The sequence below is a fragment of the Micromonospora sp. WMMD729 genome, assembly GCF_049315225.1.
Taxonomy (GTDB): domain Bacteria; phylum Actinomycetota; class Actinomycetes; order Mycobacteriales; family Micromonosporaceae; genus Micromonospora.
Genome location: NZ_CP186059.1, coordinates 3600693 through 3831378 on the forward strand (window position 1 = coordinate 3600693; position 230686 = coordinate 3831378).

Consider the following 230686-nt stretch of genomic DNA (forward strand, 5'->3'; position numbering starts at 1 on the left):
TCCAGGTAGGCCTTCTCGGCCGAGGACGGGATGCTGTTGTAGAACGGGATGGAGTGCGTGGCGACCGGCGCGACGCTGTCGCTCTCGCCGCCGATGATCAGCGTCGGCACCCGCAGCTCGGACCAGCTCTTGTCCAGGTTCCAGGGCGCGAGCGGCACCGCGGCCTGCAACGACGGCCGGGACGAGGCCGCCTCCAGGCTGCCGCCGCCGCCCATCGAGTGCCCGGCCACCGCGAGCCGGCTGCTGTCGATCCGGCTCCGCACCGAGCTGCGCTGGGTGAGGTAGTCCAGCGCGGCGAGCAACTGCCGGCCGCGGCTGTCCGGCTGGTCCAGTCGGGTGTTGGTCTCGATGCCGATCACCACGAAGCCGTGCGAGGCGATCCGTGGGCCGAGCCAGCTGATGCTGGACCATGCGGCGGTGTAGCCGGGCGAGATGGCGACGGCGCCGAAGGTGCCCTCGCTGGTGCTGGTCGGGTAGTAGATGACCCCACCGCCGAAGCCGGTCACGCTCAGCGACGACACGCTCTGCGAGGCGGTGGCGAAGGGACCGCGGCTGGCCTCCAGGATCGCGGTGGTCGGGGCCGGGCCCCGCTCGTACGGGCCGGCCGCTTGGGCGGCACCCGTCGGTCCGACGAGGACGCCGGCGACGAGCAGGGTGGTAGCCAGCGCGAGCCGGGCGACCCGGGCGGGCAGGGAACGGGGACGGGTGGTGGTTGGTGACGACACGTCGGGCACTCCCTAGAGTCGAGGGATATCGACGCTTGTCAGTGTTGGTGGCCCGGGGCGACCGACACATCGGTGAAATCACCAGTCCTGCCGAAGGAGCGGATTTTTCGTGCGTTTCGCCCCTCCGACCAGGGGTAGGGGTGCAGGGGCCTGCTCAAACGCTCCAGGGAGAGGTCCGCTCAGTGGAATCCAGCAAGCCCGCCGAAGCCGTCAAGAACGTCGTGAAGACCGCCTCCGAGAAGATCGCCGACGCCCTCACGCCGGATGTGCCGGGCGCGCCCGGCAGCGCACCGCCGACCGTCGAGGAGCCGACCTCGCCCCGCGACCCGCTGCCGCCCAAGACGGAACAGGGCGCCCCGCAGACGCGTACGCCCACCGGCGCCGAGACCGGTGCGCCGACGACCGCGAACGGTCAGCAGGGCGCGTACCTGACGACGGCGAACGGAGCGCGGCTGCGCGACACCGACCACTCGCTCAAGGCCGGTCCCCGGGGACCGGTCCTGCTCCAGGACCACCACCTGCGCGAGAAGATCACGCACTTCGACCACGAGCGCATCCCGGAGCGCGTGGTGCACGCGCGGGGCGCGGGCGCGCACGGGGTGTTCACCGCCTACGGCACCGCCGAGGCGGTCACCCGGGCCGGCTTCTTGAAGAAGGGACGCGAGACCGAGGTCTTCGTCCGGTTCTCCACCGTCCTCGGCTCGCGTGGCTCGGCCGACACCGTCCGGGACACCCGGGGCTTCGCGACCAAGTTCTACACCGACGAGGGCACCTTCGACCTGGTCGGCAACAACATGCCGGTCTTCTTCATCCAGGACGCCATCAAGTTCCCCGACATCATCCACGCCGCGAAGCCGCACCCGGACCGGGAGATCCCGCAGGCGCAGAGCGCGCACGACACGTTCTGGGACTTCGTCTCGCTGCACACCGAGGCGCAGCACCACACCATCTGGAACATGTCCGACCGGGGCATCCCGCGCTCGTACCGGACCATGGAGGGCTTCGGTGTGCACACCTTCCGCCTGGTCAACGAGGCCGGGGAGACGGTGCTGGTCAAGTTCCACTGGAAGCCGAAGCTCGGCGTGCACTCGCTGACCTGGGAGGAGGCGCAGCTGCTCGGCGGCATGGACCCCGACTTCCACCGCCGGGACCTCTACGACGCCATCGAGGCGGGCGCGTTTCCCGAGTGGGAACTCGGCATCCAGGTCTTCCCCGACACGCCCGAGGAGACCTTCGCCGGCATCGACCTGCTGGACGCCACGAAGATCGTCCCGGAGGAGTTGGCGGAGGTGCAGCCGATCGGCCGGTTGGTGCTCAACCGGACGCCGACGAACTTCTTCGCCGAGACCGAGCAGGTCGCCTTCCACCTCGGCCACCTGCCGCCGGGCATCGACGTCACGAACGACCCGCTGCTCCAGGGGCGGCTCTTCTCGTACGTCGACACGCAGCTCACCCGCCTCGGCGGCCCGAACTTCGCGCAGATCCCGATCAACCGTCCGCACGCGGCGGTCAACGACATGCTGCGTGACGGCTTCCACCAGCACGCCGTGCACGCCGGGGTGGCGCCGTACCGGCCGAACTCGCTCGACGGCGGCAACCCCTTCGAGGCCGGCGACGCCGAGCACGCCTTCGTCGACGTGCCGGTGACGGTGGCGCAGGCGCCGAAGGTCCGCGCGAGCCCCGCGTCGTTCGACGACCACTACAGCCAGGTACGACTGTTCTGGCTGAGCATGTCGCCGGTCGAGAAGGAGCACATCATCCGGGCGTACACCTTCGAGCTGGGCAAGTGCTACCACCAGGCGATCAAGGAACGTCAGCTGCAGTGCCTCGCCAACATCGACCCGGTGCTGTGCGAGCAGGTGGCCACCGGCCTGGGGCTGCCCGCGCCGCAGCCCACGGTGACGCCGGTCGACGTCACGCCGAGCCCGGCCCTGTCGCAGGTCGGCCGGGAGTGGCCGGCCGACGGCCGTACCGTCGGGATCGTCGTCGACCCGGACGGCGACCTGGACGACGTCGGCGAGGTCCGGCGGGCCGTCTTCGAGGCCGGCATGGTGCCGCTGCTGATCGCCCCGCACGGTGGCATGGTGGGCGACCTGCCGGTCCAGCGGACCTTCGCCACCGGCCGTTCGGTGGAGTTCGACGCGCTGCTGCTGGCCGGGGCGCCGGTGCCCGCGCCCGACGCGCTGCCCGCCCGCGACGCCAAGGCGGGCCGGCCGGACGCGGCGACCGTCGACCCCCGCGTGCTGCTCCTGGTCGAGGAGTGCTGGCGGCACGCCAAGGCGATCGGCGCGTGGGGCGCCGGCGTCACCGTGCTGGAGCAGGCCGGGGTGGCCGGCACCCCCGGCATCGTGGCCGCAGGCTCCGGCGCGGAGGCGCTGACCGGGGTGCAGCGGTTGATGGCCGCGCACCGGGTCTGGGAGCGATTCCCCGCCTCGGTGGCCTGATCCGTCACCGACGAGGGCTGTCCTTCCCTGGGCGGGAGGGCAGCCCTCGTCGGTCCATTACCGGATCATGACAATTCGAGGATCAGGCGCGGATATCCCGCTGGCACCTTCTGCTGAGTGATCCAAGAGCTGTCTCGCACCGAGCCCCGACCGGAGGGGCACGACGCACGCGTCCGGTTCCGCCACCGACGGCGGGCCGACACCGGCGGACCGCAGCGTGTGCAGTGGGCCGACGCCGCGAAGGGCGTGTGCATCCTCCTCGTCGTCGGCTGGCACATCGTCGTCAAGGACTACCTGCGGATCGACTGGCACGTCGGCGTGCCCGTGCCGGGCCTGTGGGGGACGCTGGGTGAGCAGTTGCTGCCGCTGCGCATGCCGCTCTTCTTCACCATCAGCGGTCTCTTCGCGGCCAACGCCGTGCACCGGCCCTGGCGCGCCGTCGCCCGTGGCCGCATCGCGGGGTTCCTCTACCTGTACGCCCTCTGGCTGCTGATCCACACCGCGGTCCTCGCCGTGACGCCGGACTTCCCGACCGACCGGGCCACGTCCGTCGTCGGACTGCTGGCACAGCTCACCGTCACTCCCTCCAACCTCTGGTACCTGTACGCCCTGGCGCTCTACTTCACGCTCGCCAAGGCGGCCCGTCGGCTGCCGTCGTGGCTCGTCGTCGTACCCGCCGCGGTGTTGTCCGCCGTCGCGGCCGCCGGCCTGCTGGCCACCCCGGGCAACCGGGCCGGCCTATACCAGAACCTGGTCTTCTTCCTGGCCGGCCTGTACCTGCGGTCCCCCATCCAGCGTTGGGTCGCCACCGCGACCCGGCGTCGACTGGTGCTGACCGGCGGGGCGTACACCCTCGCGCTGGCCGCGATGGCGGCGGCCGGCGCCCAGCGGTGGTTCGGCGTGTGGCCGGCGGTCTCCGTCGTCGCGGTGGCCTTCGGCGTCACCGCCGCCGCCCGCCTGGTCCGGTGGCCCGCCCTCGGCGACCGGCTGGCCGTCCTCGGGCGTGTCACGCTGCCCGTCTACGTCATCCACCTGCCGCTGGTGGCGCTGCTGCACCGCCTGCTCGTCGCCCCGGTCTCCGAGCTGGACGCGGGCGCGCAGGGCCTGATCGTGCTCGGCTACCCGGTCGTGCTGACCGCGCTCGTCACCGGTCTGAGCCTCGCCGCGCACCGGGGGCTGCTGGCGGCCCGCGCCCGCTGGCTGTTCGCGCTCCCCGGCACCCGCCGCCCGGCGGTGACCGGATGACCGCCCTGGCCGAGGCGGTGGTCGACCTGGGGGCGATCGCGGACAACGTCCGGACGGTCGCCGCGGTCACCGGCACCGACCTGATGGCGGTGGTGAAGGCCGACGGGTTCGGCCACGGGGCGGTGCCGGTCGCGCGGGTCGCGCTGCGTGCCGGGGCCACCTGGTTGGGCGTGACCTCGGCGGCCGAGGCGCTGGCCCTGCGCGCCGCGGGCATCACCGCGCCGACGTTGAGCTGGCTGCACCGCCCGGACGACGACTTCACCGAGTTGATCCTCGCGGGCGTCGACGTGGGTGTCTCCACCCTCACCCACCTGCATTCGCTGGTCGACGCGGCGGTGCGGCTCGGCGTACCCGCGACGGCGCAGCTCAAGGCGGACACCGGTCTCACCCGCAACGGCGCCGGTCGGGACGAGTGGCCCGACCTGGTGGCCTGGGCCCGCAAGTACGAGGTGCAGGGCGCGCTCCGGGTACGCGGCGTGTGGTCCCACCTGGCCGACGCGGACGTACCGGGTGCGCCCGCGCTGGCCGGTCAGCTCCGGACGTTCACCGAGGCGCTGCACGTCGCCCGGGCCGCCGGCCTCGACCCTGATCTCGTCCACCTGGCCAATTCGGCGGCCGCGCTGTCGGCGCCCCGGACCCGCTTCGACCTCTGCCGGATCGGGCTGGCCCTCTACGGCGTCGATCCGTTCGGCGCGGTCGGTCCCGGCGCGTTCGGGCTGCACGCCGCCCTGACGCTGCGCACGACCGTGGTGAACGTGAAGCGGGTGCCGGCCGGCACGGGCGTCTCGTACGGGCCGGAGCACGTGACCGCCGCCCCGACGACGCTGGCGCTGCTGCCGCTCGGCTATGCCGACGGGCTGCCCCGGGTCACCGAGGGTCGGGCCGAGGTGTGGCTCGGCGGCCGGCGCTGCCCGGTGGTCGGACGGATCGCCATGGACCAGTGCGTGGTCGACGCGGGTGACCTGGCGGTACGGATCGGCGACCCGGTCGTGGTGATCGGCGCGGGACGCGACGACGACGCGCCGACCGTCGCTGAGTGGGCGCGCTGGGCCGGCACCAACCCACACGAGATCTTGACCGGAATCGGGGCGCGGGTGGGCCGCGTCCATCTCCACGAAAGGGCGGACTTCGCATGATCACGCGACTGGCAGTGCTGTACGGCGGGCAGAGCGGCGAACACGAGGTGTCACGGCGCTCCGGGGCTGCCATCCTCGCCGGTCTGGACCGGGACCGGTACCAGGTCACCGAAGTGCTCATCGACACCGACGGCGGCTGGCACGTGGACGGTAGGCCGATGGGTCTGCCGCAGGCGTTGCGGGTGCTGCGCGCCCAGGACGTCGTGTTCCCCGCCCTGCACGGCCCGTACGGCGAGGACGGCACGGTCGCGTCGCTGCTGGAATGGCTCGGCGTGCCGTACGTCGGCAACGGGGTGTTCGCCAGCGCGGCGGGCATGGACAAGGGTGTCACCAAACGGCTCCTCGCCGCGGAGGGCCTGCGGGTCAGCCCGGGGGTGACCCTGCGGCCCGAGGAGACCCTGTCGCCGGCCGACCAGCGGCGGCTGGGCCTGCCGGTCTTCGTCAAGCCGGCGCGGGCCGGGTCCAGCCTGGGCGTGGTCCGGGTGACCGAGTGGTCGGCGCTGCCCGCCGCGCTCGCGCAGGCCCGCCAGGTCGACCCGAAGGTGCTCGTCGAGCAGGGGGCGCACGGTCGGGAGATCGACGTCGCCGTCCTGCAACACCCCGACGGCCGGGTGCAGGCCGGGCCGCCGCTGGAGATCCGGGTCAGCGGGGCGGGCTTCTTCGACTACGACGCGAAGTACGACGGTGGCGCCGTCTTCCAGATCCCGGCGCAGCTCGACCCGGCCACCACCGAGGTGCTCCAGGACCGGGCGATCCGCGCCTTCGACGCCCTCGACTGCCGGGGACTGCTGCGGGTCGACTTCTTCCTCCCCCACGAGGGCGCCGAGCCCATCGTGAACGAGGTCAACACCTTCCCCGGCTTCACCGCCGCCTCGCAGTATCCGCAGATCTGGCAGCGGGCGGGCGTCGAGTTCCCCGCCCTGCTCGACATCCTGATCTCCGGCGCGCTCGCCGAAAGGGGTCGGGTCCTGGCGCAGCGGCTACCTGAGCCGGGGCGGGCGGTCGACCTGGTGTGAGCGGACACCGCCCTGGTCAGTCGAGCGGGCAGGACCAGGGCGGCCGGGTGCCGTCCGAGCCGACCAGGGTGACCGGGGCGTAGCTGCCCTGCTGGCCGGCGAGCGTCACGGTGCAGACGATCTGGTTGACCGCCAGGGTGGAGAGCGGCAGCACGGCACCCTTCATCCGCACCGTGACGCCGGGCTGGTCGGCGCTCGGTGTCACGGCTGCCGGACCGATGTCCGACGGCACCTCGCTGGTGAGCCCCGCGTCGCGCTCGCTGTCATCGGGGCCGGCGGCGAGCAGCACGAGTGTCTCGGCCGGCGACCGGGGGATGTTCTTCACCGGCCGGAGCGCCAGCGCCAGCTCGCCGTCCGCGATCAGGTAGATGCCCCCGTCCGCGGACGGGCCGCTCACCGCGGAGCGGCCCGTGATGACGTCGGTGGGCCGGACTCCGCACCCGGCCGTCAGCACCGCGACCAGGAGCCCGACCGCGAGCGAGGCCCACGCCCCGCGACGGCGGCTCACCGTACGACTCCGACGTCCGTGGTGTCGGACGCCGTCCGGGGCAGCCGGAGCGTGAACACCGCCCCGCCCCGCGGGCCGTTGCTCGCCACCAGGCTCCCGGACTGCCCGGCGTGCCGGTGCAGGCGCGCGTTCTCCCACGCGATCGCGAGTCCGAGGCCACTGCCCTCGGAGCGGGTCCGGGCGGTGTCCGCCTTGTAGAAGCGGTCGAACACGTGCGGCAGCACCTCCGGGTCCAACCCCGGGCCCTGGTCGGTGACCTCGATGGTGAACCAGTCGGGTTCGGCGACAAGACGGACGGACACCGGCTCGGTGCCGTGCCGGAAGGCGTTGCCGACCAGGTTGGCGACGATGACGTCGAGCCGCCGGGGATCGAGCCGAGCGACGACACCGGCCGGCAGGTGCGCCCGTACCCGGTCGGTCCACCCCCGCAGCCGCAGCGTCGCGCTGACCGCCTCGGCGACGTCGACGTCGTCGAGGGCGAGCCGGGCAGTGCCGGAGTCGAACCTGCTGACCTCGATGAGGTCGTTGACCAGCTGGGTGAGGCTCTGCGTCTCCTGGCTGACGAGCCGGGCGGCCCGGCCGGCGTCACCCGGTAGCCGGTCCGCCTCCTCGTCCAGCACGTCGGTGACCGCCGTCATGGCGGCCAGCGGCGTACGGAGTTCGTGGGACACGTCGGCCACGAAGCGCCGCGCGTCGGCCTCCATCCGCCGCAGCTCACCGACCTGACGCTCAATGGTCGCGGCGGTGTCGTTGAAGGTGCGCGTGACGTCGGCCAGCTCGTCGACGCCCCGGACGGTCAGCCGGGTGGACAGGTCCCCCTCGCCGAGCCGGCGTGCCGCGCGACCCAGCTCGCGGACGGGCCGCAGCACCCCCTGCGCCGCCAGCAGGGCCAGCAGGACCGCGAGGATGAGGGAGAGCCCGCCGGTCACCCAGGCGAGCGTGGCGAGCCGGTCGATGCTCTCCTGCTCGGAGGCGAGGTTACGCACCGAGTAGACCTCCACTCCGGACGCCACGGACGTGCCGTCGGGCCGGTCGAGCCGGAGCTGCGTGCCGATGAGAAGCACCGGCTGTCCGGCCCGCTCGACGCGTTGCCAGGCGATCCGACCGGTCGCCACCTCCTGCCGCAGCTGCGGGGTGAGCTGTTCGGTGCCGTCGGCGCCTGACGACCACCGTTCCCGGTAGTGGACCAGGGTGTAGCTGTCCCGGTCGGAGAGCTGCCCCGCCAACAGGTCCAGCTCCTGCTGGCTGGGTGGCAGGCGCAGCACCGGGTACACCTTCGAGAGCTGGTCGGTGAGTGAGGCCACCGCCGCGTCCTGCGCCTGCTGGAGGATGACGGTACGGGCCTGGAAGTAGCTGCCACTGGCCACCACCGCCGTGGTGGTCACACCCAGCAGGGCGAACGCCAGGAGCAGCCGGGTGCGCAGACCCAACGCCATGGCGCGGGCCCGGTGCCAGGGGGTCACAGCGGCCCGAACCGGTATCCGAAGCCGCGTACGGTCTGGATGTAGACCGGCGCCGACGGCTCGTCCTCGATCTTGGCGCGCAGCCGCTGGACGCAGGCGTCCACCAGCCGCGAGTCGCCGAGATAGCCGTGCTCCCAGACGGCCTCCAGCAGTTGCTGACGACTGAGCACCTGGCCCGGCGTGTGCGAGAGTTCGAGCAGCAGCCGCAGCTCGGTGGGGGCCAGGCCGACCGGCACGCCGCCCTTGCTGACCACCAGCGCGGCCCGGTCGATGGTCAGGTCGCCGTGCCGGTGCAGCCCGGGTCGATCGGCGCCGGGGCGCCGCGAGTCGCCGCCGGTGCGCCGCAGCACCGCGCGGATGCGCGCCTCGAGCACCCGGGCCTGCACCGGCTTGACCACGTAGTCGTCGGCACCCGCCTCCAGACCGGCCACCACGTCCATGTCGTCGTTGCGGGCGGTGAGCATGATGATGGGCAGGTCGCCCTGCTGCCGGATCCGACGGCACACCTCGAACCCGTCCATACCGGGCAGCATGATGTCGAGGACCACCACGTCGGAGGCGGTCGTCTGCAGCCGCTCCAGGCCCTGTTCACCGGTCGCCACGGCGACGACGGTGTGGCCCTGCCGGGTGAGCGCCAACTGCAGTCCGTCGCGGACCGTCTGGTGATCTTCGATCAGCAGGACCTGGGGCATGCCGTCAAGTATCCCATCACGAGTATTGTTCACGTTCGTCGATGCTGTGCGCCCGTCGGCCCGCCGGTCGGGTCGAGCCGACGAACTCCATCGAGCGGACCAGGAACGCCGCCCCGCCCAGCGCGAGCACCGTCAACCCGGTCGCCGCCAGGACGGCCACCAGCGGCCCCCACCGCAGTTCGGCGGCCAGACCCGGCAGCAGCACCCGAACCGCCCAGACCAGCACGAGCAGTCCCACCGCCCCCTGAGCCAGCGCGCGCCAGACCCGGCCGGACCTCGGCGCGGCAGCCGGACGACGCGTGTCGCCACCGACCCGGACCGCCAGCCCGGCGGCCGCCAGACAGAACAGCGTCAGGCTCACCAGAACGCCCCCGAGCACGTCGCTGAACCGGTGCCATCCGGCGATCATGGTGGCCGCGCCGATCACCGAGACGCCCGCCGCGCCGGGCACCACCAGCCACCGTCGGGCCGCGTCGGGCGTCACCAGCAGGAATGCCAGCGCCAGTGCCGCCGCGACCGCGACGTGACCGCTGGGGAAGCTGTTGTGGGTGGTCGAACCCGCGACCGCGAGTTCCGGGCGGGGCAGCGCGGACTTCGCCGCGCCGGCCACCAGCACCGCGCCGAGCACCAGACCGACGCCCACGACGCCGGGCAGCAGCCGGCGACCGAGCGCGCCCACCACCAGCACGGCGGCGAGCAGGACGGCCAGCAGCGCCGGGTGACCGAAGTGCCGCAGGACGACCGTGGCCGGCTCGAACAGCCCGCCGGGCTGCGCGTAACCCCCGCCCCGCTCGGCGCGCGGCAGCAGCAGTCCGTCGACCCACTGGCCGGGCTGGGTCCACACGAAGACCAGGCCGACCAGACCCAGCGCGAGCAGGCAACAGACGCCCGCCGCGAGCAGTCGGAGCGCCGGGTGCACCGCGAGGGCCGGCGCGCGGGCCGGGCCGGGCGGCACCGCCGGTGTCGGCACCGGCGACCGACCGATGAAGTACGACGATGTGTGGGACATGCGACCATGCTCGGCCGGTGAGATCCGGGCGCTGTCCGCGGATTGTCTTGGTTCTGTCACAACCGGCCCTCGTACGGGAAATACCGGGCGATCCTCCCCCACGAACGCCCGCCAGCGCGCCCTGTCATGACGCCGACCGGACGTGAACCGGCATTCACATGCTTACATGCAACTATGTTTAACCCGCCCGAGACGAGCCGTCACTAAGGTCAAGACGCCGATCGATCTTATCGGCGGTGCGTAAACCATCCGGAGTGTTCGTGGGGAACCGGAAGGGGTTGGGCAATGCATGGGGTTTCGGTCGCGCCACTCGTCATCGGCATCGCGTCCTCGCCGGCCGAGCGCCGGCAGTTGGCCCGCCTGCTCGGCGGGAGCGACGCCTTCCTGATCGTCTCGAACGTCGAGCAGGCACGGGAGTTCCTCGGGGTGGGCGAGGTGCCCCCCGTCGCACCTCCTCCGGTCCCGCCGGTGCGCGCGGAGGTGGCGCAGCGCCCACAGCCGCCGCCCGACCTGAGCGTCGACTCCGACCGCCGGGTGCTGCGCTGGCGCGATCAGGAGATCGACCTGACCCGGCTGGAACACGACGTGCTGCTCTGCCTGGTCGACGCGCCCGGGCAGGTCTGGACGTACGAGCGGCTGCACCTCGAGGTCTGGGGCAACCGGCACCTCGGCCGTGGATCCGACATGCACTCGGTCGTCCGTCGGGTCCGCCGCAAGCTCGCCCGACTCGACGCCACCGCCACGATCCACGCCGTCCGCGGCGTCGGCTTCCGGCTCGCACCGATCTGAGGTCTGCCTCGTAGGAAAATCGCCGGCCCGCCTGGTCGAGGACCAGGCGGGCCGGCTCACTGCGCTACCGCTCGGGGGTCAGCACCGGATCGGCGACAACCCGAAGTTCTCCACCGTGGGAGTGGTGACGTTGACCTTCGTCTGACGGGTCTGGGGCTTCCAGCCGTCCTTGGCGACGATCATGGTGAGCGGATTGTTCCGACGGTCCATCCAGTAGGCGTAGTTACCGGCGGCATCGGTCGTGAACGTGAACGACATGGCCCACGAGTCGACCTGGACCACCGCACCGGCGATCGGCGCGGCCGCGCCCCCGCAGCTCGTCCCGGTCACCGTACCCATCAGCTTGCCCCAGGTCTTCGGGGGCGTCACCGTCATGGTCACCGTCACCGGCGGCACCGAGTACGGCGTGTTCTCCCGGATCGTGACCGCGGCCGAGTAGGTGCCCGGCTGGTCCACGCTCGCGGTCAACCCGACGGTGACCGTGACCTTCTCCCCCGGGGCGAGGGTGGCCGTGGTCTTGTCGATCGTCATCCAGCTGACGTCGGCCGCCGCCTCGGCGCACCCCTCGAAGCCCGGCAGCGCCTCGCTGTCCGGCGCCGCGTCGAAGCTGCCCGAGGAACCACCGATCTTGTAGAAGCCGCACGCCGCGCCACCCCGGTAGCGGGCGGTGTTGGCGTTCGGCAGGTTCGACCAGGAACTGGTGGCCGGGTCGAAGGCGAAACCGGCGTTGGTGATCGCGCCGCCCTGGGAACCACCCACGACCAGGAGCTTGCCGCTGGCCACCGCGTACGAGCTGGCCCAGTTGTCGGTCGGCGCGTCCGCGATCGCGGTCCAGGTGTTGGCGCCCGGGTCGTAGGCGTAGCTGGCCTTCTGCGCCGCGGTGCCGTCGTTGCCACCGGTGCAGTACAGGACGCCGTCGATCCCGCCGCAGGAGGCGAAGGCCACCGACTTCGGGTAGTTGGCCACCGTCTCCCAGGTGTCGGTGCCGGGGGTGTAACGGACCACGGTGTTCGACATCGGCACGCAGGCCGCGGTCGTGCAGCCGCCCACGGCGTAGAGCTTGCCGTCGACGACCGCCTGCCCGGCCGCCGCCCGCGGCGCGGGGTTGTCGGCCAGTTCGGTCCAGGTGTTGGCTGCCGGGTCGTACGACCAGGTGGCGGCGTCCGGGCCCGCATCGCCCCAGCCGCCCGTTGCGATGATCTTCCCGCCGACCACGCCGACGGTCAGCGCGTTGCGGGCGCCGGGAAGGTCGGCGGCCGCCGTCCAGCTCTGCGCGACCGGGTCGTAGGCGTAGGTCTTCACGGTGGAGGCGGTTCCGTCGCCACCACCGATCGAGTACACCTTGCCGTCCAGGGTGACCACCCGGTTGTCCATGATGTTGCCCGGGTAGTCGGTGATGTCCGTCCACGGCGCGGCCTGCGGACCGGCCGCCGCGGGCGTCGCGGTCTTCGCCTTGCCGGACGCCCTGGCCGCGACCGACGTCGGGACCGTCAGCCGTTGCTCGGGCGCGCCGGCCGCGCCGAGCGCCTGCTGCCGGGTCACCCGCGAGCCGTCGGCCCGCAGCAGCTCGAAGCCGTCGTCCCGCTCACCGAAGGCGACCTCGACCGGAGCGCCGCCGGTGTTGGTCACGGTGAACGTCCTGGTCGCCTTGCCGCCGGGCATCTGGAGCGTCGCGCTCAGCGCGGCGGGTGTCACCGACAGGCGGCCGGCCGCGAGGACGAAGTTCGCGGTCGTCGCCCAGTCGGGCTCGACGTCGACCTGCTTGCTCTGGCTGACGTAGCTGCCGGCCGTCGCGGTGAACTTGTGGGTGCCGGTCAGCGTCGAGTAGATCCAGTAGAACCCGTCGGGCAGCCCCGGGTCGTCCGGGGTCGCCACGGTGACCGCCTTCTCGGCGGGCCGGTCGTTGCTGGTGACGGTGGCGCCGTTGACGTAGCTGTTGTCGTTCTTGTCGCGGACGTTGCCGACGACCAGGCCGCCGTCGACCGGCACGCAGAGAACCTGGCTGCCGATCAGGACGTTGTCGACCTCCCACCACCAGTCGAACTTGGCGTCGTAGTAGTGGAACCGCACCTGGACCTGCGACTTGCCGGCCGCCTGCGGAATCGGGATCTCGGTGAGCTTCGGTCCCCGGACGTCGGTCTCCTGGCGCAGCACGTTCGTCCAGGTGGCGCCTCCGTCGATGCTCAGGTCGACGTCGGCGGTGTCGTCGTTGAGCTGGTTGAAGTCCTGGTTGAACCGGATGACCGGGGCGCTGACGGCGGTCAGGTCGACGACCGGGCTGACCAGGGAGCTGTCCTGGCTCTTGCCCGCGCCGTAGTCGTCACTGTCGATCATCGCGAAGTTGCCGGTGCCACCGGTCAGGTTGCCCCGATCACCGTCGTCGGTGAACTTCCACACCTGACCCGCGCCCACGTTGTCCACCACCGACCAGCCGGCCGGAGTGGTCGTCGCGTCGAAGCTCTCGTACACCCCGTCGGAGCCGAACGTGTAGCCGGGGGCCGTCGTGCACTTGGTGGTGTCCACCGGCACCGCGACGTTTGCCGTCACGTTACGGGTGCCGACCACGACCTCCTTGGTGACCTTCTGGTAGCCCGGGTACTGCACCTCGTACGTCAGGGTGTACGTCTGACCGGCCGGCAGCGTGATGCTGTAGCGGCCGTTCGACGGGGTCGTGTAGTCGTACACGCCCGCCGGGCCACTCACGCTGACCTTGGCGTACAGCGGCCAGCCGTGGCCCGACCCGTCGGTGACCGAGCCGGTGACGTTGACGCGCGGCACCGCCGTCAGGGCGACGTCGAGCGTCGTGGTCGTACGGTTCGTGACGGTCGCCGACTTCGTGACGCTGCCGTACCCGAACGCGGAGACGACGACCTGGTAGTCACCGGTCGGGACGAGGGTCGAGTACGTGCCGTCGGCGCCGGTGGTGATCTCCCGCGAGGTCGGACCGGTCAGCGTCAGGGTCGCGCCGGCGATCGGGGCGCCGGTGGCCGCGTCGGTGACCGTGCCGGCCAGGGTGCCGACGTCGCCGGTGGGGGCGGCGTTGAGCAGCGCGAGGGCGTCCAGCCGGCCCTCACCCCAGACGTTGTTGTCGGCGGCGGTGCCACCGCACTGGTCGTCGGCCTTGTCGATCGCGGTGCCGTTGAGCAGCGCGCGGGTCGCGTCGACGTCCCCGACCAGCGACGGTGCCGCCGAGTACAGCAGGGCGATCGCGCCCACCAGGTGCGGGGCGGCCATCGACGTGCCGCTGGCGGTCCCGTACCCGTTGCCGGGGATGCTCGACCGGACGTTCACGCCGGGCGCGGAGATGTTGGGCTTGATCTCGCCGTTCTGCCCGACGCCGCGCGCGGAGAAGCTGGCGATGGTGTTGTTGACGTCGTACGCGCCCGCCGAGTAGTTGCTGGCGAGGCTTCCCGGCGAGCCGCTGGTCTGGCACGCCGGCCCGCTGTTGCCGTTCGAGAACACCCCGAAGATGCCCGAGGCGGCCCAGGCCAGGGTCACGTCCTCCATGAAGGGCTCGTTGGACGGCAGTCGGGTGCCCCAGGAGTTGTTGATGATGTTGGGGCGCTTGCTGGCGTCCGGGTTCTGGCCGTTCGAGTCGGTCGGTTCGAGCATCCACTGACCGGATTCGATCAGCGCCTCGTCGGTGGGGCAGCAGCCGTTCGCCGCGATCCACTTGACGCCGGGCGCGACACCGATCTGGTTCGCGCCGGCGGAGCCGGCCATGGTGCCCATGGTGTGCGTACCGTGGCCGTCGTCGTCGCAGGGCGCGCCGTCGCACGTCCCGGCGGCGTCGAACCAGTTGTAGTCGTGGTCGAACGTGCCGTCGCCGTTGTTGCCACGGTAGGAGTTCACCAGGGCGGGGTGGTCGTACTGCACGCCACTGTCGATGCTCGCGATGGTGACGCCCTCGCCGGTGACGCCGTACTGGGACCACACGTCGTCGGCGTTGATGTTGGCGACGCCCCACTCGACGGCGTTGACGGTCTTCTCGTCGGTTCCCTTGGTGAGCTTCGGCAGCTCGTACGCGACCGGCGCGTAGAGACCCTCGACCTCACTGTGCGCGGCGAACTGCTGGGCCATCGCCAGGGAGCCGCTGTTCACCTTGATGGCGTTGGTGGCCCAGAAGCTCTGGTACTTCGTACCCGAGCTGTCGAGTTCGGCGCGGACCTTGCCCTGGCTCGCGGCGGCGCTCTCGCGCAGCGCCTGTGCCACGGCCGAACCCCGCTTGGTCCAGTCCTTGATGGCGCTGGCCTTGCTCAGGTCCGCGCGGTCCTTGAACCGAATCCAGAAGTCCCCTGCGCTCTTGGCCTGGAACTGCTTGGCGAGTTCCGGCCGGATCTTGTCCCCGACGGCGGTGCCCGTCGAGCCGGGCGCGGCCTGCGCCCCGGAGCCGAAGCTGGCCAGGCACGTGACGGTGAGGACCAGCGCCGCGCCGGCGCTCACCACCGATCTGGCCGTGCGTCTCCATTGTGGACGTCTGAACATCGGTGCCGCCTTCCTCAGAACGACCCAGGGGTGTACGTGGGCCATGGTGGGAAGTGCACGAGATCCACTCGACGGAACCGAGCGAACGGACCCCTCATGCCTCCCCCATGCACCGCGCGGGTCACGCCGGTTGCCCGAGTGGACACTATGATCGAGAGGAAAGGACGATCAAGAACTTGCTGTGAGCATCTTGTCGCTACCGGTTGCCCTGCTGGCGACGCGCTTGCCAAACGTTGTCAGCACCATGACGATAGGTCGGCAGGGATGCCCATCGATTCGCAGGCGGTGCGGTGGCCGAGACCGACGACGCGGCGTTGGACGGGGGCGACCCGCCTGACGAGGAGTTCCCGCTGCTGATCGCGGTGACGCCGTCGGCGCGCGAGCGCATCCGACTCGCGGAGCGGCTCGACGGCGTCGCCCCGCTGCTGCTGGTGGCCGACCTCGACGAGCTGCGCCGGCTGATCGGGGCGCCGCAGCAGCGGCCCGGACCGCCGGGCGAGCCGCCGCCGGACCGTACGCCCGCCGCCGAGCCCGACCCCGCCCTGGTCGTCGACTCGGCCCGGTGCACCGCCCGGTACGGGGCACGCGAGGTCGACCTGACCCGGCTGGAGCACGACCTGCTGACCTGCCTGGCCACCGAGCCGCTGCGGGTGTGGAGCTACGCCGAGCTGCACCGGTCGGTCTGGCACGACGAGGGGCGCGGGCGCAGGGCGGACGTCCAGTCCCTGGTGAAGCGGCTGCGCCCCAAGTTGCGGGACCTCGGCACCGCCGCCACGATCGAGGTGGTCCGTGGTGTCGGGCTGCGGCTCACCGACCGGCAGGACCCACGGATCGCCCGCGCCTGACTGCTGCCTGACTTGGGCAGGTTCTCAGCAGGGCCCGGCCGCCCCGATCCGGGGTCGGCGCGTTTTCCGGTATCCGAGAGCCGCGCCCGGTGAGCACGTAACGTGAAACACAGCCGATCAACGGCGAACGCCGGACGCGCCCGCCGCCTGCCCGCTCACCCGCAGGAGGTGCGGACACCATGCTGTCGGTATTCGATCCCCGGCACACCGTCGCTCCCCCGGGATACAGCCGCTGGCTCATCCCAACCGCGGCGTTGGCCGTGCACGTCTGCATCGGTCAGGTCTACGCGACGAGCGTCTACAAGAACTCCCTCATCGCGCACTTCGACACCAGCCAGACCGCGATCGGGGCGATCTTCAGCATCGCCATCGTCATGCTGGGGTCGTCGGCGGCGGTGGGCGGCCGCTGGGTGGAACGCAACGGCCCACGGCGAGCGATGTTCGTCTCCGCCTGCTTCTGGGCCACCGGCTTCCTGGTCGGGGCGCTGGGCATCGCCACGAAGCAGTTGTGGCTGCTCTACCTCGGCTACGGCGTCATCGGCGGCATCGGGCTCGGCATCGGCTACATCTCACCGGTCTCCACGCTGATCAAGTGGTTCCCGGACCGCCCGGGTCTCGCCACCGGCCTGGCGATCATGGGGTTCGGTGGCGGCGCCCTGGTCGCCGGTCCGCTCGCGCGCCAACTGCTGTCGCTCTACGACGCCGGCTACAACCCGGCGAACCCGGCGGCGGTGGCCTCGGGGGGCGCCCTGGTGGGGCTCTTCGTCACGTTCGGCATCGGCTACTTCGTGATCATGATGTTTGGTCCGTTCAACGTGCGGGTGCCACCACCCGACTGGCGGCCCGCCGGGTTCGACCCCGCCCGCGTCGCCGCCCGACCGCTGGTGACGAGGGCGAGTGTGTCCGCCTCCAACGCCGTACGGACCCGCTCGTTCTGGCTGCTGTGGATCGTGCTGTTCTGCAACGTCACGGCGGGCATCGGCATCCTGGAGCAGGCCAGCCCGATGATCCAGGACTTCTTCCGGGACAACGGGTCCACCGCCGTGTCGGTGTCGGCGGCCGCCGGTTTCGTGGGCGTGCTGTCGCTGTTCAACATGGCCGGCCGGTTCGTCTGGTCGACGACGTCCGACCTGATCGGCCGTAAACCGATCTACCTGGTCTACCTCGGTGTCGGCATGGTGCTCTACGCGCTGCTCGCGGTGGCCGGGCACGCGGCGACGGCGCTCTTCGTGCTGATCGCCGCGCTGATCATCTCGTTCTACGGCGGCGGCTTCGCCACCATGCCCGCGTACCTGCGGGACCTCTTCGGGACCTTCCAGGTCGGAGCCATCCACGGGCGGCTGCTGACCGCCTGGTCGGCGGCGGGCGTAGCCGGGCCGTTGATCGTCAACCGGATCCTCGACACCCAGGGCAAGCCCGGGACGCTCACCGCGTCGGCGTACCGGCCCGCGCTGTTCACCATGGTCGGCGTGCTCGCCATCGGCTTCGTCGCCAACCTGCTGGTCCGTGCCGTGCCCGACCGGTTCCACGAGCCGGACCAGGGGTCGACCTCGCCGGTGGCGAAGGCCAGCGTCACCGAGCCGGTCGCCCTCGGCCCGCAGAGCACGCCACCGGTGCCCGACCACGTCGGTGACCAGACCGGGCGGCTCTGGCTGTCCTGGCTGCTCGTCGCGGTGCTGCTCGGCTACGGGATCGTGCAGACCCTGAGCACGGCCGCCAAGCTGTTCACGAGCTGAGGCGGCCGGCGTTCACCGGACGTCCGCCGCCGGGCCGCCGTCGGCGAGGCGTTCCCGCTGGGGTACGACGGTGTACTTCGGATCGCGCGCGGACACCGCGCCCGCCTCGAAGATCCCGAAGCGGGTGGCCAGCGACGAGGCCACCAGGGCCGCGCCGGAGAGCACCGACAGGAGCCGGCTGCGTCGGGAGAACAGCGCGGCGACCGCACCGACGCTGAGCAGCACGTTGCCCGCCCGGACCAGGCGGCCGCTGTGGCCGCTGCGGTAGGGCTCGCCGGTGATCCAGAGCCGCTCCATCCGGTGGCCACCGACCAGCTTGATGGCCGCACCGGCGGCGGCGAGCCGGCGCAGCGGGCCCGTCTCGGCGGCGGGCGCCGCGATGAGACCCACCCCGGAGGCCGCGGCGAGCGCACTGCCGCCGAAGACGAACGGGATGAAGGGGTACGCGTCGTGCCAGGCCGGTACGGCGGTGTCGGCGAGCAGGACCCCGGTGTACGTGGCCAGTGCCGGCGCGGTGGCCGCCGCGGCGAGACCGGCGACGTCACCGACGCCGGGCGCCAGCCGACGGGCGAGGCCCAGCACCCCGTGTCGCGGTAGCAGGGGCGCGAGTTCGGCGACTGCGGCCACCCCGGCGGCCGGGCCGAACGCGGTGAGGATCCAGGTGCCCATCGACATGGGCGAGGTCGGTTTGGCGACCCGGAGCATGTGGTGGAACCGTTCCGGCCGACCGAGGTCGTGCACCAGCAGGTACGCGCTGGCGACGGTGCCGCCGAGGGCCGTCCAGCGGCCCACCCGGCGCAGGGCGGGGCGTCCGGTCAGTTGGGCGCCCGCGCCGATCAGGGCGCCGCCGGCGGCGAGGCCACCGGTGAACAGGTACCCGCCGATGTCGCGCTTCCACACCGGCGCCTTGAGGATCGGCCGACCGTAGTAGGAGCTGAAGTCGGCGGGTGGCACGGTCAGCTGCTCGCCGCCGTGTCCGCGCCCGCGCCGCCCGCCGGGCTGGTCGAGGCGGGCCTGGTACGCGCGGAACCGGTCGCCCACCGGTGGCGTCGGGTCGGTCATGGCCGCCTGCCCAGGAACGCGACCACCGTGGCGGCGGCCATCGTCAGGGCGGCGACGCCGGCGCGTTTCCACATGGCCGGCAGGTCCCGGGTGGTCACCACCGGATCCGGCGGCAGCCCGTACACCTCGGGCTCGTCCAACAACAGGAAGAACGCGCCGTCACCACCCACACCATCGTTCGGGTCGTGCCCGTACAACCGCGCCTCGGGAACGCCTCGCTCGTGCAACACCTGCACCCGCTGCGCGGCGCGGTCGCGCAACTCGTCCAGGGGCCCGTACTGGATCGACTCGGTCGGACACGCCTGCGCACACGCCGGCGTCATCCCCGCACCCAACCGGTCATAACACAACGTGCACTTCCACGCCCGACCATCACCCCGACGCTGATCGATCACCCCGTACGGACACGCCGAAATGCAATACCCACACCCGTTACAGATGTCCTCCTGCACCACCACCGTCCCGAACTCCGTCCGGAACAACGACCCCGTCGGACACACATCCAAACAAGCCGCATGCGTGCAGTGCTTACACACATCCGACATCATCAACCAGCGAAAATCACTGCGACCCTCCACACCGGTACCCCGCCCCGGCGGCTGCGCCCCCGGCATACCCAGGAACTCCGGGCCGCCGGACATGCGGGTGGCCGCGCCGGGCGAGCCGGGTGGCAGACCCGGGTCCGTGCCGGTGTCGGCCTCGGTCCGCGCCCCGACGGCCGCCGTCGCCGGGCTGACCGCCGGCCCGTCCGGGTAACCGGCGAACGCCGGGGTGGCCCAGCCGGCGCCGCGCGGCTGCTCGACGAACGCGACGTGCCGCCACGAGTTCGCCGTCAACGCCCCCGTGTTGTCGTACGACATCCCCAACAGATCGAAGCCACTCTCCGGAACCCCGTTCCACTCCTTGCACGCCACCTCACACGCCTTGCACCCGATACACACACTCGTGTCGGTGAAGAACCCCATCCGCTCCGGCGCGTCCACATAACCCGCGTCCGGCGCCGGATCGAGCGGCCCGTACAGGGCGTTGGCGTGCGGCATCGCTCAGTCCTCCTGGTCGCTGCTGCTGTCGGCGACGTCCGTCGTGACCAGCGGTGGGTAGCGGTGGCTCAGGTTGCCCGACCGTCGCCGGTAGTCGACGACGAGGTCCAGCAGCTCCTGCCCTCTCGGACGCCGGCCGGGCCGTATGTCACACGTGCCGACCTTGCTCTCCTGGATGAGGACGTTGGGGTCGAGGGTGATGCCGAACAGGTCGTTGGCCGAGTCACCGGTGACCAGGCCCTCGAAGCCGAAGTGGTACGGCAGCCACACCTGGTGCAGGATCCGACCGTCCACCCGTAGCGGCGTCACGCGGTCGGTCACCAGCACCCGCGCCTCGATGGCCGCGCGGGTGGTGACCAGGTGCGCCCAATCCAGGTGACTCAACCCTCGGTCGACCGCCAACTCGGGCGACACCTCCACGAACATCTCCGGCTGCAACTCGGCGAGGTGCGGCACGGTCCGGCTCATCCCACCGGCGGTGTGGTGCTCGGTGAGCCGGCTGACCGTGAACACGTACGGGAAGACGTCGCTGTGCTGCTCGGGCGGGCTCGGGTTGAGGTTGTTGATCGGGTGGGTGTAGACCTTGCGGGTCGGGTTGGCCTGCTGGCGGTAGAGCGGGTTGCGCACCGGCGACTCGACCGGCTCGTAGTGGGTCGGCAGCGGCCCGTCCAAGACGCCGCTGGGCGCGTACAGCCAACCCTTGCCGTCGCCCTGGAGGATGAACGGGTCGTCACCCGCGATGCCCGCGACGCCCGAGGTGTTCGGCGGGGGCCGGTACGAGGGTGCCTTGGTCTTCTCGAAGTCCGGCACGTCGTAGCCGGTCCACTCGCCCTTGTCCGGGTCCCACCAGACGTAGCGTTTGCGCTCGCTCCACGGGTTGCCGTCGGGGTCGGCCGAGGCGCGGTTGTAGAGGATCCGCCGGTTGGAGGGCCACGCCCAACCCCATTCGAGCGCCACCAGGGACTGTTCCGCGCCGGGCTTGCGGCGGGCGGCCTGGTTGACGCCGTCGGCGTACACGCCGGTGTAGATCCAGCAGCCGCCTGCCGTGGAGCCGTCGTCGGTCATCTCCGTGTAGCTGGCGAGGGGTCGGCCGCTGGCGACCTCGTACCCGTTGATCTCGCGCAGGACCGCCTCGGCGCTGGGCTCCGCGTTCGGACCGTGCGTGGGGTAGTCCCAGGTGAGGTCGAGCAGCGCGCGGTCCCGGGGGCGGGTCGAGCGCGCCAGGCGTTCGCGGATGATGCGGCCGAGGTGGTAGAAGAACCACAGCTCGGAGCGGGCGTCGCCCGGCGGTTCGACGGCCTTCTCCCGCCACTGCAACAACCGCTGCGTCTGCGTGAACGTGCCCTCCTTCTCCACGTGCGACGCCGCCGGGAGGAAGAACACCTCGGTCCGGCAGTCCTCGGGCACGATCTCGCCCGTTTCGATCTCCGGACCGTTCTTCCAGAAGGTCGCGCTCTCGACCATGAACAGGTCCCGCACGACCAGCCAGTCGAGGTTCGCCATGCCGAGGCGTTGCGCCCGGCCGTGCGCCGAACCCACCGCCGGGTTCTGCCCGAGCAGGAAGTACCCCTTGATCTTCCCGTCGATCATGTCCAGGACCTGCTGGTAGGTGCCGTGGTCGCCGGTCATCCGGGGCAGGTAGCCGTAGCAGAAGTCGTTGTCGGCGGTGGCCGCGTCACCCCAGTACGCCTTGAGCAGGTTCACCCCGTAGGCGCGCGCGTTGCCCCAGAAGCCCTTCTGGTCGGGATGGGCGATGCTGTTGATCCACTCGTCGAGGGTCGGGTGGTCGGCGTGGTGCGGCATGGGCAGGTAGCCCGGCAGCAGGTTGAACAGGGTCGGGATGTCCGTCGAGCCCTGGATGCTGGCGTGCCCGCGCAGCGCCATCACCCCACCACCCGGGCGACCCATGTTGCCCAGCAGCAGTTGGATGATCGCCCCGGCCCGGATGTACTGCACGCCCACGCTGTGCTGCGTCCACCCGACCGAGTACACCAGCATGCCGGTGCGTTCCCGACCGGAATTCTCGGTCCACGCCCGCGCCAACTCCAGGAACTTCTCCTGCGGAATCCCGCAGACCCGCTCGACCATCTCCGGGGTGTAGCGGGCGTAGTGCCGCTTGAGGATCTGGTAGACGCACCGTGGGTGCTGCAACGTCTCGTCCCGCTGCGTCTGCCCGCCCACCGGCGCACCGTGCGACTCGTGCTCCAGACCGGCCCCCGTCTCCCGCTGCGTCTCCGTGTCGCGGGTGGAGATGTTCTCCGGGGCGCCCTCGTACTGCCAGCTGCTCTGGTCGTAGCTGGCGTTCTCCTCGACGAAGCCGGAGAAGAGCCCGTGCAGGTCCTCGCAGTCCCGGAAATCCTCGCCGACGATGGTGGCGGCGTTGGTGTAGGCGAGGACGTACTCGCGGAAGTCCAGCTCGTTGTCGAGGATGTAGCGGATCACCCCACCGAGCAGCGCGATGTCCGTGCCCGCCCGGATCGGCAGGTACGCGTCGGCCAGCGCGCTCGTACGGGTGAAGCGCGGATCGACGTGGAACACTTTGGCGCCGCGACGCTTGGCCTCCATCACCCACTGGAAACCCACCGGGTGCGCCTCGGCCATGTTCGAACCCTGGATGACGATGACGTCGGAGTTCGACAGGTCCTGCTGGTACTGGGTGGCACCGCCGCGACCGAAGCTGGTCCCCAGACCGGGGACGGTGGCGGAGTGTCAAATACGCGCCTGGTTCTCGATCTGCAACGCCCCCATCGCCGTGAACAACTTCTTGATGAGGTAGTTCTCCTCGTTGTCCAGCGTCGCCCCACCCAGACTGGAGATCCCCAGCGTCCGGTTCAGGGGCCGGCCCTGCTCGTCCACGTCCTCCCAGGTCTCGTCGCGGGCGGCGAGGACCCGGTCGGCGATCATGTTGAGCGCCGTGTCGAGGTCCAGGTCTTCCCACTCGGTGCCGTACGGCCGGCGGTAACGGACCGTGGTCTGGCGCAGCGGACTCGTCACCAGGCTCTTGCTCGCCGACCCCTTCGGACACAGGCGGCCCCGCGAGATCGGACTGTCCGGATCACCCTCGATCTGCGTGACCCGGCCGTCCGCCACGAACACCCGCTGACCACACCCCACCGCGCAGTACGGGCACACCGACCGCGCGACAGAATCGGCGCTCTCGGTGCGGGCGGTCAACGACAGGGATCGGGCCGACGTGGCGGCGGCACCGCGACCGAGCGGGTCGGTGCCCGCGAGCTGGCGATAGAGCGGCCAGCTCGCGATCCAGCGGCGCACCCCCATCGCTGCACCTTTCCCACCAAAGACCCGAAATATGAATACTCCGACACTAGATGAGGGGTCGGGTCGGCCGCAGCGAGATCAGCAGGAAGGCGTCATAGTGATCATCTCGACTGGTGCTCGACGGCCAGGTGGTCGCCGAAGGTTCGGTAGCGGCGCAGCTCCCAGAACAGCCAGCCGATGCTGACGAGCGCCACGACCACGAAGACGACCGAGCCGGTGAAGGTGTCCCAGAGCGTGTGCAGCACGACGACACCGACGAAGGTGCCGAGGAACCCGAGCAGCCGGCGGACGCTCGGGGTGGCCAGCAGCGCCCACAGCGCCCCGGCGGTAAGGCCCGTCCAGGCGGTGTGCCCGGCGGGCGCGGTCAGGCCACGGATGAACAGGGTCTGCTCCACCGCGCCGATGTTGCCCTTCGAGCTGAGCAGCGCGGTGAAGGCGTACCCCATGGTCTCCAACGCGGCGAAGCCCATGCCGACGGCCACGCCGATGACCAGACCGTCGGACGGCACCCGGCGGCGGTGCTGCGCCAGGACCGTGAACAACAGCACCACGGGAACGATCAGCTTGGCCGACTCCTCGATCAGCGCCACGAACAGCATGGGCAGGGTGCCCAGGCCGCGCAGGGTGTCGTACTCCAGGGTGCCGGCCACCACCGTGCCGATCACCCCGCCGAAGAACGCCGAGGTCACCAGCACCCACGCCGGCACCTGCCACCGCCCGGTACGGGCCTGGGCGAAGGTCAGGAAGGTCAGGGGCGCCAGGGTCGCGCCGAGCAGGATCAACGCCGGCACGAAGTTCGGGTTCTGGGTGCGGACCAGGGTCCGCAGCACCGCGAGATAGAGGATCAGCCCGATTACGAAGACCCCGACCCACGCCCACCGGCGAGAACGATCACGCATACCGGGGAGTCTCGCGGATCCAGGTTACGAAGACCAGCCTGAGTGCGGCAACGACCGCACACCGCAGGGCGCATTCCAGGCGCCCGCGTTGGTTCTGGCCGTGGTCTAGACTCGCTCTCTTCGGCGGTGTACCGCGCGGAGTCCCCGAAGGCGTCCCCGTGACACCTGATCTCACCGACGTGCACGACAAGCTGGCAGCCGCAGTAGCGGGTGTGGCCGCCACGTTCCGCGGCATGACCGCCCACCCGTCGGAGTCCAACTGCGAGTGCCACTGGGGCAGCGCGCAGGAGTTGGCTCTGCTCAAGACGCCCGACGTTCCCCTCGACGACGACCTGCTCCGGCGCACCTACTGGCTGGCTGACTGGACCTATCCGGGGCCGCTGCTGCGTCGGATACTGCCGCAGGTGGCCCAGGGGCTGGTGAGCGGCGAGGTGGTGCTGATCGGCGGATTGATGAGATTGTTCATCCGTGGCCGCTGGCGGGATTGGCCCAACGCGCAGCGTGACGCCGTGCAGACGTTCCTGGACGCGTGGTGGCAGCACATCCTGGTCGATCCCGACGCCACCGTGCCCGCCCACGAGGCGCTGGAATTCCTCGCCGAGATCTCCGTACGGCTCACGCCGTGGCTGACCACCTGGGCCAGCCTGCTGGGTGACCAGACCGCGGCGACGCGGTTCGTGGTCGCCGTCGAGCACTGGAACTACGACCTACCGGGCGACATGCTCCCCTGGCAGAGCTGGCACGACGCGGCCGACTGGTGCGCCGCCCTGTCGTTGTGGGTGCTACGGACCGCGCCGCCCGTACTGCGCGAGCACGGCGCGTCCGCCGAGTTGCAGGACGACGTGCGGCGGCTCGCCCTGCCGTTCGAGAACCGGTGGGACGACTGATTCCGACCGTCGGAGTGGTGCGGCGGACCGCCAGCGTGACCACCAAGGTCCATCTGGCCGCGGAGTCGCACTGCCGGCCGATCGCGGTACCCGATCCTGCCGGACGCATGCCCGTTGACGGGTCACTTGCATTTTGCAAGTATGGCACGCATGAGCCTCTTCATCACCTGCCCGGTCGAGAGCGTCGAGCGCGCAACCGCCTTCTACACGGCCCTCGGCTGGACCCTCAACACGGAGATGTCCGACCACAATGTGTCGTGCTTCGCAATCGCGCCCGAGCAGTACGTCATGCTCGGCAGCCGCGAGATGTACGCGAGCGTCGGCGGAGTCGAAGAGCTGATCGGCGGACCAGATACGCCCTCGAAGGTCACGGTCTCGTTCAACCTGGGCAGCCGCGAGGCGGTCGACGAGCTCGTTGACCGCGCCGGCGCCGCCGGCGGGCGGGTCGGTGACACCGACGACTACCCCTTCATGTACCAGCGCCAATTCGACGACCCCGACGGCTACCACTACTCACCGTTCTGGATGAAGGCGGACGCCGATCCAACCGCGTGAGCGACCTCGCCGCGGCCCTCGACATCGTCGGAGCACGGTGGGCCCTGCTCATCGTGGAACGGCTGCTCGACGGACCACAACGCTACGGCGATCTGCAGCGCGACCTCGGCGTGCCGACGAACATGCTCGCGACACGCCTGCGCGAACTCGAAGCGGCTGGCGTGCTGTTCCGCCTGCCCCTTCGACACAACACGCGGGCCTATGCGCTGACCGATCGCGGGCTCGCCTTACGCGAGGCGATCGTCGCACTCGGCAACTGGGGCAAGAACGACGCCTAGGGACCCTCTGTCGCATCACAGTCTGGTCCAGCGCAGGATCGTCCTCGTCATGGCAGGAACTCGCCGGTCAGGGCGATGAGGGCGCGGGCGGCCGCGCCGACCGGGCGGTCCACCGGCGTGGCCAGCGACGCGATCCAGTCCAGGTCGGCGTCGGTGACGGTCAGCCTGCGGACGCCGGGAGCGTCGGCGACGACGAAGCGGGGCAGCAGCGCGATGCCGAGGCCGTGCCGGACGTGGTCGACGCCGGTGGCGATGTCGGGGATCTCGATGGTCACGCGTCGGGACAGGCCGGCGGTGGCGAACGCCCGGTCGGTGACGGTGCGGTTGCCGTACCCGATCGGGGAGTCGATGAAGTCGAGGCCGGCGAGGTCGCGCAGCGACACCGCTTCGCGGGCGGCCAGCGGATGATCGTCCGGTACGACGAGGTCGATCACCGAGCGGGCCAGCTCGGTGAGGTGGATCTCGGCGGGTGGCGCGCCGGGCAGCGAGACGAAGGCGAGGTCGAGCCGGCGCTCGGTGAGCGCGTCGATCAGCCCTTGGGAGCCGGACGGCGCGACGCTGGTGTGCAGCAGCACCCCGGGATGCCGACGGTGGAACTCGCCGAGCAGGGCCGGCAGGTGCAGCAGCCGGATCGAGGTCATGGTGCCGATCCGCAGGGTGCCCCGCAGGCCGCCGTGCACCTCGGCGACCGCGTCGCGGGCGTCGCGGGCCGCGTCCAGGGCGATCCGGGCGCGGGGTAGCAGCGCCGCACCGGCGTCGGTGAGCAGGACGCGCTTGGAGTTGCGGTCCAGCAGCGCCGCGCCCAGCTCGCGTTCGAGGGTCTTGACCGCCGCGGAGACGGCGGACTGGACGACGTGCAGGCGGGCGGCGGCGCGGGTGAAGTTCTGCTCCTCGGCCACCGCGACGAAGTACTCGAGTTGGCGCAGTTCCACGCCGCCAAGTATCACCTACGGCGATGGTAACTAGCGCCAACTTTCGTTGGACGTGATGATCGGCTGGGGTGACAGTGGGGTCATGTCGTCAACGACCCTGCCCTCCCGACAGCCTGTCGCACCGGGTGACCCGCACGAAGGATCGTCCCGCCACGACCGTGGCTTCTGGGCGATCGCCCTGGCGTTCCTCACCGCGATGGCGTTCTGCACCGTGCCGTCCCCGCTCTACCCGCTGTACCAGGCGCGGGACGGCTTCTCCACGTTCATGGTCACGATCGTGTTCGCGGCGTACGCGGTGGGTGTGGTGACCAGCCTGCTGCTCGCCGGGCACGTGTCGGACTGGGTCGGCCGCAAGAAGATCCTCATCCCGGCGCTGGCGTTGGAGCTGGTCGCCGCCGCGCTGTTCCTGGGCGACACGTCGCTGCCGGTGCTGCTCCTCGCCCGGCTGGTGAGTGGTCTGGGCATCGGCATGATCACCGCGACCGCCACCGCGTACCTCCAGGAGTTGCACGCGGCGCACCGCCCCGGCGCGTCCCGGCAGCGCTTCGAGGTGGTCTCCACCGCCGCGAACATCGGCGGCCTCGGCGTGGGCGCGCTGATCGCGGGCGTCCTCGCCCAGTACGTCCACGCCCCGCTGCGCACCCCGTACCTGGTGTTCGCCGTGCTGCTGGCCGTCAGCCTGGTGGCGGTCGCGGCGACTCCGGAGACGGTCCGGGAACGCCTGGTGACGCCGGCCTACCGGCCGCAGCGGATCAGCGCCGACCACGGCGACCCCGCCGGGTACGTGGCGGCGGCCGCCGCCGGCTTCGCCTCGTTCGCCGTGTTCGGCCTCTTCACCTCCGTGGCCCCGGGCTTCGTCGCCGGTGCCCTGCACCTGCCGTCGCGGGCGCTGGCCGGCGCGGTCGTGTTCGCCGTGTTCGGCGGCGCGGCCGTGGCGCAGAGCCTCACCACCCGGCTGCCCGCTCCGGCGAAGGTACGACTCGGGCTGCTGGCGCAGGCCGTCGGCGTGCCCGTCGTGCTGGTCGGGATGCACACCGCGAGCCTGACCGCGTTCCTCATCGGCGGCGTACTCGCCGGCGTCGGCGCGGGTGTGCTGTTCAAGGCCGCCGTCGGTACGGTCGCGGCGATGGCCGTGCCGGCTCGGCGCGGTGAGGCCCTGGCCGGGCTGTTCCTCATCGCCTACCTCGGGATGAGCCTGCCGGCGCTGGGCATCGGCATCGCCACCCGTGCGGTCAGCACGATCACGGCCATGAACTGGTTCACCGGCCTGCTCCTCGTCCTGCTCGGCGGCGTGACGCTGCTGTTCCGCCGCAGCAGCGCCAATCGCTGACCGCGCCGCGCGGTCAGCGTGGATCGGACCAGAACGGTTCCAGCAGCGCCGGGTCCGCGACATAGGCCGCGACCTGGGTACGCTCCGACTCCGTCAAGGTCAGCGCGCGCAACCGGGCACCCCACTCGGGCACCCGGTCGGTCTTGCCCAGCGCCACCGACAACTCGACGAGCGCGGCGAGCGCCATCGCCTGCTCTACCACCGGGGCGTCCTCGGCCCGGCGGCGCATCCCCGAGTCGAGCGCCCGGTAGGCGGCCCGGTCGTCGGTCTTGAACTCGCGCAGGATCCGCGCGTTGTCCAACACCCGGGCCAGCCCCTGCAATTTCGACGACCCGCCGTACTCCAGATCCTGTGGCTCGTCGCGCCGGATGAAGACGATGGTGTTGCCGCACGGGTCGACGATGCTGAACCGCGACGCCCCCGCCCGGAAGCGGGTCATCCGGGGCAGGCCCTTGACGAGCACCTTGCCGTACGCGCGGCGCATCGCCTCGGCGAACGCGGCGTGGTACGGCGCGACCGCGTCGACCATCACCAGCGCCCCGCCGGACTGCTCCCGCGTCGGGTCGAGGTCCTTGGGCGCGGGGCCGTAGTGCAGGTCGAACCCGCTGAACCGGAACGCCAGGTACACGTAGGGCCGCAGTTGCTCGTAGGTCACCTCGAAGCCGAGGGCTCGCCAGAACGCCAGGGTCTCCTCCGGCGCCGGGCAGGGCAGCAGCGGCACGGTCGTCTCGTTCGGCTGGACCCGGTCCTCGCTGATCGTCACGGTCACTCCCCCGGTCGGCAGGCCGGCCATTGTGCCAGCATCGGCGCCGGCTCGCGCCCGATCTCACCTCCTACCCAGGGAGGAGGTGGGCTACGACCGGGGGCCGCGACCGAGGCCCGAGGTCGGACGCGCGCGGCGGCGACGGTCACGAGCATCTACAGGCATGACTACCGTTCTGCGTCGGGCGACACAGTGGAACCGCCCGCTCATGCTCCTCGTCGCCGCGATGGCGGTGCTCGCCGTCGTCGCCGCCGTCGGCATCGTCGCCGACCCCCGCGTCCTCACCGGGGCGCCGATCTGGCTCAAGCCGTTCAAGTTCGCGGTCTCCTTCGTGCTGTACGGCGCGACGCTCGCCTGGATGCTGTCGCTGCTGCCGCGCCGCAGCCGGGTCGCGGAGTGGGCGGCGGCGATCATCGTCGCGCTGTCGCTGGTGGAGATGGTGGTGATCGTCGCGCAGGTGATCCGGGGTACGACGAGCCACTTCAACGACACCACCCCGTTGAACGCCGCTCTCTTCGCGGTGATGGGCGCGGCGATCATGGTGCTGTTCGCCGCGCACCTCGTCCTCGGGGTCGTCCTGCTGATCCGGCGGATCCCGGACCGGGTCGCCGCGACCGCCGTCGGGTGGGGGCTCGGCCTGTCCCTGCTGGGTATGCTCGCGGCCGTGCCGATGGTGCGTGGGACGCCGGACCCGGCGATCGAGGGTGTCTCCGGGGCGCACAGCGTGGGTGTGGCCGACGGCGGGCCGGGGCTCCCCGTGGTCGGTTGGAGCACCACCGGCGGTGACCTGCGGATCGGGCACTTCGTGGGGTTGCACGCCCTGCAGGCCCTGCCGATCCTGGCGATCGTGCTGACCCGGTTCGCGTCCCGGCTCGACGGGCGGACCCGCGTCCGGCTCCTGGTCGTCGCGGGCACCGCGTACGGCGTACTCACGATGGTGTTGACCTGGCAGGCCCTGCGCGGGCAGCCGCTGCTGCGCCCGGACGCCCTCACCCTGGCCGTCGTCGCGGCTCTGGCGGTCGCGACCGCGACCGCCACCGGCCTGGTGCTCGCGCGCCGCCGCCCGGAACTGGCGCTCGCGGCATGACCGGGGCGCTGTTCTCGCTGACGTTCGCGCTGGCCGCGCCGTTCTGGGCGCTGATGATCCTGCTGCCGCGCTGGTCGTGGACGGCTCGCATCGTCGGTTCGCCGCTGATCGTGCTGCCGGTCGTGGTGATCTACGCGCTGCTGGTGGTGCCGGCGTTCGGCACGGTGCTGCCCGCCGTCGCGTCGCCGACCCTCGACGGGGTACGCGAACTGCTGGGCACGCCCGACGGCGCGGCGGCCGGCTGGGCGCACATGATCGCGTTCGATCTGTTCGTGGGTCGCTGGGCGTGGCTGGACAGCCGGAAACGGGGGGTACCGGCGCTGGTCATGGCACCGGTGCTGCTGCTGACCATCCTGCTCGGACCGCTCGGTCTGGCCGCCTACCTGGGCGTCCGCGCGCGGTGGCGGCCGGCGGTCGCTGCCGGCGACTCCGAGCACCTAGGCTGACGACCGTGCGGTGGTGGGGGCGGCTGTTCGACGCGCGGGACGCGCGCGTGCGGATGGTGCTGCTCGACCTCAGCGGGTTGGGCTATCTGCTCTTCGTGCCCCACTCCGCTCCCGCGCCGACGCCGACACAGTGGATCCTCGCGCTGGCCGCGTTCGCCGTGGCGCTCGTGGCGTACCGCCGGCCGGTGGTCAATCTGGCGGCGCAGGCGGCGTTGCTGGCGGTCGCGATCTGCCTGATCGACGACATCACCATCAACCAGGTGGGCGCGAGCTGGGCCCTGCTCGAGGTCACCATACGCGCCGGTCGCTCCCGCACGATCTGGCTGGCGGCCGGGCTGCTGGCCGTTGTCGACCTCACCGACAGCATCGGGGATTCGCTGCGCGAGGTCGGCTCCGGTGTCGTCGGGCTGGGCCTGGAGGTCGGCGTCCCGGTGCTGCTCGGTCTGGTCATCCGGGCCAACCGGGAGGTGGACCGGCAGGCCGTGGAGCGGGCGCTGGCCGAGCAGCGCCGCCGCGAGTCGGAGGGCCGCGCGGCGCGCGCCGACGAGCGCGCCGCCATCGCCCGGGAGTTGCACGACGTCGTCGCCCACCATGTGGCGTCGATGGTGCTGCGGGTCGGGGTGGCCCGGCACGTCCTGACCGACCTCGACCCCCGGGTGGGCGAGGTGTTCGACGACGTGCACGGCACGGGCAGCGCGGCCCTGTCCGAACTGCGCCGGCTGGTCGCGGTGCTGCGCGACCCCGACGGGGTACGCGGTGACGCCGCGCTGACCGCGATCGAGCCCGCGGCGCTCCCGTCGGCGCTCGGCGCGGCCGTCGACCGGGCCCGCCGGGCCGGCATCACCGTCGAGGCCGACGTGGACACCGCGATCGGCACGCTCGACGCCGTACGAGGTCTGGCCGTGCTGCGGCTGACCCAGGAGGCGCTGACAAACGTGGCACGGCACGCGGGGACGTCCGCGCGGGCGCGCCTGGTGGTGGCGGTCCGCGACGGGGCCGTGCACTGGGAGGTCACCGACGACGGGGGCGGTGTCGACGGCCACCACGCGTCGACAGCGGTGCCGGCCGGCGGCGGTCACGGCATCACCGGGATGGCCGAACGCGTCGAGGTCCTCGGCGGGCACCTGGAGGCGGGCCCGGCCGGCACGGGCTGGCGGGTACGGACCGTCCTGCCGAACACCCTGCCCGCGCCCCGGACGGCCCCGGCGAGCACCGGGGGGTCGGCGTGATCCGGGTTCTGCTCGTCGACGACCAGCACCTCATCCGCGCGGGCCTGCGCATGTTGTGCGACGCGCAGAGCGACATCGAGGTCGTCGGCGAGGCCGACAACGGCCGCGAGGCGGTCACCCTCGCGGCGCGGCTCGTCCCCGACGTCGTCGTCATGGACCTGCGCATGCCCGGCGTCGACGGGATCACCGCCACCGGTCGGATCCTCGCCGAACGTCCGGCCACCCGGGTGCTGGTGCTGACCACGTTCGGCGACGACGACCACCTCTATCCCGCCCTGAGCGCCGGCGCGTGCGGCTTCCTGCTCAAGGACGCGCCGCCGGCCGAGCTGCTGGACGGCATCCGACGGGCCGCCGCGGGCGACAGCCCGTTCAGCCCGGAGGTGTTGCACCGCCTCGTCCAGCGCGCGGTGCGGGCCCGCGTCACGCCGCCCCGGCAGCTCGACGGGCTGACCGCCCGCGAGCAGGACGTGCTGACCCTGGTCGCCGAGGGTTTGTCCAACACCGAGATCGCCGAGCGGCTGCACATCGGGGTCACCACCGTCAAGACCCACATCACCAGCCTGATGACCAAGACCGAGAGCCCCAACCGGGTACGCCTCGCGCTGTTCGCGCGCGGCGGCTGACCGGCGTCCGCTACCGGCCGCAGGCGTAGCCCTGCATGCCCCGCGGGTTCGCCCCGGCGGCGAGTACGCCGGTGGCCGGGTCCCGGGACACGGCGCAGAGCCGACCGAGGCTCCACGCGTCGGCGAGCCGCACCTCGTGCCCGTACGACCGCAGGGCCGTCACCACGGCGGCGTCGAGCCGGTCCTCCACCAGCAGCACGCCGGGCTCGGACTCGCGGGGGTAGAACGACGACGGCACGCCGAGGCTGTGCCAGGCGGGCGCGTCGATGGCCTGCTGGAGGTGCTGGCCGCCGACGAGGTGCCGCAGCAGGAAGGGGAGCTGCCACTGGTCCTGCTGATCGCCGCCGGGCGTGCCGCACGCCAGCACGGGTTCGCCGTCGCGCAGCACCAGGGTCGGGCTGAGCGTGGTGCGTGGGCGGCGGCCCGGGACGAGCGACGCGGGTAGTCCCTCCTGCAACCAGCACATCTGCAACCGGCTGCCGAGCGGGAACCCAAGTTCCGGAATGGTGGGCGAACTCTGCAACCAGCCACCGCTCGGCGTCGCGGAGATCATGTTGCCCCATCTGTCGACGACGTCGACATGGCAGGTGTCGCCCCGGGTCACCCCGTCGGAGCGCACCGTCGGCTCGCCCGTGGTCGGGTCCGGCACGTCGACCCGGTGGGTCACCCGGGACCGCACGTGGTCGGGGAGGCGCGGCTGGGCACCCCCGGGGCTCCCCGGGCGCAGCTCCCGCGACGCGCGGTCACCGATCAGGGCCGCCCGCTCCCGCGCGTACGCCGGGTCGAGCAGTGCCGTGGCCGGCACGTCGGCGCTGTCGCCGTACCACGCCTCCCGGTCGGCGAACGCGAGCGTCAGCGCCTCGGCCTGGGCGTGGATGCCGGCGGCGCTCGCCGTGTCGTACGCGCCGTCGTCGAGCGCGTCGAGAATCGCCAGGCTCTGGAGCAGCACCGGGCCCTGACCCCAGAACCCGGTCTTGGCGATCGTGTGGCCCCGCCAGTCGAGGGTGGCCGGCTCTTCCCAGGTCGCCGAGTACGCGGCCAGGTCGTCGCCGGTGACCAGTCCGGCGTGTGCGCGGCCGCTGGAGTCGCGGAACGGCCGCCGGCTGAACGCGTCGATCGCCTCGGCCACGAAGCCCGTACCCCAGGCGCGGCGGGCCGCCTCGATCTGCGCCTCCCGGTCACCGCCGGCCGCCTGCCCCGCCTCCACGAGTCGGCGCAGGGTGTGCGCGTACGCCGGATTGGTGAACCGCTCCCCCGCGACCGGCGGCCGGCCGCCGCGCAGCCAGAGCTGGGCGGACGTGGGCCAGTGCTGCTCGAACAGCGACCGCACGGCCGTCACCGTCGCACCGACCGCGCCCACCAGGGGGTGGCCGGCGGCGGCGTAGCCGATCGCCGGTTCCAGCACCTCGGCGAGGGAGAGCGTGCCGTGCTCGCGCAGCAGCAGGAGCCAGGCGTCCACCGCGCCGGGCACGGCCGCCGCGAGCGGACCGGCGCCCGGCACGAGGTCCAGGCCGAGGGACCGGAAGTGGGCGATCGTCGCACCGGCCGGCGCGGGTCCCTGCCCGCACAGCACGGTGGGGCGCGGGTCCCGGGCGGTGGCCACGATCGCCGGCACCTCGCCGCCCGGGCCGTTGAGGTGCGGTTCGACGACGTGCAGGACGAACCCGGCGGTCACCGCAGCATCGAAGGCGTTGCCGCCGCGTTCGAGAATCCCCATCGCGGACTGGCTGGCCAGCCAGTGCGTCGACGACACCATGCCGAAGGTGCCCTGCAGGGTCGGTCGGGTGGTGAACGACATGACAACACCTCACTGGGTAACTGGGAGGCGGCCCTCGGCGGCCGCCTCCCAGCGGGCAATGCTAGGTGCTAGGCCGCGTTGTACGCCTCGGCGGTCACGGTGGCCTTGCGGGGCAGGCCCGGCCGAGCCGGCCAGGAGATGCCCACCGCACGCGTCTCCCCGGGCAGCAGCCAGAGGTAGTTGTCGTCGTAGCGGGCCGGCAGGACCCGCCGGCCGTGCTCGTCGCGGACGGCGAGCCGGACCATGGCGGCGACCGTACGACCCTGGTTGCGGACCGTCGTGGTGACGGTGTTGCGGCCGTCCACGACGCGTACGCCGCTCGTCGACGTCGACAGGCGGGCGCCGGCCAGGGTGGTGAGCGCCCGCATCTGCTCGGGCTTGTCGTAGCGCCAGTAGGTGTTCTCCGCGAGCAGCCGGTCCCGGCCGTCGCGCAGCTCCAACCGGAGCAGGTGCAGCCCACCGCCGTCCGGCGCGGCGACGGGGAACACGGGCGTCGTGGACGAGCGCGCCACGTCGACCCGTTGACGTTGGGCGGTGCCCAGCGACCGGCCGTTGAGGTCGTACCGGCGGGCGGTGACCGTCACGCCGCTGAGCGCCGCCGTGGTGTGGTTGACCACCCGCGCCTGCCAGGTGCCCGGGTCGGCCTGGACGTGCACCGGTTCGCACCCCTTGCGGGCCCCGTAGTACGCGCCGTTGACGTCGAGGTCGTAGTCGTACGTCTGCCAGACCGTGCTGTGCCACGCCGGGTGCGACATCCAGAGCAACAGGCCGGTGGCGTCCTGCCACAGCTTGGCGTTCCACGCCTCGAACATGGCCCGGTGGCTCTCGTAGTTGACGAACTGCGCCCGGGCGGCGAACTCGTCGAGCGAGCCGGACGCGCCGAGCCGCGCGTCGATCGCCTCCTGGTACGTGCCGACGCGCTGGTTCCCGATGGTCGACCAGTCGTGGTAGTTCCACACCTCGCCGATCGGCCACTCCGGCGCGTCGCCGACCAGGTTTCGCATGCTCTCGGCCACCGACACCACGGGCATGCCGATCTCGGTGTGGAAGCCGAAGGAGTCGGCCTCGTAGATCGTCGCGTCGGTGTAGGTGGTCGGGTCGACCCAGCCGTACGGTCCGCGTCCACTCACGATGCCACTGGCCGAGTTGGGGATGTAGAGGATCTCCGGGTGTTCGGTGGCGACGGCCTGCTTGAGGCCGGCGTCGACGATCGGCGGCGGGTCGCCCTCGTTCGCGCCGCACCACACGACGATGCTCGGGTGGTGGCGGAACCGCCGGATCGTGTCGGCGGCGATGTCGACGTAGCCGGGTGGGTTGGGCAGGAAGCCGCCGGCCTGCCAGAAGTCGTTCCACACCAGGATGCCCTGCTCGTCGCAGGCCCGGTACAGCTCCTCGCGGTTGCTGCTGCCCAGCCAGTTGCGGATCATCGTGAAGTTCATGTCGCGGTGCATCTCGACCGTGTCGGCCAGCCGGTCGGGCAGCACCCGGCGCAGCAGCTCGTCCCAGCCCCAGTTGCCGCCCCGGGCGAACACCGGCACCCCGTTGACGCTGATCTTCAGCTCGGTGATCTTGTTGCTGACCGCCTTGACGTCGGTCCATTCCTTGCCGTCGTCGGAGACCTGGAGGACGAAGTCGCGGGCGTACGCCTGCTCCCAGACGATCGTCACCTGGTCGAAGGCGACGGGGGCACCGAGGTCGACGGCGATCCACTGGTGGTCCTCGAACGTCGAGGACCACCGGGTACGCGGGTTGCCGTCGACGGCCCGTTCCGGCCCGGTGGAGTCGCCGTCGGACGACGACGCGGTGGCCGTCCGGCCCAGGGCCAGGTCGACGTCGGGCTCGGCCTGGCGCTGCACCGAGAGCGTCCACATGGACACGCCCCACGACGTCGCCCGCGCGCCGGTCTGGATGCGCAGGTGCCGGGCGGTCCGGCTGGCGAACGTCTCGACCTGGGTGGCGCGGCTGCCCAGCGGGGTGTCGTTGCTGACCGACGTGACGTCCGTCCACTCCTGCCCGTCGGCGGAGACCTGGACGCGGTAGTCGAGGGCGTACGCCTGCTCCCAGACGATGGTGACCCGGTCGAAGTCGACGGCCGCGCCGAGGTCCACCTGGATCCACTGGTCGTCCTCGGCCCGCGAGGCCCAGCGGGTCGACGCGTCACCGTCCACCGCCCGGGCGGGCACGTTGGTGTCGTTCTCCGACGACGAGGCGGTCGCGTCGCGGCCCAGCGCGAGGTCCGGGCCCGAGCCGTCGGCCACCGACAGGGCGTACATCGAGATGCCCCAGCCGGTGGCACGCTGGCCCGCCTGGATACGGACGTGCCGGGCGTGCTGCCGGTCGAACGTGACGGTCTGCGTGGCGGCTCCGTCGACGAAGTCCAGCGGAGGCTGGCCGGGCGGGGAGATCACGATCGGCTGGTGCCAGTCGTAGCCGAACTGGCGGACGCCGAAGCGCAGCTCACGCCGGTCGCTGACCGTGCGCTTGACGGTGGCGGTGAGCGTCAGGTCGTACAGGTGCGGCTCGCCGTAGCCATTGGGCCACCAGAGGCGGGGCTTGTGCAGGCGCAGCGCCCCGAAACGCTCCGGCGCGAAGGTGACCGTCGTGGAGGCGTGGGCGGGGACGGTCACCGTGGACTCGACGCGTACCTTGTCGAACTCCGCGCGGACGGTGACGGTGGTCGCGGTGGCCGTGGCGTTGCGCACGGGCACCCGGATGGTGACCTCGGCCGTGCCGGTGTCGGGCAGTTTCGGCAGGGTGGTCTCGACGTGCGGGTCACCGACGACCACGGCGCCGGTGCTGCGCAGCCGGACGTGGTCCCACAGGCCGGTGACGCGGTCCCGGACGGCGGGCATCCAGTCCCAGCCGGACACCGCCAGGTAGGTCGGCGCGTCGAGGTAGTGGTGGGCCGACTGGAGGAAGGTGCGGCCGTCGGGCCCCTTGTCGCCGGGGGTGCCGACGTGCGGCATCGGGGTGACCCGTACGGCCAGGACGTGGTCGCGGTGGCCCGCGAGAGCCTCGGTGATGTCGAAGGCGGCCCGCGCGAACGGGTGCTTGACGCTGCCGACCGATACGCCGTTCACCCAGACGGTGGCCTCGTGGTTGATGCCGTCGAACTCCAGCCAGATCCGGCGGCCGGCGGAGGTGTCCAGGCCGCGCGGCAGCCGCAGCGCCCGCCGGTACCACCAGGTGTGCCGCGACAGCGCCTCGGGGATGCGCAGGTTGTTGAAACCGGCGACCGGATCGGGCAGGTGGCCCTGCTCGACCAGGGTGCCCAGCACGGTGCCGGGCACGGTGGCCGGCAGCCAGGAGCTGACGTCGACGCCCGCGCGGGACAGCTCGGCGCCGTCGGCGGTGCCCGCGAAGTCGTCCATCGTCAGCGACCAGCCGGATTCCAGCGCGACCGTGCCGTCCGGGGCCACGGTCAGCTCGGGGGCGCGACCCGTGTTGCCACCCTCCCAGCTCGTCCAGCCCTCGGCCTTCGGGCGGGGTGACAGCGCGACGCCGTAGACCTGGAAGCCGTTCAGGCCGACCGGGTTGCTGTTCGACCGCCCGGTGACCGTCATCCGGACCCAGCGCGCCGTGACCGGCTGCGGGAGCTTGATCGCCTGCACGCCGCCCTGGCCGTCGGTGGTCTCGTACACCGACCGCCAGTCGCGGCCGTCGGTGGAGACCTCGATGCGGTACGCCGTCGCGGCGCTGGAGAGGATCTCGTCGCCGTCGGTGTCGGTGTAGTTGCCGTCGAACGGTCCGTCGGCGAGGGTCGCCTCGAAGACCAGGGTGACGGCCTCGACGCGGCACTGCGCCTGGAGGTCCACCGAGATCCACTGGGGATCACCGTTCGCGGCACGCCATCCGCTGCCCCGGACGCCGACCTGGGGCAGGCCGTCCACGGCGAACGTGGCGGGCGTCGGCGCGTAGTCGGTCGAGGAGACCGCCACCGGGCGGTACCGGGCCAGGTCGGTGGTGGTCGACGGGTTGCCGGCCGACGGCGCGGCGCCGGCGACCGCGTCCGGCAGGACGGCGGTCACCCCGACCGACGCCAGCAGCGTCGCTCCGGCGGAGAGGAAGGTACGCCGCGATACGGGCGATGGCTCGGACATTGCGCCTCCAGGGTGGCAACGTTGTCAGGTGCTCGGGGGGTGGTGGTGACAACGTTGTCAGATGGTGGCCCGATGTTCCCCCGGAGTCAAGAGGCCGCGTCCTGTCCACTCGGGAGCGGGCGGCGGGTCGCCACCCGCTCCCCGGTGCGGCGTCACTCCGGGTACGACGGCCCCGGCTCGGTGCGCAGCATCCGCTTGAGCATGCGGTTCGCCGCCCGCATGTCGTCGGTGATCAGGCGGGTCTTCACCGTGCCCTTACCGGTGAGCTTGCCGCCCACCTCGAACACCGCGCTCTCGCCCGGCAGCGGCACCGCCTGGCAACCCGTGTACGTCTCGGCGGGCAGCCGGCCGTCCAGCAGGTAGGCGTAAACCGGGTCGTCCACGCACGGGGTGTAGTACGGGAAGACACCGTGGCTGCCCTCGTTGTCGACGCTGATCATCGACGCGCCCGGCAGCTTCTTCGACGCCGCCAGCGCACCCTCGTACGCGGTCGCCACGTCGAGTTCGTCCTGGAGCATCAGCACCTTCGGGAACGTCTTCTTGTCGAACTTCGGCATCCGGTTGCTGGTCGGCCAGTACGCGCAGGCCGGCGGGTTCTGCAGGTAGGGGGCGACCAGCGGCGCGTCCCGGGTGAGGCGTCGGCTGAACGCGTTCCAGTACGCGACGCTGTCGTTCCACTGCCCGTCCTGGCAGCGGATCACCTCGAAGACGTAGTCGATGTCGTACGTGTACTCGTCCGTGCCCTGGGCCAGCAGGGACCGGTCGCGCTGGGTCTTCAGCGCCGCCTGGGCGGCGACCCGGGACTGCTCGATGTACGCCCGGTCGTCGGCCGTGATGCCCGGCGCGGCGAGCAGCTTCGCGGTCGCGGCGCTGAGGATCTGCTCGGGCGTCCAGCCGTTCCACTCCTCGTAGTACTGGATGACCGTGTTCACCGCCGCCGCGGCGGTCGGGTAGTTCTGCGTGTCGTAGAGCGCGCCGAGGATGAACCAGCCGAACATGAACGGTCCCATGCCGACCCGGGTGCCGCCCGCGCGCTCGAACATCTCCCGGATCTTCATCGGGTCGCTGCCCCGGCCGTACAGGTCGTCGTGCCGGGCCATGTACGGCAGCAACTGCTCCTGGAACGCCCGGTCCCGGGTGAACGGTTGCAGATCCCAGGTCTCCTGGAGCGTGGGCGAGCCGACCGCCGCCACCGAGTCGAGCACCATCCGGCCGGTCCGGCTGCCGAACGTCGCCGCGTACCAGGTGCCCAGCCAGGTGCCGTACGAGTAGCCGAGGTAGTTGAGCTTGCGCTCCCCCAGCAGCACCCGGATGAAGTCCATGTCGTACGTGGTCTGCTCGGTGGTGATGTACTTCGTCAACTCGGTGCCGCGGCAGCCGCGCACGTTGGCCTGGGTGATCAGGTCGTTGGTGTTGTCGGTGTCGCGGTAGGTCACCGTGCAGAGCAGCGGCGTGCTCTGCCCGACACCGCGCGGGTCGAAGCCGATCACGTCGTACCGCTCGGCGAGGGCGGGTGCGGACCGCGCCACGTACGGCGCCAGCGACAGGCCACTGCCGCCGGGGCCACCCGGGTTGACCAGGAGGATGCCCGCCCGGTCGGGGCCGGACGCGGCGGTACGACTGATCCGGACCTGGATCGTCCTGCCGTCGCGGGGGTTGTGCCAGTCGCGGGGCACGGTGACGGTCGCGCAGGACAGACCGAGCTGCGCCTCGTCCTCGGGGCTGACCTCGGCCAGCCCGCACGGCTCCCAGGTGAGCCGCTGGGTGGCGAGCGGCGCGGCCAGGGCGGCGGTGTCCGGCTCGGCGGCCGTGGCCGCGCTGGCCGAGGTGCCGGCCGCGCCGCTGGTCAGGGCCGCCGCGACCAGGGTCACGGCGAGCAGGGCGGCCGGCCGGCGCACGCGGCGTGGGTGGCGCGACCCGGTCGTGGGATGGGGCATCGTCCCGTCCTCTCGTACAGCGATTGATCGAACGGCATTCACCCTGGCCCAGGAGTGTTTCGCCGCCGCCGTCCCGGCGTGACGAAGACCCGCCATGGCAGGTTCCGGCCAGTTACAACCAGCCGCGCCGGGTGGCCTGCACCCCGAGCTGGAACCGGCTGCGCGCGCCCAGCAACTCCTGGAGGCGGCTGACCCGCCGGTGCACCGTACGGTTGCTGACGCCCAGGTCACGGGCGATCGCCTCATCGGTCAGGCCCGCGGTGAGCAGCGCGAGCAGCCGCTGGGTGGCCACCGTCGGCTCGGCGTCCGGCTCGGCGGTGGCGGCGGTGGCGTGGATCGGCGCACCGAGCCGCCAGAACACCTCGAACAGCTCGGACAGCCCCTCCAACAACCGGGAGCGGTGCACCAGCACGGCGTCGGCGTCGTCCCCGCCGGCTCGGGGCAGGACGACCAGGCCACGGTCGGCGTCGACGAGCATCATCTTCAGCGGCAACTCCGGGAAGACCCGCGCCTGCTCACCGGCGGCGACCGTGGCGCGTACGGCGGCCAGCATCGCCTCGTCGTGCAACAGCTCGCCCTCGTAGACGCAGCGGTACCGCCGGCCGCGGCGCAGCGCGTCGTACTGCACCTCCTCCGGCACCCGGGTGGTGTCGCGCAGGTACGGTCCGCGTTCCAGACCGCGTACCTCGGTGCGGGCGCCGGCCTGCAACTGGCGGAACAACTCGCGGACGGCGTCCTTGCCCTCGATGACCTCGACGAACGCCGCGCCGGCGCCGTGCACGGCGGTGTAGAGCCCGGACAGCGTCTCGGCGGCGGCACGCGCCTGGGCGGCCTCCAGCTCCCGCTGCGCGGCCCAGTTCTCCAGGGCGGTACGCGGCGGCCGGACGTGCAGCACGCCGGCGGCGTCGCGGTGCACGGCTCCGCTGTTCAGCAGGCCGGCGAGCGCGCGCGTGGCCGGTGCCGACGCGGTGGTCAGGAACTCCCGTTGCGCCACCGGCGCCACCCGCAGGAGATCCTGGTAGACGTCCACGGCGTCCGCCGTGAGCGGGAGCGATTCCACGTCGAGGGCGGGCGTCACGGCGTGGGGACCGATCCGCATGCGGGCGATCGTAGAGCGCGTGGGTGTCGACGGTTCACGCAGGTCGGAGCGCATTTATTGCGATCAGTCCGGGGTCGCTCCCTTGCCCTGGCCGGGCTCGCGACGGTGGTACTCGGGTTGCAGCCGCGCGCTCGTGAACGCCGACTTCACCGCCGCCTTGAGCGCGGCGATGTCGTACGCCCCGTGGTGGCGCTGGCCGTTGATGAAGAAGGTCGGCGTGCCGGTGACGCCGCTGAGGTCGGCCGACTCGACGTCCTCGGCGATCCGGTCGACGCCCATCCGCTTGGCCATGTGCTCCCGGAACGGGTCCAGCTCCAGGCCGAGCTGCTCGGCGTAGCGCAGCACGTCGGCGGGGTCCAGAGCGTCCTGGTGGGCGAGCAGCAGGTCGTGCATCTCCCAGAACGCGCCCTGTTCGCCCGCCGCCTCGGCGGCCTCGGCGGCGAGCTGCGCGTGCGGGTGGACGTCGGTGAGCGGCAAATGCCGCCAGACGTACCGGATGTTGGCGAAGTCGGCCAGCAGTTCCCGGACCACCGGCTCGGCCTGCCCACAGTAGGGGCACTCGAAGTCGCCGTACTCCACCACCGTGACCGGCGCGTCGAGCGACCCGCGCAGGTGGTCGCGCTCCTCATCGACCGGGAGTTTCAGGTCGACGATCCCCATGGCCATGCCGAGCAGCGCCCGCGCGCGTCGCGTCGGCGAGAGCCGGGCGACGATGCGGAACAGCAGCCAGGTGAGCACGGACGCGCCCACCGTCGAGACGAGGATGCCGAGCTTCGCCTCGTCCAGCGCACGGCCGTGCAGGGCGTGGCTGGCGATCAGGAGCGCGACGGTGAACCCGATACCGGAGACCGTGCCGACCCCCACGACGGCGACCCAGCCGACCGGCGGCCGGAACCGCTCGCCGCTGAGCCGGGTCACCAACCACGAGGTGAGCACGATGCCGAGCGGCTTGCCGACGACGTACGCCGCCACCACGCCGAGGGTGACCGGGGAGGTCACGGCCCGGCCCAGCAGCTCGCCGTCGATGACGATCCCGGCGTTCGCCAGCGCGAACAGCGGCACGATCACGTAGCTCGCCCACGGGTGGTAGAGGCTCTGGAGTCGATCGTTCGGGGACAGCGCGGCGGTCAGCCCGGCCTGGGCCATCCGGGCAAGCCTGGGCGTCGGTTGCTCCCGGAAGAGGCGGAACTGGTCGCTCGCCCACTGGAGGTCCTTGCGGCCCGGGTCGTACGCGTAGGTCAGCAGCCCCATCACCAGGCCCACCACGACCGGGTCGACGCCGGACTCGGACACCGCGATCCAGGCCGCCACGCCGAGCAGCGCGTAGAACCAGCCGTGTCGCAGGCCCCACGTCCGGACGAGCACCACGACGGCGAAGATCAGGGCCGCGACGAGCAGCGCGGTCGGCGAGAAGTGCGCCGGGTAGGCGATCGCCAGCACGGCGATCGCCACCAGGTCGTCGACGACCGCGACCGTCAGCAGGAAGGCCCGCAGCCGGTCCGAGAAGCGCGGCCCGAAGACGGCCAGTGCCCCGAGCGCGAGGGCGGTGTCGGTGGCCATCACCGCGCCCCAGCCCACCGCCGTGGACCGCCCGGCGTTGAACGCCAGGTAGATCCCGATCGGCACCAGCATGCCGCCGAACCCGGCCAGCATCGGCAACGCCAGCCGCCGCCGCTCGCGCAGCTCGCCGATGTCGAACTCGCGGCGCAGCTCCAACCCGGCGACCAGGAAGAAGAAAGTCATGAGGCCGCTGTTGACCCAGGTCCGCAGGTCGTGCGAGACGGGCCAGTCGCCGAGCCGGACCGACAGGGTAGTACGCCACACCGCCTCGTACGACGACGGGTGCAGGTTCGCCCAGACCAGGGCCACCACGGCGGCGACCAGCACCACCCGCGCGCCGCCCGTCTCGGTCCGCAGGAACGCGCGCAGCGGGGCGTTGATCCGCCCCTGCCAGGCCGTTCGGCTGGACCACCCGCGGTGTGGGTTGTTGCTCGTCACGGAGGCAATCTTCCTCGACCTGACCGCCGCGTGGCGCAGATTGGCACGAGGCGAACGTCTCAGGCATGCACGGAACGCGACTGGTTGGTAGCGTACCGGTGATCTCGCTGGCGGGTGGCCGGCGGTGGTCCCCTGGGGAGGGTCAGCATGTGGGCGGACGACGCCGCGCTCGACGCGGCGGGGCACCGGCTCGACGAGTGGGAGTCGTCGCTCGCCGAACGGGCGGAACGGGCGAAGACGCTGTCGGCGCGGGTGCGGGAGCTGACCGGCTCCGCCGAGAGCCCCGATCGGACGGTCCAGGTCACCGTCGACTCGGCCGGCCTGCTGGTCGACCTGTGGCTCGACGAGCGCACCCGGCAGCAGCCCGCGGCACGTACCGCCCAGCAGATCATCGACACCACGAGAGCCGCCCGCGCCGACCTGCTGCGACAGGTCGCCGACTCTCTTGGCGACGACGCCAGCGCCCGGGCCATCATCGACTCCTACACCAGCCGGCTGAGCGGCGATCAGGGGCCGAGCGATGCCCGCCGGTGACGGCATCCAGGTCGACCCGGACGACCTGACCACCCACGCCGCACGCCTCGATCGCTGCGCCGGCAGCCTCGACACGGCCCAGCAGGCAGGTCAGCACGTCCGGTTGGGCACCGAGGCGTACGGGCAGCTCTGCGCACTGATGCCGACGCTGCTCGACGGCCTCCAGCGGACCCTGGTCGACGGCATCGGCGCCGCTGCGGGCTCGGTGCGGGACACCGCCGCAAAGCTGCGGAGCAGCGCCGACCGCTACCGATCCTCCGACGCCCATGCCAAGCACCTGCTGGACGGGGTGCGGCAGCACCCGCTCGACGGGGTGCGGCAGCGTTCGTGACGTCCAACCCGCTCGTCGCCGTCGCGGCGGACACCCCGCCCAGCGCCTGGGCGGGCGTGTGGATCTGCGAGGACATCGAACTCATCGCGCAGGGCATCCGCAGCGGCAGCTGGATCGACGGCAGCCTCGGTGTCGTGAGTGCCGGCCTCGACGCCCTCGCGTTCGTCTCCGACCCGGTCGGCGCACTCCTGCAATACGGGATCGCCTGGCTCATCGAGCACGTCAAGCCACTCAGCGAGGCGCTCGACTGGCTCGCCGGCGACCCGGCGCAGATCACCGCACACGCCCAGACCTGGCGCAACGTCGCCGTCTCGCTCCGCGAGGACGCGGCCGAACTGGCGCGCGCTGTCTGCGACGACGTCGCCGGTTGGGGCGGCAGCGCCGGCCCCGCCTACCGCGCCTGGGCCGCCGAACAACACCAGGCCATCACCGGCCTCGCCCAGGGCGCCGACACCATGGCCGCCATCACCGAAGGCGCCGCCGGCCTGGTGGCCGCCGTCCGACTCCTGGTCCGCGACGCCATCGCCACCTGCGTCTCCCGCCTCATCACGTACGCGGGCGAACTCGTTATCACCGGCGGACTGGCGACGCCGCTGGTCGTGGAGCAGGTGACGACGCTGGTGGCGTCGTGGGGGGCGCGGATCGCACGGTTGCTTCGTGCACTGCTGGCCAGCCTGCGACGGCTGATCCCGGAGGTACGCCGACTCGGCGACCTCATCGACAAGCTCAAGCAGGCGTTGGGGCGGCTGCTTGATTCGCCAACGGCCCGGCCAGGACCCGCCGGAGAGAGCGCGCAGGGCTTCCACGGCGGCCACACCACTCGGCCTCGTGATCTGGCGGACTATGGACGGCAGGACCGTTGGGCGGAAGAGGCCTACGACGCCATCCGTAGGCAGGACGATGCTGACCTGATAGCTCGCCAGGTCGCCGATGCTCCCCGCCTTGACGGTTCCCGCGGGTTCGCACGGGAGGAGATAGAAGAGATCCGCCGGCACATCTTCTTTGATGAGCACCCGATGGATGACTACGCGGGCGGGATCATCCATCAACGATATGATCCGAGCCCGCCCATGGCGGAGGCCTGGTTGCGGTTGCGACGAGGCAGCCCGCTACCCGAGGATTACGCTCTACTGGAGCACGAACTGGCGGAGCTGCAGTACTACCGGGCACATCCGCAGGCGACATACCGCGAAGCGCATCTTGCCGCCAACCAGGCGTCCAACTGGGAGTCGTCCATACCCAGGCCGACCTACGAGGACTACGCGGACATGGGAGGCTAGGGCATGGGAATGATGGTGACCGCCCGACGCGTCGAGGCGACTGCCGGTGAGGTCCGATACGAGTTCGGTCTGGATGACAAGTTCGACCGGATTCTGACGATCGATCCAAGCACCCTCGACGCCCACGTCGAGGATGGCGATTTCGACTCGGCCGCTGGTTCGATCACCGCAAAGATCGTCAAGACCTGGCGGTCCAGCGGCGAATTCCCGACGAGGATGTTGTTTGCAAGCTGACTCTGTCTCTTCGTCGATCGGTACGACGCGGACCTCGGCCGCCGGCGCGGGAGCTCTTCGAGCCCAAACGGCTTGGGCGAGAACCAAGGCGTGAAGTCCGATGCACGAAGCTCAACGGTATTGGCGCTGTTGGGCTGCGAGGATTTCCGACCTCACCTCCGTTGGCAGCTCGACCACCTCGACTTCCAGCCCGAACCCACGCAACGCCGCAGCGGCCCAGGAGCGCGCCGTCGTGAAGTGGTGAGCCGCCTGCGGGTCGGAGAGGCAGAGCACCAGGCGTGGCGGGGTGGGCAGCGACGACGCCACGAACAGCAGGCGGAACGCATCCGCAAGCACCTTGTGCTTCTGCGCGGACTTCGGCGGCCCCTGGTGCGCCCATGCTTCGACGAGGACGGTCAGGTTTTCGTCCGCCCCGTCGACCTCGACGCGGGACCCATCCTCCAGCACGAATCGCCGAGGACTGAGTGTGCAGCCCAGCCGGACGCCGAGCAGCCCGAGCATCACGCTCTCGGCGTGCCGTTGCACCGCGCTGTCGCCAGCAGCCGGTCCCGGCCGGGTCTCCTGCCCCACGATCGGCGACGACGCGCTGCCTTGCCGCGAGAGTTCGTTCACGATCTTGCCGGCAGGGCCGATGTATCTGCTGAGTCGACGGCTCTGCTCCAAGCGCCGGCACACCTGGTTGACCGTCTGCCGCGGTTGCACATCGAGCCGTCGGGCAAGTTCGTCGTCATCGAGCGGCGTCCCAGCACGCAGCAACTCCTGCACGATCCGCTCAGCGATCGTAAGGCTCCTCATCGACATCTGGCTCCTTTCACCTGGCTCGCTCGAAGGGCTGGCCCCGCCCGTTCCGGATTCGACCACACTCGTGCGCTACCCGTTCGGCCCGTACTACGGCGGCCACGTCGGCGGATAGCCTTACTTTCACCGACTTCGATGTCCCGGTCACGACTCGGCGCGGAGTACGTGCACTGTGGACGGTGATGGAAGGAGACTCCATGCGCGGACGCAGATGGGCGACGCTGGCGGTGGCGACGACGCTCGCACTCGGCGGGCTGGTCGGGACCGGCGCCGCCCCGGCGGCAGCCGACCCGCAGGGCGGCACGCTCCGCGGCGTCTACTACGACGGCCAGTTCTGCAACAGCTACGGCAGCGAGGGTGTCCAGACCGGCCAGTGGAGCTGGTACTACTGCGAGTACCGCCAGTACGGTCCCAACGCCCCCGGGTTCTACTTCCTCTGGAGCTTCACGTACTGAACGTCGGTTCCGCCGCCGGCCCCGCTCGGTCGGCGGCGGCTCCCCTCACCGGCGCAAGCGGCGGGAACACTCACCGTCGTGGCCGTCGCGCAGCAGGCAGCGCCGGCCGCCGGGCAGCCGCAGGTCGCAGAAGACCCGATGGCGCAGGCACTGCTGATCCTCCTCGGAGACGGTGGTCTCCCCCGGGTCCGCCATCGGCAGCACCAGCATCCACCGTCCGATGCCCCGGGCCAGGCGCTGCGCGGCGGGCAGGTCGGTGGCGACGACGGGCAGGTGGATCACGTACCGCTGGCTCATCGACCTTGACCTCCCGCCTGCCGGCGGTCCAGCTCGCCCCTGAGCCGGACGGTCTCGCGGCGACTCTGGACAAGGGCCGCGTAGACGGCGGCCATGTCGACGGCGACCCGGTCGAGGAAGGCGTACACGTCGTCGGGGTCAAGACCGCGACGCCCAAGCCCGACCGGCACGAAGCGCCGCTCACGCACCTGCCATGGCAGCAAACTGGTGTACGCGCCGGAGCGGCTCACTCCGACATCCCGCGCCGGTCGTTGGTTGCGGACGCTCATCTCGCCAACCTGCTTTCCGATGATTGAGGGGCGGGACGGTGTGCATGTCGCTTACGCGAACACACGCTGCCTGCCGCCGCATTGGACAGCCCACGGCAGCAGGCTGCGGCAAGGTCTCACTCGACCGAGCTACAGATCCGCATCCCGGCTACAACTGCCGCCGCCTTGATGAATATACGGACAGGGGCACAGGGGCACAACCAGTGCGGCACACGGGGGGACAAGGCTTAGCAGGCATGACCATCGATCCGCGCTCCCACACGCCCGTCTACGTGCAGGTCGCCGACCTGCTGCGGAGGCAGATCGAGTCCGGTGAACTGGCGCCCGGGGTGTCGCTGCCGAGCGAAGCCCGGCTGACACAGGAGTACGGCATTGGCCGCGAGGCGGTCCGGATGGCGATTTCGATCCTGCGGTCCGAAGGGTTGGTCAGCACCGTCCGCGGGCACGGGACGCGGGTGCGACGCGCGCCCCATCGCCAGCGGGTCGAGTTGCCTGCCGGCGCGTCGGTCATCGCCCGGATGCCGACCGGCCAGGAACGGAACGAGCTGCAACTGGACGAAGGCGTTCCAGTGCTGGAGATCCGCCACGGCAAGGGCAGGGTTGAAGTCGAGCCCGGCGACCAGGTCGAGCTGATCCGCCCGACCGAGCGTTAGCCGCAGCAGCCGGGACGAGACGGCGGCCACCAACGTCCCCGGCATCGTCGCCGTCCGGGATTCCAAGGATCAGACCGGACCGGCTCTCACCTTCCGCCCAACCATTTGGTCCGCCTTCGTCAGCAGCGTCCGCGACAACGCGCTGATCCGTTGAAGTCGTATACCCGGTGGCCACACGGACGCGGGAACGGCCCTTGCAGTCCGATGCACGGGACCAAACGGCGGGTGACTCGCAGACTATCCGAACGCGAGACTCGTGCAGTGACTCATCCCGATCCCTATCAGCAGTGGCAGCCCGCACCGACCGAGCAGCTACCGGTACCTGTTACTCAGCAATATCACGTTCCGGTGCCCACACAGCCGGTCTACGTCGGACCCCAAGCGGTGCTCATTCCACAGAAATCCGCCGGGGCTGCCGTCGCCCTCGAGTTGATCCTGGGCCTCTTCGGCATCTTCGGCGTGGGCAACCTGTATGCCGGTCGCACGTCAACCGGAGTGCTCCTGATGCTGTCCTTCTGGGGGCTCTTCTGGATCAACTTCCTCCTCATATTCGCTGTCGTCGGTCTCGTGACGATGCCCCTGACGTGGATCGCATACCTGGTCTTCGGCCCTCTACTCGCATCCCGCGGCGTCGAGCGACACAACGCGGGTGTTGTCGCTGCTACCCATACCGCGATCACCCGCTCGTACTGAGCCCGCGCCGAACCAGTCCGCGCATCCCCTGACCGACGGTTCGTCGCCGCCCCGCCGCCGATAGCTCCTGATCAACTGGCGCGGGCCCGCATCCCCGATCTGATCGACGCGGGACGGCTTGCCGCAGGTCAGGATGTCGCCGACGAACTCGCGCAGGATCATGCGCGGCCCCACGAGGAGGCAGCAGCGGTATGCCGCCGCTTCGCCAAACTCGCGGAAGCGCGGGTCGCGGCCGAGGAGGGCGGAACCCCATACCATCTTCGAGCTCGGCCGCGCGCAAATTGTTTGTCCAGAAATTACGAGCCGAGCGACACAGATTGGTCAACCCTGTCCACAAATATCCGGCAGACAGTTGTCCGACATGCGACCACGGTAATTCGGGCCGGATAGCCGACAGCGTGGTTCTTCGCGCATCGGGCTAACGTCCTCTCGTCCGCACAATGAGGCAGCGAGCCCGGAGGTGCATGTCATGTTCATCGTGGCGACCCAGGATCCGAATACCCGCCGTCAATCTGAGGGAGCCGAATCGGGCGCGGCGGCGTGGGGCTCCCTCCTGCCCATCGACGCTGGGCTCACGCAGGCGGAGGCGGATCGGCAGTTGGCGACCTACCTGGCCGGGGTGCAGGCAGGCGAGCCACTGTGCATCCGCGCACACGGCAACGACGAGGAGATCGGCGACGCCGAGGCCGGTGCCAAGGACTGGGGTTGGACCTACAAGAAGCTGGCCCGGATGCTGGCCACCCACCTGACCGCCACCCCGAGCGTGGTCCTGATCCGGTCGTGCGCCGAGAAGGTGACCAACTTTCCTACTCGGATGGCGGTCCGCCTGGAGTCGGACTGGCCGGGCGCGAACCACCTCGACGGAGTGGCAATCTACGGCTACAACCTGCCTGTCAATATCAGCACGCCCGTTCCCTCACCGGAGCAACTGACCAAGAACGTCCAGATCCAACCGGTCGTCGTCTCGTTGTGACCGACAGTCGCGCCGAACCATCTGTGCGGTACGCCGCCCTTGCCTAGAATTTCGGGTGTCCACGCGGCAGGTTGACGCATTCGTATGGCGTTGGCATTAATTTCCATCAGCCGGAGATCGTCCGTCGGGGTTGCACACCGAACGCAGGACTTCTGCGATGCTCCCCACCATGGATGACCTGACGAGTCATGTACGGGCGTTCGCAGAAGAGCGCGACTGGCAGCAGTTCCACACGCCGAAGAACCTGGCCATGGCGCTCGCCGGTGAGGTCGGTGAATTGATCGCCGAGTTTCAGTGGCTCACGCCTGAGCAGGCTGCAGCCGTCATGACCGACCAAGAGGCCGGCGCGCGGGTCAGAGCCGAGATCGGCGACGTCATGATCTATCTGACCCGGCTCGCCGACGTCCTCGGCATCGACTTAATCGAGGCGGCGTCGAGCAAACTCGAGGAAGTGGCTCGCCGCTACCCGGCTGACCAGGCTCGCGGATCGGCGGCGAAGCGGTAACCGCAGGCAGCGCCACCATGGCGCTGAATTGATCTCTTCGCTACAGTCCATCACGTAGGAGCGCGTCACGACGGGCTTCCGGCGGCTGCCGGACACGCCCCCCATGCGCACGATCACTTCGTGCTGCCCGGGGGCAAGTGTTGTCAGCGTTCCGCACGTCCGCCGATGGTCTGCTGCGTCTGGTCGGCAGCGGCACACTCGCAGACCGAATTGTGGAGCAGATCGGGCGCAACGTGAGCCCGGCGGAACGCCGTTCCTGGTCGCGGAGCCTCGAGGTGCTGGGGCAGGACTTGGTCGACGCAGGGCTGGGCCAGGTCGAAATGCTTGTCGAGTACCAGCTACCGCTGACCAGCAAGCGGGTCGACGTGGTGCTCGCGGGCGTGGATCCGAGGACGGCCGAGGACTCCTACGTGGTCGTAGAGCTGAAACAATGGTCATACGCCGAGTCCTACGAGGGCTCCGACACCCTCGTGGCGATCGAGCACGCACGTGGCCCGCGGCTGCATCCCGGCGTCCAGGTCGAGCAGTACTGCGAATACCTGACGGATTTCCTCGGCATCCTCGCCGGGCATCACCACCCCGTGCACGGGGTCGCATACCTGCACAACGCGGTCGACCGCGACATCAGTGATTTGTTCGACCGGCCGGCAACCGAGCAGAGCCGAATCTTCACGAAGCAGCGGCGTGGCCAGTTCCTCGACTACCTACGCAGCCACCTGGCTCCGGCACCAGGCGCAGGCGCCGCCGACCGTTTCCTCACCAGCTCTGTTCGGCCCAGTCGCCGTCTTCTCAGGTACGCCGCGCAGGAACTGAAGGACCGATCGCACTTCACCCTGCTGGACGAGCAGCGTGTGGCGTACGAGTTGGTGCTGCACGCCGTCGAGCGGGCACGATCGGCGGACCGCAAGTCGGTCGTGGTCGTCGCCGGTGGGCCGGGCAGCGGCAAGAGCGTGATCGCACTGTCGGTGCTCGGTGAGTTGGCGCGCCAGAACCGCTCCGTCATGCACGCGACGGGCTCGCGTTCGTTCACCCAGACCTTGCGCCGATACGCCGGCAAGGGGTCGACCCGGCTGAGAAACCTCTTCGGCTACTTCAACAGCTTCATGTCCGCCGAACGCAACGGGCTGGACGTGCTGATCTGCGACGAGGCCCACCGCATCCGAGAGACCTCTGTCAACCGGTTCACTCCGAAAGCCAAGCGGGAGAAGTCTCGTCCACAGATCGACGAACTTATCGCCGCCGCCCGGGTGCCGGTTTTCCTGCTCGACGAACACCAGGTGGTGAAGCCGGGTGAGCTGGGCAATGTCGAGGTCATCTCGTCTCACGCGAGGCAGCTCGACCTGGAGATCGAGGTCGTGTCGCTACACAACCAGTTCCGCTGCGGAGGCAGCGAGACGTACGAGCAATGGGTCATCGAGCTGCTTGGCCTGGACGGCGATGAGCCGTCGGTGTGGATCGGCGACGGCAGGGTCGACCTGCGTCTCGCCGAATCGCCCGAGGAGATGGAAGTTTTCCTCGCCCGCAAACAGGCGTCCGGAGTCACTGCCCGGATGTCCGCCGGGTACTGCTGGCCGTGGAGCGATCCGCGTCCGGACGACAGCCTGGTGTCCGATGTCGAGATCGGCGCGTGGTCACGGCCGTGGAATGTCAAGAGCGACCGCAGCGTCGGAGACGCGCCGGGCAGCGCGTTCTGGGCCACCGACCCGAAAGGGTTCGGCCAGGTGGGTTGCGTCTACACGGCGCAGGGCTTCGAGTACGACTGGTCCGGTGTCATCATCGGGCCGGACCTGGTAGCCAGGGACGGCCAGCTGGTGACCCGACGCGAGGAGTCGAAGGATCCAGCGTTCCGCAGTCGCAAGTCCGTCAGCGACACCGAAGCGGACCTGCTGATTCGGAACACCTACAAAGTCCTGCTCACTCGTGGGATGAAGGGCACGATCGTCTACTCGACCGATCACGAGACGCGGGAGTACCTCGCCTCGATGGTCAAGGTGGTCCGGCCAGTCGAGACGGTTTACGAGAAAGCGGTCGGGGACGACATCGGCTGACCACGGGTGGATCGGCAGCAGCCCGGACACGTGGAGAGGGGATGCTGCGCTCCGCAGGCCGCGCGGGGAAGACGTCGCTCAGCCCGGCAACACCACTCTCGTCACCAGCGATGCGGCCGAGGGTGGGAGCGGGACATCGAGGAGAAGCTCACCCCCGCGGTCCTCGACCGGGCCGAGCACCACCGCGACCTCGTAGCGATCGGGTGTGGCCCAGATGTCGGGCCAGGTCAGGGACGGGCACAAAATCTCTCGCGGACCCAGTTGCAGTTCGTGAGGTTTGCCGGGAGCGAGATCAAACCCACCTCGGATCGCATCGATGCCCTGGGAACTGGGATCGCCCGGCTTGTTGACCATCGGTCCTCCACCGACGATGACACCGTCCTTCAGATAGAGCACCTGAAGAAGCGACGGCGGACTGGAAGCCACATGGACCGCCCGCGTGGCAGCGAATGTCACCGTCACTGCTGGACCGGAGTCATTCTTCACCTTGACCACCGAGGACACCTCTGCCGTGAGGAGGCCGCCCGGTGTGGGGACCACGTGGTCGTAGCGGTCGCCGCAGACGTACATTCCGGGCTCCTTCACGCCGGTGGCGGTTGGCCCGGTCGGGGTCGACGGCCCCGGACTCGCGCCTGTGCCGATGGTCGGTTCGCCGCCGCCGACGATCCCGGCCACGGCGACCGTCACCAGCGACATCACCATGATCGATGCAGCGCCGGACACGTACGCGCACACGATCAGTGGCGAACGACGGCGGACCGGCCTCGTCCGCCACGCGTGCCAGACGGTCCCGCCAAAGACGATCATCGGACGGCACGGTCGGCCTCCCCTCTGTCATCGTGCAGCAGCCCGGCCAGGCGGCGCCTACCGTCGTGCAGGGGGCGTTTCACCGTGCCGGCGCCGCAGCCGAGTTGTGCGGCGATCTCTGGAACGGGCAGATCGACGTGGTAGTAGAGGACAACGCAGGCACGTTGTTGTGGGGTGAGTTCCAGGAGAGCCGCCCGCAGGTCCTGTCGGGCATCCGCGGCAGATGAGCCGTCCTCGATCCGCTCCGGTGCCAGCGCGAACGGCATCACGCGCCGCCACACGTCCCGCCGCCGTACCCGGTCGAGGTAGAGGTTGACGACTGCCTTGCGCACGTACTGCTCGGAGTTCTCGACCCTGTCGCGCCGTGGCCGGGTGAATGCCCGCACCAACGCGTCCTGCACCAGGTCCTCGGCGTCGCTGTCGTTGCCGCAGAGCAGGTAGGCGTAGCGCTTCAGCGCCGCGCCTCTGGCGTTGACGAGATCCGCCAACGCCTGCTCCCAACCTGCCACGACGGAGTCCCCTCGAAGTTGTCCTCACTATCTTGGACGAACGAGAGGCCGGTCCGGTTGGGGCCCAACCAGCAGATGGTTGCGGCGGTCGGGCCTGCGGCCGAATTCGTGCGGGACGTCTGGGCGAGCAGGCCAGGGCGACAACCCCGGTGGCTTATGGTGATAAACCGGACGCCCAGGGAGCGTCTGGGCCGTGAACTGCGCGCTGTTCAGCCGGAGGGTGGACCGATGACCGACAACGCCCGTGGCGTCGACGACTGCTGAGATGGACTGGGCCGGATGGGCGGTGTTCGGGCTGATCGCCACCGCGGCGCTCACCGCGGCGATGATCACCGCTCAACTGGTCGGCCTCACCCGGCTCGATCTGCCCCTGGTGCTCGGGACCTTCCTCACCGGGGATCCCGACCGGGCCCGGGTCGTCGGGTTCGTCCTGCACGTCGGCGCCGGGCAGGGTTTCGCCCTCGGCTACGCGGCCGCGTTCGCGCTGGTGCACCGTGCCGACTGGTGGATCGGGGCGTTGCTCGGGATCGTGCACGTCGGGATCGCCCTGACGGTGCTGCTGCCGCTGCTTCCCGGTGTCCACCCCCGGATGGCGTCGCAGCGGGCGGGACCGGCCAGCACGGCGGTGCTGGAGCCGCCCGGGCTGTTCGCCCTCAACTACGGCGTCCAGACTCCCCTGGTCACGGCCGTCGTCCACGTCGTGTACGGGGTCGCTCTCGGGCTGCTCCTGCACGCCAGGTGACCCGCCCCTCGTGCGGGAGCGACCGCCGTGACCCGCCGCTCGTGCGGGAGCGTTCGCCGTGACCGGTGAGCGACCGATCAGCGACTACGGGCTGCTCGGCGACACGCGTACCGCCGCTCTGGTCGCGAGTGACGGCGCGATGGACTGGCTCTGTGTGCCGCGCTTCGACGGCGATCCCCTGTTCGGCCGGTTGGTCGGGGGCCCGGACGCCGGGACGTTCCGGGTCGGCCCGGCCCGGCCGGCCACGGTCGTCGAACGGCGGTACCGGCAGCACACCGCCACCCTGGAGACCACCTGGGCGGTGGGTGGCGGTCGGCTCCGCCTCACCGAGGCGATGGTCGCCGAGGTCACCGGTCGCCTGCTGCCCACGACGCTGATCGTGCGGCGGCTGGAGGCCGAGCGGGCACCTGTCGACGCGGTGGTGGAGTTCGATCCCCGCCTGGGCGTGCGGCACCGCCGGCCCCGGGTGCAGCACCGGCGGCACAGCCTGGTGTGTGAGTGGGGGGCGCTCGCGGTCGCGCTGGACGGCACGCCGGCGTTCGGGATCGAACCGGGCCGACCCACCCCGGTCACGGTGCGGCCGGGTCATCCGGTCACCCTCGTGCTGGCCGTGGCCTACCGCGAACCGGTGATCCACGTCGAGCCGACGGCCGCCTGGGACCTGCTCGTCGAGGACGAGGCCCGCTGGCGCACCTGGACCGGGGAGATCGACGAGCGGGTGCCCTTCCGGGAGCACGTCGTACGAAGCCTGCTCACGATGCGGCTGCTCACCTACTCGCCCTCGGGAGCGCCGGTGGCCGCGCCCACCACGTCCCTGCCCGAGGATCCCGGCGGGGACCGCAACTGGGACTACCGCTACGTCTGGCCCCGTGACGCCAGCATCGGCGTCAGCGCGTTTCTCAGTGTCGGCAAGGCCGACGAGGCACAGGGGTTCCTCGCCTGGCTGTTGCACGCCAGCCGGCTGCAACGGCCGCGCCTGCCGGCGCTGCTCACCGTGCACGGCCGGCACGTACCGGCGGAGCGGGCGCTTCCCGGCTGGCCCGGCTACCTCGACAGCCGTCCGGTACGGATGGGCAACGCGGCCGCGGGCCAACACCAGCTCGACGGGTACGGCTGGGTGATCGACGCCGCCTGGGCGTTCGCCCAGTCCGGGCACCGCCTGTACGCCGAGACGTGGCGGGCGGTGCGCGGTTTCGCCGACGTGGTCGCCCGGTGGTGGCCGAAGCCCGATGCCGGTATCTGGGAGGTGCGGGAGCCCGCCCAACACGTTCATTCCAAGCTCATGGGCTGGCTCGCGCTGGACCGCGCCCTGGCCATCGCCGACACGCATCCCCTGCCGGGCCGGCAACGTCGACGCTGGCAGCGGTCCCGGGACGCCATCGCCGCCGAGGTCCGGGCGCGCGGCTTCGACCCGGCGGCGGCCAGCTACCTGCGCTCCTACGGCTCCCCGGATCTCGACGCGGCCCTGCTCGTCCTGCCGCTGCTCGGCATCGACCCGACCGGGTCGCCCCGGGTACGCGGCACCATCGACGCCATCCGGGACCGGCTGTCCGCCGGCGGTCCCCTGCTGTACCGCTACCCGCCCGGGCGCGACGGCCTGCCCGGCGTCGAGGGCGCGTTCCTGCCCTGCTCGTTCTGGCTCGTTCAGGCCCTGGCCCGCACCGGGCGTCGCCGCGAGGCCGTCGAGCTGTTCCAGGCCATGGTCGAGTACGCCAGTCCCCTCGGCCTGTACGCCGAAGAGGTGGACCCGGCGACGGGTGCCCACCTCGGCAACTATCCCCAGACGCTGACCCACGCCGCGCTCGTCCAGGCCGCGCTCGCCATCCGGGACGCACCCGTTGGCGATCCCGGGTCCGTCTGAGGGGGAGTTGCACGGCTAACGTTCCCGCACCCCGTGATACTGGGCCGGTGGAGAGTGCCCGCCCCCGCCTGCTGCTGGTCGAGGATGACCGTGCGCTGACCGCGCTGCTCGCCGACCTGCTCACCGACGAGGGGTACGAGGTCGACCTGGCCGCCGACGGGCAGAGCGGCCTGCACCAGGCGTTGGCCCGCGACTACCAGCTCATGGTCATCGACCGGGGGTTGCCGGTGCTGGATGGCCTGGGCCTGGTCACCGCGCTGCGCGGACGCGGTGTGACCGCCCCGGTGCTGATGCTCACCGCCCGGGGCGCCCTCGACGACCGGGTGGAAGGTCTCGACGCCGGCGCGGAGGACTACCTGGTCAAGCCCTTCGAGGTACCGGAGCTGCTGGCCCGGCTGCGCGCACTGCGCCGCCGCCATCAGGACGTGGCGAGCCGACTGCCACTGGGTCCACGGCGCTGGTTGGACGTGGGTAACCGACAGGTGCTCGACGACGGCCAGGAGATCCCGTTGTCCGCCCGCGAGTTCGCCGTACTGCGGGCACTCGCCGGCCGACCCCTGAAGGTCTTCACCCGGGCGGAGCTGCTGAGCACCGCGTTCACCCATGCCGACGCCCCCGGCAGCGTCGACGCCTGCGTCCATCACCTGCGCCGCAAGCTCGGTCGGGGGGCGATCCGCACGGTGCACGGGCTCGGCTACCGCATGGGTACGGGCTGACCGCGTGAACGAGGCCCGACTGATTCGTGCACGTCGACGTAGTGTGGCCCAGACCGCCGGGGCGATCGGCGTCGTGCTGCTGCTGGTCGGCGCGTTGATGTTCGTCCTCACCAGCCGTCAGGAGTCCCGGGTACTGAATGCCGAGCTGGGTCAGGTACTCGCCATGGCCGAGGACGTGGACGACCCACCACCCGGCCAGGTCCTCGCCCAACGGACAGCCGGGACCGATGCCGTCGAGGTGACCCCGAGCGCGTCGCCGGAGCTGGTGCGCGTTCTCGACGACGCGCTGCGGCGGCAGCCGGGGAGATTCGACACCGACGCGGGCGACGACCACCCGGTCCGTGTGCTGGTCGCTCATCGGCCCGACGGCAGCCGCTGGGCGGTCGCCGCCGACCTCGCACCACTGCGCGAGCGGCAGGGGCAGCTCGGCGTCGCGCTGCTCGTCGCCGAACTGGCCGGTCTGGCGGGAGCCTTGGCCGCCGCCGCGCTGCTCGCCCGCCGAGCCGTCGCTCCTCTGGCCACCGCGCTGTCCCTGCAACGCCGCTTCGTCGCCGACGCCTCGCACGAGCTGCGCACCCCGCTCACCGTGCTGCACACCCGGGCGCAGATGATCGCCCGCCGAGCCCGGGCCCAACCGGTGGAGCAGCTCATCGACCAGCTCGACCAGCTTGTCGCGGACACCCGGGCGCTCGGTGAGGTCGTCGACGATCTGCTGGTGTCGGCCGCGGCCGAGCAGAAACCGCCCCCGGACACCGTCGTCGACATGGCCGAGGTGGCCCGTGAGGTGGTGGCGAGCATGTCGGCGTACGCGCGGGAGCGGGACGTCGAGCTGCGCGCCGAGGTGGAGGCGACCGCACCGGTGCGGGGCGCCCCCGTAGCCCTGCGGCGGGCGCTGACCGCGCTGGTGGACAACGCGCTGGGACACGTCAGCGCGGGTGGGCATGTGCGGGTGCGGGTGCGTCACCGACCGGGGTGCGTCGCCGCCGAGGTCGTCGATGACGGGGTCGGCCTCGACCCGGCCGAGGCGGATCGACTCTTCGAACGCTTCGCGCACGGCACCGCCGGGACGGGTCGTCGGTTCGGGTTGGGCCTCGCGCTGGCCCAGCAGGTGGCGCAGGCGCACCGGGGCTCGCTCGAGGTGACCGGCGCCCACGGCCGGGGTGCCACGTTCACGCTGCTGCTACCTACGGCCTGACCCGTCGGGTGGGAATTCGGCCCCGCAAGGAATTCGCAAGAATTCGGCAATAACGTCGCGCGTAGTGACATCCGAGCGCCGAGGAGATCCTGTGCCTGACACCGTCAATGGCCTGCCGCTGCACCCCCTGGTGGTGCACGTCGTGGTGGTCCTGCTGCCGCTGGCCGCGATCGGCGTCGCCGCGCTGGCCGTCAGACCGTCGTGGCGCGGTCGCTACGGCGCGCTCGTCGTGGTGATCACGGCGCTGGCCACGCTCGCTGTGCCGCTCGCCTCCTCCAGCGGTGAGGACCTGGAGCACCGGGTCGGTGACCCCGGCGTGCACGCCGAGCTTGGCGACACGTTGATCTGGTTCGCGATACCGCTGCTCGCCGTCGCCGTGGCGCTGTTCTGGCTGCACCGCCGCGCGTCGCGGCCGGCGGGGCGGCCGACCGGCACCTCGGGGAAGGTGGCCGTGCTGGTCGCCGCGCTGGCCGTCGTCGTGGCGGCCGCGAACCTGGTGCAGGTCTACCGGGTGGGTGACTCCGGGGCGAAGGCGGTCTGGGGCAACACCCCGGCCGCGTCCGCCGGGCACGGCGACGACGACTGAGATTCGCCGGTGCTGCCTGGGCTACCCAGCCGACGGGTGACGCGCCACTCGGGCGAGTAGGGTCCCGATCATGACGATTCCGCACCTGAGCGCCGCCGACGGCACCACCCTGCCCGCGATCGGGCTCGGCACGTACCAGTTGAACGGCTCGGCGGGCGTCGACGCGGTCGGGCACGCGATCCGGGCGGGCTACCGGCTGCTCGACTCGGCGGTGAACTACGAGAACGAGGGCGCGGTCGGTCGGGCCGTGCGGGACGCGGGCGACGGCGTACGCAACGAGCTGATCGTCACCTCGAAGCTGCCGGGACGGCACCACGACTACGACGAGGCGTTGACCACCATCGAGGAGAGTGTGTTCCGCACCGGCCTCGACCGGATCGACCTGTACCTGATCCACTGGCCGAACCCGAAGGTCGGCCGGTACGTGGACGCGTGGCGGGCGCTGATCGAGGCGCGGGAGCGGGGTCTGGTGCGGCACATCGGGCTCTCCAACTTCCTGCCGGAGCACATCGACCGGCTGGTGGCCGAGACCGGGGTCGCCCCGGTGGTGAACCAGATCGAGGTGCACCCGTACTTCCCGCAGCGGGAGGCGCTGGCCTATCACCGGGAGCACGGCATCCTGGTGCAGGGCTGGAGCCCGCTCGGGCACGGCAACGACCTGCGGCAGCACCCGGTCATCGCCGAGATCGCCGCCGCGCACGGTGTCAGCACCGCGCAGACGATCCTGGCCTGGCACTTCGCCCGCCAGTTGATCCCGCTGCCCAAGGCCGCGTCGCCGCAGCGGCAGGTCGAGAACCTCGAGGTCTTCGACATCACGCTCACCGACGCCGAGGTCGAGGCCATCACCGCGCTGGGCCGCCCGGACGGGCGGCTGTCAGATCAGGACCCTGCGGTGTACGAGGAGTTCTGACCGACCCGCCACACCGGACGGTCCGGGCTCGGGAGAGCATGTCGACGTGCTCGACGGACTTGACGACATCGACTGGGCGCGGCTGGGCCACGCCTACGGTTCGGCCGACGACGTGCCCGGCCAGCTGCGTGCTCTGCTCGACCCCGATGCGACAGTCCGGGACGAGGCGCTGGGTGAGCTCTACGGCAACGTGTTCCACCAGGGCAACCGGTTCGAGGCGAGCGCCTACGCGGTGCCGTTCCTCCTGGAGATGCTCACCGATCCGGCCACCCCGGACCCGGCGGCGGTGCTCGGTCTGCTGAGCGCCCTGGCCATCGGGTACGACGAGGGTGTCCTACCGGACGGCTTCCCGGTGGCCGAGTACCGCCGCGCCGCCGAGGGCGGGCGCGCGCTGCTCGCGGCCAAGCCGCCGCCGTGGACCGGCAGCGACGAGACCCAGAAGGAGTACGTCGAGTACCTCTACGTCGAGTCGCTGTCGACGGCGGATCAGGGCCGACTGTGGGCGTACGTCGCAGTGGCGACCTACGACGCGGTGCGCGCCGGGGTTCCCGTGTTCCGCGCCCTGCTGGAGCACGCCGATCCCGATGTGCGCCTGGTCGCGGCGTACCTGCTGGCCTGGTTTCCGGAGGAGGCCGACGGCAGCGTGGCCGCGCTGGCCCGCGCGGTCGACGCCGCCACCGGCGTCGCGGCGACGCCCGGCGAGGTGGCCACCATGCTGGTGTCCTCAGGGCTGCTCGACGCCGCGCCGGACGTTCGGTGGCTGACCGACCCGCGTCCGCTGGTCCGCTGGGGCGCCGCGATCGGCCGGGCCCGGGTCCTCGGCGCGGCGGCCGACGCGGCGACCGTCGACGAGGTGGTGGGCTGGGCGTCGGCGGCGTCCGGCGAGGCGCCGGACGAGCCGGTGGAGGGTGAGTGGGTGCCGTTCCTGTCCGGCGATCTCGGCGGCTACGCGGCGCTCGCCCTGCGACAGCTCGGTCCCCAGCACGCCGACCGGGCGTTCGACGCGCTGCTCGACCGGCTGCCCACCGTCGACGGCGACCGGTCGCTGACGCTGCTCAACGTGGCGCTGCGCCTGGCGTTCCCGGACGGCCCGGCGGCGACGCAGCCGCCGGTCGACGCGTTGACGCCCCGGCAGCGCCGGCTCGCCGAGGAACTGAGCCGGTCGACCGAGCCCTGGCTGATCGACGGTGTGCAGTTCGGCAACGTCACCGAGCTGGTTGGCGGCTACGGCCTCCCGGGCACCCGCGACGAGCTGCGCGCCTACCTCGCCCGCACCCCATAGCAAGGCGTCGAGGGCATCCGATTGATCGCTACCGTGGGTGACCTCGGTGGGGGCGGGCGCCGGGAGGAACGTGATGACTGTGCGGCATCAAGATGCCGCTGAGGCATCACGCTCGCCACGGCATCCGGTGCCCCCTCCCCCGGTCCCCACTGCGCCGATCTTGCACTTTCGGCGGCGACATCTGGAGCGTAACCGCTCATATCGACAACCGAAAGTGCAAGATCGGCGGGGGCAGGAGGGGGCAGGGGGATTAGACCAGGCCGCCCAGGGCCGGGTCGCTGATGCTGTCCCTGCCGTTCTCGACGTGGCCCGCGCAGCGGTACGCGAAGCCGGGGTCACCCGCCGCGGCGACCGTCAGGTCGTACCAGCCGTGGGTACGGGCCAGCGGCCAGCCGGCGCGCTCGGTGTGGCCGGGGCGCAGCGACAGGGTGACCGGCCGGGAGTGGTACCCGTCCCGGACGGTCACCTCGACCCGCTTGGGTCCACGGTTGGTGAGCGTGAGCGTGAGCTTGTCGCCCCGCTCGTCGACCGACGGCGTGATGTCGAGGTCCGACGCACCGCCCGCGAACCGGCGGAAGAAGCCGTTCGGTCCGTGCACCGACAGGTCGTACCCGGAGGGGGTTTTCCAGGTGTCGGCCAGGCGCTTGCCCGGCTCGATCGTGTAGCTGCGCGGCGCGGCCGGGCTGCCGGCCTGGCGGACCTGGAGGACCGCTCCCGCGCCGCCGGTGTTGCGGAACTCGATCCGGAACTCGCCGTCGCCCCGGCGTCCGTCGGCGTGCAGCGCGTACGGGATCGCCCGCGCCGGCCGTACGCCGCGCTCCTGCTTCGGCAGCCGTCCCTCGGCCGGCGGCACCGGCACCTCGTCGGGGTGCCGGACCAGGTCGTCGGGCTTGAAGTCGTCGGTGTCCGGCAGCTGCACGTCGCGCGACCGGTTCGGGTGCCGGAAGTCGAAGGCGCTGGTCAGGTCACCGACGACGGCCCGCCGCCACGGGGTGATGTTCTGCTCGACCAGGTCCGGCCGGCCGTGGCCGAACCGCGTCTCCAGGAACTTGATCAGCGAGGTGTGGTCGAAGACCTGCGAGTTGACGTAGCCGCCCCGCGTCCACGGCGACACGATGATCATGGGTACCCGGACGCCGAGGCCGTACGGGCCGGCCGGGTGGTCGGCGTCGCCGGGGAAGATCTCGTTGGTGGTCGGCACGGTGGACTGCCCGTGCTCGCGGGTCTGCGGCGGAGTCGGCGGGACCACGTGGTCGAAGAAGCCGCCCTCCTCGTCGTACGTGATGAACAGCGCCATCTTGCTCCACACCTCGGGGTGCGCCGCGAGGATGTCGATGACCTGCGAGATGTACCAGGCGCCGAACGCCGGCCCCCAGTTCGGATGCTCGGTGTACGCCTCCGGCGCGGTGATCCAGGAGACCTGCGGCAGGCGTCCCGCCGCGACGTCGGCCCGGAAGTCGGCCAGCAGCGCCTCGGGGTCGCGGCCCTGGGTACGGATTTCGGTGCCGGTCTTCGCGCGGTCGGCGAGGGGCGTGCCGGGCTGCGCGTTCTGGTACTGGTGGAAGTAGAGCAGCGAGTTGTCGCCGTAGTTGCCGATGTACGGATCGTTCGTCCAACCCCAGGAGCCGGCGGCGTTGAGGCCGGTGCCGACGTCCTGGTAGATCTTCCAGGTGATGCCGTTGCGTTCCAGCCGCTCCGGGTACGTCGACCAGTCGTAGCCGGCCTCGGCGTTGGTGATGACCGGGCCGCCGCCCTTGCCGTCGTTGCCGACCCAGCCGCTCCACATGTGGTAGCGGTTCGGGTCGGTCGGCCCCATCAGCGAGCAGTGGTAGCTGTCGCAGACGGTGAACGCGTCCGCGAGCGCGTAGTGGTAGGGCAGGTCCTGCCGGGTGTGGTACGTCATCGAGGTGACGCCCTTGTTCGGCACCCACCCGTCGAACCGGCCGTCGTTCCAGGCGGCGTGCCCGTCGTTCCAGCCGTGCGGCGGGTCCGGCAGGAAGGTCTGGCCGAGGTCCTTCACCTCGGGCCGGAACGGCAGCAGCTCGTCGGCGCCGTCGGGCTGGTGCCACACGTCCTTACCGGATGGCAGTGTCACCGGATGCGGGTCGCCGAAGCCGCGTACGCCGCGCATGGTGCCGAAGTAGTGGTCGAAGGAGCGGTTCTCCTGCATCAGGATGATCACGTGCTCGACGTCCTCGATCGAGCCGGTCCGGTTGTTCGCCGGGATGGCGAGCGCCTTGCTGAGATCCAGCGGGAGCGCCGCGCCGATGGCGGGAACTCCCATCGCCTTGAGGAACGTACGCCGATCCACCGTGCCCATAACTCCGCCTTTGTGTGCTCTGGTCGAGAAACTGGCGACCGGACGCTATCGAGGGCGGGTTGACGGCAGATGACCATAATTGGGCCGCACGGGAGCCCTCCGACGTACCGTGAGATCGTGCCGACGAGAGACGTACTCACCAAGGCTGACCTCGCCGAACTGCGCCGCACTGCGCTCGGGGCGGCCGACCCGCTCGGTGTCGCGGCCGACATCGCCGAGGCGGTCGAGCAGGGCCGGCTGGAGGATCCGGACGACGCCGGGGACGCCCTGACCCTGGCCGCCGAGATCGCCCGGATCCGGACCCGGACCGAGGCCGCGCTGCGATACGCGGATCAGGCGCTGGCGGCGTACCCCTCGGTGGACGACCCCCGGGCGGGCGTGGCCCGCGCGCTGCGGGCCCGGGTGATGTTCCAGGCCGGCGGCCGGGACGACGAGGCGATGGCCGAGCTGACCGCGCTGCGTCCGTTGCTGCTCACCCAACCCGACGTGCCCGCCTACCTGAGCGCGGCGCTGGACGCGGTCGGTCGGTCGTCGACCGCCGAGACGTGGTTGAGCGAGGCGGTCGACACGCTGCTCGGCGAGCGCGACACCACGGCCGACCCGGAGGTAGGTCCGCCGGACGACCCGGGTGTGCTGTTCCTGCTGCTGCAACAGCGGCACCGGGTACGCCGCAACCTCAACCTGCCGCACGACCGGCAGGACGACCTGGCCGACCGGCTGGAGAACCAACTCGTCCGCCAGGTCTCGGAACGCCAGGGCGGCGCGTCGGACCTGCTGCTCTGGCCCCGGGACGAGTTCGACAAGTTGCTCGCCACCCACCCCGAACTGACCGACGTGTACGGGCCGGACTGGGACGCGCACCGAGCGCGCCTGGAGAAGGAGCTGGTCCGGCTGACCGGCGCCGGCCGGACCGGTCTGGGCGTGTACCGGGCGAGCGTGGCCGGCCTGGACTCCTTCGCCGGTCGACGCGACGGCTCTCCGACCGACGCGGCGGTCCGGGCCGGCTACGCGGCCGAGGTGTCGGCGCGGCCCTCCGCCCGGGTGCCCTGGCCACCCGAGCGCAACGACCCGTGCTGGTGCGGGTCGGGCCTGAAGTACAAAAAGGACTGCCTGCCGCGCTCGCGCAGTTGAGCGGTGGCTCTGGGTACACGACTCTGGGCACGCCGGGCCGGTGCCGATAGCCTCCATGCCTCGGATCATCGAGATCCGCCACGGCCGGAGGAGTCGCCGAATGTTCGAAGAGTTCCAGGGCATCCCCGCCCACCCGCTCGTGCTGCACGCCGCGGTCGTGTTCGTGCCGCTGCTCGCGCTGCTGGCGATCGCCTACGCGCTCGTCGCGCCGATCCGGCCGCACACGCGCTGGGTGCTGGCGTTGCTCGCGGTGGGCGCGCCGATCTGCGCGCTGCTGGCGAAGCTCACCGGGGACGCCTTCTTCGAGCGGTTGCGCTCGGCGAACCGGGTCACCCCCGAGTTCGTCCCGAAGCTGGAGGCGCACCAGGATTTCGGCGACATGACGCTGTACGCCGCGATCGCGTTGGGAATCGTGGCGCTGGCCCTGGTCCGCTTCGTCCCGCCGCGCGCCGCCGAGGGCGTACCCGCCAACCGGGCGGTGACCGTGACGTTGCAGGTGCTGTCGGTGGTGGCCGCCGCCGTCGCCGTGTACTACGTGGTCCGTACCGGCGACTCGGGCGCGAAGGCGGTCTGGGAGGGTCAGTGACGGCGGTGGTGTCGGCCCGGTGCCTGCCGGGCCGACACCACGTCGCCCGTCAACCGGCGCGGTACGCCCGGATCACGGTCTGCTCGATGCCGCTACCGCCGTTGCCGGCGGCCTTCACCCGCAGCGAGACGGCCTGCCCGGAGGCGACCTTCGGCAGCTCGAACCGGTAGCTGTCACCGCTCGCGGTGACCCGGGCCGACGTCCAGGTGACACCGTCGTCGGTCGAGGTCCACACCTGCATCGACGTCACCTTCTGCGCCTTGACGCCGTGCGCCTGCCGGACGGCCAGCTCCGCGGTTCCGCCGACGGGGTGGTTGTCGTGGTCCATCGGCAGCGTGTAGTCGACCGCGAGCAGCGGCAACGGCACGCGGTCGGTCCCCTCCGGCCCGGCGGACCGGAACGTCCAGGACGTGTTGACCCTGGTGGAGATCGGCAGGATGAGGCTGGTGTCGACGTCGAAGGTCAGCCGGTAGTCGGCCATCGCCTGCGGCACCGTGAAGTCACCGATCGGATGCTGCTTCTGCTCGACCAGCTTGCCGTCGCGGTACAGCGACAGCGTGCGCTTCACGCCGATCGCCTCGCCCTGGAGGCAGTCGGCGCGCTGGTGCTGGTCGGTCAGCGTCACCATGTCCAGGTGCAGGTTGCCCCGGGTCCGCGACGGCGGGCTGGCGCAGCTCCAGCCGTCACCGGCCGGGTCGTCGTACCAGTCGGAGTGCAGCGGCTGCCGCGCCCAGACCTTGGACTGCTGACTGCCCGGCCGGTACTGGCGCGGCGCCTCCATGGCCCCCAGTCCGCCGTAGACACCCTGGTCGGCCCAGACGATCTCCGGGGAGAGGTACGACGTCCGGTTCGGCGGCATGATGCCCTCGAAGGTCTGGGTCACCGGCACCCCGTCGGCCGTCTCGCCGAAACGGAGGAAGGTGGTGTACATCTCCGGCGAGTCGGTCTGGTGGAACCGCTCGTCGATACGGGCCAGTCGTGCCTGCTCCGCCCTGGTCACCCGGAACGACGGATCGGCCGGCACGCCGTCGGCGTACTCGTGCACGATGTTGTAGCGGTACGGCTTCGCGGTACCGGCCGGCGAGTCCATGTTGACGGCCGCCCAGGTGCGCCGCGACCCGATGGTGGGCTTCGGGATCGCCACGCTGCGCACCGCCGTCGCCACCCCGAACCCGCTGATCTGGTGCCACCACGGCAGGCCGTTCACCGCGGTCTGGAAGGTGGTGACGTCGGTCCGGGTGGTCTTCGTGGCCGCCCCGTCGACGGTCGCCGTGACCGGCCGGGCCTGCGCCGGGTCGAGGGTCACGCTCCGCGGGCCGCGCACGTCCAGGTCACCGGCCGCGGTGAGGGTGGTCTCCAGCACGTCGCTGTCGACGTAATAGGCGACCGACGCGCCGAGCACCGAGTACCGGCCGGCCGGTACCCGCAGGGTGAAGGTGTCCCCGGGGGTACCACCGCCCCCGCCGTAGAACAGCAGCGGGTCGGTGAGGTTGGCGACCATGAGGTTGATCCAGCTTTCCGCGCCGTCCCGCAGGCCGGGCATCGGCTTGGTGTGGATCGTCAGGTCGTAGCTGGGCTGCTCGACGTAGAAGCTGACCGGGGTGGTGGCGACCACCTTTCGGCCGGTGCGGGCGGTGACGGTGGCCAGGTAGAGGCCCGGCCGACTGCCCAGCGCCGCGCGGTTGATCCGCAGCGTCGCCGTCCCCGTCGCGCCCCGCTTGAGGGTCACCCGGCTCGTCGACAGCGACGCCGCGCCGCGCGGCACGCTCTGACCGTCGTGGTTGACGATCGACACGTCCAGGTCGAGGACCGACGTGGCCGGGGTGGACCCCCCGGTCCAGCTCAGCGTCGTCTCGCTGGTCCCGGACTGCGGGTACGCGAACGTGCCGAGGTTGACCACCGGCTGGCCGCTGGTCGGGCCGCCGAGGGCACGGGCCGCGTTGAGGCGGCCGGCCCCGATGGCCCACGGGTCGATGCCGGTCAGCGGATCCGACGCGCCGACCAGGGCGGCCTTGATCTTCTCGCCGGTCCAGTCGGGGTGCCGCTGGGCGAGCAGCGCGGCGGCGCCGGCGACGTGCGGCGTGGCCATCGAGGTGCCGCTGAGCGACTCGTAGTACCCGTCGATCGGGTCCTGGAGGTTGGTGCCGGCGGCGCGGGCCGCGACGATGTCGACGCCGGGCGCGACCAGTTCCGGCTTGGCCGCGTGGTTGTTGATCAGCGGTCCCCGGCTGGAGAAGTCGGCGAGCTTGTCGTCGCGGTCGACGGCACCGACAGTGAGCGCGGTGGCGGCCGAGCCGGGCGAGGAGATCTGCGCGCCGCTGTTGCCGGCCGCGATGACGAACAGGGTGCCGGTCTGCCTGCTCAGGGCGTCGACGGCGAGCGAGAGGGGGTCGCTGCCGTCGTCGGCCTGGCTGCCGCCGAGGCTCATGTTGATGACGTCGGCCCGGCTGGCCGCCCACTCCATGCCGAGGATGATGCCGGAGTCCTCGCCGGAGCCGTGGTCGTCGAGCACCTTGCCGATCACCAGCTTGGCGTCCGGCGCGACGCCACGGCGTTGACCGTGCGAGGCCGCGCCGGTGCCGGCGATGGTCGAGGCGACGTGCGTACCGTGGCCGTTGTGGTCGACGGCGTCACCGTCCTCGACGGTGAAGTCAGCCCGCTCGACGACCCGCCCGGCGAGGTCCGGGTGGCTGAAGTCGGCGCCGGTGTCGAGCACCGCGACCCGGGCGCCCTTGCCGGTGTAGCCGGCCTTCCAGGCGTCGGGCGCGTCGATCTGGGTCAGGTTGCGGTCCAGGCCGGCGGGCTTCGCGCCGGCCGGCAGGGCGGTGGCGCGGACCTTGCGGTCGAGCCAGACCTTCTTCGCGCCGGCCAGCAGCGAGTTCGTCGCCAGCTTGGCGGTGGCGGGGCTTTTTTTGGGTACGTGTCCGGCCACCGCGCCGATGCTGGACAGCGTCTGCACGTCGGCGAGCGCGGCCACCCGGGCGGACGCGGTGGCGGGCTGCACGATGACGGGCAGCTCCGTGGTGTTCTCGTCGTCGTACCCGTCGGCGATCAGCGCGGTGACGTCGAACAGGTCGGGGTCGAGGACCGAGCCGACCTGGGACGCGACACGGGCGGGAACGACGTGCAGGTGACCGTCGGGGCCGCAGCTCTGGTCGATCACCGCGTTCTCGTCGACCGGCCGGATCGTGGCCTGCGGGCACCCGGAACCGGTGCTACGGACGGTCACCACGTCGCCGGTCAGCAGGGTGACGGTGTGCGTCTTCCCGTCGCCGGAGGTGCGCGGTGTGTCGGTGCCGGCGATGCTGCCGGGGCCGGCTGTGGCGGTGCCGCCGGGCACGGCGGTCAGCGCCGTGGCCGTCACGGCGACGGCCAGCAGCCAGCGAGTCTTCTTGAGCATTTCGCTCCTGTCTCATGTGGACAAATGACGCCTCTTGGGCGACATGCTGCAAGATCATAGGTCCGCGAAGCGGATCTCCGGGAGGCCACGACAGGGGTTTTCTCTCCGTCCGAGACAACGTTTTCCGCCAGGTGACGGCGGTGTGCCCGGTTCGATGTCGATTCGATTACCGCTGCCGTCCCGATCGGCAGAACGGGCGGCGACGACCACCCGAAGGGATCGACGCCGACGGGGCCCCGCACCTAGCATGGCGACGAATGGATCTTCGCGACTGGCCCCTGCCGCGACCCGGCAACCAGCCCGACCGAAGGGAGACGCGCGTGCGTCGACCCCACCATCTGGCACTCCTGAGCGTCGGCGTGTCCGGCGCACTGGTCCTGAGCGCCACACCGACACCCGCAGCCGCCCGCCCCACGACGTCCGCGCCCACCGGCATCGTGGTGGCCGACGGCATGACCCAACCGGTGTTCTCGCTCGCCGACGCCATCGAGGAGCGGGTGTACGTCCAGACCCCGGTGGACACCGACCACGACGGCCGTCCCGACCGGGTGGCGATCGACATCTCCCGGCCCCGGGAGACCGCCACCGAGGGCTTCAAGGTGCCGGTCATCTTCGAGCACAGCCCGTACCGCAAGGGCACCTGGGGCGACGTGCCGTACCCGAGCGTGCTGGTCGACGACCTGCCGCAGAACGGCCTGACCGACCACTCCGGCCGGCGCGCGCTCGACGCCGGCACGCAGCGCGCCCAGGCCAAGGCGAACCTGCCCGGCTCGCTCGACGACTACTACGTGCCGCGCGGGTACGCGGTGGTGCTCGGCCAGAGCGTCGGCACCGGCGACTCGGACGGCTGCCCGACCAGCGGCGACCAGGCCGAGACGCTCGGCACCAAGGCGGTCATCGACTGGCTCAACGGCCGGGCCAAGGGGTACGACGCGAGCGGCGCCCCGGTCACCGCCGGCTGGACCACCGGCGCGGTCGGCATGACCGGCGTCTCCTACAACGGGACGCTGCCCAACCAGGTGGCCACCACCGGGGTCAAGGGCCTGAAGACCATCGTCCCGGTCTCGGCGATCAGCAGCTGGTACGACTACTACCGGGCCAACGGCCTGGTCGTCGCGCCCGGCACCTTCCAGGGCGAGGACCTCGACATCCTGGCCCAGTACACGGCCGGGCAGGCACGCGCCGAGGGACCCTGCGCCGACGAACTCGCGCAGCTCACCAAGGCACAGGACCGCGTCACCGGCGACTACTCCCCGTTCTGGCGCGACCGCGACTACCTCGACGCCCGCAACGTCCAGGCCAGCGTCTTCGTCGTGCACGGCCTCAACGACTGGAACGTCAAGACCGAGCACTTCGCCGGCTGGTGGGACGAACTGGCCAAGCGCCACGTACCGCGCAAGATCTGGCTGCACCAGGGCGGGCACGGCGGGCCGGGCAGCAGCGCCTCGGTGACCCTGCCCAGCGGGCAGACCTGGACGTACAAGCAGACCGAGAACCGCTGGTTCGACTACTGGCTGTGGAACGTGCGCAACGGCATCATGGACGAGCCGACGGCGGTGCTCCAGCGCGAGGACCGGGCGTACACGACGTACGCCAACTGGCCCGACCCGGCCGCGCGCGAGGTCGGGCTGCGGTTCGCCGCCACCGACGCCACCGCGCCGGGCACCCTGACCACGGGTAGGCCGCCGAAGGCCCGCGTCGAGCAGAGCTTCGTCGACGAGGGACGGACGATCCACCCGGACACCCTGGTCGCCGACCCGGACACGGCCAGCGCCAACCGGCTCACCTACCGCTCCCCCGCGCTCGCGCAGAGCGTGCGCATCTCCGGCCGCCCCGAGATGCGGCTGCGGATGGCGATCGACAACAAGCCGGACGCCAACCTGACCGCGTACCTGGTCGACTACGGTCCGGCCGGGTCGACCGCCGCGCCCGTCGTGGTGACCCGCGGCTGGATGGACCCGCAGAACCGCGTCAGCGCCGCACGCACCGCGCCGGTCAAGCAGGGCAAGCTGTACGACTACCGGTGGACCATGGAGCCGAAGGACTACATCTTCCCGGCGGGCCACCGGATCGGCGTGGTCGTCTTCTCCTCCGACCAGGAGTACACGCTGTTGCCGTTGGGCGGCACCGAGTTGCGGATCGCCCCGAACGACAGCGAACTGCGACTGCCCGTGGTGGGCGGGCGGGGTGTGCTCGGTTTCTGACCGGCTCCGTCAACGGGTGGGGCGGTCCGACGACGCGTCGGGCCGCCCCACCCGTGTCTGGTCGTCGCTGGTCCCGGTGTGGGCGAGTGTGGCGAGGAGCCGCAGTTTCTCGTCGCTGTCGCTGTCCTTGTCCGGGTAGTAGACGACGAGGATGACGTCCTCGATGGGGAGCTTGTCCCGGTGCAGGCGTAGGTCACCGACGACGGGGTGGTGCACCGTCGTCGTGCCTCCGTCGAGATTGCGGACGTCGTGGCGGGCCCACAGGGTGCGGAACCGCTGACTGGACAGCGCGAGTTCGCCCACCAGCTCGACGAACCGGGGGTTGTCGATGTCGTCCCCGATGGTGGTACGAAGGGTCGCGATGAAATTGGCGGTGGCCTTCGTCCAGTCCTGGTGGAAGGCGCGTTCCTCGGGGTCGAGCAGGAGCGACCGCAGCCGGTTCTGACCGGGCCGCAGGCGCGGGGAGAACGCCACGGCCATCGGGTTGGAGGCCAGCACGTCGAAGGCGCGTCCTTCGACGAACGCGGGGATCTGAAGGTGGGCAAGCAGCTCGTACACCCGGGCCGGTACCTGCTCGGACCGCTTGCGACGCGGCGCCCTGGGGCGCGCGGCAGCGAGGTCGAGCAGATACATCCGCTCGATGTCGTCGAGCTGCAGGACGCGCGCGAGCGATTCGAGGACCTGCGGTGAGGGGTTCCTGTCCCGGCCCCGTTCCAGCCGCAGGTAGTAGTCGGGGCTGATCCCGGCGAGCAGGGCGACTTCCTCGCGTCGTAGGCCGGGGACGCGGCGCCTGCCGCCGGTCGGGAGCCCCACCTGCGACGGTGTGACCAGTTCGCGCCGGGCCCGCAGGTAGCTGCCGAGCCAGTGGCCGCCGTCCGACACCTCTTCACCCATGGTCACCACGGTAGTGCGGCGTGCGTGCCGCAGCGGGGGCCCTGGCAGGACCTGGGTAAACGGGGGCCCTGCCACCCCCGCCGGGCTCGGTCGAGACTGGTGATCGCCCTGGTCGGCAGGGACAGCGAGCAGCACTGTCTGCGCCCGCGAGTCTCCCGCGCCGGCGCCCTCTGGATCGAAGGGAAGATCTCGTGGATCTCTCCAACCGCACAGTTCTCATGGTCGGCGGCACCTCGGGTATCGGGCGGGAGTTGGCCCGGCGGTTCGCCGCGGCGGGCAGCACGGTGGCCGTTGGCGGTCGCAACCCCGAGGCCCTCGCGGAACTCGCCACGGAAGGTTTCGGCACGTTCAGCATCGACGTCACCGACGGCGCCTCTGTCGCATCCGCCCGGGACGCCGTGCTCGCCCGCTACCCCGAGCTGGACACGGTGGTGACGATGTCGGGTGCCATGCTCATGGAAGACCTCCGCGACCCCGCGCACTTCGCGGCAGCGCAGACGACGATCGACACCAACCTGGTCGGCACCATCCGGGTCATCGACGCCTTCACCGCGCATCTGGTCGGTCGGGGTGCGGGCACCTTCATCACCGTCACCTCCGGCATCGCCTTCCTGCCGTTCCCGCCCATGCCCAGCTACGCCGCCTCGAAGGCCGGGGTGCACGCCTACTCCGAGGCGCTGCGCGCGCAACTCGACGGCACCGGTGTCGACGTCGTCGAACTCGTCCCCCCGGCCGTCGCGACCGCCGGTCAGCAGACGGTGAACCCGCGCGCGCTGCCGCTCGACGACTTCGCCACCGAGGTCATGCAGCTGCTCTCGGCGAACCCCACCCCACGCGAAATCCTCGTGAAGGGCGTGCACATGCACCGCTGGGCCGAGCGCGACGGCACCTACGCCGACCTCGTCGCCGAGCGCTCGAAGGCCCTGGCGAGGCTTCCCGGTCGCAACGGCTGACACCTCGCGAGCGGCACCGCACCGCAACACCGGGGCCGGTCTCCTCGCGTCGGAGACCGGCCCCGGTGGCAGCACCGTACTTCCGCAGTCGGCGATGCCGGTGGTGCGGGCCACCACACACCCGCGTGGGCATCCTAGGAGGATAGGTCGTAGCCTCCGACCGCCTTCGCCGCGAGGCTGGAGATGATCCACTCCAGGTCGGTGATGTCGGGCTATCCCTGCGCGAGGATGCCCCGACTTCGGCGATCTGGAGTCGATCATGCCCACCGGCACGCCCCGACCGGCCGCCCGGTGGGAGGTATGTCCGGTTTCTGCCAGGCTGGGTGGTGGCCGGTGACACCGTGGCGGCGGAATCGGTGACCCGGCGGGGTCGTTATACCGGGCACGCCGCGGCCCTCCGGTCGCCAAGCGCGGCAGCCACCGCCGGGAACACCCGCCGGACCGGTGTCGTTACACCCCCGCACGGCCGAGCACCACCGGGCCGCCCCCCGGTCCCCCGGCGGGAATGACCCGCCGGCCCGGACCGTTGCACCACCCCCGCGCAGACCCCCGTCGTCGGGTCGCCGGACAGACCCCCCTCACGAACTTTCCCCGCCCGGCACACCCCCGTGTGCCGCGCGCGTATCCCCCGGATGAAGCAGAGGAGCACGCCATCATGCGTACCGATCTGATTCGTAAGACCGCTCTGACCGCTGCTGGTCTCGCGTTCACCGGTGGCGCCATCGCCGGACCCGTCACCACCGCGTTCGCCGCCGAAAGCACCGCCAAGCCCGTGTCGCAGACCCAGACCGACCGCAAGGGTCACGGCGAGCGGCAGCTCGGCGTCCGGTACGAGGCCCAGCCGAACTTCTACTACTGCGGCCCCGCCGCCGCCCGTAACGCCCTGAGCGTGCAGGGCAAGGACATCAGCGTGGACGCCATGGCCAAGGAGATGGGCACCACCGAGGCCGGCACCAACAGCATCAACGACATCACCCCCGTGCTGAACAAGGAGACCGGCAAGACCGACGCCTACCACAGCGTCGAGATCAGCAAGCCCGACGCCGACGCCAAGCAGACCGACACGCTGCGCGCCGACATCATCCGCACCGTGGACAACGGTCGGGCCGTGGTCGCCAACATCGCCGGCACCAGCACCGACACCGACGGCAACACCCACTCCTTCGAGGGCGGGCACTACATCAGCGTCACCGGCTACCGCGACAACGGCAACGTCGTCCGGATCGCCGACTCGGCCGACCCGAACACCGCCGCCTACGACATCACCGTCGAGCACCTCGCCGACTGGATCGCCACCCGCGGCTACGCCACCAGCTGACCCACGCACCAGCACCACCGACAAGGGCCGGACCCCACCACGGGGCCCGGCCCTTGTGCTGTCATCGCCATTTTTCCACCACCTGCGGCACGTATTGACAAGTTTCGACATTTGGGTGAGGCTTGAACTGCTGAGAGCGCTCTCTCGCACCGGCCCCAGCGGGCCACCACCAGTCTGGCCAGGACAAACTCCGCTGTCTTCGGCGGCGGCATCGGAGTTGCCCCTGACCCGTCCCCCGACAGGAGTTCCGATGGACAGGGCCGCACCCCTCTCCCACCGCCGGCTACGCCTCACCATGGCGATCGGCGCCCTGCTGACGCTCCTCGGCACGTACCTGGTCTCGACCACCGACCGGGCCGACGCCGCCCCGGTCGCCAACGTCATCCGGGTCGCCGAGTTCCCCGCCGACTGCACGTACAGCCACCGGCTGCCGGACGACCCGATCGTCTTCCCCGGACTGCCGGGAGCGTCACACATGCACAGCTTCTTCGGCAGCACGGCGACGAACGCCACCACCACCCTGCCCGACCTGGTGAAGTCCACCACCACCTGCAACCCGGCGGTGGACGTCTCGTCGTACTGGGTGCCGACCCTCTACCGGGACAACGTGGCGGTGGAACCGGCCATCGCCACTTTCTACTACCTCGGTGAAGGTGTGCGCGCCGACGTCGTCGCCAACACCCAACCCATCCCGCAGGGCCTGCGGCTCGTCGCGGGCAACGCGAAGGCCACCGGCCCGAACGACAGCATCGCCCGCTGGTCCTGCCTGCACGCCGGTCAGGTGCCACCGTCCAAGGACTTCGTCAACTGCCCGGCCGGCACCATGCTGGAGTCGTACCTGGACTTCCCGCAGTGCTGGAACGGCCGCGACCTGGACTCCGCGGACCACAAGAGCCACCTGGCGTACCCGGTGAACCAGGCCTGCCCGAGCACCCACCCGGTGCACGTGCCGAAGTTGCGCCAGGTGCTGCGCTACCCGGTCAACGGCGACCCGTCGCACTTCCGGCTCGCCTCCGGGCCGGGCTACACCATGCACGGCGACTTCTTCAACGCCTGGCCGACAGCGGAGATGGCCCGTCGTGTCCAGGACTGCATCCGTCCGGTCATCAAGTGCGGCCACGACGGCCGACCCATCTGATCCGTCCGAAGGGGGCGGCCCGGTCCTGCCGGGCCGCCCCCTCGCCTGGGGAGCCACGCCGGAAGGAGGAGGCATGCGCGTTCACGTCGCGCTGCTCATGACGGCGATGCTCGTCGCCGGCTGCGCCGGCGGGCCGTCCCGCACCAAGGGCGACGCGGTGCCGCAGCCGTCCGCACCGATCACCGCCAGCCCGACGGCCGGCGCCTTCAGCCCCACCGACATCGCCTGGTTGCAACTCACGGCGGCGATGACGCAACGGCTGCTGCCGGTGCTGGACCTCGTACCCACCCACACCACCGACCCGACCTGGCGACGGTTGGCCGCGCAGGTCCAGGCGAGCACCCGGGCCGACCTGAACCGCTCGCGCGACCTGCTCACCCGGGCCGGCGCGCCGACGACCAACCCACACGAGGGTCACGACATGCCCGGCATGATCACCGCCGACGAGCTGGCCGTGCTGCGGTCGGCCAGCGGGAAGACGTTCCAGCGCCTGCTCGCGGCGCATCTGCGGGCCCACCTCGCGCAGGCCGTCACGATCGCCGCCGCCGAGCAGCGCGCCGGCGTCCACCCGGACACCACCGCGCTGGCCACGGCCGTGATCCGAAGCGGCGACGGCGACCTGGCCCGCCTCGATGAGCTCGACCGCGCTCCGACGCCGCACGCGACCTGACGGACCCGCGACGCTCAGGCCGCGTAGCGGGCGGCCAGGTCGACGGTCCGACGGGCGGCGGCCACCATGGCCCGGTCGGCGAAACGCCCGTCGGGCAGCACCACGGTCCCGGAGTCCCGCTGCTGCGCCTCGGCGACCGCCGCCAGCAACTCCTCGGCACGGGCCACCTCACGGTCGACCGGTCGGAACGCGTCGACGATCACCGGGAGCTGGCGCGGATGGATCGCCGCCCGGCCGAGGAAACCCAACCGCCGGCCCACCGCGCACGACGCGGCCAGACCGGCGACGTCGACGACGTCGGCGTAGACCGACATCGCCGGCGGGGTCAGGCCGGCGGCCCGGGCGGCGACCACCACCCGACTCCGGGCCCAGGCCAGGCCGTCGTCGTCACCGACCCCGAGGTCCGAGCGCAGGTCGGCCTCGCCGAGCCCGATCGAGGCCACCGCGGCGTGGGCCGAGGCGATCGGGTACGCGGACTCCAGCCCGAGGGCCGACTCGAGCAGCAGGTGCAGGGGCACGTCCACCCGGTCGGCGAGCGACGCGACCACGGCGGCCGACTCGACCTTCGGCAGCCGCAGGCCGGTCAGGCCGGGTCGCCCGGCCACCGCCGCGAGATCCGCGTCGAGGTCCGGACCGGTCAGCTCGTTGACCCGTACCTGCACCGGCACCGGATGCGCCTCGGCGAGGAACTCGGCGACCGCCTCCCGGGCGTACGCCTTGCGCCCGGCGACCACGGCGTCCTCCAGGTCGAGGATCACCGCGTCGGCCCCCGAAGCGACCGCCTTGGCGAACCGGTCCGGACGGTCGCCCGGAACGTAGAGCAGGCTCAGCAGCATCAGAGCACCCCCCGTTCGCGCAGCGCGGCCAGCTCGTCGGCGTCGAGGCCGAGCGCGCCGAGGACCGCGTCGGTGTCCTGCCCGTGCCGACGACCGGCATGCCGGATCTCCCCCGGCGTGGCGGCGAGCCGGAACGGCACGTTCTGCATCCGCACCTCGCCCAACTCCTCGTCGGGAACGGTCCGCACGGTGCCCAGCGCCGCGTACTGCGGATCGGCGAGGATGTCGCGTACGTCGTAGACCGGCGCGACAGCGGCCTGCGCCTGTTCGAACGCGGCCACCACCTCGTCCCGGTCCCGCTGCGCCACCCAGGCGCTCACCGCCGCGTCCAGCTCGTCCGCGTGCGCCGCCCGGCCGCTGCCGGTCGCGAACCACGGTTCGGCGATCAGCTCGGCGCGGCCGACCAGCCGCAGCACCCGCTCGGCGATGCTCTGCGCGCTGGTCGAGACGGCGACCCAGCGTCCGTCGGCGCACCGGTACGTGTTGCGCGGGGCGTTGTTGTTGGAGCGGTTGCCCAGCCGTGGCTGGACGTAGCCGAGCTGGTCGTACCAGGTGATCTGCGGCCCGAGCATCGCCATGATGGGCTCGATGATGGCGAGGTCGACCACCTGGCCCGTCCCGGTGACGTCCCGGGCGCGCAGGGCGAGCATGACCGCGTACGCGGCGGCGAGCGCGCTGACCGAGTCGGCCAGCCCGAACGGCGGCAGCGTCGGTGGGCCGTCCGGTTCCCCGGTGGCCGCCGCGAAGCCGCTCATCGCCTCGGCGAGGGTGCCGAAGCCGGGCCTGCGGGCGTACGGGCCGACCTGCCCGAACCCGCTGATTCGGGTGATCACCAGCCGGGGGTTGACGGCGTGCAGCTCGGCCGGGCCGAGCCCCCACCGTTCCAGGGTCCCCGGTCGGAAGTTCTCCACCAGTACGTCGGCGTCGGCGAGCAGCCGGCGCAGCAGTTCCGCGCCGTCCGGGTCGGACAGGTTGAGGGTGACGGTCCGCTTGTTGCGGCCGAGCACCTTCCACCAGAGCCCGACGCCGTCGCGGGACGGGCCGTGCCCCCGGGACGGGTCCGGCTTGGCCGGATGCTCCACCTTGATCACGTCGGCGCCGAAGTCGCCCAGGAACGCCGCCGCGAGCGGACCGGCGAACAGGGTGGCCAGGTCGACGACCGTGATGCCGTCCAACGGCGCGGTCACCGGGTCACCTCCGGCAGATCGGCCGCGCAGCGGAAACCGACCTGGTCCGAGCGGGTGAGGCCGGCGCCGGTGAGCAGCAGCTTCACCGACACGTCCGCCGGCTGCGGCCCGCCGTCGAGGTACCAGTCGGAACCCTCCGCCCGGTACGCCGCGCCACCCTTGAGGATCACGAAGCGGGTACGACCGTCGGTGTGTTCGCTCTCGGTCAGGTTCCACACCAACGGCTCGCGCCGGACCAACAGCCCGGCCTCGGCGGCGACCTGCCACTCGTCCTCGGTGGGCAGCCGCAGCCCGGCCCACGACGCGTACGCCCGCGCGTCGGTCAGCTCGACACCGGTCACCGGGGCGTCGGTCGGCCCCTGACCGGTCGTGAACCGCTCTGGACGCACCGGGTGGTAGCCGGTGGCGCGCAGGAACTCGGCGTACTCGCCGTAGGTGACCTCGTGGGTGGCGATGGCGAACCGACCCAGGTGGACACTGCGCCGCAGCGTCCCGGTGTGGTGCAGACGGGGCGGCAGCGGCTTCCACTCGTCGACGTAGGGCGTCTCGCCGTAGAGCCCGGTCTCCCGTACCCGGTGCCGGACGACCAGGTCCCGCCGTCCGCCGTCGACGGCGACCAGGCCCGGCGGGACATGCGGCTGCGGCGCCCACGGTGTGCGGACCCGTACCGCGGCGCGGGCCGGGAAGGACGCATCGCCGGTGGGCGGTTCGTGTCGCCGCGCGGTGGCGACGCCGGGAACGACCGCCGCGACCGCTCCGGCGGCCAGCGGTCCACCCACCGCGAGCCGGCCGTCGGCGGTGTCGGTGACGGTCAGTTCGACACCGGTGACCAGGTCGACGAAACGTCGTCCGGCACCCGGGTCGACGACCAACCACGGACCGTCGTGATCCGCGCCCCGGTTCGCCACCGTCCACAGCGGCTCGCCGTCGTGCGTCCAGCGCGACGCGTACACCTGACCCGCGCCGGGGTGGTCCGCGAGCGGAACCCAGTCCTCGGAGCGCAACCAGGCGGCGTGGCTGCCCTGGACCCGCCGCATGGCCCGCAGGACCGCGCGGTCGCGGTCGTTCCAGCCGACCCAGACACCGAAGACGCTCTCCCAGACCAGCACACCGACGCCGTTGAGCCAGGCGGAGTGCAGCTCGTCGAGGTGGTCGCGGTGCCAGCGCCGGGTGTGGTGCAGGACGTGTCGGCGCTCGAACCACTTCGCCCGCAGCACGCCGGGCACGGCCGAGTCGGCGAACCACTGCGCCCAGGACATGGCGTGGTCGGCGATGCGGGCCAGCGGGACGCGGCTCTCGCCCTCCAGGACCAGGCCCGGGCGGACGGCGTCCAGCGCGGCGCGCAGTTCCCCGGCGCCCTCCTTGAGGGTGTCCAGGAAGACCCCGTCGACGCCGAGGGTGCCGGCGAGCGCCGCGACCTCCTCGGCGTCGGCGCCCGGCTCGCGGCGGGTACCGGTGTCCCAGGGGTTGTAGTCGACGAAGAGCCGGACCCCGCGCCGCTGGAACGCGCGGACCACCTCGGGCAGCTCCGGCACGTCCCGGTACCAGTCGAACTGGTTGCGGTCGTCCAGGCCGATCACCGGGTACGCGTGCCAGAGGACCACTCCGTCGAAGCCGCCGAAGTCGCGCCCGGCGGCGTCGAGGAACTCCTCGACGGTGAAGACACCGCGCTCGTGGTCGTAGAGCGTCTCGTCCCACAGCCAGATCAGAGCGACGCTGAGGCAGTCGCCGGTGATCTCGTCGTAGTGCTCGCCGGTGTAGCCGATCCGGTTCCGGGCGTCGGCCCGCCACCTGGTGATCTGCTCGCGCCAGGCCGGCCAGTCCGCCGGGTCGTCGGGCGCGGCGAAGATCTTCGCCTCGTCCAGGACACTCAGGTCGGCGTTCGCGTCGAGCGGCACCTCGGTGGGCCGGTCGATCGGGCGTGGGACGTACGGGTTGAAGCTCACGGTGCACCTCGGTAGGTCGCGTCGTGGAGGGCGTCGATCGCCGGCCGGTCGGGCAGCGCGGTGGACGCTCCGGGCCGCTGGGCGCAGGCCGCTCCGGCGGCGCACGCCCAGCGCAGGCTCGCCGTGACGGCGTCCTCGCTGCCGGCGTCGCCACGTTCGGCCCAGCCCACGGCCAGCGCGCCGGTGAACGCGTCCCCGGCGGCGGTGGTGTCCACCGCCTCGATCCGGGGGGCCGGCACCGTGACGCGCAGGCCGTGCCGATCGGCGTACGCGGCACCCCGCGCGCCGAGGGTGAGCACCACCCGGGGCACCAGCTTCAGCAGGGCGTCCAGCAGCACCGGCGGATCGCCGGAGGGGACCCCGGCGACGACGGCCGCCTCGTGTTCATTGACGACCAGCACGTCGACCAGGTCGAGCAGTTCGGTGGGCAGCGTCGCGGCGGGGGCGGCGTTCAGCACGACCGTCGTGCCGTCGGCGCGCGCCCAGTGCGCCGCGCGGATCACCGCCGGCAACGGCACCTCCAGTTGCAGCAACAGCACGTCGGCCGCCGCGATGGTGGCCCGGTCGTCGGCGTCCAGCTCGGTCAGGGTGCCGTTGGCCCCGGGCGCGACCACGATGAAGTTCTCCGCGTTCGCATCGACGGCGATCAGCGCGACGCCGGACGGGCCGGCGACGGTCCGCAGACCGCGCACGTCCACACCGGCGTCGACGAGGCTGGCCCGCATCCGCGTACCGAAGTCGTCGTCGCCGACCGCCCCCACGAAGTCGCAGGCGGCGCCGGCGCGTGCGGCGGCGACGGCCTGGTTGGCGCCCTTGCCTCCGGGCACGGTCCGGAAGTTGTCGCCGAGCACCGTCTCGCCCGGGGCCGGCAGCCGCGACGCCGTGACCACGAGGTCCAGGTTGCTGCTGCCCACCACCGCCACGCGTGCGCTCATGCCACGCTCCCTTCCGTCGTGCCCTGCTCGGCCAGGGCGAGGGTCCGCTCGGCCAACTCGTCGAAGCCGATCCCGTCGAAGCCGGCGATGCTGCTGGCCAGCCGGTTGCGCAGCGGGTCGACCCAGCGGGCCGGCAGGCCGGACGCCCCGGCCAGCGCACCGGTCACCGCGCCGACGGTCGCGCCGGTCGAGTCGGTGTCCCACCCGCCGCTGACCACCGCCGTGATGGACCGCTCCAGGTCACCCCGGCCGTACGCGAGCGCGGCGGCGACCAGGGCCGCGTTGTTGCGGACGTGCACCCAGTGCAGGTGACCGTGGCGGTCGTACAGCTCGTCGACGACGCGTTCCCAGTCGTCGGCCTCCGCACCGAGCGCGCGCGCGTCGCGGACCGTCGCGGCGAACCGGCTGTGCGGCGGAAGCACCGTCTCGGCGGCGTCCAGCACCTCGTCGATCGTTCCCGCGACGGGCGCGGCGGCGGCCAGGGCGGCGGCCCAGATCGCCCCGTGCACGCCGCCCCGGACGTGACTGACGGCGGCGTCGCGTACGGCCAGCTCGACCGCCCGGTCCGGTCGGCCGGGGTTGACCCAGCCGTACACGTCGGTGCGGATCTGCGCGCCGATCCACTCGCGGAACGGGTTGTGCCGGCGGGCGCTGTCCGGTGGCGGGTACCCGAGCAGCAGGTTGCGGTAGGCCACCCGCTCGGCGGTGAAGACCCGCCCGGCGGGCAGCCAGTCCAGCCAGGCCTGCGCCACGTCGGCGCTGGTGAAGCCCCGGCCCTTCGTCTCCAGCACCCGCAGGGCCAGCAGGGCGTAGTTCAGGTCGTCGTCCTCGGGCATCCCGTCGATGGTCTCGGCGAGGCTGGTCGGCGCGCTGCGCCGGTTCCACGGCCAGCGGGCCGCGACCTCGGCCGGCAGGCCCTCGGCGGTGAACCAGTCCCGCAGCGGCCACCGGCCGGTCGCCGTGAGGATCTCCCGGATGCCCTCGCGGGGGATCTTCTCGACCGGCTTGCCGAGCAGGCAGCCGACCGCTCGGCCGAGCCACGCGCCGTGCAGCCGGTCGTAGGCGACGTCGGTCGGCAGTGACCAGGCAGCCGGCCAGCCGGCGCGCAGCCCGGCCACGTCGTCGGCCTCGTCGGCGGTGTCGACAGCGGGCAGCGCGTCGGCGGCGTCCAGCAGTTCCGTGGCGAGGGCACGCAGCGCCGGTGCCGCCGGTGCCGCCGACGCCCCGCTGACCGGTGGGGTGAGGTCCCCGCCGGCCGCCGTCCAGCGCTCGGCCAGGGCCGTCACCTCGCGTCCCTCGTCCCGGCTGGCCGCCAGCTCGTGCGGCAGCAGGTCCTCCGGCTGTACCCAGGTGATCCTCACCGGGTCGACTCCCGGGCCAGCGCGGCGAAGCGGTCGGCCCGTCGGGCGAACCGGGCCCGGTCGCGCTCGAAGACCTCGCCGGCCACCGTCGCGAGGATCCGGGCCGGCTCGACCAGGTCGGTCCTGGACGCGGTGGCGACCGCCTCGGACCATTCCGCCGGCACCGCGTCCGCGCCGCCCAGCGCGCCCGCGATGGCGGCGGCCATGGTGGCGGTGGAGTCGGCGTCGCGGCCGTAGTTGACCGAGCCGAGCACCGCGGCCCGGAAGTCGCCGCCGGCCACCACCAGCATGCCGAGGGCCACCGGCAGTTCCTCGATGGCGTGCAGGCGGCTCGGCCGGCGCGCGCCCAGCCCGGGGCTGCGGTACTCCTCCCCCACCGTGTCGTACGGGGCCACCGCCGCCCGCAGCGCCGGGATGGCCTGCTTCCAGTCCTGGTGGCTCCGGGCCTCCTTGACCACCGCGTCGACGGCCGCCCGGGTGCCGTCGCGGGCCAGGTCCAGCGCCGCCGCCACGACGTCGTCGACGCCCGCACCGGGGGTCGCCGCCGCCGCGACCGCTGCCGCGAAGACGGCGGCGGCCTCCCGCCCGTAGCTGTGCTGGTGCGCGCCGGCGATCTCCACCGCCTCGGCGTACGCGCCGGCCGGGTCGCCCGCGTTGACGATGCCGACCGGGGCCATGTACATGGCCGCGCCACAGTTGACGATGTTGCCGACCCCGGCCTCGCGGGGGTCCGCGTGGGCGTGGTGCAGACGGGTGACCAACCACCGCTCGGCGGCGGCGAGCCGGTGGAAGGTCACCCCGTCCCGCTCCAGGTCGGGGATGTGCACCACCCGCTCGATCAGATCGGGGACCAGCAGCTCCACCACGTCGTACGCGTCGAGGTGGTCCCGTTTGGCCGCGTAGGCCCGGACCAGGGCGTGGGTCATCAACGTGTCGTCGGTGATGTGCCCGTCGCCCTTGTGGTACGGCGCGAGCGGCCGCGCGGTGGCCCAGTCGGCGTGGTACGGGGGCACGATGCCCTCGACCCAGCCGCCGAAGCGGGTACGGATCTGCTCGGGCAGGGCCGTCTCGGTGGCGCCGCCGAGGGCGTCTCCGACCGCGGCGCCGACCAGGCAACCGACCGATGTGTCGAGCAAGAGTGACATGTCGTTACCTCAGAACCTGCTTGCCACCGTCGACCAGCTGGGTACCGAGCTGATCGAGGGTGATCTTGTTGGCGAAGTACTGCTGGAGGGCCGGGGTGGCGTACTTGGTCTTCCACTCCGGGTAGCCGTCGGCCTGCTGGAACGGGGCGACGGTGAGGTCGGCGGCGCTGTCCGCCGCGACGTCCCAGCCCTGCTTGCCGGCGGTCAGCGCGACCAGCTCCTCGTTGGCCTGCTTGCCGGTCGGCACCAGCCAGTCACCCTTGGCCAGGGCGGCCATGTTGGTCGGGTTGAGGAAGTAGTCCAGGAACTGCGCGGCCTGCTTCTTGTGCGTGCTGTCCTCGGCGATGGACAGGGTCTGCGGGTTGGCGGCCTGCTTGCTGGAGAGGCCCTTGATCGGCGGGAGGGTCACCCACTCGAAGCCGGCCGGGGCCTGCTCGACCATCTGCTGGCGCAGTGACACCGAGCCGGGGAGCATCGCGTACTTGCCACCGAAGAAGCCGGGCAGGGTGTCCGCGCCGCTCATGCCGAGCGCCTCCGGGGAGGCCGATTTGGCGGTGTAGAGCATGTCGTGGATCCGCTTCGGCACCTCCTTCTCCGCGTCGCCGACCTTGACCTCGGTGCGTCCGCCGTCGGAGTAGAAGAACTTCCCGTCGTAGTTGAGCGCCAGGTTGAGCACCCGGTTGGTCGGCGACTTCAGCGCCCACGCCGCGCCGTACTGGCCGGGCTTGGTGAGCTTCTGCGCGTTGGCCTGGAACTCGTCCCAGGTCCAGCCGCCGTCGGCGGGCGGCACCGCGACACCGGCGGCGTCGAGCAGCTTCTTGTTGGCGATCACGACCTGCGACTCCAGCAGGAACGGCACGCCGGTGACCTTGCCGTCGGTGGTGGCGGTGTCCCAGATGCCCTTGTCGATCTGCCCCTTGAGGTCGTCGGAGACCAGGTCGGACAGGTCGGCCAGGTAGCCCTGCTTGCTGAACTCGCCGATCGAGGAGGCCTCGTAGTGCACGATGTCCGGGGCGTCGCCGCCCTCGAACGACGTGAGCAGCTGGTCGTGTACCGAGTTCCAGTCACCCTGGACGTACTCGACCTGGATGTCCGGGTGCTCGGCGTTCCACTTGGCGACCAGGTCCTTGTTGACCTGGAGCGACTCCTTCTGCCAGGCGAGGCTGAGGAAGCGCAGCTTGGCGGGGCCGGACGCGGCCTCGTCGTCACCGCCGGACCCGCACGCGCTGAGCGCGCCGAGGCCGACGACCGCGACCGCGGCGGCCGCCGCGAGTCGACGGAATCGGGTACGGAACATGGGGGTTACCTCCTTGGTGGTGGTTCGGGGGGACGCCTCAGCCCTTGACCGCGCCCGCGAGCGATCCGGACGAGAGCCGGCGCTGCATGAACGCGAAGAAGATCAGGCTGGGCAGGGTGGCGAGCAGCGAGCCGGCGGCCAGCGGCCCGAGTCGGGCGGTGCCCTCGATGCCGACGAAACGGGCCAGCGCGACCGGCAGGGTGGCCAGCTCCGGGGTCTTGATCAGGACCAGGGCGAAGAAGAACTCGTTCCAGGCCGAGATGAAGGAGAACAGGGCGGTTGCCACGAGGCCCGGGGCGAGCAGCGGGAACACCACCCGGCGCAGCACCTGCACGCGGCTCGCGCCGTCGACCGAGGCCGCCTCCTCCAGTTCCCGGGGGATGTTGCGGACGAAGCCCTGCAACATCCACAGCGCGAACGGCAGCGCCCAGACCACGTAGATCAGCACCAGCCCGGCGTGTGTGTTGGCCAGGCCGATCTGCCGCAGCACCAGGAAGATCGGGATGATCAGCAGCACGAACGGGAAGAGCTGCGACAGCAGCACCCAGCCCAGCGCGGCGGTGCCGAGCTTGGAGCGGAACCGGGCGAGGGCGTACGACGCGGGCATGGCGACCAGCACGGTCAGCACGGCCGAGGCGAGCGAGACCTGGAGGCTGTTGAGCGCCGCTCGGCCCAGCTCCTGCTCGGTGAACGCCTGCACGAAGTTCTGCAGGGTCGGGTTGTCCGGGATCAGCGTCGGGTGCAGCCGGACCAGCTCGCGCGGCGGTTTGAACGCCGTGGACAGCAGCCACACCAGCGGGAACCCCAGGAAGATGAGGTAGCCGGCGAGCGCCAGGTACTGCAGGGTCCGGCTGGCGCGACTCGGTTTTCCGAACATGTCAGTTCGCCTCCCTGAGCCGGCGACGGAGATAGACGGCGAGCAGCGCGACGATGATCACGACCATGACGTTGCCGAGCGCCGCGGCGTAGCCGTAGTTGCCGTAGCGGAACGCCTCCTCGTACGCGAACAGCATCGGCAGCATGGTCTTGCCGCCCGGTCCGCCGGCGGTCAGCACGTAGACCAGGCCGAACGAGTTGAAGTTCCAGATGAAGTCCAGCGAGGTGATCGCCACGATCACCGGGGCCAGGGCGGGCAGCGTGACGTGCCGGAAGCGGTGCCAGGTGCTGGCCCCGTCCACGGCCGCCGCCTCGTGCAGCTCGCGACCCACGCCCTGCAGGCCGGCGAGCAGGACCACGGTGGTCTGCGGCATGCCCGCCCACACCCCCACGAGGATCACGGCGGGCAGGGCGGTGCTGAAGTCGCCCAGCCAGTTGCTGCGCAGCCCGTCGGCGCCGACGCGGTGGAGGAACTCGTTGATCAGGCCGGCGTCCGGGTGGTAGACGAGCTTCCACAGGATGCCCACCACGACCGGCGGCATCGCCCACGGCACCACGGCCAGCACCCGGGCCACGCCCCGGAACCGCAGCTGCTGGTTGAGCAGCAGGGCCAGCCCGAGGGCCAGCAGGAACTGCAGGACGGTCACCCCGACCGCCCAGAGCAGGCCGATCTTGAACGAGTTCCAGAACAGCTCGTCGCCGAGGAGTTCCCGGTAGTTCGCCAGGCCCGTGAAGCTGACCTCGACGTTGCGCCCGGCCCGGGCATCGGTGAAGCCGAGGTAGATGCCGCGCAGCAGCGGGAACACCGACAGCACCAGGATCGGCAGCAGCGACGGCAGCAGAAGCAGGTAGATGGTGGTGCGGTCGGAGCGGAACCGGCTCGGCCGGCGGACCGGTCCGGCCCGCTCGACGTCCGGCCGTTCGGCCAGGGCGGTCATGCGGTCACCCCTTCGGTGAACGGGTGGATGGTGGGCGGGTCGCCCGGCCGGGGAGCGGGCAGGGTCGCGGCGCTGGACGCGCGGACGCTGAGGCTGGGCGGCACCTGTTCACGGCGCGGCGGCAGGGCCGCGTCGGCGATGCGCTGCAGGAGCAGTTCCGCGGCCCGGCGACCGCGCTCGGCGGATCCGAGCGAGACGCTGGAGAGCTGGGGGAACATCATCCGGGCCAACTCGGTGTCGTCCATGCCGACCAGGGCGACGTCCTGCGGTACCCGCCGTCCGGCGGCGAGCAGGGCGTGCAGCGCCCCGACCGCGATGAGGTCGTTGGCGCAGACCAGGGCATCGGGGTCGGCGCGGGCGAGCAGCCTCTCGGTGGCGTCCCGTCCGGCGGCGTACTGGAAGTCGCCGACCTCGATCAGCCGTTCGTCGAGCGGGATGTCGTGCCGGGCCAGGGCGGCCCGGAAGCCGGCGTCACGGGCCGCGCCCGGGACGGTGTCGAGCGGACCGTTGACGAAGCCGATCCGCTGTCGGCCGGTGGCGACGAGGTGGTCCACCGCCAGCGCCATGCCGTGCCGGGAGTCGGTGCGTACGTTGTCGACCGGGGCGTCCGCGGCGAGCTGACCGACCACGACCACCGGCACCGGGCTGTCCACGAGGGCGGCCAGATGATCGTCGGTGACCCGGATCGGCGAGACGATCATCCCGTCGACGTAGCGGTTGGCGAGCCGCCGCAGCAGCGCGGTCTCGTTGTCGATCCGTCCGCCGGTGGCGTGCACCAGAAGCTGCCGGCCGGAGCCGGCGACGACGGCCTCGATGGCGCGCATCATCTCCACGTACACCGGGTTGCCGATGTCCTCGACAGCGAGCGCGACGAGGCCGGTGCGCTGCGACTGGAGCGACCGGGCGATCGCGTTCGGCACGTAGCCGACCTCCGCCGCCGCCTCGCGAACCTTGCGGATCGTCTCGGGGCTACCGCCGACGCCGTTGAGCACCCGCGAGGCGGACGCGATGGAGACGCCGGCGCGGGCGGCGACGGTGTGCACCGTGGGACGGCCGTCCACCGATTCCTGTAAACGTTTACGACCCACGTCCGGCACCTCCACCCGATAGCTGTAAACGTTTCCGGGGAGTCTGCTACCGGTGCGTCGGAGAGGTCAACCCCCCGTTACGAAAACGTTTCCAACCTCGTCCGACCTCGTCCGACCTCGTCCGACCTCGTCCGACCTCGGTGATCAAGAGGTTCCCGTCAGCGCACCCGGCGTGTCGTGACGCGAACCTCTTGATCACCGCTGGAGTCCGACGGGACGGAGCGGGAGGTGGCGGGCCTGCCAGTGGGTACGGAGGTGGCGGTCGTGGCTGGCCACCACGATGGCGCCCGGGCTGGAGCCCAGGGCGTCCTCCAACTCGTCGCAGAGCGTCGGCGAGAGGTGGTTCGTGGGCTCGTCCAGAAGCAGCAGCTCCGGCGGGTCGGCGACGAGCACCGCCAGGGCGAGCCGCCGGCGCTGTCCCACCGACAGGTCGGCGACCGGACGGTCGAGGTCGGCCGCCGCGAGCAGGCCGAGCGACGACAGCGGCACCTCCTCGGCCCGTCGTACCCCGACAGTCGTGTCGAAGATGTGCCGGGCCGTGCGCCACGCGTCCGCGAACTCGCTGTCCTGCCCCAGTCGGCCGACCCGCAGGCCCGCTCGTCGCCACAGGGTGCCGGTGCAGGTCAGGTGACCGGCGAGAACCGTGAGCAGGGTCGACTTGCCCGCGCCGTTGGGGCCGGTGACCAGCAGTCGATCGCGGGCCCTGAGCTCCAGTCGCGCCACCCGTACCCGGCCGGGAACCTCCAGCCCTTCCGCCCGGACGATCACCTCGGCGCCGTCACCGGTGGCGAGAGCGGACGGGTGAAAGCGCAACGGCTCGGGCGGCGCCGGGATCCGATCCCGCTCGATCGTCTCCAGTCGACGGGTGGCGTCGCGCACGCGGCGGGAGATCTGGTTCTGTACCCGGCCGGCGGTGTGCCCGTACCCCATCTTCTCGCTGTCGCGCGGCGCCCGGTCGTGAGCGACCTGATGCCCGGTCACGGCGGCGGTCTCCCGCAGGTCGACCAGGAGCGCCTGCTCCTCGTCGTAGCGCCGACGCCACCGCTGCGCCTCGGCGCGCTTCGCGGTCAGGTACGCGGTGTAGCCGCCGCCGTGGCGGACCGGCCCCTCGACCGCCGGGTCCAGGTCGATGACGTCGGTGCAAACCGCGTCCAGGAAGGCGCGGTCGTGGCTGGCCACCACGACCACGCCGGACATGGCGCGGACCTGGTCCTCGCAGAACGCGGCCGCCGCGTCGTCGAGATGGTTGGTGGGCTCGTCGAGCAGCAGCGCGCTCGGCCGGCGGATCAGCATGGCCGCGAGGGCGAGGCGGCCACGCTGGCCCCCGGAGAGGGCCGCCACCGTCCGGTCGTGGGGTATCCCGCCGAGGCCGAGCCCGTCGAGTACCGTCCGGGCCCGCCGGTCGGCGTCCCAGGCGTCCCGGTCCTGCGCCCGTTCCAGCGCCGCACCGTACGCGGCGAGCAGCCGGGCGTGCTCCTCGGCGCCCTGCGACGCGTCGGCGAGGGCGAGGGCCAGCCGATCCAGCTCGGCCAGGTCCGCGCGTGCCTCACGCAGGGCGTCGTCGAGGACGCCGGCGATGGTCACGGACGGGTCGAAGGGCATCTCCTGGTGCAGGAACCCGACGTCCGGCGGACGTGTGACGGTGCCGGAGTCGGGTTCGTCGACGCCGGCCAGCACCCGTAACAGGGTGGTCTTGCCGGTGCCGTTCTCGCCGATCAGGCCGATCCGGTGACCGGGCGCGGCGGTCAGGGAGACGCCGTCGAGCACGCGGCGGGCGCCGCGGACGCGTACGACGTCCTGGGCGACAAGCGCAGGTCGAGCAGACATGGGGACTCCGGAGGACGACGATCCGGGCGCACGCGGGCGGCCCGGCGGGAGCAGGGCATGACGACGGAGGCCGCGGCGACAGCGGCGCGATCACGCGCCGGTCGGCGGCCGGTCCGGGTGCTCACCCGGAGATGTCGTCGTCACCTGCCACGTCTGCTCCGATCTCCGGCAGTTCGGCGGCAAGGATATCCGGCTCCGGGCGAACAACCCTCGCCCGGTCCGACGCGCTCAGCTCACCAGCAGTCGGGCGATCGTCGCCGGTTCCGCGAGGTGCGGGAAGTGGCTGCCGGGCAGCACGGTGACCTCGACCTCCGGCAGGACCTCCGTCAGCCAGGCCAGGTAACGGGCCGGCGGTTCGGACGAGGTCACCCAGCGGTAGGGAACTCTCCGCTCGGTGATCGTCCGCAGGTCGGCGGAGCGCCCGGCGGCGATGTCCGCGTCCGAGGAGCGCAGGATCTCGCCCCAGTAGCCGAGCAGCAGATCCGGCCGGGGATCGGTCGCGGTGGTGACGATCGCCCGCGCCTCGGCCGGCAACGACTCGATGCCCATGCCGGCCAGCATGCGGTCCCACACCTGCCGCCACTGCGGGCCGCGCAGCGTCGGCTCGGCCTGGCGTACGGCGGCGCCGAACGGACCGGGCAGCAGGATCTGGTCCAGGTTCACCACGCCCCGTACCGGATAGCGCGCCGCGTAGGTGGTGGCGACCACCGCGCCCACCGAGTGCCCGACCACGACCGGCGTGCCGAGACCCGCCTCGGTCACCTGGCGGTGCACGACCTCGGCGACCTCGGACATCAGGTAGGAGTCCCGCCGGGGCGAGTCGCCGTGCCCGGGCAGGTCGAGGGCGAGGACCTGCCGGTCCGGGTCGATCGCCGCCAGCTCACGCCGGACCGGATCCCACTGCCGCTTGTCGTAGGTCAGGCCGTGGATCAGGACCAGCGGCGGTCGGTTGTCGTCGTCGTTCACTGCCGTACCTCTTCCGGGTTCCGGTCTTCTCGGCGGTCCGCCCGGAGGCGTTCGATGGTCAGGTCGAGGGCGGCCTCCAGGTGGTCGGTCCTCCCGGTGGAGAGCAGCAGCAGGACGCCGCCCTGGATGCCGGCCAGGAGTGCCGCGGCGGCGCGCTCGGCATCGACCTCCGGGGCGATGTCCCCGGTCGACTGCATGTGCCGGACGCCTTCGGTGATCTTGTCCTGCCAGCGCCACATGAGCCCGGTCACGATCGCCTGCGCCCCCGGCGCGCGGCGGCCGGTCTGGCCGAGCAGGCCGTTGAGCGGGCACTTCACGCCCTGGGCGCGGTACCGCTCGATGAGCCGGTCCCGCCACGCCTGCCAGGCCGACCAGGAGGTCAGGTTGCTGAGCATCGGCTCCTGGTCGGTGAGCACCTGGTCGGCCTCGTGCTGGGCCACCGCGAGCAGCAACTCCTCCTTGCCGTCCGGGAAGTAGTGGAAGAGCTGGCCCTTGCTGGTGCCGGTGTGGGCCATCACATCTTCCAGGCGTACCTCGTCGACGCCGCGCTCACGGATCTCGGCGGCGGCGCCGGCGACGATCCGCGCACGGGTCGCCTCGCCCTTGCGGGTCAACGCGCGTGTCATGGCCTCACCCTAGCGCGACTTTTGGACTTGCAGGTCCATTTTTGGCGAGCCAAGGTCGGTGACGCGCGGCCCGCTCCGCGGCCCCGCACAGTGACCAGGAGGACACGACGATGAACCAGTACTACCTGCTCGGACGGTCCGGCCTGCGGGTGAGCCGACTCGCGCTGGGCACGATGAACTTCGGTGTCGACGGCTTCCACGCCGCGTACGGCAAGACCGAGGCGGAGTCCGAACTGATCTTCCGGCAGTACCTCGAATCGGGCGGCAACTTCGTCGACACGGCGGACTTCTACACCGCCGGGGAGAGCGAGAAGATCCTCGGCCGCCTGATCGGCCGCGCCGGAATCCGGGAACGGGTCGTCCTCGGCAGCAAGTTCACCTACACCGTCGACCCGAGCGACCCGAACGCCAGCGGCAACGGCCGCAAGCACATCATCCGCGCCGTCGAGGCGTCGCTGCGCCGACTCGGCACCGACTACATCGACCTGTACCTGCTGCACACCTGGGACCGGATCACCCCGGCCGAGGAGGTCGTGCGGACCTTCGACGACCTGGTACGCGCCGGCAAGATCCGGTACGCCGGGCTCTCCGACGTACCCGCCTGGTACGCGGCCCGCGCGCAGAGCTACGCCGAGGCGCACGCGCTGACCCCGATGATCAACCTGCAACTCCCGTACTCGCTGGTGGGCCGGCACATCGAGGCGGAGTACCCGGCGATGGCCCAGAACCTGGGCATGGGCATCACCGCGTTCAGCCCGATCGGCGGTGGCCTGCTCAGCGGAAAGTACCGCCGCACCGACGCGGGGCTGAGCGGGACCGGCCGGCTGACCACCCCGAACGCCGCGGGCCGCGAGATCAGCCCCGACGACTGGAAGGTCATCGAGGCCCTGGAAGAGGTCGCCACCGACCTCGGCCGGCCGATGGCGCAGGTAGCGATCAACTGGGTGGCCACCCAGCCGGCGGTCAGCTCGGTGATCATCGGGGCGAGCAGCGCCGAACAGGTCGCCAGCAACTTCGGGGCGCTGGACTTCGAGATCCCGGCCGACGCCCGGCGTCGCATCGACGAGGCCAGCGCCCCGAACCTCGGGCTGCCGTACGGGATGTTCACCCCGCAGTACCAGTCCTGGCTGGTGAGCCCGGGTCTGCACGTCGGCGACAAGCCGGCCGGCTACGCGCCGCCGGTGGTCAACGCGGCGAGTTGAAACCGGGCGACGGTGTGCCGTGGCGCGTCCGCGGCACACCGTTCGTCAGCCGCCGACCGTCGCGGCGTCGGACGTCGCCTCCGCAACGCCCTCGTAGCGGTCGACGTAGCGCCGCAGCACGTCGGCGGCGTCGGCACCGAGCGCGGCCAGGTCCAGGGTGTTGTGCCGGACCCCCAGCGACTCCGGCAGCGCGTACACCCGCAGGTCGATACCGTTCGCCCGGGCGATCCGGCGCGGCACCCGTACCGCCGCGACGGGGTCCACCACCGTGTCCAGCGGGCTGATCACCACGGCCGCGCTCAGCAGCCCGGTCCGTCGCGGCCGGCGCGGCAGGGACCGCACGATCGTCAGGTACCGGGTGACCGCCGCGAGCGAGTAGCCGCGCGCGGTGACCCGGTCCCGCAGGACGCGCCGCCCGTACAGCGTGATCAGGGGCCGGACCGCGATCGCCGGGGCCTGCCGGGGGCCGAAGAACGGCGACAGCACCAGCAGCCGCCGTACGACGTCCCCCCGGACCTGGGCCAGCCAGGTGGCCAGCACCGCGCCACCGGAGATGCCCACGACACCCACCTCGTCCCCCAGGCCCGCCGCGACCGTCACGGCCTGTTCGGCGTACGCCGTCAGCTCGCCGGCCCCGATCCGGTGGTGGGCCCGCCGGTCGACGGTGCCGTGGTGCGGGGCGCGCGGTATCCACACGTTGTAGCCCCGGGCGAAGAACACCTCGGCCAACGCGTCGTACTGCTCCGGCGCGAGGGTGTAGCCGTGCAGCAGCAGGACGGCCCGGCTGGTACGCGAGCCGTGACTCAGCAGGCGGCTGCGCGACTCGGGCCGTACCTCCGGGTCGGCGGCCTCCGCCGCCGTGATGCGCGCGGCGGCAGCGGTGGCGGCGGCGAAGTCGAGCGGCGGCGTCGGCGCGAGGCGCAGCGCACGACGGCCCAGCGGCCAGAGGTAGAGCCCGGCGACCACCGCGGCGACCAGCACCGTCGCGCCGACGACGAGGGCGATGATCTCCAGCACGGGCACAGATCCTGGCAGCAGGTGCGGGCGCGGCCGCCGCGGGGGTGCGCCCCGGTGATCCGGGGCGCACCCGCGGGGACTACGCGGTCCCGCCCGGAGCGGCCGGTGGCGCGAACAGCACGCGCGCGCGGAGTTGGCGGAACCCGGTCCGTTCCAGCTCGGCGAGCACCGCGACGCGGTGGGCGTCCACGTCGGCGATCACCTCCCGCGCGCCACCGGCGGCGAGCACCCGGACCGCCTCGGCCAGCAGTTCCCCGCGTGCCGCGTCGTCGAGCAGGCCGAGGTACGCCAGGAGCGGGTAACAGGCGTCGCCGGCCGTGCCGACCAGGCCGACCGGCCGGCCGTCCACCAGGCCCACGCGCCAGTCGTCGGTCGACTCCCCCAGCCAGGCCAGCGGATCGGTGGCCAGGTCGACACCGCCGACGGCACGCGCGATCTCCAGGCCGGTCAGGACGTCGGGCTCGGCGATCCGGGCGACGAGGGCGTTGATCTCGGCCAGGTCGACGGGTGGGCGGAACGTGTACCGGCCGGAGGTCGCCGGCAGCGGCGTGCCCGTCCACGAACAGCGCAGCCGCTCACCCGCCTCCACCAGGCCGGCGAGCCGGGCCGCCGCCATCGGCGGGGTGACCACCGCCAGCACCTCGGGTCGCCGCCGCCAGTGGGCGGGCAGGGCCGCGTAGTAGCGACCGGGACCGCCCAGCGCCTCGTGGGCGGCGTGCAGCAGCGCGGCCCCGACCTCGGGCTCGGCGGCCAGGTCGAACCGTTCCAGCCACGGCGCGCCCACCGCGCCGGGTGGGCGGAGCCAGGCCGCCCGGGCGACGACCCGGCCGCCGCGCAGGGCGATCCAGGTGGTCTCGGGTCGGTAGCCGCCGCCGGCGATGCCGTCGGCGTACGGGACCTGCCGCAGTTGGGGCAGCGGATCGGCCATGGAGTCGAAGAGGTTTTCCTCGCCCGCGACGAGCGGGCGGATGAGCAGGTCGGACATGCGGTGACCCTCCGGAGAGCGAGCGCCCCGGGTCAGCTCCGCGTGGACGCCGGGGCGCGGAGGGGGCGCAGAACATCGGACATTGTTCTGACCTCCTCTCGGCTCGACGGCGTGCCGCAACGATACGCGAGGCGTCGTCGACGCTCAACGCCCGCTTCAGAGCGTCGGGTTGGTCTGCGCGCCCCGCAGGTGAGCGCGCCCGTCGATGACGGCGATCACGGCCAGGATCAGCGCCGCCAGGCCGGCCACCGCGACCGGTGGGAGCAGGACGCTCGGCAGCGCCGCGACCGCCAGCACCAACGCGCCGATGAACAACATCTGGCAGCGCGGCGCGACGGAGTACCGGCGCTCCAGGTAGCTGCGCCCGACCAGGAACAGCACCGGGCCACCGAAGATGATGACCACCAGCGCCCAGTCGATGGGTGGGTGCGGATCTTCGATGATCTGTCCGAAGCCGACGGCGGTGCAGATGATGCCACCGACGATGAACAGCAGGCTGTAGCTCGCCAGTCGGGACAGCTCGATCCCCTCGCCCCCGGCGCTGCCGCTGGCCTGCTTACCCGGCCCCACATGGTAGAAGTAGAGCCGCCAGAAGGAGACCGTGGCGACGAACGCCGCCACGAGGACGATCGTCCGCTCGGTCGAGAAGCCCGGGAAGCTCACGGCGGCGCCGGCTTCGAGCACCACCTCGGCCAGCGCGATCATGAAGAACTGGTTGTACCGCTCCGCGAGGTGCACCTGGGAGACCGCGGCCAGGTCGCCGATCGGCGCGCGGCCGATGCGCGGCACCGGCCAGTGCACGGCCGCCCCGAGCAGCTCGACACCGAGCGCGAACGACCAGAGGATGCCCCGGCCGAGGCCACCGTCGATGCCGCCACTGATCCAGAGCACGCCGGAGACCGAGTGCCAGACGAGCACCCGGTACGAGAACAGCTGCGCCGGATGGCCCCGTAGGGCGAACACCAGGTAGAGCGGTCTGCCGAGCTGGACGACGACGTACGTGCAGGCGAAGATCACACCACGCGCACCGAAGGCCTGCGGTAGCGACACCGCCAGCACCAGCGTGCCGAACATGGTGGCGAGCAGGACGACCTGGAGGTCCACCCGGCGCGGGTCGTACGTGCTGGCCAGCAACGCGTTCAACGACCAGATCATCCACATCGCCGTGAAGAACAGCAGCGTCTGACCCGCCTCGGACAGCAGCGTGTGCCGGACGATGGTGAGGTCGTCCGCAACCCGCCCGGCGAGACGGGCCAGCGCGAAGACGTAGACGATGTCGAACAGCAGTTCCAGGACGGTCGCCGAGCGCGGGCTCGTGCTGTCGGCCAGGCCGCGCATCCAGGTGGGCGTCAGCATGGCCGCACCCCCTAGTACCGGTTGAGGGCACTTTATCCCGGTACGCCCGGTGGTTATGCCGGATCGCCCGCAGCGGGCTCGACATGGTCGCGCCACGAGTGCCGGGGTTCGTAGCCCAGCAGCCGCCGCGCCTTGTCGATGCTGAGCAGGGTCTCGTGTTCGCCCAGCTCCTTACGGATCTCGACACCCGGGTAGACCTCGGCCATCAGGTCGGCGCTGGAGCGGGTCATGACGGTGTCGGCGTTGGCGATGATGAAGACGTCCGCCCCGGACCGGTCGTACGCGAGGGCCCGCTCGACCGCCTGCGCGCCGTCGCGGGAGTCGATGTAGCCCCACAGGTTCCACCGTCGCGCCCGCGGGTCGGCGTCGAACGACGGGAAGGGAGCGTAGTCCTCGACGTCCATCACGTTGGAGAAGCGCAGGCCCACCATGACCAGCTCCGGGTCCCACCGGCAGAAGTGCCGGGCCATCTCCTCCTCGAGTGCCTTGTTCAGCGAGTACGTCGACTCCGGCCGGGGCGCGTACTCCTCGTCGACCGGCGCGTACGGCGGTGGGGTGTCGAACGGCAGTCCGAGCACCGTCTCGCTGGACGCCCACACCACCCGCTTGATGCCGGCGGCCCGGGCAGCGGCGAAGACGTTGTACGTCGCGGCGGAGTTGTTCGCGAAGGTGACCGCGTTCGACCGGAGTCCGGGCGCCGGAACGGCGGCCAGGTGCACGACCGCCCCGATGCCACCCGGGTGCTCGTCCGCACCCCCGGTGAACGCCTCGACCACCTGCCCGTAGTCGGTCAGGTCGGCGAGGAGGAACTCGCCGTCGACGTCGCGGGGGTCGCGTCCGCCGGCACGGTCCACGGCCAGCACGTCGACGCCGACGCCGCGCAGGTGGGCGACCACGGCGCGGCCGAGCTTGCCGGTGGCGCCGGTGACGACGACACGTCCGGGGAGTACGGGATCGGTCATGGACCCATCCTCGCCGGCCCGCCCCGGCGGCCCGCACGCGGGTGCGTACCGGCGAGCCGGCCGCCGCATCGATCAGGAATCGAGAAGTCTCCGCCGCCGGCCCTGCCTAGCATGATCAGCATGGATATCACCATTCACACGACCGTTCTCCCGCACGTCGACCCGGAGGCCTCGGTGGCCTTCTACCGCGACGTCCTCGGCTTCGAGGTCCGCAGCGACGTCGGCAAGGGCACGATGCGGTGGATCACCGTCGGCCCCGTCGAGCAGCCCGGCACGTCCATCCTGCTGGCGCCCCCGACCGCCGACCCGGGCATCACCGAGGACGAGCGGCGCACCATCACCGAGATGATGGCCAAGGGCACCTACGGGTGGATCCTGCTGGCGACCCGGGACCTGGACGCCACCTTCGAGAAGGTGCAGGCCGGTGACGCCGAGGTCGTCCAGGAGCCGACCGAGCAGCCGTACGGCGTGCGGGACTGCGCCTTCCGTGATCCCGCCGGCAACATGGTCCGCATTCAGGAACTGCGCTGAGCCCATGTGTATCGCCGCCTGGGGGCGCGCACGCGCCGAGCAGCAGCGCCTGAACGACCTGGCCCGACCGGGTCACGCGCCGGACCTGCCACTGGTCACGGCGGGGACGATCGAACCACTCCGGAACCACGAGGCCGACGGGGGACGACATGGCGAGCGCGCCACCGCGCAGCCGTGAGGAGCGGCTGCGAGACACCCGCGGAAGGCTGGAGAACGACGTCGACCTCTGGGTCGCCACGGCGGGCTCCCCGGGGGGCCCGCACCTCGTCCCGCTCTCCTTCCTCTGGGACGGGACCGTGTTTCTCATCTCGACGCCACGCGCCTCGGTCACCGGCCGCAACCTGCTCAGCGATGGCCGGCTCCGGCTCAGCCTGGGCACGACGCGGGACGTAGTGATCGTCGACGGCGTGGCCGAGGCGGTGGACACCGCCGACCTCGGCCAGCAGAGGCGAGCGGCGTTCGCCGCCAGGACGGGTTTCGACCCGGGCGACAGCGCGGAGCCCTATCAGTACTTCGCGATCCGGCCGCGGCGCGTCCTGGCCTGGCGGGAGGCGAACGAGCTGAAGGGACGCGTCCTCATGCGCGACGGCGGGTGGCTCGCCTGAGTCACCCGGCGATCCGCGTCCTGGCGTGCGGGGAGCGGCCGGGTGCGTACCGTGCAGGGGGTACCCGATCATGTGAGGAGAAGAGCCATGTCCAAGCCACCGCTCCCCGAGGCCGCGGTCGAGATGCTCTTGAAGCCGAACCCGGCTGTCATGACCACGCTTCGCAATGGTGGTCAGCCGGTGTCCGCCGCGACCTGGTACCTGTGGGAGGACGGCCGGATCCTGGTGAACATGGACGAGAGTCGCCGCCGCCTGGAGCACGTCCGCAACGACCCCCGGGTCTCCCTGACGGTGCTGGACGAGGCCGGGTGGTACACCCACGTGAGCATCATCGGGCACGTCGCCGAGCTACGCCCCGACGAGGACTTCGCGGACATCGACCGGTTGGCCCGGCACTACACGGGCAATCCCTATCCCCGGCGTGACCGGGGCCGGGTCAGCGCGCTGATCGACATCGACCGGTGGCACGGTTGGGGGTCGATGAAGGACAACAGCCAGGTCGGTTGACCGACGACGGCGGTGGCGCACGGGCGGCTCTTGACCGCAGAGCGTGATCGGCTTAACTTCATCAATCAGATAAGTGTCTTTACTAATTCTGTTTGATCCCTCGTGGGAGTGCCGATGCGTCAATTGCGCCACCGCCGCCTCACCGCCGTCGTCGCCCTGGCGACCCTGCTGATCACCGCCGCGCCGCCCGCCGCCGCGAACGCCACCGCGAAGCCCGACCGTCAGCCCGGCTACCACCGGGTCGGCTACTTCACCCAGTGGGGCATCTACGGTCGGGCCTTCCCGGTCAAGAAGCTCGACACGTCCGGGGCGGCGAGCCGCCTCACCCATGTCAACTACGCCTTCGGCAACATCAGCGAGGACGGCCGCTGCTACCTGGACGGCGGGCCCGGCGAAGGCGACGCCTGGGCCGACTACCAGCGACCGGTGCCCGCCGAGGAGAGCGTCGACGGCGTCGCCGACGGCCCCGGGCAGGCGCTCAACGGCAACTTCCACCAGCTCGCCAAGCTCAAGGCGAAGCACCCCCAGCTCAAGGTGCTGATCTCGCTGGGCGGGTGGAGTTGGTCGACGTACTTCTCCAACGCCGCCCGTACCGACGCCTCCCGCAAGGCGTTCGTCGCCTCCTGCATCGACCTGTACCTCAAGGGCAACCTCCCCGGCGCGCCGGGCGCGGCGGCCGGCGTCTTCGACGGCGTCGACCTGGACTGGGAGTGGCCGAACTGGGACGGGGAGCCCGGCAACGTCATCCGCCCCGAGGACCGGGAGAACTTCACCAAGCTGCTCGCCGAGTTCCGCCGGCAGCTCGACGCGTACGGCCGCACCACCCGCGCACACCACCCGCTGACGGCCTTCCTCCCCGCCAACCCGGCCGCCATGGACGCCGGCTACGAGGGCCGCAAGATCTTCACGTACCTGGACTTCGCCACCGTGCAGGGGTACGACTTCCACGGCGGCTGGGACGCGCGGGCCAACCAGCAGTCGGCGCTACGGGTACCGGCCGGCTCGCCCGACAACCCGGACTTCTCCGTCGAGGTGGCCGTCGACGGGTGGATCGCCCGCGGCGCGCCACGGCACAAGCTGGTCCTGGGCATCCCCTACTACGGCCGCGGCTGGACCGGCATCACCGGCGGCGGCAACGGCCTCTTCCAGCCGGCCACCGGGCCCGCACCGGCCGCCTTCGAGGCCGGCAACGAGGACTACAAGAACCTCAAGACCCTGCCCGGCAAGGGCTACACCGTGCACCGGGACCTGCGCGCCGGGCACGCCTGGCTGTTCGACGGTACGACCCTCTGGACGTACGACGACCCGGCCGTCGTGTTGCAGAAGACGCTCTACATCCGACGGACCGGCCTGGGCGGCGCGATGGTCTGGTCGCTCGACGGTGACGACGACAACGCCACTCTGACCAAGACGATCGGCCTCGGCCTGACCACCTGGTAGGGCACCCGACCCGCAGCGTTCCCCGGCCCGCCGCCGACCGTGACCCGGTCGACCGGCGGGCCGGAGCCTGTCACTGGCTGCTCCACCGCTCGCTGAACCGCCAGGCCGGGCTCCCGTCCGGGCGGGTCGGCCGCTCATCGTCGTGCGGACCGGGGGCGGAGACTCCGTGCAGGGTGGCGCCCGCGAAGTGCGACAGGGAGTGCAGGACGCTCGCCCTGTCGTGCGGGAAGTGGCGGATGTCGGCCACGGTGAAACCGCCGAGCTCGGCCGAGTAGCCGAACTCGCGCGGTTTCTCCACCTCTGGATAGTCCCGTTTGAAGGCGACGGCGAGTACGTTGCCGGCCACGAAGATCCGGTCCAGGTGGTGCCAGGCGATGAACCGGTTGTGCGCGCTGCTCCGCATGCCGATGCCCTGTGTGGACAGCGCGACGACCAGCGGCCGTCGCGCCAGCGCGAGGTGACCGGTCAGGACATCCCGTGCCTGCACGACGACCAGGGCACCGATGGCGAGGAGCCCGGCCAGCAGCCACACCTCACCCAGCGCATGCGACTCGACAGGCATCCACCACCAGGCGACCCGCCGGTTGTCGGCCTCGACCAGATGCAGGGCCACCCAGCCGCCCATGCCGCCGCCGATGGTCAGCGGGACGAGCCACCACGCCCGCAACCTCTCGCTGCGGTAGTAGAGCCACCCACCCAGCCGCCACGACACGAAGAGGACGACGCAGAGCAGGACGAGAGAGATCGCCGTCGGCTGGCGGGCCATCGCCATCGCTGCATGGACGACGAGTGCCATCGGCGGGTACGCCACAATGACACCCCACACCATGATCGCCAGGCCCCGCTTGACTCTGGCGTCCGCCGGAAACCCCGCCCGTACGTCTCGGCCGGAGGTCGCCGCGAGCACGGTGGCGAGCACCACGGCGACCGGCTCGAAGAACGTGAGCAGCAGTCCGGCGTCGACCCAGCCCGCCCTGGTGGCCGGTGTGGCGACGGCGACGAACCACGTCAGCAGGAACGCCACGTACAGCACCGCCACGCCGGCGGACAGCGCGAGCCGTCGCCAGTGCCTCGCCAGCAGGGCGCGGTGCAGCGGGTGGAACAGCCGCTGCGGTCGGCGCAACGTGTCCAGGACCGGCCGCGCCCCGGTCGGCGCGGGCAGGCCCCCGCCCGGAGCGACGGCAGGCGTGGTCGCCGACCGCTGCGGCGCGGCGCTGGGGCCCGGACGCAGCACCAGGTCGGCCGCGAGGTCGGTGTTGCGTTGGCGCGGACGGGGCAGGCCCCGGCTCGGCAGGGTGACCGCCAGGTGACGGTACGCCGCGCTCAGGGTCAGGTCCTCCCCGTCGGGGTGGCCGTCGCGCGCCGGTGGCCCGTACCGCAGCAGGTTGAGCAGCTCGCCGGTGAACGCCGTGTGTTCCGCGCCGACCGGGGCGATGGCGGCGACGTTGTCGGAGGTCGCGGTCAGCGTGAACGTGCCCTGAATCTCGCTGCGGTCGGCGAGCCCGTTCTCGACGTCGGCGGCGGACATGGTGTGGAGCGCGCGGCCCGCGAAGCAACAGTCGAGGATCAACACCCGGGTACGCGCCGGGCTGTCGCGCATCGCGTCCCGGATCCAGCTGAACGGGATCGCCGTGTACTTCAGCCACTCCGGCCGAGGGTTCGTGCCCGACAGCGCGAGGAACAGCTCCCCGTTGTCATCGAGGAGCCCGTGGCCCGCGTAGTAGACCACCAGCAGGTCCTCGGCCTCCCCGCACCGCTCGGCGATCGTCACCCCCGCCTCACCGGGATGCGCGAGGTCGAGCAGTTGGGTGCAGCGTTCCACGCTGACCAGGTCAACCGGCGCGGTGGTGACCAGTCGGGCCAGCTCGGTGACATTCGCCCGGACCGCCGGCAGATCCTCCACCGCCGAGTTGGTGTGTGTGGCGGTGCCGATCAGCAGTGCTGTCGACCGCGTCGGGTCGGGACGGCTCACGGATCGTCGGATCCGATCGGCGGCGCGTGCTCCGCCAGCGCCCGCACCGCCGCCTCGACGAGGGCGGTGACCTGGCCCATGTCCCGGGCACGGCGTACGTCCAGTTCCGCCGACCAGCCGTCCGGATGGGTGAGTCGCACCGTCACGTCCTCACGCCGGTGGGTCAGCCAGCCGGCGATCGACTGGACCAGCACCATCGCCGCGCCGCCACTGCCGACCGCCACCAGCAGCACGTCCGCCGCTCCGGCGGACATCTCGTCGGCCGGGATGGTCGCGTCCGGGGCGGGAGCGGAGGTCACCCTCCCACGGAGCCGGTCCTCGGAGCGCAACCACGACGCGAGGGAACGACGAGCATCGGCGGAGGGGAGATCCGGGTGGACCGAGAGCGTGATGGTCTCCTGAGACGCGGGCACCGTCTTCTCCTTTCGGTGAAGGCAAACCCCACGCCCTCATCCTGCCAGGCAGCGTCGCGATCGGGCAGCCCCGGAGAGTCACCGGAGTCGATCAGAGCTTGACCGCCGACTCGGCCGATCCATAGGCTCCGGCCACTGCGAGGCTTTCCCCCAAGAAGGGAACCCGAGACATGGCCCCATCGTTGCGTCCGCTCTGGACGGTCCCTGCGAGGCGGTTGGCGGGCGTCGCCGCGGTCACGCTCCTGCTCGGCACCACTCCCCTGCTCGGCGGCACGCCGGCCGCGAGCGCCGCCCCGCCGTCGAGATGCAGCAGCGACCCGACCGCCCGGCTGGCCGACGTGCCGAGCCCCGAGACGGCACTCGGCTTCCCCCTCGGCACCGGCCAGGAACGGGTCGTCACCAACGACGAGGTCCGCGCGTACCTCGGGGCCGTCGACCGCGCCTCCGACCGGGTCGTCACCGGCGTGCTGGCCACCAGCGTGCTCGGGCAACCCCTGCCGTACGCGGTGGTGTCCGACGAGCGCCACGTACGCCCGTCCGCGCTGCGGAAGATCGCCGACGACGTACGCGACCTGCGTGATCCCCGCCGGACGAGCGCGCGCACGGCCGCCCGTACGGCGAAGGACAGCCCGGCCATCGTCTGGGTCACCGCGAACGTGCACGGCGGCGAGAAGAGCGGCACCGACGCGGCCCTCAAGACGCTGTACGAGCTTGCCGCCGGCCTGTCCTGCGAGGTCGCCCGGCGCAACGACAACCTGGTCACCGTCGTCGTGCCGACGCAGAACCCGGACGGCCGCGACGCGACCCGACGGCAGAACGAGTACGGCTTCGACCTGAACCGGGACTGGTTCGCCCGCACCCAGCAGGAGACCGACGGCAAGCTCGAACTGCTGCGCCGCTACCCGCCGCAGGTGTTCGTCGACGCGCACGAGATGGGCGGCCGGCAGTACTTCTTCCCGCCCAACGCCGACCCCATCCACCACGAGATCGCCGGGGAGGCGGTGGACTGGATCAACCGGATCGGCGAGGCCAACAAGGCCGGCTTCGGCTACAACGGCGCCTGCGACGACACGGTCACCACCGAGTGCTACTTCAACTACGACACGTACGACATGTTCTTCATGGGCTACGGCGACACCGTGCCGACCACCGGTTTCGGCGCGGCCGGCATGACGTACGAGAAGGGCAGCGCCTCGGCCGTCGCCGACCGGGTGCAGCAGCAGTTCCACACCCAGTGGTCGACGCTCGGCTGGGCCGCCGCCCACAAGCGCGAGGTGCTGGACGGCTACTTCGACATCTGGACCGACGCGCTCGCCCAGGGCCGGGCGGGCACCCTCGAACCGAACGAGGTGGTGCAGCCCACCAACGAGGTCCAGTTCCCGGTGCCGGCCGTCCCGATCCGCTCGTACTTCCTGCTGCCCGACCGGCAGCTCGCCGACGTTCGCCGGCTCGTCGAGCGGCTGCGCCGCATGGACGTCGAGGTGTACGAGGTGCAGAAGCCGACCCGGGTGCCCACCGCGCGGGTGTTCGGTGGCCGCAGCGCCACGAACGTCACGGTGCCCAGGGGCGCGTACTGGATTCCGATGGACCAACCGCAGAAACACTGGATCCAGGCGATCATGGGTGAGGACCCGTACGTCCCGTTCCCGTACTTCTACGACGTCTCGTCGTGGAGCAACCCGCTGCTGATGGGCGTGTCCACCCTCTACACCGGAGACGACGTCCGGCCGAAGGCCCAGCCGGTCCGGGGAATCTCCGGCGGCCGCAGCGGGCTGGCCTGGCCGTGGGGCTCCTACACCTACCCGCTGGACTCGGCCGCCGCCGCGGAACTCACGTTCACCCTGCTGGGGCGCGACGTGCCGGTCACCCGTGACCTGGCGACCAACACGGTCGCCGTCCCGGCGAGCAGGTGGGACCGTGCGGCCGACGAGCTGGCCCGCTCGCTCGGCGTCACCCTGGCCCCGGCGGGGCGGGTCACCGGCACCCGCCTGAGCCTGCCCGACGTGGGGCTGTTCCAGGGCACCGGCATCTCCACCACGTCCGGCTCGCACGGCGAGGCCCGTTACGTACTCGGCAAGCGGTGGGGACTCGACCTGAAGCCGGTCACCACGGCCGACATCAACGACAACACCGAGGCGTTCACCGGCCGTACCGTGCTGCTGGTCCCCGACGGCAGCAGCCCCACCGGCGGCCTGACCGCCGCCGGGCAGGCCAACCTGCGGGACTGGATCGCCCAGGGCCACACCTACGTCGGGCTGCGCAACGAGGGCACCCGGCTGGCCCGCGCCGCCGGCCTCACCTCGACGACCGAGAAGGCCAAACCGGCCGACTACCTGGTGATCGGCTCACACCTGCGGGTCGACGTCGCCACCGACAACCCGGTCGCCCTCGGGCGGCCCGCCGAGGACTTCGAGTTCAACAACAGCGACCCGATCCTCACCCCGACCAGCACCGGCACGAACGTGCTCAGCTACCCGGCCGGTGACACGTTCTGGGCCAACGGCTACACCGTCGGCGCGGACACCCTCAAGGGCACGGCCGCCGTCGTCGACGAGCCCACCGGCGCCGGCCGGGCGGTGCTGTTCGCGTTCAACCCGCTCTTTCGGGCGTACAACGAAAACGGTCTGCACCTGGTGGCGAACGCGCTGCTGTACCCCGCCGGCGAACCGGACGCCCGACGCACGCCGGGCGTCGACGCGGCGCGCGCCGGCGCCGCCGCCGCGCCGGTCGCGGCGGACCTGGGCGGCGGCTGGCGACCGATCACCATCGAGGTCGCGGCGACGGACCTGCCGCGCGCGCGGGCCGTCGTCGACCGTTTCAGCACCGACGCCCGCACGGCCACGAAGAACACCTCGGCGTACGTCGTGATCCCCAACCCGCAGGGCCTCCAGGCCGACGAACACCCCTTCACGAACGATCTGGTACGCGCGCTGCGCGCCGCCGGAGTGCCACTGCGGTCGGTGGTCGCCTGACCGAACACCGTGTTCGGTCGAGAACCGAACTCGCCGCCCGGCAGCCCGAACAGCGGCGGCCTGTGCGGAACAGGCGGCAACGCTGGAATCCTGTCAAATCGCGTCCCTACGCTGGTGCCGGCCGCCGAATCCATCGGCCGGCACCACTCGGGGAGGTCGCACATGCAGGTCCAGCGTCTCGCACTCACCATGTCGATGGCGGCCGCAGCGGTCGCCGGCGCGCTGGTCGTCAGCGCGTCACCGGCCGCCGCGGCCGGCAGCGACGACCACTACGTGACCTACTGGGACAGCTACAAGAACTGCCAGGGCGGTCGCCTCGACTTCGTCGACTACGGCGAGGGCGCACCCGGCGGCGGCATGAACGACGACTACTTCGTGGTGCGCGACACCTGCGCCAACGGCGACGGAGTCCTGGGCCGGGTCTACCGCAACGGTGTCCTGATCGACATCAAGTACAACGGCGGCGGCTCCGGAAGTTCGATCATCTGGGACCCGGTGCAGGTCTACGCCAACGACGTGATCCGGATGGAGATCTGCGGGGCCAACGGTCCGGAGGACTACTCGGGCTACTCCTGCAACGACACCACCTTCCGCAGCATCGACGGCTGACGGAACTCCTCGTCGGCACCGGGCAGCCTGCCACGTCGTGCCGCCTTGACGTCCGGGCCGGGTCGCGGGGTGGTGGTGGAGTCTGACGCTATGGAGCTGATGTCGTCAACGCATCAGGCCCGCGGGACGCCGGGCGATTCGTTCGCGACATCAGCTCCACAGCGTCCATTCGATGGTGCCGGCCTGCGGGTCACGGGGCGATCCCACGTCCGCCTGCTACGACCGCCGGGCGAACTCGGCGACGAACGCCCGCCACGACGCCGGCCCGAAGACCAGGGCCGGCCCGTCCGGGTCCTTGGAGTCCCGCACACCGACGATGCCCGGCAGATTGTCCGCAACCTCGACGCAGTCGCCCCCGCTGGATCCACTGCGGGTGGACTTGCGCCACTTGGCGTCGGTCAGCTCCATGACGTCACCACTTCCTTCATCAGGTCGGTTGACTGCCGTCGAGGTAGGGCCTCGTTCCGTATGGTCTCCCACTTCGACAGAAGCGTAGCCACGTCATCGTCGCCACTGATGACCAGCCCGCCAAGTTGGTTCTCCAACTGGCCGACCCACTTACCGTCCGCACCCCGAGCCAGGATGAACGGACCGGTCAGCCCAGCGTGCATGCTCACGTCGCCCGGCACGATATGCACGCTGACGTTCGGGCGCTCCGCCATAACCGTCAAGTGCGTGATCTGCCCTGCCATGATTCCTCGAAAATCCTCGCCCGCACGCCGCAGTACCTCCTCCCCGATGACCGCAACAAATTGCGGTGCCTTTGGCTGTGTGAGGATCGATTGCCGGTGCAGCCGCGCGGCAAGCCGCTCATCGACCTCTTCCTCGCTGAGCGTGTCGTCGCAGCGAATGACCGCTCGTGCGTACTGCTCGGTCTGCAGTAGGCCCGGCACCAGGGACGGCTGCCATGACCGGAGCTGAGTCGCGACACGTTCAGCATCCAGCCACGGCAGGAACCAGGATGGCGCACCGAGCTTCGCGACCATGCGCTCGAACAGGCCGCCGTTCTTGAAGGCGCGGTCGGCACCCTTGATGAAGTCCATCGTCAGCGCCCGCGTCTCGCCCTCCACGGCGCTGACGTGCGAGGCGCTGAAGCCGGCGCCCCGGCCGAACGCCTCCTGCGTCATCCCCGACGCGCCTCGGGCGCGACGGATCTCGCCGACGATGAACGCGGCGAGCGAGTGCGGCAGATCGGCCATTCAAAGCTCCCCAAATCGGAAGATCGACTATTCACGCCGCTGCCCGGCGCGGATCGCTTCGCCAGCTCAACCCGGAGCGACGAAGCACCTTCCGAGCGTAGTGACCTCCACAGCAGAGTGTCACCAACGGCGCGGCCGGTGGAGGACCCGAGACCCGGCGGACGCGTTCGTACCGGGGCCGCCCTGCGGGCGAGCACTCACGGGGCGGCCCCTTCCCAACGTCCGCCAGGGGGATGACCGTGCCCATCGACCAGCCGCCGCAGGTGCGCTCCGGTGACCTGCTGCACCTGACCCGCACCGCGAGCCCGCAGTTCGCCCACCCCATCTCCGTCCGCGTGATCCGCGCCCGCACCGACCGTCCCACGTACCACGGTTGGTTGTGGATCGACGCCTACCAGCTCGGCCCGGTTGGCGACGCTGTCGTCCGCCGCAAGCTGTACCTGATGCCCGCCGGCGCGCGTCGGCTCACGTACCCACGCTCTACCCCACCGCCCTCTCCCGGCCCACGCCGCACCACCGCCTCACGCCCCACAACGCACGGCCACCGCACGGGGAGTGGTGGTTCTCGGCGTCCGGTGACGCGTGACCCGGTACGGGTCGGCTGATGCCCCGCCGCGCCCCCGACCATCAGCCGGTCCGCCCGACATGGCGCTGCGGCACCTGCGGAATCGCCTGGCCCTGCTCCCCGGCCAAGCTCCGCCTCCTCGCGACCTACCGGCTTGATCGACCGGCCCTGCTGGCCCACCTGGCGGCCCTTCAGAGGGAGGCCGCCGCCCACCTCGCCGCACTCAATCCGGACAATCCCCCCAGTGACCTCACCGGTCGCTTCACGACGTGGGCCGCAGCCCGCTAACCGGCCCTCCGCTCTGGCCCAATCTGCGCAGATCTTGGACAGTTTCCGTTAGCTGCTAACAGTTAGCTGCTAACGGAAACTGTCCAAGATCTCGCACGAACGCGGCGGGCGGCGGGCGGCGGGCGGCGGGCGGCGGGCGGCGGGCGGCGGGCGGCGGGCGGCGGGAGTGTCCAAGATCTGGTGGCGTTGCGTTGAAGCGGCCGCAAGAGTTCTCGGAATGTTGCCCGCCGATGACGCCGACGCACTCGACTGGCTCGCGTTCGAGCAGGCGGGCGTACTGACGACCGCGCAGCTCTCCGGGCTGCTCAGCGAGGGGACAGTCCGGGGCCGGATCCGCTCCGGGCACTGGCGGTCGATCTGTCGGGGCATCGTGCTGACCGGCAACGGCCGGCTGACTCAGGACCAGCAGTTGTGGGTCGCGGTGCTGGCGGCCGGGCCGGGGGCGGTCCTGGCCGGAGTGACCGCCGCCGCCGAGGCCGGGGTGCGGGGACTGCGCCGCGAACCCCTGCACGTCCTGGTGCCCGCCGACCGACGCGCCGCGCGGACCACCCTGCGTCGACTTCCGATCGACATGCCCGCGGTGCTGGTCCACCGCACGGCGGCGCTACCCGAGGCACATGTCCAGCTTGCCCGCCCGCCGCGCACCACGACGGCCCGCGCTCTCGTGGACGCGGCGGGTTGGGCCGCCAGTGTGGACGAGGCGCAGGGGTTGCTGGCGGCCGGTTGCCAGCAGCGTCGGGTGCTGCCCGAGGAACTGGCGGCCGTACTTGCCGTCCTGCCCCGGGCACCCCGTCGACGGATGATCCGGCAGACCGTCGACGACATCGCCGGCGGCGCGGAGGCGCTCTCCGAGATCGACTTCCTGCGACTGTGTCGGCGCTATCGGCTGCCCGCACCGGACCTCCAGGAGCATCGAGTCGACGCGGCGGGCCGCAATCGCTGGCTGGACGCGTACTGGCGGGAGTGGCGCGTGCAGGTCGAGATCGACGGCGCGCACCACATGGACGCCCGGCAGTGGGCGGCCGACATGCGCCGGCAGAACGACGTCTGGACCAGCGGTGACCGGATACTGCGCTTCCCCGCCTGGCTGGTCCGTGCCCGCCCCGACGAGGTCGCCGAGTCCGTTCGGCGGGCCCTCGTCGCCGCCGGGTGGACCCCGAACCCACGGGACGTCGGGGCAGAGCCGGCGCGGGCCGCACGGTCGCGAGGCGTCTGAAGCGCGACGCGTACACCCTGGGTTGTGGTCCGTTCGGGAGCGGACCGGAACGGCCGGTTGGTCCGGCCGGCCCGACAGGCCGGCCGGACCACAGCGTCAGCCCGCCGTGCAGACGGTGCCGTTCAGCCGGAACGCGGTCGGCAACACGTTCGGCCCGCTGTACGCGCCGACGAAGCCCGCGCTGACGGTGGCACCGGCGGCGATCTGCCGGTTGTCGTCGGTCGGGGTCACCCGCACGGCCGTGCCGACCTGCTCCCACGTCGCGCTCCACCCGCTGCTCACCTGCTGCCAGCCGGTGGGCCAGGTCCAGGTGAGCGTCCACCCGCTGATCGGACGGGCGCCGTTGTTGGTGATCTCGACGCCGCCGATGTAGCCGTTGCCCCAGTCGTTGGCGGTGCTGAACCGGACGGTGCACGCGCTGGTCGTCGGGCTGCCGGTGGCGAACGTCAGCGGCGGTGAGGCCCAGGACACCCGGCCGGCCGTGTCCCGGGCCAGCACGTTGACGGTGTACCGGCTGCCCGGCACCAGGTTGCCGACCGTGAACGAGGTGCCCGCCGTCTCGCCGAGCTGCTCGCTGACCGCGCCGTTCTGCCGGTACACCTCGTACTTGGCGATCGGGCTGGCACCGGCGGTGGCCGCCGGCCAGATGATCGTCGCGGTCCGGTCGGTGACGTCGCTCGCGGTGGGTTGGCCGGGCGCCGAGGGCCGCCCGGCGGTCGCGCCGGCTGGTCGCAGCACGAGCGTCGTCAACGAGTACGGCGGCAGCGTGCGGCTGGTCGCCGAGCCGGACCGGTCGGTGGCGATGCCCGTCGCGCCGTTGGTCAGGGTGTGCACGGTGGGCGCGGCGGCCGACGGCGTGAACCCGGCGTAGTCGATGGTGACCGGGTGCGCGTTGTCCGGGTCCTTGTTGAGCAGCAGCACGGCCACCTCGCCGTCGGCCCGCCGGACGGCGTGCGCGGTCACCAGCGGCTCGTCGCTGCCGGCGCGGACGAACTGGTCGCCGGTCCTCGCGAAGAGCTTCATCATGGTCAACGCGTGGTACGGCGCGAACGGCGTGTTCAGCGGCGGCTCACACGCCGAGCCGTCGGCGGTGCAGGTGCCGCTGGAGAGCAGGCCGAAGTCGTTGTAGTCGGTCTGGCCCGCCAACTCGCTCACCGTGCCGATGCCGTTGTGCACGTTCCACCACTGGGCGGTGAACGCCCCGTTCTCCAGCAACCCGCTGTACGCGTCGGCCAGGAACAGGGCTCCCGGCTGGGTGGTCCGACCGACGTCGACGTTCAGCTCGGTGAAGCTGATGCCGATCCGGTCGGCGTCCGGGCCCGCGTACCGGGTGAGCTGCTGCCGAAGCAGGTACGTCGCGTCGGGAAGCTGGTTGGTGCGGGCCAGCGACTCGGCGGCGGTGCCACCCGGATACCAGTGCACGTCCACGAAATCGATCTTCGAGCCGGCGAGGGAGAGCACGGTCTGGTTCCAGGGGCCCGGGTCGCCGCCGGCGGTGATCCCGTCCGGCCAGTTGCCCGGCATGGTCAGTACCGCTCCCACCTTGATGCTCGGGTCGACCGCCTTCATCGCGTCGGCGTACTCGACGACCAGCCGCGCGTACTGGCTGGCGCTCTTGTCCGGGTGGTCGTCCGCCTCCCACGCCGACCCGTAGAGCCCGTTGCCGTAGTTCTCGTTGCCGATCGTCCAGTACCGCGCGCCGTAGCCCTTGGTGACGTTGGCGTAGCGCACCCAGTCGGCGGCCTCCGCCGGGGTGCCCGTGCCGTAGTTCGCGATGATCATCGGTTGGGCGCCGACCCGCTTGACCGCCGTCATGAACGTGTCGAAGTCGGTGTTCGGCGCGACGTACCCGCCGGGTGCGGTGTGGTCCTTCCAGTGGTAGATGTCGGCGTACGAGCCGCCGGGATAGCGCATCATCTGCACACCGGCGTCGCGCAGCAGGTCCGACGTCCCGGCGGTACCCAGGTTCTGGTCCCAGATGGCGTGGTTGACGCCCAACGCGGTGTCGGACACGCTCGCCAACCCGGCGCGGACGTTGACGGTCACCGCGACGGCGTCGGGCTCAGGCTCGGCGGCCGCCAACGCTGTCGACGGCGGGATGCCGGTGAGCGCGCCGGTGGCGAGCAGCACGCCCGCCAGGAGCGCCGCACGGCGGTTCGGTTTGCGCATGGCTGGGTTTCCTTCGTGGCGAGAGACAGTACGTCACACGGCGAACGGCCCCGGCGTACCGTCGCTCCTGTCCCGTCCCCCACGACCGTGCTCCGGTCCCGGCTGCCCAGTGGACGGGTGTCGGCCCCGCGCGGCGGGTAATCGACGGCCAAGAATGTCACGGCGATTCCGGGCAGCTCAAGAGGACACCCCACCCGCCGGGACAAATGTCCTGGCCGACCGCGTACCGGTGACTCTGCCCGTGCCGCGCCCGCCTGGCTAGCGTGACGGCCATGGATGACACAGCGGTACGCCTCAGCGGTCTCACCCGCCGGTTCGGGCCGGTCCGCGCCGTCGACGGGCTCGACCTGACGATCGCCCGGGGCAGCACCGTCGCCCTGCTCGGCCCCAACGGCGCCGGCAAGAGCACCACGGTCTCGCTCATGCTGGGCCTGGACCGGCCGGACACCGGAACCGTGCGCCTTTTCGGTCGTACACCGGACGAGGCGGTCCGGGCCGGACGGGTCGGCGCGATGCTCCAGGACGCCGGCTGGGCGCCGAGCGCGACGATCCGGGAGGTCGTCGACCTGGCCCGGGCGCTGTACCCGCGCCCGCTCGACACCGACCGGATACTGGCGCTGGCCGGGCTGACCGAACGCGCCGGTCGCCGCCTCGACAAACTCTCCGGCGGCGAGGCGCAGCGCGCACGTTTCGCGTTCGCGCTGGCCGGCGACCCGGACCTGCTGGTCCTCGACGAACCCACCGCCGCGCTCGACGTCGCCGCCCGGCGGGCGTTCTGGGCGGCCATCGACAGGTACACCGCCGACGGGCACACCGTGCTGTTCAGCACCCACCACCTGCACGAGGCCGACGAGTTCGCCGACCGGGTCGTGGTGCTCGCCGCGGGACGGGTGGTAGCCGACGGGCCGCCCGCGCGGATCCGCGCGCTGGCCGGCGGCCGTACCGTCTCCTTCGACCTGGACGGCCGGCCGGTCGACGGCCTCGACGCGCTCCCCGGGGTCCGATCGGTGCAGGTCCGGGGCGATCGGGTCGCCCTCACCACCGACGATGCCGACGCCACCGTCCTCGCGCTCGCCGGCACGCGCGGCTTCCAGGGCCTGGAGGTCACCGCCGTCGCCCTGGAAGCCGCCTTCCTCACCCTCACCGCGACACCGACGGAGCACTGACATGCGCGCGTACCTGCGATTCGAACTGCGCCGACTGACCCGCGACCCGCGGCTGCTGCTGTTCACCGTCCTCACGCCGGTGGTCACGTACCTCATCTTCTCGGGCGTCGGCCCGGGCGGTGAGCGACTGGAGGGCGTCGACGCGGCGGTGGCCCTCATGGTCGGCCTGGCCGGCTACGGCGCGGTGGCCGGCGTGCTCTCGGTGGGCGCGTCGGTCTCCCAGGAGCGGGTCTCCGGTTGGCTGCGCCAGCTCCGCGTCACGCCGCTGCCCGCCTGGCGCGCGGTGACCGCGAAGGCGCTGGTCTGCACCCTCAGCGGGGTGCCGTCGGTGGTCGCGGTCGGCTGCGCCGGACGCATCCAGCACCACGTCGAGCTGGGCGCCGGCCGGTGGGCCGCGCTGCTGCTGCTGATGTGGGTCGGCACGGTGCCGTTCGCCCTGCTCGGGCTCGCCATCGGGTACGGTCTCGCCCCGCAGTTCGCCCAGCCGGTCAACTTCCTCGTCTTCCTCGGTCTGTCGGTGCTGGGTGGCCTGCTGGTGCCGGTGGCGTACTTCCCGGCCGTGCTGCGCCATCTGGCACACGCCCTGCCGACGTACCGGTTCGCCGAACTCGGTTGGCGGTCGGCCGCCGGGCTGGCGCCCACCCCGTCCGGGCTCGCCGTGCTCACCGGGTGGACGCTGGCGTTCACGGCGCTCGCGGTGTGGGCGTACCGGCGGTCCACCGTTCGCCGGTGACCCCCGATACGGTGTTCACCATGCCGTCGGGCACGACCGGCTTCAGCCGCAACCGTCGCGGCCTCTGGCTGGTCGCCGCGCACACCCTCTGGCTCTGGCTGCTGCTGACGCCGGCCGCCGCGATCGCACACGGGCAGGTGCGCCCCGCCGCACCGGCGGCGGCGGGACTTGTCGTCTTCGCCCTGTTCTATCTCGCCCTGGTGGCCGTACCCGTGGCGGACCTGGCCGTCCGACCAACGGTGCACCACGGCGGGCTCGTGGTGTTCGCGCTGCTCGGGACCGGACTCGCTGTCGCGTACGGCGGCGGGCCGGAGGGCTGGCTGGTCCTCTTCCTGTACGTCGCCACGGTCGGTGCGGTCGCCTTCGTCCGCCCGGCCTGGGGGTTCGGGTGGGTCGGCGGATCAGTCGCCGCCATCGTGGTGATCGGTACGGCGCATCGGCTGCCGGCTGCCGACACCGCCCAGATGGCGCTGATCACCCTGCTCGGGGGCACGCTGACGTTGGCGTTCGCCCGCATGGCGCGGCTGGTGGAGGAGTTGCGGCGTACCCAGCGGGAGCTGGCCCGCACGGCCGTGGAGCAGGAACGGCTGCGTTTCGCGCGCGACCTGCACGACCTGCTGGGTCATACGCTGTCCCTGGTGGTGGTCAAGGCGGAGGTGGTGCGGCGGCTCGCGCCGACGGACCCGCAGCGGGTCGTCACCGAGGCGACGGACATCGAACGGATCGGTCGTACCGCGCTCGCCGAGGTGCGCGAGGCGGTCACCGGCTACCGGGAGCGCAGTTTCGCCCGGGAACTCGACAGCGTCCGTGCGGCCCTGGCCGACGTCGGGATAGCCGTCACCGTCCAGGGCGTGGACCGTCCGCTCGGGGTGGAGGCCGACGACGCGTTCGGTTGGGTCCTGCGGGAGGGAGTGACGAACGTCGTGCGGCACAGCCGGGCATCCCGCTGCGACATCGAGATCGCCTCCGACGTCGGCGAGACGGTGCTGACCATCCGCGACGACGGGGTGGGTGGCCGACCGCAGCTCGGCAACGGCCTGCGCGGCCTCGCCGAGCGGCTGGCGCAGGCCGGCGGGACGCTGCACGTCGGCCCGACCCGCGACGGAGGGCTGCTGCTCACCGCCCGACTACCCCACCCGCCCGCCGGGCGGTGGACGTCGTGATCCGACTCCTGCTCGCCGAGGACCAGGGCATGATGCGCGGCGCGCTGGCCCTGCTGTTGAACCTCGAACCCGACATCGAGGTCGTGGCCGAGGCCGCGACCGGCGCGCAGGCCACGCGGGAGGCCCTTCGGGTACGCCCCGACGTGGCGCTGCTGGACATCGAGATGCCCGACGGCAGCGGCCTCGACACCGCCGCCGCGCTGCGCGACCGGTTACCGTCCTGCCGGGTGCTGATCCTGACCACCTTCGGACGGCCCGGCTACCTGCGCCGGGCCATGGAGGCCGGCGCCCACGGCTTCCTCGTCAAGGACGGGCCGGTGCAGGAGTTGGCGGTGGCCGTGCGACGGGTGCTCGCCGGTGAGCGGGTGATCGACCCGACGCTGGCCGCCGCCGCCCTCGCGGCCGGCCCGAACCCGCTCACCGACCGGGAGCGCCAGGTGCTCGCCGCCGCCGTGAACGGCGCCACCGTCGCCGACATGGCCGCCGCGCTGCACCTGTCCGAGAGCACCGTGCGCAACTACCTGTCCGCCGCCATCGGCAAGACCGCCACCCGCAACCGCATCGAGGCGGCCCGCACCGCCCGCGCCAACGGCTGGCTCTGAACAAATCGAGCGCGTGCGCCTCTGGACAACACGCAGCAGCTGCAGGCAGCACAGGATCGGGAGACAAACCAGTACCATGCGTCCATGAGCTCAGAGGCGGTTGGCAGGTTCATGCCCTCTGTCGTCACGCTCGACGACCTCACCGCGATGATGGCTGCGGACGAGAACCACCGGTATGAAATCAGCCCCGAAGGAGTGGTCTCGATCATGCCGCCGCCGGGATATGCCCACGCGATCATCGCGACCCGGCTCATGCTCTGGCTCGCGCAGGGCGGGGTACCGGCGGAGCGCATCGCCCAAGCCGTCGGCCTGCGCATCCCCGGCCGAGACGGCGGGATCGGCGGGCGTATCCCGGACCTGGTCGTGTGGAGCAAGGCGCAGGCGGACGGCGTCTGGCTCCCCGTCGCGGACGTGCTCCTCGTGGTTGAGATCGTGTCGCCGGGTTCCGAGGGTGTCGACACAGTGACGAAACGCATCGAATACGCTACCGCGGGCATTCCCCAATACTGGGTGGTCGATCAGGACTCGACCCAGACCGTCACGATGCATCGCCTTGACGGTGAGCAGTATGCGGCTCGGGCGAGCATGCCGCTCGCCTGGGTCGTGAATACCTCGCCGGAGGAACACGACCTCGGCTGAGCCCGGCCCAGCCCTCACGCGACCGTAATCGTCTCGCCCCGCGCCGCTCATCGCTGCCGGCGCGACCCGAACAGCGGCTGACTGTCGGGAAAGGCAGCGGTCAGCGGGGTGGTCGGGCGCTGTCGCGGACGACGAGTTCGGTGGCGAGCTCGATGCGCGGGCTCTCGGTCTTCTCGCCCCCGGCGAGCCGCAGGACCGTCCGGGCGGCCAGCATGCCCATCTCCGCGAGCGGTTGACGGACCGTGGTCAGGGGCGGGGAGCACCAACGGACCTCGGGCAGGTCGTCGAAACCGATCACGCTGACGTCGTCGGGCACCCGCAGGCCACGTTTGCGGACCGCCTCGTAGACGCCGAGGGCCATCTGGTCGCTGGAGGCGAAGATGGCGGTCGGGGGGTCCGGCAGGGACAGCAGTTGCGTACCCGAGGTGAAGCCGGACTCGTGGTAGAAGTTTCCGGGCCGGATGAGGGCGTCGTCGACGGCGATGCCGGCGGCTCCCAACGCCGCGCGGTAGCCGTCCATCCGGGCCCGGCTGCACATCAGGTGCGGTGGGCCGGCGATGAAGCCGATCCGGCGGTGACCGAGGCCGATCAGGTACTGGTTGGCGCTCAGGCTGCCCGCCCAGTTGGTCGCGCCGATGGTGGGTGACTCCTGCGGGTCGACGCCGGCGGGGTCGATGATGACCACGGGCAGGTGCAGCCGGCGCAGCTCCGCCTGTAGTGGCGGGTTCACCATCGAGGTCACGAAGATGACGCCCTCGGTGGATCGCGTCCGCATGTTGTCGAGCCACTGCTTGGCCGAGGAGATGCGCCAGTGGATGGCGGAGACGACGGTGCCGACACCGTTGGCGCGGGCGACGTCCTCCACCCCGCGGATGATCTCCACCGCCCACGGGCTGTCCAGGTCGTTGAAGACCAGGTCGATCAACGCGGCCTCGGTCCGCCGGGCCTGGGTGCGCCGGCGGTAGCCGTGCTGGTTGAGCAGGGCCTCGACGCGCTCCCGGGTCTCGGGAGCGACGTCGGTGCGGCCGTTGATGACCCGCGAGACCGTGGGCACGGAGACACCGGCCAGTCGCGCGATCATCGCGATGGTGACGTTTCGGCCGTTGTCGGAGCCCACGGTCCGCTCCTTTGTCTGGCGGGGCGTTTCAGGTCGGTCGGCGATCCGGTGTTCTCACCCCTTGACGCTGCCGGTCAGGCCGCCGATCAGTTGACGTTCGGCCACGGCGTAGAAGCCCAGTGCGGGAAGCATGGACAGGACGACGTAGGCGAGCACCCGGGCGGTGTCGTCGGCGTACTGCCCCTGGAACGCCTGGACCCCGACGGGCAGGGTCCACCAGCTCTGATCGCTGAAGACGACCAGCGGGAGCATGAAGTTGTTCCAGCTGGTGACGACGGCCAGGACCGAGACGGTGGCCAGCGCGGGGCGGGCCATCGGCAGCAGCACCCGCCAGAAGAACCCGAAGGAGCTGCACCCGTCCAGGACGGCGGCCTCCTCCACCTCGCCGGGGATGGTCCGGAAGAACTGACGCAGGATGATGATGGTGATCGGCAGCCCGAAGGCGGCCTGGGGCAGGATGACGCCGAGCGGGTTGTCCAGCAGCCCGATGGCGCGCAGCAGGACGAACAGCGGCAGGATCGCCACCGCGAACGGGAACATCAGGCCGATCGCGAACAGGGTCACCAGGAACTCGCGGCCCCGGAAGGCGTACCGGGCGAAGACGAACGCGGCCATCGCCGCCGCGGCGACGACGATGAACGTGCTGCTGACCGCGATGAGCAGGCTGTTGCCGAGCTGCCGCCAGAACACCCCGGAGGCGAAGAGATCGGTGTAGTTCGACGGCACCCAGGGGTCGGGCAGACCCAGCGGGTTGGTCGACAGCTGGCCGTTGTCCTTGAAGCCACCGATCACACCGAACCAGACCGGCACGACGATGAGCGCGCCGACGACGATGCAGACGAGGTGCAGCACGACGCTGCGAGTCCGCTGGGCGCTACTGGTCGTGGCGCTCATCGCTGGCCTCCCTGGTTGGTGATCGCGCCCGCGGTGTCCCGACGCAGGACGATGCGCTGGTAGAACAGGGCGAAAACGAGGCTCAGCAGGAACATGACCATGCTGATCGCGCTGGCGTAGCCGACCTCGAACCGGCGGAAGCCGAACTGGTACATGGTGACGGCCATCGTCTCCGAGGAGTGGATCGGACCGCCGCCGGTGAGCACCCAGACCATGTCGAACAGTTGGATGGTGCCGATGACCGACAGGAAGATGCTGATCCGGATCGTCGGTCCGAGCAGCGGCAGGGTGACGTGGCGGAACGCCTGCCAGGCGGTGGCGCCGTCGGTGACCGCGGCCTCGGACAGCTCCTTCGGGATGCCCTGTCGGGCGGCCAGGAAGAGCATCATGTAGAGGCCGAAGTACTTCCAGGACACCACCAGGAAGACCGCGAACAGCACGGTGGACGGGTCGGCGAAGACCGCGCCCGCCTCCGCTCCGAGGAACGTGGAGACCGACTCGCCCAGGCCCCGGTTGGGTGAGAACACCAGGGTGAACAGGACGGCCGTGGTGACCTCGGAGAGCACGTACGGGGCGAAGAAGATCAGCCGGTAGACGGCTCGGCCCCGCAGCGGCTGGTTGAGCAGCATGGCCAGGGCCAGCGCGGCGGGCAGCTGCACGGTCAGCGACAGCAGCACCAGCACCAGCCCGCGCCACAGGTCACCGCGGAAGGTCGGGTCTGCGAAGGCGCGGGTGTAGTTGTCCAGCCCGATGAAGTTCTCCGGCAGCCCGAAGCCGTTCCACTTGTACAGACTGGCGTAACCGGCCACCAGGATGGGCGTGATGACCAGCAGCAGGAACAGCGTCAGGGCGGGCGTCAGGAAGACGGCAAGGACGCCACCCCGCCCCGGCCGGGGCTGGCGGCCGCGCCGTCGCGCGGTGCCCGGCCCCGGTGCCGGCGGATCTGTCGCCGTGTCGCCGCGTCCTGGGTACGACACGGTCGATGGCCTGGTCATGCCTGCTCCACTCGGTATCTATCGCCGGCTACGGATGGGTACGGGGTCACGATCAGACGGTCTTTGCCACCTGCGTGATGTCCTTGAGGATCGCCGCAGGCGCCTTCTTGCCGGCGATGATCTCGGCGACGCTGTCGTTGATCTGCTGCCCGAGCGCGGGCGCGTACGCCTGGTCGAGGTAGAGCTGGAAGCCGGTGTTCTTCGCCAGGGTCTCCGCGACGACCTTGTTGTTCGGGTCGCTGATGGCGTCGGTGGCGTCCTTCACCGTGGGCAGTACCGCGCCGGTCTTCGCGGACCGCCGCTGGTTGTCCACGCTGAGCAGGAACTTCAGGAAGTCGATGGTCGCGGCCGGGGCGTCCTTGCCGACGGCGAAGCCGTTGCCGCCGCCGAAGACCTCGGTGGCGCTGCCCTTACCGCCGTCCACGGCGGGGAACGGGAAGAAGCCGAGCTTGTCGCCGATGCCCTTCTTGCTGGTCGAGCTGGATGCCTGCACCGCCGGCGCCCACTGGCCCATCAGCTCCATGGCCGCACCGCCGTTGCCCATGGTGGCGGCCTGCCCGTCCGGGGAACCGTACTCGGCGCCGAGGAAGCCCTTCTGGAAGGGTTGCAGGTCGACGAGCTCCTTGAGCCGCTCACCCGCGGCCACGAGGTCGGGAGTGTCGAAGTTCTTGTCGTCGACGGCCTTCTGCAGCGCGCCGACGCCGCCGATCCGCATCGCCAGGTACGACCAGTAGAAGTGGGCCGGCCACTTGTCCTTGCCGGCGATGGCGACCGGGGTGATGCCGGCGGTCTTGAGCTTGCGGACCGCGTCGAGCAGGGCGGCCCAGGTGGCGGGCGGCTCGGTGATGCCGGCGCGGGTGAAGAGGTCCTTGTTGTACCAGAAGCCGACCATGCCGATGTCGAACGGGATGCCGTAGATCTTCCCGTCGATCGTGTACGGCCCCATGGCGGCCGGCAGGATGCCGCTGACCAGGTCCTTCACGTCGTCGGTGAGGTCCTTGACCAGACCCGCGTCGACCTGCTGCTTGAGCACGCCGCCGCCCCAGGACTGGAACAGGTCCGGCGGGTCGCCGGCCTGCGTGGCGGTGGTGAGCTTGGCCTTGAACGCCTCGTTCTCCAGCGGCTGGATGGTGAACGTGACGTTGCTGTGCGCGGTCTTGTACTCGTTGGCCATCGCGGCCCAGACCGGCAGCATCGGCTCGGTGTTCTGGATGTGCCACCAGTTGATCGTCTGCGGCGAGTTCGGGTCGCTGGACTTGTCGTCGCCGCTGCAGGCGCTGAGCAGGTAGGCGCCGGCGCCGGCGCCGGCGATGCCGAGCAGCGATCGGCGGGAAAGGTGCGCTGTCATGATCCATCCCTTCGGGGACTCACGGTTTGCTCGGACGCCGGCCGAGCCGGCAAGGGTTCGAACCTGGATCTCCGGAACTTTCATTGCTTCGTCGGTATTACCGATCGATGGCCGGGACGCTACGAGCAGTTCCCCCAGCGGTCAAGACCCCTGTCCTATCGCGATAAGACCGGCTACCGTACGAGGGGCTTCCAGTGATCTGGTTCCCGCAAGTTTCCGGAAGTTTCACAGCCGCACCGCACAGAGGAGCCCTCGTGTCGACCGACACCGCTGACGTGGCGACCGCTGCCTGGTCGATCCGCAACCCCGTCCTCGCCGGGTTCCACCCGGATCCGTCGATCCTGCGCGTCGGCGATGACTTCTACCTGGCCACCTCGACCTTCGAGTGGTATCCCGGGGTACGCGTGCACCACTCGCGCGACCTGGTGAACTGGCGCCCACTGGGTGGGATCATCACCGACCGCCGCCTGCTGGACCTGCGCGGCTGCGGCGACTCCAACGGCGTGTGGGCGCCCGACCTGACGTACCACGACGGCGAGTTCCACCTCGTCTACAGCGACGTGGCCAGCTTCGCCAGCGGCTACTGGGACCCGCAGAACTTCCTGATCACCGCGCCCGACATCGCCGGCCCCTGGTCGGATCCGGTGAAGTTGCACGGGCGCGGCTTCGACGCCGCCCTGTTCCACGACGACGACGGCACCAGTTGGCTGCTGAGCATGAGCGCGGACTGGCGTCCCGGCCGGGACCGCTTCGGCGGCATCGAGATCCAGCAGTACGACCGGACGGCGCGTCGGCTCGTCGGCCGGCCGCGCATCCTGTTCACCGGCACGCCGGTCGGGGTGACCGAGGGGCCGCACCTGTACCGCCACGACGGCTGGTACTGGCTGATCACCGCCGAGGGCGGCACGAGCTGGGAACACCAGGTCACCGTGGCGCGCTCACGGGATCTGTTCGGCCCGTACGAGGTGGACCCGAACGGACCACTGCTCACCTCGGTGGGCCGACCCGACCTGCGCCTGCAGAAGGCGGGGCACGGCAGCCTGGTCCAGACCCCCGACGGCGGGTGGTACCTGGCCCACCTGGTCGGTCGCCCCTACTCACCGCTGGGCAACTGCGTGCTCGGGCGCGAGACCGCGATCCAGCGGGTCGAGTGGCCGGACGGTGGTTGGCCCCGCATCCCGGGCGGGGTTCCGGCCGAGGAGGTCGTCGCGCCGGACCTGTCGCCGCACCCGTGGCCCGAGGAGCCGGCCACCGACGACTTCGACGCCGCCGAGTTGGCATCCTGCTGGTCGACGTTGCGCCGACCGGCCACCGCGGACTGGGTCGACCTGCACTCCCGCCCCTCGCACCTGCGTATCCACGGTGGACAGTCGCCGGTGGGCCGGCAGGCGCCGAGCCTGGTCGCGCGGCGGGTCGGGGCGACCCACTGCTCGCTGGAGACGGTCGTCGAGTTCGACCCGATCGACCACCGGCAGCTCGCCGGCATCACGGCGTACTACAACACCCTGAACTGGCACCACCTCTACCTGACCCGCGCCGACGACGGGCGCACGGTGCTGGAGCTGCTCAGTTCCGACAACGGCCGGCGCACGCCGTACCCGGAGCTGACCGTCGACGCCAGCGGTGTCACCCGGGTCGGTCTGCGGGCGGTGTTCGACGGGCCCGTGGTGCGCTTCGACTACGACCTGGGGTCCGGCTGGCAGCGCCTGCCCGTCGACCTGGACGCGACCATCCTGTCCGACGAGCACGCCGCGCTGATCATCGACGGGGAGCCGGCGGCGTGGGGCTTCACCGGGTCCTTCCTCGGGCTGTGGGTGCAGGATCTCGGCGGCGACGGGGTGTACGCCGACTTCGACCGGGCCACCTACCGGGAACACTGAGCAGGCGGCAGCCTCACGGCCGCTGGGCGACCGCGCGCAACTGGCCGAGGGTGGTGCGGAAACCGTGACCCGACGCCGTCGCGTCCTCGGTACGCAGGCCGGTGACGGCCATCGCCTGCGAGCGGGTGGACGCGACGGCGTCGTCGCCGGATCCGGTCACGTCGAAGACACCGAAGTCGCCGCTGAGCGTCCGGTACGTCGGCGTCGCCGCCCCCGCGTCCTGGGACAGGTAGAGGACCACGGGCTGACCCGCCTCGATGGTCGACATGTTCGCCATGTCGGCCACCCCGGCATCGAGGCGGGCGAGCGTGATCGACGCTCCGGGGCGTACCCCGGAATCGGTCCCGGCCCGCAGCACCTCGTCGACCCGGAAGCCGGCGGTGCCGACCTCGCCGCGTACCACCAGGTCCGCGGCCTCGGTGAGCTGCTGCACCGTGCCGTACCCGCGCAGCTTTCCCCGCGCCGGCGCGGGCGGCGGCGTCGTCGCCACCGCGCCGCTGGTGGCGGGCGCGGGGGCCGGCTCGGCGGAGTCGGCGGTCCCGCAGGCCGACAGCGCCACCACGGCGAGCACGGCAGCCCACCAGGGCAGGGTACGGCGGAGATCGACGGCCATGGCGGGGCTCCTCGCGGGTTCGTGGCGCTGCTGGCGCCCATCGGTCTGCGCGCTCCGGGCACCGTCGGGGCCCGCGCGCCGGCTGACGATAGCGACCGACGCGGACGGGCGCGCATCGGCCGGATGAACAAATGATCTTCATCTCCGCCGGGTCGGGTCGCCCGGTCATGTCGGCTCGCTTGCCAACCCGTCCAGCTGACGGAGCGCCCGCCGGGTCGCGTCCTGGTCGGCGGCCAGCAGCGGCAGTCGTACCGCCGGGGTCGGGATGCGCCCTCGCGCGTGCAGCACCGCCTTGATGACGGCCGGGTTGGGGCCGGCGAACAGCGCCGCTGACAGGCCCGCGAGTCGATGACCGAGCGACCGTGCGCGAGCCACGTCGCCCGCGTGCCAGTGGCTGACCAACCGGACGAACTCCGCCGCCGCGACCTGGGCCGAGGCCGCGATGGCCCCGTGCGCGCCGAGAGCGAGCAGCGGCGAGAGGAGCGGATCCTCACCACCGAGTACGGCGAAGCCGGGCGGGATGTCGGCGAGGAGATCGATCGTGTCCGCGTCGATCCCACCCGTGGCGTACTTGACGCCGACGACGCCGGGCACCTCGGCGAGCCGGCGGAGATCGTCGGCGTGGAGCTGCTGCCCGGTCCGGTACGGGACGTGGTAGACGACCAGTGGGACCGGGCTGGCCCGGGCGAGGTGGGCGAAGTGGGCGAGCACCCCCGCGGGGCCCGGACGGAGGAACGGGGGTACCAGGCTCAGGGCCGCCGTCACCTCGGGCCGGTCCCCCAGCGCGCGTAACGCCGCGACGCTGTTGGCGCCGACGAGCAGGCGCGCGCCGCGCGCTCGGCAGACCTCGGCCACGACGTCGAGGACCACGCTCTGCTCCTCGTCGCTGAGGGCGGCCGGCTCGCCCGTCGTTCCCAGCGCGACCAGACCGGCCGCACCGGCGTCCAGGGTGTCGACGGCCAGCGCGGTCAGCGCGTCGGTGGCGACGGCTCCGGTGCCGTCGAACGGGGTGATCAGGGGCACGTACAGGCCGGTCAGGGTCATGCCTCCACTCTCGGTGGACCGGACCGGACAGGTCCAGTTCCGATTGCTGGGGCAATACCTAAGCTGAACTGATGCTTGACGTCCGTCGCCTCGTCCTGCTGCGGGACCTGGCCCGTCTCGGCACCATCGCCTCGGTCGCCCAGGCACACGCGTACACGCCGTCCGCCGTCTCGCAGCAACTGGCCGCGCTGCAACGGGAGGCCGGCACCCGGCTGTTGGAGCGCTCCGGCCGCCGGGTCAGCCTCACGGCGGCAGCCCACGCCCTCGTGCGACACACCGAGGTCATCCTGGCCGCGCTGGAAGCCGCCGACGCGACCCTCGCGGCCGCCCGAACGGGGCTGCGCGGGAGCGTACGCATCGGCGCCTTCCCCAGCGCCGTCCGCACCCTGCTCCCGGCGGCGCTGGTCACCCTGGCCCGTGACCATCCCGCGCTCGATCTGATGATCACCGAGTTGGATCCGGTCGACATGCCGACCGCCCTCCGGAGCCGGCAGCTCGACGTCGCGCTGCTGCACGACTACGACATCACGCCGGTCCCGCCCGATCCGGCGCTGGACTCGGTCGCACTGCTGGAGGAGACGGTCCACCTCGCCGTACCCCCGGGGGTCGTGTCGGACGGCGGCGGCGCCGATCCGGTCGGCGCGGCGCGCGACGCGCCGTGGATCGTCGGCACTCCCGGGACGCTCTGTCACTCGGTGGCCCTGCACGTCTGCCGGGTGGCGGGTTTCGCGCCGGCGGTGCGGCACCACGTCGACGACTTCACCGCCACGCTCGCCCTGGTCGCCGCCGGCGAGGGCGTCGCCCTCGTTCCTCAACTCGCCGTTCCCCGGCCCGGCCCGCAGGTTCGGCTGCTCCCGCTGGCCATTCGCCGCCGTACGCGGGTCGCCTACCGCAGAGGGGCGGGCGAGCACCCCGCGGTGCTCGCGTGCGTCTCCGCGCTCCAGGGTGCCGCCACCACAATGCCCGGTTGAGCCCGATTGACAGGTGATCGACATACTGCTATCTGTTAATACAGTTTCCTGTTATTCGGGTTGCCCCGGCGCCCTCCCCCACGCCGGGCACCCGACCGGTCGGCGGCATGCCGCCCCTTTCCCCCGAGGAACACCATGGTGCGCAAGAGAACAGCCGCCTACGCCGTGGGCACCCTGCTGATCGGCGTCGCGGCGGTCGGCTACGGCCTGCCGTCGGCCAGTGCCGCGACCGCCGGCCCGATCACCGGCCTGGCCGGCAAGTGCGTCGACGTGGCCGGCGCCAGCTCGGCCAACGGCACGGCGGTGCAGCTCTACGACTGCAACGGCACGGCGGCCCAGACCTGGACGGTGGGCAACAGCGACAACTCGATCCGCGCGCTCGGCAAGTGCCTCGACGTCACCGCCGCGTCGACCGCCAACGGCGCCAAGATCCAGCTGTACGACTGCAACAACACCGGCGCCCAGAAGTGGACCGCCGGCAGCGGGGGCGCCCTGGTCAACACCGCCTCCGGCAAGTGCCTCGACGTGACCGACCGGAGCACCGCGAACGGCGCACGGCTACAGATCTGGACCTGCGGCGGCACCACCAACCAGCAGTGGACCCTGCCCGGCGGCAGCACCCCCACCCCCACGCCGACCACCAGCGGCTCCACCGGCACCAACCTGGACGACCCGGCGAAGAAGGACGTCGCCATGCAACTCGTCTCGGCGGCCGAGAACTCCTCGCTCGACTGGCGCGCCCAGTTCTCCTACATCGAGGACATCGGCGACGGTCGCGGCTACACCGCCGGCATCATCGGCTTCTGCTCCGGCACCGGCGACATGCTCGAACTCGTCCAGGCGTACACGAACACCAAGCCCGGCAACGTACTGTCCGGCTACCTGCCGGCGCTGCGCGCCGTCAACGGCACCGCGTCGCACGCGGGCCTCGACCCCAACTTCCCCCGCGACTGGCGTACCGCCGCCAACGACTCGGTGTTCCGGGCCGCGCAGGAGGCCGAGCGGGACCGGGTCTACTTCAACCCGTCGGTCCGCGACGGCAAGAACGACGGGGTACGGGCACTCGGCCAGTTCGCCTACTACGACGCGGCGGTCATGCACGGGTACGAGGGCATGCGTCAGATCCGCAGCCGCGCCCTCACCCGGGCGAAGCCCCCGGCACAGGGTGGCGACGAGCGGACCTGGCTCAACGCGTTCCTGGACGAGCGGGTCATCGAGATGAAGAAGGAGGAGGCCCACTCGGACACCTCCCGCGTCGACACGGCCCAGCGGGTGTTCCTGAACAACGGCAACTTCAACCTGAACACGCCGCTGGTCTTCGCCGTCTACGGCGAGCAGTTCCGCATCGGCTGATAATCAGGTGACGCCTCGCGCCGCCATCCACGCCTCGGAGGGGCACGGGTGGCGGCGCGACCACGTCCAGGCCGTCGACCGCATCAGGATGCGCTGGCACCCACACGACGGACCGGGCATTCAATCGATCATGATGACTGAAAGTGTCGTACAGGTGTTCTAGTCTCGGGTCGTGGTGGAGGAGCTGGCGCAGGTGGACGAGGCGGTTGACGCCTGCCTCGACGCGACCGCCTGGAGCCGCACCGAGCAGGAGCTGATCGCCGCGCTCGATGCCACGCATCGCCTCGCACAACGCCTCGCCGCGCTCCAGCTGACCCTCGTCCGCGAGCTCGACGGTCGCGGCACGGCTCGTGCTCAGGGCGCGTCCAGCACCGCCGTCTGGCTCCGCGAACGCCTGCGCCTCACGATTCCTGCCGCGCGACGGCTCGTCGACCTCGCCGCCGCCCTCGACGACGGCCGCAACGACGGGGCACGGCAGGCACTGGCCCACGGTGCCATCACCGCCGATCAGGCACGCGTCATCACCGACACCGTGACCACTGTGCACTCCGCCGCCGGTGCCGAGGTCGCCGACAAAGCCGCCAGCGTGCTCGTCGACTGGGCCGGCCAGTTCGACCCCAACCTGTTGCGCAGGATGAGCACCCGCATCCTTGACCACGTCGCACCGGACATCGCCGACGCCGCCGCGAAGGCCGCGCTGGACGCCGCCGCCCGCCGAGCCGACCACGACCGGCACCTGACGGTGTCCGAGCAGACCGACGGGCGGCTGCGACTCACCGGCACCCTCGACGCCGAGACCGCCGGCCTGCTCCGCGCCGCCATCGACCCGCTCAGCGGGCCCGCCGGCCCGGACGACACCCGTACACCGGGCCAACGCCGCCACGACGCTCTCGCCGACGTCTGCCGACTCGCCCTACGCACCGGCGACCTACCGGCGAACGGCGGCGAGCCCGCCCAGATCGTCGTCACCGCTGGCTACGACTCCCTGAGTCAGCAGCTCGGCGCCGGCACGCTTGACACCGGCCTCGCCCTGACCCCGCAGACGGTGCGTCGGCTCGCCTGCGACGCCGCCATCCTCCCCGCCGTTCTCGGCGGCAACGGCCAGCCCCTCGATGTCGGCCGGCAGCGCCGCCTCATCACCGGTCCCCTGCGACGCGCGCTCGTGCTGCGTGACCGTGGCTGCGCCTTCCCGGGCTGCGACAGGCCGCCCCGCTGGTGCGACGCCCACCATATCCGTCACTGGGTCGACGGCGGGTCCACGAGCCTCACCAATGGCGTCCTGCTCTGCGGCTACCACCATCGCCGGGTGCACGAGGGAGAGTGGACGGTCCGGCTCGGCAAGGACGGCCACCCGATGTTCGTCCCGCCGGCCTGGCTGGACCCTACCCAGATTCCCCGCCGTAACCACTACCACCGACGCTGCTGAAGCCTGTTCCATAGAGGCGGGCCGAGCGGCATGCTCAGCGACGCCAGTGCTGGCGGGGCGCCAGTCCTTCGCGTCGCAGCCAGTGCTCCGTGTAGACGATCCGATCAGCCTCGACGACCACCAGGGTGTCCTCGGGAGGCTCGGACAGCGGTCGCCCCCGCTCGGCGTGCTCGTTCTCCCATCGGAACGCCTCCCAGTAATGCGCACGGTCCGGGTGCCCCGGGTCAATGACCCGGGCAGTTCCGAACACCTGGGCCCCTCGGCTACTGGCCAGCCCGACCAGGGGCGCGAAGATCCCGACGGACACTCGTGGATCGGCAGCGATGTTGCGCATCTTGGGCGAACGCGGCGCGGCCGTGAACAGCACTGCGAAGCCGAGCGGGTAGTACCGCACCGGCGTGGCCAGCGGGCCGTCCGGACCCGTGGTGGCGAGCACGCACATGTTCTGCGACGACAGCAGGTGGAGAATGCGCTCTTCGAGCCGTTCACGAGGGAGCCGCCCAGCCGGCGTGGGCCCGGCCAGCCAGGGATTGGTCAACGGCACGCGGGAACCTTATCGCGCGACTTGACCTGAAGTTCGGATGAGGTCCTAGCCTCCGACATCGGAGGTAGGAATGAGCATGGAAGTTACCGCGTGGACGTCCCTGCGCCACGCGATGAACGCGCGGGACGAGCGACCGCTGTCCCGCGCCACCCTGAAGCGGATCGGGCGGTTCGCCCGACCGCACCGCGCGATGATCGTCAGATTTCTGCTGTTGAGTGTGGTGACGGCCGTGCTCACGGTGGCGTCGCCGATTCTCGCCGGTCGGGTGGTCGACGCGATCGTGGACGGCGCCGACGGCGGCGTCGTGGTCCGGTTGGCCGTCCTGATCGCCGTGATCGCCCTCGCCGAAGCGGGCCTGGGCCTGGTCACGCGATTTCTCTCCGCCAGCATCGGTGAGGGGCTGATCGTCCAACTGCGGACGGCCGTCTTCGACCACGTGCAACGGATGCCGGTGGCGTTCTTCACCAGGACCCGGACGGGTGCCCTGGTCAGCCGCCTGAACAACGACGTGATCGGCGCGCAGCGGGCGTTCAGCGACACCCTGTCCAGTGTGGTCGGCAACGCCGTCACCCTGATGTTGACGTTGGCGGTGATGCTCAGCTTCTCGTGGCAGATCACGCTGTTGGCGCTCGTCCTGCTGCCGATCTTCGTGCTACCGGCCCGCCGGATGGGGTCCCGGCTCGCCCGCCTGCAGCGCGAGGCGGCCGATCACAACGCCGCCATGAGCACCCGCATGACCGAACGGTTCTCGGCGCCCGGCGCCACCCTGGTCAAGCTGTACGGACGGCCGGCCGAGGAGTCCGCCGAGTTCGCCGCCCGCGCCCGGCGGGTACGGGACATCGGCGTCCGTACGGCGATGCTCCAGTGGGTCTTCATCACCGCGCTCACCGTGGTCGGCTCGCTGGCGCTGGCCCTGGTCTACGGGCTGGGCGGCCTGTACGCCCTGCGGGGCAGCCTCGACGCCGGGACGGTGGTCGCCCTCGCGCTGCTCCTGTCGCGCCTCTACGCGCCGCTGACCTCGCTGGCCAGCGCCCGGGTCGAGGTGATGAGCGCGCTGGTGAGCTTCGAGCGGGTCTTCGAGATCCTCGACCTCCGGCCGCTGATCGTCGACAAGCCCGACGCCCGGCCCCTCCCCGACGGGCCGGTCGCGGTCGAGTTCGACGGGGTACGGTTCGGCTACCCGTCGGCCGACCGGGTGTCCCTCGCGTCTCTCGAGGACGTGGTGAAGCTCGACCCGCGCGGCGGCGAGGACGTGCTGCACGGGGTGTCGTTCCGTGCCGAGGCGGGCCAGTTGGTCGCCCTCGTCGGCTCCTCCGGGGCGGGCAAGTCGACGATCGCACAGTTGGTGCCCCGCCTGTACGACGTCGACGACGGGGCCGTGAAGCTCGGCGACGTCGACGTCCGCGACCTGTCGGCGGAGTCGATCCGGACGGCGTTGGGTGTGGTGACCCAGGACGGGCACCTCTTCCACGAGAGCATCCGCGCCAACCTGGCGTTCGCCCGGCCCGACGCCACCGAGGACGAGATGTGGGACGCGCTCCGGCGGGCCAGACTCGACGACCTGATCCGCGCGCTCCCCGACGGGCTCGACACGATCGTCGGTGAGCGCGGGTACCGGCTGTCGGGCGGGGAACGGCAACGGCTGACCATCGCACGGCTGCTGCTCGCCAAGCCGCGCGTGGTCATCCTCGACGAGGCCACCGCGCACCTCGACTCCACCTCGGAGGCGGCGGTCCAGGACGCCCTCGCCGAGGCCCTGACCGGCCGCACGAGCGTGGTCATCGCGCACCGGCTCTCCACCATCCGGGCGGCCGACCAGATCCTCGTCGTGGAGAACGGCAGGATCGTCGAACGCGGCCGGCACGGCGACCTGCTCGCGGCCGGCGGTCGCTACCACGAGCTGTACCGCACGCAGTTCGCCCAGGAGCAACCGACGGTCCCCGAACAACGCGTGCCGATCTAGGACGGAACCAGCGTCACGAACCGCGCCACGCCCAGCAACGCCACGCCGCCCACCCCGGTCGATCCCGGGGCGGGCGGCGAACTGCGACGGTCAGTCGTCGTCGTCCGTGTCGTCGTCCTTGTCATCGCCGTCGTCGTCGGCGTCGACCGGCTCCTGCTCGGCCTTGACCACCGAGCCGTTCTCCCGGTCGACGTCCACCTCGTGCTCGGTGTCGCCGGAGACGATCTCGACGCTCCAGACCGGACGGCCGTGCTCCTGCTCGGCCTCGACCTCCACGATCTGGCCGCCGCCAGCCTTGGCGAGCGCGATCTCGCCGGCTCGCCTCTCGTCGACAGCGGCGCCGGCCGGCGCGCCGCCCGCGGACGGGGCGCTACTCGTCGGCGTACCCGATGGAGTGCCGGTCGACGACGGATCGCCGGTCGCCGGCGCGGCGGTGGCGCTGTCGTCCGTCGGCGCGACGGTCGCCGCGGCGAGCGTCGTGTCGGTACGCGAGTCGTTCGCGGCGGTGACGCCGAGCGCGACCCCGGCAACCGCCAGCACCGCCGCCCCGCCGGCCGACGCCAGGAGGAGATTGGTCCGCTTCATGATGTCCACCTTTCCTCGTTGTCGACTACGAGGATCGGCGGAACCGGGATAGCAGCGCGCTGTCCGAACGCTAAGGCCGGGTTAAGCCGGCGGGAGCGCCATCCGCATGAAGACGTCGGCGCGGGCGTACGGCGACAGCGGGATCTCGTCCGCTCCGACGTGCTGGAAGCCGGCCGTCTCGTAGAGGTGCACGGCGTTCGGGAGCTTGGTGCTGCTGACGAGGAACAGGGTGGCCGCGCCCAGCTGGCGGGCGCGTTCGATCGCCGCCGCGATGAGTTGGCGGCCGAGGCCCCTGCCGCGCGCCGCCGACGTCACCGCCATCTTCGACAACTCGAAGGCGCCCGCCGAGCTGTGCACCAGCGCGACACAGCCGACGATCTGCCCGCCGTCGCGGAGCACGAGCACGTCGCCGCCCGGTTCGACGATGGCGGCGAACGGGTCACCGAGCGTCCTGCGGTCCGACTCCTCAATGGCGAAGAAGCGGGAGATCCACTCTTCGTTGAGCGTCCGGAAGGCCGCGGCCTCCTCGGCTGTGGTCATCGACGCGACGGTCAGCGTGCTCGGCTTCATGAGCCGATTCTCCGGTCGCCGCCATTCGAACGTCCAATATCTTGTTTGGATTGATTCGTATCCTCGGCGTATGGATCCCGAGTTGCGCCACCTGCGGTACTTCGTCGCGGTCGCCGAGGAGCTGCACTTCGGCCGGGCCGCGGTGCGGCTGCGGATGGCCCAGCCGCCGCTGTCGCAGCAGATCCGTCAGCTCGAGGCGATGATCGGTACGCCGCTGTTCGTGCGCACCTCCCGGTCGGTGGCGCTGACGCCCGCCGGCGAGGCGTACCTCGTCCGGTGCCGGCGGGTGCTGGCCGCCGTCTCCGACGACGTGCACGAGGCGAGCCGCATCGGGCGCGGGGAGCAGGGGCGCTTCGACATCGGCTTCGTCAGTTCGGCGATCCAGCTCGGGCTGGCCGGGCCGATCCGTCGTTTCCGTGAGCGTCATCCGGCCGTCCACCTACGCCTGCACGAGGCGTACACGGCGAACATCGTCGACCGGCTGCTGAACGGGGAGGTCGATCTCGGCGTGGTCCGGGACCCGGACGACCATGACGACCTGGTCGGCACCACATTCGCCACCGAGTCCTTCGTCGCCGTCCTGCCGGCCGACCACCCACACGCCCGAGACCGCGCGATCGACGCCGAGGCGCTGCGGGACGACCCGTTCGTCTTCTTCCCACGGGTGGCCGGCGAGCGGGCCTACCAGCGCAACCTCCGGCCGTGCCTGGACGCCGGCTACACACCGCGGATCGTCCAGGACGCCGGCAGCTGGACCACTCTGGCGCACCTGGTCGCGGCCGGCCTCGGAGTGACGATCGCACCGGCGAGCATCACCGCCGTGGCACCCCCTCCGGTGGCGGTGCTGCCGTTGACCGGCACCGAGGCCACCACCGAGATGCGGATCCTGCGTCGCCGGGACGACGACCGGGTCACCTCGATCGGCTTCGGAACGGCTACAGCTAGCCGCGCCGGTTGAGTTCCGCCTCGAGGCGCTGGACGAGGGTCTTGCGGTCCTTGCCGGCGTGCTCGTTGCGCAGGGCGGTCCGGAGCTGTCGCGTGTCCAGGCCACGGACGAGTTTGCTGGCCTCGGCGACCGACATCTCCGACATCCGGCCGGCGGTGGTGGCGTCGCGTCGTGCCTTCTTCGCCGGGCCGGTGTTGGCGACGTACTGCCGGCCGGTGCGGGACGCCTCCCGCTTCTTGGTGTCGGTCGCGCGCTTCTGGCTCTCGGACATCTCGTCCCAGGCCTTCTTGGGCAGGTAACGGCTCGTCGTGCCGTCCTTGCGGGCGCGCGTGTCGCCCTCCTTCGTCTGCCACTTCTCGTTGCCCCAGCGCTGCAACGCCTTCTGCCGCTGGTCCTTTTCGCCCAGGAATCCGCCGCCGCGCCGCTTGTACTCCTGCGTCACCAGCTGTGACTTGCGTGCCGACCACTGACCGGGCTTCCCGCCCTTGTCGGACGCCTTGATCTCTTCCTTGATCTGCTCTCTGAGCTCGGGTTTCGTATACCGCGCCATGGCTGGCAGCTACCCGGCAGCGCAGCGGCTATGCCTCGCGCTGCGGCGGCGGGCCGAGCCGCAGCACCACCTGCGCCCCACCTTTCGGGCCGGAGCGCAGCTCCAGCCGGCCGCCACCGGCCTGGGCGGCGCGGCGGGCGATGTCCAGCCCGAGCCCGGTGGAGCCGGCCGCGCTGGCGCCCCGCTGGACGGCGCCCGGCGGCATCCCCGGGCCCTCGTCGGCGACGGTGAGCAGCACCTCGCCGGCGTCGGACACGAGCCGGACGGTGAACGGCGTGCCGTCGGGGGTGTGCGCGAAGACGTTGCCGAGCAGGGCGTCCACGGCGGCGGTCAGGTCGTCGGCGGCCACCCCGACGGTCAACGGGCCGGGGGCCAGGTCGAGGTGGACGGCCCGGCCGGTGTCCTCGGCGAGCACCGACCAGAACGCGACCCGGTCGGCGACGATCGCCGCGGCGTCGGACGCGACCGTGCCCGGCGCGGGGGCATGACGCCAGCGGGCCTGCTGGATGAGCCCGGTGACCGCGCGTTCGAGCCCGTCGGCGGCGGCCGCGATCCGGGCCGCGTCGTCCGGGTCGCGCAGCGACTCCGCCTCCAACCGCAGCGCGGTGAGGGGTGTGCGCAGCCGGTGGGACAGGTCGGCGACCTGCTCGCGCTCCTGGCGCAGGAGGACCTGGATGCGGCCGGCGAGGTGGTTGAGTGCTCCGGCGACCTCGCGCAGCTCGGCCGGGCCGGCGGGCACCACCCGGGCGTCCAGCTCAGCGTTCGCCAGCCGGTGCGACACGACGGACAGGTCGCTGATCGGCCGTACCAGCGTGCGCGCCAGCCGGTCGGCGACCGCCAGCCCGATCAGCACCAGCACCACACCGAGCAACGCCAGCACCAGCCAGGCGCGGGTCACCCCGGCGGTCAACTCCTGCCGGGGCACCACGATCCGGATCACGCCGGTGCCGTCCGCCCGGCCCTGCACGGCGATGACCACCTCCCGGCCGGCCGCCGACTCCCCGGTGAGGCTCTGCCCCCGTGCGGCCAGGGCCACCGCGGGCGTACGGGGCGCCTGGGCGCCGAGCACCGTGCCGTCGGGCAGGAAGACGCTGACCGGTCGGCCGGACTCGGCCGCGAGCTGTTCGACGGTGAGCCGGATGGTGGGCGCGTCGGCGGTGCCGACCACCGGCACGAGGCTCTGCGCGTCGGCGGTGGCCCGTACCGTCGCCCGGTCCTGGGCGACGGTACGCACGAGCAGGGCCAACGGCACCAGGAACGCGATAAGCGTGAGGACGCTGACCGCGGCGACCAGCAGCGCCAGTCGCGCCCTCACGGGCGGGCCGGGGGAGCTTCGAGGCGTACGCCGACGCCCCGCACGGTGTGCAGGTAGCGGGGTTGCTGGGCGGTCTCCCCCAACTTGCGGCGCAGCCAGGACAGGTGCACGTCGACGGTCTTGTCGGCCCCGCCGTACGGGATCTGCCAGACCTCGGTGAGCAACTCGCGTTTGGTGACCACCTGACCGGGCCGCCCGGCCAGGTGGTGCAGCAGGTCGAACTCGCGCGGCGTCAGCTCCACCAGCGTGCCGTCCAGGGTGACCTGCCGGGACCGGGGATCGACCCGCAGGCCACCCACCACGAGGGACACCTCCTGCGCGTCCGGCCCGGCGGGACCTCTGCGCAGCACCGCGCGGGCCCGCGCGTCGAGCTGCGCGGCGGTGAACGGCTTGACCACGTAGTCGTCGGCACCCGCGTCGAGGACCCGGACGATCTCCGCCTCGTCGTCCCGGGCGGTCGCCACGATGACCGGCACCGAACTGACCGCGCGCAGCATCCGCAGCAGCTCGCGTCCGTCCAGGTCGGGCAGGCCCAGGTCGAGCACCACCAGGTCGGGCCGGTCGTCCAGCGCGTCCCGCAGGCCCGCCATCGCGGTCGAGGCCGCGGCCACCGCGTGGCCGCGTTCCCGCAACGCCCGCAGCAGCGGGGTACGGATGGTCAGGTCGTCCTCGATGAGCAGCAGGCGGGCCACGCAGGCAGGCTAGCCGGTGCCGATGCCGGCGTGACGCGCCTTAACCGTGCCTTAGCCTCCGGATATGCCGACGACAACCGTGGATCGGGGATAGTCGGTGCCATGAGCCGTCGTTCGGTCCTCGTCGCCGTCGGGTGGATGACCACCGTCGCCGTGGCGACCCTGATCGGTGTGGGCGCGATCCGGCTGGTGGGCGAGAGCATCACCGGCACCCCGGGCGGGGTGCGCAGCGAGGCCGAGATCGAACGGGCACTCGCCGCCCCGGAGCCGACGCCCGGTGGCACCACGGGCGGGCCGTCCACGGCGAGTGCCGCGCCGAGCGCGAGCGCCGGGGTCCGCCGCAGTTTCGCCACCGGCGGCGGCACGGCCGTGGCCGAGTGCGGCCCCGACGGGGTACGCCTCGTGTCGTGGGCACCGGCGCAGGGCTACCGGGTGCACGAGGTGGACCGGGGCCCGGACGACGACGTCGAGGTCACCTTCGAGGGTTCGGCCGGTAAGCACGAGTTGAAGGTGCGCTGCATCGGCACCGAACCGGTGGCCGTCGCCGACGACTGACGAAACGAGCGGCGTGGCCGGCACGGAGACCCGTGCCGGCCACGTCGTGGTGGTGGTTCAGCTCGTGTACGCCTCGACCTCCCAGAGCGAATGGCCGTAGCCGGTCCCCCGGGCCGTGCCGTAGATGCGCAGGTAGCGGCCGTTCGCACCGAGGCCGCTGTGCTCGTCCACGCCACCGTCGGCGCCGGTCACCGTCTTCACGGTGGTCCAGGTGGTGCCGTCGTTGGAGGTCTGGATCTGGTAGGCGCTGCTGTAGGCGGCCTCCCAGGCGAGCTTGACCCGCCCGATCGCGGTCGGGGTGCCCAGGTCGACGCGGATCCACTGCGGGTCGGAGAACGCGCTCGACCAGCGGGTGGCGAGGTTGCCGTCGACGGCCTGGGCGCCGCCCACGTCGGCCCCCTCGGTGCTGGAGGTCGTCGTCGGCTTGTTCAGCAGCAGGTTGCCTCCGGTCGGGGTGCCGGTGCCGCCGTACACCTCGAACTCGTAGAGCGAGTAGCCCCAGGCCGTGCCGCGACCGGTACCGAGGAGGCGGACGTACCGGCCGGAGCCGGTGAGCCCGGTCAGGTCGTCCACCCCGCCGTCGCCGCCGGTCACCGTGCGGATCGTGGTGAAGGTGACGCCGTCGGTCGAGGTCTGGATCTGGTACGCGCTGCCGTACGCGGCCTCCCAGGTCAGCTTGACCCGGCTGAGGGCGTACGTCGCGCCGAGGTCCACGTCGATCCACTGCGGGTCGCCGAAGGCGCTGCCCCAGCGGGTGCCGGCCACCCCGTCGAACGCGTTGGCCGCGACGAAGGCGCCCTCGTAGCTGGAGGCTCGTGCCGGCTTGCCCTTGGCCAGGTTCGTGCCCGTGCCGGGATCCGGGTCCGGGTCCGGGCCGGGCCCGCCGGGGCTGGTGGAGAGGGTGAACTCGTCGATGTCGAACCACGGCCCGGTGCCCTTGAAGACCAGGTACAGCGTCCGGGTGCCGGTCGGCGCGGTCACGCCGCCGGTGACGGTGGCGAAGTTCGCGTACCCACCGGTGGAGGTGACCGTCGCCGAGCCCACCAGCGGTCCGGTGGGTGAGTCGACGCGCAGCTCCAGCGTTCCGCCGCCGCCGGCCGGCGCGCCGACCCGGGCGCTGAACGACTGGACGCCGGTCAGGTTGTACGGACGGAACGAGATCCAGTCGTTGTTGTCGATGTAGCCGACCGCTGCCCCGCCGTGCCCGGCGGCCCCGGCGACGATCTGCACGCCGGACGAGTCACCGAAGTGCTCGGCCTGACGGACCCGGGGTTGCAGCACCGCCTGGGTGTGCGTGGTCAGCGCCGGCTGGCCGCCCCCGCCCAGGTCGGTGTACTCGGCGTCGATGATGCCGAAGATGTTCGCCGCGCTGTCGTGCTCGCCGTCGGCCGAGGTCTGGATGACCCCGGTGCAGCCCTGCGCGCTGCCGAGCTGGTGGCCGTGCGAATCGTGCCCGAGGACGTAGTTCACCTTCACCCGGGCGCAGTTGACGGTGCCGTCCTGGGCGTCGGTGACCGTGACGGAGAACGGGATCGCGTCCCCGAAGGTGAAGGTCTGCCCGTTCAACGGGGTGTTCACGGTGACCACCGGCGCGCTGTTGCCGACGGTGACGACCACGCTCGCGGTGGCGGTCTTGCCGGTGGTGTCCCGCACGGTCAGCGTCGGGCTGCGGGTGCCGTTGGTGGTGTACGTGAAGCTCGGGTTCGCGGCGGTCGAGTCGGTGGTGCCGTTGTTGTCGAAGTCCCAGGCGTAGGTGAACGGGTCGCCGTCCGGGTCGAGGGTGCCGGCCGAGGAGAACGCCACGGTCAGCGGCGCGGTGCCGCTGGTCGGAGTGGCGGTGACCTTCGGGACGGGCGCCCGGCCACCGCGGGCGTACTCGATGCGGTAGAGCGCCGAGTTGGCGTCGCCGTTGAACCAGCCGGTGCCGTAGTCGAGCACATAGAGGGCGCCGTCCGGGCCGAACTCCATGTCCATGACCTGGGTGCCGGTCCACGGGAACGGGTTGATCTTCAACGGTTGACCGGTGGAGTCGAGCTTGACGTTCTTGATCCAACGGCGGCCGAACTCACCGGCGAAGAAGGTGCCGTCGTAGTACTGCGGGAACGCCACGGGCGAGGTGTTGTTCGGGTCGTACCGGTAGACCGGGCCGGCCATCGGCGACAGGCCGCCGCCGGTGAACTCGGGCGGCGAGCCGGAGCCGCCGTACGGCAGCCAGGCCGGGATGGCCGGCGGGAGTTGGGTGATGCCGGTGTTGTTGGGCGAGTCGTTGACGGGCCCGCCGGCGCAGTTGAACTTCGGCCCGGACGGCCCGGACGGGAAGGTGTAGTCGTTGTAGGCGTCGTTGCGGGCGGTGCAGTACGGCCAGCCGTAGAATCCCGGCCGGTCGATCCGGGCGAACTCGACGTTGCCCGCCGGCCCCCGGTTCGGGTCGGCGGTGCCCGCGTCGGGGCCGTAGTCACCGAGGTAGACGATGCCGGTGGCCTTGTCCACGCTCATCCGGAACGGGTTACGGAAGCCCATGGCGTAGATCTCCGGACGCGTCCGGGCCGTACCCGGCGTGAACATGTTGCCGGCCGGGATGGTGTAGCCGCCCGCCGCGCTCGGCTTGATGCGCAGCACCTTGCCGCGCAGATCGTTGCTGTTCGCCGAGGTGCGCTGCGCGTCGAAGGCCGGGTTGCGGCCGGACCGCTCGTCGATCGGGGTGAAGCCGGCCGAGTCGAACGGGTTGGTGTCGTCCCCGGTGGACAGGTAGAGGTTGCCGGCCGCGTCGAAGTCCATGTCGCCGCCGACGTGACAGCACATGCCCCGGCTGGTGGGCACGTTGAGGATCAGCGTCTCGCTGGCCATGTTGATGGTGTTGTCGGCGTTCACGGTGAAGCGGGACAGCCGGTTGACCCCGTCCCAGACGGCGAAGTCGGCAGCCGTGCCGGTGGCCGGCGCGCCGCCGCCGGGGGTGCTCAACGGGGGCGCGTAGTACGCGTACACCCAACGGTTGGTGGCGAAGTTGGGGTCGGCCTTGATGCCCTGTAGCCCTTCCTCGTCGCCGGAGTAGACGGCGAGGGTGCCGGCGACCTTGGTGTTGCCGGCGGCGTCGGTGTGCCGGATGACGCCGTTGCGGGAGGTGTGCAGCACGCCCCGGTCGGGCAGCACGGTGAGGCTCATCGGCTCGCCGGTCTCGGCCACGCCCTTGGCCAGCTCCACCTGCTGGAAGTTGCTGGTGACCGTCGGGCCGCAGTCCGCGGTCACCGCCCCGGCCGCGGTCTGGATGCCACCGAGCAGGTGCTGACGGAAGGCCGCGTCGGCGTACGAGGCGTCGGTGTGACCGAGGCCGGTGTACCAGGCCCGGCCGCCGGAGTAGTTCTGGCACCAGGAGATCGGGTGGTCGTACCCCATGCTGCCGCCGGTGTAGGTGCTCTCGTCGAGGGTGGCCAGCACGTGCACGGCGCCCCGGGGGTTGGCGCGGTAGTTGTACAGCTCGTCGAAGCGGCTCCACCGCTGCGGCAGCCCCTTGGTGGACGGGTGCACCTGGTCGGCGACCGTCACGGTGGCGGTCTGCTCGGCCGGATGCGAGGCGAAGTACGCGCCGACGAGCCCGCCGTACCACGGCCAGTCGTACTCGGCGTCCGAGGCGGAGTGCACGCCCACGTACCCACCGCCGGCGGTGATGTAGCGCTCGAAGCTCGCCTGCTGGGCGGCGTTGAGCACGTCGCCGGTGGTGGACAGCCAGATCACCGCCGCGAACCGGGCGAGGTTGGCATCGGTGAACTGGGCGGCATCCTCGGTGGCCTCGACGGTGAAGCCGTTGGCCGCGCCGAGCTGCTGGATCGCCGCGATGCCCGGCGTGATGGAGCCGTGCCGGAATCCGGCGGTCTTGCTGAAGACCAGGACGGTGTACGGGGCGGCGCTGGCCGCCGGTGGCGTGGCGACGACGCCGCCCAACACGAGGATCGCGCTCAACACAGCGCCGAGCCATGCTCTCGGGGATCTGCGCACGGATAGGTCCTTTCGCGGACGACGTGCGCCGATCACGCCGGTGGTGGTGAGGTGCATGCATCGTTACGGGTCGATTACCACCTCGTCAAGGACTTCCGCACTATTCGAGAGAGCGCTATCTCGGCAGGTCAGAGCGACTCCGGCAAGGAAGATCCAATTACGGTTTCCGGGTGGGTCCGCGCGGCGTCCCGGCGCAGGGCGGGCAGCGTCGGCGCGAGCGCCACGAGCATGCAGAGGCCGCCCAGCGGCAGCAGGTCGAGCGTGACGACCGGCAGGAGGATGCCGACGAGCAGCAGGGCCACACTCCACCAGGGCAGCAGCCGGCGGGCCGCGAGCATGCCCGCGAGGACGAGCAGACCGAGGAAGAACAACTGGGGTACGACGTCGTAGACCACCACCTCGACGCCGGGCAGGTCCTTGAAGTCCGCGCCGAGCGCCGACATCTCCGCCCGGTCGGCGGCCAGCAGACCCTCGACGATGTCCGCGCCGAACTGCACCATCGTGGCGGCGAGCCCGACCAGCGTGCCGGCCACGACCGACGTACGCCACCGGCTGGGGCGCAGCAGGCCGGCCAGCGCCAGCACCACCGGCACGAAGAACACCATGCCCGCGAGGCCGACCAGGTGGGCGGCCTGCCAGTCGAACCCGGGACCGTACGTCCCGTCGGACCTAGCCCAGAGGCGTACGAGCCCGTAGCCCACGATGCAGGCCGGCCCGGCGATCACGAAGAATGCGGTGCGTCTCATGAACGCCATCATTCGGCCGTCCACAGGTGTCCGGACTCCGGGCAGAGCCCCGGTACGGCCCCTGGTTTGCGGCTCAGGTGTTCCACCGAGCGACCCTGAGCCCGTGATCCCCTATAGTCGCGCGGTGGGCACGGAACGGGTGCGGCAGGCGTACGGCGCGGTCGCGGATCTGTACATCGAACTGTTCGGCACCCGCGAGCAGGTGCACCCCGACGACCTCGCCTTCGTCGGGCGGCACCTGACGGGTCTGTCGGGGCCGGTGCTCGACCTGGGCTGCGGCCCCGGCCACCTCACCGACCACCTACGGTCGCTGGGCGCCGACGCGACCGGCATCGACATCGTGCCCGAGTTCATCGCCCACGCCCGGGCGACCCACCCGGACGGCAGCTACCGCCTCGGGTCGTTGGACGACCTCGACGTGGCCGACCACTCCGTCGCCGGCATCCTGGCCTGGTACTCGCTGATCCACCTGCCGCCGGAGCGCCTCGACGGTGTCCTGACGACATTCCGACGGGCCCTGACCTCGTCCGGAGCGTTGGTGCTGGGTCTCTTCTCCGGCGACGAGGTCGACGCCTTCGACCACAAGGTGACCACCGCGTACCGGTGGCCGGTCGACGAGATCTCCGGACGGTTGACGAGGGCCGGCTTCACCGAGGTCGAGCGCCTGGAACGCCCCGACGGCGGCCCGCACCGGCCGCACTACGCCATCGCGGCCACCGCCGTCGACTGAGTCGGGGCGGCCGCGCGCAGCGGACACCGGTAGGAACGCTCAGCCGACGCTAAGACCGCCCTCAAGGCCCGTTCCTAGCGTGTGCGGGCATGGCGACACCACCCGTAACACCGCCGACGACCGCCGACGTCACCGCCTGGTTGAGCTGCGTCGCGCCCCGCCCGGCCGCCCGGCTGCGGCTCGTGTGCCTGCCGTACGCCGGGGCCGGCGGCGGCGCGTACCGGCCGTGGGCCGCCCTGCTGGGCGACGACGTGGAGGTGTGGACCGCGCAGTTGCCGGGTCGTGAGCGTCGGCTGGCCGAGGAACCCCTGCACACGATGGACGACCTGGTACCGCCGCTCGTCGACGCGATCGCCGCGCGGGTGCCGACGCCGTTCGCGATCTTCGGGCACAGCATGGGCGGCCTCATCGGGTACGAGGTGACGGCCCGCTTGATCGCGCGGGGTGGCCCGACGCCGCAGCGGCTGGTGGTGTCGGCGGCCCGTCCACCGCGCGACGCCGCACCGCTCGGTACGGCGCACCGCCTCGACGACGCCGCGCTGACCCGCTGGTTGGTCGACCTGGGCGGCATCCCCGACGAGGTGCTCGCCGATCCCGGCCTGCTGGAACTGATCCTGCCCACCGTGCGGGCCGACCTGAACGTGGTCGCGTCGTACCGGCCGGCGACCGCACCGCCGCTGCCGCTGCCCGTGGACGCGGTGGCGGCCGCCGACGACCCCCTGGTCGGCCCGGACGAGGTGGCCGGCTGGGCGGCCTGCACCGCCGCCGGTTTCTCGCTGACCGTCGTGCCGGGCGGTCATCTCTACCTGCACGACACGCCTCCCCCGCTGTCCCGCCTGCTCGACGGCGGGCCGGCCGCCGACCGCGCGTACGTCGAAGGGGCCACCCGATGACCCAGGACCTGCACCCGGACCTCGCCGACCTCACCCCCGAGCAGCGGGAGCTGCTGGCCCTGCGACTGCGCCAGGCCCGTGCCACCCAGGGCCACGCCAGCCAGGCCCGCGCCGATCCGACACCCGCGGCCAGCTATCCGCTCTCCTTCACCCAGGAGCAACTGTGGTTCCTGGACCGGTTGGAGCCCGGCACGCCCGTCTACAACGTGCCCTTCGCCGAGCGGATCACCGGTCCGCTCGACGTGGCGGCGCTGCACCGCGCGGTCAACGCCGTGGTGGCCCGACACGACGCGCTGCGGATCGTGTTCGCGACCGTCGACGGCACCGTCACCCAGCGGGTGTCGGACGCGCTGGAGGTGCCGCTGCCGCTGCTCGACCTGAGCGGACTACCGGCGTCGGAGCGGGCGGCGGCGGCCGAGCGGGAGATCGCGGCGCACGCGGCGGTCCACTTCGACCTGACCAGCGGGCCGCTGCTCGCGGCACGGCTGGTCACCCTCGCGGACGACGAGCACCTGCTGCTGGTGACCGCGCACCACATCGTCTTCGACGCCTGGTCGGCGGGGGTGTTCGTCGAGGAACTGGTGCGCTGGTACGGCGAGTTCGCCGGGGACGCCCCGGCGGGACTGCCGGCGCTGCCCACCCGGTTCGTGGCGCACGTCGCCGCCCGTCGCCGGCCGGAGGCCGAACGGGAGCTGGCGGGGCACCTGGCGCACTGGCGGGAACGGCTCGCCTCGGCGCCGGCCCGCTCCACACTGCCACCGGACCGGCCCCGGCCGCCGGTGCAGACCCATCGGGGCCGGAGCCTGCCGTTCACGATCGACGCCGAGCTGACCGACGCCCTCGGCGGGTTGGCCCGCCGCGCCGGGGCCACCGTCAACGCGGTGGTCCTCGCCGGGTTGACCGCCCTGCTGCGCCAGGCCACCGGCCAGGAGGATCTGCTGCTCGGGATGCCCGCCGCCGGTCGGGCGAGCACCGATCTGGAACCGCTGATCGGCTGCTTCGCCACCATGCTGGTGCTGCGGGTGGACACCGGCGGCGACCCGAGCGTGCGCGACCTCGTCCGCCGGGTGCACCGGACGGTCAGTGAGGCGTACGCCCACCAGGAGGCCCCGTACGCGCGGGTGGTGGAGGAGGTCCGCCCGGTCCGCGACCCGAGCGTGAACCCGCTCTTCCAGGTGTTGGCGACCATGACCGACGGCGGCGTACGGCAGCGGCAGGCGGCCGGGGCGACGTTCCGTCCGGTGCCGGCGGAGAGCGGCCTCACGGACTTCGACCTGTTCGTCAGCCTCACCGTGGACGGGGACCGGATCGACGGCGCGGTCGACTTCAACGCCGACCTGTACCTCGACGAGACGATCGCCGCCACTGTGGGCCGACTGCCCGAGCTGCTGCGCGCCCTGGTGGACGACCCGGACCGCCCACTGTCGGCGGTGCCCGGGCTGCGCCGGCAGCGGATCGCGCTGGCGGCCACCTTCACCGTGGACCCGCTGCGCGACCCGGTGGAGTTCTGGCTGCGTTTCCTGCGCGTACCCGCGTCGGTGGAGCTGGTCGGGTACGGCCAGTTGGTGGCCCACCTGCTGGCCGGGCCGACCGTCGACGCCACGGTCTGCCTGCTGCGGTGGGAGGACTGGCTGCGCCGGCAGGACCAGACCGTCGGTGCTCTCGACGCGGCGGTTGACGACCTCGACGCGGCGGTCGCGGCGTACCGGCGGCGGACCGACGCCCCGCTGCTGCTGGTGGTCTGCCCCGCGTCGCCGCGCGCGGCCGGCCAGGAACACGGCCGGCTCGACGACCGGCTGGCCGCGCTGGCGGCGCGTACCCCGGGGGTGCACGTCGTCTGGGCGGCCGACCACGCCCGCGCCTACCCGGTCGGCGAGGTGGACGACGAGGGCGCGGACGAGTTGGGCCACGTCCCGTACACCGCTGAGTACTTCGCGGCGCTGGGCACGATCGTGCTGCGCGAGCTGCGGCGGCTCGCCGGTCAGCCGCGCCGGCTCGTGCTGGTCGACGCCGAGCGGTTGCCGGTCGACCGGCTCGCCGCCGCGCTGCCCGGCCACGAGGTGCGGGCGTACACGGCGGAAGCGCTCGCCGCCGCCGAACCGGCCACCACGGTGGTCCTCGACACCGACCCGCAGGCCGTGGCGGCGCTGCGCGGCGAGCACCCGGGTGTGCTGGCGCTGGCCGTGCCCGCCTCGTGGGACGAGCTGCGCCGGCTGCTCGCCCACGTCTGGCCGCTGGACCCGCCGGTGCCGAGCGCCGGGTTGAGTGAGTTGTGCACGCCGATCGGGTCCGAGCGGGCCGCGTACGTCGTCGAGGAGTTGGCCACCGCCGCGGCGGTCGCCGAGCGGAGCCGGCCGGCGCCGGTCCGCACCGCCGCGGACGACGAGATCGTCTTGCCGCGCACCCCCACCGAGGAGCGGCTCGCCGGTCTCTGGGCCGCCGCGCTCGGTGTCGAACAGGTCGGCGTGACGAGCGACTTCTTCGGCCTCGGTGGACACTCGCTGCTCGCCACCGGTCTGCTCTCGCAGGTGCAGGCCGAGTTCGGTCGGGAGGTGTCGCTCTACACCCTGTTCACCAACCCGACCGTGGCCGGGCTCGCCGCCGTGCTGGACGCCGATGAGGACGCCACCGCGCTCGCCCCGCTCACCCCCGCCCCGGCGGGTACGCCGGCGGTGGCGTCCTCGGCGCAGGTCCGGCTCTGGGCGCTCGACCAGCTCGACGACGACGTGGTGCGGCACAACACCACGGCCGCCGTCGAGCTGCGCGGCGATCTCGACAAGACCTCGCTGCGCCGGGCGTTCGACGACGTGCTGGCCCGGCACGAGGTGTTGCGGACCACCTTCCGGGGCCGCGACGGCGAACCCGAGCCGGTGCTCCACCCGCACGTCGACCCGTGGCTGGAGACGCTGGACCTGACCGCGCTGCCGGCGGCGAAGCAGGCCCGGGCGCTGCGCCGAGCGGCCGCCGAGCTGGCCGCGCACCGGTACGACCTGGCGGCCGGGCCGCTGGTGCGCGCCCGCCTGCTGCGGCTGCCCGAGCAGCGTTGGCACCTGCTGATCGGTATGCACCACATCGTCTGCGACAACACCTCGTGGAGCATCCTGCTCGACGAGCTGGCCGCCCGGTACGCCCACCACGCCACCGGCGTCGACCGGCCACTGCCGCCGCTGCCCGTGCAGTTCACCGACTACGCCCGCCACCAGCGCGACTGGCTGGCGTCCAGCGCCGTCGAGCCGCACCTGGCGTACTGGCGCAAGCGGCTGGCCGACGCGCCACCCCTGCTCGACCTGTCCACCGACCATTCCCGCCCCGACGAGCCCTCGGACGTCGCCGGCTACCAGGCCCAGCGGCTGGGCACAGGGCTCGGCGCGGCCGTGCGCGAGCTGGCCCGGGCGGAGGGGGTCACCCCGTTCGCCGTCCTGCTGGCCGGCTTCGCGGCCCTGCTGCACGCCGAGAGCGGACAGGGCGACCTGGTGCTCGGCACACCCACCGCCGGCCGGGAACGCGCCGAGCTGGCCCCGCTGATCGGGTGCTTCGCGGACCTGCTGCCGCTGCGGATGGACACGGCGGGACGGCCCACGTTCCGCCAGCTCGTCACCCGGGCCCACCGCACGGCGCGGGAGGCGTACCGGCACCAGGGGTTGCCGTTCGCGACCATCGTGGAGGCGCTGCGGCTGCCCCGGCAGGCCGCGTACCACCCGCTGTTCCAGTGCGTGCTGAACGTCCTCGACGGCGCCGACGAGCTGCCGGAGTTCGCCGGGCTGACCGCCACGCCGGTCGAGGTGCCGAGCGCCGGTGTCGACTTCGACCTGTTCCTCAGCGTCACCTGGCAGGGCGACGACCTGCACGCCGACCTGGCGTACCGGGCCGACCTGTTCACCCCGGAGCGGATGGTGCGGCTGCTCACCGGGCTCGCCCGGGTGCTCGACGACGGGCTGCGTCGACCGGACGCGCCGATCGGCGCGGGTCGGCGTGCGCCGGCGTCCCGGCGCACGACGCCGCCCGCGCCCCGGCTGGTGGTCGGCGGCACCGTCGAGGTGCCACGGCTCGCGGAGACCGTCCGCTTCTGGGCCGGGCTGCTGCACCTGCCGCACACCCTGGAACAGGTCGAGCCCGGCGCGCTGCTGCGGCTGCTGCGCGACCCGGCCGCCGGCCTGGCGACCGGCCGGCGCGACAGCAACGCGCTGGTCCTGCGCTGGGAGGACCGGCTCACCCCCGGTCCGTTCGCGGCGGGCATCGTCGCACTGCGCGACTTTCACGCCGAGCTGCTGGCGGCCCTGGACGTGCACCGGGCGCACAGCGCGGCGGCGCTGACGATCGCGGTCTGCCCGCCGTCGCCGCCGTACCGGACGGCACCGTGGAACGCGGTCTTCGCGGAGCTGACCGCGCGGCTGGCCCAGGCCCGGCCGGACGTCGACGTCGTCGCGATCGAGGGGTGGGCGCGGCGCTACCGGGTGCCGGAGCTGCCCGACGACGCCTGGTCGCCGGAGCTGGCGGCGGTCACCGCGACGCTGCTGGTGCGGCGGGCGGTGCGGCATCCCGCGCTGCGCCGGCTGGTCGTACCGGCCGGGCCGGCGCACCGGCAGGCCGAGCTGGCACGGCTGCTCGCCGCCCAGGCCCGCGCCGGGCGCGAGCTGCTGCTCACCACGACGCCGCAGCGCGCCGAGCTGTCCGCGCTGGTCACCGCCGGGATCATCGGGTACGCCCCGACCCCCGCCACCGACGCGGCCACCCTGCTCCTGCATCCGGACTCCGTACCCGCGCCGCCCGACGTCCCGGCGCTGCCCGTCGACGAGCGAATCGGGCCGGTCGAGGTGCTGCGCGGTCTCTGGTCGCTGGACGCCCGGACCACCGTGGACGGCGACGCGCCCGTCGACCGGATTCCCGCCGCGCTGCTGGCCGAGGTGGCCACCGAGCTGGCTGACGCGGCGGCGGTACGCGACGCGGTCACCGACGGGTACCGGCGCTCGGCCGACCGGGCCGCCGCCGCGCCGCGCACCGAGCGGGAACGACAGCTCGTGGCGATCTGGTCGGAGCTGCTGCGCACCAACCAGCTCGGCATCACCGACGACTTCTTCGCCTCGGGCGGCGACTCGCTGCTCGCGATGCAGCTCGTGGCCCGCTGCGCGGCGGCCGACATCCACATCACCCCCCGACAGCTCGTCCGCCACCCCACGGTGGCCGAACTGGCCGCCAGCCTCGGGGAGGCGACCGCGTCGCCGCAGGCCGAGCAGGGCGAGGTGCACGGCGACGCCCCGCTGACCGGCGCGCAGCGCTGGTTCACCGACGTCATCGCCCCCACCATGGATCGGCCCGCCCTGTTCAACCACCCCTACTACCTCGAACTGGCCCGGCCGCTCCCGACCGGCCTGGTCCGCGAGGCGGTACGCCGGTTGGTGGCCCAGCACGACGCGCTGCGGCTGCGGCTGACCCGGCAGGCGGACGGGAGCTGGCGTCAGCACCACGCCGACCCGGCCGACGCCGTGCCGTTCGTCAGCCACGACCTGACCGGGCTCGCTGTCGACGAGCGGACGGCGGCGGTCGAGGCCCACTGCGCCGAGGCGCAGACCGCCCTGGACCTCACGGCCGGCCCGCTGGCCCGGGTGGCGCACTTCCGGCTCGGCCCGGAGCTGCCCGACCGGCTCCTGCTCGTCAACCACCATCTCGTCGTCGACGCGGTCTCCCGGGGCGTCCTGCTGGCCGACCTGGAGACGCTCTGCGACCAGCTCGAACGCGGCGTCGAGCCGGCCCTGCCCGCCAAGACCACGTCGTACCGGGACTGGGCGCGGCGGCTGGCCGGGTACGCCGGCTCGTCGGAACTGCGCGCGCAGCTGCCGTTCTGGCTGGCCCAGGCCGACGAGGGGGTGCTGTCCCGGTTGGCCGACGAGCCGACCGCCACGCCGTTCCGCCTCGGTGACCTGGGCCTGGCCACCGTGACCCTGGACGAGACCGCGACCCGGGGACTGCACGCCGCCGCCCGTCGGCTGCGCGCCAGCGTGCGGGACCTGCTGGTGTGGGCCGTGGTGGACACCGTCGCGGGGCGGACCGGCGGCGCGGTGACCGTCGCCACCACCGGCCACGGTCGGGAGCCGCTCTTCGACGACGTCGACGTCAGCCGCACCACGGGCTGGTTCCAGGTGCTGTACCCGCTGCGCCTGGAGCTGCCCACGACCGCCGACGCGACCCGCTCGGTCCGCTCGGTGATCCGCCAGCTCGGCCGCGTCCCGGACAACGGCATCGGGTACGCGTTGCTGCGGCACCTCTGCCCCGACGACGACGTGCGCGCCCGGCTGGCCGCCACCGCGCCGCCGATGGTGGCGGTCAACTACATGGGCGGGTACGGCTTCGACGACGTCGCCCCGGCCAACCACCTGCTCGACGTCTGCGCGGCGCCGTTCGGCCCGACCGAGGACCCCGACGGGCACTGGCCCTTCCCCTTCGACGTGACGGGGTCGCTCACCGGCCCCGAGCTGCGCGTCGATCTGAGCTACGCCACTCCGGCCTTCCGGCCGGAGACCGCTGAGAACCTGCTCGACGGCATCCGGCACGGCCTGCTGCGCCTGGCCGGACGCCCCGGGCAACCGCCACGGCAGTAGGAGGAGACCCCATGGCGTTCCGACGCCCGTCCCGGTTCGCCGGGTTCACCACGATCTGGTTCGGCCAGCTGCTGTCGGCGCTCGGCACCCGGATGACGAACTTCGCCCTGAGCATCTGGGTGTGGGACGCCACCGGCCGAGCCTTCGACCTGACCATGCTGATGGCGTTCGCGTTCGGCGCGACAGTCATCTTCAGCCCGATCGCCGGCGCGCTCGTCGACCGGTGGGGACGACGACTGACCATCGTGCTCAGTGACGTCGGCTCGGCGGTCACCACGGCCGTCGTGCTGCTGCTGTTCCTCAGCGGCTCGGTCGAGGTGTGGCACCTCTACCTGGTCAACCTGGTCACCGGCGCGTTCCTCGCGTTCCAGCTCCCGGCGTACCAGGCGACCATCACGGTGATGATGGAGAAGGGCCAGTACCCGAGGGCCAACGCGATGATGTTCGCGGTCCGGACCATCCCGGTGATCTTCGCGCCCGGCTTCGCCGCCGCGCTGCTCGGCCTGATGGACATCAAGGTCATCCTGCTCATCGACGCGCTGTCCTACGTGGTGGCGATCGGCGCGGTGCTGCTGGTGCAGCTCCCACCCGTACCGCGCTCGACGCAGCCGGAGGAGGGCGGCTTCTGGTACGACACGATCTACGGCTTCCGCTACATCCTGACCAGCCGGGCGTTCACCGGGCTGGAGGCGATCATGTTCGCCATCAACGTGCTCGCCGCGGTCGGCTTCGCCCTGCTGGTGCCGCAGATCCTGGCCCGCACCGACAGCAGCACCAACGCGGTCGGTCTGGTGCAGACGATCGGCGCGGTGGGCGGGGTGGCCGGCGCGCTGCTGCTCGGGCTGCTGCCCAACACCCGCCACAAGATCCGCCGGATGCTCATCGCCATCCTGGTCTTCAGCGTGCTCGGCCGGATCGTCTACGGCGTCGGGGACAGCATCATCGTCTGGTCGGTGGCCCTGCTCTTCCTGCACCTGTCCATCCCGTTCATCGACGGGTACGCCCAGTCGGTGTGGCAGGAGAAGGTCGAGCCGTCCCACCAGGGCCGGGTCTTCGCCGCCCGCCAGTTCATCGAGGACCTGGCGTACCCCGGCGGCACCGCCCTGGCGGGTATCGCCGCGGACCGCTGGTTCGAGCCGATGATGCGCGAGGGCGGCCCCGGCGTGCCGTACTTCGGGTGGCTGGTGGGCAGCGGACCGGGCGCCGGGATGGGCCTGATCTTCGTGATCGTCGGGGTGTTCGGCATCGGCGTGGCGGCGGCCGGGTTCTTCTCGCCGAGCGTCCGCCGGATGGAGGTCGACCTGCCCGACTACGACGAGCCGACCGACCCGCCGGCCCCGCTGCCGTCGCCGACCGGCACCGACGAGCTGACCGACGACCGCGCGGTGGTGGCGAAGTGACGCTGACCGAGGTGGTGGCCGGGGTCCTGGAGGTGGATCCGGCCGAGGTGACCGACGAGTCCGGGCCGGAGACCATCGGCACCTGGACCAGCCTGCGCCACCTGCAACTGGTGGTGACCCTGGAGGAGGTCTACGGGCTCTCCTTCGCCTTCGACGAGATCCGCGACGTGCGCAGCGTCGGCGAGCTACGGACCGTGCTGCGCGCCAAGGGAACGGAGACGCGATGAGCGGCGTCCTGTTCGCCCAGCGCAGCCGCTGGCAGGCGCTCACCCGCCGGCGACCGACCCCGGCGCTGCGCGTCGCGCTGCTGGCCAGCTACACGGTGGACCCGCTGGTGCCGTACCTGGGCCTCGGCCTGCACGACGCCGGCCTGGCCGCCACGCTCACCGTCGGCCCGTTCCAGCAGGTCGTGCAGCAGTGCCTGGCCACCGACGGCTTCCTCACCACGGCATGCCCCGACGTGCTGGTGGTGGCGCAACGCCTCGAGGAGGCAGGTGAGCCCGGCCCCGCCGGCGACGACTGGGCGGCGGAGCTGCTGGCCGGGGCCGAGGCGGCCGTCACCGCCGCGCGCCGGCACGGCGCCCTGCTGGTGTACGTGCTGCCGGCCGTCCCCACCGACCGTCCGGCCGGGCCGGCCGACGCGATGCACGCCGACGGGGTGGCCGCCAGCGCCACCGTCGTACGGCAACGCCTGCGCGACCGGTTGGCCGGCGACCCGGGAGTGCTGCTCGTCGACGCCGACGAGGCGGTACGCGCCGTCGGCGACGAGCACGCGTACCACCCGGTGCTGTTCCGCCTCGCCAAGGTGCCGTACACCGAGGAGGTGTTCGCCCGGCTCGGGGCGACCGCCGCCACGCTGGTGGCCTCCTGGTTCGGCGCCGGCTGCCGGGCGCTCGTCGTCGACGCGGACGGGCTGACCGGCGCGGCGCACCTGCTGCCGGCGCTGCGCGAGCTGCGCGCCACCGGCGTACGGGTGGCGCTGCGGGCCACCGGCGACGACTGGTGGTCGAACGGCGACGCCGTCGACCTGCTGAGCGTGCTCGACGGCTGGGTCACCGACGACCGGCCGCCGACCGACCAGCTCGCGGAGATCGCCGCCGAGCTGGACGTCGTACCGGCCCAGCTCGTCCTGACCGGCGTCGGCGCGCAGCCGCCGGGAGGCGACGGGCCACCGCGGCGCGTGCCGCTCGGGGCCGACCCGGCGGCCTGGTCGGACGAGCTGCGGGCGGCGGGACTGACCGACCGGCTGCCGGAGCGCCGGTGGTCGGGCGGCACGTCCCGACCCACCGCCGCGCCCGTCGAGCTGTCCCTGGACGACTTCGTGGCCGGCCTGGACGTCCAGGTCGACTACCGGCCGGTGGCCGCCGAGGGCGTCGCCGAGGTCGCCGAGGTGGTCGCCCGGGCGCACGACTTCGCCCTCGCCCCGGCCCCACCGGCCGCCGCGTTGGCGCAGCGGGCCGCCGACCTGCTGGCGATCCGGGTACGCGACCGGTTGGGCGACTACGGCACCTCGGGTCTCGTCGCGCTGGACCGGGCCGACAGCCGCTGGACGGTCGACGTCTTCTCGCTTTCCTGCCCGGTGCTGGGCAAGGGCGTGGAGGCGACCGTGCTGCGGGAGCTGACCCGCCGGGCCGGCGCGGCCGGCGCGGGAGAGGTGCTGGTCCGCTGGACCGACACGGGCCGCAACGGCACCGCCCGGCGCTTCCTGTCCGAGCTGGACGGTGTCGCCTCCGCCGATCCACGGGTCCGGCTGCACGCCGCCCACGCGAGCGACGACCGGACCACGGGGGTACGGCGATGAGCGCACCACCGGTCGGTGTCGGGGTGGCCGCCCTGGCGCACGTCCTCGGCGAGCCGGTCGACGTGGCGGCGGCCGCGGCCGCGTACACCAAGGATCTTGATCGTCTGCGGTCCTGGGAGTACCGGACCTTCCACCGGGCCGGGCCCGGCGTGGGGGTGACCGACCTGGCGGTGGTGGCCGGCGGCACGGCGCTGGACCGGGCCGGGCTGTCCGCCGCCGACGTGGACCTCGTCGTGCTCGCCGTCCCCGACCTGGCCGAATACCTCTACTGGGATCCGGCCGCGCACACCCAGGCCCGCCTGGGCGCGCACCGGGCCGAGGCGGTGCTGCTCAACCAGGCGTGCGGCGGCGGGGTGGCCGCGTTCGACACGGTGGCCGGGCGGTTCGCCACCCATCCCGACTACCGCACGGCGCTGGTGATCGGCGCGAACCGGGTGTGCGAGCCGTACTGGAACCGGATGGAGGTGAACACCAGCGTCTTCTCCGACGGTGCTGCGGCGGCCGTGCTGGTCCGCGACCACGACCGGTGCCGCTGGCTGGCCACCGAGACGATCACCGACGGCCGGTACGCGGGTTTCATGCGGATGCCCGTCGGTGGCGCCGCCCAGCCGTTCACGCCGGACGCCGGCACCCCCCGCGTCGGTGATCCGGCCGACCGGCTCAACGAGTTCTTCGCCGGGGACGTCCGGCGGATGTTCCGGTTCGTGGCGACCATCCGCGAGCGCAACCGGCAGGTGGTCCAGGCGGCCTGCGGCCGGGCCGGCGTCACGCTCGCCGACGTCCGCCGGTTCGTGCACTTCCACGACAACGCCCGGCAGTTCGCCGAGCTGGCCAAGGACCTCGGCGTCGACCTGGAACGGACGAACGTCGAGCTGGCCCTCGCGCACGGCCACATCGGCTGCGCCGACCAGCTCATCGGCCTGGAGCACCACCTCGACAGCGGCGAGGTGACCACCGGCGACCTGGTCGCCCTGACCAGCACCGGCAGCGGCATGCACTGGGTCTGCACCCTGCTGCGGGTCTGACCGGCCGCACCCCACCCACGGGAAGGAACACCGAACATGAGAGTCGAGGAGGTCCTGCACCGGATCCGCCGGCTGCGCCGAGGTGACGCGGCCGTCGACCCGGAGCTGGCGTCCGGCCTGGTCCACCTGGACGACGCGGCGGTCACCACCGTCGCGTCCGCCGGCCGACTGCTCGCCGACGTGCCCGCCGAGAAGCTGGCCAGCCCCGACTTCCCGCTGCGCCCGCTGCGGGTCGCGGTCACCGGCACGTTCACCCCGGGCACGCTGGAACCGCTGCTGCGGGTGGCGCTGCTGCGGATCGGCATCGCCGCCGAGATCCACGTCTCCGGCTTCGACCAGCTCGTGCTCGACCTCAGCGACCCCGGCTCGGCACTCGCCGAGTTCCGGCCGGACGTCACGCTCTGCCTGCTGCACGACGGCTGGTTCCTGCCCACCGAGTGGGACCCCGGCGACCTGGCCGGCCTCGCCGACGTGCTGCGCGAGCGGACCGCCGTGCTCACCGCCGCGCTGCGCGGGTACGCCGCCCGCACCGACGGCGCGGTCCTGCTGCACACCGTGCCGCTGTCCCCGTTGGAGCACCGCAGTCTGGTCAGCTTCCGGGGCCGGGCCGAGCTGGGCCGCGTCTGGCGGGAGCTGAACGCGCAGCTTCTGGAGCTGGGCGGGCGGGACACCACGTACACGCTCGACCTGGAGACGCTGCTGGTCGACCACGACGGTCCGGTGCGCGACGAGCGCCTGTACCGGTTCGCCAGCATGGCGTGGACGCCCACCGTGGAACGCCGGTACGCCCACGAGGCGGCCACGTTCTGCCGCGCGGTCCTCGGCCGGACGGCGAAGGTGCTCGCGCTGGACCTGGACAACACGCTCTGGGCGGGCGTGCTCGGCGACGACGGGCTCACCGGCATCCGGTTGGGCACCGACTACCCGGGCAACTGCCACCGGGACGTGCAACGTCGCGCCCTGGCGCTGCGCCGGCAGGGCGTGCTGCTCGCGGTGTGCAGCAAGAACGACCCGGACCTGGTGACCGAGGCGTTCGCGCACCATCCGGACCTGCTGCTGCGCGCCGACGACTTCGTCGCGCAGGCGGTGAACTGGGGACGCAAGGACGAGAACCTGCGCCAACTCGCCACCGGCCTGAACCTGGGCCTGGACGCCGTCGTGTTCGCCGACGACAGCCCGTTCGAGTGCGAGCTGGTACGCCACGAGCTGCCCAGCGTACGGGTGGTGGAGTTGGCCGGCGACCCGGCCGGCTTCGCCACCAAACTGCTCGCCGAGGGGCACTTCAGCGTGCTGGCCACCGGCGCCACCGACCGGGAACGCACCGAGCTGTACCGGGCGCGGGCCGGGCGGGAACGTTTCGCCGCCACCTTCGACTCGGCGGCCGACTACCTGCACGAGCTGAAGTTGCGGGTCAGCGTCCGGGAGGTCGACGCGCACACCCTGCCCCGGGTCGCGCAGCTCGGGCTGCGCACCAACCAGTTCACGATGGCCGAGCGGGCGCACACCGAGGCGCAGACCCGGACGCGCGCCGACTCCCCCGACCACCTCGTGCTCACCGTCGAGGTGGCCGACCGGTTCGGCGCCGAAGGGCTGGTGGGCGGCCTGTGGCTGGACCGGACCGACCCGGACGCCTGGGTGATCGAGAACTTCGTGCTGAGCTGCCGGGTCTTCTCCCGGGGCGTCGAGCAGGCCGCGCTGCACCGGGTCGCCGAGCTGGCCCGGTCCGCCGGCGCGACCCGGCTGGAGGCGCTGTTCCGGCCCACCGCCCGCAACAAGCCCGGCGGGGCCGTCTGGCCGTCCGCCGGTTTCACCGTGGCCGCCGTCGAGGACGGGACCACCCGGCACGTGCTGCCGCTGCACCCCCCGCCCCGGCTGCTGCCGGCGTGGATCGCCCTGGAGGAGGGAGACATCCGTGCCTGACCTGTTCACCACCGTCGCGGGCCTCATCGAGCAGGTCGCGGACGTACCGGCCGAGGAGATCTCGCCCGACGTCCGGTTCGCGTCGCTGGCTCACTGGACCAGCCTGGAGGCGCTGCGGCTGCTCTCCGCGCTGGAGGATGATCTCGGCGTACGGCTGGACCTGCGGTCGTACCTGGCGGTGACCGCCGTCGGTGAGCTGGTCGACCTGGTCGCCGGCGAGCTGGACGGGGCAGCGCGGTGACCGCCACCCACGTCGAGGCGCCGCCGAGCGCGCCGACCCGGCTCGCCGACGACGATCTCGACCTGCTGCTGCTCATCCGGCACTTCGAGCTGGCCCTGCTGGACATGTTCGGACGCGGCGAGCTGCACGGCACCACGCACACCTGCCTGGGCCAGGAGTACGTGCCGGTGGCGCTGCGCCCGCTGCTCGACGACGGCGACTTCGTGTTCAGCAACCACCGGGGCCACGGCCACTACCTGGCCCGGTTCGCCGACCCGCACGGCCTGCTCGCCGAGGTGATGGGCCGCGAGGGCGCGGTGTGCCACGGCGTCGGCGGCAGCCAGCACATCCTGCGGGACCGCTACCTGTCGACCGGCGTGCAGGGCGAGAGCGCGCCGGTGGCCGCCGGGGTGGCGCTGCACCTCAAACGCACCGAGCCCGGCCGGCTGGCGCTGGTCTACCTGGGCGACGGCACCTGGGGGGAGGGCGCCGTCTACGAGGCGCTGAACATGGCCGCGCTGTGGGGCCTGCCGCTGGTGCTGGTGGTGGAGAACAACGGCATCGCCCAGTCCACGCCGACCACCGCGCAGCTCGCCGGCAGCATCGGCGGCCGGGCCCGGGCGTTCGGGGTGGACCACCTGCGGATCACCTCCACCGACACCGAGGTGGTCCGCGCCGCGCTGACGCCGGTGCTGCGCCGGGTCCGCGAGCGGTCCACGCCGTACGTGGTGGAACTGCTCACCCACCGGGTGGGGCCGCACAGCAAGGGGGACGACAGCCGTCGCCCCGAGGAGATCGCACACGCGCGGGCGCACGACTGGTACGCGCGGTACGCGCAGGCGTACCCGGAGCAGTTCGACGCGCACGACGAACGCCAGCGGGCGTACGTCGCCCGGGTGGTCGCCGACGTCGCCGGCCGGCCGGCGAGCCGCTGGACGGAGGAGAACCGTGGCTGAGCGGGTGGTGGAGAACCTCAACCAGGCCCTGCACGCGCTGCTGGCCGACGATCCCACGCTGACCGTCCTCGGGGAGGACCTCGCCGACCCGTACGGCGGGGCGTTCAAGGTGACCCGGGGATTGTCGGCGCGCTGGCCGGAGCGGGTGTTGTCCACCCCGCTGAGCGAGGGCGGGATCGTCGGCGTGGCCGGTGGGCTGGCGCTGGCCGGGCAGGGCGCGATCGTCGAGATCATGTTCAGTGACTTCGTGGCGCTGGCGTTCGACCAGATCCTCAACTTCGCCAGCAAGTCCACCGCCATGTACGGCCGGCGGGTGCCGATGCGGCTGGTGGTGCGCTGCCCCAGCGGCGGCAACCGCGGGTACGGCCCGACGCACAGCCAGAGCCCGCTGAAGCACTTCATCGGCATCCCCGGCCTGAGCGTGCACGAGGTGTCGCCGTTCCACGACAACCGGGCGGTCCTCGCGGGGATGCTCGCCACCGGCCGGCCGGGACTGCTCTTCGAGGACAAGGTCCTCTACACCACGCGCATGTACGCCGACGGCGTGGTGGACGAGCTGCTCCGCTACGACCTGATCGGTCCGGACGGCGACGTCGCCCGGATCCGGGTGGACGAGGAGGAGCAGGCCGACTGCGTGCTCGTGGTACCCGGCGGACTGGCCACCCGGGCCGTGTCGGTGGCCCGGGAGCTGCTGCTGCGCGACGACGTCGTCTGCCAGGTGCTGGTGCCGTCGCGGCTGTGGCCGCTGGACGTGGACACCCTGCTGCCACCGATCGCCCGGGCCGGGCGGGTGGTGGTGGCCGAGGAGAGCACCGCCGGCGGCACCTGGGGCGCCGAGCTGGCGCAGGTCGTGCACCGGCGGCTCTGGGGGTCGCTGCACGCGCCGGTGCGCCTGGTGCACTCCGCGGACAGCGTCATCCCGACCGCCGCGCACCTCGAACGCACCGTGCTGGTGCAGGACGCCGACATCCACCAGGCCGTGAAGGAGGTCGTCAGTGGTGACTGACCTGGTCGTCCCCAAACTCAACAACAACGACACGACGTACGTCCTGCTCGACTGGCTGGCCGGCGACGGCGAGCAGGTACGCGCCGGCGACCCGATCGCCGAGGTGGAGACGTCGAAGGCGGCCGAGGAGCTGCTCAGCGACGGCGACGGGGTGCTGCACCGGCTGGTCGAGGTCAACCAGGAGTGCGCCCCCGGCGACGTCATCGGGCACGTCTTCGACAGCGAGGAGGCCCGGCAGCGGTTCCTCACCACGACGGTCACCCCTGCCGCCCCGACGGCCGGCGTGCGACCGGGTGGACCCGTCCTCACCGACTCGGCCCGGGAACTCGCCGCCGCGCACGGCCTCGCCGACGACGAGCTGCGCGGGCTCGGCAAGGCGGTCGTGCGGCGTACCGACGTGGAACGCCTGCTGGCCGACCGGTCGGCGGCGCCCCCGGCCGCGACCGAGCCGGTGGTGGTGGCCGCGGCCGCCGCGCTGGCGGCCGGCGACGGCCCGGACCCGGACGACCCGCGCCCGGTCCACGCGCTGTCCCGCGCCCAGCGCGCGGTGGCCGCCGTGGTCACCGAGTCGCACCGGGAGGTGCCGGCGGCGCTCGCCGTGATCAAGGTACGGGCCGACGCCGCCATCGCGGTGGCCCGGCAGCTCACCCGCGCCACCCGCACCCTGGTCGGCCTGCCGGAACTGCTGGTCAAGGCGATCGGCGGGTTGCGCGAGGACCACCCGTTGCTCTTCGCCTCCCCCGGCGACGGCAGCAGCGTACGACTGGCCGAGGCGGCGCACGTCGGCGTCACCATCGACGTCGGTACGGGCCTGTTCATCCCGGTGGTCCGCGACGTCGAGGAGCTGACCTGCCCGGAGATCGCCGAGACACTGATGGACTTCCGCTCCCGGGCCGGCGGCGAGGGCTTCCGGGCCGGCGAGCTGGCCGGCGGGACCATCGTCGTGTCCCTGCACACCGACCCCGACGTGGTGCTCGCCGGGCCGATCGTCTTTCCCGGCCAGACCTGCGTGGTGGCGATCGGCGGCACCCAGGACGAACTGGCGTTGGACGCGGACGGTCAGGTGGTGACCCGCCGGTTCGTCAACCTGAGCGCCGTCTACGACCATCGGGTGGTCAACGGACGCGAGGCGGTTGCCTTCCTCCAGGGGGTGAAGGCGGCGCTGGAGTCCCCCGACGACCTCGCCGAGGAGTGACGCGCCGGTCAGCCGACGAGGTCGTCGTTGCACACCTGCCAGCCGGTCTCCGACTCCAGGCGCAGCTTGAGCGTCGTGGTCCGACCGTCCCGGCCGGTCAGTTCGACGGTCACCGAGGCGCTCTTGCCGGCCTCGTCGGTGAAGACGGCCCGGCCCATGGTGTGCGACACGGGCCGGCCGAGGCGCTCCACCGCCGCCGTGAACGCCGCCAGGTCGGTCCGCGCCCGGACCTGGTGGCACAGCGACTCGTGGGCGGCGGTGTCGTCGTTGCGCTCCAGCCGACCGACGAACTGGTCGGCCGCCGCACGCGGCTCGTCCACGTCCGGTCCGGCGTACATCCACAGGAGAAAGCCGCCGACCGGCACGGCGAGTGCCGCCAGGCACCCGAGGGTGACGGCGACCGCGACGATCCAACCGGTGCGCGAGGCCGTGGCAGGTGGGTCGACCGACGGAGGGTGCGGTGACAGGGCTGGGCGCATGACGCCACGCTAATGACGCCCGGCACCCGACCGACGACGGTACGGCCACGAATAGATCTCGATGCCGTGGATCCCGTCGTACCCTTGGCGCGGTGATCTCCGCCGCACTGCGCCGCGCCCTGACCGAACCCGGCGACCCGGTCCTGCGCCCCCTGCCCGACCAGGTGGTGGCGATGCTGGAGACGCTGCACGCGCCACCGCGTCTGGCCGCGCACCTGCGTGCCGTCCACGATGTCGCCGCGCAACTCACGGACGCGGTGGCGCAACGGTTCCCGCAGCTGCCGGTCGACCGCTCGGCGGTGCTGTTCGGTGCCGCCACCCACGACATCGGCAAGATCCGGCACCCCGAGGAGCTGTCCGGGCCGGGCTCGGCCCACGAGCCCGCCGGTTACGACCTCCTGCTGGAGCACGGCGTCGCCGCCCCACTGGCCCGCTTCGCGCGCACCCACGCCTCGTGGCACCGGGACGACATCGGTGTCGACGACCTGCTGGTCAGCGTCGCCGACAAGGTCTGGAAGGGCAAGCGGGTCACCGACCTGGAGGATCTGCTCGTCGACCGCCTGGCCGAGGCGACCGGTCGCGAGAAGTGGTCGGCGTTCATCGAGCTGGACGACGTCCTCGACCGGATCGCCGCCGACGCGGACCGGCGACTCGCCTTCCAGGCCACTCACCCGGTCGGCGACCTCGACGGCTGACCGGGTCAACGCGTCGGGGACGGCTGTCTGTGGTGATCGTCGGCTGCTGGGCGGTGGTGTCTCCGGCGTGTCGTGTTGCCGAGCGGCCAACGATCACGAGCGGAGGCCGCCGCGGCGGTCAGGCAGAGCGCGGTGGCGGCGAGGACCGGTGGGCGACCACCCAGGTGGACGGCGACGGACCCGAGCGGGATCGCCAGGACGAGCGGCCCGAACATCGCGGTGTTGGCCGTCGCGGCGACCCGGCCGAGCAGCGCTGTCGGGGCATGCGTCTGCACGGCGGTGACCGCCGCGACAAGGGTCCACGGCAGCCCGACGCCGGCGACGACCGCACCCGCCACGGTCGCCTGCCACCAGGGCAGGCAGCGTGCGAGACAGCTCACGGCGAACAGCACCGTTCCGGCGAGCCCGACGGGAACCGGGCCCCGTCGGGTGAGGAGCCGGCCGACCACGATTCCACCCAGGACGGACCCGGCGCCCTGGGCACTGGCCAGCAGCCCGAGGAAGGTCGTCGGCAGGCGCAGGTCCGTGACGACGATCGTGTAGAGGGCGGCGGTCACGAAGCCGGACATGGCGATCGACACTCCGGCGAGCAGGACCGGGACCCGGATGGACCGCTGTCCGGCCACGACCGACAGTCCGTCGCGGAGCCCGCGGTCCCGCCGCGTCGGTCGCTCGGGTGGCGTGCGGTTCAGGCGGACCGCCAGGTAGAGGACGGCGACCAGGATCGGCATCACCGCGCTCAGCACGGCGACCGCGTGGCCGCCCTGCCAGCTGTAGAGGCCGGCGCCGGCCAGCGGCGCGACGAGCTTCATGCCCTCCTGGGCGCTGGACCGCCACCCGTTGACGGCACCGAGTTCCGCCGCCGACAGCGCCGACGGCAGCAGCGCGGTCTCTCCCGCGTCGATGAGCACGTAGCTGATGCCGTAGGCGCACGAAACGGCGAAGATGACCCACGTCTGCCCGGGGCCACGCACGGCGAGGAGTGCCAGCAGCGCGCCCGCCAGCACGAGGTTGACGGCGATCACCAACTGTCGCCGCGATGCCCGATCGAGCAGGCCACCCAGCCACGGACCGCCGAGCACCGGGGCGTACACGCAGAGTCCGGCGAGGGCCGCCAGTCCGGTGGAGCCGCTGAGGTCCAGGATCCAGATGCCGGAGACGAGGGCCATGGCGCTGCTGCCGAAGCCGGACAGGAGCGAGATCGCCACGAACAGACCCGCGTTACGCCGCATGGGGCCTCCCAGGTTGAGTCGGGTTGACTCACATCCTGATTCTTGAGCCAGGCTCGGGCAATGCCGTCGGTGGATGTCAATCTTGCGTTGACAATGCGGTCGTCATCGTCGCCGCCACCGCCCGCACCGGCGGCGGCAGCCGGTCGCCCGCCTCGTCGAGGTCGGTCCGCAGGTGCAGGACCAGGGCGTAGAGCGAGCCCGGGTCGGCGTCCAGGGCGGCATCCACGGTGCTCCGCACGAGTGCCGCCCGGCGGAAGCGGGAGTCCCACCAGCGGTCCGTCGCGATCCAGCGTCCCAGTTCGGCCACCGTGGCTCGCAGCGCGGCGATCTGCCGCGGGTAGCCCCGGTCCAACTCCTGCCGCCGCGCACGTCGCGCCACCGCCAGGCGCTGCCGGCGTTGCTCGGCGGCCTGCCGGCTGCCGAGGCCCAGTGCGGTCGCGATCTGCGCCCAGGTCGCGCCGTCATGGCGGGCCCGGTCGATCAGCGAGGCCTCCCGCTCGTCCAGGCGGGCACGAGCGGCGCGCACCTCAGCCAGGCCGGCCAACGGCGTCGTCATCGTGTCAACGCTACATTGACAGCTCGACGTTGCGAGTGTCCGGGCCGGCCGCGGTGCCGCGCGTGCCGGGTGTCCGTACCCATCCAGCGACGCTGTCGAGCTGCCCCATTTCTGGGGCGGACCCAACCCTGTTGCACTGCCCCCTTCCGGGCAGGACCCGACCCTGTCGAGCTGCCCCACTTCCGGGACGGACCCGAGCCTGTTGCGCTGCCCCCTCCCGGGCAGGACCCGGCCCTGTCGAGCTGCCTCACTTCCGGGACGGACCCGATCCTGTTGCGCTGCCCCCTCCCTGGCAGGACCCGACCCTGTCGAACTACCCCACTTCCGGGACGGACCCGAGCCCGTTGCACTGCCCCAGAATCGGGGCAGCTCGACAGGCAGCACAGTGCACCCCTACCCTCCCCTGCCGGGCTGCCGCCTGCCGGGCCACCGCCTGCCGGGCTGCCGACTTCTGCCGGCGGGACGGTGGCCGGCCGGTCAGCCGGCGGCGAGGTGTTCGCGGACGCTGCGGGGGCGCATGTCGGTCCAGGTGCGCGTGACGAAGTCCAGGCACTCCTCGCGGCTACCGGCGCAGCCGGCGTCCCGCCACCCGTGCGGCGCCTCCTTGTGCCGGGGCCACAGGGCGTACTGCTCCTCGTCGTTGACCACCACGCGGTGTTCGTCAGCCATTGGAATTGCCTTCCTCGTGTCGGGCCAGGTGCAACTCGCGGGCGAGACTCTCCGGCGAGAGCGCCCGGATCTCCGCGAGCAGGTCGGTGAGGTCGCCGTCCGGCACGGCGGGAGCGGGCCGGGCCAGGTCGGCGACGGTACGCGCCAGCGCGGCGGGGGTGGGTGACTCGAAGATCGCGGCGGGCGGCAGGTCGACGCCGAACGCGTCGCGCAGTCGCGCCACCACGCGGGTGCCGAGCAGCGAGTGGCCGCCCAGCTCGAAGAAGTCGTCGTCGGGGCCGATCTCGTCCACCCCGAGCAGGTCCACCCAGATCCGCCGCACCACCTCGTACGGCTCGTCGGTCGGCACGGTGGCGACGGCCGGGGCGGTCGGTGGCGGGGCGGCGGCATCGGGCGCCTCCTCGTCGACCGTGACCGGACCCGGCCGGTACGCGTCGACCCAGTGCCGCTCGCGCGCGAACGGGTACGTGGGCAGGGGCACCCGCCGTCGTCCGGTGGGCCAGTCGACGGGTACCCCGGCGAGCCACAGCCGGCCAACGGCCAGCGCGACGACGTCGTCCTCCCCGGCCGGGGTGCGGTCGGCCGGCAGGCTGGTCAGCACCGTCGCCCCGCGGGCCGCCGGGTGCTGCCGGACGAGGGTGGCCAGGGTGCGGCCCGGACCGGCCTCCAGCAACGCGTACCGCTCGCCCAGCAGCAGCTCGGCCGCGGCGGTGAAGTTGACCGGGCGGCGAAGCTGCCGCACCCAGTAGTCGGGGTCGGTGGCCTCGTCGTCGGTGAGCCAGCGACCGGTCACATTGGACACCAAGGACACGGCGGGCGGACGCAGTGGGATCTCGCGCAGGTGCGCGGCGAAGCCGGCCAGGGCGGGCTCCATCAGGGCCGAGTGGAACGCGTGCGAGGTGCGCACCTCCCGGCAGGCCACCCCGCGCCCCCGCAGGTCGGCGGCGAACGCGGCGACGGCGGCCGTCGTGCCGGAGACGGTGACGAGGCGCGGCGCGTTGGCGGCGGCCACCTCCACGCCGGCGGGGAGCAGCGCCGTGACCTCGTCGACGCCGAGCGCCACCGAGAGCATCGACCCGGGCGCCTGTGCCTGCATGAGTCGGCCGCGTACGGCGACGGTGGCGAGCGCGTCGGGCAGCGTGAAGACGCCGGCCAGGCAGGCGGCCACGTACTCGCCGAGGCTGTGTCCGGCCATCGCGACCGGCCGTACGCCACGGTGGCGCAGCAGTTCGGCGAGGGCGTACTCGACGGCGAACAGGGCCGGCTGGGTGAGTCGGGTCTCGTCCAGCTCCGGTGCGGCGGGGACCGGCTCGCCGGGTGGACAGAGCAGCGTGCGCAGGTCCACGTCGAGGTGCGGGCGCAGCAGCTCGGCGCAGCGGTCGAAGGCCGCCCGGTAGACCTGTTCGGTGCGGTACAGGGTGCGGCCCATGCCCGGGTACTGCGCGCCCTGGCCGGGGAAGAGCAGCGCCACCCCGGCCTGCGTGCCGGTGGCGACGCCGGTGCGGACCAGCGACGAGTCGCGGTCGGCGAGCCGGGCGGCGGCGGTGCGGGCGTCCCGGGCGACGGTGACCAGCCGGTGGCCGAACACCCGTCGGGTGTGGGCCAGGGTGTACGCGACATCAGCCAGCGGCAGGTCCGGGTTCGCGTCGAGGTGCGCGGCGAGCCGGGTACGGGCCTCGTCGAGCGCGTCGGCGTCCCGCGCGGAGAGCACCAGCACCTGCGCGTCCCGCTCGTCGTCCGGGAGGTGTTCCGCCGGTTCGGCCGCCTGGAGCACGACGTGCGCGTTGGTGCCCCCGATGCCGAAGGAGCTGACCGCCGCGCGGGGTGGAGTACCCAGGTCGGGCCAGGGCTGCGCGGTGGTGGGCACCCGGAACGGCCCGCCGGCCAGCTCGGGGTGCGGCTCGGTGCAGTACGGGCTGGGCGGCACCACCCGGTGGTGCAGCGCCAACGTGGCCTTGATCAGCCCGGTGACGCCGGCGGCGACGTCGAGGTGACCGACGATCGACTTGATCGAGCCGAGGGCACACCGCCCGCCGGCCGCGCCCCCGAACGCCTCGGTCAGCGCGCGCAGCTCGATCTGGTCGCCCAGTTCGGTGCCGGTGCCGTGCGCCTCGACGTAGCCGATCGTGGCGGGGTCGACCTCGGCCACCTCCTGGGCGGCCCGGATCGCGGCCACCTGGCCGTCCACCCCGGGCGCGGTGAAGCCGACCTTCACCCGGCCGTCGTTGTTGATGGCGGAGCCGCGAATGACCGCGTACACCGGGTCGCCGTCGGCGCGGGCGTCCGCCAGCCGGCGCAGGACGACCACGGCGGCGCCGTCACCCCCCACGGTTCCGGTGGCCCGGACGTCGAAGGGCCGGCAGTGCCCGTCGCGGGACATGATGCCGCCGGCCTCGTGGCGGTAGCCGGTGCCGGTGGGCAGCAGGACGTGCGCCGCGCCGGCGAGGGCGACGTCGCACTCGCGGGCCAGCAGCGCCTGCACGGCGAGGTGCACCGCGACCAGCGACGACGAGCACGCCGTCTGCACCGCGACGGCGGGTCCGCGCAGGTCCAGGTGGTACGCCACCCGGGTGGGCAGCGAGTCCTTGTCGTTGGCGAGCATCAGCTCGTACTCGGAGACCGAGTCGAGTCGCGGATTGCGGAACAGGTGGTGCAGGAGGTAGCCGCTGGCCGCCGCGGCGGCGTACACGCCGACCAGCCGGTCAGGGTTCCCGGCGAGGTGACCGGCGCGTTCCAGGGCGGTCCAGGCCGTCTGGAGGAAGAGCCGCTGTTGCGGGTCGAGCAGCCGGGCGTCGCGGGGCGAGTAGCCGAAGAAGGCGGCGTCGAAGCGGTCCACGTCGGCCAGCGCGCCGTGCGCCGGCACATGGTCGGGGTGCCGCCGTTCCTGCTCGCTGAGCCCGGCGGCGGCCAGCTCCGCGTCCGTGAACCGGGTGATGGTCTCCTGGCCGGCGAGGATCCGCTGCCACAGTTCGTCGACGTCGGCCGCGCCCGGGAAGCGGCCGGCCATCCCGACGATGGCGATCTCCAGTCCGGTCTCCTGGTCGCTCACGATCGTCCCTCCCCCGCCGGCACCGGGCGGGCCCGGCGGGCCCGGTCGGCCAGTGCCTGCTTGCGTTCGTCTCGTCGCCGGCCGCCGGTCGGCGTCGGCGTCGGCGCGGACCCGCCGTCGAGGAAGCGGGCCAGTTGCGCGACCGTCGGGTAGCGGAACAGCTCCACCGCGGGAACCGGTCGGCCCAGCCGGTCGGCGAGTCGGGCCTGCACCCGCGCCAGCAGCAGGGACGTGCCGCCGAGGTCGAAGAAGTTGTCGTCCGCCCCGACGTCGTCCACCCCGAGCACCTGCCGCCAGGTGTCGGCGATGGCCCGTTCCACGGCGCCGTCGGGGGCCACGTACGCGGCGCCGAGGTCGGCGCGGGCCACGGCCGGCGCGGGCAGGCGGGACGGGTCGAGTTTGCCGCTGGCGGTGACCGGCAGGTCGGGCACCACCACGAAGGCGCTCGGCACGAGGTAGCGGGGCAGGCGCCGGAGCAGGCTCTGGCGTAGCTCGTCCACCGCCAACCCGTCGCCGACGAGGTAACCGACGAGTCGCCGGCCGCCCGGCGAGTCGGTCCGCACCACGGCGGCGGCCCGGCGCACGCCCGGGTACTGCCGCAGGTGGGCTTCCACCTCGCCCAGCTCGATCCGGTAGCCGTTGATCTTGACTTGGTTGTCCGCCCGGCCGAGGAAGACGAGTTGCCCGTCGGCACGCCAGCGGACCAGGTCGCCGGTGGCGTACATCCGGGCCCCCGGCGTCGGCGCGTACGGGTCGGGCAGGAATCGGCCGGCGGTGAGCGCGACGTCGCCGTGGTAGCCGCGCGCCACAACGACGCCGCCGAGGTGCAGCTCGCCGGGCACCCCGGCCGGCACCGGCCGCAGCTCGGTGTCGAGGACGTAGGCGCGTACCCCGGTCAGCGGTCGGCCGATCGGCAGCTCGGTGTCGGTGGCCGCGCAGCGCGCGGCGGTGGCGGTGACGGTGGCCTCGGTGGGGCCGTACCCGTTGATCAGGAGCCGGCCGCGCGACCAGGCGGCGGCGACGTCCGGGGCGCAGGGTTCCCCACCCACGGTGAGTACCCGCAGGTCGGGGACGGCCGCGGGGTCCAGCGCGTCGAGGACGACGGGCGGTAGGTCGGCGACCGTGACGCGGTGCCGGACGAGCGCGGCGGCCAGGTCGGGGCCGGGCGTGCGTTCGTCCGGGCCGAGCAGGCGCAGGGTCGCGCCGACGGTGAGCGTGGTGACCAGATCGGACAGCGCGACGTCGAAACCGATCGAGTGGAACTGCAGGACCCGGTCGCCGGCCTGGACGCCGACCAGCCGGGCCTGCGCCTCGACGAGGTTGGCCAGCCCTCGGTGGGTGCCGATGACGCCCTTGGGCAGCCCGGTCGAGCCGGACGTGTAGATCAGGTAGGCGGCGGCGTCCGGATGGACTGTCGCCAGCGGCGCGGCGTCGTCGTGCGACGCGTCGTCGTCGAGGTGCAGCAGCGGCAGGTCGGTGGCGGGCAGCGCGAGTCGCGCGTCGGCCGTGGTGACCACCAGCGCGGCGGTGGAGTCGGCGAGCAGGTGCGCCAGCCGGGCCGCCGGTAGCTGCGGGTCCAGGGGCAGGTAGACCCCACCCGAGCGGAGTACGGCGAGGAAGGTCACCACCCAGTCCGGGCCGGCGGGCAGGCAGACGCCGACGGTCGTCTCGGCCCGCACGCCCCGGGCGACGAGGGTTCGGGCCAGGCGGTCGGCCCGGGCGTCCAGGTCCCGGTAGGTGACGGTCTGATCCCGGTACGCCACGGCCACCGCGTCGGGGGTTTCGCGGGCCTGGCGGGCGACCAGCTCGCCCAGGGTGGGCTGCTCGGGTGACGCGGGCGCGGTGGCGGCCCAACGGTCGACCAGGTCCCGCCCGGCGGCCTCATCGAGCAGCGGCAGCCGGTCCACCGGGGTGTCCGGGGCGGCGAGCGCGGCCATGAGCAGGGTGTCGAGCTGGTCGGCGAGGGCCCGGGCGGTGGAGGTGTCGAAGAGCCGCGTCCGATACTCGATCCGCCCGTCGATCCGGCCCTCGTGCGCGATGACGGTCAGCGTCAGGTCGAACATGGACGTGCCGGTGTGCGTCTCGCCGCTGGCCAGCACGGTCACCCCGGGCAGCGTCAGCCGCTGTTCCCAGCCGTCCTCGACGGCGAACATGACCTGAGCGAGGGGATGACGGCCGGGGTCGCGGACCGGGCGCAGCTCCTGCACCAGGGCGTCGAACGGCACCGGGTCGGTCAGCGCGGTCAGCGCCGAGTCGCGGAGCCGGTCCAGCAGCGCGGCGAAGGTCAGTCCACCGTCGACCCGGCTGCGCAGCACCAGCGTGTTGACGAAGAAGCCCACCGCGGTCTCGCTGTCGAGTGTCTGCCGGTTCGCCACCGGGGTGGCGATGAGCAGGTCCGGCTGTTGGCTGCGCCGGTGCAGCAGCGCCGCCCAGGCCGCCGCGAAGATCATGTATGGGGTCGCGCCGGTACGTCGTTCCGCCTCGGCGACCCGGTCGGCCAGCGCCCGCGGCCAGGAGAACTCGATCTCGTGGCCGGCGTCCTCCAGCTCCGCCGGACGGGGCCGGTCGGTGGGCAGGTCGAGCCCGGGCGGCGCGCCGGCCAGCGCGGCACGCCACCAGTCGAGCCGCCGGGCCACCTCGGTCGGACCGAGCAGCCGATCCTGGGCCAGGGCCGCCGGCACGTCCCGGGGAACCGCCGGCAGGGCCACCGCCCGGCCCGCCCGCAGGGCCGCGTACGCCGCCGACAACTCCTCGAAGAGCAGACCCATGCTCCAGCCGTCGCAGACGATATGGTGCAGGCTGAGCAGCAGCGAGAAGTCGTCCGGGCCGGTACGGCACAGGGTGGCGCGCACCAGCGGCCCCCGGGCCAGGTCGAACGGGCGTACCGCCTCGGCGGCGGCGTACTCGTCGATCTCCTGCGGCGCGACGTCCACCACGGCCAGCGGCAGGCCGGTCGGCGGCAGCACCAGCTGGTACGACTGACCGTCCAGCGGCACGAACACCGTCCGCAGCGACTCGTGCCGGGCCACGATCTCGTCGAGCGCGCCGCGCAACGCGGCCACGTCCAGGTCACCGCGCAGGTCCACCCGGTACGGCACGTGGTAGGTGGGGCTGTCCGGTCGGAGTTGGGCCAGCAGCAGCATCCACTCCTGGGCGGCGGTGAGCGGGTGGATGCCGTACCGGTCGCCGTCGGCGCGGATCGCCGCGAGGAACGCCTGCCGCCGCTCGGGTGGCAGGGCGTCCACGCGCTGGCGCAACCGGTCGGACGTGAGCCCGCCGGTCATCGGGTGGCACCCTGTTCGAGCTGGTCGAGCAGGCCCGCGAGGTCGGCGGCGGGCGGCCCGTCCAGCGCGGCCGGGACGGTCGGCGCGGCGGATTCGGCGGGCGGGCCACCGATCTCGTCCAGCGCGGCGGCCAGCCCGGCCACCGTCGGATGGTCGAAGATCAGCCGCAACGGCACCTCCGCGCCGATCGCGGCGGTCAGCCGGGAGCGGACCCGGGTCGCCTTCAGGGATCGCCCGCCCAGGTCGAAGAAGTCGTCGGCGCGGTGGCGTACCGGTACGCCGAGCACGTCCTGCCAGATCTCGGCCACCGTCCGCTCGGTGGGCGTACGCGGGGCGTCGTCGTTGGCGGTGGCTCCGGCGTCGGGGGCGGGCAGCGCCGCGACGTCCACCTTGCCGTTGCGGTTGAGCGGCAGCCGGGGCAGCGCCACGAACACGGCCGGCACCAGATGGTCGGGCAGTTGCTCGCGGGCCCGGTCCCGGATCGCCTCGACGCCCACCCCGTCGTCGGGCACGACGTACGCGACCAGTCGCGCGTCACCGGCGGCGTCCCGGTCGGCGCGCACGATCGCGTCGCGGACCAGCCCGCCGCCGCGCAGCGCCTCGGTCACCTCCCCCGGCTCGACCCGGTACCCGCGGATCTTCACCTGGTGGTCGGTCCGGCCGACGAACTCGATCAGCCCGTCGGGGCGCTGCCGGACCACGTCGCCGGTGCGGTAGAGCCGGCTTCCGGCCCGGGGCCCGAACGGGTCCGGCACGAACCTCTCGGCCGTCGCGTCGGGGCGGCCGAGGTAGCCACGGGCCACCCCGTCCCCGCCGATGAACAACTCGCCCAGCACCCCGGGCGGCACCGGTTGCAGGAGCCGGTCCAACACGTACACCCGGGTGTTGGCGACCGGGCCGCCGATCGGCACGACCGGGTCCGCGGCGGTGAGCCGGGCGCAGTCGTACGTGGTGCTGTAGGTGGTCGCCTCGGTCGGGCCGTACCCGTTGACCAGCGTGGTGTCCGGGCAAGCGGTCCGGAGCCGGTCCACCGCGATCCGGTCGGCCTGCTCGCCGCCGAAGGTCAGGTAGCGCAGCGCGGCCAGGGCGTCCGGGGCCTCGGTCGCCACCTGCCGGGCCACCGAGGTGGCCAGAAACATCATCGTCACGCCGGTGTCGCGCAGCCGCGCCCGCAGCCGGTCCGGCACGATCACGTCGTTGATGTCCAGGTCGGCGAGGCAGGCGCCGTTGAGCAGCGCGCCCCAGACCTCCAGGGTGGCCGCGTCGAACGACATCGTGGCGGCCTGCCCCATCACGTCGTCGGGGCGTACGTCGATGAACGTGGTGTCGCGGACCAGCCGGACGATGTTGCGGTGGCTGACGCCGGTGCCCTTGGGACGGCCCGTGGACCCGGACGTGTACATGACGTACGCGAGTTGGTCGGGGTGGACCGTGACCGCCGGCGGCTGCGCCGGACCGTCCTCGGCGGGCAGCCGGTCCACGGCGATCCGGGGCGTGCCGTCGTCGGGGAGCCGGTCGGCCAGCGCGGCGGCGTGCAGGATGACGCCCGGCGCGGCGTCCTGGCACATCAGCGCCAGCCGCTCCGGCGGGTATCCGGGGTCCAGCGGCAGGTACGCGGCGCCGACCCGGAGCGTCGCCAGCGCGGCGACCACCCAGGTCGTGGTGTCGGCGACGCAGATCCCGACGAGGGTCTCGGCGCCGATCCCGAGCCGGAGCAGCCGCGCGGCCAGGTGGTTGGCCCGGCGGTCCACCTCGCGGTAGTCGAGGGTCCGGTCGTCGTCGCGCAGCGCGGGCGCGTCCGGGGTCCGCCGGGCCCACTCGGCGAACAGGGCGGGCAGCGACGATTCGCGCGGATAGTCGGTGTCGGTGGCGTTCGGGTCCCGCACCACCCGCTGTTCGGTCGCCGGGTCGAGCAGCGGCAGGTCGGACAGCCGCGCCGTGGGACGTTCCCGCACCCGGTCGAGCAGGACGGCGAGCGCCGCCCCGATCGTCGGGGCGTGCGGGTGACCGGACACCGTGACGGTCCGCCGTTCGTCGCCGATCAGCAACCGCAGCGCACCACGATTACCGGGCGGCAGTTGATCGGGTCCGATCGATACCACCGGCCGATAGTCGGGGGGATTTTCGGGCAATTCCGTATCGTGCTCGCGGGCTTCCCGGAGCGCCGTTCGGACCAGGTCCCGCAGCTCGATCCAGGTGGGATCCTCGGGCAGCCGGACCCGGACCGGCAGCCAGCCCGACCCGCCGGCCGGCGCGGCCGGCGTCTCGGCGACGAGATCCTGAGCGCCGGCCCAGCGGCGCAGCAGCGCGAACAGGCCGGCCAACGCGCTGACCTGCGGCTCGACCTCGTCGCCCAGGTCGACTCGGGCGTCGACGGGCGGGGCTGACGTCGGCGTGAAGGGCAGGTCCGGCGGCTCCGGGAGGGCCGCGAACCGCCGCTCCCAGAAGGCGGAGAGGCCAGGAAGAATTGTCTGTTCGGTCATCGGATCTCAGCTCCGATCAGCGGGTGACACGCAATGACCGGGAGTCTGGCCCGGGCCCGTGCCGGTTGCTTGTACGGGCCGTTCGGGTGCCGTTGCGGCGGTCTGAGGGAAACCTGAGTGCGGCTTTATGCCGATAGCGCATTGCAGTCAGTAAGTACACCGACTCTTTTGGTTATGGCGATGGCGCTCGATGAAGGCGATGATCGTGCCGGGGGGAAGCCACGCCGGGCGACGACTCGCAGGGCCCGGTTGTCTCTTCGCTCGCCTGAGCCTCCACGAGAGAACACAGGAGCGGTGAATGTCCGGAGACCTTGTCAACCATGCCTGGCGCACGTCGACGCCGGCTCGCAGCGAAGGTGGAGGCGACGCGTCGGCAGTAGAACGAGAACGGACGAGCGGTGATCCCGGGCGGGCGCTGCGGCACCTCGCCGCCGCCGGTGACCGCACGGCGGCACACCTGTGGCTCGCCACCCAACCCGACCTGCTCGCCGCGCGCCCCGACGAGGCCGACGTCCCGGCCGCCCAGATCTGGCGCACGGCGCTGCGGCACCACCTCGCCGGGGAACCACACCTGGCGACAGCCCTCCTGGCGACCGCGCCGACCGGCGCGACCGGGCCGCACGCCGTGCAGACGTACTGTCACGCCGCGGTGCACCACCTGCTCGACGACGACATCGAGCGCGCCAGCGCCGACGTCGAGGAGGCGGCCCGGGCCGCGCACGCGTGCGGCGTACCGACCGCTCACCAGGCGTACGCCCGGGTGGTCGTGCTGCTCGCCGCCGCCACCGGCGACGTGGCGGCCACCCTCGGGCGGGCGGAGGCGACCACCGGGCTGCGCCGCGCCGACGCCGACCTGTTCCGGCTGATGGTCCACCTGGACCTGGCGGGTCACCTGATCCGTGCCGGCGACGCCGCCGACGCGCTGCGACAGGCCGAGGCGGCCGTCCGACTGACCGAAGTGGCGGGTGACTCCGGCTACGAGCCGTACGCACTGACCCTGACCGCCGTCGCGAAGTGCCAGCTCGGCCGGTTCGAGGAGGCGCTGGCCGACGGCGCCGCGGGGCTTCGCCTGCGGGAGTTGGCGGGAATCACCGCCGACGAGGCGTTCTCACTGGCCGCGCTCGGGATGGTGCACCGCCGGCGGCGGGAGCCCCGCCAGGCCCGGCAGGCGCTGGAGGGCGCCCTGAGCGCGCTCGCCACGTCTCCGTCGCGCCCCGCCTCGCCGGCCTGGGTGCTGGCCGAGCTGGCGCGGATCCGCGCCGCCGACGACCTGGCCGCCGCGCAGGACCTCGCCGACCGGGCGGTCACCGTGGCCCGCGAGCCCGAACGGCCGTACGCCCTGCTGGCGCGCGGGTGGGTGGCGCTGCTGCGCGGCGACACCGCCGCCGCCCACTTCGACGCCGCCGAGGCCCGCACCGGAGCCACCGTCGGACGGCGACGCGCCACCCTCGTCGACGCGCTCCAGCTCACCGTGCTCTCGGCGGACGACCCACGCGCGTCCGCCGGGCTGCTCGACGACGCCGCGGCGCTCTGCCGGGAGCTGGGCGACGCGGCCGAGGAAGCCACCGTCCGGCTGATCGCCGCCCGGTTGCAGGGGCGGCAGGCCCGTCGCGGCGCCGAGGGCGCCGAGCAGAAGCTGCGCCGCTGCGGGGTACGCCTCGACCCGGGCGTCGCCGACGGGCTGACCGCGATCACGCTGCGGGTGCCCGCGGTGGTCATCCACACCCTGGGCGACTTCCGGGTGTTCCGGGCCGGTTCCGTCGTCCCGTACGGCGAGTGGCAGTCCAAGAAGGCCCGGGACCTGCTGAAGATCCTCGTCGCGCACCGGGGTCGCGCCGTGCCCCGGGCCCGGCTGATGGAGTTGCTCTGGCCGGACGAGTCACCGTCGCGCACCGCGAACCGGTTGTCGGTGCTGCTGTCCACGTTGCGCCGGGTGCTCGGCACCGGGCACCACACCAGCGGTCGGGGGGCGGTGCTGGCCGACCGGGGTTCGGTGGCGGTCGACCTCGACGTGATCGATGTGGACGTCGAGACGTTCCTCACCGCGGCCGAGGAGGCGCAGGTCGCCCTGCGGGCCGGGCACCCGGACGCGCTCCGCGCACTGGTCCGCGCCGACGAGTTGTACGGCGGCGACTTCCTCGCGGACGACCCGTACGAGGACTGGGCCCAGCCGCTGCGGGAGGAGGCGCAGGTGGCCCACACCAGCGTGCTGCGGGCCCTGGCCCAGCACGCCGCGGACACCGACCAGAAGCTCGTCTACCTGATGCGGCTGGTGCACCGCGACCCGTACGACGAGGACGCCCACCTGGAGTTGGTGCAGGTGCTCCGCGCGGCCGGGCGGCACGGTGAGGCGCAACGCCGCTACCGCACGTACGTCGAGCGGATGCGGGAGTTGGGCATCGCGCCGGCCGGCGGGCCGACCACCGGCGTCGACACCGCCGCACAGCAGGCGGACTCGTCGTCCGGGCCGGGAGGGCGGGTGACCCGGTGGCGGACGCCGTCCGCCCAGCCACCGTGGACGGCCGAGGTGGATGCGGGTCGCAGTCCGACCGGTGTCCCCGTGCAACGCAAGCCGAGGAGGCTCCTCGGACACCCGGTCTGACCGGTGGTCGCCGGCGGCGCGGGGGCCGGCGAACCTTGGCGGGCCATGGTGCGCGGACCGGCCCGGTGAGCCTGCCGGGGCAGCTCACCGGGCCTGCAGGCTCACCGGACGTGGGATCAGTGGCGGGGCTGGTAGCTCTTCGGCAGGCGCATGCCGCGCTCGGCCATGATGGCCCGCACCCGGTTGGGGTAGTTGGTGATGATCCCGTCGACGCCCATGTCCATCAGCGCCGACACGGTGGCCGGGTCGTCGCAGGTCCACGGGATGACCTTCAGGCCCCGGGCGTGCGCCTCGGCGATCATGGCCGGGTCGGGGTAGAAGCGGAAGGTCGGGTCGGCGATGGTGCCGTTCTGCGGAAAGCCGTAGTTCGGCGACAGCGCGGTGACGCCGGCGATGGCGGCGGCGGCCCTGACGAAGTCACCGTCGTAGTCGTCGGCGTCGATCCCACCGAGCCAGGGGGACGCGCCGGGCTTGCCGACCTGGAGGAAGTCGTAGTTGGTCAGGGCCACCAGCGGCCACGTCGGCGCGAGCCGGTGCATCACCTTCAGCGCGCCCCAGTCGAACGACTGAATGGTGACCTGCTTCTCGATGCCGGAGGCGTGGATCTCCTCGAAGACGCGCCGGACGAACAGCTCGCGGGGCGCGGTCTGCTCGGGCGCTCCCGCCTCGACCTTCGTCTCGATGTTGAGGGTGACCTGCTTCGCCCGGTAGCTCTTGACGAGGTCGAGGACGTCCTTCAACTCGACCATCCGGAAGCCCTTGATCTGCTCCTGCTCGGGAAAGCCCGGGAGTTGCTGGTAGCCGCAGTCCATGGTCTTGACCTGGGCGAGGGTGAGGTCCTTGAGGTACTTGCCGACGTACGGGTACATCGGGTCGCCGGCCTGAACCGGTGCGGTGTCGGCGCACTTCTGCGCGCTGACCTGGCGGTCGTGGGTGACGACGACCTTCTGGTCCTTGGTGATCTGGGTGTCCAGCTCCAGGGTGGTGACGCCGAGGCGCAGAGCCTTGGCGAAGCCCTCCAGCGACTCCTCGGTGGTCATGCCGATGCCACCGCGGTGCGCTTGGAGGTCGAAGTGGGTCTTCTGGGGCAGCAGCGCGGTGGCGCTGTCGACGGTCGACGCGTGCGCGGCCGCCGGGACGGCGAGCGCGGGCAGGACGGCGAGGCCGACCAGCAGGTGACGCAGGGACATGGCGCGAAAACCTCAGCTCTTCAGGTGCGGATGCCCTGGTCACGCTAGGTGGGAGACGGTCGGCCGCGATGACCTGGCCGCGAGCGGAGCGTGAACGCTCGCCGAACCCTCGCGGTACGCGGTAGCGGGCCGGCACGGCGGCCGGTGCCTGTCGGCCCGCCGCCGGTCCCGGCCGGACGGGTCGCCCGGCCCTGTCCGCGCCGGCCCGCCGCGACGAGCGTGGAGACCATGAGAGCGCTGGTGATGTACGAGTCGATGTTCGGTAACACCGAGGCCGTCGCGCGTGCGGTGGCGGACGGAATGGCCCGGCTGGCCGAGGTGACGGTCGTCGACGTCGGCACGATGCCGCTGGCGACCGGCGTGGACGTCATCGTGCTGGGCGGTCCCACACACGCGTTCGGTCTGAGCCGACCGGCCACCCGGCAGGACGCCGTACGGCAGGGGGCCACCCGGGACGACGCCGCGACGGTCGGCCTGCGGGAGTGGTTGGACGCCGCGCCGGCGCTGTCCGGTGTCCCGGCGGCGGTCTTCGACACCAGGGTCGACAAGCGGTTCAGCGGCTCGGCCGCCCGAAAGGCGGAGCGTCGGCTGCGGCGACTCGGCTGCCGGATGCTCGTCGCGGCCCAGAGCTTCCACGTTGTGGGCACTCCCGGACCGCTGGTGGACGGCGAGCGCGAGCGCGCCCGGCGCTGGGGTGAGGCGGTGGTGGCGGCGGCCGTGGCCGCGACACCACGGACCTGACGGGCTGGGCGTCCCCGACGGCCACCGGATCGTCGTGGTGGCCGTCGGGGACCGGCCTAGCCGAGGGTCACGTGCAGGACGCGCTCGTTGCTGTTGTTCGGGTTGGCCTGCCCGTTGCAGGTCCAGAGACCGACGGTCGTGCCGTTGGCGGTGCCGGCGCCCGTCACGTCCAGGCAGAGTCCCGACTGGACGCCGACGATGGTGCCGTCGGCGTTGACCCGCCAGCGCTGGTTCGCACCGCCGGTACAGCCGTAGATCTGGAGCGCGGCCGGCGCGGTGGTGTCCTGACCGACCACGTCCAGGCACATCGCCGCGTCGTACACCCGCAACTCACCGGCGGTGGTGAACGTCCACGCCTGGCTGGCCTGCCCGGCGCAGTCGTTGATGGAGATGCCGGTGCCGGCGGTCCGGCCGCCGCCCACCACGCTCAGGCACCGACCGGACGCCGCGCCGAAGGCAACATCGACCATCAAAGATGGATTGCCGGCAGATGTCAACGATTTCGTGCGATCGAGGACAAATCCCGTCAACAGGGCGCGCGGGTCGGACCGGGCCCGCGACGTCGAGCAGGGGGCCTGACAGGGACGGTGGCGGCGTGGCGCGGCGGCCCAGCAACCGCCGCGCCACCAGCGCCTGTCGGCGCCGAGCCGGACCGCCCGGTCCGCCGCTCCGGGCGGCCCCGCAGCGCAGTCACCGCCCGACCGGGCGGGCCTCCCGGCGGGTGGATTCCTGCGCGCACCGACGTCGTGCGACGCGACGGCGTCGGCCGGCCCGCCCCGCCATCGGCGGCCGGCGTTCGGGTCGCCGTGGACGACCCTGATCGACGCTCATCGAGGTCCGTCGGTGGCGAAAGTATTGGTACGACGCAAGCGCGGTGTCAACGTTTCTCGGAAACTTTGCGAAAGGTCGGACGGCATATCGGCTGACCGCCAATAGTCGTCTTCGCTGGCCGTGGCACCGGCCTGGCAATCAGGCTCACACGCGGCGGCGCAGATTCTCGCCGCGCGATCAGATTGACGCCGATAGTTCCGATGAATTTCCGGATCACGTCGATCTCCGCTCGACTGCTGACGCCCGCCGGGTCGGCCGTCGACACCTTGGCGCAGGTGGATCGCCACTGCTCCGCGCCGGAATGACCGATCGACGACGCCCGCGCCGGACTCCCGGAGGACTTCCGGAAGTTGTTGACGGTCCCGAATTTGCGCTGCAATACTCCGATCCACTGTGATCGATGCGATCCGATGTCCGCGCGACCGCCGTCGATCTCCGCACCCACCACCACAACGTCCGGACCGTGCTGTCCTGCCACACCGGGACGGACCCGGGCCGGTAGAAGGGGCACAGATGAGCACCGTCTCCGCTGGCACGCTCGTACGGTCCAGGCCACTACGGGCCGCGCTGTCCATCCTCGTCACCGCCGCCGCGGCCTGCGGCATCGTCATCGCGGCCACCGCCACCCCGTCCAGCGCCGCCACCTGCAACGGCTATGTCGGCCTCACCTTCGACGACGGTCCGACCGGCAGCACCAGCGCCCTGCTGAACGTGCTGCGCGCCAACGGCGTACGGGCCACCATGTTCAACGTCGGGCAGAACGTGCAGAACAACCGGTCGGCGGCGCAGGCACAGGTGGCCGCCGGCATGTGGGTCGGTAACCACAGCTGGAACCACGCCCACATGACCTCGATGAGTCAGTCCCAGATGCAGTCCGACCTGTCCCAGACGAGCTCGGCCATCCAGTCGGCGACCGGCATTCGACCCCAGTTGTTCCGGCCCCCGTACGGGGAGACCAACTCCACCCTGCAGTCGGTCGCCTCCTCGCTCGGGATGCGGCAGGTGATCTGGGACGTCGACTCCCAGGACTGGAACGGCGCCAGCGTCAGCCAGATCGTGTCGAACGCCAGTCGTCTCCAGGCCGGCCAGGTCATCCTCATGCACGACGGCATCCAGAACACCCGGGACGCCATCGGGCAGATCATGGCCAACCTGACCAGCCGCAACCTCTGCCCGGGCATGATCTCGCCGTCCACCGGCCGGGCGGTCGCGCCCGACGGCGCCACCCCGCCGCCGAGCAGCACCACGCCGCCCCCCGGCGCGACGACCCCTCCGCCCAGCGGCGGCTCCTGCACCGCCACCGCGTCGACCACCAACGTGTGGGGCGACCGGTACAACACCTCGGTGACGGTCAGCGGCAGCAACACCTGGACCGTGGTCGTGGCCCTCACCTCGCCGCAGCGGGTCTCCACCGTGTGGAACGGCAACGCCACCTGGGACAGCAGCGGCACCGTGATGACCGTGCGGTCCAACGGCAGCGGCAACACCTTCGGCTTCACCACGATGTTCAACGGCAACAGCAACGCCCGGCCACAGATCCGCTCCTGTACCGCCGGCTGACACCTCGACCCCGTCCCGCGTGGCAGCACCACCACGCGGGACGGGGTCGACCGGGCTCGCCGGCCCAACCCGACGCCGCCACCACCTTTTTTCTTTCCCGAAAAAAGATCGGCTCCTCTTGAAAAAAGCCTCGCCGTGGCGACGATATTCAGATGCGTCGTCTCCTCCAGAGCGTCGGCCGGCTGGTCTCGGGCCTGCTCGCGTTCGTCCTCGCCACGGCGGTCACCCTGCTCGCGTCCGCGCACCCCGCCGCGGCGCACGGGACGCTCGCGATGTCCACACCGGCCGACGGCTCGACGGTCAAGGATGCGGTACCGACGGTGGCGCTGTACTTCACCGAGAAGGTCAGCGCCAACGCGTACTTCACGATCACCGCGCCGAACGGCGTACGCGTCGACAACGGTTGGACCTACGGGGAGCCGAAGCCGCTGACCAAACCGGTGCGGGAGTACTTCCTCGTCGACGGGCAGTTCCAGCCCCGCGAGTACACGACGGGCTTTCCGGCGGTGGTCTCGGTCGCGCACCTACCGGCGGCGGGACAGTATTCGGTGAGCTACCTGTCGGTGGCCTCGGACGGCGACGCGGTGCGCGGCACCATGACCTTCCGCTACTCCGGCCGCGCGACCGCCGCTCCGGCGGGTTGGCAGCCACCGACCCAGCAGCCGGACCCCGCGCTGTTGGCGGCCATCGAGCAGCACTCGTCCTCGGGCCAGCCGCCCGCCACGTCGGCCGCGCCCACCGGGTCGCCGGTTGCGCCGTCCGCACCGGCGGCGGCGTCCTCGGACGACGAGGGTGGTTCCGGCGCCCTGTTCTGGATCGGCGGCGCGGTCGCCGTCCTGGCGGCCGTCGCCGGTTACGTCACCTGGCGTCGTCGCTCCCCGGCCGCCGGCAGCGCATCGGGCCGGGCCCGAGGGTCGAAGACGCCCGCCGGGCGGCGCGGGGCCGCGCCCCGGTCCGGCGGCGGCCGCAGGGGCAGGGCCGGCGGCCGACCGCGCGGCGGCGCGGTGCCCGCCGCGCGCAGCCGGGTCGCGGTCGGGTCGTCGTCGGCCGTACCGGCCCCGGAGCGTGGGTCGTCCGCCGAACCGTCGCGGTCCGAGCCCGACGACACCTCGTCGGTACGAGGGGAACGGCTCACCAACGCCCGCCTGGCGCTCCTCGTCGGCGGGTTGGTGGTGGCGCTGCTGACCGGCTTCGGCCTCGCCCGCATCGGTGCGGACGACGCGTCCCCGGCCGGTGACGCGCGGCGGCCGGCGGGTCCCGGCGGGGCGTCGTCCAGTTCCGCCCTCTCGGCGGGGGTCGGCCACGACCACGCCCCCGGAACCGGACCGCACTCGCACCCCGGGGACGCCAGCGCGGGCGAGACCCTGGCCGCCGGGACGACGGTCAGCGCCGGCGGGTACACGTTGCAGCCCCTGGAGCGGTCCCAGCCGAGCGGCGTACGCGCCGACTACCGGTTCCGGATCGTCGGGACCGACCGGCAGCCGGTGACGCGGTTCGCCGTCGTGCACGACAAGCCCCTGCACCTGATCGTGGTCGGTCGTGACCTGGGCGGCTACCAGCACCTGCACCCGAGCATGGCGGCCGACGGCACCTGGAGCGTCCCGCTGACCCTGGCCCGGCCCGGCGGTTACCGCGTCTTCGCCGACTTCTCCGTCGACGCCCCCGACGGCCGGCAGGTGCCTCTCGTGCTGGGCGTCGACCACCACGTGCCGGGCGGATACGCGCCTGTCGCGTTGCCACCGGCGCAGGCGCAGGCGACGGCCGGGAAGTTCACGGTGTCGATGACCGGCACCCCCACGGCCGGCGTGACGGCACCGGTCCGCTTCCAGATCAGCCGCACGGGCGCCACCGGGCCGGTGCAGCCGCAGCGCTACCTGGGCGCGTACGGGCACCTGGTCGTCGTCCGCGAGGGTGACCTCGGCTACGTGCACGTGCACCCGGAACGGGACGTCGTCGACGGCGCGGTGGCCTTCTGGCTGACCGTCCCCAGTGCCGGCCGGTACCGGGCCTTCTTCGACTTCCAGGTCGACGGCACGGTGCAGACCGCCGAGTACACCATCGACCTGCCCTGACCGGCGGCGTACGCCGCCGCGTCCCGATCCGATCCGGGAAGTGGCGGGAACCACACCGGCCCGTGTCACGACTACCTCACCGGGCCACACGCGACAGACCACGCCGGGCGAACCGCCAGCACCGGGAGCGCCCTCGGGCGCCTCCCGACAATCCCGATCGGAAAAACATGTCTCTGACCGAGCTGTCCGGCGCACCGACGCCGGAACCCGCCCCGGCGGAACCGCCGACCCCGCCGACCCGGCGTACCTCGCCGTTCGGCGCGCTGCTGCTCCGGCTGCACTTCTACGCCGGCGTCCTCGTCGCGCCGTTCCTCGTGGTGGCCGCGCTGACCGGGCTCGCCTACACGGTCGCGCCGCAACTCGACGGTGCGCTCTACGGCGACCGGTTGACCGTGGGCGCGCCCGGTGACCGTCCACTCCCCCTCGCCGACCAGATCGCCGCCGCCCGCGCCGCGCATCCCACCGGAACCATCGCCACCGTCCAACCCGGCGACGGCGACCGGACCACCCGGGTGGCGTTCGCCCTGCCCGAGCTCGGCGAGAAGGTGCGCACCGTCTACGTCGACCCGTACACCGCCGAGGTCCGGGGTCAGCTGACCACCTGGTTCGGCTCCACGCCGGCCACCACCTGGCTGGACGACCTGCACCGCAACCTGCACCTGGGCGCGGTCGGCCGGCACTACTCGGAGCTGGCCGCGAGTTGGCTCTGGGTGCTCGCCCTGGGCGGGCTGGTCCTGTGGTGGCGACGACGCGCCGCCTCCCGGTCCGCCGCGCGGCACCTGTTCGTGCCGAACCTGTCCACCGGCCGGGGTGTGCGCCGTACCCGGGGGTGGCACGCCACCACCGGTGTCTGGCTGGTCGTCGGCCTGCTGTTCCTCTCGGTGACCGGACTGACCTGGTCGCGCTACGCGGGCGGCAATTTCGGGGCCGGCCTGGACGCCCTCGACGCGCGCTCCCCGGAGATCTCCACCAGCCTCACCGCCGTCCCCGCCGAGACCGGTGGCGGTCACCACCACGGCGACACCCCGGCGGGCGGGGTGGTCGACCCGGCGGCCTTCGACCGGGTCCTGGCGGCCGCCCGTACGGCCGGCCTCTCCGGCCCGGTCGAGATGACCCCGGCGCAGGAGCCGGGCACCGCGTGGACCGTCACGCAGATCGACAACACCTGGCCGGTGGCGAAGGACCGGGTCGCCGTCGACCCCGCCGGCGCGACGATCACCGCCCGCAGCGACTTCGCCGACTGGCCCCTGCTGGCGAAACTGAGCGGCCTCGGCACCCAGGCCCACATGGGCGTGCTCTTCGGCCCGGTCAACCAGATCCTGCTCGCCGCGCTCGCCCTCGGGCTGCTCTGCGTGATCCTCTGGGGCTACCGGATGTGGTGGCAGCGCCGGCCGACCCGGGCCGACCGCCACGCGTTGGTGGGAGCGCCGCCGGCCCGTGGCGGCGTACGGCGGATGCCACTGTGGGCGGTGCTGCTCGGCGCGGCGGTGACCGTGGCGGTGGGTTGGGCACTGCCCCTGTTCGGCCTCAGCCTGCTCGCCTTCGGCGTCGTCGACGTCGTCGTGGGCGTGGCGTCCCGGCGTCGGCGTCCCGACCTGACGCCCGTCTCCCCGGCGCCGGCCGGGAGCTGACCGGCCGGCCCCGGCATCCGGGGGCGCTCAGCCCTCGGTGTCGTGGCCGCTCGGCGGCAGGTGCGCCAGGCTGTCCCGCAGCGCGGTCCGGAACTCCTCGTACCGGTCGGGGCCGAGCGCGTCGGAGAGCTGCCGCTCGATCGCCGCCACGAAGCCGTCGGACGCCGTCATGAGCCGCAGTCCCCGCTCGGTCGGGACGATCAGCTTCGCCCGGCGGTCGGCCGGGTCCGGGGTACGCCGGACGTAGCCCAGCCGCTCCAGCTCGTCGAGGATCGCGCCCATCGTCTGCTTGTTCCGCCCGGCCAGTCGCGCCAGCTCGCCGGGGCGCGTCCCCTCCGGGTCGAGGTAGGCCAGGACCGCGCCGTGGCGGGGTCGCACGTCGTCGAAGCCCTCGTGGGCGGCGCGCGTGAAGATCTCCCGCTGGACACGTCCGGAGAGCTGTACGGCCAGGATGCCGAGATCGGGGTCCTGCTCCTTACGTGTGCTGCGCTTCATATTTTGGTCCAATCATTGGACGGTACAAGTTTTGGACTATAACGTCGTGCCGGTCATCAGCGGGCCCGAGCGGGCCCACCCGAATCCGGAGGACGACCATGACCATTCTGATCACCGGAGCGACCGGCACGGTCTCGCGGGAGGTGCTGCGCGAACTCGCCGGCAACGAGCAGGTGCGGGCGCTCGTCCGGGACCCGTCCCGAGCACCCGCGCTGAACGGCGTCGAGTACGTCGTCGGCGACCTGGACCGCCCGTCGACGCTGACGCCGGCGTTCGAGGGCGTACGCACCCTGTGGCTGCTCACCCCGATGGGCCCGATCGCGCCCAGCCAGAGCATGAACGCGGTCTGGGCCGCCCGGCAGGCCGGCGTGCAGCACATCGTCCGGCTCTCCGCGATCGGCGCCGCGCACGACGCACCCACCCGCAACGGTCGGCTGCACGCGCTCTCCGACGCGGAGGTGCAGGCGTCCGGCATCCCCTGGACGATCCTGCGCCCGAGTCACTTCATGCAGAACCTGCTCGGGTCGCTGGCCGGCGAGCAACTGTACGGACTCTTCGGCGCGGCGCGGGTCGGCCTGGTCGACGCGCGGGACATCGCCGCCGTCGGGGCCGCGATCCTCGCCGCGCCACAGCCGCACCAGGGCATGATCTACACGCCCACCGGCCCGGAGAGCATCACCCTGGACCAGGCGGCCCAGGACATCGGCCGGACGATCGGCCGCCCGGTGCGGTACGTCCCGCAGAGTCCCGAGCAGACCCGGGACGGGCTCCTCGCCGCCGGGCTGGACGAGTGGTCGGCGGAGGTCCTCGCCGAGTACCGGGTCGCCTACGGCGACGGCTGGGGCGACTTCACCAACGACGACGTCGCCCGGGTGACCGGCCGACCGGCACGGACCTTCGCCGAGTTCGCGCACGACCACCGCGAGCAGTTCGCGGCGGCCTGAGTCGGCACACCGCAACGACGCAGCCCGTACGCCCGCGCCGATGCGCCCTCCGGTGACCACGCCGGAGAGCGCATCGGCGGTGGCCGACACGTCAGTGTCGTGCGAAGCACATCATCGGTCCGGCGATTTGTCCGGTTCAGCCGCTCGATCCGCCAAGTTGGTGGAACGATGACTGTCGTGGGAACTGCCGATACCGCCATGCCTGCCATCTCGCCACTCGCCGGTGAGCCGATCAAGCGCGCCGACGCCGAACGACTCGCCGGGGTGCTGAAGGCGTTCGCCGATCCGGCCCGCCTGCGGCTGCTCAGTCTGATCCAGGCCGCCCCGGACGGCGAGGCCTCGGTCACCGACCTCACCGCGCCGCTCAACCTCTCGCAGCCGACCGTGAGCCATCACCTGCGGATCCTCACCGAGGCCGGCCTGATCGAGCGGGAGAAGCGTGGGGTCTGGGCCTACTACCGCATCGTGCCCTCGGCGATCGCGGCGATCGCCGACCTGCTGACCCCGCCCCGCAAGCGACCGACGAAGAAGACCCGCTGAGCGGGTCCGCTCGTCGGTGAGGCCGTGCGTCAGCGGACGCGGGCGACCGCGCCGTTGAACGACACGTCCCGCACGGACGGACGCGGCTGCGGCGCGTCGTCGGCGTGCCAGCGCGCCACCGAGACGATGCCCGGCTCGACGAGGTCCAGCCCGTCCAACAGGGCCGCGAACTGCTCGGTGCTGCGTGCCTGGAAGCGGCCGTCGCGGTTGTTGGCGGCCAACTCGGCGGTGACGGCCGGCGGCAGGTGTTCCCAGGTCACGTGCGAGGCCACCAGGTAGCTGCCGGACGGCAGCGCGGCGACGAGCCGGTCGAGGATGCCCTTGGGGTCCTCGTCGTCGCGGATGAAGTGCAGGATGGCCACCAGCATCAGCGCGACCGGCTGGGTCAGGTCCAACGTCGCGCGCAGCTCGGGATGGGCGAGGATCTCGCCCGGTGCCCGCAGGTCGGCGTCGAGGTACGCCGTCCGCCCCTCGGGCGTGCTGGACAACAGCGCGCGGGCGTGGGCGAGCACGATCGGATCGTTGTCGACGTAGACGACCCGGGCCGACGGGTCGATGGCCTGCGCCACCTCGTGGGTGTTGTCGGCGGTCGGGATGCCGGTGCCGATGTCCAGGAACTGCCGGACACCGCGCCGGGCCAGGAAACGCACCGTCCGTTGCAGGAACATCCGGTTCTCGATCGCGGCGAGTCGGATGGTGGGCATCGCCGCCGCGAGGGCGTCGCCGGAGGCCCGGTCGGCGGCGAAGTTGTCCTTGCCGCCGAGCAGGTAGTTGTACCTGCGCGCCGGGTGCGCGACCGACGTGTCGATCCGGTCGGTGGCCGGGGGGTGCCCGCCGTACGACGTCATCCGACCTCCCCGTCGTCGTGCGTTCCTCCACAAGGTACACAGATCGGCGGCGGGGCGGGGACCCGCCGCCGGCGCGCTCAGGAGGCGCAGCCCTGGGCCGTGTCGGCCGGCTCCACGTCGCGCAGCCCGGCCAGGATGTCGGCGGTGGTGTGCGCCCGGATGCCGGACTGCGCCTCGTCGGCGAACCGGGCGACGACCGCGCGGACGTGCCGCTCGGCGGGTGCGGCGAGGCCGTCGTAGATGGTCTCGAAGAGTTCCCGCGCCGGCCGCCGGAGCCAGCCGGCCGGCAGGAGGTCCAGGGGCAGCCGCGGGTCGAGGGTGGGAAAACGGCGGAAGGTGTCCATGACCTCGGTACGCGTCCGTACGGCCGTCGCGCCGTCGACACCCGTCGACCGCGTCTGCGGCACCAGCGGCGTCCACCGGCGCAGGAACTCCTCGTAGTGCCGGCCGATCGCCTCGATGTCCCAGGCGTCGATCGGCGTGCGCTGGGCGATGGCGTCGAGGTCGGCCTGTCGGCCCCGGAACACCGTGACAGCGCCCGGGGCGAACCGGGCGAGCTGGGCTCTGCCCTGCGGGCTCAGCTCGTACGGCGAGACCCACAAGCCGTCGTACAGCGGCGCGTACCCGAGCCAGCGGAGCTGGCCCCGCAGGGCCCGCCGCTGCGCGCCACGGTCCTGGGGCAGGGAGAAGGCGACGATGGTCCAGCAGCCGTCCCACGCGGGCACCTCGGTGGTGGCGGCCAGGATCCAGCTGCCGCCGCTGGACAGGTACGCGGCGGCGGCGCGGCTGAGCCGGTAGGAGCTGCGCCGACCCTCCCGACTGCCCTCCAGCACGCCGCGCCGGGCCAGCCGGCTGATCGCGGCACGCGCACCCGCGGTGCTCACACCGGACTCGGCGAGCAGGGCGACGAGGGCCGCGGACGGGACCCGCGCCCGGGTCCGCAGCGTGTAGTCGGCCAGCAGGGTCACCGCGAGATCCTGCGGGGAGCTGCCGGTCTGCCGTCGGGGCAGTCGCGGCGGCTCGTCCCCGTCGTCGGGATAGATCTCCTCGATCGTGAAGGGGTTTGCCACAGGCGCTCCCGGCTCGGCTCAGGGACGGTGCACCGACTGTAGACGGACCGCCCGGACGGCGGTGTCGGCACCAGCACCTCCTGATCGAGGTACGTCGATTGACACTTCAGCGACCGCGAGGAACACTATCTGCTACGCGACGCCGTACGCAGCCGGGCACAGGGCGAGCACACGTAGTGGGCGAGGCGCGATCACCACGGGAGTCGGGCGCACCCGTGACCGCACAGCGCGCGACCCCACACCCACCCCGCACAGGTGATCGAAGGAGTCATCCCCGTGAAGATCCGAAGGAAACTGCTGCTCGGCCTGGTCACGTCACTGGTGGCGGCCGGCCTGGTGGCCCCCGCGTTGCAACCCGCGTACGCCGCCTCGCTCACCGAGGTGACCGCGTTCGGCGACAACCCGGGCCGCATGCGCATGCACGTCTACGTACCGGACGCCCGCCCGGCCAAGCCGGCGATCGTGGTGGCCATGCACGGCTGCGGCGGATCGGGCCCCGGCTTCTACTCCGGGAGCGAGTTCGCCTCCCAGGCCGACCGGTACGGGTTCATCGTGATCTACCCGACGGCGACCCAGCAGGCCGGCTTCGGCAACTGCTTCGACACCTGGTCGGACGCCGCCAAGCGCCGTGGCGGCGGCAGCGACCCGGTGTCGATCATCTCGATGATCCGCTACGCCCAGCAGCAGTACGGCGGCGACCCCGACCGGGTGTACGCCACCGGCAGCTCGTCCGGCGGCATGATGACCAACCACATGCTGGCCCTGTACCCCGACGTCTTCAAGGCCGGCGCGGCGTTCATGGGCGTCCCCTACAACTGCTTCGCCAACGCGGCGGACTATCCGCCCGGCAGCAGCCAGTGCACCGGCGGGAACATGAACCGGACCCCGCAGCAGTGGGGTGACGCCGTGCGCGGGGCGTACCCCGGCTACTCCGGCCCCCGCCCGCGGGTGCAGTTGTGGCACGGCACCAGCGACACGCTCGTCCCGTTCTCGCTGTTGCAGGAGACGATCGAGCAGTGGACCAACGTGTTCGGGCTCAGCCAGACACCGACCTCCACCGACACGCCGCAGGCCAACTGGAACCGCCGCCGGTACGCCGACGCCAACGGAACCGTCCAGGTCGAGGCGTACAGCATCCAGGGCGCGGGCCACAGCCTGCCGTCCGGCGGCATGGCCGCCGCCGCCGTCACGTTCTTCGGCCTGACCGCCCCGCCGAACCCGACCACGCCGCCCCCCAACCCGACGACCCCGCCCCCCAACCCGACGACCCCGCCGCCCAACCCGACCACCCCGCCGCCCAACCCGACGACCCCGCCGCCGAACCCGACCACGCCGCCGCCGAGTTCCGGCGCGTGCCGGGTGGGCGTCGCGATCAACGCCTGGAACAACGGGCTGACCGAGAACCTCACCATCACCAACACCGGGACCAGCGCCGTCAACGGCTGGTCGCTCGTCTTCACCCTGCCCGGCGGCCAGAACATCACCTCGGGCTGGAACGCGACCTACTCCCCCACGTCCGGTCAGGTGACGGCCCGCAACGCCTCGTACAACGCCAGCATTCCGCCGAACGGGTCGGTGACCGTCGGCTTCCAGGCCACGCACACCGGCAACACCGCGCGGCCGAGTTCGTTCACCCTCAACGGCGCGACCTGCACGACCGCCTGAGCACGGCGGTCCGGTCCACCGGAGACCGAGCCGGCCCCGTCGCCCAGGGCGGCGGGGCCGGCACGACTCAGTTGCCGGCGGGTACCTGGTCGACGATCTCGTCGTACCCGACCGCGCCGGGCGCCGTCGTCGGCGCGTAGATCACGCGGAGCACGCCCGTCGGGAACACCTCGGTCGCGGTGACCCGCAGGTGGTACGGCGTGTCGCCGTCGTCGAAGAGCCGGCGCCCCTTGCGGGCCGCCACCGGGTGCACGAGCAGCCGCAGCTCGTCGACCAGACCGGCCGCGAGGAGCTGCTGGACGACCGAGATGGACCCGGGGATGAGAATGCCCTTGATCCCGGGATCGGCCTTGAGCGCGGCGACGGCCTCGGCGAGGTCACCGGCGACGAGTTCCGAGTTGCGCCAGGAGAAGTCCAGCGGCTGACGGGAGACGACGACCTTGCGCGTGTCACCGAGTTGCTTGGCGAACCCGGCGTCCTCGCCACCGGCGGCCTCCCGGTCCGGCCAGGCCCCGGCGAAGCTGTCGTAGGTCACCCGGCCGATGAGCAGCACGTCGGAGGTGTCGTAGTCCTCCGTGACCGCGCGGCCCATGTTCTCGTCGAAGTACGGGAAGTGCCAGTCCGGGTCGATCTCGGCCACGCCGTCGGCCGAGATGAACAGCGTGGAGATGACCTTCGCCATCGCGGTGCTCCTTCACATCACATGCTGTGGGCTCGTGGACGGGCACAGCATCGCAAACGCGTCCGACGGTCGGGGCCCGCTGCGCCGGGAAACGCGGACGAGCCCCGGCCGAATCGGCCGGGGCTCGTCAGGTGACGCGGGATCAGGCGATGTCGAACCGGTCGAGCTCCATGACCTTCGTCCAGGCGGCCACGAAGTCGTGCACGAACTTCTCGCGCGCGTCCTGGCTGGCGTAGACCTCGGCGAGGGCGCGCAGCTGGGAGTTGGAGCCGAAGATGAGGTCGACCGCGGTGGCGGTCCACTTCACCTCGTCCGTGGCCAGGTCCCGGATCTCGTACACGTGCTCGTCGGTCTCCGACGCCTTCCACCGGGTGCCCGGGGAGAGCAGGTTGGCGAAGAAGTCACCGGTCAGCACGCCCGGCCGGTCGGTCAGCACGCCGTGCGACGCACCCCCGACGTTGTTGCCGAGGGCACGCAGACCGCCGACGAGGACGGTCATCTCGGGCGCGCTCAGGTTCAGCATGTACGCCCGGTCGATGAGCAGCACCTCCGGCTGGGTCTTCTCGCCGGCGCGCAGGTAGTTGCGGAAACCGTCCGCGCGCGGCTCGAGGACCCGGAAGGAGTCGACGTCGGTCTGCTCCTGGCTGGCGTCGGTGCGGCCCGGCCGGAACGGCACGGTCACCTCGACGCCCCCGTCGCGGGCCGCCTTCTCGACGGCGGCCGAGCCGGCCAGCACGATCAGGTCCGCGAGGGAGATCTTCGCCCCACCGGCGGCGTTGAACTCCTGCTGGATGCCCTCCAGCGTGCTCAGCACCGTCGCGAGCTGCTCGGGCTGGTTGACCTCCCAGCTGCGCTGCGGCTCCAGGCGGATGCGCGCGCCGTTGGCGCCGCCGCGCTTGTCCGTGTTGCGGAAGCTCGCGGCGGAGGCCCAGGCGGTGGAGACGAGCTGCTCGACCGTGAGGCCCGAGTCGAGGACCTTCGCCTTGAGGGCGGCGACGTCGGCGTCACCCACCAGCTCGTGGTCGACGGCCGGCACCGGGTCCTGCCAGAGCTGCGGCTCGGCGACCCACGGCCCGAGGAAACGCTCGATCGGACCCATGTCGCGGTGCAGCAGCTTGTACCAGGCCTTCGCGAAGGCCAGCGCGAACTCGTCGGGGTTCTCCAGGAAGCGCCGCGAGATCTTCTCGTACGCCGGGTCGACGCGCAGCGACAGGTCGGTCGTGAGCATCGTCGGCTTGTACTTCTTCGACGGGTCGAACGGGTCCGGGATGATCGCCTCGGCGTCCTTGGCGACCCACTGCTTCGCGCCACCCGGGCTGGTGGTCAGCTCCCACTCGTAGCCGAACAGGATCTCGAAGAAGCGGTTGCTCCACTGGGTCGGCACGTCGGTCCACGTCACCTCGAGACCGCTGGTGATCGTGTCGGCGCCCTTGCCGCTGCCGTGGGTGCTCAGCCAGCCCAGGCCCTGCGCCTCGATCGGGGCGCCCTCGGGCTCGGGGCCCACGTGGTTGTCCGCGACACCGGCGCCGTGGGTCTTGCCGAAGGTGTGTCCACCGGCGATGAGGGCGACGGTCTCCTCGTCGTTCATCGCCATCCGGCCGAAGGTCTCCCGGATGAAGTGCGCCGCCGCGGCCGGGTCGGCGTTACCGCGCGGGCCCTCCGGGTTGACGTAGATGAGGCCCATCTCGGTCGAGCCGACGCCGGGCGTCATCTCCTTCTCGGAGGCGTACCGCTCGTCGCCCAGCCAGGTGTCCTCCGGACCCCAGAAGATCTCCTCGGGCTCCCAGACGTCCTCGCGGCCGAAGCCGAAGCCGAAGGTCTTGAAGCCCATCGACTCCAGGGCGACGTTGCCGGCCAGCACGAGCAGGTCGGCCCAGGAGATCTTCTGGCCGTACTTCTGCTTGACCGGCCACAGCAGGCGGCGGGCCTTGTCCAGGTTGGCGTTGTCCGGCCAGCTGTTGAGCGGGGCGAACCGCTGACCACCGTCACCGGCGCCGCCACGGCCGTCCTCGATGCGGTAGGTGCCGGCGGCGTGCCAGCTCATCCGGATCATCAGGCCGCCGTAGTGGCCGAAGTCGGCCGGCCACCAGTCCTGCGAGGTGGTGAGGACCTCGGTGATGTCCCGCTTGAGGGCCTCGACGTCGAGCTTGGCGAACTCCTTGGCGTAGCTGAAGTCCGGCCCGAGCGGGTTGCCCTTGGGCGAGTGGGCGTGCAGCACCGAGAGGTCGAGCTGGTTGGGCCACCAGTCCCGGTTGGTGCGCGGACGACCACCGGTCTTCGGGGTCGGCGAGTCGATCGCCGGGTTCTCGCTCTCGCTGCCGTGGGCGGTCACCGAGTCGTGCGCGACCGGGCAGCCCGCCGCGGCCTTCTGGTCCACGCCCTGCGCGCTGGCGGGGCGGTTGTCCTGGGTGTCGCTCATGTACTTCCTTCCGAACTGGCGGATCGCTGGGAGGTGCGGTCGGACGCGCAACCGGGGCAGGTGCCCCAGTAGACGACCTCCGCCTCGTCGACCACGAAGCCGTGGTCGTCCGAGGCGGTGAGACAGGGTGCGTGGCCGACGGCGCACTCGACGTCGGCGATGGCGCCGCAGGAGCGGCACACGACATGGTGGTGGTTGTCCCCCACCCGCGACTCGTAGCGGGCGGTCGCGCGGGCCGGCTGGATGCGCCGCACCAGACCCGCGTCGGTGAGCGCGCGCAGCACGTCGTACACCGCCTGGTGCGAGATGGTGGGGTGGTCCGCCCGGACCAGCGCGATCACCGTGTCGGTGTCGACGTGGGGGTGATCCCGCAGCACCGCGAGCACGGCCAGCCGGGGTCGCGTCACTCGTAACGAGACCCCTCTCAGCTGCGCTTCGAGGTCGGACATCACGCGCTGCACACTAGCTCACTTTTTTGGAACGGATCAAGTTTTGCCCACTCTCGGGTCGGCGTGGCGCAACCTTCACGCCCGGTTCACCCGGTGGTGGCCGGCGCGCCGGCGGTCGCGGGCCGCCGCGGCAGACTCCCCCACCGCCGGGATGGTCCGGAAACTCTCCGGAAGTTCCGACCGACATTCGTCCGATGATGTCCGCCGGCCGGCCGCCTGCCACCCTCGCCACGACCACCCCTGATCGACTACTGACCTCGACAGACACGCGTCCTTTCGAGGCCGACGGCGGGCCGGGCGCCGCCGCGAGGCTTCCGGAAAATGTTGACAAGCGGACGACCGGCTCAATACCGTCGCCATCGACGGCACTCAATCGCCGTCGTCGTCCGTGCCGCGACTGCCGCCTCCGGTCGTGGTGCGGGACAACCGGTCAACCACCACCACGCGGTACGACGCCGTGGCCGACAGCCCGTTGCGTCGCACCGCACCGCTGGCCCCGCGCCAGCCGTGACGAGGAGGAAACACCTACATGATCGACACCGACCACACTCCCACCGCAGCACCGAGACGCGGCCGGATGCGGCTGCTCCTCGGCGCCGCCTGTGCGGTCGTCCTGGCCGTCACGGGCACGGTCGCGGTCACGGCCACCAGCGCGTACGCCGAGGCCGACCGGACGCTCACCTCGAGCCTGACCGGCACGCACAACGGCTACTACTTCTCCTTCTGGAAGGACAGTGGCAACGCCAGCATGACGCTGCGCGAGAACGGCCGGTACTCCAGCAGCTGGGACCGCAGCACCAACAACTGGGTCGGCGGCAAGGGCTGGGCCACCGGCTCGCGCCGGACGGTCACCTACTCGGCCAACTACAACCCGGGGAACAACAACACCTACCTCGCGCTGTACGGGTGGACGCGCAACCCGCTGATCGAGTACTACGTGGTCGAGAACTTCGGCAGCTACAACCCGAGCAACGGCGCCACCCGGTTGGGCACGGTCACCACCGACGGCGGCACCTACGACATCCTGCGCAGCCTGCGGACCAACGCCCCGTCGATCGACGGCAACCAGACGTTCTACCAGTACTGGAGCGTCCGCCAGAACAAGCGGTCGAGTGGCACCATCACCACGGCCAACCACTTCGACGCCTGGGCCCGTGCCGGCCTGAACCTCGGCACCAACCACGCGTACCAGATCATGGCGACCGAGGGCTACCAGAGCGCCGGCAGCTCCGACGTCACCGTGTCCGAGGGCGGCGGCGGCAACCCGACCTCCGGGCCGACCTCCGGACCGACGACCGGCAACCCGGGCGGCGGCAACTGCAACGCGACGCTCTCCGCCGGTCAGCAGTGGGGTGACCGGTTCAACCTGAACGTCGCGGTCAGCGGCACCAACAACTGGATCGTCAGCCTCAACCTCAACGGCGGCCAGTACATCCAGAACAGTTGGAACGCGTCCGTCAGCGGCACCAGCGGGACGGTGACCGCCCGACCGAACGGCAACGGCAACAACTTCGGCATCACGATCATGGCCAACGGCAACTGGACCTGGCCGACGATCAGCTGTCGCACCAGCTGACCCGTACCACCGCAGCACGTTCCGGCCCCCGCCGCCACGCGACGGGGGCCGGGCGCCGCCCGGGTGCTCAGGAGTACACGAGGTGCAGCATCATTCCCGCGTCGGCGTGCCCCAGGTTGTGGCAGTGGTTGGCCCACACGCCCGGATTGTCGGCCCGGAACGCCACCTCCCACACCTCACCGGGCCGGACGTCGAACGAGTCCAGCCAGAGCGGGCTTCCGGTGGCCGGCCGCCGGTCGCGGGCCAACACGAGCACGTGATGACCGTGCAGGTGCCACGGGTGCACGACCTGCGACCGGTTGACGATGGTGAACCGGACGACGTCGTCGCGGCGGACGACCTGCGGCGGGATGTCCGGATCGGCCGCGCCGTTGACGGTGTGGGCGTACCGCGGCAGCAGTCCACGCAGGTCGAGACCGCGATCGAGGACGAGGGTGAAGTCCCGGTCGAAGCGGGACCAGGGCGCCGGGGCCGGCCGGCCGTAGCTGAGCGGGTCCAGGACCGGCCACCCGTCGGTCGCCGTCGACCCCGCGCCGGTCGAGTAGACGCGGCGTCCGTCGACGTGGAGCGCCACCGGGGTGGCCGGTGCATCGAACACCAGGTCGTAACGGCCCCCGGCCGGGATCAGCACGGCCGTGTCCCGCACCGGCGTCGGACCGCTCAGCTCGTGGCCGTCGATCGCGGCGACCCGGAAATCGGTGCCGGCCAACGCGTACCGGTGTGTGGTGCTGTCCGTGTTGATCAACCGCAGCCGCACCGGAACGCCGGCCTCGACGGACTCCACCCGCGCGTCGGGCAGCGGACGATCCGCCAGGGTGTGCACCGGCACGACGACGTCGAGGCCGGTCGCCGGCCCGGGACGTACCACCAGGACACCGTAGAGGCCCATCCGTACGCCGACGTCGGACACCGAATGGGTGTGGTACCAGTAGGTGCCGGCCTGGTCGGCGCGGAACCGGTAGACGAACTCCTGACCGGGCAGCACCGCCGCCTGGGTCACCCCGGGCACACCGTCCTGGCCGTTCGGCACGTCGTACCCGTGCCAGTGCAGGGTGACGCCCCGCCCGATGTCCCGGTTGCGCAACGTCACCTCCACCACGTCGCCGACCGTGGCGGTCAACTCCGGTCCGGGTACCTGCGCGTCGAACGCCCACGCCGCGACGTCGTGACCGCCGACGCGCACCGTGGCGGTACCGGCCGTCAGGGTGAACCGTCGGGTGGGTTGGTCGGAGATCCGGGCCTGCGGGTACCCGTGCTCGTGGGGTGCGGCGGGTGCCGTCCCCGGGGTGACGGCCAACCCGGTGCCGGCCAGCAGCGCCGCGACCGCCACCGCGACCGCCACCCGGGACACCGTCCGGGACGGGCGCGCGTCGAGCAGACGCCACGAGACCGCCGTCGCCGCCACCACCCCGGCGACCGCGAGCAGCCCCACCGACGCCGACACCGGGTAGCCGTGCAGGACCGTCACCAGCAGGGCGGCGCTCACGGCGTACCCGGCGAACAGGAGCGGCACCGCGACGGACCGGATGTCGTCCGCGGCCCGCAGCAGCCGCGGCCCGGCGACGGCGACGGCCGCGAGCGACAGCGGCGCGGCGACGACGACCTTCTCGGCGGCGAACCACCAGCCGGCCCGGGCGAGCGCGACCACGGTGCTCGCGCGGGCGAGCGTGGCGAGCAGCGCGACGGCGGCCAGCGCGAGCGCGAGGGGCCGACGCCGGGCGGCCGCCGCGGCGCCGCCGCCCAGCCAGCCGGCGGCGGCCAGGACCGTCAGCACGAGGTCCGCCGCGAGCAGCGAGGCGGTCGTCATGCCGGCTCCCCCTGGGGTACGACCACAGCAGCGTCGGCCGTCGGCGTCCCGGCGGCCAGCCGGCGCGCTCCCCGCATCACGCCGACCACGACATGTACCGCGATGATGCCGTTGACCGCGTGCAGCCCACCGATGGTCAGGCCGAACGGCGTGCTGGCGCCCACGGCGTCGGTGCCGGCGCTGGCGAGCATGGCGAGCAGCGCCTGCACGATGACCAGGCCCAGCGGCAGGACCGCCAGCGCGACGAGCCGACCCGGCGCCTTCGCCAACGCGGCGAGCAGGACGGTGAGCAGGGTGAGGACGGGGATGACGGCCATCCCGTTGACGCTGTGCAGGGCGTACGCGCCGTCCCCGGCCGGCTTGGTGAACGCGCCGACGGCGGCGAAGACGAACTGGAGGGCGAACGCGGTGAGGAGCAGTCCGCTGCTGACGACGAATGCCTTACGCATGCTGGGCTCCTAGAGCTGCGCCGAGCGCAACGCCCGGGCGACGTGGTCGGTGGCGGTGATCGCCCCGTAGGCGACGATCCGGACGAGGTCGGCGTCGGCCGGGTGCGACAGCTTCCACAGGGCGACGTCGCCCGGGCTCACCGCACTGGGCGCGAACGCCGCCAGCAACGCGATCCGCGTGCCGACCCGGTCCCGGCCGGGCACGTCCCGGACCAGGTCGACGGCCCAGTCCGCGGGCCGGGTCGGGAACCGGCCGTCCTCCCAGCGCACGGTGGCCGTCACGGTCTGGCGGGCCACGTCACCCAGCAGCTCGCCGCCCCGGGTGGCGGCGTCGCGCAACGACGCGTACGCGACCCCGACCGGGCTGCCCCCGGCCCAGGCCGGCGGCGGTGTCGGGCTGGGGTCCAGGAGTGCGAGGCTGCGTCCGGGTTCCTTCGGCTCCCGCGCGGACCTGGCGTACAGCCGTCCCCCGACCGAGCGCACCAGCGGGGCGCGTTGCAGGCCGCCGGGGAGCAGGTCGGGGTCGAGCAGCGCCGAGACGACCCGGTTGACGAAGTGGAACGCGAGCAGGGTGCCGGTGACCTCGGGGCCGTACCGGCTGGTCCAGTCCCCGGCGCGGGGACTGCGGCTGGCCCGGGCCCAGCGGGCGAGTTCGGCGTGTCGCGGCTCGGCCGGCGTCTCGCCCCGGGCGACGACCTCGGCCAACCCGTGCTCGCCGAGGGCGTGCAGCAGCAGCACGTGGGCGTCGAGGCAGAACTGACAGCCGTTGGCCCGGGACACCACCGCCGCGACGAGTTCGCGGTCGACCCGGGACGTGTCGCCGGCGAGCAGGGCCTCGCGCAGCAGCGACCAGGTCGCGGCCAGCACCTCGGGCACGGCCGAGAGCGCCTGGAAGGTGGGCAGCGGTCCGAGGAAGTCCTCGCGGAGCTGTTGGTAGACCGCCGCGGTGCGACCGGTGGCCGCCCTGGTGGGGACGGGGGTGAAGAAGCGGTATGTCATGCGGTCGATGCTCGCGGCGACGGCCCGCGAAGGCGTCGTGCCGGCGCAGACACTTCCCGCCGCCCGGATACCACGACCGTGGTACGCCTGATCTACCGCGCGCGCGGGATGCTCCCGTGCGGACGGTCGTTCTACAGTGCGACCATGCGCCGCGACCTGCCGTACGTCGTCAGCGGCCTCGTCCTCGGCGGTCTCCTGCTCGGCAACGCCGCGCTCGCACCGGACGCCGCGACGGTCGGGGCCCTCGACGTCACCCTGGTGCTCGTCATGGCCGCCGCCCTCGGCGTGTGCCGACGCCATCCGGTGCTCGCGCTGGGCGTGGTGACCGTCGCCATGCTGGCCCTGCACATCCGGGTGCACTCCGGGGTGTCCGCCGCGTTCCCGGTGCTCGGCGTGGTCTACCTGGCCGCGTGGCGGGGGTACCGGTTCGCCTCCGTCGTGGCCAGCGTCGCCTTCCTCGGCGGCTTCCTGGCCCACGACGTCTCGGTGGCGCCGGTCGACCGTCCGAACCAGCTCATCGTCGAGCGGACGGCGCTGCTGCTGGGCTGGTTCGTGGCGGCCAACGTCGCCGGACTGGTCGGCCGGCACCGTCGGGCCTACCTGGAGCAGGTCGAACAGCGGGCCATCGAGGCCGAACGCACCCGTGAGGAGATGGCGTTGCGGCGGGCCGGCGAGGAGCGCCTGCGCATCGCCCGCGACCTGCACGACTCCCTGACGCACAGCATCTCGGTGATCAAGGTGCAGGCCGGCATCGCCGTGCACCTGGCCCGCAAACAGGGCGACGAGCCGTCGGCCACGCTGCTGGCGATCCAGGAGGCCAGCGCCGCCGCGATGCGCGAACTCCGCACCACCCTGGACGTCCTGCGCACGCCCGACGACGACCGCGTCGGGCTGGCCCGGGTCGACGAACTCGCCGAACGGACCCGGGCGGTCGGCGTGCCGGTCCAGGTGACCGTCACCGGCCGGCCACGGCCCCTGCCGGACGAGGTCGACCAGGCCGGCTACCGGGTCGTCCAGGAGGCGCTGACCAATGTGGCCCGGCACGCCGGGCCCGCGACCGCACGCGTCCTGGTCGAGTACGCCCCGGCCGGGCTGACCGTCGCGGTCAGCGACGACGGGCAGGCGTCACCGGCCCGACCGCCGACGCCGGGGGTGGGACTGCGCGGCATGCGGGAGCGAGTCAGCGGGCTGGGCGGCACCCTGCGGGCCGCCGCCAACGACGACCACGGGTTCACGGTGCGGGCCACGTTCCCGCTGGACGGGCCGGCATGACCGGGCGGTCACACCGATGATCCGGGTCCTGCTCGCCGACGACCAGGCGCTGATGCGGGCCGGTTTCCGGGCGCTGCTGGCCGCCGAGGACGACCTGGAGGTGGTGGGCGAGGCGACCGACGGCACGTCGGCCGTCCAACTCGCCCGACGCCTCCGCCCGGACGTCGTGCTGATGGACGTGCAGATGCCCGGACTCGACGGGATCGAGGCGACCCGACGCATCGCCGCCGACCCCGACCTCGCCGCGACCCGCGTCCTCATCCTCACCAACTACGGGCTCGACTCGTACGTCTTCGCCGCCCTGCGCGCGGGCGCGAGCGGTTTCCTGCTCAAGGACGCCGACCCCGCCGACCTGTTGCAGGCCGTCGCCGTCGTGGCCGGTGGCGACGCGCTGCTCGCGCCGGCCGTGACCCGTACGCTGATCAGCGAGTTCGTGGCCGGGCCACCCCCGGCCGCGCCGAGCGCCGGTCGGGACGTGCTGACCGCCCGGGAGCAGGAGATCGTCGAGCTGGTCGCCCGGGGGCTGACCAACGACGAGATCGCCCAACGCATGGTGATCAGCCCGTTGACCGCCAAGACGCACGTGAACCGGGCCATGACCAAGCTGCACTGCCGGGACCGCGCGCAGTTGGTCGTGTGGGCGTACGAGTCGGGACTGATCACGCCGCGCCGCCGGTGACCGTGCCGTCACCGGCGGCGCGACGCGAGCTGGTGTCAGGACCCGATCGCGATGGCGAAGACGTGCATCGTCGGCACGTTCGCCGCCGCACGGGCGCTGATGTTGGGCAGCACGACCTGGGTCACCGCCTTGTTCTGCAGGGCGACGCCCACGTAGTAGATGCACGCGGCGGTGGCCTGGCGACCGTTGTTGGGCCGGTTCTGGTACGCGGACACGATGGCGGCGGTCGCCCCGGACACCGGGCCGCCGTACCAGTCGGGCGTGCTGAGGGTGAACGTCTGGCGGGTGCCGTCCGCGTACACCACCGTTCCGGTGCCCGACACGGCCCCGTAGGTGCCGGTCAGGAGGAAGCCGAGCGTGCTGCCGGTGCCGCTGATGCCGATGGTCTGGCCCGAGGCGATGGCGTTGTCGGCGGTGCCGGGGCTGACGTTGGGCCAGCGGAAGTTCACCCCGTTGCGGCTCACCGTGCTGCCCGGGCTCGCGCCGGCCTGCGCCAGGGCCTGCGCCGACAGGGTGGCCCCGTTGCCGTCGAAGTTGCCGACGTTGGTGTTGCTGTCGTTGGTGATGCCGGCGTTGGTGAAGCTCTGTTCCAGCGTCGGCGTGGTGGCGCCCGTGCTGGTGACCCGGTAGGTGCGTCCGGCCTGCACGGTCACCTCGATCAGGTCGGACTCGACCCGGGTCACCCGCGGTGAGGTGCCGTCGGCGGTGTCGACGACGCTGACGGTGCCGGTCAGGAACCGCGACCGTAGCCGGACCGTGCCGGCGCGGTCCGGTCGTACCAGCACCTCGGTGGCCGCGCCGCTCGCCCAGGTGATGCTGACCGTGTGCCCGCCACGGCCGCGCAGCCCGGTCACCCGGCCGCTGGGCCAGGCCGGCGGCAGCGCGGGCAGGATGTGCAGCTCCCCGATGTGGCTCTGGAGCAGCATCTCGGCGATGCCGGCGGTGGCGCCGAAGTTGCCGTCGATCTGGAAGGGCGGGTGCAGGTCGAACATGTTCGGGGCGAGCCGGGCGGTGGTGGCGAGGTAGCGGATCAGGTCGTGGGCCCGCTTGCCCTCCTCCATCCGCGCCCAGAAGTTGATTTTCCAGGCCAGCGACCAGCCGGTGCCGTCGTCGCCGCGCAGCGCCAGCGTACGACGGGCGGCCTCGAACAACTGCGGGGTGCCGCGCTTGGTGATCTGGTTGCTCGGGGCGAGGCCGTACAGGTGGGAGATGTGCCGGTGGTTGGGCTCGGTCTCCACCCAGTCGTAGAGCCACTCCATGATGTTGCCGCGCGAGCCGACCTTCATCGGAGGGAGCCGGTCCCGGGTGGCCCGGACCTGGGCCCGGAAGGTGCTGTCCACGTCGAGGATCTCGCTGGCCCGGGCGACGCCGTCGAACAGGTCGCGCAGGATCTGGTTGTCCATGGTGGGGCCGGCGCACACGCTGGCGTTCGAGTGGTGGCTGAGTTCCGGCGAGTTCGACGGGTTGGTCACCAGGTAACCGAGGGTCGGCTCGGTCACGAGGGTGTTGAGGAAGAACTGCGCGGCGCCCTTCATGGCCGGGTAGTTCGTCCGCAGGAACTCGATGTCACCGTTGAACAGGTAGTGGTCCCAGATCAACGTGGACAGCCACGCGCCGCCGGTCTGCCACATGCCCCAGAACGCGCCGTCGACGACGGCGGTGGCCCGCCACGCGTCGGTGTTGTGGTGGGTGACCCAGCCACTGGCGGAGCCGTACTGCACCTGGGCGGTCCGCGCTCCGGTGACGGCGAGTTCCCGGACCATGTCGAAGACCGGGTTGTGGCACTCGGCCAGGTTGGTGGTGTTGGCCGGCCAGTAGTTCATCGGCAGGTTGGCGTTGATCGTGTACTTCGAGTCCCAGGACGGCGTCAGCGAGTCGTTCCAGATGCCCTGGAGGTTCGCCGGCTGGGTGCCGGGGCGCGACGAGGAGATCAGCAGGTACCGCCCGAACTGGAACAGCAGCGCGGAGAACTGCGGGTCGTTGACGCTGTTGTGCTGGGCGATGCGTACGTCGGTCGTCTGGTCGGCGGCGGAGGTGCGGCCCAGGTCCAGCGTCACCCGGCCGAACAGCGCCTGGTAGTCGGCGACGTGCCGGGTGCGCAGCTGGTCGTAGCTGTAGGCGCGGGCGGCGCTCAGGCGCTGCCGCGCGATGCCCCCGTAGTCGCCGCCGACGTTGCGGTAGTTGACGTAGCTGGAGCCGATGGAGACCAGCAGGACGACGCTGGTGGCGCCGGTGACGCGCAGGGTGCCGCCCGAGCTGGACACGCTGCCGCCGGTGACGGTGGCGTTGGCCAGGGCGAGGAAGCGGACCTGCCCGGTGACGCCCTCCTGGTTGCCGGAGACGCCGTCGAGGCCGATCGTCGTGCCGTCCGGGCTGGACACCGTGGTGCGCTGCGGGCTGTCGAAGGTGGCGGTGAAGCTGATCGAGTTGTTGCGGTCGGCGGTCAGTCGCATCGCGATGACCTGGTCCGGTGCGCTGGCGAAGACCTCCCGCTGGTAGCGGATGCCGTTCAGGACGTACGACGTGGTGGCCGTCGCGGTGGTGAGGTCGAGCGTGCGGTTGTGCTGGGACGCTCCGCTGGCCGAGCCGAACGCCAGCCGGAGGTTGCCGACGGTCTGGTACGCCAACTGCCCGCCGGGGTTGCCCATCATGGTCTGGTTGATGAGGTCCTGGGCCTGGGTCCACTGGTTCGCGTTGACCAGCCGCCGGATCTCCGGCAGCGCGGCCGCGCCTCGGGTGTTGCTGGGATCGTGCGGGCCGCCGGCCCAGACGGTGTCCTCGTTGAGCTGGAGTCGTTCGGCGTCGACGTTGCCGAACACCATCGCGCCGAGCCGGCCGTTGCCGATCGGCAGGGCCCGCAGCCAGTCCGTGCCGGCACCCTCGTCGTACCAGAGGGCGAGGTCGTTGGCGGCCAGCACCTGCGGCGGCGCGACGGAGTCGGCATTGGCGGTCGCCGTCCACGGCAGCGGCAGCAGCGCGCCACCCGCGCCGGCCGCGCCGATCTTGAGGGCCTGTCGCCGGGTCAGGTCTGACATCGATCCTCCAAACGGTGACCGGTGCGGCCACCCAAGCGCGACAACGACGACCCCCGATAGTGGATCCGCGCGGTGGCACCGACCGTGCAGCGCAGGTCGTAGGCAGACCCGTGGACGACCAAACGTCCGATGTGTTTCGGGAAGATTACTCCGGCGTCACGCAATAGGCAACGGTCGATCGCTGGCGGATCATTGATCGGCGGCGGCCTATGGCGACCCGGGTGCGACCCGGGTGACAGCGGGGTGGGGAGATGCGTTCACCACGGCAGGGGCGAGCGAGACCAGGGGAGGCAATACGTCCGATGAATGGCCGCAGCCGCGCCGCGTCGGCCTCGTGGACCGGCGGGCGCGGCTGGGCGCGGGCTCACTCGGGCAGCGTCGCCCCCGACTGCTCGGCCACCAGGTATCTCGCGTACCAGTCGGGCCAGTTGTCGTCCCGCTGGCCGGTGCGCTCCTCGTGCTCGCCGTGGGCGGCCGCCGCGCGCCGCAGCGCGTCCGCGAGGTCGGTCGCCGACCGGTACGACGTCAGTTCGCTCTCGACGCGCCCGGGCAGACGGGTGGTGATCTCCTGCATCAACCAGGTGTTGCCGTCCGGGTCGTGGAACGTGGCCCGCGAGACGTAGCTGCGGCGCTCCGGGTCGGGACCGTCGGCCGGCCCATCCGGGGTGACGTGGAAGACGTCCCCCACCTCGACGCCGGCGGCGACCAGCGCGTCACGGGCCGCCTCGATGTCCGACACGACCAGGTACGCCGTCGCCGAACCCGGCGCGGCCGACGTGAGCTGCGTGCCGAACTGCACCGAGCACGGGGAGCCGTGCGGGGTGAACTGGACGATCCCGGGCGGTGTCTGGTCGAGTCGCCAGCCGAGGCCCTGGTAGAACCGCTTCGCGCGGTCGACGTCCGCCACCGGGACGACGATCACCTCGACCTTGACGTCGAGGCTCGCGAGGCCGGGCTCGCCCCGATCGGCTTTCGGGCTCATCGCGACCTCCTGGGTGTACCGCCCCACCGTCGACGACCACGCTACGTCCTGCGCCCCGGCGAGGTACGGCGTTCGGGACATCAGCCCGGTGCCGCCCTGGTCGCCCTGCGCAGCCCGAACAGGGCGACCAGCGCGAGCAGGATGACGGCGACGGAGTACTCGTCGGCGGTCTGCGGGAGGCCCCCGGCGTACACCACCAGGAAGCCGGCGATCACGGTGGGCAGGCCGAAACCGACGTAGCAGACGACGTAGAGCAGCGAGAGCACGCTGGCGCGTTCGTGCGCCTCGACCAGCGGCATGATCGTCTTCAGGCTGCCCTGGAACCCGCCGCCGAAGCCGACACCGCCGAGCGCCAGACCGACGAAGAACCCCGGTACGGACTCGGCCATCACCGAGACCACCGTGACGACCATGCCCAGGATGAGGGCGACGATCCCGGTCAGGATCACCGTCCGCGCGGCGGTGTCGCGCAGCAGCAGGACGGCGACCGACCCGAAGAGGGCGAAGACGAACAGGACCAGACCGGCGACCACGATCGAGGTGTCCATGAGACTGCGTACCAGCGCCGGACCGAGCGCGCCGAAGAAGCCGGCCAGCGCCCAGACCGCGAACAGCACCGGAGCGACGACCAGCACCGGTCCGCGTACCGCGCGCGGCAGTTTGATCTCCGGTCGCAGGCTGCGGCGCGCTCCCGGCATCCGCGTGACGGTCTCGGGCATCAGCGCGACCCCGATGGCCTGGATCAGCAGGACCCCGACGAGGACCACGTACACCAGCCGCGTCGGGGCGGGCAGGTAGCGGATGAACAGCGCCGACAGGAGCGCGCCGCTACCGGTGCCGAGGCCGGGGGCGATCGAGTTGGCGAGTGTCCCCCGTGCCCGGTCGATGTCCAGCATGGCCGCGCCGACGGCGCCCGTGGCGGCGCCCGCCGCGAGCCCCTGCACGAGGCGGGCGACCAGCAGCGCGGGTACGCCGTTGGCGAGGATGAACACCAGCAGCGACAGGATCTGCACGGCGATCGCGACGGCCAGCACCGGACGCCGGCCGACGTGGTCGGAGAGTTTGCCGAAGGTGAGCAGCGACGCCAGCACCGCGAGCGCGTAGACCGCGAAGACCACGGTGGTGGTGACCGCCGAGAAGTGCCAGCGCTCCTGGTAGATCCCGTAGAGCGGGGTCGGGGCCGCCGAGGCGGCCAGGAACGACACGAGGATCGACCCGAGCAGGACCAGGGAGACGTTCGGTCCGAGTCGCGCCCGCCCCGTGCTCGACATGTCGGTGCTCCTCGGGCTGCTGCGGCACGTCGGGTCCGACGGCCGCAGGCGCGTACCCGATGTGCCGGCCTCCATGCGCCGACTACTCGTCGGCGTCAGACCCTAGGCGCTCGCGCAGCGCCCGCGCGATGTCGCCGGCGGCGCGCAACTGGTCCGGCGTGAGCGCGTCGACGAACAGTTCCCGGATGGTGCGCAGGTGCGGGAAGGTCGCCTGCTGGAACGCGTCGGCCCCGCCCGGGGTGAGAATCACCTCCGCCCCGCGCGGGACGGTCGCGCACTCCTCGCGACGGATGAGCCCGCGTCGTTCCATTCGGCCCAGGTGGTGCGAGAGCCGACTCCGCTCCCACCCGATGTGTGCGGCCAGCGCGGAGGAGCGCATCCGCCGCTCCGGTGCCTCGCTGAGGGCGAGCAGGACGGCGTAGTCGCCCGGCGAGAGGGAAGAGTCGACCTGGAGACGCGACCCGACCCGGGAGGTGAGAGCCCCCGTCGTCTCGACGAAGTCCCGCCAGATCCGCAGCTCCTCCGCCGTCGGCAGTTGGCGACCCCTGCGCCGCTCGGGGGTGTCGTCGATCATTCCAGTCTCCCGGGAATTGACGTGTCAATCCGCAGGTTAGCATCATTGACACGTCAACCGGGAAGACCGCTTCCCGCGCGTCGACGGCGAGGAACGCCGAGGAGGAGACATGTCCGCCGGATCTTTCGAACTGGGGCTCAACTCGTTCGGCGAGGTAGCCACCGACGGCGACCGGACGCTCAGTGACGCCGAGACCGTCCGGCTGCTGGTGGACGAGGCCCGGCTCGCGGAGTCGGTCGGGCTCGACGTGTTCAGCCTGGGCGAGCACTACCGGGAGGGGCACAACGACTCGGCCACCCCCGTCCTGCTCGCGGCGATGGCCACGGCGACCGAGCGGATCAGGCTCGGCACCTCGGTCACCGTGCTGAGCACGAACGACCCGGTACGGCTCTACCACGAGTTCGCCACCCTGGACGCGGTCAGCGACGGCCGGGCCCAACTGGTCCTCGGTCGGGCGTCGGCGACCGAGTCGTTTCCCCTGTTCGGCTACGACCTGGCGGACTACGAACGACTGTTCGAGGAGAAGCTGGACCTCTTCCTCCGGCTCCAGCAGGAGGAGACGGTCACCTGGTCCGGAACCGTTCGCGCCCCGCTGGTCGCGCAACGGCTGCACCCGCGGATGCGCCCGGGCGGGATCCCGACCTGGATCGGTGTCGGCGGCAGCCCCAACTCGGTGATCCGGGCCGCCCGGCACGGGCTCCCGCTCATGCTGGCGATCATCGGTGGACGCCCGCAGCGGTTCGCCGGTCACGTCGACCTCTACCATCGGGCGCTCGAACAGTTCGGGCAGGCCGCACAGCCGGTCGGGCAGCACTCGCTCGGCCTCGTCGCGGACACCGACGAGGAGGCCGTCGAGACGTGGTGGCGGTACTGGCAGCCGACCGTGGCGCGGCTCGCCGAGGAGCGCGGCTTCTACAAGCCGGACCGCCAGCGCTACGAGGCCGAGATCGACCACGGCGCGCTGTTCGTGGGGTCGCCGGAGACGGTCGCCCGCAAGATCGCCACGATGGCCCGCGACCTGCGACTGAGTCGGTTCGACCTGAAGTACGACATCATGCACCTGCCTCGCGAGGCGCGGGCGCGCACCATCGAGCTGCTCGGCAGCGAGGTCGCGCCACGGGTCCGGGAGCTGTTGGCGAAGGAGCCCACAAATGTCTGATCTCGTGTTCGGCCTCGACACCTTCGGTGACGTGCCGGAGGACGACTCCGGCAAGCCCGTCTCCCACGCCGCCGCGATCCGGCAGGTCGTCGACGAGGCGGTGCTCGCCGACGATCTCGGCGTCGACGTCATCGCCCTGGGCGAGCACCACCGACCGGAGTACTCGGTGTCGACGCCCGAGACGGTGCTGGCGGGCATCGCCACCCGCACCTCGCGGATCCGGCTCTCCTCCGGCGTCACGGTGCTGAGCTCGGACGACCCGGTCCGGGTGTTCCAGCGTTTCGCCACGGTCGACGCGCTGTCGAACGGCCGGGCCGAGGTCATCCTCGGCCGGGGCTCGTTCACCGAGTCCTTCCCGCTGTTCGGTTACGACCTGGCCGACTACGACGTGCTGTTCGAGGAGCGGATCGACCTGTTCGCGAAGCTGCTCGACGAGCAGCCGGTCACCTGGAGCGGCACCACCCGCGCCCCGCTCACCGACGCCGACGTCTTTCCCAAGACGGAGTCCGGACACCTCACCACCTGGGTGGGCGTGGGCGGCTCGCCGCAGTCGGTGGTGCGGACCGCCCGGTACGGCCTACCGCTCATGCTCGCCATCATCGGCGGCGCTCCGGAACGTTTCGCGCCCTACATCGACCTCTACCGCCGGGCCGCCGACCAGCTCGGCACCACCGCGCACCCGGTGGGGATGCACTCGCCCGGCTTCATCGCCGACACCGACGAGGAGGCCAAGGAGCTGTACTGGCCGCACTACCGGGTCATGCGCGACCGGATCGGCGCGCTGCGCGGCTGGCCACCGATCCGCCGCCAGGAGTTCGACTCGGAGGTGGCGCACGGCTCGCTCTACATCGGCTCGCCGGAGACGGTCGCCCGGCGGATGGCCGCCGCCATCCGCGGACTCGGTGTCGGCCGGTTCGACCTCATCTACACCGCCGGGGCACAGCCCGTGAGCGCGCGGATGCGCGCCGTGGAGCTGTACGGCTCCCGGGTGATCCCCATGGTCCGCGACATCCTGGCCAGCTGATCCACCGCCCGCCCCTTTCGAGAGGAAGACATGAACGACAGCGGTTCCGACCGACCACGGACCCTCGCCATCCTCGGCGCCGGCAAGGTGGGCACCGTCCTGGCCCGGCTCGCGCTGGCCGCCGGCTACCGGGTGCGCATCGCCGGCTCCGGCGATCCGGCGAAGATCGCCCTGACCGTCGAGGTGCTCACGCCCGGCGCGGTGGCGACGACCGCAGTCGACGCCGTGGCGGACGCCGACATCGTCATCCTGGCCCTTCCGCTGGGCAAGTACCGGGCGCTACCCGTCGAGGCGCTGCGCGGCAAGCTCGTCATCGACGCGATGAACTACTGGTGGGAGGTCGACGGCATCCGCGACGACCTGACCGATCCGCGCACCTCGTCCAGCGAGATCGTCCAGGCGTTCCTGGCCGGGTCGCGGGTCGTCAAGGCGTTCAACCACATGGGCTACCACGATCTCGAGGACGGGGCGCGGCCGGCGGGCACGGCCGAGCGCAAGGCCATCGCGATCGCCGGTGACGACGAGGCCGACCTCGCTCCGGTGGCCGCGCTGGTGGACGCCCTCGGCTTCGACCCGGTCGTCGCCGGTCCGCTCGCCGAGGGCGTACGCCTCGAACCGGGCAGCGAGTTGTTCGGCGCCAACGTCAGCGCCGACGAGGTGCGGGCCATGCTCCGACGCTTTCCCGAGTCGGAGCGCGGCCAGGCCGTCGCCGCCGCGCGGTCGGCCTGACCGCCCGGATGCCCTCAGCGGTCGTCGTCGGCGAACGCCGCGCGGGGGTCGAGGTGCCGACCCCGCTCCTGCGCGGCGGCGTGGGCCGCCGGGCCGAGCACCTCGATCGCGGCCTCGCGCACGGCGGCGAGGTCGGCCGCGTCGTCCGGGTCCGGCACCTGGCCGATGGCCGCGAACGCCGCGTCCGCGAGGCCGACCATGAGCGCCGCCCGCGGGTGGTCACCCTCGGCGGAGGCGAGCGCCGCGCCCGCCACGCAGACGTACGGCACGAAGTCGTCCCAGCGGTGCTGGAACACCCGGGTACGGCTGAGGGTGAACAGCCGCCGCGCCTCGGCGAGATTGCCGAGGCCCAGCTCGCAGAAGGCCAGGTTGTGCGTCTCGGAGTTCACCGTCTCCGGCCGGCCCAGCGACTCGTTGAGCGCGATGCTCTCGCGGTACAGGTCCCGGGCCCGGTCCAGGTCGCCGGCCATTCGCGCCACGGCGGCCAGCACGTGCCGGGGCCGCTCCTCCAACGCACGGTCACCGGAGCGCACCGCGACGTCGAGCGCCTCGCGGGCCCGTGTCTCCCCGAGCGCCAGGTCGCCGCCGCGAATCGCCACCCGGGCCAGGCTGTAGCGGGCCTCCACCTCGTTGGCGGCATCGCCGGCGGCCCGCGCACGTTCGATCTCCGCCGTGCTCATCCGTACCACCGCCTCGGTCTCGCCCCGACGGAAGGCCGAGCGGACGTCCTCACTGAAGCTCACGGTCGGTTCCCCTCGTCTGTCCCGGCTGGTCGCGGCTTTCCGGCCCCGGCGGCGGCTGCTCAGGCATGGAAGGCGATCCAGTTCTCCTGGAAGCGGAAGCCCATCGACTCGTACAGCGGCCGGCCCAGCGCGCTGGACTGCAGGTACGCCGCATCCGCGCCGGCCGCGACGCCGTCGCGCACCACCTTCTCGGTGATCGCGCGGCCCAGACCGCGACCCCGGGCGGCCGGGACGACAGCGATGTTGAACACGCCGACCACGCCCCGGGTGTGCATCCCGAGACCGGTGCCGAGCAGTTGGCCGTCCTCTTCGTACAGGTAGCCGTCGATTCGCTCGGCGTCGAGCACCGCGCCGCCCATCAGCGGCCCGAACAGTCCGTCCGGCGCTTCGAAGCCCCTGGTCAGGACGTCGGTGTACCGATCGCTGTCCGCCGCGCCGACCCGGCGCACCCGGGCGAGCTGCGCCTCGTCCGCCCGCAAGACCAGCTCGTCAGCCGCGCCGGCCAGCAGGGGCAGGTCGCTGCGCGCGGCGAGCCCGTGGCGGGCGGCGAGCTCGGCCACCGACCCGTCGGCGTCGTACCGGACCATGATCGACCACGCCTCGACCTGCCGGGACACCTCGGTCGCCAGCTCGTGCAGCACGTCGAGATCCGGCTCCGGCGACAGGTCGTACGCCACGTTCAGCGTCGCCGCCCGCGCGTGGGTGACCGCCGCACGGGCGGTGCTCCGTCGCGCGTAGTGGCCCTTCGGTGTCGCACCGCACAGATCCTCGATGGCGTCGTCGTACGCCGCCGCCATCCGATCGCCGATGATGGTCATTCCTTACCCCCCAGACGCTCCCCCGAGCGTGCGCAAACATAGCGGCAGCGCCGCGACCTGCGCGAACCGAGGTGGGGCGGGGGTCAGCTCCGGCGGGCGCCGCCCCCGGGCCACCACCGCCCGGCGCGGAGCCCCTGGCTGGTGGCACCATGGAAGATGATCATTACGATGATGCCGACCAGACCGAGGAACGGGTTCACCAGCCAGCCGAGCACACCGGTCAGGCCGTAGAGGATCAGGCCGACGATCGGGCGGACCTCCTGCACCCGGACCTGGTCCTGGTGGACGGTGTCGGCGCGCAGCGCCGGATGGCGGCGCACGTAGGCGAAGAGGACCCACCAGGGCGCCGACATCAGGGACGCGGCGAACGCGTACAGGACGACGGCCACGCGCAGGTCGTCGGTGTTGCCGTCGGCCAGCGCCGAACTCAGCACGGCGGTGGGGAACGGAATGATCACGACGCCGAAGAGGATGCCGAGGTTGATGGAGCTGAATGCCGGAGTGGTGCCCCGCACCAACTGGAGCACGGCGTGATGGTTCAGCCAGAGGACGCCGACGTAGATGAACGAGACGACGAAGGCCAGGTACGCCGGCCCTTCGTCGAGAAGCCCGTCGGCCAGCCCGCCCTCGTGGAAATCCGGCACCCGCAGATCCAGCACCAGCAGGGTGATGACGATGGCGAACACGCCGTCGCTGAACGCCGCCAGGCGACCGGCGTCGGTCACCGCGGGATCGCCGTCGCCTGCCTGGATCCCCCGTTGACCTGCGGACATTGCCGCATGCTAACAGCGACGTTGCGACGACCGACCGTGATTGCGAGTCGAGGCACCCGCCCGGCAGAGGTGACGACGCACCCACCATCCGATGGTCAGCTGGCATACGTCTCGAACTCGCCGACCCGGGGCGTACCGCTGGAGCCGTTGATCCTAAAAGTGATCTTGCTCAGTGTCGTCGCGGCGAACGTGATCGTGCCCGCACCCGTGCCGGCCGCCAGGACGGCGTCGGTGTCGTGGTTGACGAGCTGCCAGGCTCCGATGGAGCCCTGGGTCCCGGACGGCTCCCGGATGATCACGCGGGACACCCGGGTGGGCGATGCCCACTTGATCGAGATCGTGCCGGTCGCGCCGATCGGTGACCAGTAGGTGGTGATGTCGCCGTCCCGTACGTTGCCGTAGCTGGTCCCGCCGGCCTTGCTGGAACCGTCCGCGCCGGCGCCGAGACTGAGGTTCGGTCCACTGGGCGGCGCAGAGGTCGGCGGTGCCGTGGTCGGGGGCGGGGTGGTCGGGGGCGGCGGGGTGGTGGGCGGCGTGGTGGTGGACGCGCAGCTTCCGTCGGACACCCGCAGGCCCGTGTTGGCGCCGGCCGTCTGGCCGACCACGTTCGGAACACAGCTCGCGGCATCGAGCCGGTACGCGTACGGCACGCTGACGGTGGTGGTGGACGTCGGGTTGGGACCGGCGGGGTAGTTCTCGCTGCCGGGGGTGGACCAGGTGACGCTGTCGAAGATGTTGCCACTGACCTGCCAGTAACCGCGCTGGTCGGTGTAAAAGGTGCCCAAGACGTCCTTCGAGTCCCGGAAGTGGTTGTTCTCCACCTTGGCCCGGGCCCCGGCCCGGGAGTTGATGCCGGACTCGTGCAGGCCCACGTAGCTGTTGTTGTAGATGTGGGCGACACCGCCACGCAACAACGGCGTACGGGAGTCGATGTTCTGGTAGAGGTTGTGGTGGAAGGTGACAAAGCCGTTCGACAGGTCGCTCTCACTCGACCCGATGAGGCCGCCCCGCCCGGAGTTACGCAGGATGCTGTACGACAGGGTGACGTACCGGGTGTCGTCCTTCATGTCGAAGAGGCCGTCGAACCCCTCCGCCTCGCCACCGGACGCCTCCAGGGTGACGTGGTCCACCCAGACGTTGCGGACCGCGCTCTCCATGCCGATGGCGTCCCCGCCGTTGGAGGTGGGCGAACCCGACTTCTTGACGTTCCGCACCGTCACGTTCTGGACGATGATGTTCCGGGAGTCGCGGATGTGGATGCCCACCTGGTCGAAGACCGCTCCACCGCCGACCCCGATGATGGTGACGTTGCTGATCTGCTTCAGCTCGATCACACCATCCGCCGTGTTGCAGCTCGACCCGGACACCTTGCTGGTGTTGCCGTGGTTGATCGTCCCCGTCACCTCGATGGTGAGCGGAGTACTGCTACTGGCCCGCCCGCACAGGGCCGCGTGGATCGCGGTGCCCGTGCTGGCGCGTACCGTCTGCCCTCCCGCGCCGCCGGTGGTCCCGCCGTTCTGGGTGGCGTACCCGGTGGCGGCGCCCACCGCCGCCGCGGGTCGGTTGCCCTGGACGGTCACGCCGGCCGCGACGCCGACGGCGACCGTCAGGAGCGCCGCCGGAAGCCGGCGCACGACTGTTCGTCTCATCTCGCCTCACCTTCGAAGAATTGGATGATTCGTCGATGCCGGACGACGACAGTGGCGGCCCGACAAGACTGCCGTCGCGCGATCCGGGAAAGACATCAATCGATTACGAATCGACCAGAAAGAATATGTTCACCCAGAACAGCACGGCAGAGCCGCTGGCCAACCGGCACGCAGCCGTCACAATCCCGAGGCGCACCAGCCGGCCCCGAGAGGAAACATCGACGTGACACAATCGTAGGGAAAGCGTTTTCCCCGACGCAATAGCTACCGTTTGCAGGTTTTTTGCAGTCCGCACACCCACTCTCGGTGATCATGAAGTTATCGCCACGACACGCCGCCGCCGGGGGCGATAACTTCATGATCACCGAGGGCCGGCGGGGCGGTCGGGTGGGTGGGTCGGGCATTGACAGGGAGCATTGAACGAAATAAATTCCTGGCAACGAGAAACTGTTTCGCGCGCTCGCTGTGCGGCACTCACCCGCGAGCGGCGAACGAGCAGAGCGGCCGCCCGCCCGACGAGCCGGTCGACAAAGGAGGGTGCCGCAGCCCCGCCGGACCCGCTCGTCGCACCGTCACTCGTCGCGCCCCGCAGCACCGCCGGCGCGAGTGCCGGTCCGGCGTCGACTCCCGGCCGCCGCACCGGCGTTCCCCGGTGCTCCACTCCCCCGGCGGATCTGTCGCGCGGGGTCGGGTCGGCGGCCGACAGGTAGGTCGAGGATGACCGGCCCGGGCTGATCTGGACAGCAGATCCGACGACCCACCGTCGCGCGCTTGGGAGCGCTCCCGGCGACGCCTGACGTACCGCCCGACGCTCTCCGAACCGACCAGCCGGACGCGTCGGCCGCCACCACCACCTCGGGAGAAGCCTGATGAGAAAACGAAGGGTCACCAACGCCGCCCTGGTGTCGGCGGGTGCCGTCATGCTGGCGTCGACGGCGGTCGCGCTGGCCGCGCCCGCCGGTGCCGCAGCCGCCGGCTGTGCCGTCAACTACGCCGTGTCCTCGCAGTGGCAGGGCGGCTTCGGCGCGAACGTCACCATCACCAATCTCGGCGACGCGGTCAGCAGTTGGACGCTGAACTGGTCCTACAGTGCCGGGCAGACCGTCACGCAGGCCTGGAACACGACACTGACCCAGAGCGGCGCCGCGGTCACCGCCAAGAACGTCAGCTACAACGGCGGCATCGCCACCAACGGCACGGTGTCGTTCGGGTTCAACGGCTCGTGGACGGGCAGCAACCCCGATCCGACCAGCTTCGCGCTCAACGGCGTGACGTGCACGGGCGACACGACGCCCACGACGCCGGCCCCCACGACACCGCCACCCACCACGCCGCCGCCGACCACGCCACCCCCGACCACACCGCCGCCCACCGGACCGGCGGACATCACGGTGAACGGCGCCACCAGGTACCAGACCATCGACGGCTTCGGAGCCGCCCAGTCCATCTGGGGTAGCGCCTGGTCGACCACCGACACCCAGACGCTGGTCGGGCTGGGCGCCAACCAGCTCGGGCTGTCCATCGTGCGGACCGGTCTCTCGCCGGAGTCCAGCGAGTGGGCGACCCACGTCAACTCGTTGAAGACGGCGAAGGCGTACGGGTCGAACGTGAAGATCCTCGCCTCGCCGTGGACCGCGCCCGCCGCCTGGAAGACCAACAACAGCAGGACCAACGGCGGAAAGCTGAAGACCGACTACTACGACGACTACGCGAACCACCTGAACAGCTACGTCCAGTACATGCGGGGGCAGGGCGTGACCATCGACGTCACGTCCGTGCAGAACGAGCCGGACTGGCACCCGGACTACGACTCGATGGACTGGAGCGGCACCGAGCTGCGCACCTTCGTCCGCGACCAGGGCACGAAGGTGCAGAACACCAAGCTGATGGTCGCCGAGGCGGTCAACCTGAACTACAGCTACACCGACCCGACCCTGAACGACGCGACCGCCCGGAACAACATCGGTTACATCGGCGGCCACCTGTACGGCACCGAGTCCGCGGGACGACTGGCGCCGTACAACCTGGCCGCCCAGTACAACAAGCCGGTGTGGATGACCGAGTGGAACCTGCACGCGGCGGACGGCGGCGGCTCGAACATCTGGGGCAACCCCAGCAACCTGGCCGTCTGGAACGAGACGCTCGACGACATCATGCGTACGGTGCACAAGTCGATGGAGGCCAACTGGAGCGCCTACATCTGGTGGTACGGCAAGCGTTACTACTCGTTCATCGGTGACGGTGAGGCGGCGTACGGCACCACGGCGGGCGCCCCGCTCAAGCGCGGCTACGCGTTCTCCCAGTACGCGAAGTACGTCCGCCCGGGTTACCAGCGGGTGGCCCTGACCAAGAGCTCCAAGGCGTCCCCGTTGGAGGTGACGGCCTACCAGGGCGACGGCAAGATCACGCTGGTCATCCTCAACCGGTCGAACAGCGCGGTCAACAACGCCGTGATCCAGGCCCCGCAGAACGTCAGCAGGGCGGAGTACTACCTGACCTCGCAGAACGCCAACGCGGCGAGCCAGCCGACAAGCGTGAGCGGAGGCCGGGCCACGGTCAACGTCGGCGCGCGGAGCATCTCGACCCTCGTGTTCACGCTCTGAGCGTGCTCGGGCGTGGGTGCGGGCCGGTCCCGCCCGCACCCACGCCCGGCGGCACGGCTCCCTCCGATCGGGGAGCACCGTCCCCGATCGGAGGGAAGCCCTCCGGTGGCGGCGTCGCGAAGATCGCAGGTATGACGACGACGCCCCGCACGCGCAGCAGCGGCCACGGCCTGACGTACGCCCTGCTCGGCTGGGCCCTGGCCTACGGTGGTCTCCGCCTGTGGTGGACTGTCGGCAGCGCCCCGGAGTTCCCGCCCTTCGGGTCCGACCTGCTCGGCTTCACCGGCTGGAGGTCGGTGGTGCTCTGCCTGACCGCGGGCGCGGTGGCGGTCGCCCTGGACCGGACGTCGACCTGGCGGCCGGCGCTCGCCGGACTGGCCTGGGTCGTCACCGGCGCGCTGGTCGCGTCGGCCGCGATCCTGCTGCCGGAACTGGTGAGCCTCCTGCTGCTCGCGCCCGGCCCGTCGTTCGACCCGGTGGCGTTCGCCAGCCGGCTCGGTTGCGCCATCGGAGCGGCGCTTCTCGGCCTGGCCGTCTTCGACTATCAGCGGCGTACCCGTGGGGACTGCCCCGCCTGCTGCCGGACCATCCGACCCGGCCGGCGACGCTCGTCGCCCGCACCGTGGGCACGGTGGGCGGCCTACCTGGCGGTGGCCGGACTGGTGACCCGCTTCGCGGCACAGGCCGTGGTGGGCCTCGACGGCCTCGGGCAGGACGCCTCCGTGATCGGGTTGGAGATCGGCCTGGTGCTGGCCGGGGTGCTGCTGCCGCTGGCCCTGGTGCGGCCCTGGGGTGAGACCTGGCCGGGCTGGGTGCCACTGCTCGCCGGCCGAACGATCCCCCGCCGGCTCCTGCTCGTGCCGGGCTTCGGGCTGGGCACGGCAATCGTCGCCTACTTCGGCATGGGCATGGCGCAGGTGGCGTCCGGCTCGGCGAGCGAGTTCTCCGACGCGTTCCTCTGGGTGGCGATGTCGGCGTACTGCCTGCTGGGGCTCGGCCTGCTCGTCGCGTCCAGCGACTACCACCTGCGTACCCGTCCCGCCTGCCGGGCCTGCGGCCGCTGATCGACCGCCGGCCCGGCTCCGCTCCTCTACCGGTCGCCGGCCCCGGGCCGACCGGGCGCCGGCCGGGGTGCGGGACTCTCCCGGGCCACCGTGGTCCGCTGCCCCTGCACCGGAGCGCGAGGTGTGGGCGGGACCGGCCGGCCCGGCCGCCCGCCGGTCTCCGCGACGAGGTGTTCGGTCTCCTGCACCAGGTAGTGCGGTCGACGTTTGGTCTCGTAGTAGATCCGGCCGATGTACTCGCCGATGACGCCCAGGATGGTCATCTGGATGCCGCCGAGCCCGATCACGCTGACGATGATGGTCGTGTACCCGGGTACGTCGATGCCCTTCTCGACGGCGTCCGCGACCACCCACGCCATGTAGGCCAGCGCGATGAGGGTGAGGAACAGGCCACCGTAGATGGCCAACCGCAGGGGCCGGTTGTTGAACGACAACAGCCCGTCGAACGCGTAGTTGAAGAGCTTGCTGAGCGTCCACCTGCTCCGCCCGGCCTGCCGGGTCTCGTTGGGGTGGGCCACCACGGCGGTCCGGAAGCCGATCCAGGAGAACAGCCCCTTGGAGAAGCGGTTGTACTCCGGCATCGCCAGTATCGCGTCCACGGCGAGCCGGGACAGCAGTCGGAAGTCACCCGCGCCGTCCTGCAGGCGCACGTCGATCCACCAGTTGATCATCCGGTAGAACGACCGGGAGGCGACCATGCGGACGAACCGGTCACCACGGCGGTCCCGCCGGGCGATCACCTGGTCGAAGCCCTGCTGGTACAGCATCACCATCTCGGGCAGGAGCCGGGGCGGATGCTGCAGGTCGGCGTCCATGATGACGACCGCGTCACCGGTGGCGCGCTGCAACCCGGCGAGCATCGCCGCCTCCTTGCCGAAGTTGCGGCTCAGCGACGTGTAGCAGACGGTGGGGTCGGCGGCGGCCAGCCGGCGCAGCGCATCGAGGGTGCCGTCCTCGCTGCCGTCGTCGACGTAGACCACCTCGACCTCGACGTCCGGCACCTCGGCGAGGGCGGCGCAGACGGTCGCGTGCAGCCGCTCGACCGACGCCTCCTCGTTGAAGCAGGGCACCACGACGGACAGTCGCACGCTCGTCACCTCACCCTGCCCGCAGCCGGGCGTCCGCGACCCACCCGGTCAGAGGTGGTAGACCAGCGTGCCATCGAGATCCTCCCGGGTGATGCCCAACCCGTCGATGGGCCGGGTCGCGATGCTCTCCCACGGCGTTCCCACGACGCGGCTGGGCACGACCACCACCGACCGCACGCCGATCCCCCGCAGGTGCGCGACGCTGACCGGGTCGGGGAACGACGCCACCGCCGTCCTGGTCTGCGCCTGGCTGACCGGCTCGAAGCCGGCCAGGCCGTTGGTCACGCGCGGGAACCCGTCGGTCGTCCACAACATGTACGTCAGGTCGCCCACTCCGCCGGCCGGCAACACGAGGATCGGGTCCTGCACCGTCCGCATCGCGGCCGGGGGCTGTGGCACGGTCGGGTGGGGAGTCCGGTTGACGCCTTCCAGGGTGACCACGGTCAGCGGGATCAGCAGGACCAGCGGGGTGAGGGTCCGCGCCCACTGGCGCGGGGTGGACTGGCGCAACGACTCGGCGAGCGCCGTCACCGCGCCGGCGGCCAGCACCGCCAGCAGCAGGCTCGTCCAGTGCATCATCCGGCCGGGCGTCCGCAACGCGTCCCAGCCCGGCAGGAGCGTGGACAGGGTCAGGTAGCCCGGGTCCCCGTCCCCGCCGAGGGTGGCACCCAGCCCCAACAGGACCGTGCCGACCACGCCGAGACCCAGCGCGACCCGGTGCCGCAGCGGGTACGCCGAGAGGAACAGCCCCGCAGCGGCCAGCCCGATCAGCATCATGCCCGGCAGCAGCGCCATCTCCGGCGGCCAGGAGAGCTGTTCGCGTGCGGCGGCGTGCCGCTCACCCCACAGCCACGAGTCGGCCGGTGCGGTGACGAAGCCGATCAGCGGGGGCGAGAACATCTTCGTCCAGTCCAGCGTCCGCTCGGCCTGCGGGTTGAGGTCGACGACGCGCAGGTAGACCATGCCCAGCAGCAGCGTCACCAGGCCGAACGCTCCGCCGCCGAGGAGATCCGCGAGCAGCAGCCGCCGGCCGAACGGGGGCCGTTCCCGCTTGCGCCACCAGGACCAGCCGTAGCAGCCGGCCGCCACCAGAACCGTGGCCAGCAGGAAGTAGACAAGCGGGAGGCCGATGCCGAAGCCGAGGCTGACCTGCCAGGCGGCGACGAGCCAACCGGCCACCGCCCAGCCGGGCTTGCGCAGCTCGGGCCGGTACCCGTGGCGCAGCGACCAGCCGTGACCACGGGCCAACATGGCCAGCGCCAGCGCGATCCCCCCACTGGACAGGATGTTCAGGTGCCCCGAGTGCGCCAGCCGCCAAGGCGCGTACGCCCAGGCGACCGCGGCGACCGCGCCGCCCCACCGGTTCGCGCCGAGCTGCCGCGCCAGGGCGTACGCCCCGAACGACGCCAGCGCGTGCAGCAGCACGTACAGCAGGTTGTAGTGGATCACGGCGGCGGTGAAGCCGGAGCCGAGCATCCCCATCGGGGCGTAACCGAGCAGGGTGTCGCTGTAGGCGTACGTGTACGTCTCGGGGTAGAACGTGTTCGAGTTCCACAGATCGCCCGGGCTGCTCAGGAGGGCGTGCCCCGACCAGGCGACCTGCCACGCCTGCAACAGCGGATCACCCAGGTCGCCGGGAATCGTGGTCGCCGGGTGGCGCAGGGTCGGCCAGGTCAGCACCACCGCCAGCAGCAGGCTCGCCACCACCGCCACGGTCCATTCGGAGCGTGCCCAGTTCCATCGGCCCCAGTCGGCCGGCGGCCGATCCTCGGGGATCTCGTCGGGGGTCACGTCTTCCGAGGTTGGTGGCGGGGTGGCGGACCGGATAATCATGAAATCGATGCTCTCCAATAGTGCCGGGCTTGTCCATCTGCTGTCCGAAGCGTGGCGTGTTCACGCGCACGGCGCAACGGCCACATTCCGATAGACGTGGTGGGAAGCGGTGACGGTGGCACGGACGACGAGCGTCCGCGCCACCGGTGCAGCCGACGGTGGTCAGCCGATGCGGATCAACTGCCACTGCTGGTTGTTGCCGCCCCAGTCCGCGTACTGCACGACGTTGCCGCCGTCGGCGGTGGACGCGCCCTGCACCTCGACGGCCTTGCCGCTGTTGCGGTTGATGAGGCGCACGTAGCCCCCGGAATCCGCCAGCCGGAACTGCTGGTTGGTGCCGTTGCCGTCGGTCCACTGCACGATCGCGGCGGAGTCGGCGGTCGAACGGTTGTAGACGTCCAGCACCTTGCCGGAGTTACGGGACTTCAGCCGGTAGTAGCCGCTGCCGGAGTCGACGAACTGCCACTGCTGCCACGCCCCGTCGTTGCGGGTCCACTGGTTGATCCGGGCACCGTCGGTCGTCGCCCGCTCGTACACGTCCAGGGCCTTGCCGCTGTTGCGGTTGATCAGGACGTACCAGGCGGTGGTGTCGACCCCGGAGCCCGGCGGCGGGGTGGTGGGGGTGCCGCTGCCCGCGTTGAGGGCGTTGAGGACGGAGGTGTACGCCGCCTTCTTGTTGCCCGAACGGTCGAACAGCAGGGCGTTGTCACCGCCACGCCACGAGTCGCTGTCCCGCACGCCCCAGGTGGTGATGCCGGTGCAGCGCGCGACGGCGAGGCAGGCCCGCGTCACGGAGGCGTAGATGTTGGCCTGGTTGGAGCCGGTCATCACGTCCAGCTCGGTGATCTGGACGTCGACGCCGAGGTCGGCGAAGCGCTGGAGGTTGGCCTGGTAGTCGCCGGCCAGCGTGGTGCCGAGGTGGGACTGGAAGCCGACGCAGTCGATCGGGACGCCGCGGGACTTGAAGTCGCGCACCATGTTGTAGATGCCGGTGGACTTGGCGTTGATGCCGTCGGTGTTGTAGTCGTTGTAGCAGAGCTTGGCGCCCGGGTCGGCGGCGCGGGCGGCGCGGAACGCCGCTTCGATCCAGTCGTTGCCGGTGCGCTGCAGGTTCGAGTCGCGTCGGCCGCCGCTGCCGCCGTCGGCGAACGCCTCGTTCACCACGTCCCAGGCGTAGATCTTGCCGCGGAAGTGGGTGGCGACCTGGGTGACGTGGTTGATGGCGGCGTTGCGCAGCGCGGTGCCGGACATGCCCTGCGCCCAGCTCGGCTGCTGGGCGTGCCACAGCAGCGCGTGCCCGCGCACGCTCATGCCGTTGGCCTGCGCGTGACTGACGAGACGGTCACCACCCGTGTAGCTGAACCGACCCTGCTGGGGCTCGGTGGCGTCCCACTTCATCTCGTTCTCGGGGGTGACGCTGTTGAACTCGCCGTTCAGGATGCTGACGTACTGGCTGTCGGAGAGCTTGCCCGTCGCGACGGCGGCGCCGAAGTAACGGCCCTTCTCGGCGGCCGACGCCTTCAACGTCGTTCCGGCGCTGGCCGTGGGAGCCAGGGCGACCGTCATACCCGCGGTCAGCGCGACCGCGAGGGTCGCCGTCGCCAGCAGAGTCTTTCTTGGTCTCATGTCGATCCTTCTGGAGTGGGTGCATCGGCGGTGGTGATGTGCCACTTCGCTCAGGACGACCTGTTCCCGGCGGCGCGCGTCGACTGGGCCGAGGAATCCGGGACGGTCATCCTGGGCGCCGGCGCACGCGGGATCGGCCGGCGTTCGCCGGGAACCACACGAGTCCTGAGACGGCGCCCGTTGCCCGGAGGGACGCCGTACGGCGAGGCGCGACCACGGGGACCCGCCCGGTGAGTCACCGACGCCGCCGACCTCTGCATCGAGGGTGAGCGATAACATGCTGTTCGTCAAGACGTAACGAGCCGGACAAACGGCCCTCGCTCGGCATCGACCCGAGCCGATACTGCTGCGGGGTCAGCGCGGCCGGATGGTGCGGTGATGTCGAGGGGTGCGATGCTTGTTATCGCTCACAGAGTCGGCCGTCCCGGTCCCCTCTACCGCGAGGGACGTCGATCGCCCGCGACAGGTGTAGCCCGAGTTCTCAAGGGGCAACAGTCCGCGCATGGGTGGTACACGGCGGGTCGACGAGCGACTGCTCGGCCAGGGATGCCGACGCGCCGATGCCGCTGTGACGCGACGGTCGGCGGCACCCGCGTGACGCCGCCGAGGCACTGCCCGCCACCGGTGGCGCTCGGCGCGGTGGCACTCGGCGCTGCCGCGCTCGCGGCGACCCTGGGCGCCGAGCCCGCCGCCGCCGAGACGACGCGAGTCCCGACGCCGGCGACCACCGGGCCGGCGGAGACCGCCACCGCTGGGGGACCCGTCGGCTCGCCGGCGCGAGGTCTGCTCGACACTCCCCTGCGGATCGACCTGCCGCTGCCGACGGCACTGCCCCTGCCCCTGCCGAGCGCTGTCCCGCTGCCGACGGCAGTTCCTCTGCCGACAGCCACCCCCCTGCCCCTGCCGAAGGTCACTGGGTCACGGGCGTCGACGGGCGAACCCGCGACTCCCCCGCCCACCCGAACATCCGGGACCCGACGCTCGTCCCCGCCACCCGACGCGTGGACGCCGGTCACCTCCGCAACCGCGCGCCGGACCCCACCGTCGTCGCCACCGGTGACGGTGCGAGCATCCCGCGCCGACCCCGCCGACCGCCGCGTGCGGGCACGCAGGCCGGCGGAGATGACGGCCGAGAAGTCACCGACGCCGGTCCCCGCGCCTCTTCCTCTACCAGCGCAACCCGCGCTGGTACCCGCATTCGTGTCCGCGCCCACCAACACCGGCGCCGGAGGCCCCGACCTGACCGCGTCGGCGACCGACACGCCGCCGACCATCGGGCCGCTGCGTCGAGGGCGTGCCGTCGGCCCCCTGGACAGCCGGGCCACCGGTCGACCCGTACCGCGGGGTCCCCCGCCACCCCGGCAGCTCCTGATCACCCAGCCACGTCCACGACGTTGATCAGGAGAGATCATGGAGCTAGCGATCATCTGGGTACCGGCCGACATCGAGCCGTCGGAACAGGCCATCGCGACGTGCCTGCACCACCTGCGCCGACATGACTACCGACTGAACGGGATCATCCGCGCACCGTGGGAGGCCGTCGAGCAGAAGATGGTCGACGGCGAGGTGGACGTGGTCGTCATCGCCGACCCCGCCCATCTGCCGCCGGACCGGTCGCCCCGGATCGAGGTGGCCACGCCGCCGTCGCGTGCCGACGAGGACCGTCCGACGCCCGGCACGCCGTTCGGCTGACACCACGAAGCGCCCCGTCCACACCGGACGGGGCGCTTCGTCGTGCGGTCGAGCGTTGGGTCGGGCTGGGCGGGTGCCGGCTCGGCGGCGGGGTCAGCCGAGGTCCGGCGCGGGCTCGGAGACGTGGGCGGTGACGATCCGCCAGCCGACGGGCAGCCGTACCCAGGTTTGGGTCTGTCGCCCGGTGGCGGCGCGGTCGGCGTACCCGAATCGGGTCGTCACGACCGCGAGGTCCGGGCCGAACGCGCTGATCCTCGTCTCGACCAGCCGGCGGCCGGCCGGCAGCGGTGGCTGCGCGGCCCGCCACTTGCGCTGTTCGTCCAGCCCGTACTGGTGGTCGGCGAGGCCGAACCGCACCGTCCGGTCGGAGTCCCAGAAGTACCCGCAGATCGCCTCGGCGTCACTGTCGGTGAGCGCCCGCTCGTAGCCGGCGAAGGCCGCCGCCACCTCGGCGACCACGTCCGCGCGATCGATCTCCATCCGGTACGTCCTCTCCCTCTCCTCGGGCCGGTCGATGCTCAGCCACGCACCGCCGCGGTCTGCGGCGTCCCGGCCTCCCGATCGGCGTCGGGCGCGGCCACGGCGGGCGACTCGTCCAGGTCGGCCTCCCCCGGTTCGGGCTCGCGCGGCGTGGGCCGACCGAGCGCGAAGACCCCGCAGAGCACCGCGACGAAGAGGTAGCCGAGCGCCACCTGGCCGTTGGCGTTCCACTCGATCCGCTCGCCGTGGATCAGCCCGACGAACGAGAGCACGGCGCCGGAGCCGGCGAAGATTGCGGCGCGGACGAACCGCTTGTCGATGACGAAGACCACCACCGCGCCGAGCACCAGGCCGGCGAGGATGGCGCCCTGGCCCAGCACCAGCAGCCCGTCGTACACGACGCCGGCGCCGTTGAGCGCGTCGTCGCCGACCGCGGCGGCGCTGGTGCCGGCCGCCGCGAGGGCGTTGTCGATCTGCCCGGTCGCCCACGCCGCGATGTTCGGCACCAGCGCGGCGACCACGGCCGCGGCGTGTGCCCGCGGGGTCGCCTGGAACGCCTGCGCCCCGATCAGCAGGCCGATGTAGAGCAGGATCGGCACGATGGCCGCGGTCGGGAAGATCGCCGCGAGCAATCCGAACATGCCGAGGAAGCAGAGCACGGCGATCACCACGCCGGTCGCCATCGAGTAGCCGCTGCGTCCACCGGCGGCCTTCCAGCCCGGATGACCGACGTAGACGGCGGGCGGGAACGGCGAGCCGAGCGCCGCGCCGATCACCGCGCCCGCGCCGTCGGCCAGCAGCACGCTGCGCAGGTTGTAGTTGTCGCCGGCCGTCGCCGCGCTCTCCACGTTCGTCATGCCCTCGGTGAAGTTGTAGACGCCGAGCGGGATGGCCGTCGCCAGCAACGGCGCCATGTCGGACAGCCCGGTGAACAGCAGGTCGAGCTTGAACGAGGGTACGGCGACCGCGATGTCCCGGGCGGCGGCCGTCACGTCCGGCACCGACATCGCCCCGCCGGCCCAGCCGATCGCGGTGCCCACCAGCAGGGCGGCCAGCCCGATCGGGAAGTTGAACGGCAACTTCACGTCGGTGAGCAGGCCGATCAGCAGCAACGCGAATACCGGCAGGGCAATCCAGGCCATCCGCCACATCTGCCCGGCCGGGTTCATCGAGATGAAGGTGATCGAGATGCCCGCGAGCGTGCCGAGCAGCGCCGCCCGGGGCGCGTACCGGCGGATGTAGGGCCCGACGAACGCGCCGATCAGCACGATCACACCGATGATGAAGGCCCAGGCCAGGCCGGCCTCCCAGGCGCGTACCGGGTCCTGGGTGCGCAGGTAGATCGGGAGCATGATGACGAAGATGACGATGAACATGTGCGGCACGCTCGGCCCGTACGGCAGGGCCGTCACGTCGGCCCGGTTCTCGCGGCGGGCCAGGCGGCGGGCCAGGTAGGTGTAGTAGATGTTGCCGGCGACCAGGGCGATGCCGAGCGCCGGCAGGATGGTGCCGAACACCTCCCCCTCGGGCAGCTTCACCACCCCGATGCAGAGCCCGGTCAGGGTGAGCACGTTGACCAGGACGTTGACGCCGAAACCGAAGAACGCGTTGGTGTCGCCGCGCACCCAGAACGGGAGCGGGACGACGGTGGGCTTCGAGAGGGCCATGGCTGCTCCCGGTCAGGAGGAGGGTTGCAACGCGGACGTGGTGGGCAGCACGGCGCGGACCTGCGTCGATTCGGCGACCCACCCGAAGATGCCGCCCTGGGCGGCGATCATGTCGAGCCCGACCCGGTGGAACTCGGGGAAGTAGGACCCGACGCAGTCGGCGAGTACGAGGCACTCGTACCCCCGGTCGTTGGCCTCGCGGACGGTGGTGTGCACGCACACCTCGGTGGTGACCCCGGCGACCAGGAGGCTGCGGATGCCCCGCTCGGCGAGCAGGACGTCCAGGTGTGTGGCGTGGAACGCGCCCTTGCCGGGCTTGTCGACGACCGGTTCGCCCGGCAGCGGCGCGAGTTCGTCGATGATGTCGTGGCCGTACTCGCCCCGGACCAGGATCCGGCCGGTGGGTCCGGGATCCCCGATCCGCTTGCTCGGCGCGCCCCGGTTGAGCTTGGCGGGTGGGCAGTCGGACAGGTCCGGCAGGTGCCCCTCGCGGGTGTGCACGACGGCCAGGCCGACGGCGCGGGCGTCGGCGAGCAGGGCGGCGAGCGGCGCGATCGTACGGCGGAGCTGGCTCACGTCGTTGCCGAGGCTCTCCCCGAACCCGCCCGGCTCCAGGAAGTCCCGCTGCATGTCGATGACGAGCAACGCGGTGGTCGAGAGGTCGAAGGAGTACGGGCCGGGTCGCGCGGCGGCGATGGTCGGCATGGCTCACCTCACTTCGCCGTGGCGGCGATGACGTCGTCGGATGTGGCGACGCAGCCGAACACGCCGCCCTGCATGGTGACCATGTGCAGGGCGGCCTCGTGGTTGGCCTTGTCGGTGGCACCGGTGCAGTCGGCCAGGATCAGGCACTCGTACCCCCGGTCGTTCGCCTCGCGCATCGTGGTGTGCACGCAGACGTCGGTGGTGATGCCGGTGAGGATCAGGTGGGTGATGCCCCGGGTCCGGAGCACGAGGTCCAGGTTGGTGGCGTAGAAGGCGCCCTTGCCGGGCTTGTCGATGATCACTTCGCCGGGCAGCGCGGCGACCTCGGGCACGATCTCCCACCCCGGCTCGCCGCGCACCAGGATCCGCCCGGCCGGGCCGGCCGCGCCGATCTCCGCGCCGATGCGGGCCGAGCGCCAGCGCTTGTTCGCCGGCAGGTCGGACAGCTCGGGATCGTGTCCCTCGCGGGTGTGCACGACCAGCATCCCGAGCGAGCGGGCGTGCTCCAGCAGCCGGGCGGTGGCCGGCAGGCCGGCCCGGGTGAGGCCGATGTCGTAGCCCATCGCGTCGACGTAACCGCCCGGACCGCAGAAGTCGGTCTGCCAGTCGATGCAGAGCAGCGCCGTGCGCGCGGTGTCGGCGACACCGTCGTACGGCCACGGGTAGGGGTTGGCCGGTACCGGCCCGATGCTTCCCATCCTCTCGCCTCCTGTCGTGATCGCTGATGCGGCCCGGTTCACCGCCGGGCGGCGGCGGAACGGCGGTAGGCCCTCCACCCACCGCTGGCGCTGATGTCCTCGGCCGGCGGGCCGGCGGCGTACGCCTCGCAGAGGAAGCCGAGCACGTCCCGTCCGTCGTGCAGCCGCACCCAGCCGAGCGAGAGGGGTGCCGGCACACCGGCCAGCAGCCCGCCGAGCGCGGCGCTGGGCAGCCGCCACAACTCGACCTCGATCGGGTGACCCGCCGAGGTGTCCGGGGCGACCCGGACCAACCCCGGTAGCCCTTCGCCGTCGGTGGTGTCCATCCGGTAGAGCCGGTAGAGCGGCGCGGTACGGGCGGCGCCCGCGAAAGTCGCGCCGTACGCGAGCAGTTCGCCGTTGCGGGACTCGCCGCTCAGGTGCCGGCCGACCACGGCGAGCAGCACCTCCGCCGAGGGCACGGCGGGCGGCACACCGACCGGCGGGCCGGGCACGGCGTCGCCGCCCGTGGTGAGGGCGGCGGCGAGCCGGGCCAGGGTGGTGTCGCTGAACGCCGGGCCGAGCAGGGTCAGGCTCGCCGGCCGGCCGGCGGCGGTGAAGCCGTTGGGGACCGTCACCGCGGCCAGGTCGAGCAGGTTGGCGAACTGGGTGTAGCGGCCCAGCATGGCGTTGCGGCCGATCGGATCCTCGGCGATCTCGTCGAGGGTGAACGTCGTGCCGACGGTCGGCACGACCAGCACGTCGACGTCCTGCCAGAGCGTGTCGACCTGGGCGCGCAGCTCCCGCAGACGGTGCTGCCCCCGGAAGGCGTCGACCGCGTCGTAGCGCCGGCCGGTCTCCAGCACGGCCCGGGTGACCGCCAACACCGACTCGGGGCGCGACCGCAGGAAGTCACCCAGGCCGACGAGCCGCTCGGCCACCCAGGGCCCCTGGTAGAGCAGGTCACCCGCCGCGAAGAAGGCGTCGAGCGGCACCGACCGCAGGGATCCGACGAGGGTACGCAGCAGTTGCACGCCGGCGGCGAAGCGGGCCTCCTGCCCGGTGTCGCCGAAGAACTCGAGGTCTTCTGCCCAGGGCACCCCGAGGCGTAGCGTGCCCGGCGTGCGGGCGACCACCCGCTCCGCCGGTAACGGGCGACTCCACGGGTCGGCCGGGGTGACGCCACGGGCGGCGTGCAGCACGTCCACCGCGTCCGGCACGTCGGCGGCGAAGACCGACACGCAGTCGAGCGAGCGGCAGGCGGGCACCACGCCGGCCGTGCTGAGCAGACCACGGGTGGGTTTGAGGCCGACGATCCCGTTGAGCGCCGCCGGCACCCTGCCGGAGCCGGCGGTGTCCGTACCCAGGGCGAAGCTGACCTGGCCGGCGGCCACCGCGACGGCCGAGCCGGAGCTGGAGCCGCCGGAGATGAGGCCGCCGCCGAAGACGCTCTCGCCACTGCCGTACGGCGAGCGGGCGCCGGTCAGGCCGGTGGCGAACTGGTCCAGATTGGTCTTGCCGACGAGCAATGCGCCCGCGTCGAGCAGTCGGCGCACGACGGGTGCGTCCGTCGCGGCCAGGTACCCGAAGTCGGGGCAGCCGGCCGTGGTGACCATCCCGGCGACGTCGATGTTGTCCTTGACCGCGAACGGGACGCCGTACAGCGGGGACGCGGGATCACCGTGGCGGGTCAGCGCCTCGGCACGGGCCCGCAGGTCATCGGCCGGCACGGTGCTGATCCAGACCGGCCCGCCGCCGCTGGACGCGAGCCCGTCGAGTACGCGTTCGGCCTGGTCCGCCGGGGTGAGGCGGCCCTCGCGGTACGCCGTCCGCAGCTCCGAGATGGATCCGACTGGCTCTGGCATACAGTCGATTGTCGACCGTTCTGTTACAGCGGGCGGCGCGTTCTGTAACGGGGACATGACGGCCGGTCGGCCGCCGATCAGTCCAGGTAGGAGCGGGCGCCGTGCCCGGACAGCACGGCGAGAACCTCCTCCGGGTCGCCCCCGGCGACCGCCTCGAACAACCGCTCGTGCCGGTGGATCCCGTCCAACGGCTGCGCCACCTCCGCCTCACGCCGCAGGTTGATCGCCATGTAGAGCTGCAACTTCACCAGGATCGAGCCGTACACGGCGGACAGTTGGCGGTTGCCGGCGAGCGCGACGAGCGCGACGTGGAACGCCCGGTGCGACTCGGCGACCCGCATCCGGTCGCCGACCCGGGTCGCCTCCCGCATCGCCTCCAGCGTCGCCCGCAACCCGGCCAGCTCGCTCTCCCGGGCGACCGGGATCCCCGCCCGCACCGCGAACCGTTCGAGGACGTCCCGCAGCTCGTACAGCTCCCGCACGTCCCGGTCGGAGAGCGTGGCCACCCGGACGCCGCGCCGCGGCACATGTTCGACAAGCCCCTGCTGGGCCAGCAACCGCAGCGCCTCCCGCAGTGGCGCGCGGCTGATCCCGAGCCGACGGGTGAGCTGCTCCTCGACGAGGCGTTCCCCCGGATCGCTCTTGCCGCTGAGAATCTCCCGGGTCAACCGGGAGACGGCGAGGTCCACCAGACTGACGCTCTCCAGCTCACCGTCCATCGTCGGTGCGACCATGTCGTTCACTCCGCCGAGTCTGCCACCTGTCGCCGTACCGGCGGCGCGGGCGCGGCGGGCCGCCCACGATCGTGCCGCCCGCCGCGGATGCGCGGCGGGCGGCACGGGTCGACGCGTGACGTCAGGAGATGACCACGTCGCGGTAGTAGTGGCGCAGGATCGCCTGGTAGCTGCTGCCCGCGTTGGCGAGATCACGCGAGCCGTACTGCGACATCCAGTCACCGTCCACCCAGCCACCGCACGCGGTGGTGGTGGCGCAGTAGTGCGCCCGCAGGATGTTGCCGCTCCGGGTCATCCGGGTCGACCAGGTCCGGTCCACCGCCGCCGACGTGGAACTCTGCGCCGACGACGGCCGGTAGACCTGGTCGCCCGTGTCGTCCCGGACGTCGTAGCACTGGCCGCCGGACGTCTTCCGGGTCGAGTGCAGCGCCCAGTACCAGGCGTAGCTCTTCACGGCCATCGCACCGGCGTCCAGTGAGGCAGCCGGCCAGCTCGTGATCCACTCGTTCGGGAGGACGTTCTTGACGTACGTCTTGAAGTCGACCCGGTCGACCCGGCCGAGACCCACCCGGTAGACGAGGATGGTGCTCGGCAGCTTGCTGTTGGTGCCGTCGGTGCTACAGCCCGTCGGCCCGCTCAGCAGTTCGTGCGAGGCGTTGTTGTTCTTCAACGTGGCGTTGAGGTTGCCAGTCGCGCCGGCCGCGAAGTCCTGGTAAGAGCCGGCGAAGTTGCTGTTGAAGTAGACCCGCACGGTCTTGCCGGTCCGGTTCCGTACCGACGCCGCGTTGTTCTTCACGCACAGGCCCTTGCCGGCACCCGCGCCCTTGAAGTCGTAGCAGGTCGGCTGGGTCGTGCCGTAGTCGTCGAGCGAGTCGGTGAAGTCGGAGACCGAGCCGGCCTGGTTGCTGTTGTAGTAGTAGCAGAACTCGCCGCTGTCGCAGGTCCCGTCCCGCTCGGCCGCCGCCGCCGGCGAGCCGACGCTCAGGATGGAGGTGGACATGGCGAGGACGGCGCCGATGACGGCGAGGCCCTTGCGGAGATTCACGGCGTCCTACCTCTCGTTGTAGCCCTGGGAGTTCCAGAACGCGGTCGGGTCGGCGTTGTCCAGGACGGGGTCGTTGACGCTGACCGACGCGTGGGTCTGCCGGCCCGACCGGACCTCGACGTGCGTGTGCGCGCCCGAGCTGGAGGACACCCCGTGCCACGACTCGTCGGCGATGATCTCGCCCTTGCTGATGGCGTCGCCCACGCTCACCCCGGACCTGGGCGCGGTGTGCAGGTAGATCACCGTCTTGTTCAGCGAGGAGTTGTAGACCGAGATCGTGGACAGGCCGCCGCTGCCGGTCGCGCCCCGCGCGACGTAGGTGACCGTTCCGGAGACCAGGGCGTGCACGTCCGAGCCGACGCTACGGGCGATGTCGATGCCCTCGTGCCGGCCGGGCGTGGTGGTGTAACCGTCGAAGCCACAGGTGACCGCGCCGCCGCTGGCCTGGTACAGCGCGTACGACAGGTTCGTGCGCGACGACGGCGAGAACTGGTGCGAGGCGTTGTTGTTCTTCAGCGTGGCGTTCAGGTTGCCCTTCGCACCGGCCGCGAAGTCCTGGTACGAACCGGCGTAGCCGCTGTTGTAGTAGACGCGTACCGTCTTGGTGCTGCGGTTCCAGACCGAGGCTGCCTCGTTCTTGATGCACAGGCCCTTGCCGGCGCCAGCGCCCTTGAAGTCGTAGCACGAGGGCTGCTCGGTGCCGTAGTCGTCGAGCGAGCCGGTAAAGTCCGAGACCGATCCCGCGTTGTCGCTGTTGTAGTAGTAGCAGAACTCGCCGCTGTCGCAGACCCCGTCGCGGGCCGCCGCCGAGGCGGGCGACGCGACGCTGAGGATCGAGGTGGCCGCCGCCAACGCGACGCCGCAGGCGGCCAGGCTCTTCCGGATGTTCATGGTGTCCTTTCAGAAACGGTGGAAGGGTGCGGGTCACTACCCGCGCTGGTACTGCTCCCAGGTCTGGATCGGGATCTGGGGACCGTCGTCCGGGCCACGGTTGGCCAGGCCGTTCAAGCCGAGGTGGTAGTCGCCGGTCTGGTGCTGCGCCTGACTGGACAGGTCCGTGTCGCTGATCGCCGCGGCGTGGATGTGCCACGGCCAGTCGCCCTGACTCGGGTCACGGACCCAGGCGGCGAAGCCGACCCGTCGCAGCGCCCGGACGACGGCCGTGCGCCGGGTCGCGGTCATGCCGGTGACCGCGATGTCCACCACACCCCCGCCGTCGTGCGTACCGGCCGAGGTCGGGTCACCCCCGGGGTTGTACGAGCCCTGCTCGAGCACCAGGGTCTGGCCCAGCAGACGCTGCGCCTCGGCCAGCATCGCCTGGGTCCGGGCGTTGACGACGTACCCGTCGCGCGCGACCTTCGCGCCCGGTCCGATCGTTTTGGTGACCGTGTAGCGGTTCTGCCCGAGCTTGGTCAGCGATGTCACCCCGGGCAGGCCGTTCGCGGCGAGCCCGGTGTAGCCGAGCGAGCGCTGGTAGGCGGCGTACGCGGAGACGGTCACGGTGCCGAAGTAGCCGTCGACCCACTGCGCGTTCAGCAGGCCCTGTGCCTGCAACGCCTGCTCGACGGCGAGCACGGAGCTCTTCGCGCCGGGAGTGAGGGTGTTGTCGGGGCGGCGGGGATCGATCTGCGCGGCCAGGACGGTGGCCTCCATGTCCACGACCGGCAGCGCGGCCGTGGTGGCGGTCCGCTGCGCTGCGGCGCCGGATGCCCCCGCGTGGGCCGGAACGCCGACGGCCACGCAGAGCGCGACGAGTCCGGCGGTTAACCAGGGACGGCGCACAATGGTCCTCCTCGCAAGTGGTGAGTCGTTCTCGGTTCGACATCACCCTGCGAGAAGTGCCCTGGTGTTCGGTACCCCCGGTGTCCTGTCAGATCCGTCAGGCCGTCACCGACCTCGATGAATGCGGTGTTGTCAGGTTGATTCGAATTGATTCGAGGCCCGCACCTGACAACCGCGACCTGACCTCAGGCGGTCACGGTGACCATGAAGTACACCGGTCGTCGGGTCGGGAAGTACTCCCGCCCGGCCTCGTCGACCATCTTCCAACTGACCCAGCACCTGCCGGGGCGGCTCGGCGCGGTGACCCGAACACGGATCATCACCTGCTCGCCGGGGGGCGTGTCACCGATCGGCACCCGATCCGGTGTCCGGCAGCCGGCGCCGTCGGCGGCGGTGTCCATCCGCGCCAGGTACCGGTGGTGCCAGTCGACCTTGCCCACGTTGGCGAGCGCCCACACCTTGTCGAACTGGGTGTTCACCTTCACCTGGGTGCCGTCGGGGATGGTGACGTCGGCGACGAACTTGCTCGAGTCCCCGGGGATCAGCGAGTCCGAGAATGCCGATGTGGACGGTGAGACGGTCGGTGACGGCCTCGCTGTGCCGGAGCCGTCCGAGCCGGACCGGCCACGGACGCTCACGCCCAGGGCGGCGGCCACCGCCACCACCAGCACCACCGCTGCGGCGTTCAGCCACGGCAGGCGCGACCGACGCGTTCCCACCACGCGCTCCTCGGACCGCGGATCCGCGTCGAGCTGGAGCACGCCCTGCTCCGTCGGCGCGGACGCGGCGATCGCCGGTACGGACGCGGCGTTCGTCGGCGCGAGGTCAGCGTCTCCGCCGGGTCGGGCTGCCGCCGGCGGGCGCTGCGCCTCCTCCCAGCGGCGCCGCCACAGGGTCTCGTCCGCCTCGCAGGCTCGGACGAACTCCCGCGTGGTCTCCCAGGAGGGGAACCGGGTCCCGGCGGCGGCCTCGTGCAGGGTCGTGTGCGAGATCCGTCCTGATCGCCCCGCCATCTTTCGGAACGAAGGGTCGCCCGCGGCGCTGCGCAGTGCCCGCAACTGCTCGGCGAACCTCTCGGCGGGTCGTCCGTCCTGACCCGACTCCGCGGCGACACGCTGGTCCTTCATCAGTCCCCCAGGTCAGACGACTTTGTCAGACGTTGTCAGAGCGTGTCAGAGGCTACCGAACGGGCCACGGCGAGTATCAATGTGGCGCATCGACGAGACGGGGTGTCGACGGCCCCGTCCACGCCGAGGCGAAACCGGCGGATTCAGTTGTGCGGGGTGGGTCGGTAGACGAGTTCCTGGGTCCGGCCGTCGAGGGTACGGGTCTCGACCAACTCCAGGTCGAAGTCGGCCGCTCCGTGGAAGATCGGCTCGGTTCCGGTCTGACCGGTGACCACCGGGAACAGCGTCACCTGTACGAGGTCGACCAGGCCGGCGGCCATCAGCGTCCGGTTCATCGACAGGCTGCCGTGCGAGCGCAGGGGCACCTCGGACTCCTCCTTGAGTCGGGCGACCACGTCGACCGCGTCGCCGCGTACGAGGGTGGCGTCCGGCCAGTCGAGCGGGCCCGAAAGAGTGTTCGACACCACCGTCGCCGGCAGGCTCCTCATCCGGGTGACCCAGGCGTCGCGGACGCCGGACTCCTCGGTGCTGTCGGCCAGCAGCTGTCGGAACAGCTCGAACGTGCGGGCACCGAAGACCATGCGGTGCTCATCGTCGTACAGGGCGAGGCGACGCTCCAGCAGCTCCGGGCCCTGCTTGCCCCAGTAGCCGCCCCAGTTGCCGGTGGTGCTGCCGAAGCCGTCGAGGCTGCTGAAGACGTCGAAGGTGTAGGTGGCGGTCACGCTGGTCTCCTGCCATGGGTGAGTTCGCTGCGACGCGCCTCGAGAAAGGCGCGTTCGGTCTCGTTGCTGGTCAGTGCGATGGCCTCGGCGTAGGCGGCGCGGGCCTGCGCGTCGCGCCCGAGCCGGGCCAGCAGCTCGGCCCGGGTGGCGGGCAGCCGGTGGTAGCCGGGCAGCTCGACCGTCTCCAGCGCGGCGAGGGCCGCCTCGGGACCGTGCGCCTCGGCCACCGCCACCGCCCGGTTGAGCGCCACCACGGGGTTCGGCGTGAGCGCGAGGAGTTGGTCGTACAGCGCCAGGACCTGTCGCCAGTCGGTGGCCGCGCCGTCGGTGTGCACCGCGTTGATCGCGGCCTGGATCTGGTACGGGCCGGGCTGGTTGCGTCGCAGACAGCGGCGGACCAGGTCGTGCCCCTCGGCGATGAGCGTGGCGTTCCACAGTGACCGGTCCTGGTCGGCCAGGAGCACCAGCTCGCCGGCCGGGCCGAGCCGGGCCGGACGACGCGCCTCGATCAGCAGGAGCAGGGCGAGCAGACCCAGCACCTCGGGCTCGTCCGGCATCAACGCGGCCAGCTCGCGGGCCAGCCGGATCGCCTCGGCGCAGAGATCCGTCCTGATCAGCGGCCCGGCGGTGGAGGCGTAGCCCTCGTTGAACATCAGGTAGAGCACGGTGAGCACGGGCGGCAGCCGGTCCGGCAGCTCGTGCTCGGCGGGCACCCGGTAGGGGATGGCCGCGTCCCGGATCTTCTTCTTCGCGCGCACGATCCGCTGCGCGACGGTCGTCTCGCGGACCAGGTAGGCCCGGGCGATCTCCGGGACCTCGAGGCCACCGAGCAGGCGCAGCGTGAGGGCCGTCCGCGCCTCCGGAGCGAGCGCCGGGTGGCAGCAGGTGAAGATGAGTCGCAACTGGTCGTCCTTCACGGGTCCCACCTCCTGGGGTGCGTCCGGTTGGTGGAGCAGCAGGGCCTGGGCGTGCCGGGCCTCGCGGGTCGACTCTCGGCGGAGCCGGTCGATAGCCCGGTTGCGGGCGGTGGTCACGATCCAGGCGCCCGGGTTGGGCGGCAACGTGTCCCACTTCTGCACGGCCGTGGTGAAGGCGTCCTGGACCGCCTCCTCGGCGAGGTTGATGTCGCCGAGGAGGCGGGCCAGGGTGGCGACGCAACGGCCGTACTCCGCGCGGTAGACGCTCGCCAGGTCCATGTCGGTCGACCGGCTCCGGGTCAGGCCTGGGAGAGGTCGTCGAAGGGGCGTACCTCGATCGGACCGCAGGCTGCCGCGCACTTCTCCGCCCAGGCGAGCGCCTGGTCCAGATCCGGGCACTTGATGATCCAGAATCCGGCGAGGTGC

At 72.0% G+C, this 230686-nt stretch carries 194 protein-coding genes and 1 pseudogene (2 of these 195 only partly in view); 91 read left to right on the forward strand and 104 right to left on the reverse strand.

Features of this window, described 5'->3' with window-relative positions; genetic code table 11:
- Positions 1 to 725 carry the 5' portion of an alpha/beta hydrolase family protein gene (locus tag ACN263_RS16610; protein ID WP_422735216.1) on the reverse strand. The gene continues 175 nt to the left of window position 1, outside the view, so 725 of the gene's 900 nt are visible here — the first part of the coding sequence; its start codon is at positions 723 to 725; its stop codon lies off the left edge, out of view.
- A 182-nt stretch (positions 726 to 907) separates the two neighbouring features.
- Here ACN263_RS16610 and ACN263_RS16615 point away from each other — a divergent pair, with 182 nt between their 5' ends.
- The 4 genes from ACN263_RS16615 to ACN263_RS16630 all read left to right on the forward strand — a co-directional run bounded on the left by ACN263_RS16615 (position 908) and on the right by ACN263_RS16630 (position 6566).
- Positions 908 to 3169, forward strand: a complete 2262-nt coding sequence (locus ACN263_RS16615) for a catalase (protein WP_422735217.1) — start codon at positions 908 to 910, stop codon at positions 3167 to 3169.
- 117 nt (positions 3170 to 3286) lie between these two features.
- Positions 3287 to 4414, forward strand: a complete 1128-nt coding sequence (locus ACN263_RS16620) for an acyltransferase family protein (RefSeq protein WP_422735218.1) — start codon at positions 3287 to 3289, stop codon at positions 4412 to 4414.
- Entirely contained in the window at positions 4411 to 5550 is a 1140-nt protein-coding gene (gene alr, locus ACN263_RS16625; protein WP_422735219.1) for an alanine racemase, read from the forward strand. Before ACN263_RS16620 ends, alr begins: the two co-directional genes overlap by 4 nt.
- A complete protein-coding gene (locus ACN263_RS16630; protein ID WP_422735220.1) occupies positions 5547 to 6566 on the forward strand; it encodes a D-alanine--D-alanine ligase family protein in 1020 nt (339 codons plus the stop codon). The genes alr and ACN263_RS16630 overlap by 4 nt, the downstream gene beginning before the upstream one ends.
- Positions 6567 to 6582: 16 nt before the next feature.
- Here ACN263_RS16630 and ACN263_RS16635 read toward each other — a convergent pair whose 3' ends face one another.
- Genes ACN263_RS16635 through ACN263_RS16650 form a run of 4 tightly spaced genes read right to left on the reverse strand, consistent with a single transcriptional unit; the run spans position 6583 to position 10238 of the window.
- On the reverse strand, positions 6583 to 7074 hold the full coding sequence (locus tag ACN263_RS16635) for a hypothetical protein (protein ID WP_422735221.1): 492 nt from the start codon (positions 7072 to 7074) through the stop codon (positions 6583 to 6585).
- The gene (locus tag ACN263_RS16640) at positions 7071 to 8537 is read right to left on the reverse strand and encodes an ATP-binding protein (RefSeq protein WP_422735222.1); all 1467 of its coding nucleotides are present in this window, start codon (positions 8535 to 8537) and stop codon (positions 7071 to 7073) included. The genes ACN263_RS16635 and ACN263_RS16640 overlap by 4 nt, the downstream gene beginning before the upstream one ends.
- Complete coding sequence (locus tag ACN263_RS16645) at positions 8534 to 9229, reverse strand: response regulator (protein ID WP_422735223.1); 696 nt, start codon at positions 9227 to 9229, stop codon at positions 8534 to 8536. Before ACN263_RS16645 ends, ACN263_RS16640 begins: the two co-directional genes overlap by 4 nt.
- Positions 9230 to 9245: 16 nt before the next feature.
- Positions 9246 to 10238, reverse strand: coding sequence for a phosphatase PAP2 family protein (locus tag ACN263_RS16650; protein ID WP_422735224.1), 993 nt, complete (start codon positions 10236 to 10238; stop codon positions 9246 to 9248).
- A gap of 285 nt (positions 10239 to 10523) precedes the next feature.
- Between ACN263_RS16650 and ACN263_RS16655 the strand changes: the two genes are divergently transcribed.
- The gene (locus ACN263_RS16655) at positions 10524 to 11027 is read left to right on the forward strand and encodes a winged helix-turn-helix domain-containing protein (protein WP_422735225.1); all 504 of its coding nucleotides are present in this window, start codon (positions 10524 to 10526) and stop codon (positions 11025 to 11027) included.
- A gap of 78 nt (positions 11028 to 11105) precedes the next feature.
- Here the strand turns inward: ACN263_RS16655 and ACN263_RS16660 are convergent, their stop codons facing one another.
- Positions 11106 to 15512 (reverse strand): S8 family serine peptidase, encoded by a 4407-nt coding sequence (locus ACN263_RS16660; protein ID WP_422735226.1) that lies wholly within the window; start codon positions 15510 to 15512, stop codon positions 11106 to 11108.
- 290 nt (positions 15513 to 15802) lie between these two features.
- Between ACN263_RS16660 and ACN263_RS16665 the strand changes: the two genes are divergently transcribed.
- Both ACN263_RS16665 and ACN263_RS16670 read left to right on the forward strand, forming a co-directional pair.
- Complete coding sequence (locus tag ACN263_RS16665; RefSeq protein WP_422735227.1) at positions 15803 to 16357, forward strand: winged helix-turn-helix domain-containing protein; 555 nt, start codon at positions 15803 to 15805, stop codon at positions 16355 to 16357.
- Positions 16358 to 16536: 179 nt separating this feature from the next.
- Positions 16537 to 18093 (forward strand): OFA family MFS transporter, encoded by a 1557-nt coding sequence (locus tag ACN263_RS16670; RefSeq protein WP_422735228.1) that lies wholly within the window; start codon positions 16537 to 16539, stop codon positions 18091 to 18093.
- 12 nt (positions 18094 to 18105) lie between these two features.
- On the opposite strand, the gene nrfD is transcribed toward ACN263_RS16670, so the two are convergent.
- From nrfD to ACN263_RS16690, 4 genes are all read right to left on the reverse strand, one after another.
- Complete coding sequence (gene nrfD / locus ACN263_RS16675) at positions 18106 to 19155, reverse strand: NrfD/PsrC family molybdoenzyme membrane anchor subunit (protein WP_422735229.1); 1050 nt, start codon at positions 19153 to 19155, stop codon at positions 18106 to 18108.
- Entirely contained in the window at positions 19152 to 20195 is a 1044-nt protein-coding gene (locus tag ACN263_RS16680) for a 4Fe-4S dicluster domain-containing protein (RefSeq protein WP_422735230.1), read from the reverse strand. Before ACN263_RS16680 ends, nrfD begins: the two co-directional genes overlap by 4 nt.
- A gap of 3 nt (positions 20196 to 20198) precedes the next feature.
- On the reverse strand, positions 20199 to 23474 hold the full coding sequence (fdh, locus tag ACN263_RS16685; RefSeq protein WP_422735231.1) for a formate dehydrogenase: 3276 nt from the start codon (positions 23472 to 23474) through the stop codon (positions 20199 to 20201).
- Positions 23475 to 23575: 101 nt separating this feature from the next.
- Positions 23576 to 24373 carry a PrsW family intramembrane metalloprotease gene (locus tag ACN263_RS16690; protein ID WP_422735232.1) on the reverse strand — a complete coding sequence of 266 codons (798 nt, stop codon included), beginning with the start codon at positions 24371 to 24373 and terminating at the stop codon, positions 23576 to 23578.
- Between the two features lie 158 nt (positions 24374 to 24531).
- Between ACN263_RS16690 and ACN263_RS16695 the strand changes: the two genes are divergently transcribed.
- From ACN263_RS16695 to ACN263_RS16705, 3 genes are all read left to right on the forward strand, one after another.
- Entirely contained in the window at positions 24532 to 25260 is a 729-nt protein-coding gene (locus tag ACN263_RS16695; RefSeq protein ID WP_422735233.1) for a hypothetical protein, read from the forward strand.
- A gap of 150 nt (positions 25261 to 25410) precedes the next feature.
- Positions 25411 to 25815, forward strand: a complete 405-nt coding sequence (locus ACN263_RS16700; RefSeq protein ID WP_422735234.1) for a VOC family protein — start codon at positions 25411 to 25413, stop codon at positions 25813 to 25815.
- Positions 25812 to 26093, forward strand: coding sequence for a winged helix-turn-helix transcriptional regulator (locus ACN263_RS16705; protein ID WP_355048224.1), 282 nt, complete (start codon positions 25812 to 25814; stop codon positions 26091 to 26093). The genes ACN263_RS16700 and ACN263_RS16705 overlap by 4 nt, the downstream gene beginning before the upstream one ends.
- 47 nt (positions 26094 to 26140) lie before the next feature.
- On the opposite strand, the gene ACN263_RS16710 is transcribed toward ACN263_RS16705, so the two are convergent.
- On the reverse strand, positions 26141 to 27040 hold the full coding sequence (locus ACN263_RS16710) for a LysR family transcriptional regulator (RefSeq protein ID WP_422735235.1): 900 nt from the start codon (positions 27038 to 27040) through the stop codon (positions 26141 to 26143).
- A gap of 67 nt (positions 27041 to 27107) precedes the next feature.
- On the opposite strand from ACN263_RS16710, the gene ACN263_RS16715 reads away from it, so the two are divergent.
- Positions 27108 to 28355, forward strand: a complete 1248-nt coding sequence (locus ACN263_RS16715; protein WP_422735236.1) for an MFS transporter — start codon at positions 27108 to 27110, stop codon at positions 28353 to 28355.
- A 13-nt stretch (positions 28356 to 28368) separates the two neighbouring features.
- Here the strand turns inward: ACN263_RS16715 and ACN263_RS16720 are convergent, their stop codons facing one another.
- The gene (locus ACN263_RS16720; protein ID WP_422735237.1) at positions 28369 to 29118 is read right to left on the reverse strand and encodes a glyoxalase; all 750 of its coding nucleotides are present in this window, start codon (positions 29116 to 29118) and stop codon (positions 28369 to 28371) included.
- A 163-nt stretch (positions 29119 to 29281) separates the two neighbouring features.
- Here ACN263_RS16720 and ACN263_RS16725 point away from each other — a divergent pair, with 163 nt between their 5' ends.
- The 4 genes from ACN263_RS16725 to ACN263_RS16740 are packed head-to-tail and all read left to right on the forward strand — an operon-like array spanning position 29282 to position 32503.
- Positions 29282 to 30205 (forward strand): hypothetical protein, encoded by a 924-nt coding sequence (locus ACN263_RS16725; protein WP_422735238.1) that lies wholly within the window; start codon positions 29282 to 29284, stop codon positions 30203 to 30205.
- Positions 30202 to 30651: an ABA4-like family protein gene (locus ACN263_RS16730; protein ID WP_422735239.1), complete on the forward strand. Its 450-nt coding sequence runs from the start codon at positions 30202 to 30204 to the stop codon at positions 30649 to 30651. Before ACN263_RS16725 ends, ACN263_RS16730 begins: the two co-directional genes overlap by 4 nt.
- A 5-nt stretch (positions 30652 to 30656) precedes the next feature.
- On the forward strand, positions 30657 to 31880 hold the full coding sequence (locus tag ACN263_RS16735) for a sensor histidine kinase (protein ID WP_422735240.1): 1224 nt from the start codon (positions 30657 to 30659) through the stop codon (positions 31878 to 31880).
- On the forward strand, positions 31877 to 32503 hold the full coding sequence (locus ACN263_RS16740; protein WP_422735241.1) for a response regulator: 627 nt from the start codon (positions 31877 to 31879) through the stop codon (positions 32501 to 32503). The genes ACN263_RS16735 and ACN263_RS16740 overlap by 4 nt, the downstream gene beginning before the upstream one ends.
- A 10-nt stretch (positions 32504 to 32513) precedes the next feature.
- Here ACN263_RS16740 and ACN263_RS16745 read toward each other — a convergent pair whose 3' ends face one another.
- From ACN263_RS16745 to nhaA, 5 genes are all read right to left on the reverse strand, one after another.
- A complete protein-coding gene (locus tag ACN263_RS16745) occupies positions 32514 to 34301 on the reverse strand; it encodes a gamma-glutamyltransferase family protein (protein WP_422735242.1) in 1788 nt (595 codons plus the stop codon).
- Positions 34302 to 34369: 68 nt separating this feature from the next.
- A complete protein-coding gene (locus ACN263_RS16750) occupies positions 34370 to 38401 on the reverse strand; it encodes a discoidin domain-containing protein (RefSeq protein WP_422735243.1) in 4032 nt (1343 codons plus the stop codon).
- A gap of 152 nt (positions 38402 to 38553) precedes the next feature.
- Positions 38554 to 40338 carry an alpha/beta hydrolase gene (locus ACN263_RS16755; RefSeq protein ID WP_422735244.1) on the reverse strand — a complete coding sequence of 595 codons (1785 nt, stop codon included), beginning with the start codon at positions 40336 to 40338 and terminating at the stop codon, positions 38554 to 38556.
- Positions 40339 to 40450: 112 nt separating this feature from the next.
- Positions 40451 to 41437: a LuxR C-terminal-related transcriptional regulator gene (locus ACN263_RS16760; protein ID WP_422735245.1), complete on the reverse strand. Its 987-nt coding sequence runs from the start codon at positions 41435 to 41437 to the stop codon at positions 40451 to 40453.
- Positions 41438 to 41500: 63 nt separating this feature from the next.
- Positions 41501 to 43435 (reverse strand): Na+/H+ antiporter NhaA, encoded by a 1935-nt coding sequence (gene nhaA, locus ACN263_RS16765; protein WP_422735246.1) that lies wholly within the window; start codon positions 43433 to 43435, stop codon positions 41501 to 41503.
- 147 nt (positions 43436 to 43582) lie between these two features.
- Between nhaA and ACN263_RS16770 the strand changes: the two genes are divergently transcribed.
- The 4 genes from ACN263_RS16770 to ACN263_RS16785 are packed head-to-tail and all read left to right on the forward strand — an operon-like array spanning position 43583 to position 45814.
- The gene (locus ACN263_RS16770; protein WP_422735247.1) at positions 43583 to 43969 is read left to right on the forward strand and encodes a YbaB/EbfC family DNA-binding protein; all 387 of its coding nucleotides are present in this window, start codon (positions 43583 to 43585) and stop codon (positions 43967 to 43969) included.
- Positions 43956 to 44300: a type VII secretion target gene (locus ACN263_RS16775; RefSeq protein WP_422735249.1), complete on the forward strand. Its 345-nt coding sequence runs from the start codon at positions 43956 to 43958 to the stop codon at positions 44298 to 44300. Before ACN263_RS16770 ends, ACN263_RS16775 begins: the two co-directional genes overlap by 14 nt.
- The gene (locus ACN263_RS16780; protein ID WP_422735250.1) at positions 44297 to 45580 is read left to right on the forward strand and encodes a WXG100 family type VII secretion target; all 1284 of its coding nucleotides are present in this window, start codon (positions 44297 to 44299) and stop codon (positions 45578 to 45580) included. Before ACN263_RS16775 ends, ACN263_RS16780 begins: the two co-directional genes overlap by 4 nt.
- Positions 45581 to 45583: 3 nt before the next feature.
- Positions 45584 to 45814: a hypothetical protein gene (locus tag ACN263_RS16785; protein WP_422735251.1), complete on the forward strand. Its 231-nt coding sequence runs from the start codon at positions 45584 to 45586 to the stop codon at positions 45812 to 45814.
- A 111-nt stretch (positions 45815 to 45925) separates the two neighbouring features.
- Here ACN263_RS16785 and ACN263_RS16790 read toward each other — a convergent pair whose 3' ends face one another.
- Entirely contained in the window at positions 45926 to 46615 is a 690-nt protein-coding gene (locus ACN263_RS16790; protein WP_422735252.1) for a hypothetical protein, read from the reverse strand.
- A gap of 194 nt (positions 46616 to 46809) precedes the next feature.
- On the opposite strand from ACN263_RS16790, the gene ACN263_RS16795 reads away from it, so the two are divergent.
- Positions 46810 to 47067, forward strand: a complete 258-nt coding sequence (locus ACN263_RS16795; protein WP_422735253.1) for a hypothetical protein — start codon at positions 46810 to 46812, stop codon at positions 47065 to 47067.
- 45 nt (positions 47068 to 47112) lie between these two features.
- Here ACN263_RS16795 and ACN263_RS16800 read toward each other — a convergent pair whose 3' ends face one another.
- Complete coding sequence (locus ACN263_RS16800; protein WP_422735254.1) at positions 47113 to 47364, reverse strand: hypothetical protein; 252 nt, start codon at positions 47362 to 47364, stop codon at positions 47113 to 47115.
- A complete protein-coding gene (locus ACN263_RS16805) occupies positions 47361 to 47633 on the reverse strand; it encodes a DivIVA domain-containing protein (protein ID WP_422735255.1) in 273 nt (90 codons plus the stop codon). Before ACN263_RS16805 ends, ACN263_RS16800 begins: the two co-directional genes overlap by 4 nt.
- A 236-nt stretch (positions 47634 to 47869) precedes the next feature.
- Here ACN263_RS16805 and ACN263_RS16810 point away from each other — a divergent pair, with 236 nt between their 5' ends.
- The 6 genes and pseudogenes from ACN263_RS16810 (at position 47870) to ACN263_RS16835 (ending at position 52505) form a co-directional block, all read left to right on the forward strand.
- A complete protein-coding gene (locus ACN263_RS16810; RefSeq protein ID WP_422735256.1) occupies positions 47870 to 48286 on the forward strand; it encodes a GntR family transcriptional regulator in 417 nt (138 codons plus the stop codon).
- 34 nt (positions 48287 to 48320) lie between these two features.
- Positions 48321 to 48440: pseudogene (locus tag ACN263_RS16815) on the forward strand (DUF397 domain-containing protein); the annotation flags it as partial.
- A 107-nt stretch (positions 48441 to 48547) separates the two neighbouring features.
- Positions 48548 to 48979: a hypothetical protein gene (locus ACN263_RS16820; RefSeq protein ID WP_422735257.1), complete on the forward strand. Its 432-nt coding sequence runs from the start codon at positions 48548 to 48550 to the stop codon at positions 48977 to 48979.
- Between the two features lie 469 nt (positions 48980 to 49448).
- Complete coding sequence (locus ACN263_RS16825) at positions 49449 to 49952, forward strand: hypothetical protein (RefSeq protein WP_422735258.1); 504 nt, start codon at positions 49449 to 49451, stop codon at positions 49950 to 49952.
- A 169-nt stretch (positions 49953 to 50121) separates the two neighbouring features.
- A complete protein-coding gene (locus ACN263_RS16830; protein ID WP_422735259.1) occupies positions 50122 to 50457 on the forward strand; it encodes a nucleotide pyrophosphohydrolase in 336 nt (111 codons plus the stop codon).
- 137 nt (positions 50458 to 50594) lie between these two features.
- Positions 50595 to 52505 carry a DNA/RNA helicase domain-containing protein gene (locus tag ACN263_RS16835; RefSeq protein ID WP_422735261.1) on the forward strand — a complete coding sequence of 637 codons (1911 nt, stop codon included), beginning with the start codon at positions 50595 to 50597 and terminating at the stop codon, positions 52503 to 52505.
- A 78-nt stretch (positions 52506 to 52583) separates the two neighbouring features.
- Here ACN263_RS16835 and ACN263_RS16840 read toward each other — a convergent pair whose 3' ends face one another.
- Together ACN263_RS16840 and ACN263_RS16845 are read right to left on the reverse strand one after the other, a co-directional pair.
- A complete protein-coding gene (locus tag ACN263_RS16840) occupies positions 52584 to 53312 on the reverse strand; it encodes a hypothetical protein (RefSeq protein WP_422735262.1) in 729 nt (242 codons plus the stop codon).
- Entirely contained in the window at positions 53309 to 53821 is a 513-nt protein-coding gene (locus ACN263_RS16845; protein WP_422735263.1) for an RNA polymerase sigma factor, read from the reverse strand. The genes ACN263_RS16840 and ACN263_RS16845 overlap by 4 nt, the downstream gene beginning before the upstream one ends.
- A gap of 265 nt (positions 53822 to 54086) precedes the next feature.
- Here ACN263_RS16845 and ACN263_RS16850 point away from each other — a divergent pair, with 265 nt between their 5' ends.
- The 7 genes from ACN263_RS16850 to ACN263_RS16880 all read left to right on the forward strand — a co-directional run bounded on the left by ACN263_RS16850 (position 54087) and on the right by ACN263_RS16880 (position 61113).
- Positions 54087 to 54563, forward strand: a complete 477-nt coding sequence (locus ACN263_RS16850; protein ID WP_422735264.1) for a hypothetical protein — start codon at positions 54087 to 54089, stop codon at positions 54561 to 54563.
- 58 nt (positions 54564 to 54621) lie between these two features.
- Positions 54622 to 56424 carry a glycoside hydrolase family 15 protein gene (locus tag ACN263_RS16855; RefSeq protein WP_422735265.1) on the forward strand — a complete coding sequence of 601 codons (1803 nt, stop codon included), beginning with the start codon at positions 54622 to 54624 and terminating at the stop codon, positions 56422 to 56424.
- Between the two features lie 47 nt (positions 56425 to 56471).
- Positions 56472 to 57140 (forward strand): response regulator transcription factor, encoded by a 669-nt coding sequence (locus tag ACN263_RS16860; protein WP_422735267.1) that lies wholly within the window; start codon positions 56472 to 56474, stop codon positions 57138 to 57140.
- A 43-nt stretch (positions 57141 to 57183) separates the two neighbouring features.
- Complete coding sequence (locus ACN263_RS16865; protein WP_422735268.1) at positions 57184 to 58335, forward strand: sensor histidine kinase; 1152 nt, start codon at positions 57184 to 57186, stop codon at positions 58333 to 58335.
- Positions 58336 to 58426: 91 nt separating this feature from the next.
- A complete protein-coding gene (locus ACN263_RS16870) occupies positions 58427 to 58921 on the forward strand; it encodes a DUF2231 domain-containing protein (protein ID WP_422735270.1) in 495 nt (164 codons plus the stop codon).
- Positions 58922 to 58991: 70 nt separating this feature from the next.
- Positions 58992 to 59831, forward strand: coding sequence for an aldo/keto reductase (locus ACN263_RS16875; RefSeq protein WP_422735271.1), 840 nt, complete (start codon positions 58992 to 58994; stop codon positions 59829 to 59831).
- 46 nt (positions 59832 to 59877) lie between these two features.
- Positions 59878 to 61113 (forward strand): hypothetical protein, encoded by a 1236-nt coding sequence (locus ACN263_RS16880; RefSeq protein WP_422735272.1) that lies wholly within the window; start codon positions 59878 to 59880, stop codon positions 61111 to 61113.
- Positions 61114 to 61363: 250 nt separating this feature from the next.
- On the opposite strand, the gene ACN263_RS16885 is transcribed toward ACN263_RS16880, so the two are convergent.
- Positions 61364 to 63433: a phosphocholine-specific phospholipase C gene (locus ACN263_RS16885; RefSeq protein WP_422735273.1), complete on the reverse strand. Its 2070-nt coding sequence runs from the start codon at positions 63431 to 63433 to the stop codon at positions 61364 to 61366.
- Between the two features lie 117 nt (positions 63434 to 63550).
- Here ACN263_RS16885 and ACN263_RS16890 point away from each other — a divergent pair, with 117 nt between their 5' ends.
- Positions 63551 to 64564, forward strand: a complete 1014-nt coding sequence (locus ACN263_RS16890) for an SEC-C metal-binding domain-containing protein (RefSeq protein ID WP_422735274.1) — start codon at positions 63551 to 63553, stop codon at positions 64562 to 64564.
- 100 nt (positions 64565 to 64664) lie between these two features.
- Positions 64665 to 65150 carry a DUF2231 domain-containing protein gene (locus ACN263_RS16895; protein ID WP_422735276.1) on the forward strand — a complete coding sequence of 162 codons (486 nt, stop codon included), beginning with the start codon at positions 64665 to 64667 and terminating at the stop codon, positions 65148 to 65150.
- 49 nt (positions 65151 to 65199) lie between these two features.
- Here ACN263_RS16895 and ACN263_RS16900 read toward each other — a convergent pair whose 3' ends face one another.
- Positions 65200 to 68550 (reverse strand): S8 family peptidase, encoded by a 3351-nt coding sequence (locus ACN263_RS16900; protein WP_422735277.1) that lies wholly within the window; start codon positions 68548 to 68550, stop codon positions 65200 to 65202.
- Between the two features lie 320 nt (positions 68551 to 68870).
- On the opposite strand from ACN263_RS16900, the gene ACN263_RS16905 reads away from it, so the two are divergent.
- Positions 68871 to 70754, forward strand: coding sequence for a Xaa-Pro dipeptidyl-peptidase (locus ACN263_RS16905; RefSeq protein ID WP_422735278.1), 1884 nt, complete (start codon positions 68871 to 68873; stop codon positions 70752 to 70754).
- A gap of 9 nt (positions 70755 to 70763) precedes the next feature.
- Here the strand turns inward: ACN263_RS16905 and ACN263_RS16910 are convergent, their stop codons facing one another.
- Positions 70764 to 71648 carry a helix-turn-helix domain-containing protein gene (locus ACN263_RS16910; protein ID WP_422735279.1) on the reverse strand — a complete coding sequence of 295 codons (885 nt, stop codon included), beginning with the start codon at positions 71646 to 71648 and terminating at the stop codon, positions 70764 to 70766.
- A 191-nt stretch (positions 71649 to 71839) separates the two neighbouring features.
- On the opposite strand from ACN263_RS16910, the gene ACN263_RS16915 reads away from it, so the two are divergent.
- From ACN263_RS16915 to ACN263_RS16930, 4 genes are all read left to right on the forward strand, one after another.
- Positions 71840 to 72601 carry an SDR family oxidoreductase gene (locus tag ACN263_RS16915; protein WP_422735280.1) on the forward strand — a complete coding sequence of 254 codons (762 nt, stop codon included), beginning with the start codon at positions 71840 to 71842 and terminating at the stop codon, positions 72599 to 72601.
- Between the two features lie 655 nt (positions 72602 to 73256).
- Entirely contained in the window at positions 73257 to 73919 is a 663-nt protein-coding gene (locus ACN263_RS16920; RefSeq protein ID WP_422735281.1) for a C39 family peptidase, read from the forward strand.
- A gap of 250 nt (positions 73920 to 74169) precedes the next feature.
- Positions 74170 to 75057 (forward strand): DUF1996 domain-containing protein, encoded by an 888-nt coding sequence (locus ACN263_RS16925; RefSeq protein ID WP_422735282.1) that lies wholly within the window; start codon positions 74170 to 74172, stop codon positions 75055 to 75057.
- Positions 75058 to 75130: 73 nt separating this feature from the next.
- On the forward strand, positions 75131 to 75727 hold the full coding sequence (locus tag ACN263_RS16930; protein WP_422735283.1) for a DUF305 domain-containing protein: 597 nt from the start codon (positions 75131 to 75133) through the stop codon (positions 75725 to 75727).
- Between the two features lie 14 nt (positions 75728 to 75741).
- Here the strand turns inward: ACN263_RS16930 and ACN263_RS16935 are convergent, their stop codons facing one another.
- The 13 genes from ACN263_RS16935 to ACN263_RS16995 all read right to left on the reverse strand — a co-directional run bounded on the left by ACN263_RS16935 (position 75742) and on the right by ACN263_RS16995 (position 90755).
- Positions 75742 to 76563 (reverse strand): HpcH/HpaI aldolase/citrate lyase family protein, encoded by an 822-nt coding sequence (locus ACN263_RS16935; protein WP_422735284.1) that lies wholly within the window; start codon positions 76561 to 76563, stop codon positions 75742 to 75744.
- Complete coding sequence (locus tag ACN263_RS16940) at positions 76563 to 77750, reverse strand: CaiB/BaiF CoA transferase family protein (RefSeq protein ID WP_422735285.1); 1188 nt, start codon at positions 77748 to 77750, stop codon at positions 76563 to 76565. Before ACN263_RS16940 ends, ACN263_RS16935 begins: the two co-directional genes overlap by 1 nt.
- Positions 77747 to 79696: a formylglycine-generating enzyme family protein gene (locus ACN263_RS16945; RefSeq protein WP_422735286.1), complete on the reverse strand. Its 1950-nt coding sequence runs from the start codon at positions 79694 to 79696 to the stop codon at positions 77747 to 77749. Before ACN263_RS16945 ends, ACN263_RS16940 begins: the two co-directional genes overlap by 4 nt.
- A complete protein-coding gene (locus ACN263_RS16950; RefSeq protein ID WP_422735287.1) occupies positions 79693 to 80631 on the reverse strand; it encodes a ribokinase in 939 nt (312 codons plus the stop codon). Before ACN263_RS16950 ends, ACN263_RS16945 begins: the two co-directional genes overlap by 4 nt.
- Positions 80628 to 81992 (reverse strand): ADP-ribosylglycohydrolase family protein, encoded by a 1365-nt coding sequence (locus tag ACN263_RS16955; RefSeq protein WP_422735288.1) that lies wholly within the window; start codon positions 81990 to 81992, stop codon positions 80628 to 80630. The genes ACN263_RS16950 and ACN263_RS16955 overlap by 4 nt, the downstream gene beginning before the upstream one ends.
- Positions 81989 to 83137 carry an ADP-ribosylglycohydrolase family protein gene (locus ACN263_RS16960; RefSeq protein ID WP_422735289.1) on the reverse strand — a complete coding sequence of 383 codons (1149 nt, stop codon included), beginning with the start codon at positions 83135 to 83137 and terminating at the stop codon, positions 81989 to 81991. Before ACN263_RS16960 ends, ACN263_RS16955 begins: the two co-directional genes overlap by 4 nt.
- Positions 83138 to 83141: 4 nt before the next feature.
- Positions 83142 to 84434 carry an ABC transporter substrate-binding protein gene (locus ACN263_RS16965; protein WP_422735290.1) on the reverse strand — a complete coding sequence of 431 codons (1293 nt, stop codon included), beginning with the start codon at positions 84432 to 84434 and terminating at the stop codon, positions 83142 to 83144.
- Positions 84435 to 84471: 37 nt separating this feature from the next.
- Positions 84472 to 85311, reverse strand: a complete 840-nt coding sequence (locus ACN263_RS16970) for a carbohydrate ABC transporter permease (protein ID WP_422735291.1) — start codon at positions 85309 to 85311, stop codon at positions 84472 to 84474.
- Position 85312: 1 nt separating this feature from the next.
- Positions 85313 to 86248, reverse strand: a complete 936-nt coding sequence (locus ACN263_RS16975; RefSeq protein ID WP_422735292.1) for a carbohydrate ABC transporter permease — start codon at positions 86246 to 86248, stop codon at positions 85313 to 85315.
- Complete coding sequence (locus tag ACN263_RS16980) at positions 86245 to 87336, reverse strand: LacI family DNA-binding transcriptional regulator (RefSeq protein WP_422735293.1); 1092 nt, start codon at positions 87334 to 87336, stop codon at positions 86245 to 86247. The genes ACN263_RS16975 and ACN263_RS16980 overlap by 4 nt, the downstream gene beginning before the upstream one ends.
- A 195-nt stretch (positions 87337 to 87531) precedes the next feature.
- Positions 87532 to 89163 carry an ABC-F family ATP-binding cassette domain-containing protein gene (locus ACN263_RS16985; RefSeq protein WP_422735294.1) on the reverse strand — a complete coding sequence of 544 codons (1632 nt, stop codon included), beginning with the start codon at positions 89161 to 89163 and terminating at the stop codon, positions 87532 to 87534.
- Positions 89164 to 89391: 228 nt separating this feature from the next.
- Positions 89392 to 90129 carry an alpha/beta fold hydrolase gene (locus tag ACN263_RS16990; protein ID WP_422735295.1) on the reverse strand — a complete coding sequence of 246 codons (738 nt, stop codon included), beginning with the start codon at positions 90127 to 90129 and terminating at the stop codon, positions 89392 to 89394.
- Entirely contained in the window at positions 90126 to 90755 is a 630-nt protein-coding gene (locus ACN263_RS16995) for a TetR/AcrR family transcriptional regulator (RefSeq protein WP_422735296.1), read from the reverse strand. Before ACN263_RS16995 ends, ACN263_RS16990 begins: the two co-directional genes overlap by 4 nt.
- Before the next feature lie 110 nt (positions 90756 to 90865).
- On the opposite strand from ACN263_RS16995, the gene ACN263_RS17000 reads away from it, so the two are divergent.
- Positions 90866 to 91957: an aldo/keto reductase gene (locus ACN263_RS17000; protein WP_422735297.1), complete on the forward strand. Its 1092-nt coding sequence runs from the start codon at positions 90866 to 90868 to the stop codon at positions 91955 to 91957.
- A gap of 45 nt (positions 91958 to 92002) precedes the next feature.
- Here ACN263_RS17000 and ACN263_RS17005 read toward each other — a convergent pair whose 3' ends face one another.
- The 4 genes from ACN263_RS17005 to ACN263_RS17020 form a co-directional block, all read right to left on the reverse strand.
- Positions 92003 to 92974, reverse strand: a complete 972-nt coding sequence (locus ACN263_RS17005; protein WP_422735298.1) for an alpha/beta hydrolase — start codon at positions 92972 to 92974, stop codon at positions 92003 to 92005.
- A 79-nt stretch (positions 92975 to 93053) separates the two neighbouring features.
- Entirely contained in the window at positions 93054 to 93959 is a 906-nt protein-coding gene (locus tag ACN263_RS17010; protein WP_422735299.1) for an acetyltransferase, read from the reverse strand.
- 156 nt (positions 93960 to 94115) lie between these two features.
- Complete coding sequence (locus ACN263_RS17015) at positions 94116 to 95315, reverse strand: low temperature requirement protein A (RefSeq protein WP_422735300.1); 1200 nt, start codon at positions 95313 to 95315, stop codon at positions 94116 to 94118.
- A 53-nt stretch (positions 95316 to 95368) separates the two neighbouring features.
- Positions 95369 to 96277, reverse strand: coding sequence for an NAD-dependent epimerase/dehydratase family protein (locus ACN263_RS17020; protein ID WP_422735301.1), 909 nt, complete (start codon positions 96275 to 96277; stop codon positions 95369 to 95371).
- Between the two features lie 120 nt (positions 96278 to 96397).
- On the opposite strand from ACN263_RS17020, the gene ACN263_RS17025 reads away from it, so the two are divergent.
- From ACN263_RS17025 to ACN263_RS17040, 4 genes are all read left to right on the forward strand, one after another.
- Positions 96398 to 96808 carry a VOC family protein gene (locus ACN263_RS17025; protein WP_422735302.1) on the forward strand — a complete coding sequence of 137 codons (411 nt, stop codon included), beginning with the start codon at positions 96398 to 96400 and terminating at the stop codon, positions 96806 to 96808.
- Positions 96809 to 96957: 149 nt separating this feature from the next.
- Positions 96958 to 97413, forward strand: a complete 456-nt coding sequence (locus tag ACN263_RS17030) for a pyridoxamine 5'-phosphate oxidase family protein (protein ID WP_422735303.1) — start codon at positions 96958 to 96960, stop codon at positions 97411 to 97413.
- A gap of 87 nt (positions 97414 to 97500) precedes the next feature.
- Entirely contained in the window at positions 97501 to 97920 is a 420-nt protein-coding gene (locus ACN263_RS17035) for a PPOX class F420-dependent oxidoreductase (protein WP_422735304.1), read from the forward strand.
- A 114-nt stretch (positions 97921 to 98034) separates the two neighbouring features.
- Positions 98035 to 99360 (forward strand): glycoside hydrolase family 18 protein, encoded by a 1326-nt coding sequence (locus ACN263_RS17040; RefSeq protein ID WP_422735305.1) that lies wholly within the window; start codon positions 98035 to 98037, stop codon positions 99358 to 99360.
- A 70-nt stretch (positions 99361 to 99430) separates the two neighbouring features.
- Here the strand turns inward: ACN263_RS17040 and ACN263_RS17045 are convergent, their stop codons facing one another.
- Both ACN263_RS17045 and ACN263_RS17050 read right to left on the reverse strand, forming a co-directional pair.
- Positions 99431 to 101332, reverse strand: coding sequence for a caspase family protein (locus tag ACN263_RS17045; protein ID WP_422735306.1), 1902 nt, complete (start codon positions 101330 to 101332; stop codon positions 99431 to 99433).
- A complete protein-coding gene (locus ACN263_RS17050; protein WP_422735307.1) occupies positions 101329 to 101745 on the reverse strand; it encodes an effector-associated constant component EACC1 in 417 nt (138 codons plus the stop codon). The genes ACN263_RS17045 and ACN263_RS17050 overlap by 4 nt, the downstream gene beginning before the upstream one ends.
- A gap of 170 nt (positions 101746 to 101915) precedes the next feature.
- Here ACN263_RS17050 and ACN263_RS17055 point away from each other — a divergent pair, with 170 nt between their 5' ends.
- Positions 101916 to 104717 (forward strand): M14 family zinc carboxypeptidase, encoded by a 2802-nt coding sequence (locus ACN263_RS17055; RefSeq protein WP_422735308.1) that lies wholly within the window; start codon positions 101916 to 101918, stop codon positions 104715 to 104717.
- Between the two features lie 162 nt (positions 104718 to 104879).
- A complete protein-coding gene (locus ACN263_RS17060) occupies positions 104880 to 105326 on the forward strand; it encodes a hypothetical protein (RefSeq protein ID WP_422735309.1) in 447 nt (148 codons plus the stop codon).
- 216 nt (positions 105327 to 105542) lie between these two features.
- Here ACN263_RS17060 and ACN263_RS17065 read toward each other — a convergent pair whose 3' ends face one another.
- Both ACN263_RS17065 and ACN263_RS17070 read right to left on the reverse strand, forming a co-directional pair.
- On the reverse strand, positions 105543 to 105734 hold the full coding sequence (locus tag ACN263_RS17065) for a DUF397 domain-containing protein (RefSeq protein WP_422735310.1): 192 nt from the start codon (positions 105732 to 105734) through the stop codon (positions 105543 to 105545).
- Positions 105725 to 106525: a helix-turn-helix domain-containing protein gene (locus tag ACN263_RS17070; RefSeq protein ID WP_422735311.1), complete on the reverse strand. Its 801-nt coding sequence runs from the start codon at positions 106523 to 106525 to the stop codon at positions 105725 to 105727. Before ACN263_RS17070 ends, ACN263_RS17065 begins: the two co-directional genes overlap by 10 nt.
- Positions 106526 to 106764: 239 nt before the next feature.
- Here ACN263_RS17070 and ACN263_RS17075 point away from each other — a divergent pair, with 239 nt between their 5' ends.
- Both ACN263_RS17075 and ACN263_RS17080 read left to right on the forward strand, forming a co-directional pair.
- Positions 106765 to 107130: a hypothetical protein gene (locus ACN263_RS17075; protein ID WP_422735312.1), complete on the forward strand. Its 366-nt coding sequence runs from the start codon at positions 106765 to 106767 to the stop codon at positions 107128 to 107130.
- Between the two features lie 465 nt (positions 107131 to 107595).
- Positions 107596 to 108594, forward strand: coding sequence for an endonuclease domain-containing protein (locus ACN263_RS17080; protein WP_422735313.1), 999 nt, complete (start codon positions 107596 to 107598; stop codon positions 108592 to 108594).
- Positions 108595 to 108690: 96 nt separating this feature from the next.
- Here ACN263_RS17080 and ACN263_RS17085 read toward each other — a convergent pair whose 3' ends face one another.
- The gene (locus ACN263_RS17085) at positions 108691 to 110763 is read right to left on the reverse strand and encodes a cellulose binding domain-containing protein (protein WP_422735314.1); all 2073 of its coding nucleotides are present in this window, start codon (positions 110761 to 110763) and stop codon (positions 108691 to 108693) included.
- 272 nt (positions 110764 to 111035) lie between these two features.
- Between ACN263_RS17085 and ACN263_RS17090 the strand changes: the two genes are divergently transcribed.
- From ACN263_RS17090 to ACN263_RS17110, 5 genes are all read left to right on the forward strand, one after another.
- Entirely contained in the window at positions 111036 to 111929 is an 894-nt protein-coding gene (locus ACN263_RS17090) for an ABC transporter ATP-binding protein (RefSeq protein ID WP_422735315.1), read from the forward strand.
- A gap of 1 nt (position 111930) precedes the next feature.
- Entirely contained in the window at positions 111931 to 112662 is a 732-nt protein-coding gene (locus ACN263_RS17095) for an ABC transporter permease (protein WP_422735316.1), read from the forward strand.
- Positions 112659 to 113825 (forward strand): sensor histidine kinase, encoded by a 1167-nt coding sequence (locus ACN263_RS17100; RefSeq protein ID WP_422735317.1) that lies wholly within the window; start codon positions 112659 to 112661, stop codon positions 113823 to 113825. The genes ACN263_RS17095 and ACN263_RS17100 overlap by 4 nt, the downstream gene beginning before the upstream one ends.
- Entirely contained in the window at positions 113822 to 114427 is a 606-nt protein-coding gene (locus ACN263_RS17105) for a response regulator transcription factor (protein WP_422735318.1), read from the forward strand. The genes ACN263_RS17100 and ACN263_RS17105 overlap by 4 nt, the downstream gene beginning before the upstream one ends.
- 84 nt (positions 114428 to 114511) lie before the next feature.
- Positions 114512 to 115066: a Uma2 family endonuclease gene (locus tag ACN263_RS17110; protein ID WP_422735319.1), complete on the forward strand. Its 555-nt coding sequence runs from the start codon at positions 114512 to 114514 to the stop codon at positions 115064 to 115066.
- A 100-nt stretch (positions 115067 to 115166) separates the two neighbouring features.
- Here ACN263_RS17110 and ACN263_RS17115 read toward each other — a convergent pair whose 3' ends face one another.
- From ACN263_RS17115 to ACN263_RS17130, 4 genes are all read right to left on the reverse strand, one after another.
- Entirely contained in the window at positions 115167 to 116147 is a 981-nt protein-coding gene (locus ACN263_RS17115; protein ID WP_422740729.1) for a LacI family DNA-binding transcriptional regulator, read from the reverse strand.
- Positions 116148 to 116237: 90 nt separating this feature from the next.
- Entirely contained in the window at positions 116238 to 117077 is an 840-nt protein-coding gene (locus ACN263_RS17120) for a carbohydrate ABC transporter permease (protein WP_422735320.1), read from the reverse strand.
- On the reverse strand, positions 117074 to 118072 hold the full coding sequence (locus ACN263_RS17125; protein WP_422735321.1) for a carbohydrate ABC transporter permease: 999 nt from the start codon (positions 118070 to 118072) through the stop codon (positions 117074 to 117076). Before ACN263_RS17125 ends, ACN263_RS17120 begins: the two co-directional genes overlap by 4 nt.
- Before the next feature lie 52 nt (positions 118073 to 118124).
- Positions 118125 to 119420 carry an extracellular solute-binding protein gene (locus ACN263_RS17130; protein WP_422735322.1) on the reverse strand — a complete coding sequence of 432 codons (1296 nt, stop codon included), beginning with the start codon at positions 119418 to 119420 and terminating at the stop codon, positions 118125 to 118127.
- A 254-nt stretch (positions 119421 to 119674) separates the two neighbouring features.
- On the opposite strand from ACN263_RS17130, the gene ACN263_RS17135 reads away from it, so the two are divergent.
- Positions 119675 to 121300, forward strand: coding sequence for a glycoside hydrolase family 43 protein (locus ACN263_RS17135; RefSeq protein WP_422735323.1), 1626 nt, complete (start codon positions 119675 to 119677; stop codon positions 121298 to 121300).
- Positions 121301 to 121313: 13 nt separating this feature from the next.
- Here the strand turns inward: ACN263_RS17135 and ACN263_RS17140 are convergent, their stop codons facing one another.
- Both ACN263_RS17140 and ACN263_RS17145 read right to left on the reverse strand, forming a co-directional pair.
- A complete protein-coding gene (locus ACN263_RS17140) occupies positions 121314 to 121913 on the reverse strand; it encodes a hypothetical protein (protein WP_422735324.1) in 600 nt (199 codons plus the stop codon).
- 165 nt (positions 121914 to 122078) lie between these two features.
- Positions 122079 to 122957 carry a dihydrodipicolinate synthase family protein gene (locus tag ACN263_RS17145; RefSeq protein ID WP_422735325.1) on the reverse strand — a complete coding sequence of 293 codons (879 nt, stop codon included), beginning with the start codon at positions 122955 to 122957 and terminating at the stop codon, positions 122079 to 122081.
- Positions 122958 to 123028: 71 nt separating this feature from the next.
- On the opposite strand from ACN263_RS17145, the gene ACN263_RS17150 reads away from it, so the two are divergent.
- The 3 genes from ACN263_RS17150 (at position 123029) to ACN263_RS17160 (ending at position 126707) form a co-directional block, all read left to right on the forward strand.
- Positions 123029 to 123928: a LysR family transcriptional regulator gene (locus ACN263_RS17150; protein WP_422735326.1), complete on the forward strand. Its 900-nt coding sequence runs from the start codon at positions 123029 to 123031 to the stop codon at positions 123926 to 123928.
- Positions 123929 to 124063: 135 nt separating this feature from the next.
- Entirely contained in the window at positions 124064 to 125281 is a 1218-nt protein-coding gene (locus ACN263_RS17155; protein WP_422735327.1) for a chitosanase, read from the forward strand.
- A 172-nt stretch (positions 125282 to 125453) separates the two neighbouring features.
- Positions 125454 to 126707 (forward strand): DUF222 domain-containing protein, encoded by a 1254-nt coding sequence (locus tag ACN263_RS17160; protein WP_422735328.1) that lies wholly within the window; start codon positions 125454 to 125456, stop codon positions 126705 to 126707.
- Positions 126708 to 126741: 34 nt separating this feature from the next.
- On the opposite strand, the gene ACN263_RS17165 is transcribed toward ACN263_RS17160, so the two are convergent.
- On the reverse strand, positions 126742 to 127251 hold the full coding sequence (locus ACN263_RS17165) for a pyridoxamine 5'-phosphate oxidase family protein (protein WP_422735329.1): 510 nt from the start codon (positions 127249 to 127251) through the stop codon (positions 126742 to 126744).
- A 70-nt stretch (positions 127252 to 127321) separates the two neighbouring features.
- Between ACN263_RS17165 and ACN263_RS17170 the strand changes: the two genes are divergently transcribed.
- Positions 127322 to 129214, forward strand: a complete 1893-nt coding sequence (locus ACN263_RS17170) for an ABC transporter ATP-binding protein (protein ID WP_422735330.1) — start codon at positions 127322 to 127324, stop codon at positions 129212 to 129214.
- A gap of 90 nt (positions 129215 to 129304) precedes the next feature.
- Here the strand turns inward: ACN263_RS17170 and ACN263_RS17175 are convergent, their stop codons facing one another.
- The gene (locus ACN263_RS17175) at positions 129305 to 129799 is read right to left on the reverse strand and encodes a PepSY domain-containing protein (RefSeq protein WP_422735331.1); all 495 of its coding nucleotides are present in this window, start codon (positions 129797 to 129799) and stop codon (positions 129305 to 129307) included.
- 81 nt (positions 129800 to 129880) lie between these two features.
- The gene (locus tag ACN263_RS17180; RefSeq protein ID WP_422740730.1) at positions 129881 to 130552 is read right to left on the reverse strand and encodes a GNAT family N-acetyltransferase; all 672 of its coding nucleotides are present in this window, start codon (positions 130550 to 130552) and stop codon (positions 129881 to 129883) included.
- On the opposite strand from ACN263_RS17180, the gene ACN263_RS17185 reads away from it, so the two are divergent.
- Positions 130440 to 131327 (forward strand): LysR substrate-binding domain-containing protein, encoded by an 888-nt coding sequence (locus ACN263_RS17185; protein ID WP_422735332.1) that lies wholly within the window; start codon positions 130440 to 130442, stop codon positions 131325 to 131327. The two genes, ACN263_RS17180 and ACN263_RS17185, sit on opposite strands and share 113 nt — an antisense overlap.
- Here the strand turns inward: ACN263_RS17185 and ACN263_RS17190 are convergent.
- Genes ACN263_RS17190 through ACN263_RS17200 form a run of 3 tightly spaced genes read right to left on the reverse strand, consistent with a single transcriptional unit; the run spans position 131311 to position 133872 of the window.
- Positions 131311 to 131865 carry a DUF5872 domain-containing protein gene (locus tag ACN263_RS17190; RefSeq protein WP_422735333.1) on the reverse strand — a complete coding sequence of 185 codons (555 nt, stop codon included), beginning with the start codon at positions 131863 to 131865 and terminating at the stop codon, positions 131311 to 131313. The two genes, ACN263_RS17185 and ACN263_RS17190, sit on opposite strands and share 17 nt — an antisense overlap.
- Positions 131866 to 131893: 28 nt before the next feature.
- Complete coding sequence (locus ACN263_RS17195; RefSeq protein WP_422735335.1) at positions 131894 to 133180, reverse strand: ATP-binding protein; 1287 nt, start codon at positions 133178 to 133180, stop codon at positions 131894 to 131896.
- Positions 133177 to 133872 carry a response regulator transcription factor gene (locus ACN263_RS17200; RefSeq protein ID WP_422735336.1) on the reverse strand — a complete coding sequence of 232 codons (696 nt, stop codon included), beginning with the start codon at positions 133870 to 133872 and terminating at the stop codon, positions 133177 to 133179. Before ACN263_RS17200 ends, ACN263_RS17195 begins: the two co-directional genes overlap by 4 nt.
- Positions 133873 to 133974: 102 nt before the next feature.
- Between ACN263_RS17200 and ACN263_RS17205 the strand changes: the two genes are divergently transcribed.
- Positions 133975 to 134427: a septum formation initiator gene (locus ACN263_RS17205; protein ID WP_422735337.1), complete on the forward strand. Its 453-nt coding sequence runs from the start codon at positions 133975 to 133977 to the stop codon at positions 134425 to 134427.
- Positions 134428 to 134484: 57 nt separating this feature from the next.
- Here ACN263_RS17205 and ACN263_RS17210 read toward each other — a convergent pair whose 3' ends face one another.
- Positions 134485 to 138420, reverse strand: coding sequence for a ThuA domain-containing protein (locus tag ACN263_RS17210; RefSeq protein WP_422735338.1), 3936 nt, complete (start codon positions 138418 to 138420; stop codon positions 134485 to 134487).
- Between the two features lie 128 nt (positions 138421 to 138548).
- Positions 138549 to 139166: a hypothetical protein gene (locus ACN263_RS17215; protein ID WP_422735339.1), complete on the reverse strand. Its 618-nt coding sequence runs from the start codon at positions 139164 to 139166 to the stop codon at positions 138549 to 138551.
- Between the two features lie 124 nt (positions 139167 to 139290).
- Between ACN263_RS17215 and ACN263_RS17220 the strand changes: the two genes are divergently transcribed.
- The 12 genes from ACN263_RS17220 to ACN263_RS17275 all read left to right on the forward strand — a co-directional run bounded on the left by ACN263_RS17220 (position 139291) and on the right by ACN263_RS17275 (position 156908).
- Positions 139291 to 139896, forward strand: a complete 606-nt coding sequence (locus tag ACN263_RS17220; RefSeq protein WP_422735341.1) for a class I SAM-dependent DNA methyltransferase — start codon at positions 139291 to 139293, stop codon at positions 139894 to 139896.
- A gap of 89 nt (positions 139897 to 139985) precedes the next feature.
- Positions 139986 to 140789, forward strand: coding sequence for a thioesterase II family protein (locus tag ACN263_RS17225; RefSeq protein WP_422735342.1), 804 nt, complete (start codon positions 139986 to 139988; stop codon positions 140787 to 140789).
- Complete coding sequence (locus tag ACN263_RS17230) at positions 140786 to 147385, forward strand: condensation domain-containing protein (protein ID WP_422735343.1); 6600 nt, start codon at positions 140786 to 140788, stop codon at positions 147383 to 147385. The genes ACN263_RS17225 and ACN263_RS17230 overlap by 4 nt, the downstream gene beginning before the upstream one ends.
- 11 nt (positions 147386 to 147396) lie before the next feature.
- The gene (locus ACN263_RS17235) at positions 147397 to 148785 is read left to right on the forward strand and encodes an MFS transporter (RefSeq protein WP_421471620.1); all 1389 of its coding nucleotides are present in this window, start codon (positions 147397 to 147399) and stop codon (positions 148783 to 148785) included.
- Positions 148782 to 149012: an acyl carrier protein gene (locus ACN263_RS17240; RefSeq protein ID WP_355048096.1), complete on the forward strand. Its 231-nt coding sequence runs from the start codon at positions 148782 to 148784 to the stop codon at positions 149010 to 149012. Before ACN263_RS17235 ends, ACN263_RS17240 begins: the two co-directional genes overlap by 4 nt.
- The gene (locus ACN263_RS17245) at positions 149009 to 150586 is read left to right on the forward strand and encodes a hypothetical protein (protein WP_422735344.1); all 1578 of its coding nucleotides are present in this window, start codon (positions 149009 to 149011) and stop codon (positions 150584 to 150586) included. The genes ACN263_RS17240 and ACN263_RS17245 overlap by 4 nt, the downstream gene beginning before the upstream one ends.
- Positions 150583 to 151611, forward strand: coding sequence for a 3-oxoacyl-ACP synthase III family protein (locus ACN263_RS17250; RefSeq protein WP_422735345.1), 1029 nt, complete (start codon positions 150583 to 150585; stop codon positions 151609 to 151611). The genes ACN263_RS17245 and ACN263_RS17250 overlap by 4 nt, the downstream gene beginning before the upstream one ends.
- 36 nt (positions 151612 to 151647) lie before the next feature.
- On the forward strand, positions 151648 to 153531 hold the full coding sequence (locus ACN263_RS17255; RefSeq protein ID WP_422735346.1) for an HAD-IIIC family phosphatase: 1884 nt from the start codon (positions 151648 to 151650) through the stop codon (positions 153529 to 153531).
- Complete coding sequence (locus ACN263_RS17260) at positions 153524 to 153772, forward strand: acyl carrier protein (protein WP_422735348.1); 249 nt, start codon at positions 153524 to 153526, stop codon at positions 153770 to 153772. Before ACN263_RS17255 ends, ACN263_RS17260 begins: the two co-directional genes overlap by 8 nt.
- Positions 153769 to 154707, forward strand: coding sequence for a thiamine pyrophosphate-dependent dehydrogenase E1 component subunit alpha (locus tag ACN263_RS17265; RefSeq protein ID WP_422735349.1), 939 nt, complete (start codon positions 153769 to 153771; stop codon positions 154705 to 154707). The genes ACN263_RS17260 and ACN263_RS17265 overlap by 4 nt, the downstream gene beginning before the upstream one ends.
- Entirely contained in the window at positions 154700 to 155713 is a 1014-nt protein-coding gene (locus ACN263_RS17270; RefSeq protein WP_422735350.1) for an alpha-ketoacid dehydrogenase subunit beta, read from the forward strand. The genes ACN263_RS17265 and ACN263_RS17270 overlap by 8 nt, the downstream gene beginning before the upstream one ends.
- Positions 155703 to 156908: a 2-oxo acid dehydrogenase subunit E2 gene (locus ACN263_RS17275; protein ID WP_422735351.1), complete on the forward strand. Its 1206-nt coding sequence runs from the start codon at positions 155703 to 155705 to the stop codon at positions 156906 to 156908. The genes ACN263_RS17270 and ACN263_RS17275 overlap by 11 nt, the downstream gene beginning before the upstream one ends.
- An 8-nt stretch (positions 156909 to 156916) precedes the next feature.
- Here ACN263_RS17275 and ACN263_RS17280 read toward each other — a convergent pair whose 3' ends face one another.
- Positions 156917 to 157387, reverse strand: coding sequence for a hypothetical protein (locus ACN263_RS17280; RefSeq protein WP_422735352.1), 471 nt, complete (start codon positions 157385 to 157387; stop codon positions 156917 to 156919).
- Between the two features lie 92 nt (positions 157388 to 157479).
- Between ACN263_RS17280 and ACN263_RS17285 the strand changes: the two genes are divergently transcribed.
- Entirely contained in the window at positions 157480 to 158082 is a 603-nt protein-coding gene (locus ACN263_RS17285) for an HD domain-containing protein (RefSeq protein WP_422735353.1), read from the forward strand.
- 5 nt (positions 158083 to 158087) lie between these two features.
- Here the strand turns inward: ACN263_RS17285 and ACN263_RS17290 are convergent, their stop codons facing one another.
- From ACN263_RS17290 to ACN263_RS17315, 6 genes are all read right to left on the reverse strand, one after another.
- Positions 158088 to 159314 (reverse strand): MFS transporter, encoded by a 1227-nt coding sequence (locus ACN263_RS17290; protein WP_422735354.1) that lies wholly within the window; start codon positions 159312 to 159314, stop codon positions 158088 to 158090.
- A gap of 76 nt (positions 159315 to 159390) precedes the next feature.
- Positions 159391 to 159870: a hypothetical protein gene (locus ACN263_RS17295; protein WP_422735355.1), complete on the reverse strand. Its 480-nt coding sequence runs from the start codon at positions 159868 to 159870 to the stop codon at positions 159391 to 159393.
- 477 nt (positions 159871 to 160347) lie between these two features.
- The gene (locus ACN263_RS17300) at positions 160348 to 160539 is read right to left on the reverse strand and encodes an MbtH family protein (RefSeq protein ID WP_421471632.1); all 192 of its coding nucleotides are present in this window, start codon (positions 160537 to 160539) and stop codon (positions 160348 to 160350) included.
- Positions 160532 to 163588, reverse strand: a complete 3057-nt coding sequence (locus ACN263_RS17305; protein ID WP_422735357.1) for a type I polyketide synthase — start codon at positions 163586 to 163588, stop codon at positions 160532 to 160534. The genes ACN263_RS17300 and ACN263_RS17305 overlap by 8 nt, the downstream gene beginning before the upstream one ends.
- Positions 163585 to 166872, reverse strand: coding sequence for an amino acid adenylation domain-containing protein (locus ACN263_RS17310; RefSeq protein ID WP_422735358.1), 3288 nt, complete (start codon positions 166870 to 166872; stop codon positions 163585 to 163587). Before ACN263_RS17310 ends, ACN263_RS17305 begins: the two co-directional genes overlap by 4 nt.
- Positions 166869 to 169355: a non-ribosomal peptide synthetase gene (locus ACN263_RS17315; protein WP_422735359.1), complete on the reverse strand. Its 2487-nt coding sequence runs from the start codon at positions 169353 to 169355 to the stop codon at positions 166869 to 166871. Before ACN263_RS17315 ends, ACN263_RS17310 begins: the two co-directional genes overlap by 4 nt.
- Before the next feature lie 298 nt (positions 169356 to 169653).
- Between ACN263_RS17315 and ACN263_RS17320 the strand changes: the two genes are divergently transcribed.
- On the forward strand, positions 169654 to 171957 hold the full coding sequence (locus ACN263_RS17320; protein WP_422735361.1) for a BTAD domain-containing putative transcriptional regulator: 2304 nt from the start codon (positions 169654 to 169656) through the stop codon (positions 171955 to 171957).
- Positions 171958 to 172073: 116 nt separating this feature from the next.
- On the opposite strand, the gene ACN263_RS17325 is transcribed toward ACN263_RS17320, so the two are convergent.
- Positions 172074 to 173147 (reverse strand): glycerophosphodiester phosphodiesterase family protein, encoded by a 1074-nt coding sequence (locus tag ACN263_RS17325; RefSeq protein ID WP_422735362.1) that lies wholly within the window; start codon positions 173145 to 173147, stop codon positions 172074 to 172076.
- A gap of 228 nt (positions 173148 to 173375) precedes the next feature.
- Here ACN263_RS17325 and ACN263_RS17330 point away from each other — a divergent pair, with 228 nt between their 5' ends.
- Entirely contained in the window at positions 173376 to 173888 is a 513-nt protein-coding gene (locus ACN263_RS17330) for a flavodoxin family protein (RefSeq protein WP_422735363.1), read from the forward strand.
- 56 nt (positions 173889 to 173944) lie between these two features.
- Here the strand turns inward: ACN263_RS17330 and ACN263_RS17335 are convergent, their stop codons facing one another.
- Together ACN263_RS17335 and ACN263_RS17340 are read right to left on the reverse strand one after the other, a co-directional pair.
- A complete protein-coding gene (locus ACN263_RS17335) occupies positions 173945 to 174358 on the reverse strand; it encodes an RICIN domain-containing protein (protein ID WP_422735364.1) in 414 nt (137 codons plus the stop codon).
- 407 nt (positions 174359 to 174765) lie between these two features.
- Positions 174766 to 175164 (reverse strand): hypothetical protein, encoded by a 399-nt coding sequence (locus ACN263_RS17340; protein WP_422735366.1) that lies wholly within the window; start codon positions 175162 to 175164, stop codon positions 174766 to 174768.
- Between the two features lie 68 nt (positions 175165 to 175232).
- On the opposite strand from ACN263_RS17340, the gene ACN263_RS17345 reads away from it, so the two are divergent.
- The 3 genes from ACN263_RS17345 to ACN263_RS17355 all read left to right on the forward strand — a co-directional run bounded on the left by ACN263_RS17345 (position 175233) and on the right by ACN263_RS17355 (position 179982).
- A complete protein-coding gene (locus ACN263_RS17345) occupies positions 175233 to 176279 on the forward strand; it encodes a polysaccharide deacetylase family protein (protein ID WP_422735367.1) in 1047 nt (348 codons plus the stop codon).
- Positions 176280 to 176431: 152 nt separating this feature from the next.
- Positions 176432 to 178351 carry a copper resistance CopC family protein gene (locus ACN263_RS17350; protein ID WP_422735368.1) on the forward strand — a complete coding sequence of 640 codons (1920 nt, stop codon included), beginning with the start codon at positions 176432 to 176434 and terminating at the stop codon, positions 178349 to 178351.
- Between the two features lie 167 nt (positions 178352 to 178518).
- Entirely contained in the window at positions 178519 to 179982 is a 1464-nt protein-coding gene (locus ACN263_RS17355) for a PepSY-associated TM helix domain-containing protein (RefSeq protein ID WP_422735369.1), read from the forward strand.
- Between the two features lie 27 nt (positions 179983 to 180009).
- Here ACN263_RS17355 and ACN263_RS17360 read toward each other — a convergent pair whose 3' ends face one another.
- Positions 180010 to 180477, reverse strand: coding sequence for a MarR family winged helix-turn-helix transcriptional regulator (locus ACN263_RS17360; RefSeq protein WP_422735370.1), 468 nt, complete (start codon positions 180475 to 180477; stop codon positions 180010 to 180012).
- Between the two features lie 98 nt (positions 180478 to 180575).
- Between ACN263_RS17360 and ACN263_RS17365 the strand changes: the two genes are divergently transcribed.
- Both ACN263_RS17365 and ACN263_RS17370 read left to right on the forward strand, forming a co-directional pair.
- Complete coding sequence (locus ACN263_RS17365; RefSeq protein WP_422735371.1) at positions 180576 to 181421, forward strand: SDR family oxidoreductase; 846 nt, start codon at positions 180576 to 180578, stop codon at positions 181419 to 181421.
- A gap of 168 nt (positions 181422 to 181589) precedes the next feature.
- The gene (locus tag ACN263_RS17370; protein WP_422735372.1) at positions 181590 to 181961 is read left to right on the forward strand and encodes an ArsR/SmtB family transcription factor; all 372 of its coding nucleotides are present in this window, start codon (positions 181590 to 181592) and stop codon (positions 181959 to 181961) included.
- Between the two features lie 29 nt (positions 181962 to 181990).
- Here the strand turns inward: ACN263_RS17370 and ACN263_RS17375 are convergent, their stop codons facing one another.
- Entirely contained in the window at positions 181991 to 182809 is an 819-nt protein-coding gene (locus tag ACN263_RS17375; protein WP_422735373.1) for an SAM-dependent methyltransferase, read from the reverse strand.
- A gap of 77 nt (positions 182810 to 182886) precedes the next feature.
- On the reverse strand, positions 182887 to 183879 hold the full coding sequence (locus ACN263_RS17380) for a PaaX family transcriptional regulator C-terminal domain-containing protein (RefSeq protein WP_422735374.1): 993 nt from the start codon (positions 183877 to 183879) through the stop codon (positions 182887 to 182889).
- Between the two features lie 276 nt (positions 183880 to 184155).
- Here ACN263_RS17380 and ACN263_RS17385 point away from each other — a divergent pair, with 276 nt between their 5' ends.
- On the forward strand, positions 184156 to 185544 hold the full coding sequence (locus ACN263_RS17385) for a PHB depolymerase family esterase (RefSeq protein WP_422735375.1): 1389 nt from the start codon (positions 184156 to 184158) through the stop codon (positions 185542 to 185544).
- 67 nt (positions 185545 to 185611) lie between these two features.
- Here ACN263_RS17385 and ACN263_RS17390 read toward each other — a convergent pair whose 3' ends face one another.
- From ACN263_RS17390 to ACN263_RS17400, 3 genes are all read right to left on the reverse strand, one after another.
- A complete protein-coding gene (locus tag ACN263_RS17390; RefSeq protein ID WP_422735376.1) occupies positions 185612 to 186226 on the reverse strand; it encodes a dihydrofolate reductase family protein in 615 nt (204 codons plus the stop codon).
- 142 nt (positions 186227 to 186368) lie between these two features.
- Complete coding sequence (gene katG, locus ACN263_RS17395) at positions 186369 to 188645, reverse strand: catalase/peroxidase HPI (protein WP_422735377.1); 2277 nt, start codon at positions 188643 to 188645, stop codon at positions 186369 to 186371.
- Positions 188642 to 189094, reverse strand: coding sequence for a Fur family transcriptional regulator (locus tag ACN263_RS17400; RefSeq protein ID WP_422735378.1), 453 nt, complete (start codon positions 189092 to 189094; stop codon positions 188642 to 188644). Before ACN263_RS17400 ends, katG begins: the two co-directional genes overlap by 4 nt.
- 529 nt (positions 189095 to 189623) lie before the next feature.
- On the opposite strand from ACN263_RS17400, the gene ACN263_RS17405 reads away from it, so the two are divergent.
- The gene (locus ACN263_RS17405; RefSeq protein ID WP_422735379.1) at positions 189624 to 190670 is read left to right on the forward strand and encodes a glycoside hydrolase family 11 protein; all 1047 of its coding nucleotides are present in this window, start codon (positions 189624 to 189626) and stop codon (positions 190668 to 190670) included.
- A gap of 67 nt (positions 190671 to 190737) precedes the next feature.
- Here the strand turns inward: ACN263_RS17405 and ACN263_RS17410 are convergent, their stop codons facing one another.
- Genes ACN263_RS17410 through ACN263_RS17420 form a run of 3 tightly spaced genes read right to left on the reverse strand, consistent with a single transcriptional unit; the run spans position 190738 to position 193925 of the window.
- Positions 190738 to 192477, reverse strand: a complete 1740-nt coding sequence (locus ACN263_RS17410; RefSeq protein WP_422735380.1) for a multicopper oxidase family protein — start codon at positions 192475 to 192477, stop codon at positions 190738 to 190740.
- On the reverse strand, positions 192474 to 192926 hold the full coding sequence (locus ACN263_RS17415) for a DUF6220 domain-containing protein (RefSeq protein WP_422735381.1): 453 nt from the start codon (positions 192924 to 192926) through the stop codon (positions 192474 to 192476). The genes ACN263_RS17410 and ACN263_RS17415 overlap by 4 nt, the downstream gene beginning before the upstream one ends.
- 9 nt (positions 192927 to 192935) lie before the next feature.
- Positions 192936 to 193925 (reverse strand): carboxymuconolactone decarboxylase family protein, encoded by a 990-nt coding sequence (locus tag ACN263_RS17420; RefSeq protein ID WP_422735382.1) that lies wholly within the window; start codon positions 193923 to 193925, stop codon positions 192936 to 192938.
- Positions 193926 to 194069: 144 nt separating this feature from the next.
- Between ACN263_RS17420 and ACN263_RS17425 the strand changes: the two genes are divergently transcribed.
- Together ACN263_RS17425 and ACN263_RS17430 are read left to right on the forward strand one after the other, a co-directional pair.
- Positions 194070 to 195197, forward strand: coding sequence for a sensor histidine kinase (locus ACN263_RS17425; RefSeq protein WP_422735383.1), 1128 nt, complete (start codon positions 194070 to 194072; stop codon positions 195195 to 195197).
- Positions 195198 to 195213: 16 nt separating this feature from the next.
- Complete coding sequence (locus ACN263_RS17430; protein WP_422735384.1) at positions 195214 to 195876, forward strand: response regulator; 663 nt, start codon at positions 195214 to 195216, stop codon at positions 195874 to 195876.
- A gap of 35 nt (positions 195877 to 195911) precedes the next feature.
- Here ACN263_RS17430 and ACN263_RS17435 read toward each other — a convergent pair whose 3' ends face one another.
- The 4 genes from ACN263_RS17435 to ACN263_RS17450 all read right to left on the reverse strand — a co-directional run bounded on the left by ACN263_RS17435 (position 195912) and on the right by ACN263_RS17450 (position 201738).
- Positions 195912 to 198911: a glycoside hydrolase family 95 protein gene (locus ACN263_RS17435; RefSeq protein WP_422735385.1), complete on the reverse strand. Its 3000-nt coding sequence runs from the start codon at positions 198909 to 198911 to the stop codon at positions 195912 to 195914.
- A 364-nt stretch (positions 198912 to 199275) separates the two neighbouring features.
- Positions 199276 to 199893, reverse strand: a complete 618-nt coding sequence (locus tag ACN263_RS17440; protein WP_422735386.1) for a VOC family protein — start codon at positions 199891 to 199893, stop codon at positions 199276 to 199278.
- 80 nt (positions 199894 to 199973) lie between these two features.
- Complete coding sequence (locus ACN263_RS17445; protein WP_422735387.1) at positions 199974 to 201164, reverse strand: MFS transporter; 1191 nt, start codon at positions 201162 to 201164, stop codon at positions 199974 to 199976.
- Positions 201165 to 201246: 82 nt separating this feature from the next.
- On the reverse strand, positions 201247 to 201738 hold the full coding sequence (locus ACN263_RS17450; RefSeq protein ID WP_422735388.1) for a MarR family winged helix-turn-helix transcriptional regulator: 492 nt from the start codon (positions 201736 to 201738) through the stop codon (positions 201247 to 201249).
- A gap of 109 nt (positions 201739 to 201847) precedes the next feature.
- Between ACN263_RS17450 and ACN263_RS17455 the strand changes: the two genes are divergently transcribed.
- From ACN263_RS17455 to ACN263_RS17465, 3 genes are read left to right on the forward strand one after another with little or no spacing between them, the layout of a single operon-like run.
- Positions 201848 to 202897, forward strand: coding sequence for an LLM class flavin-dependent oxidoreductase (locus tag ACN263_RS17455; protein ID WP_422735389.1), 1050 nt, complete (start codon positions 201848 to 201850; stop codon positions 202895 to 202897).
- Positions 202890 to 203921, forward strand: coding sequence for an LLM class flavin-dependent oxidoreductase (locus ACN263_RS17460; RefSeq protein ID WP_422735390.1), 1032 nt, complete (start codon positions 202890 to 202892; stop codon positions 203919 to 203921). The genes ACN263_RS17455 and ACN263_RS17460 overlap by 8 nt, the downstream gene beginning before the upstream one ends.
- A 30-nt stretch (positions 203922 to 203951) precedes the next feature.
- Complete coding sequence (locus ACN263_RS17465) at positions 203952 to 204650, forward strand: NADPH-dependent F420 reductase (protein ID WP_422735391.1); 699 nt, start codon at positions 203952 to 203954, stop codon at positions 204648 to 204650.
- A gap of 14 nt (positions 204651 to 204664) precedes the next feature.
- Here ACN263_RS17465 and ACN263_RS17470 read toward each other — a convergent pair whose 3' ends face one another.
- From ACN263_RS17470 to ACN263_RS17485, 4 genes are all read right to left on the reverse strand, one after another.
- Positions 204665 to 205393 carry a tetratricopeptide repeat protein gene (locus ACN263_RS17470; RefSeq protein ID WP_422735392.1) on the reverse strand — a complete coding sequence of 243 codons (729 nt, stop codon included), beginning with the start codon at positions 205391 to 205393 and terminating at the stop codon, positions 204665 to 204667.
- A 59-nt stretch (positions 205394 to 205452) separates the two neighbouring features.
- A complete protein-coding gene (locus ACN263_RS17475; protein WP_422735393.1) occupies positions 205453 to 206211 on the reverse strand; it encodes a GNAT family N-acetyltransferase in 759 nt (252 codons plus the stop codon).
- Positions 206212 to 206294: 83 nt separating this feature from the next.
- Positions 206295 to 206984 carry a TMEM175 family protein gene (locus tag ACN263_RS17480; RefSeq protein WP_422735394.1) on the reverse strand — a complete coding sequence of 230 codons (690 nt, stop codon included), beginning with the start codon at positions 206982 to 206984 and terminating at the stop codon, positions 206295 to 206297.
- Between the two features lie 95 nt (positions 206985 to 207079).
- On the reverse strand, positions 207080 to 208633 hold the full coding sequence (locus tag ACN263_RS17485) for a pectate lyase family protein (RefSeq protein WP_422735395.1): 1554 nt from the start codon (positions 208631 to 208633) through the stop codon (positions 207080 to 207082).
- A gap of 869 nt (positions 208634 to 209502) precedes the next feature.
- Here ACN263_RS17485 and ACN263_RS17490 point away from each other — a divergent pair.
- Both ACN263_RS17490 and ACN263_RS17495 read left to right on the forward strand, forming a co-directional pair.
- Positions 209503 to 211236, forward strand: coding sequence for a cellulose binding domain-containing protein (locus ACN263_RS17490; RefSeq protein ID WP_422735396.1), 1734 nt, complete (start codon positions 209503 to 209505; stop codon positions 211234 to 211236).
- 131 nt (positions 211237 to 211367) lie between these two features.
- Positions 211368 to 212300 carry a hypothetical protein gene (locus ACN263_RS17495; protein WP_422735397.1) on the forward strand — a complete coding sequence of 311 codons (933 nt, stop codon included), beginning with the start codon at positions 211368 to 211370 and terminating at the stop codon, positions 212298 to 212300.
- Positions 212301 to 212326: 26 nt separating this feature from the next.
- On the opposite strand, the gene ACN263_RS17500 is transcribed toward ACN263_RS17495, so the two are convergent.
- The 3 genes from ACN263_RS17500 to ACN263_RS17510 all read right to left on the reverse strand — a co-directional run bounded on the left by ACN263_RS17500 (position 212327) and on the right by ACN263_RS17510 (position 216847).
- Entirely contained in the window at positions 212327 to 213397 is a 1071-nt protein-coding gene (locus ACN263_RS17500; protein WP_422735398.1) for a glycosyltransferase family 2 protein, read from the reverse strand.
- A 39-nt stretch (positions 213398 to 213436) separates the two neighbouring features.
- The gene (locus ACN263_RS17505; RefSeq protein ID WP_422735399.1) at positions 213437 to 215221 is read right to left on the reverse strand and encodes a hypothetical protein; all 1785 of its coding nucleotides are present in this window, start codon (positions 215219 to 215221) and stop codon (positions 213437 to 213439) included.
- A 162-nt stretch (positions 215222 to 215383) separates the two neighbouring features.
- Complete coding sequence (locus ACN263_RS17510) at positions 215384 to 216847, reverse strand: endo-1,4-beta-xylanase (protein ID WP_422735400.1); 1464 nt, start codon at positions 216845 to 216847, stop codon at positions 215384 to 215386.
- A 1410-nt stretch (positions 216848 to 218257) separates the two neighbouring features.
- On the opposite strand from ACN263_RS17510, the gene ACN263_RS17515 reads away from it, so the two are divergent.
- Positions 218258 to 218539: a hypothetical protein gene (locus ACN263_RS17515; protein WP_422735401.1), complete on the forward strand. Its 282-nt coding sequence runs from the start codon at positions 218258 to 218260 to the stop codon at positions 218537 to 218539.
- Positions 218540 to 218632: 93 nt separating this feature from the next.
- Here ACN263_RS17515 and ACN263_RS17520 read toward each other — a convergent pair whose 3' ends face one another.
- The 13 genes from ACN263_RS17520 to ACN263_RS17580 all read right to left on the reverse strand — a co-directional run.
- Positions 218633 to 219019 carry an AtzH-like domain-containing protein gene (locus ACN263_RS17520; protein WP_422735402.1) on the reverse strand — a complete coding sequence of 129 codons (387 nt, stop codon included), beginning with the start codon at positions 219017 to 219019 and terminating at the stop codon, positions 218633 to 218635.
- A gap of 38 nt (positions 219020 to 219057) precedes the next feature.
- Positions 219058 to 220686 carry a regulator gene (locus tag ACN263_RS17525; protein ID WP_422735404.1) on the reverse strand — a complete coding sequence of 543 codons (1629 nt, stop codon included), beginning with the start codon at positions 220684 to 220686 and terminating at the stop codon, positions 219058 to 219060.
- A 12-nt stretch (positions 220687 to 220698) separates the two neighbouring features.
- Entirely contained in the window at positions 220699 to 221391 is a 693-nt protein-coding gene (locus ACN263_RS17530) for a cysteine hydrolase family protein (RefSeq protein WP_422735405.1), read from the reverse strand.
- 8 nt (positions 221392 to 221399) lie between these two features.
- Positions 221400 to 222089, reverse strand: coding sequence for a cysteine hydrolase family protein (locus ACN263_RS17535; RefSeq protein WP_422735407.1), 690 nt, complete (start codon positions 222087 to 222089; stop codon positions 221400 to 221402).
- 38 nt (positions 222090 to 222127) lie between these two features.
- A complete protein-coding gene (gene atzF / locus ACN263_RS17540) occupies positions 222128 to 223933 on the reverse strand; it encodes an allophanate hydrolase (protein ID WP_422735408.1) in 1806 nt (601 codons plus the stop codon).
- A gap of 77 nt (positions 223934 to 224010) precedes the next feature.
- A complete protein-coding gene (locus tag ACN263_RS17545) occupies positions 224011 to 224667 on the reverse strand; it encodes a GntR family transcriptional regulator (protein WP_422740731.1) in 657 nt (218 codons plus the stop codon).
- 121 nt (positions 224668 to 224788) lie between these two features.
- Positions 224789 to 225712, reverse strand: a complete 924-nt coding sequence (locus ACN263_RS17550) for a SpoIID/LytB domain-containing protein (protein WP_422735409.1) — start codon at positions 225710 to 225712, stop codon at positions 224789 to 224791.
- 6 nt (positions 225713 to 225718) lie between these two features.
- On the reverse strand, positions 225719 to 226603 hold the full coding sequence (locus tag ACN263_RS17555) for a peptidase inhibitor family I36 protein (protein ID WP_422735411.1): 885 nt from the start codon (positions 226601 to 226603) through the stop codon (positions 225719 to 225721).
- A gap of 36 nt (positions 226604 to 226639) precedes the next feature.
- The gene (locus ACN263_RS17560) at positions 226640 to 227365 is read right to left on the reverse strand and encodes a peptidoglycan-binding domain-containing protein (RefSeq protein WP_422735413.1); all 726 of its coding nucleotides are present in this window, start codon (positions 227363 to 227365) and stop codon (positions 226640 to 226642) included.
- A gap of 314 nt (positions 227366 to 227679) precedes the next feature.
- The gene (locus tag ACN263_RS17565; protein ID WP_422735415.1) at positions 227680 to 228621 is read right to left on the reverse strand and encodes an NBR1-Ig-like domain-containing protein; all 942 of its coding nucleotides are present in this window, start codon (positions 228619 to 228621) and stop codon (positions 227680 to 227682) included.
- 143 nt (positions 228622 to 228764) lie between these two features.
- Positions 228765 to 229343: a dihydrofolate reductase family protein gene (locus ACN263_RS17570; protein ID WP_422735417.1), complete on the reverse strand. Its 579-nt coding sequence runs from the start codon at positions 229341 to 229343 to the stop codon at positions 228765 to 228767.
- Positions 229340 to 230539 (reverse strand): RNA polymerase sigma factor, encoded by a 1200-nt coding sequence (locus ACN263_RS17575; protein WP_422735418.1) that lies wholly within the window; start codon positions 230537 to 230539, stop codon positions 229340 to 229342. The genes ACN263_RS17570 and ACN263_RS17575 overlap by 4 nt, the downstream gene beginning before the upstream one ends.
- 20 nt (positions 230540 to 230559) lie before the next feature.
- A protein-coding gene (locus ACN263_RS17580) for a YciI family protein (protein ID WP_422735419.1) crosses the window boundary here: on the reverse strand, positions 230560 to 230686 show its end. The gene runs 227 nt beyond the window's last position; 127 of the gene's 354 nt are visible here — the last part of the coding sequence; its start codon lies beyond the right edge, outside the window; the stop codon is at positions 230560 to 230562.

Bases quoted from the DNA above. Each gene is read 5' to 3' on its own strand.
- alr (WP_422735219.1), top strand. From the start codon at position 4,411: ATGACCGCCCTGGCCGAGGCGGTGGTCGACCTGGGGGCGATCGCGGAC.
- ACN263_RS16630 (WP_422735220.1), top strand. From the start codon at position 5,547: ATGATCACGCGACTGGCAGTGCTGTACGGCGGGCAGAGCGGCGAACAC.
- ACN263_RS16645 (WP_422735223.1), bottom strand. From the start codon at position 9,229: ATGCCCCAGGTCCTGCTGATCGAAGATCACCAGACGGTCCGCGACGGA.
- ACN263_RS16650 (WP_422735224.1), bottom strand. From the start codon at position 10,238: ATGTCCCACACATCGTCGTACTTCATCGGTCGGTCGCCGGTGCCGACA.
- ACN263_RS16655 (WP_422735225.1), top strand. From the start codon at position 10,524: ATGCATGGGGTTTCGGTCGCGCCACTCGTCATCGGCATCGCGTCCTCG.
- ACN263_RS16660 (WP_422735226.1), bottom strand. From the start codon at position 15,512: ATGTTCAGACGTCCACAATGGAGACGCACGGCCAGATCGGTGGTGAGC.
- ACN263_RS16670 (WP_422735228.1), top strand. From the start codon at position 16,537: ATGCTGTCGGTATTCGATCCCCGGCACACCGTCGCTCCCCCGGGATAC.
- nrfD (WP_422735229.1), bottom strand. From the start codon at position 19,155: ATGACCGACCCGACGCCACCGGTGGGCGACCGGTTCCGCGCGTACCAG.
- ACN263_RS16680 (WP_422735230.1), bottom strand. From the start codon at position 20,195: ATGCCGCACGCCAACGCCCTGTACGGGCCGCTCGATCCGGCGCCGGAC.
- ACN263_RS16690 (WP_422735232.1), bottom strand. From the start codon at position 24,373: ATGCGTGATCGTTCTCGCCGGTGGGCGTGGGTCGGGGTCTTCGTAATC.
- ACN263_RS16700 (WP_422735234.1), top strand. From the start codon at position 25,411: ATGAGCCTCTTCATCACCTGCCCGGTCGAGAGCGTCGAGCGCGCAACC.
- ACN263_RS16715 (WP_422735236.1), top strand. From the start codon at position 27,108: ATGTCGTCAACGACCCTGCCCTCCCGACAGCCTGTCGCACCGGGTGAC.
- ACN263_RS16725 (WP_422735238.1), top strand. From the start codon at position 29,282: ATGACTACCGTTCTGCGTCGGGCGACACAGTGGAACCGCCCGCTCATG.
- ACN263_RS16730 (WP_422735239.1), top strand. From the start codon at position 30,202: ATGACCGGGGCGCTGTTCTCGCTGACGTTCGCGCTGGCCGCGCCGTTC.
- ACN263_RS16745 (WP_422735242.1), bottom strand. From the start codon at position 34,301: ATGTCGTTCACCACCCGACCGACCCTGCAGGGCACCTTCGGCATGGTG.
- ACN263_RS16750 (WP_422735243.1), bottom strand. From the start codon at position 38,401: ATGTCCGAGCCATCGCCCGTATCGCGGCGTACCTTCCTCTCCGCCGGA.
- ACN263_RS16755 (WP_422735244.1), bottom strand. From the start codon at position 40,338: ATGCCCCATCCCACGACCGGGTCGCGCCACCCACGCCGCGTGCGCCGG.
- ACN263_RS16760 (WP_422735245.1), bottom strand. From the start codon at position 41,437: ATGCGGATCGGTCCCCACGCCGTGACGCCCGCCCTCGACGTGGAATCG.
- ACN263_RS16770 (WP_422735247.1), top strand. From the start codon at position 43,583: ATGTGGGCGGACGACGCCGCGCTCGACGCGGCGGGGCACCGGCTCGAC.
- ACN263_RS16775 (WP_422735249.1), top strand. From the start codon at position 43,956: ATGCCCGCCGGTGACGGCATCCAGGTCGACCCGGACGACCTGACCACC.
- ACN263_RS16785 (WP_422735251.1), top strand. From the start codon at position 45,584: ATGGGAATGATGGTGACCGCCCGACGCGTCGAGGCGACTGCCGGTGAG.
- ACN263_RS16790 (WP_422735252.1), bottom strand. From the start codon at position 46,615: ATGTCGATGAGGAGCCTTACGATCGCTGAGCGGATCGTGCAGGAGTTG.
- ACN263_RS16795 (WP_422735253.1), top strand. From the start codon at position 46,810: ATGCGCGGACGCAGATGGGCGACGCTGGCGGTGGCGACGACGCTCGCA.
- ACN263_RS16800 (WP_422735254.1), bottom strand. From the start codon at position 47,364: ATGAGCCAGCGGTACGTGATCCACCTGCCCGTCGTCGCCACCGACCTG.
- ACN263_RS16805 (WP_422735255.1), bottom strand. From the start codon at position 47,633: ATGAGCGTCCGCAACCAACGACCGGCGCGGGATGTCGGAGTGAGCCGC.
- ACN263_RS16810 (WP_422735256.1), top strand. From the start codon at position 47,870: ATGACCATCGATCCGCGCTCCCACACGCCCGTCTACGTGCAGGTCGCC.
- ACN263_RS16825 (WP_422735258.1), top strand. From the start codon at position 49,449: ATGTTCATCGTGGCGACCCAGGATCCGAATACCCGCCGTCAATCTGAG.
- ACN263_RS16830 (WP_422735259.1), top strand. From the start codon at position 50,122: ATGGATGACCTGACGAGTCATGTACGGGCGTTCGCAGAAGAGCGCGAC.
- ACN263_RS16840 (WP_422735262.1), bottom strand. From the start codon at position 53,312: ATGATCGTCTTTGGCGGGACCGTCTGGCACGCGTGGCGGACGAGGCCG.
- ACN263_RS16850 (WP_422735264.1), top strand. From the start codon at position 54,087: ATGGACTGGGCCGGATGGGCGGTGTTCGGGCTGATCGCCACCGCGGCG.
- ACN263_RS16875 (WP_422735271.1), top strand. From the start codon at position 58,992: ATGACGATTCCGCACCTGAGCGCCGCCGACGGCACCACCCTGCCCGCG.
- ACN263_RS16885 (WP_422735273.1), bottom strand. From the start codon at position 63,433: ATGGGCACGGTGGATCGGCGTACGTTCCTCAAGGCGATGGGAGTTCCC.
- ACN263_RS16895 (WP_422735276.1), top strand. From the start codon at position 64,665: ATGTTCGAAGAGTTCCAGGGCATCCCCGCCCACCCGCTCGTGCTGCAC.
- ACN263_RS16900 (WP_422735277.1), bottom strand. From the start codon at position 68,550: ATGCTCAAGAAGACTCGCTGGCTGCTGGCCGTCGCCGTGACGGCCACG.
- ACN263_RS16910 (WP_422735279.1), bottom strand. From the start codon at position 71,648: ATGGGTGAAGAGGTGTCGGACGGCGGCCACTGGCTCGGCAGCTACCTG.
- ACN263_RS16920 (WP_422735281.1), top strand. From the start codon at position 73,257: ATGCGTACCGATCTGATTCGTAAGACCGCTCTGACCGCTGCTGGTCTC.
- ACN263_RS16925 (WP_422735282.1), top strand. From the start codon at position 74,170: ATGGACAGGGCCGCACCCCTCTCCCACCGCCGGCTACGCCTCACCATG.
- ACN263_RS16930 (WP_422735283.1), top strand. From the start codon at position 75,131: ATGCGCGTTCACGTCGCGCTGCTCATGACGGCGATGCTCGTCGCCGGC.
- ACN263_RS16935 (WP_422735284.1), bottom strand. From the start codon at position 76,563: ATGCTGCTGAGCCTGCTCTACGTTCCGGGCGACCGTCCGGACCGGTTC.
- ACN263_RS16950 (WP_422735287.1), bottom strand. From the start codon at position 80,631: ATGAGCGCACGCGTGGCGGTGGTGGGCAGCAGCAACCTGGACCTCGTG.
- ACN263_RS16960 (WP_422735289.1), bottom strand. From the start codon at position 83,137: ATGTCACTCTTGCTCGACACATCGGTCGGTTGCCTGGTCGGCGCCGCG.
- ACN263_RS16965 (WP_422735290.1), bottom strand. From the start codon at position 84,434: ATGTTCCGTACCCGATTCCGTCGACTCGCGGCGGCCGCCGCGGTCGCG.
- ACN263_RS16970 (WP_422735291.1), bottom strand. From the start codon at position 85,311: ATGTTCGGAAAACCGAGTCGCGCCAGCCGGACCCTGCAGTACCTGGCG.
- ACN263_RS16975 (WP_422735292.1), bottom strand. From the start codon at position 86,248: ATGACCGCCCTGGCCGAACGGCCGGACGTCGAGCGGGCCGGACCGGTC.
- ACN263_RS16985 (WP_422735294.1), bottom strand. From the start codon at position 89,163: ATGTCTGCTCGACCTGCGCTTGTCGCCCAGGACGTCGTACGCGTCCGC.
- ACN263_RS16995 (WP_422735296.1), bottom strand. From the start codon at position 90,755: ATGACACGCGCGTTGACCCGCAAGGGCGAGGCGACCCGTGCGCGGATC.
- ACN263_RS17000 (WP_422735297.1), top strand. From the start codon at position 90,866: ATGAACCAGTACTACCTGCTCGGACGGTCCGGCCTGCGGGTGAGCCGA.
- ACN263_RS17010 (WP_422735299.1), bottom strand. From the start codon at position 93,959: ATGTCCGACCTGCTCATCCGCCCGCTCGTCGCGGGCGAGGAAAACCTC.
- ACN263_RS17015 (WP_422735300.1), bottom strand. From the start codon at position 95,315: ATGCTGACGCCCACCTGGATGCGCGGCCTGGCCGACAGCACGAGCCCG.
- ACN263_RS17020 (WP_422735301.1), bottom strand. From the start codon at position 96,277: ATGACCGATCCCGTACTCCCCGGACGTGTCGTCGTCACCGGCGCCACC.
- ACN263_RS17025 (WP_422735302.1), top strand. From the start codon at position 96,398: ATGGATATCACCATTCACACGACCGTTCTCCCGCACGTCGACCCGGAG.
- ACN263_RS17030 (WP_422735303.1), top strand. From the start codon at position 96,958: ATGGCGAGCGCGCCACCGCGCAGCCGTGAGGAGCGGCTGCGAGACACC.
- ACN263_RS17035 (WP_422735304.1), top strand. From the start codon at position 97,501: ATGTCCAAGCCACCGCTCCCCGAGGCCGCGGTCGAGATGCTCTTGAAG.
- ACN263_RS17040 (WP_422735305.1), top strand. From the start codon at position 98,035: ATGCGTCAATTGCGCCACCGCCGCCTCACCGCCGTCGTCGCCCTGGCG.
- ACN263_RS17055 (WP_422735308.1), top strand. From the start codon at position 101,916: ATGGCCCCATCGTTGCGTCCGCTCTGGACGGTCCCTGCGAGGCGGTTG.
- ACN263_RS17060 (WP_422735309.1), top strand. From the start codon at position 104,880: ATGCAGGTCCAGCGTCTCGCACTCACCATGTCGATGGCGGCCGCAGCG.
- ACN263_RS17065 (WP_422735310.1), bottom strand. From the start codon at position 105,734: ATGGAGCTGACCGACGCCAAGTGGCGCAAGTCCACCCGCAGTGGATCC.
- ACN263_RS17070 (WP_422735311.1), bottom strand. From the start codon at position 106,525: ATGGCCGATCTGCCGCACTCGCTCGCCGCGTTCATCGTCGGCGAGATC.
- ACN263_RS17080 (WP_422735313.1), top strand. From the start codon at position 107,596: ATGTTGCCCGCCGATGACGCCGACGCACTCGACTGGCTCGCGTTCGAG.
- ACN263_RS17085 (WP_422735314.1), bottom strand. From the start codon at position 110,763: ATGCGCAAACCGAACCGCCGTGCGGCGCTCCTGGCGGGCGTGCTGCTC.
- ACN263_RS17090 (WP_422735315.1), top strand. From the start codon at position 111,036: ATGGATGACACAGCGGTACGCCTCAGCGGTCTCACCCGCCGGTTCGGG.
- ACN263_RS17095 (WP_422735316.1), top strand. From the start codon at position 111,931: ATGCGCGCGTACCTGCGATTCGAACTGCGCCGACTGACCCGCGACCCG.
- ACN263_RS17110 (WP_422735319.1), top strand. From the start codon at position 114,512: ATGAGCTCAGAGGCGGTTGGCAGGTTCATGCCCTCTGTCGTCACGCTC.
- ACN263_RS17115 (WP_422740729.1), bottom strand. From the start codon at position 116,147: ATGATCGCGCGACTGGCCGGTGTCTCCGTGCCCACGGTCTCGCGGGTC.
- ACN263_RS17120 (WP_422735320.1), bottom strand. From the start codon at position 117,077: ATGAGCGCCACGACCAGTAGCGCCCAGCGGACTCGCAGCGTCGTGCTG.
- ACN263_RS17125 (WP_422735321.1), bottom strand. From the start codon at position 118,072: ATGACCAGGCCATCGACCGTGTCGTACCCAGGACGCGGCGACACGGCG.
- ACN263_RS17130 (WP_422735322.1), bottom strand. From the start codon at position 119,420: ATGACAGCGCACCTTTCCCGCCGATCGCTGCTCGGCATCGCCGGCGCC.
- ACN263_RS17140 (WP_422735324.1), bottom strand. From the start codon at position 121,913: ATGGCCGTCGATCTCCGCCGTACCCTGCCCTGGTGGGCTGCCGTGCTC.
- ACN263_RS17145 (WP_422735325.1), bottom strand. From the start codon at position 122,957: ATGACCCTGACCGGCCTGTACGTGCCCCTGATCACCCCGTTCGACGGC.
- ACN263_RS17150 (WP_422735326.1), top strand. From the start codon at position 123,029: ATGCTTGACGTCCGTCGCCTCGTCCTGCTGCGGGACCTGGCCCGTCTC.
- ACN263_RS17155 (WP_422735327.1), top strand. From the start codon at position 124,064: ATGGTGCGCAAGAGAACAGCCGCCTACGCCGTGGGCACCCTGCTGATC.
- ACN263_RS17170 (WP_422735330.1), top strand. From the start codon at position 127,322: ATGAGCATGGAAGTTACCGCGTGGACGTCCCTGCGCCACGCGATGAAC.
- ACN263_RS17175 (WP_422735331.1), bottom strand. From the start codon at position 129,799: ATGAAGCGGACCAATCTCCTCCTGGCGTCGGCCGGCGGGGCGGCGGTG.
- ACN263_RS17185 (WP_422735332.1), top strand. From the start codon at position 130,440: ATGGATCCCGAGTTGCGCCACCTGCGGTACTTCGTCGCGGTCGCCGAG.
- ACN263_RS17190 (WP_422735333.1), bottom strand. From the start codon at position 131,865: ATGGCGCGGTATACGAAACCCGAGCTCAGAGAGCAGATCAAGGAAGAG.
- ACN263_RS17205 (WP_422735337.1), top strand. From the start codon at position 133,975: ATGAGCCGTCGTTCGGTCCTCGTCGCCGTCGGGTGGATGACCACCGTC.
- ACN263_RS17215 (WP_422735339.1), bottom strand. From the start codon at position 139,166: ATGAGACGCACCGCATTCTTCGTGATCGCCGGGCCGGCCTGCATCGTG.
- ACN263_RS17225 (WP_422735342.1), top strand. From the start codon at position 139,986: ATGGCGACACCACCCGTAACACCGCCGACGACCGCCGACGTCACCGCC.
- ACN263_RS17230 (WP_422735343.1), top strand. From the start codon at position 140,786: ATGACCCAGGACCTGCACCCGGACCTCGCCGACCTCACCCCCGAGCAG.
- ACN263_RS17235 (WP_421471620.1), top strand. From the start codon at position 147,397: ATGGCGTTCCGACGCCCGTCCCGGTTCGCCGGGTTCACCACGATCTGG.
- ACN263_RS17245 (WP_422735344.1), top strand. From the start codon at position 149,009: ATGAGCGGCGTCCTGTTCGCCCAGCGCAGCCGCTGGCAGGCGCTCACC.
- ACN263_RS17250 (WP_422735345.1), top strand. From the start codon at position 150,583: ATGAGCGCACCACCGGTCGGTGTCGGGGTGGCCGCCCTGGCGCACGTC.
- ACN263_RS17255 (WP_422735346.1), top strand. From the start codon at position 151,648: ATGAGAGTCGAGGAGGTCCTGCACCGGATCCGCCGGCTGCGCCGAGGT.
- ACN263_RS17280 (WP_422735352.1), bottom strand. From the start codon at position 157,387: ATGCGCCCAGCCCTGTCACCGCACCCTCCGTCGGTCGACCCACCTGCC.
- ACN263_RS17290 (WP_422735354.1), bottom strand. From the start codon at position 159,314: ATGCGGCGTAACGCGGGTCTGTTCGTGGCGATCTCGCTCCTGTCCGGC.
- ACN263_RS17295 (WP_422735355.1), bottom strand. From the start codon at position 159,870: ATGACGACGCCGTTGGCCGGCCTGGCTGAGGTGCGCGCCGCTCGTGCC.
- ACN263_RS17300 (WP_421471632.1), bottom strand. From the start codon at position 160,539: ATGGCTGACGAACACCGCGTGGTGGTCAACGACGAGGAGCAGTACGCC.
- ACN263_RS17310 (WP_422735358.1), bottom strand. From the start codon at position 166,872: ATGACCGGCGGGCTCACGTCCGACCGGTTGCGCCAGCGCGTGGACGCC.
- ACN263_RS17315 (WP_422735359.1), bottom strand. From the start codon at position 169,355: ATGACCGAACAGACAATTCTTCCTGGCCTCTCCGCCTTCTGGGAGCGG.
- ACN263_RS17320 (WP_422735361.1), top strand. From the start codon at position 169,654: ATGTCCGGAGACCTTGTCAACCATGCCTGGCGCACGTCGACGCCGGCT.
- ACN263_RS17325 (WP_422735362.1), bottom strand. From the start codon at position 173,147: ATGTCCCTGCGTCACCTGCTGGTCGGCCTCGCCGTCCTGCCCGCGCTC.
- ACN263_RS17330 (WP_422735363.1), top strand. From the start codon at position 173,376: ATGAGAGCGCTGGTGATGTACGAGTCGATGTTCGGTAACACCGAGGCC.
- ACN263_RS17335 (WP_422735364.1), bottom strand. From the start codon at position 174,358: ATGGTCGATGTTGCCTTCGGCGCGGCGTCCGGTCGGTGCCTGAGCGTG.
- ACN263_RS17345 (WP_422735367.1), top strand. From the start codon at position 175,233: ATGAGCACCGTCTCCGCTGGCACGCTCGTACGGTCCAGGCCACTACGG.
- ACN263_RS17350 (WP_422735368.1), top strand. From the start codon at position 176,432: ATGCGTCGTCTCCTCCAGAGCGTCGGCCGGCTGGTCTCGGGCCTGCTC.
- ACN263_RS17355 (WP_422735369.1), top strand. From the start codon at position 178,519: ATGTCTCTGACCGAGCTGTCCGGCGCACCGACGCCGGAACCCGCCCCG.
- ACN263_RS17360 (WP_422735370.1), bottom strand. From the start codon at position 180,477: ATGAAGCGCAGCACACGTAAGGAGCAGGACCCCGATCTCGGCATCCTG.
- ACN263_RS17365 (WP_422735371.1), top strand. From the start codon at position 180,576: ATGACCATTCTGATCACCGGAGCGACCGGCACGGTCTCGCGGGAGGTG.
- ACN263_RS17370 (WP_422735372.1), top strand. From the start codon at position 181,590: ATGACTGTCGTGGGAACTGCCGATACCGCCATGCCTGCCATCTCGCCA.
- ACN263_RS17375 (WP_422735373.1), bottom strand. From the start codon at position 182,809: ATGACGTCGTACGGCGGGCACCCCCCGGCCACCGACCGGATCGACACG.
- ACN263_RS17390 (WP_422735376.1), bottom strand. From the start codon at position 186,226: ATGGCGAAGGTCATCTCCACGCTGTTCATCTCGGCCGACGGCGTGGCC.
- katG (WP_422735377.1), bottom strand. From the start codon at position 188,645: ATGAGCGACACCCAGGACAACCGCCCCGCCAGCGCGCAGGGCGTGGAC.
- ACN263_RS17400 (WP_422735378.1), bottom strand. From the start codon at position 189,094: ATGTCCGACCTCGAAGCGCAGCTGAGAGGGGTCTCGTTACGAGTGACG.
- ACN263_RS17405 (WP_422735379.1), top strand. From the start codon at position 189,624: ATGATCGACACCGACCACACTCCCACCGCAGCACCGAGACGCGGCCGG.
- ACN263_RS17410 (WP_422735380.1), bottom strand. From the start codon at position 192,477: ATGACGACCGCCTCGCTGCTCGCGGCGGACCTCGTGCTGACGGTCCTG.
- ACN263_RS17415 (WP_422735381.1), bottom strand. From the start codon at position 192,926: ATGCGTAAGGCATTCGTCGTCAGCAGCGGACTGCTCCTCACCGCGTTC.
- ACN263_RS17420 (WP_422735382.1), bottom strand. From the start codon at position 193,925: ATGACATACCGCTTCTTCACCCCCGTCCCCACCAGGGCGGCCACCGGT.
- ACN263_RS17425 (WP_422735383.1), top strand. From the start codon at position 194,070: ATGCGCCGCGACCTGCCGTACGTCGTCAGCGGCCTCGTCCTCGGCGGT.
- ACN263_RS17430 (WP_422735384.1), top strand. From the start codon at position 195,214: ATGATCCGGGTCCTGCTCGCCGACGACCAGGCGCTGATGCGGGCCGGT.
- ACN263_RS17435 (WP_422735385.1), bottom strand. From the start codon at position 198,911: ATGTCAGACCTGACCCGGCGACAGGCCCTCAAGATCGGCGCGGCCGGC.
- ACN263_RS17440 (WP_422735386.1), bottom strand. From the start codon at position 199,893: ATGAGCCCGAAAGCCGATCGGGGCGAGCCCGGCCTCGCGAGCCTCGAC.
- ACN263_RS17445 (WP_422735387.1), bottom strand. From the start codon at position 201,164: ATGTCGAGCACGGGGCGGGCGCGACTCGGACCGAACGTCTCCCTGGTC.
- ACN263_RS17450 (WP_422735388.1), bottom strand. From the start codon at position 201,738: ATGATCGACGACACCCCCGAGCGGCGCAGGGGTCGCCAACTGCCGACG.
- ACN263_RS17455 (WP_422735389.1), top strand. From the start codon at position 201,848: ATGTCCGCCGGATCTTTCGAACTGGGGCTCAACTCGTTCGGCGAGGTA.
- ACN263_RS17460 (WP_422735390.1), top strand. From the start codon at position 202,890: ATGTCTGATCTCGTGTTCGGCCTCGACACCTTCGGTGACGTGCCGGAG.
- ACN263_RS17465 (WP_422735391.1), top strand. From the start codon at position 203,952: ATGAACGACAGCGGTTCCGACCGACCACGGACCCTCGCCATCCTCGGC.
- ACN263_RS17475 (WP_422735393.1), bottom strand. From the start codon at position 206,211: ATGACCATCATCGGCGATCGGATGGCGGCGGCGTACGACGACGCCATC.
- ACN263_RS17480 (WP_422735394.1), bottom strand. From the start codon at position 206,984: ATGTCCGCAGGTCAACGGGGGATCCAGGCAGGCGACGGCGATCCCGCG.
- ACN263_RS17485 (WP_422735395.1), bottom strand. From the start codon at position 208,633: ATGAGACGAACAGTCGTGCGCCGGCTTCCGGCGGCGCTCCTGACGGTC.
- ACN263_RS17490 (WP_422735396.1), top strand. From the start codon at position 209,503: ATGAGAAAACGAAGGGTCACCAACGCCGCCCTGGTGTCGGCGGGTGCC.
- ACN263_RS17495 (WP_422735397.1), top strand. From the start codon at position 211,368: ATGACGACGACGCCCCGCACGCGCAGCAGCGGCCACGGCCTGACGTAC.
- ACN263_RS17505 (WP_422735399.1), bottom strand. From the start codon at position 215,221: ATGATTATCCGGTCCGCCACCCCGCCACCAACCTCGGAAGACGTGACC.
- ACN263_RS17510 (WP_422735400.1), bottom strand. From the start codon at position 216,847: ATGAGACCAAGAAAGACTCTGCTGGCGACGGCGACCCTCGCGGTCGCG.
- ACN263_RS17515 (WP_422735401.1), top strand. From the start codon at position 218,258: ATGGAGCTAGCGATCATCTGGGTACCGGCCGACATCGAGCCGTCGGAA.
- ACN263_RS17520 (WP_422735402.1), bottom strand. From the start codon at position 219,019: ATGGAGATCGATCGCGCGGACGTGGTCGCCGAGGTGGCGGCGGCCTTC.
- ACN263_RS17525 (WP_422735404.1), bottom strand. From the start codon at position 220,686: ATGGCCCTCTCGAAGCCCACCGTCGTCCCGCTCCCGTTCTGGGTGCGC.
- ACN263_RS17530 (WP_422735405.1), bottom strand. From the start codon at position 221,391: ATGCCGACCATCGCCGCCGCGCGACCCGGCCCGTACTCCTTCGACCTC.
- ACN263_RS17535 (WP_422735407.1), bottom strand. From the start codon at position 222,089: ATGGGAAGCATCGGGCCGGTACCGGCCAACCCCTACCCGTGGCCGTAC.
- atzF (WP_422735408.1), bottom strand. From the start codon at position 223,933: ATGCCAGAGCCAGTCGGATCCATCTCGGAGCTGCGGACGGCGTACCGC.
- ACN263_RS17545 (WP_422740731.1), bottom strand. From the start codon at position 224,667: ATGGTCGCACCGACGATGGACGGTGAGCTGGAGAGCGTCAGTCTGGTG.
- ACN263_RS17555 (WP_422735411.1), bottom strand. From the start codon at position 226,603: ATGAACATCCGGAAGAGCCTGGCCGCCTGCGGCGTCGCGTTGGCGGCG.
- ACN263_RS17560 (WP_422735413.1), bottom strand. From the start codon at position 227,365: ATGGAGGCCACCGTCCTGGCCGCGCAGATCGATCCCCGCCGCCCCGAC.
- ACN263_RS17565 (WP_422735415.1), bottom strand. From the start codon at position 228,621: ATGAAGGACCAGCGTGTCGCCGCGGAGTCGGGTCAGGACGGACGACCC.
- ACN263_RS17575 (WP_422735418.1), bottom strand. From the start codon at position 230,539: ATGGACCTGGCGAGCGTCTACCGCGCGGAGTACGGCCGTTGCGTCGCC.